216 protein-coding genes, 1 tRNA gene and 15 pseudogenes (2 of these 232 running past the window's edge) are annotated in these 226,880 nt (G+C 56.6%); 146 read left to right on the plus strand and 86 right to left on the minus strand.

All coding sequences use genetic code 11. The features are described from left to right. From ACR3EN_RS11035 to ACR3EN_RS11070, 8 genes and pseudogenes are all read left to right on the plus strand, one after another. Positions 1-104 carry the 3' end of an NADH-quinone oxidoreductase subunit J gene (locus tag ACR3EN_RS11035; RefSeq protein WP_152458578.1) on the plus strand. It extends 499 nt beyond the left edge of the window, so the window shows 104 of its 603 coding nt (coding positions 500-603); the start codon falls outside the window, past its left edge; the stop codon is at positions 102-104. Between the two features lie 4 nt (positions 105-108). Continuing rightward, positions 109-414, plus strand: coding sequence for an NADH-quinone oxidoreductase subunit NuoK (nuoK, locus tag ACR3EN_RS11040; RefSeq protein ID WP_005984024.1), 306 nt, complete (start codon positions 109-111; stop codon positions 412-414). A 7-nt stretch (positions 415-421) separates the two neighbouring features. Next, positions 422-2,563: an NADH-quinone oxidoreductase subunit L gene (gene nuoL / locus ACR3EN_RS11045; RefSeq protein WP_480822544.1), complete on the plus strand. Its 2,142-nt coding sequence runs from the start codon at positions 422-424 to the stop codon at positions 2,561-2,563. After that, a complete protein-coding gene (locus tag ACR3EN_RS11050) occupies positions 2,563-4,107 on the plus strand; it encodes an NADH-quinone oxidoreductase subunit M (protein ID WP_480822542.1) in 1,545 nt (514 codons plus the stop codon). Before nuoL ends, ACR3EN_RS11050 begins: the two co-directional genes overlap by 1 nt. A 15-nt stretch (positions 4,108-4,122) precedes the next feature. Beyond that, positions 4,123-5,565 (plus strand): NADH-quinone oxidoreductase subunit NuoN, encoded by a 1,443-nt coding sequence (nuoN, locus tag ACR3EN_RS11055; RefSeq protein ID WP_480822540.1) that lies wholly within the window; start codon positions 4,123-4,125, stop codon positions 5,563-5,565. 54 nt (positions 5,566-5,619) lie between these two features. Then, positions 5,620-6,369: a biotin--[acetyl-CoA-carboxylase] ligase gene (locus ACR3EN_RS11060; protein ID WP_480822538.1), complete on the plus strand. Its 750-nt coding sequence runs from the start codon at positions 5,620-5,622 to the stop codon at positions 6,367-6,369. Between the two features lie 11 nt (positions 6,370-6,380). Continuing rightward, positions 6,381-7,159: pseudogene (locus ACR3EN_RS11065) on the plus strand (type III pantothenate kinase). After that, entirely contained in the window at positions 7,156-8,823 is a 1,668-nt protein-coding gene (locus ACR3EN_RS11070; RefSeq protein ID WP_480822534.1) for a ribonuclease J, read from the plus strand. The pseudogene ACR3EN_RS11065 and the gene ACR3EN_RS11070 overlap by 4 nt, the downstream one beginning before the upstream one ends. Here ACR3EN_RS11070 and ACR3EN_RS11075 read toward each other — a convergent pair. Together ACR3EN_RS11075 and ACR3EN_RS11080 are read right to left on the minus strand one after the other, a co-directional pair. Beyond that, positions 8,820-9,521, minus strand: a complete 702-nt coding sequence (locus ACR3EN_RS11075) for an NUDIX hydrolase (protein ID WP_480822532.1) — start codon at positions 9,519-9,521, stop codon at positions 8,820-8,822. The genes ACR3EN_RS11070 and ACR3EN_RS11075 overlap by 4 nt on opposite strands. Next, complete coding sequence (locus ACR3EN_RS11080; RefSeq protein ID WP_480822530.1) at positions 9,518-9,916, minus strand: DUF983 domain-containing protein; 399 nt, start codon at positions 9,914-9,916, stop codon at positions 9,518-9,520. Before ACR3EN_RS11080 ends, ACR3EN_RS11075 begins: the two co-directional genes overlap by 4 nt. A gap of 220 nt (positions 9,917-10,136) precedes the next feature. Between ACR3EN_RS11080 and ACR3EN_RS11085 the strand changes: the two genes are divergently transcribed. From ACR3EN_RS11085 to ACR3EN_RS11100, 4 genes are read left to right on the plus strand one after another with little or no spacing between them, the layout of a single operon-like run. Further along, positions 10,137-10,592 (plus strand): EF-hand domain-containing protein, encoded by a 456-nt coding sequence (locus tag ACR3EN_RS11085; protein ID WP_480822528.1) that lies wholly within the window; start codon positions 10,137-10,139, stop codon positions 10,590-10,592. Positions 10,593-10,598: 6 nt separating this feature from the next. Further along, the gene (locus tag ACR3EN_RS11090; protein ID WP_480822526.1) at positions 10,599-11,213 is read left to right on the plus strand and encodes an RNA polymerase sigma factor; all 615 of its coding nucleotides are present in this window, start codon (positions 10,599-10,601) and stop codon (positions 11,211-11,213) included. Beyond that, positions 11,206-11,547: a hypothetical protein gene (locus ACR3EN_RS11095; protein WP_480822524.1), complete on the plus strand. Its 342-nt coding sequence runs from the start codon at positions 11,206-11,208 to the stop codon at positions 11,545-11,547. Before ACR3EN_RS11090 ends, ACR3EN_RS11095 begins: the two co-directional genes overlap by 8 nt. Further along, complete coding sequence (locus tag ACR3EN_RS11100; protein ID WP_480822522.1) at positions 11,544-12,017, plus strand: periplasmic heavy metal sensor; 474 nt, start codon at positions 11,544-11,546, stop codon at positions 12,015-12,017. The genes ACR3EN_RS11095 and ACR3EN_RS11100 overlap by 4 nt, the downstream gene beginning before the upstream one ends. 12 nt (positions 12,018-12,029) lie before the next feature. On the opposite strand, the gene ACR3EN_RS11105 is transcribed toward ACR3EN_RS11100, so the two are convergent. Next, a complete protein-coding gene (locus tag ACR3EN_RS11105) occupies positions 12,030-13,436 on the minus strand; it encodes a diguanylate cyclase (protein WP_480843286.1) in 1,407 nt (468 codons plus the stop codon). Positions 13,437-13,519: 83 nt separating this feature from the next. Between ACR3EN_RS11105 and ACR3EN_RS11110 the strand changes: the two genes are divergently transcribed. The 5 genes from ACR3EN_RS11110 (at position 13,520) to ACR3EN_RS11130 (ending at position 17,886) form a co-directional block, all read left to right on the plus strand. Beyond that, positions 13,520-13,804: a DUF3572 domain-containing protein gene (locus tag ACR3EN_RS11110; protein WP_480822518.1), complete on the plus strand. Its 285-nt coding sequence runs from the start codon at positions 13,520-13,522 to the stop codon at positions 13,802-13,804. A gap of 15 nt (positions 13,805-13,819) precedes the next feature. Next, positions 13,820-14,512: an HAD family hydrolase gene (locus ACR3EN_RS11115; protein WP_480822516.1), complete on the plus strand. Its 693-nt coding sequence runs from the start codon at positions 13,820-13,822 to the stop codon at positions 14,510-14,512. 118 nt (positions 14,513-14,630) lie between these two features. Continuing rightward, positions 14,631-16,190 (plus strand): trimethylamine methyltransferase family protein, encoded by a 1,560-nt coding sequence (locus tag ACR3EN_RS11120; protein ID WP_480822514.1) that lies wholly within the window; start codon positions 14,631-14,633, stop codon positions 16,188-16,190. A gap of 116 nt (positions 16,191-16,306) precedes the next feature. Beyond that, entirely contained in the window at positions 16,307-16,894 is a 588-nt protein-coding gene (locus tag ACR3EN_RS11125; RefSeq protein WP_480822512.1) for a heme NO-binding domain-containing protein, read from the plus strand. Further along, positions 16,891-17,886 carry a diguanylate cyclase domain-containing protein gene (locus tag ACR3EN_RS11130; RefSeq protein WP_480822510.1) on the plus strand — a complete coding sequence of 332 codons (996 nt, stop codon included), beginning with the start codon at positions 16,891-16,893 and terminating at the stop codon, positions 17,884-17,886. The genes ACR3EN_RS11125 and ACR3EN_RS11130 overlap by 4 nt, the downstream gene beginning before the upstream one ends. A gap of 20 nt (positions 17,887-17,906) precedes the next feature. Here the strand turns inward: ACR3EN_RS11130 and ACR3EN_RS11135 are convergent, their stop codons facing one another. From ACR3EN_RS11135 to ACR3EN_RS11170, 8 genes are all read right to left on the minus strand, one after another. Continuing rightward, on the minus strand, positions 17,907-18,593 hold the full coding sequence (locus ACR3EN_RS11135; RefSeq protein WP_480822508.1) for a CbiX/SirB N-terminal domain-containing protein: 687 nt from the start codon (positions 18,591-18,593) through the stop codon (positions 17,907-17,909). Between the two features lie 62 nt (positions 18,594-18,655). Continuing rightward, positions 18,656-19,588, minus strand: coding sequence for an AEC family transporter (locus ACR3EN_RS11140; RefSeq protein ID WP_480822506.1), 933 nt, complete (start codon positions 19,586-19,588; stop codon positions 18,656-18,658). A 46-nt stretch (positions 19,589-19,634) separates the two neighbouring features. Further along, positions 19,635-20,432 carry an MBL fold metallo-hydrolase gene (locus tag ACR3EN_RS11145; RefSeq protein WP_480822504.1) on the minus strand — a complete coding sequence of 266 codons (798 nt, stop codon included), beginning with the start codon at positions 20,430-20,432 and terminating at the stop codon, positions 19,635-19,637. Then, positions 20,429-21,235 carry a TatD family hydrolase gene (locus ACR3EN_RS11150; RefSeq protein ID WP_480822502.1) on the minus strand — a complete coding sequence of 269 codons (807 nt, stop codon included), beginning with the start codon at positions 21,233-21,235 and terminating at the stop codon, positions 20,429-20,431. Before ACR3EN_RS11150 ends, ACR3EN_RS11145 begins: the two co-directional genes overlap by 4 nt. Then, on the minus strand, positions 21,235-22,353 hold the full coding sequence (locus ACR3EN_RS11155; RefSeq protein ID WP_480822500.1) for a DNA polymerase III subunit delta': 1,119 nt from the start codon (positions 22,351-22,353) through the stop codon (positions 21,235-21,237). Before ACR3EN_RS11155 ends, ACR3EN_RS11150 begins: the two co-directional genes overlap by 1 nt. Positions 22,354-22,360: 7 nt before the next feature. Then, positions 22,361-22,987, minus strand: coding sequence for a dTMP kinase (tmk, locus tag ACR3EN_RS11160; protein ID WP_480822498.1), 627 nt, complete (start codon positions 22,985-22,987; stop codon positions 22,361-22,363). After that, the gene (locus tag ACR3EN_RS11165) at positions 22,984-24,150 is read right to left on the minus strand and encodes a D-alanyl-D-alanine carboxypeptidase family protein (RefSeq protein WP_480822496.1); all 1,167 of its coding nucleotides are present in this window, start codon (positions 24,148-24,150) and stop codon (positions 22,984-22,986) included. The genes tmk and ACR3EN_RS11165 overlap by 4 nt, the downstream gene beginning before the upstream one ends. 16 nt (positions 24,151-24,166) lie before the next feature. Continuing rightward, the gene (locus ACR3EN_RS11170) at positions 24,167-25,459 is read right to left on the minus strand and encodes an SPOR domain-containing protein (protein ID WP_480822493.1); all 1,293 of its coding nucleotides are present in this window, start codon (positions 25,457-25,459) and stop codon (positions 24,167-24,169) included. A gap of 203 nt (positions 25,460-25,662) precedes the next feature. Between ACR3EN_RS11170 and ACR3EN_RS11175 the strand changes: the two genes are divergently transcribed. Next, positions 25,663-25,752 (plus strand) — tRNA-Ser (locus ACR3EN_RS11175). A gap of 375 nt (positions 25,753-26,127) precedes the next feature. Here ACR3EN_RS11175 and ACR3EN_RS11180 read toward each other — a convergent pair. From ACR3EN_RS11180 to ACR3EN_RS11190, 3 genes are read right to left on the minus strand one after another with little or no spacing between them, the layout of a single operon-like run. Then, the gene (locus ACR3EN_RS11180) at positions 26,128-27,807 is read right to left on the minus strand and encodes a recombinase family protein (protein ID WP_480822491.1); all 1,680 of its coding nucleotides are present in this window, start codon (positions 27,805-27,807) and stop codon (positions 26,128-26,130) included. Next, the gene (locus tag ACR3EN_RS11185; RefSeq protein WP_480822489.1) at positions 27,804-28,220 is read right to left on the minus strand and encodes a DUF2924 domain-containing protein; all 417 of its coding nucleotides are present in this window, start codon (positions 28,218-28,220) and stop codon (positions 27,804-27,806) included. Before ACR3EN_RS11185 ends, ACR3EN_RS11180 begins: the two co-directional genes overlap by 4 nt. Further along, positions 28,217-28,447 (minus strand): DUF3489 domain-containing protein, encoded by a 231-nt coding sequence (locus ACR3EN_RS11190; RefSeq protein ID WP_480822487.1) that lies wholly within the window; start codon positions 28,445-28,447, stop codon positions 28,217-28,219. Before ACR3EN_RS11190 ends, ACR3EN_RS11185 begins: the two co-directional genes overlap by 4 nt. Positions 28,448-28,894: 447 nt before the next feature. Between ACR3EN_RS11190 and ACR3EN_RS11195 the strand changes: the two genes are divergently transcribed. From ACR3EN_RS11195 to ACR3EN_RS11270, 16 genes and pseudogenes are all read left to right on the plus strand, one after another. After that, positions 28,895-30,289 carry a site-specific DNA-methyltransferase gene (locus tag ACR3EN_RS11195; RefSeq protein ID WP_480822485.1) on the plus strand — a complete coding sequence of 465 codons (1,395 nt, stop codon included), beginning with the start codon at positions 28,895-28,897 and terminating at the stop codon, positions 30,287-30,289. Beyond that, positions 30,282-30,716, plus strand: coding sequence for a DUF5681 domain-containing protein (locus tag ACR3EN_RS11200; RefSeq protein WP_480822483.1), 435 nt, complete (start codon positions 30,282-30,284; stop codon positions 30,714-30,716). Before ACR3EN_RS11195 ends, ACR3EN_RS11200 begins: the two co-directional genes overlap by 8 nt. Continuing rightward, positions 30,703-32,181 carry a phage terminase large subunit gene (gene terL / locus ACR3EN_RS11205; RefSeq protein ID WP_480822481.1) on the plus strand — a complete coding sequence of 493 codons (1,479 nt, stop codon included), beginning with the start codon at positions 30,703-30,705 and terminating at the stop codon, positions 32,179-32,181. Before ACR3EN_RS11200 ends, terL begins: the two co-directional genes overlap by 14 nt. Positions 32,182-32,843: 662 nt before the next feature. After that, positions 32,844-34,127: a metal-dependent hydrolase family protein gene (locus ACR3EN_RS11210; protein WP_480870563.1), complete on the plus strand. Its 1,284-nt coding sequence runs from the start codon at positions 32,844-32,846 to the stop codon at positions 34,125-34,127. Positions 34,128-34,152: 25 nt separating this feature from the next. Next, the gene (locus ACR3EN_RS11215) at positions 34,153-35,283 is read left to right on the plus strand and encodes a substrate-binding domain-containing protein (protein WP_480870560.1); all 1,131 of its coding nucleotides are present in this window, start codon (positions 34,153-34,155) and stop codon (positions 35,281-35,283) included. 61 nt (positions 35,284-35,344) lie between these two features. Next, positions 35,345-36,862 (plus strand): sugar ABC transporter ATP-binding protein, encoded by a 1,518-nt coding sequence (locus tag ACR3EN_RS11220; RefSeq protein ID WP_480870557.1) that lies wholly within the window; start codon positions 35,345-35,347, stop codon positions 36,860-36,862. Beyond that, positions 36,859-37,803 (plus strand): ABC transporter permease, encoded by a 945-nt coding sequence (locus tag ACR3EN_RS11225; protein ID WP_480870555.1) that lies wholly within the window; start codon positions 36,859-36,861, stop codon positions 37,801-37,803. The genes ACR3EN_RS11220 and ACR3EN_RS11225 overlap by 4 nt, the downstream gene beginning before the upstream one ends. Then, entirely contained in the window at positions 37,800-38,771 is a 972-nt protein-coding gene (locus ACR3EN_RS11230; RefSeq protein ID WP_480870553.1) for an ABC transporter permease, read from the plus strand. The genes ACR3EN_RS11225 and ACR3EN_RS11230 overlap by 4 nt, the downstream gene beginning before the upstream one ends. 14 nt (positions 38,772-38,785) lie before the next feature. Beyond that, positions 38,786-40,135: a substrate-binding domain-containing protein gene (locus ACR3EN_RS11235; protein WP_480870551.1), complete on the plus strand. Its 1,350-nt coding sequence runs from the start codon at positions 38,786-38,788 to the stop codon at positions 40,133-40,135. Next, entirely contained in the window at positions 40,132-40,755 is a 624-nt protein-coding gene (locus ACR3EN_RS11240) for a helix-turn-helix domain-containing protein (protein ID WP_480870548.1), read from the plus strand. The genes ACR3EN_RS11235 and ACR3EN_RS11240 overlap by 4 nt, the downstream gene beginning before the upstream one ends. Before the next feature lie 2 nt (positions 40,756-40,757). Further along, complete coding sequence (locus ACR3EN_RS11245) at positions 40,758-41,540, plus strand: alpha/beta hydrolase (protein WP_480870545.1); 783 nt, start codon at positions 40,758-40,760, stop codon at positions 41,538-41,540. After that, entirely contained in the window at positions 41,537-42,685 is a 1,149-nt protein-coding gene (locus ACR3EN_RS11250; RefSeq protein WP_480870542.1) for a fumarylacetoacetate hydrolase family protein, read from the plus strand. The genes ACR3EN_RS11245 and ACR3EN_RS11250 overlap by 4 nt, the downstream gene beginning before the upstream one ends. Positions 42,686-42,695: 10 nt before the next feature. Beyond that, positions 42,696-44,192, plus strand: a complete 1,497-nt coding sequence (locus tag ACR3EN_RS11255) for an aldehyde dehydrogenase (NADP(+)) (protein ID WP_480870541.1) — start codon at positions 42,696-42,698, stop codon at positions 44,190-44,192. Between the two features lie 239 nt (positions 44,193-44,431). Next, a pseudogene (locus ACR3EN_RS11260) lies at positions 44,432-45,138 on the plus strand (IS6 family transposase). Between the two features lie 27 nt (positions 45,139-45,165). After that, entirely contained in the window at positions 45,166-45,822 is a 657-nt protein-coding gene (locus ACR3EN_RS11265; protein WP_480870538.1) for a 3'-5' exonuclease, read from the plus strand. A 90-nt stretch (positions 45,823-45,912) separates the two neighbouring features. Next, complete coding sequence (locus ACR3EN_RS11270; RefSeq protein ID WP_480870535.1) at positions 45,913-46,812, plus strand: histone deacetylase family protein; 900 nt, start codon at positions 45,913-45,915, stop codon at positions 46,810-46,812. Positions 46,813-47,150: 338 nt separating this feature from the next. Here ACR3EN_RS11270 and ACR3EN_RS11275 read toward each other — a convergent pair whose 3' ends face one another. The 5 genes from ACR3EN_RS11275 to ACR3EN_RS11295 form a co-directional block, all read right to left on the minus strand. Next, positions 47,151-48,110 (minus strand): ion transporter, encoded by a 960-nt coding sequence (locus ACR3EN_RS11275; RefSeq protein ID WP_480870532.1) that lies wholly within the window; start codon positions 48,108-48,110, stop codon positions 47,151-47,153. Next, the gene (locus ACR3EN_RS11280) at positions 48,103-49,293 is read right to left on the minus strand and encodes a low temperature requirement protein A (protein WP_480870529.1); all 1,191 of its coding nucleotides are present in this window, start codon (positions 49,291-49,293) and stop codon (positions 48,103-48,105) included. Before ACR3EN_RS11280 ends, ACR3EN_RS11275 begins: the two co-directional genes overlap by 8 nt. A 198-nt stretch (positions 49,294-49,491) precedes the next feature. Then, complete coding sequence (locus tag ACR3EN_RS11285) at positions 49,492-50,145, minus strand: DsbA family oxidoreductase (protein WP_480870526.1); 654 nt, start codon at positions 50,143-50,145, stop codon at positions 49,492-49,494. A gap of 3 nt (positions 50,146-50,148) precedes the next feature. Continuing rightward, positions 50,149-50,868, minus strand: a complete 720-nt coding sequence (locus ACR3EN_RS11290) for a glutathione S-transferase family protein (RefSeq protein ID WP_480870523.1) — start codon at positions 50,866-50,868, stop codon at positions 50,149-50,151. Beyond that, positions 50,855-51,463 (minus strand): NAD(P)H-dependent oxidoreductase, encoded by a 609-nt coding sequence (locus ACR3EN_RS11295; RefSeq protein ID WP_480870520.1) that lies wholly within the window; start codon positions 51,461-51,463, stop codon positions 50,855-50,857. Before ACR3EN_RS11295 ends, ACR3EN_RS11290 begins: the two co-directional genes overlap by 14 nt. Before the next feature lie 213 nt (positions 51,464-51,676). On the opposite strand from ACR3EN_RS11295, the gene ACR3EN_RS11300 reads away from it, so the two are divergent. From ACR3EN_RS11300 to tnpC, 4 genes and pseudogenes are all read left to right on the plus strand, one after another. Further along, the gene (locus ACR3EN_RS11300) at positions 51,677-51,958 is read left to right on the plus strand and encodes a winged helix-turn-helix transcriptional regulator (RefSeq protein ID WP_480870517.1); all 282 of its coding nucleotides are present in this window, start codon (positions 51,677-51,679) and stop codon (positions 51,956-51,958) included. A gap of 622 nt (positions 51,959-52,580) precedes the next feature. Further along, positions 52,581-52,982, plus strand: coding sequence for an IS66-like element accessory protein TnpA (tnpA, locus tag ACR3EN_RS11305; protein WP_480826042.1), 402 nt, complete (start codon positions 52,581-52,583; stop codon positions 52,980-52,982). Then, positions 52,979-53,332, plus strand: a complete 354-nt coding sequence (gene tnpB / locus ACR3EN_RS11310) for an IS66 family insertion sequence element accessory protein TnpB (RefSeq protein WP_480826040.1) — start codon at positions 52,979-52,981, stop codon at positions 53,330-53,332. The genes tnpA and tnpB overlap by 4 nt, the downstream gene beginning before the upstream one ends. Positions 53,333-53,386: 54 nt before the next feature. Beyond that, positions 53,387-54,903: pseudogene (tnpC, locus tag ACR3EN_RS11315) on the plus strand (IS66 family transposase). A gap of 36 nt (positions 54,904-54,939) precedes the next feature. Here the strand turns inward: tnpC and ACR3EN_RS11320 are convergent. Next, positions 54,940-55,353, minus strand: a complete 414-nt coding sequence (locus ACR3EN_RS11320) for a MarR family winged helix-turn-helix transcriptional regulator (protein ID WP_480870991.1) — start codon at positions 55,351-55,353, stop codon at positions 54,940-54,942. An 85-nt stretch (positions 55,354-55,438) separates the two neighbouring features. Between ACR3EN_RS11320 and ACR3EN_RS11325 the strand changes: the two genes are divergently transcribed. Beyond that, the gene (locus ACR3EN_RS11325) at positions 55,439-55,882 is read left to right on the plus strand and encodes a hypothetical protein (protein WP_480870993.1); all 444 of its coding nucleotides are present in this window, start codon (positions 55,439-55,441) and stop codon (positions 55,880-55,882) included. Positions 55,883-56,130: 248 nt separating this feature from the next. Here ACR3EN_RS11325 and ACR3EN_RS11330 read toward each other — a convergent pair whose 3' ends face one another. Beyond that, a complete protein-coding gene (locus ACR3EN_RS11330; RefSeq protein WP_480822441.1) occupies positions 56,131-57,027 on the minus strand; it encodes a helix-turn-helix domain-containing protein in 897 nt (298 codons plus the stop codon). Between the two features lie 432 nt (positions 57,028-57,459). Then, positions 57,460-57,732, minus strand: a pseudogene (locus tag ACR3EN_RS11335) (integrase); the annotation flags it as partial. Between the two features lie 478 nt (positions 57,733-58,210). Here ACR3EN_RS11335 and ACR3EN_RS11340 point away from each other — a divergent pair. Next, entirely contained in the window at positions 58,211-58,417 is a 207-nt protein-coding gene (locus ACR3EN_RS11340; protein ID WP_170328727.1) for a cold-shock protein, read from the plus strand. Between the two features lie 224 nt (positions 58,418-58,641). After that, positions 58,642-59,502: a fatty acid desaturase gene (locus ACR3EN_RS11345; protein WP_480918414.1), complete on the plus strand. Its 861-nt coding sequence runs from the start codon at positions 58,642-58,644 to the stop codon at positions 59,500-59,502. Here the strand turns inward: ACR3EN_RS11345 and ACR3EN_RS11350 are convergent. Both ACR3EN_RS11350 and ACR3EN_RS11355 read right to left on the minus strand, forming a co-directional pair. Beyond that, the gene (locus tag ACR3EN_RS11350; protein WP_170353732.1) at positions 59,494-59,742 is read right to left on the minus strand and encodes a ParB N-terminal domain-containing protein; all 249 of its coding nucleotides are present in this window, start codon (positions 59,740-59,742) and stop codon (positions 59,494-59,496) included. The genes ACR3EN_RS11345 and ACR3EN_RS11350 overlap by 9 nt on opposite strands. A gap of 74 nt (positions 59,743-59,816) precedes the next feature. Then, on the minus strand, positions 59,817-60,185 hold the full coding sequence (locus ACR3EN_RS11355; protein ID WP_480870995.1) for a hypothetical protein: 369 nt from the start codon (positions 60,183-60,185) through the stop codon (positions 59,817-59,819). Between the two features lie 99 nt (positions 60,186-60,284). On the opposite strand from ACR3EN_RS11355, the gene ACR3EN_RS11360 reads away from it, so the two are divergent. Both ACR3EN_RS11360 and ACR3EN_RS11365 read left to right on the plus strand, forming a co-directional pair. Then, positions 60,285-60,992: an IS6 family transposase gene (locus ACR3EN_RS11360; RefSeq protein ID WP_480825121.1), complete on the plus strand. Its 708-nt coding sequence runs from the start codon at positions 60,285-60,287 to the stop codon at positions 60,990-60,992. 54 nt (positions 60,993-61,046) lie between these two features. Then, positions 61,047-61,534, plus strand: a pseudogene (locus ACR3EN_RS11365) (IS6 family transposase); the annotation flags it as partial. Positions 61,535-61,698: 164 nt separating this feature from the next. On the opposite strand, the gene ACR3EN_RS11370 reads toward ACR3EN_RS11365, so the two are convergent. The 5 genes from ACR3EN_RS11370 to ACR3EN_RS11390 form a co-directional block, all read right to left on the minus strand. Beyond that, positions 61,699-62,178, minus strand: coding sequence for a DinB family protein (locus ACR3EN_RS11370; protein WP_480825119.1), 480 nt, complete (start codon positions 62,176-62,178; stop codon positions 61,699-61,701). A gap of 84 nt (positions 62,179-62,262) precedes the next feature. Beyond that, positions 62,263-62,874, minus strand: a complete 612-nt coding sequence (locus ACR3EN_RS11375) for a LysE family translocator (protein ID WP_480825117.1) — start codon at positions 62,872-62,874, stop codon at positions 62,263-62,265. Beyond that, positions 62,864-63,586, minus strand: coding sequence for a B3/B4 domain-containing protein (locus ACR3EN_RS11380; protein ID WP_480825115.1), 723 nt, complete (start codon positions 63,584-63,586; stop codon positions 62,864-62,866). Before ACR3EN_RS11380 ends, ACR3EN_RS11375 begins: the two co-directional genes overlap by 11 nt. Positions 63,587-63,651: 65 nt before the next feature. Next, entirely contained in the window at positions 63,652-64,449 is a 798-nt protein-coding gene (locus ACR3EN_RS11385) for an AraC family transcriptional regulator (protein WP_480825113.1), read from the minus strand. 549 nt (positions 64,450-64,998) lie between these two features. Continuing rightward, on the minus strand, positions 64,999-65,586 hold the full coding sequence (locus ACR3EN_RS11390; RefSeq protein WP_480825111.1) for a fatty acid desaturase CarF family protein: 588 nt from the start codon (positions 65,584-65,586) through the stop codon (positions 64,999-65,001). A 230-nt stretch (positions 65,587-65,816) separates the two neighbouring features. On the opposite strand from ACR3EN_RS11390, the gene ACR3EN_RS11395 reads away from it, so the two are divergent. Both ACR3EN_RS11395 and budA read left to right on the plus strand, forming a co-directional pair. Further along, positions 65,817-66,956, plus strand: coding sequence for a patatin-like phospholipase family protein (locus ACR3EN_RS11395; RefSeq protein WP_480825109.1), 1,140 nt, complete (start codon positions 65,817-65,819; stop codon positions 66,954-66,956). 241 nt (positions 66,957-67,197) lie between these two features. Further along, positions 67,198-67,986: an acetolactate decarboxylase gene (budA, locus tag ACR3EN_RS11400; protein ID WP_480825107.1), complete on the plus strand. Its 789-nt coding sequence runs from the start codon at positions 67,198-67,200 to the stop codon at positions 67,984-67,986. A 483-nt stretch (positions 67,987-68,469) separates the two neighbouring features. On the opposite strand, the gene ACR3EN_RS11405 is transcribed toward budA, so the two are convergent. Next, positions 68,470-71,094, minus strand: coding sequence for an AsmA family protein (locus ACR3EN_RS11405; RefSeq protein ID WP_480825105.1), 2,625 nt, complete (start codon positions 71,092-71,094; stop codon positions 68,470-68,472). A gap of 487 nt (positions 71,095-71,581) precedes the next feature. Here ACR3EN_RS11405 and ACR3EN_RS11410 point away from each other — a divergent pair. Next, positions 71,582-71,833 (plus strand): annotated as a pseudogene (locus tag ACR3EN_RS11410) (transposase); the annotation flags it as partial. A gap of 22 nt (positions 71,834-71,855) precedes the next feature. Here ACR3EN_RS11410 and ACR3EN_RS11415 read toward each other — a convergent pair. Beyond that, positions 71,856-72,674 carry a 5'-methylthioadenosine/S-adenosylhomocysteine nucleosidase gene (locus ACR3EN_RS11415; RefSeq protein WP_480843309.1) on the minus strand — a complete coding sequence of 273 codons (819 nt, stop codon included), beginning with the start codon at positions 72,672-72,674 and terminating at the stop codon, positions 71,856-71,858. A gap of 445 nt (positions 72,675-73,119) precedes the next feature. Between ACR3EN_RS11415 and ACR3EN_RS11420 the strand changes: the two genes are divergently transcribed. The 4 genes from ACR3EN_RS11420 to ACR3EN_RS11435 all read left to right on the plus strand — a co-directional run bounded on the left by ACR3EN_RS11420 (position 73,120) and on the right by ACR3EN_RS11435 (position 79,751). Continuing rightward, entirely contained in the window at positions 73,120-74,487 is a 1,368-nt protein-coding gene (locus ACR3EN_RS11420) for a dipeptidase (RefSeq protein WP_480870997.1), read from the plus strand. 106 nt (positions 74,488-74,593) lie between these two features. Next, positions 74,594-77,128 (plus strand): plasma-membrane proton-efflux P-type ATPase, encoded by a 2,535-nt coding sequence (locus tag ACR3EN_RS11425; RefSeq protein ID WP_480870999.1) that lies wholly within the window; start codon positions 74,594-74,596, stop codon positions 77,126-77,128. A gap of 21 nt (positions 77,129-77,149) precedes the next feature. Next, entirely contained in the window at positions 77,150-77,998 is an 849-nt protein-coding gene (locus tag ACR3EN_RS11430; RefSeq protein WP_480871001.1) for a polyphosphate kinase 2 family protein, read from the plus strand. 49 nt (positions 77,999-78,047) lie between these two features. Then, entirely contained in the window at positions 78,048-79,751 is a 1,704-nt protein-coding gene (locus tag ACR3EN_RS11435; RefSeq protein ID WP_480871003.1) for a SulP family inorganic anion transporter, read from the plus strand. A gap of 321 nt (positions 79,752-80,072) precedes the next feature. Here the strand turns inward: ACR3EN_RS11435 and ACR3EN_RS11440 are convergent, their stop codons facing one another. Then, positions 80,073-81,125, minus strand: coding sequence for a TRAP transporter substrate-binding protein (locus ACR3EN_RS11440; RefSeq protein ID WP_480825093.1), 1,053 nt, complete (start codon positions 81,123-81,125; stop codon positions 80,073-80,075). A 519-nt stretch (positions 81,126-81,644) separates the two neighbouring features. On the opposite strand from ACR3EN_RS11440, the gene ACR3EN_RS11445 reads away from it, so the two are divergent. The 3 genes from ACR3EN_RS11445 (at position 81,645) to ACR3EN_RS11455 (ending at position 85,725) form a co-directional block, all read left to right on the plus strand. Then, complete coding sequence (locus ACR3EN_RS11445) at positions 81,645-82,532, plus strand: prephenate dehydrogenase/arogenate dehydrogenase family protein (protein ID WP_480825091.1); 888 nt, start codon at positions 81,645-81,647, stop codon at positions 82,530-82,532. 248 nt (positions 82,533-82,780) lie between these two features. Continuing rightward, positions 82,781-83,707, plus strand: coding sequence for a class I SAM-dependent methyltransferase (locus ACR3EN_RS11450; protein WP_480825089.1), 927 nt, complete (start codon positions 82,781-82,783; stop codon positions 83,705-83,707). A gap of 368 nt (positions 83,708-84,075) precedes the next feature. Next, positions 84,076-85,725 carry an amidase gene (locus tag ACR3EN_RS11455; protein WP_480871005.1) on the plus strand — a complete coding sequence of 550 codons (1,650 nt, stop codon included), beginning with the start codon at positions 84,076-84,078 and terminating at the stop codon, positions 85,723-85,725. Here ACR3EN_RS11455 and ACR3EN_RS11460 read toward each other — a convergent pair. Together ACR3EN_RS11460 and ACR3EN_RS11465 are read right to left on the minus strand one after the other, a co-directional pair. Continuing rightward, positions 85,722-86,714, minus strand: coding sequence for an ABC transporter ATP-binding protein (locus tag ACR3EN_RS11460; RefSeq protein ID WP_480825085.1), 993 nt, complete (start codon positions 86,712-86,714; stop codon positions 85,722-85,724). The genes ACR3EN_RS11455 and ACR3EN_RS11460 overlap by 4 nt on opposite strands. Further along, positions 86,707-87,690, minus strand: a complete 984-nt coding sequence (locus tag ACR3EN_RS11465) for an ABC transporter ATP-binding protein (protein WP_480843312.1) — start codon at positions 87,688-87,690, stop codon at positions 86,707-86,709. Before ACR3EN_RS11465 ends, ACR3EN_RS11460 begins: the two co-directional genes overlap by 8 nt. A 213-nt stretch (positions 87,691-87,903) precedes the next feature. Here ACR3EN_RS11465 and ACR3EN_RS11470 point away from each other — a divergent pair, with 213 nt between their 5' ends. The 9 genes and pseudogenes from ACR3EN_RS11470 to ACR3EN_RS11510 all read left to right on the plus strand — a co-directional run. Next, complete coding sequence (locus ACR3EN_RS11470) at positions 87,904-89,451, plus strand: ABC transporter substrate-binding protein (protein ID WP_480825081.1); 1,548 nt, start codon at positions 87,904-87,906, stop codon at positions 89,449-89,451. A 36-nt stretch (positions 89,452-89,487) separates the two neighbouring features. Continuing rightward, the gene (locus tag ACR3EN_RS11475; RefSeq protein WP_480825079.1) at positions 89,488-90,429 is read left to right on the plus strand and encodes an ABC transporter permease; all 942 of its coding nucleotides are present in this window, start codon (positions 89,488-89,490) and stop codon (positions 90,427-90,429) included. Further along, positions 90,430-91,254 (plus strand): ABC transporter permease, encoded by an 825-nt coding sequence (locus ACR3EN_RS11480; RefSeq protein ID WP_480825077.1) that lies wholly within the window; start codon positions 90,430-90,432, stop codon positions 91,252-91,254. Positions 91,255-91,395: 141 nt separating this feature from the next. Beyond that, positions 91,396-91,856 (plus strand): annotated as a pseudogene (locus ACR3EN_RS11485) (DDE-type integrase/transposase/recombinase); the annotation flags it as partial. Between the two features lie 337 nt (positions 91,857-92,193). Further along, the gene (locus tag ACR3EN_RS11490; protein ID WP_480825075.1) at positions 92,194-93,285 is read left to right on the plus strand and encodes an enolase C-terminal domain-like protein; all 1,092 of its coding nucleotides are present in this window, start codon (positions 92,194-92,196) and stop codon (positions 93,283-93,285) included. A 575-nt stretch (positions 93,286-93,860) separates the two neighbouring features. Continuing rightward, on the plus strand, positions 93,861-96,863 hold the full coding sequence (locus ACR3EN_RS11495; protein ID WP_480843314.1) for a hypothetical protein: 3,003 nt from the start codon (positions 93,861-93,863) through the stop codon (positions 96,861-96,863). Positions 96,864-96,904: 41 nt separating this feature from the next. Continuing rightward, positions 96,905-97,504, plus strand: a complete 600-nt coding sequence (locus ACR3EN_RS11500) for a hypothetical protein (protein ID WP_480918415.1) — start codon at positions 96,905-96,907, stop codon at positions 97,502-97,504. Between the two features lie 68 nt (positions 97,505-97,572). Continuing rightward, complete coding sequence (locus ACR3EN_RS11505; protein WP_480918416.1) at positions 97,573-98,946, plus strand: metallophosphoesterase family protein; 1,374 nt, start codon at positions 97,573-97,575, stop codon at positions 98,944-98,946. A gap of 213 nt (positions 98,947-99,159) precedes the next feature. Continuing rightward, positions 99,160-99,324 (plus strand): annotated as a pseudogene (locus tag ACR3EN_RS11510) (IS6 family transposase); the annotation flags it as partial. Between the two features lie 417 nt (positions 99,325-99,741). On the opposite strand, the gene ACR3EN_RS11515 reads toward ACR3EN_RS11510, so the two are convergent. The 6 genes from ACR3EN_RS11515 to ACR3EN_RS11540 form a co-directional block, all read right to left on the minus strand. Continuing rightward, the gene (locus ACR3EN_RS11515) at positions 99,742-100,020 is read right to left on the minus strand and encodes a hypothetical protein (RefSeq protein WP_480825069.1); all 279 of its coding nucleotides are present in this window, start codon (positions 100,018-100,020) and stop codon (positions 99,742-99,744) included. A 211-nt stretch (positions 100,021-100,231) separates the two neighbouring features. After that, positions 100,232-101,011 carry an inositol monophosphatase family protein gene (locus tag ACR3EN_RS11520; protein WP_480825067.1) on the minus strand — a complete coding sequence of 260 codons (780 nt, stop codon included), beginning with the start codon at positions 101,009-101,011 and terminating at the stop codon, positions 100,232-100,234. Position 101,012: 1 nt separating this feature from the next. After that, positions 101,013-101,816 carry an ABC transporter permease gene (locus ACR3EN_RS11525; RefSeq protein ID WP_480825065.1) on the minus strand — a complete coding sequence of 268 codons (804 nt, stop codon included), beginning with the start codon at positions 101,814-101,816 and terminating at the stop codon, positions 101,013-101,015. Beyond that, positions 101,813-102,649, minus strand: a complete 837-nt coding sequence (locus ACR3EN_RS11530) for an ABC transporter permease (RefSeq protein ID WP_480825063.1) — start codon at positions 102,647-102,649, stop codon at positions 101,813-101,815. Before ACR3EN_RS11530 ends, ACR3EN_RS11525 begins: the two co-directional genes overlap by 4 nt. A gap of 74 nt (positions 102,650-102,723) precedes the next feature. Further along, positions 102,724-103,866, minus strand: a complete 1,143-nt coding sequence (locus ACR3EN_RS11535) for an extracellular solute-binding protein (RefSeq protein WP_480825061.1) — start codon at positions 103,864-103,866, stop codon at positions 102,724-102,726. Positions 103,867-103,883: 17 nt separating this feature from the next. Next, positions 103,884-105,056 (minus strand): ABC transporter ATP-binding protein, encoded by a 1,173-nt coding sequence (locus tag ACR3EN_RS11540; RefSeq protein ID WP_480825059.1) that lies wholly within the window; start codon positions 105,054-105,056, stop codon positions 103,884-103,886. 143 nt (positions 105,057-105,199) lie between these two features. Between ACR3EN_RS11540 and ACR3EN_RS11545 the strand changes: the two genes are divergently transcribed. Together ACR3EN_RS11545 and ACR3EN_RS11550 are read left to right on the plus strand one after the other, a co-directional pair. Further along, complete coding sequence (locus ACR3EN_RS11545; RefSeq protein WP_480825057.1) at positions 105,200-106,213, plus strand: LacI family DNA-binding transcriptional regulator; 1,014 nt, start codon at positions 105,200-105,202, stop codon at positions 106,211-106,213. Positions 106,214-106,248: 35 nt separating this feature from the next. Next, positions 106,249-106,749: a 2'-5' RNA ligase family protein gene (locus ACR3EN_RS11550; protein WP_480843318.1), complete on the plus strand. Its 501-nt coding sequence runs from the start codon at positions 106,249-106,251 to the stop codon at positions 106,747-106,749. A gap of 793 nt (positions 106,750-107,542) precedes the next feature. Here ACR3EN_RS11550 and ACR3EN_RS11555 read toward each other — a convergent pair. Beyond that, positions 107,543-108,560: pseudogene (locus ACR3EN_RS11555) on the minus strand (IS110 family RNA-guided transposase). 324 nt (positions 108,561-108,884) lie between these two features. Between ACR3EN_RS11555 and ACR3EN_RS11560 the strand changes: the two are divergent. The 7 genes from ACR3EN_RS11560 to ACR3EN_RS11590 all read left to right on the plus strand — a co-directional run bounded on the left by ACR3EN_RS11560 (position 108,885) and on the right by ACR3EN_RS11590 (position 114,273). Then, a complete protein-coding gene (locus tag ACR3EN_RS11560) occupies positions 108,885-109,862 on the plus strand; it encodes a serine hydrolase domain-containing protein (protein ID WP_480825053.1) in 978 nt (325 codons plus the stop codon). Positions 109,863-110,195: 333 nt separating this feature from the next. Then, positions 110,196-110,513, plus strand: a complete 318-nt coding sequence (locus tag ACR3EN_RS11565) for a ribonuclease T2 family protein (RefSeq protein WP_480825051.1) — start codon at positions 110,196-110,198, stop codon at positions 110,511-110,513. Between the two features lie 581 nt (positions 110,514-111,094). Further along, entirely contained in the window at positions 111,095-111,676 is a 582-nt protein-coding gene (locus ACR3EN_RS11570; RefSeq protein ID WP_480825049.1) for an aggregation factor core, read from the plus strand. A gap of 13 nt (positions 111,677-111,689) precedes the next feature. After that, positions 111,690-112,142, plus strand: a complete 453-nt coding sequence (locus ACR3EN_RS11575; protein WP_480825047.1) for a TspO/MBR family protein — start codon at positions 111,690-111,692, stop codon at positions 112,140-112,142. Between the two features lie 11 nt (positions 112,143-112,153). Continuing rightward, positions 112,154-112,708 carry a CIA30 family protein gene (locus ACR3EN_RS11580; RefSeq protein ID WP_480871011.1) on the plus strand — a complete coding sequence of 185 codons (555 nt, stop codon included), beginning with the start codon at positions 112,154-112,156 and terminating at the stop codon, positions 112,706-112,708. A 263-nt stretch (positions 112,709-112,971) separates the two neighbouring features. Next, complete coding sequence (locus tag ACR3EN_RS11585; RefSeq protein ID WP_480825043.1) at positions 112,972-113,142, plus strand: hypothetical protein; 171 nt, start codon at positions 112,972-112,974, stop codon at positions 113,140-113,142. Between the two features lie 363 nt (positions 113,143-113,505). Next, positions 113,506-114,273 carry a hypothetical protein gene (locus ACR3EN_RS11590; protein ID WP_480825041.1) on the plus strand — a complete coding sequence of 256 codons (768 nt, stop codon included), beginning with the start codon at positions 113,506-113,508 and terminating at the stop codon, positions 114,271-114,273. 67 nt (positions 114,274-114,340) lie between these two features. Here ACR3EN_RS11590 and ACR3EN_RS11595 read toward each other — a convergent pair. Continuing rightward, positions 114,341-114,694, minus strand: a pseudogene (locus ACR3EN_RS11595) (transposase); the annotation flags it as partial. Between the two features lie 226 nt (positions 114,695-114,920). Here ACR3EN_RS11595 and ACR3EN_RS11600 point away from each other — a divergent pair. From ACR3EN_RS11600 to ACR3EN_RS11610, 3 genes are all read left to right on the plus strand, one after another. Continuing rightward, positions 114,921-115,955: a transporter substrate-binding domain-containing protein gene (locus ACR3EN_RS11600; protein ID WP_480825039.1), complete on the plus strand. Its 1,035-nt coding sequence runs from the start codon at positions 114,921-114,923 to the stop codon at positions 115,953-115,955. A 73-nt stretch (positions 115,956-116,028) separates the two neighbouring features. Continuing rightward, positions 116,029-117,162 carry an ABC transporter permease subunit gene (locus ACR3EN_RS11605; protein ID WP_480825037.1) on the plus strand — a complete coding sequence of 378 codons (1,134 nt, stop codon included), beginning with the start codon at positions 116,029-116,031 and terminating at the stop codon, positions 117,160-117,162. A 1-nt stretch (position 117,163) separates the two neighbouring features. Continuing rightward, the gene (locus tag ACR3EN_RS11610) at positions 117,164-118,231 is read left to right on the plus strand and encodes an amino acid ABC transporter permease (protein WP_480825035.1); all 1,068 of its coding nucleotides are present in this window, start codon (positions 117,164-117,166) and stop codon (positions 118,229-118,231) included. Between the two features lie 148 nt (positions 118,232-118,379). Here ACR3EN_RS11610 and ACR3EN_RS11615 read toward each other — a convergent pair whose 3' ends face one another. Further along, positions 118,380-119,015 (minus strand): VOC family protein, encoded by a 636-nt coding sequence (locus ACR3EN_RS11615; protein WP_480825033.1) that lies wholly within the window; start codon positions 119,013-119,015, stop codon positions 118,380-118,382. 9 nt (positions 119,016-119,024) lie between these two features. Further along, positions 119,025-120,200 (minus strand): cystathionine beta-lyase, encoded by a 1,176-nt coding sequence (metC, locus tag ACR3EN_RS11620; protein WP_480843320.1) that lies wholly within the window; start codon positions 120,198-120,200, stop codon positions 119,025-119,027. 92 nt (positions 120,201-120,292) lie between these two features. Here metC and ACR3EN_RS11625 point away from each other — a divergent pair, with 92 nt between their 5' ends. Then, positions 120,293-122,626, plus strand: a complete 2,334-nt coding sequence (locus tag ACR3EN_RS11625; protein ID WP_480825031.1) for a molybdopterin-dependent oxidoreductase — start codon at positions 120,293-120,295, stop codon at positions 122,624-122,626. Beyond that, positions 122,623-123,390 (plus strand): IclR family transcriptional regulator, encoded by a 768-nt coding sequence (locus tag ACR3EN_RS11630; RefSeq protein WP_480825029.1) that lies wholly within the window; start codon positions 122,623-122,625, stop codon positions 123,388-123,390. Before ACR3EN_RS11625 ends, ACR3EN_RS11630 begins: the two co-directional genes overlap by 4 nt. 20 nt (positions 123,391-123,410) lie before the next feature. Here the strand turns inward: ACR3EN_RS11630 and ACR3EN_RS11635 are convergent, their stop codons facing one another. After that, positions 123,411-123,806 (minus strand): rhodanese-like domain-containing protein, encoded by a 396-nt coding sequence (locus ACR3EN_RS11635; protein ID WP_480825027.1) that lies wholly within the window; start codon positions 123,804-123,806, stop codon positions 123,411-123,413. 129 nt (positions 123,807-123,935) lie between these two features. Between ACR3EN_RS11635 and ACR3EN_RS11640 the strand changes: the two genes are divergently transcribed. From ACR3EN_RS11640 to ACR3EN_RS11675, 8 genes and pseudogenes are all read left to right on the plus strand, one after another. Then, positions 123,936-125,210, plus strand: a complete 1,275-nt coding sequence (locus ACR3EN_RS11640) for an NAD(P)/FAD-dependent oxidoreductase (RefSeq protein WP_480825025.1) — start codon at positions 123,936-123,938, stop codon at positions 125,208-125,210. 7 nt (positions 125,211-125,217) lie between these two features. Further along, positions 125,218-127,284: a hydantoinase/oxoprolinase family protein gene (locus tag ACR3EN_RS11645; RefSeq protein WP_480825023.1), complete on the plus strand. Its 2,067-nt coding sequence runs from the start codon at positions 125,218-125,220 to the stop codon at positions 127,282-127,284. 3 nt (positions 127,285-127,287) lie between these two features. Next, entirely contained in the window at positions 127,288-128,934 is a 1,647-nt protein-coding gene (locus ACR3EN_RS11650; protein WP_480825021.1) for a hydantoinase B/oxoprolinase family protein, read from the plus strand. 6 nt (positions 128,935-128,940) lie between these two features. After that, a complete protein-coding gene (locus ACR3EN_RS11655; protein WP_480825019.1) occupies positions 128,941-129,687 on the plus strand; it encodes an SDR family NAD(P)-dependent oxidoreductase in 747 nt (248 codons plus the stop codon). Next, positions 129,684-131,585: a propionyl-CoA synthetase gene (locus ACR3EN_RS11660; RefSeq protein ID WP_480825017.1), complete on the plus strand. Its 1,902-nt coding sequence runs from the start codon at positions 129,684-129,686 to the stop codon at positions 131,583-131,585. Before ACR3EN_RS11655 ends, ACR3EN_RS11660 begins: the two co-directional genes overlap by 4 nt. Continuing rightward, entirely contained in the window at positions 131,582-131,926 is a 345-nt protein-coding gene (locus tag ACR3EN_RS11665) for a RidA family protein (RefSeq protein ID WP_480825015.1), read from the plus strand. Before ACR3EN_RS11660 ends, ACR3EN_RS11665 begins: the two co-directional genes overlap by 4 nt. A 14-nt stretch (positions 131,927-131,940) precedes the next feature. Then, complete coding sequence (locus ACR3EN_RS11670; protein ID WP_480825014.1) at positions 131,941-132,684, plus strand: amino acid ABC transporter ATP-binding protein; 744 nt, start codon at positions 131,941-131,943, stop codon at positions 132,682-132,684. A 1,101-nt stretch (positions 132,685-133,785) separates the two neighbouring features. Further along, positions 133,786-134,102, plus strand: a pseudogene (locus ACR3EN_RS11675) (IS6 family transposase); the annotation flags it as partial. 46 nt (positions 134,103-134,148) lie between these two features. Here the strand turns inward: ACR3EN_RS11675 and ACR3EN_RS11680 are convergent. From ACR3EN_RS11680 to ACR3EN_RS11705, 6 genes are all read right to left on the minus strand, one after another. Beyond that, positions 134,149-136,035, minus strand: coding sequence for an ArnT family glycosyltransferase (locus ACR3EN_RS11680; RefSeq protein ID WP_480825012.1), 1,887 nt, complete (start codon positions 136,033-136,035; stop codon positions 134,149-134,151). Next, entirely contained in the window at positions 136,032-136,985 is a 954-nt protein-coding gene (locus tag ACR3EN_RS11685; RefSeq protein WP_480825010.1) for a glycosyltransferase family 2 protein, read from the minus strand. Before ACR3EN_RS11685 ends, ACR3EN_RS11680 begins: the two co-directional genes overlap by 4 nt. A 114-nt stretch (positions 136,986-137,099) precedes the next feature. Next, positions 137,100-138,014: a hypothetical protein gene (locus ACR3EN_RS11690; RefSeq protein WP_480825008.1), complete on the minus strand. Its 915-nt coding sequence runs from the start codon at positions 138,012-138,014 to the stop codon at positions 137,100-137,102. Beyond that, on the minus strand, positions 138,011-138,916 hold the full coding sequence (locus ACR3EN_RS11695; protein WP_480825006.1) for a hypothetical protein: 906 nt from the start codon (positions 138,914-138,916) through the stop codon (positions 138,011-138,013). Before ACR3EN_RS11695 ends, ACR3EN_RS11690 begins: the two co-directional genes overlap by 4 nt. Continuing rightward, positions 138,913-140,025, minus strand: coding sequence for a glycosyltransferase family 4 protein (locus tag ACR3EN_RS11700; RefSeq protein ID WP_480918417.1), 1,113 nt, complete (start codon positions 140,023-140,025; stop codon positions 138,913-138,915). The genes ACR3EN_RS11695 and ACR3EN_RS11700 overlap by 4 nt, the downstream gene beginning before the upstream one ends. A 119-nt stretch (positions 140,026-140,144) precedes the next feature. After that, positions 140,145-140,444, minus strand: a complete 300-nt coding sequence (locus tag ACR3EN_RS11705; protein WP_480825002.1) for an IS66 family transposase — start codon at positions 140,442-140,444, stop codon at positions 140,145-140,147. A 573-nt stretch (positions 140,445-141,017) separates the two neighbouring features. Here ACR3EN_RS11705 and ACR3EN_RS11710 point away from each other — a divergent pair. The 8 genes and pseudogenes from ACR3EN_RS11710 (at position 141,018) to ACR3EN_RS11745 (ending at position 147,380) form a co-directional block, all read left to right on the plus strand. Continuing rightward, positions 141,018-142,409 carry a hypothetical protein gene (locus tag ACR3EN_RS11710; protein WP_480825000.1) on the plus strand — a complete coding sequence of 464 codons (1,392 nt, stop codon included), beginning with the start codon at positions 141,018-141,020 and terminating at the stop codon, positions 142,407-142,409. 170 nt (positions 142,410-142,579) lie between these two features. Next, positions 142,580-143,467 carry a YghX family hydrolase gene (gene yghX, locus ACR3EN_RS11715; RefSeq protein ID WP_480824998.1) on the plus strand — a complete coding sequence of 296 codons (888 nt, stop codon included), beginning with the start codon at positions 142,580-142,582 and terminating at the stop codon, positions 143,465-143,467. Between the two features lie 292 nt (positions 143,468-143,759). Further along, positions 143,760-143,907, plus strand: a pseudogene (locus ACR3EN_RS11720) (transposase); the annotation flags it as partial. A gap of 570 nt (positions 143,908-144,477) precedes the next feature. Then, entirely contained in the window at positions 144,478-144,909 is a 432-nt protein-coding gene (locus ACR3EN_RS11725) for a c-type cytochrome (RefSeq protein WP_480824996.1), read from the plus strand. A gap of 10 nt (positions 144,910-144,919) precedes the next feature. Continuing rightward, a complete protein-coding gene (locus ACR3EN_RS11730; protein WP_480824994.1) occupies positions 144,920-145,261 on the plus strand; it encodes a copper resistance CopC family protein in 342 nt (113 codons plus the stop codon). 2 nt (positions 145,262-145,263) lie between these two features. Next, positions 145,264-146,130 (plus strand): copper resistance D family protein, encoded by an 867-nt coding sequence (locus tag ACR3EN_RS11735; RefSeq protein ID WP_480824992.1) that lies wholly within the window; start codon positions 145,264-145,266, stop codon positions 146,128-146,130. 77 nt (positions 146,131-146,207) lie between these two features. Beyond that, positions 146,208-146,576, plus strand: coding sequence for a c-type cytochrome (locus ACR3EN_RS11740; RefSeq protein ID WP_480824990.1), 369 nt, complete (start codon positions 146,208-146,210; stop codon positions 146,574-146,576). Positions 146,577-146,894: 318 nt separating this feature from the next. Further along, positions 146,895-147,380, plus strand: a complete 486-nt coding sequence (locus tag ACR3EN_RS11745) for a DUF6653 family protein (RefSeq protein ID WP_480824988.1) — start codon at positions 146,895-146,897, stop codon at positions 147,378-147,380. A 651-nt stretch (positions 147,381-148,031) separates the two neighbouring features. Here ACR3EN_RS11745 and ACR3EN_RS11750 read toward each other — a convergent pair. After that, a complete protein-coding gene (locus ACR3EN_RS11750) occupies positions 148,032-148,325 on the minus strand; it encodes a hypothetical protein (protein ID WP_480824986.1) in 294 nt (97 codons plus the stop codon). Positions 148,326-148,548: 223 nt separating this feature from the next. Between ACR3EN_RS11750 and phnC (ACR3EN_RS11755) the strand changes: the two genes are divergently transcribed. From phnC (ACR3EN_RS11755) to ACR3EN_RS11775, 5 genes are all read left to right on the plus strand, one after another. Continuing rightward, positions 148,549-149,364, plus strand: coding sequence for a phosphonate ABC transporter ATP-binding protein (gene phnC / locus ACR3EN_RS11755; RefSeq protein ID WP_480824984.1), 816 nt, complete (start codon positions 148,549-148,551; stop codon positions 149,362-149,364). Positions 149,365-149,422: 58 nt separating this feature from the next. Further along, on the plus strand, positions 149,423-150,334 hold the full coding sequence (gene phnD, locus ACR3EN_RS11760) for a phosphonate ABC transporter substrate-binding protein (protein WP_480824982.1): 912 nt from the start codon (positions 149,423-149,425) through the stop codon (positions 150,332-150,334). Between the two features lie 65 nt (positions 150,335-150,399). After that, positions 150,400-151,275 carry a phosphonate ABC transporter, permease protein PhnE gene (gene phnE / locus ACR3EN_RS11765; RefSeq protein WP_480824980.1) on the plus strand — a complete coding sequence of 292 codons (876 nt, stop codon included), beginning with the start codon at positions 150,400-150,402 and terminating at the stop codon, positions 151,273-151,275. Next, on the plus strand, positions 151,272-152,597 hold the full coding sequence (phnE, locus tag ACR3EN_RS11770; RefSeq protein ID WP_480871017.1) for a phosphonate ABC transporter, permease protein PhnE: 1,326 nt from the start codon (positions 151,272-151,274) through the stop codon (positions 152,595-152,597). Before phnE (ACR3EN_RS11765) ends, phnE (ACR3EN_RS11770) begins: the two co-directional genes overlap by 4 nt. Then, on the plus strand, positions 152,597-153,232 hold the full coding sequence (locus ACR3EN_RS11775) for an LbetaH domain-containing protein (protein ID WP_480871019.1): 636 nt from the start codon (positions 152,597-152,599) through the stop codon (positions 153,230-153,232). Before phnE (ACR3EN_RS11770) ends, ACR3EN_RS11775 begins: the two co-directional genes overlap by 1 nt. Here ACR3EN_RS11775 and phnF (ACR3EN_RS11780) read toward each other — a convergent pair. Further along, positions 153,210-153,929, minus strand: coding sequence for a phosphonate metabolism transcriptional regulator PhnF (gene phnF / locus ACR3EN_RS11780; protein WP_480824974.1), 720 nt, complete (start codon positions 153,927-153,929; stop codon positions 153,210-153,212). The genes ACR3EN_RS11775 and phnF (ACR3EN_RS11780) overlap by 23 nt on opposite strands. A gap of 81 nt (positions 153,930-154,010) precedes the next feature. On the opposite strand from phnF (ACR3EN_RS11780), the gene phnG reads away from it, so the two are divergent. From phnG to ACR3EN_RS11825, 9 genes are all read left to right on the plus strand, one after another. Continuing rightward, the gene (gene phnG, locus ACR3EN_RS11785; RefSeq protein WP_480824972.1) at positions 154,011-154,466 is read left to right on the plus strand and encodes a phosphonate C-P lyase system protein PhnG; all 456 of its coding nucleotides are present in this window, start codon (positions 154,011-154,013) and stop codon (positions 154,464-154,466) included. Next, the gene (gene phnH / locus ACR3EN_RS11790; RefSeq protein WP_480824970.1) at positions 154,466-155,029 is read left to right on the plus strand and encodes a phosphonate C-P lyase system protein PhnH; all 564 of its coding nucleotides are present in this window, start codon (positions 154,466-154,468) and stop codon (positions 155,027-155,029) included. The genes phnG and phnH overlap by 1 nt, the downstream gene beginning before the upstream one ends. After that, positions 155,029-156,117: a carbon-phosphorus lyase complex subunit gene (locus tag ACR3EN_RS11795; protein WP_480824968.1), complete on the plus strand. Its 1,089-nt coding sequence runs from the start codon at positions 155,029-155,031 to the stop codon at positions 156,115-156,117. Before phnH ends, ACR3EN_RS11795 begins: the two co-directional genes overlap by 1 nt. Continuing rightward, positions 156,114-156,251 (plus strand): hypothetical protein, encoded by a 138-nt coding sequence (locus tag ACR3EN_RS11800; RefSeq protein ID WP_480824966.1) that lies wholly within the window; start codon positions 156,114-156,116, stop codon positions 156,249-156,251. Before ACR3EN_RS11795 ends, ACR3EN_RS11800 begins: the two co-directional genes overlap by 4 nt. Before the next feature lies 1 nt (position 156,252). Next, a complete protein-coding gene (locus tag ACR3EN_RS11805; protein ID WP_480824964.1) occupies positions 156,253-157,110 on the plus strand; it encodes an alpha-D-ribose 1-methylphosphonate 5-phosphate C-P-lyase PhnJ in 858 nt (285 codons plus the stop codon). After that, the gene (gene phnK, locus ACR3EN_RS11810; protein ID WP_480824962.1) at positions 157,107-157,877 is read left to right on the plus strand and encodes a phosphonate C-P lyase system protein PhnK; all 771 of its coding nucleotides are present in this window, start codon (positions 157,107-157,109) and stop codon (positions 157,875-157,877) included. Before ACR3EN_RS11805 ends, phnK begins: the two co-directional genes overlap by 4 nt. 3 nt (positions 157,878-157,880) lie before the next feature. Continuing rightward, the gene (gene phnL / locus ACR3EN_RS11815; RefSeq protein WP_480824960.1) at positions 157,881-158,564 is read left to right on the plus strand and encodes a phosphonate C-P lyase system protein PhnL; all 684 of its coding nucleotides are present in this window, start codon (positions 157,881-157,883) and stop codon (positions 158,562-158,564) included. Beyond that, positions 158,561-159,106: a phosphonate metabolism protein/1,5-bisphosphokinase (PRPP-forming) PhnN gene (gene phnN / locus ACR3EN_RS11820; RefSeq protein ID WP_480824958.1), complete on the plus strand. Its 546-nt coding sequence runs from the start codon at positions 158,561-158,563 to the stop codon at positions 159,104-159,106. The genes phnL and phnN overlap by 4 nt, the downstream gene beginning before the upstream one ends. A gap of 310 nt (positions 159,107-159,416) precedes the next feature. Then, positions 159,417-160,610: an alpha-D-ribose 1-methylphosphonate 5-triphosphate diphosphatase gene (locus tag ACR3EN_RS11825; protein ID WP_480860988.1), complete on the plus strand. Its 1,194-nt coding sequence runs from the start codon at positions 159,417-159,419 to the stop codon at positions 160,608-160,610. A gap of 323 nt (positions 160,611-160,933) precedes the next feature. On the opposite strand, the gene phnE (ACR3EN_RS11830) is transcribed toward ACR3EN_RS11825, so the two are convergent. The 4 genes from phnE (ACR3EN_RS11830) to ACR3EN_RS11845 all read right to left on the minus strand — a co-directional run bounded on the left by phnE (ACR3EN_RS11830) (position 160,934) and on the right by ACR3EN_RS11845 (position 164,493). Next, positions 160,934-161,935: a phosphonate ABC transporter, permease protein PhnE gene (phnE, locus tag ACR3EN_RS11830; protein ID WP_480824954.1), complete on the minus strand. Its 1,002-nt coding sequence runs from the start codon at positions 161,933-161,935 to the stop codon at positions 160,934-160,936. A gap of 13 nt (positions 161,936-161,948) precedes the next feature. Beyond that, the gene (gene phnC / locus ACR3EN_RS11835) at positions 161,949-162,761 is read right to left on the minus strand and encodes a phosphonate ABC transporter ATP-binding protein (protein ID WP_480871021.1); all 813 of its coding nucleotides are present in this window, start codon (positions 162,759-162,761) and stop codon (positions 161,949-161,951) included. A gap of 69 nt (positions 162,762-162,830) precedes the next feature. Then, entirely contained in the window at positions 162,831-163,745 is a 915-nt protein-coding gene (locus ACR3EN_RS11840; RefSeq protein ID WP_480824950.1) for a phosphate/phosphite/phosphonate ABC transporter substrate-binding protein, read from the minus strand. Between the two features lie 346 nt (positions 163,746-164,091). Then, positions 164,092-164,493: a VOC family protein gene (locus ACR3EN_RS11845; RefSeq protein WP_480824948.1), complete on the minus strand. Its 402-nt coding sequence runs from the start codon at positions 164,491-164,493 to the stop codon at positions 164,092-164,094. A 300-nt stretch (positions 164,494-164,793) separates the two neighbouring features. Here ACR3EN_RS11845 and phnF (ACR3EN_RS11850) point away from each other — a divergent pair, with 300 nt between their 5' ends. After that, the gene (gene phnF / locus ACR3EN_RS11850; protein WP_480824946.1) at positions 164,794-165,576 is read left to right on the plus strand and encodes a phosphonate metabolism transcriptional regulator PhnF; all 783 of its coding nucleotides are present in this window, start codon (positions 164,794-164,796) and stop codon (positions 165,574-165,576) included. Between the two features lie 193 nt (positions 165,577-165,769). Here the strand turns inward: phnF (ACR3EN_RS11850) and ACR3EN_RS11855 are convergent, their stop codons facing one another. After that, on the minus strand, positions 165,770-165,985 hold the full coding sequence (locus ACR3EN_RS11855; protein ID WP_480918418.1) for a hypothetical protein: 216 nt from the start codon (positions 165,983-165,985) through the stop codon (positions 165,770-165,772). Positions 165,986-166,477: 492 nt separating this feature from the next. Then, positions 166,478-167,236 carry a sulfite exporter TauE/SafE family protein gene (locus ACR3EN_RS11860; RefSeq protein ID WP_480824944.1) on the minus strand — a complete coding sequence of 253 codons (759 nt, stop codon included), beginning with the start codon at positions 167,234-167,236 and terminating at the stop codon, positions 166,478-166,480. Between the two features lie 86 nt (positions 167,237-167,322). Between ACR3EN_RS11860 and ACR3EN_RS11865 the strand changes: the two genes are divergently transcribed. Continuing rightward, positions 167,323-168,183: a LysR family transcriptional regulator gene (locus ACR3EN_RS11865; RefSeq protein ID WP_480824942.1), complete on the plus strand. Its 861-nt coding sequence runs from the start codon at positions 167,323-167,325 to the stop codon at positions 168,181-168,183. A gap of 302 nt (positions 168,184-168,485) precedes the next feature. After that, positions 168,486-169,193, plus strand: a pseudogene (locus ACR3EN_RS11870) (IS6 family transposase). A gap of 174 nt (positions 169,194-169,367) precedes the next feature. On the opposite strand, the gene ACR3EN_RS11875 reads toward ACR3EN_RS11870, so the two are convergent. The 4 genes from ACR3EN_RS11875 to ACR3EN_RS11890 all read right to left on the minus strand — a co-directional run bounded on the left by ACR3EN_RS11875 (position 169,368) and on the right by ACR3EN_RS11890 (position 173,924). After that, on the minus strand, positions 169,368-170,087 hold the full coding sequence (locus ACR3EN_RS11875) for a GntR family transcriptional regulator (protein ID WP_480824940.1): 720 nt from the start codon (positions 170,085-170,087) through the stop codon (positions 169,368-169,370). A gap of 236 nt (positions 170,088-170,323) precedes the next feature. Then, a complete protein-coding gene (locus ACR3EN_RS11880; protein WP_480824938.1) occupies positions 170,324-171,595 on the minus strand; it encodes a type III PLP-dependent enzyme domain-containing protein in 1,272 nt (423 codons plus the stop codon). A gap of 57 nt (positions 171,596-171,652) precedes the next feature. Continuing rightward, complete coding sequence (locus ACR3EN_RS11885; protein ID WP_480871023.1) at positions 171,653-173,257, minus strand: M81 family metallopeptidase; 1,605 nt, start codon at positions 173,255-173,257, stop codon at positions 171,653-171,655. Further along, positions 173,211-173,924 carry a GntR family transcriptional regulator gene (locus tag ACR3EN_RS11890; protein WP_480871025.1) on the minus strand — a complete coding sequence of 238 codons (714 nt, stop codon included), beginning with the start codon at positions 173,922-173,924 and terminating at the stop codon, positions 173,211-173,213. The genes ACR3EN_RS11885 and ACR3EN_RS11890 overlap by 47 nt, the downstream gene beginning before the upstream one ends. Before the next feature lie 108 nt (positions 173,925-174,032). On the opposite strand from ACR3EN_RS11890, the gene ACR3EN_RS11895 reads away from it, so the two are divergent. The 10 genes and pseudogenes from ACR3EN_RS11895 to ACR3EN_RS11940 all read left to right on the plus strand — a co-directional run bounded on the left by ACR3EN_RS11895 (position 174,033) and on the right by ACR3EN_RS11940 (position 182,849). Beyond that, the gene (locus tag ACR3EN_RS11895) at positions 174,033-174,734 is read left to right on the plus strand and encodes an RraA family protein (protein ID WP_480843324.1); all 702 of its coding nucleotides are present in this window, start codon (positions 174,033-174,035) and stop codon (positions 174,732-174,734) included. After that, positions 174,734-175,561 (plus strand): creatininase family protein, encoded by an 828-nt coding sequence (locus tag ACR3EN_RS11900; RefSeq protein WP_480824930.1) that lies wholly within the window; start codon positions 174,734-174,736, stop codon positions 175,559-175,561. The genes ACR3EN_RS11895 and ACR3EN_RS11900 overlap by 1 nt, the downstream gene beginning before the upstream one ends. Then, positions 175,537-176,520 carry a tripartite tricarboxylate transporter substrate binding protein gene (locus ACR3EN_RS11905; RefSeq protein WP_480824928.1) on the plus strand — a complete coding sequence of 328 codons (984 nt, stop codon included), beginning with the start codon at positions 175,537-175,539 and terminating at the stop codon, positions 176,518-176,520. The genes ACR3EN_RS11900 and ACR3EN_RS11905 overlap by 25 nt, the downstream gene beginning before the upstream one ends. A 70-nt stretch (positions 176,521-176,590) precedes the next feature. Beyond that, positions 176,591-177,118: a hypothetical protein gene (locus ACR3EN_RS11910; protein WP_480824926.1), complete on the plus strand. Its 528-nt coding sequence runs from the start codon at positions 176,591-176,593 to the stop codon at positions 177,116-177,118. A 34-nt stretch (positions 177,119-177,152) separates the two neighbouring features. After that, the gene (locus ACR3EN_RS11915; protein WP_480824924.1) at positions 177,153-178,679 is read left to right on the plus strand and encodes a tripartite tricarboxylate transporter permease; all 1,527 of its coding nucleotides are present in this window, start codon (positions 177,153-177,155) and stop codon (positions 178,677-178,679) included. Positions 178,680-178,762: 83 nt separating this feature from the next. Continuing rightward, complete coding sequence (locus ACR3EN_RS11920) at positions 178,763-179,944, plus strand: M20 aminoacylase family protein (RefSeq protein ID WP_480824922.1); 1,182 nt, start codon at positions 178,763-178,765, stop codon at positions 179,942-179,944. Between the two features lie 82 nt (positions 179,945-180,026). Then, positions 180,027-180,756, plus strand: a pseudogene (locus ACR3EN_RS11925) (IS6 family transposase). A gap of 349 nt (positions 180,757-181,105) precedes the next feature. Further along, positions 181,106-182,092, plus strand: a complete 987-nt coding sequence (locus tag ACR3EN_RS11930) for a CmcJ/NvfI family oxidoreductase (protein ID WP_480871027.1) — start codon at positions 181,106-181,108, stop codon at positions 182,090-182,092. A gap of 29 nt (positions 182,093-182,121) precedes the next feature. Continuing rightward, on the plus strand, positions 182,122-182,625 hold the full coding sequence (locus tag ACR3EN_RS11935; protein ID WP_480918419.1) for an SDR family NAD(P)-dependent oxidoreductase: 504 nt from the start codon (positions 182,122-182,124) through the stop codon (positions 182,623-182,625). Beyond that, positions 182,610-182,849 carry a hypothetical protein gene (locus tag ACR3EN_RS11940; RefSeq protein ID WP_480918420.1) on the plus strand — a complete coding sequence of 80 codons (240 nt, stop codon included), beginning with the start codon at positions 182,610-182,612 and terminating at the stop codon, positions 182,847-182,849. Before ACR3EN_RS11935 ends, ACR3EN_RS11940 begins: the two co-directional genes overlap by 16 nt. A gap of 360 nt (positions 182,850-183,209) precedes the next feature. Here ACR3EN_RS11940 and nrtS read toward each other — a convergent pair whose 3' ends face one another. The 3 genes from nrtS to ACR3EN_RS11955 form a co-directional block, all read right to left on the minus strand. Next, positions 183,210-183,416 (minus strand): nitrate/nitrite transporter NrtS, encoded by a 207-nt coding sequence (gene nrtS / locus ACR3EN_RS11945; RefSeq protein ID WP_480707262.1) that lies wholly within the window; start codon positions 183,414-183,416, stop codon positions 183,210-183,212. Positions 183,417-183,500: 84 nt separating this feature from the next. After that, positions 183,501-184,613 (minus strand): S-(hydroxymethyl)glutathione dehydrogenase/class III alcohol dehydrogenase, encoded by a 1,113-nt coding sequence (locus ACR3EN_RS11950; protein WP_480918421.1) that lies wholly within the window; start codon positions 184,611-184,613, stop codon positions 183,501-183,503. 120 nt (positions 184,614-184,733) lie between these two features. After that, on the minus strand, positions 184,734-185,546 hold the full coding sequence (locus ACR3EN_RS11955) for a glutathione binding-like protein (RefSeq protein ID WP_480825734.1): 813 nt from the start codon (positions 185,544-185,546) through the stop codon (positions 184,734-184,736). Positions 185,547-185,902: 356 nt separating this feature from the next. Here ACR3EN_RS11955 and ACR3EN_RS11960 point away from each other — a divergent pair, with 356 nt between their 5' ends. Beyond that, positions 185,903-186,670 carry an MEDS domain-containing protein gene (locus ACR3EN_RS11960; protein ID WP_480825732.1) on the plus strand — a complete coding sequence of 256 codons (768 nt, stop codon included), beginning with the start codon at positions 185,903-185,905 and terminating at the stop codon, positions 186,668-186,670. Between the two features lie 623 nt (positions 186,671-187,293). Here the strand turns inward: ACR3EN_RS11960 and ACR3EN_RS11965 are convergent. From ACR3EN_RS11965 to ACR3EN_RS12000, 8 genes are all read right to left on the minus strand, one after another. Further along, complete coding sequence (locus tag ACR3EN_RS11965) at positions 187,294-188,265, minus strand: agmatinase (protein WP_480825731.1); 972 nt, start codon at positions 188,263-188,265, stop codon at positions 187,294-187,296. Next, positions 188,262-188,708: a nucleoside deaminase gene (locus tag ACR3EN_RS11970; protein WP_480825728.1), complete on the minus strand. Its 447-nt coding sequence runs from the start codon at positions 188,706-188,708 to the stop codon at positions 188,262-188,264. The genes ACR3EN_RS11965 and ACR3EN_RS11970 overlap by 4 nt, the downstream gene beginning before the upstream one ends. A 9-nt stretch (positions 188,709-188,717) precedes the next feature. After that, on the minus strand, positions 188,718-189,605 hold the full coding sequence (locus ACR3EN_RS11975; RefSeq protein ID WP_480825726.1) for a polysaccharide deacetylase family protein: 888 nt from the start codon (positions 189,603-189,605) through the stop codon (positions 188,718-188,720). Continuing rightward, positions 189,605-190,693, minus strand: coding sequence for an ABC transporter ATP-binding protein (locus tag ACR3EN_RS11980; protein WP_480825724.1), 1,089 nt, complete (start codon positions 190,691-190,693; stop codon positions 189,605-189,607). Before ACR3EN_RS11980 ends, ACR3EN_RS11975 begins: the two co-directional genes overlap by 1 nt. 1 nt (position 190,694) lies before the next feature. Continuing rightward, a complete protein-coding gene (locus ACR3EN_RS11985; RefSeq protein WP_480825742.1) occupies positions 190,695-191,492 on the minus strand; it encodes an ABC transporter permease in 798 nt (265 codons plus the stop codon). Then, the gene (locus ACR3EN_RS11990; RefSeq protein ID WP_480843586.1) at positions 191,489-192,301 is read right to left on the minus strand and encodes an ABC transporter permease; all 813 of its coding nucleotides are present in this window, start codon (positions 192,299-192,301) and stop codon (positions 191,489-191,491) included. Before ACR3EN_RS11990 ends, ACR3EN_RS11985 begins: the two co-directional genes overlap by 4 nt. A gap of 99 nt (positions 192,302-192,400) precedes the next feature. Beyond that, positions 192,401-193,537: a polyamine ABC transporter substrate-binding protein gene (locus tag ACR3EN_RS11995; RefSeq protein ID WP_480825720.1), complete on the minus strand. Its 1,137-nt coding sequence runs from the start codon at positions 193,535-193,537 to the stop codon at positions 192,401-192,403. Between the two features lie 144 nt (positions 193,538-193,681). Further along, positions 193,682-194,572, minus strand: coding sequence for a LysR family transcriptional regulator (locus ACR3EN_RS12000; protein WP_480825718.1), 891 nt, complete (start codon positions 194,570-194,572; stop codon positions 193,682-193,684). 79 nt (positions 194,573-194,651) lie between these two features. On the opposite strand from ACR3EN_RS12000, the gene ACR3EN_RS12005 reads away from it, so the two are divergent. Both ACR3EN_RS12005 and ACR3EN_RS12010 read left to right on the plus strand, forming a co-directional pair. Further along, positions 194,652-195,398: a BtpA/SgcQ family protein gene (locus ACR3EN_RS12005; RefSeq protein ID WP_480843583.1), complete on the plus strand. Its 747-nt coding sequence runs from the start codon at positions 194,652-194,654 to the stop codon at positions 195,396-195,398. Continuing rightward, positions 195,395-196,018 (plus strand): phosphoribosyltransferase family protein, encoded by a 624-nt coding sequence (locus ACR3EN_RS12010; RefSeq protein ID WP_480825714.1) that lies wholly within the window; start codon positions 195,395-195,397, stop codon positions 196,016-196,018. The genes ACR3EN_RS12005 and ACR3EN_RS12010 overlap by 4 nt, the downstream gene beginning before the upstream one ends. A gap of 4 nt (positions 196,019-196,022) precedes the next feature. Here the strand turns inward: ACR3EN_RS12010 and ACR3EN_RS12015 are convergent, their stop codons facing one another. Next, a complete protein-coding gene (locus ACR3EN_RS12015; protein ID WP_480825712.1) occupies positions 196,023-196,706 on the minus strand; it encodes a DUF1989 domain-containing protein in 684 nt (227 codons plus the stop codon). 252 nt (positions 196,707-196,958) lie between these two features. Here ACR3EN_RS12015 and ACR3EN_RS12020 point away from each other — a divergent pair. Then, positions 196,959-197,117: pseudogene (locus ACR3EN_RS12020) on the plus strand (DDE-type integrase/transposase/recombinase); the annotation flags it as partial. 214 nt (positions 197,118-197,331) lie between these two features. Here the strand turns inward: ACR3EN_RS12020 and ACR3EN_RS12025 are convergent. Beyond that, positions 197,332-198,261, minus strand: a complete 930-nt coding sequence (locus ACR3EN_RS12025; RefSeq protein ID WP_480825710.1) for a LysR family transcriptional regulator — start codon at positions 198,259-198,261, stop codon at positions 197,332-197,334. A 105-nt stretch (positions 198,262-198,366) separates the two neighbouring features. Here ACR3EN_RS12025 and ACR3EN_RS12030 point away from each other — a divergent pair, with 105 nt between their 5' ends. Genes ACR3EN_RS12030 through ACR3EN_RS12080 form a run of 11 tightly spaced genes read left to right on the plus strand, consistent with a single transcriptional unit; the run spans position 198,367 to position 208,887 of the window. Beyond that, entirely contained in the window at positions 198,367-199,428 is a 1,062-nt protein-coding gene (locus tag ACR3EN_RS12030; protein WP_480825708.1) for a maleylacetate reductase, read from the plus strand. 25 nt (positions 199,429-199,453) lie between these two features. Next, a complete protein-coding gene (locus ACR3EN_RS12035; RefSeq protein WP_480825706.1) occupies positions 199,454-200,728 on the plus strand; it encodes an ABC transporter substrate-binding protein in 1,275 nt (424 codons plus the stop codon). Positions 200,729-200,776: 48 nt separating this feature from the next. Next, positions 200,777-201,496, plus strand: coding sequence for an ABC transporter ATP-binding protein (locus ACR3EN_RS12040; protein WP_480825704.1), 720 nt, complete (start codon positions 200,777-200,779; stop codon positions 201,494-201,496). Continuing rightward, a complete protein-coding gene (locus tag ACR3EN_RS12045; RefSeq protein WP_480825702.1) occupies positions 201,496-202,206 on the plus strand; it encodes an ABC transporter ATP-binding protein in 711 nt (236 codons plus the stop codon). Before ACR3EN_RS12040 ends, ACR3EN_RS12045 begins: the two co-directional genes overlap by 1 nt. Continuing rightward, positions 202,203-203,066 carry a branched-chain amino acid ABC transporter permease gene (locus tag ACR3EN_RS12050; protein ID WP_480825700.1) on the plus strand — a complete coding sequence of 288 codons (864 nt, stop codon included), beginning with the start codon at positions 202,203-202,205 and terminating at the stop codon, positions 203,064-203,066. The genes ACR3EN_RS12045 and ACR3EN_RS12050 overlap by 4 nt, the downstream gene beginning before the upstream one ends. Then, the gene (locus ACR3EN_RS12055; protein ID WP_480825698.1) at positions 203,066-204,133 is read left to right on the plus strand and encodes a branched-chain amino acid ABC transporter permease; all 1,068 of its coding nucleotides are present in this window, start codon (positions 203,066-203,068) and stop codon (positions 204,131-204,133) included. Before ACR3EN_RS12050 ends, ACR3EN_RS12055 begins: the two co-directional genes overlap by 1 nt. A gap of 3 nt (positions 204,134-204,136) precedes the next feature. Continuing rightward, positions 204,137-204,718 (plus strand): VOC family protein, encoded by a 582-nt coding sequence (locus tag ACR3EN_RS12060; protein ID WP_480825696.1) that lies wholly within the window; start codon positions 204,137-204,139, stop codon positions 204,716-204,718. Between the two features lie 28 nt (positions 204,719-204,746). Further along, positions 204,747-206,504, plus strand: coding sequence for an FAD-dependent oxidoreductase (locus tag ACR3EN_RS12065; RefSeq protein WP_480825694.1), 1,758 nt, complete (start codon positions 204,747-204,749; stop codon positions 206,502-206,504). A gap of 11 nt (positions 206,505-206,515) precedes the next feature. After that, positions 206,516-207,394 (plus strand): intradiol ring-cleavage dioxygenase, encoded by an 879-nt coding sequence (locus ACR3EN_RS12070; RefSeq protein WP_480825692.1) that lies wholly within the window; start codon positions 206,516-206,518, stop codon positions 207,392-207,394. A 3-nt stretch (positions 207,395-207,397) separates the two neighbouring features. Further along, on the plus strand, positions 207,398-208,228 hold the full coding sequence (locus ACR3EN_RS12075; RefSeq protein WP_480825690.1) for a 3-oxoadipate:acetyl-CoA acetyltransferase: 831 nt from the start codon (positions 207,398-207,400) through the stop codon (positions 208,226-208,228). Continuing rightward, positions 208,225-208,887 carry a glutathione S-transferase family protein gene (locus tag ACR3EN_RS12080; RefSeq protein ID WP_480825688.1) on the plus strand — a complete coding sequence of 221 codons (663 nt, stop codon included), beginning with the start codon at positions 208,225-208,227 and terminating at the stop codon, positions 208,885-208,887. Before ACR3EN_RS12075 ends, ACR3EN_RS12080 begins: the two co-directional genes overlap by 4 nt. 26 nt (positions 208,888-208,913) lie before the next feature. On the opposite strand, the gene ACR3EN_RS12085 is transcribed toward ACR3EN_RS12080, so the two are convergent. Both ACR3EN_RS12085 and ACR3EN_RS12090 read right to left on the minus strand, forming a co-directional pair. Next, positions 208,914-209,306 carry a YciI family protein gene (locus tag ACR3EN_RS12085; protein ID WP_480825686.1) on the minus strand — a complete coding sequence of 131 codons (393 nt, stop codon included), beginning with the start codon at positions 209,304-209,306 and terminating at the stop codon, positions 208,914-208,916. An 18-nt stretch (positions 209,307-209,324) separates the two neighbouring features. After that, positions 209,325-209,981, minus strand: a complete 657-nt coding sequence (locus ACR3EN_RS12090) for a malonic semialdehyde reductase (protein WP_480825684.1) — start codon at positions 209,979-209,981, stop codon at positions 209,325-209,327. Positions 209,982-210,114: 133 nt separating this feature from the next. Between ACR3EN_RS12090 and ACR3EN_RS12095 the strand changes: the two genes are divergently transcribed. The 5 genes from ACR3EN_RS12095 to ACR3EN_RS12115 are packed head-to-tail and all read left to right on the plus strand — an operon-like array spanning position 210,115 to position 214,618. After that, positions 210,115-211,164 carry a C4-dicarboxylate TRAP transporter substrate-binding protein gene (locus tag ACR3EN_RS12095; protein ID WP_480825682.1) on the plus strand — a complete coding sequence of 350 codons (1,050 nt, stop codon included), beginning with the start codon at positions 210,115-210,117 and terminating at the stop codon, positions 211,162-211,164. Between the two features lie 12 nt (positions 211,165-211,176). After that, positions 211,177-213,135: a TRAP transporter large permease subunit gene (locus tag ACR3EN_RS12100; protein ID WP_480825680.1), complete on the plus strand. Its 1,959-nt coding sequence runs from the start codon at positions 211,177-211,179 to the stop codon at positions 213,133-213,135. Positions 213,136-213,144: 9 nt separating this feature from the next. Continuing rightward, positions 213,145-213,459 carry a YciI family protein gene (locus ACR3EN_RS12105; protein ID WP_480825678.1) on the plus strand — a complete coding sequence of 105 codons (315 nt, stop codon included), beginning with the start codon at positions 213,145-213,147 and terminating at the stop codon, positions 213,457-213,459. After that, positions 213,456-213,902 (plus strand): DMT family transporter, encoded by a 447-nt coding sequence (locus ACR3EN_RS12110; protein WP_480825676.1) that lies wholly within the window; start codon positions 213,456-213,458, stop codon positions 213,900-213,902. Before ACR3EN_RS12105 ends, ACR3EN_RS12110 begins: the two co-directional genes overlap by 4 nt. Positions 213,903-213,904: 2 nt before the next feature. Further along, on the plus strand, positions 213,905-214,618 hold the full coding sequence (locus ACR3EN_RS12115; RefSeq protein ID WP_480825674.1) for a GntR family transcriptional regulator: 714 nt from the start codon (positions 213,905-213,907) through the stop codon (positions 214,616-214,618). Positions 214,619-214,694: 76 nt separating this feature from the next. Here ACR3EN_RS12115 and ACR3EN_RS12120 read toward each other — a convergent pair whose 3' ends face one another. From ACR3EN_RS12120 to ACR3EN_RS12155, 8 genes are all read right to left on the minus strand, one after another. After that, the gene (locus tag ACR3EN_RS12120; protein ID WP_480825672.1) at positions 214,695-215,369 is read right to left on the minus strand and encodes a glutathione S-transferase family protein; all 675 of its coding nucleotides are present in this window, start codon (positions 215,367-215,369) and stop codon (positions 214,695-214,697) included. Positions 215,370-215,613: 244 nt separating this feature from the next. Further along, positions 215,614-216,624, minus strand: coding sequence for a phosphotransferase family protein (locus ACR3EN_RS12125; protein ID WP_480825670.1), 1,011 nt, complete (start codon positions 216,622-216,624; stop codon positions 215,614-215,616). A gap of 34 nt (positions 216,625-216,658) precedes the next feature. Next, on the minus strand, positions 216,659-217,870 hold the full coding sequence (locus tag ACR3EN_RS12130) for an acyl-CoA dehydrogenase family protein (RefSeq protein WP_480825668.1): 1,212 nt from the start codon (positions 217,868-217,870) through the stop codon (positions 216,659-216,661). Between the two features lie 12 nt (positions 217,871-217,882). Next, on the minus strand, positions 217,883-218,656 hold the full coding sequence (locus ACR3EN_RS12135; RefSeq protein ID WP_480871168.1) for an SDR family NAD(P)-dependent oxidoreductase: 774 nt from the start codon (positions 218,654-218,656) through the stop codon (positions 217,883-217,885). A 4-nt stretch (positions 218,657-218,660) separates the two neighbouring features. After that, positions 218,661-219,212: an FAD binding domain-containing protein gene (locus ACR3EN_RS12140; protein ID WP_480918422.1), complete on the minus strand. Its 552-nt coding sequence runs from the start codon at positions 219,210-219,212 to the stop codon at positions 218,661-218,663. After that, the gene (locus ACR3EN_RS12145) at positions 219,113-219,808 is read right to left on the minus strand and encodes an FAD-dependent monooxygenase (protein ID WP_480918423.1); all 696 of its coding nucleotides are present in this window, start codon (positions 219,806-219,808) and stop codon (positions 219,113-219,115) included. Before ACR3EN_RS12145 ends, ACR3EN_RS12140 begins: the two co-directional genes overlap by 100 nt. A gap of 4 nt (positions 219,809-219,812) precedes the next feature. Next, positions 219,813-220,922 (minus strand): alkene reductase, encoded by a 1,110-nt coding sequence (locus tag ACR3EN_RS12150; protein WP_480825664.1) that lies wholly within the window; start codon positions 220,920-220,922, stop codon positions 219,813-219,815. Positions 220,923-220,970: 48 nt separating this feature from the next. Continuing rightward, positions 220,971-221,630 carry a TetR/AcrR family transcriptional regulator gene (locus ACR3EN_RS12155; RefSeq protein WP_480825662.1) on the minus strand — a complete coding sequence of 220 codons (660 nt, stop codon included), beginning with the start codon at positions 221,628-221,630 and terminating at the stop codon, positions 220,971-220,973. 84 nt (positions 221,631-221,714) lie between these two features. Between ACR3EN_RS12155 and ACR3EN_RS12160 the strand changes: the two genes are divergently transcribed. The 7 genes from ACR3EN_RS12160 to ACR3EN_RS12190 form a co-directional block, all read left to right on the plus strand. Beyond that, entirely contained in the window at positions 221,715-222,113 is a 399-nt protein-coding gene (locus ACR3EN_RS12160; RefSeq protein WP_480825660.1) for a cupin domain-containing protein, read from the plus strand. 78 nt (positions 222,114-222,191) lie between these two features. Further along, a complete protein-coding gene (locus ACR3EN_RS12165) occupies positions 222,192-222,755 on the plus strand; it encodes a carboxymuconolactone decarboxylase family protein (RefSeq protein WP_480825658.1) in 564 nt (187 codons plus the stop codon). Between the two features lie 65 nt (positions 222,756-222,820). Beyond that, positions 222,821-223,573: an ABC transporter ATP-binding protein gene (locus tag ACR3EN_RS12170; RefSeq protein ID WP_480825656.1), complete on the plus strand. Its 753-nt coding sequence runs from the start codon at positions 222,821-222,823 to the stop codon at positions 223,571-223,573. Beyond that, complete coding sequence (locus tag ACR3EN_RS12175) at positions 223,573-224,274, plus strand: ABC transporter ATP-binding protein (protein WP_480698972.1); 702 nt, start codon at positions 223,573-223,575, stop codon at positions 224,272-224,274. The genes ACR3EN_RS12170 and ACR3EN_RS12175 overlap by 1 nt, the downstream gene beginning before the upstream one ends. A 36-nt stretch (positions 224,275-224,310) precedes the next feature. Further along, a complete protein-coding gene (locus ACR3EN_RS12180) occupies positions 224,311-225,510 on the plus strand; it encodes an ABC transporter substrate-binding protein (protein WP_480825653.1) in 1,200 nt (399 codons plus the stop codon). Between the two features lie 9 nt (positions 225,511-225,519). Next, the gene (locus ACR3EN_RS12185) at positions 225,520-226,410 is read left to right on the plus strand and encodes a branched-chain amino acid ABC transporter permease (RefSeq protein ID WP_480825651.1); all 891 of its coding nucleotides are present in this window, start codon (positions 225,520-225,522) and stop codon (positions 226,408-226,410) included. A gap of 1 nt (position 226,411) precedes the next feature. Continuing rightward, positions 226,412-226,880, plus strand: partial view of a branched-chain amino acid ABC transporter permease gene (locus ACR3EN_RS12190; protein WP_480825649.1) — the beginning only. The gene runs 491 nt beyond the window's last position; only the first 469 of its 960 coding nucleotides appear in the window; its start codon is at positions 226,412-226,414; its stop codon lies off the right edge, out of view.

Raw genomic sequence — 226,880 nt, forward strand, 5'->3', positions numbered from 1 at the left:
GCCACCGTCAGGACATCAAGCGTCAGGACATCATCGGCCAGATGATGCGCGACCCGGCCAAGGCGATGGAGTTGAAGGACGTGAAACCGGGGCAGGGACTTTAAGACGATGATCGGACTTGAACACTATCTTACGGTCGCGGCGACGCTGTTCGTCATCGGCATCTTCGGTCTCTTCCTGAACCGCAAGAACGTCATCATCCTGCTGATGAGTATCGAACTGATGCTTCTGGCGGTGAATATCAACCTTGTGGCGTTTTCCAGCTTCCTCGGCGATCTGGTCGGGCAGGTGTTTACGCTGTTCGTGCTGACCGTTGCGGCGGCTGAGGCGGCGATTGGTCTGGCCATTCTGGTCTGCTTCTTCCGCAACCGTGGCACCATCGCGGTTGAAGACGTCAATATGATGAAGGGCTAAGAGAACTATGGAAACCACCATCCTCTTTGCCCCGCTGGTGGGCGCGCTGCTCTGCGGGTTTGGCTGGCGCTTTATCGGCGAGAAAGCGGCCATGTGGACCGCAACGGGCCTGCTGTTTCTGGCCTGTCTGCTGTCGTGGATCGTGTTCTTCACCTTCGATGGCGTTACTCAACAGATCGAGATCATGCGCTGGATCGAGAGCGGCTCGTTGTCGACAAGCTGGGCCATTCGTCTGGACCGGCTGACCGCGATCATGCTGATCGTGGTGACGACGGTTTCGGCGCTGGTTCACCTCTATTCCTTCGGCTACATGGATCACGACCCGCAATGGCGCGAGGGCGAAAGCTATAAGCCGCGTTTCTTCGCCTATCTGTCCTTCTTCACCTTTGCGATGCTGATGCTGGTGACGGCGGACAATCTGGTTCAGATGTTCTTTGGTTGGGAGGGCGTGGGCGTCGCCTCGTACCTGTTGATCGGATTCTACTATCGCAAGCCGTCGGCCAATGCGGCGGCGATGAAGGCGTTCATCGTCAACCGGGTCGGCGACTTTGGCTTTGCTCTGGGCATCTTTGCGCTCTTCCTGCTGACCGACAGCATCAACTTTTCGGACATTTTTGCTTCGGCAGCGACCCTGTCGGAAACGCAGTTGCATTTCCTTTGGGGCGAATGGAACGCGGTTGAGGTGATCTGCGTCCTGCTGTTCATCGGTGCGATGGGTAAATCGGCGCAGTTGATCCTGCACACATGGTTGCCGGACGCGATGGAAGGCCCGACGCCTGTGTCGGCCCTGATCCACGCCGCGACCATGGTGACCGCAGGTGTATTCCTTGTCTGCCGCATGTCGCCGCTGATGGAGTTCGCGCCGGGTGCGACTGGGTTCATCACCTTCCTTGGGGCCTCGACCGCGTTCTTTGCGGCGACCGTGGGTCTGGTGCAGACGGACATCAAGCGCGTCATCGCCTATTCGACCTGTTCACAGTTGGGCTACATGTTTGTCGCGGCTGGCGTCGGCATGTATTCGGCGGCGATGTTCCACTTGCTGACGCACGCATTCTTCAAGGCACTGTTGTTCCTCGGGGCCGGTTCGGTGATCCACGCGATGCACCATGAGCAGGAGATGACCGAATACGGCGGGCTGCGGAAGAAAATCCCCTATACGTTCTGGGCGATGATGATTGGCACGCTGGCCATCACCGGTGTCGGCATTCCGCTGACCACCTTCGGCTTTGCCGGGTTCCTGTCCAAGGACGCCATCATCGAGAGCGCCTATGCGGGCGGCACAGGCTATGCCTTCTGGATGCTGGTCATCGCGGCTATGTTCACCTCGTTCTACAGCTGGCGTCTGATCTTCCTGACCTTCTATGGTGAGCCGCGCGGGGACAAACATACCCACGAGCATGCACATGAAAGCCCGAAGGTCATGCTGATCCCGCTGGGTGTACTGTCTCTGGGCGCGGTCTTTGCCGGGATGCTCTGGTACGGCAATTTCTTCGGCCATGCGGACAAGGTCGGCAAGTTCTACGGTATTCCAGTTGCGGAGGCTTCGGAACATGCCGAGGGCGGAGACCACGCGGCGGATACGGCGCATGGGGATGATGCTCATGCCGACGATGAACACGGGGACGCTCATGCGGATGACGGCCATGGTGAGAAAGATGCCCATGGCGATCATCACTATGTCTTTGTGGGTGAGCCGGGCGAGGGTGCACTCTATATGGCGCCCGATAACCATGTGCTGGACGACGCGCACGCGGCTCCGAAATGGGTCAAGGTCTCGCCCTTTGTTGCGATGCTGCTTGGGTTCATCGTGGCCTATTGGTTCTATGTCGTGAACACCTCGCTGCCGTCGCGTTTGGCAGCAAACCAGCGTCCGCTTTACCTGTTCCTGCTGAACAAGTGGTACTTTGATGAGATCTACGATGCGATCTTCGTCAAACCGACCGTGGCTTTGGGCCGCTTCCTGTGGAAACGCGGTGACGGCAATACGATCGACGGCTTCCTGAACGGAGTGGCGATGGGCGTGGTGCCCTTCTTCACCCGCCTCGCGGGCAAAGCTCAGACCGGTTACATCTTTACTTATGCCTTCTGGATGGTCTTGGGCATCGCCGCCCTTGTCACCTGGATGTCGATCGGCGGAGGCGCACACTAATGGACAATATCCTATCTATTGTCACCTTCATCCCCGCCATCGCCGCAGGCATTCTGGCCCTGTTCCTGCATGGCGAAGATGCAGCCGCGCAGCGCAACGCCAAATGGGTCGCACTGGTTGCAACGACTGTGACGTTCTTTGTGTCCATCGGCATTTATACCGGCTTTGACCCCAACAACACCGGCTTTCAGATGGTGGAAGAGGGTGAGTGGCTGCTAGGCCTGAAATACAAGATGGGCGTGGACGGTATCAGCGTTCTGTTCGTGCTGCTGACGACCTTCATCATGCCGCTGACCATTCTGGCCAGTTGGAACGTGACCGACCGCGTGAAGGAATACATGATCGCCTTCCTGCTGCTGGAAACGCTGATGCTGGGCGTGTTCATGGCGCTGGATCTGGTACTGTTCTACCTGTTCTTCGAGGCTGGTCTGATCCCGATGTTCCTGATCATCGGCATCTGGGGCGGCGCGAACCGCATCTACGCCAGCTTCAAGTTCTTCCTCTATACCTTCCTTGGCTCGGTGCTGATGCTGGTCGCGATGGTCGCAATGTACGCCGACGCTGGCACCACCGATATCGAAGCGCTGATGAGCCATCAGTTCTCGTCCGAAGGGTTCAGCGTGTTGGGCGTCTATATCGTCGGCGGGATGCAGACCTTGATGTTCCTGGCCTTCTTCGCCTCTTTCGCGGTGAAAATGCCGATGTGGCCGGTGCATACATGGTTGCCGGATGCACACGTTCAGGCCCCGACTGCGGGCTCCGTCGTGCTGGCGGCGATCCTGCTGAAAATGGGCGGCTATGGCTTCCTGCGGTTCAGCTTGCCGATGTTCCCTGTGGGATCGGCGGTGATGACCGATCTGGTGCTGTGGATGTCGGCCATCGCTGTCGTCTACACCTCGCTGGTGGCGCTGGTGCAGGAGGATATGAAAAAGCTGATCGCCTATTCCTCGGTCGCGCATATGGGCTTTGTGACCATGGGCATCTTTGCGGCGAACCAGCAAGGCATTGACGGTGCAATCTTCCAGATGCTCAGCCACGGCTTTATCTCGGCCGCGCTGTTCCTGTGCGTCGGCGTGATCTACGACCGGATGCACACGCGTGACATCGACGCTTACGGAGGTCTGGTGGTCCGCATGCCCGCCTATGCGCTGGTCTTCATGCTGTTTACCATGGCGAACGTGGGCCTGCCGGGCACCTCCGGGTTTATCGGCGAGTTCCTGACCCTGATGGGCGCATTCCAGGTCAATACATGGGTGACGGCCGTGGCTGCGACCGGTGTGATCTTCTCGGCCGGTTATGCGCTGTGGCTCTATCGCCGTGTGGTCTTTGGCGATCTCATCAAGGAAAGCCTGAAAGCCATCACCGACATGAGCTCGCGTGAGCGTCTGATCTTTGCGCCGCTGATCGTGATGACCATTCTGCTGGGTGTTTATCCATCGCTGGTAACTGATGTGATCGGACAATCGACCGCTGCGCTAATCTCGAACTACGACACGGCTCTGGCCGCGGCTGAGGCTGCGACCCAGACGGCCGCCTCGCATTAAGGAGGCTTTGGAGACATGATCCAGGCTGATCTGACAATTATCATGCCGGAAATTGTTCTGGCGGTTTATGCGATGGCCGCGTTGTTGGGGGCCGTCTACACCACCAAGGACGCGCTGGCACCGGTGCTGGTCTGGGCCACCTCGGGCCTGATGGCGGTGCTGGCGATCTGGATTGCAATGAATGGCGACGGTGTGAACGTCGCCTTCAACGGTATGTTCGTGGATGACGGTTTCGCCCGGTTCGCAAAAGTCGCGATCCTGCTGTCCGCCGCCGCGGTCCTGTTGATGAGCCAGGACTACATGGCCCGCCGCGACCTGCTGCGGTTTGAATACCCGTTGCTGGTCGCCCTTGCCGCTGTTGGCATGATGATGATGGTCAGTGCCGGTGACCTGATGTCGCTTTATATGGGCTTGGAACTGCAGTCACTGTCGCTTTATGTGGTGGCCGCTCTGCGCCGTGACAGTGCGAAATCCACCGAGGCGGGTCTGAAGTACTTTGTACTCGGCGCGCTCAGCTCGGGTCTGCTGCTCTATGGCGCGTCGCTGGTTTACGGCTTTACCGGCACCACGCTGTTCTCGGGCATCATCGAGACGGTCCATCATGGAGATGTCTCGATTGGCCTGTTGTTCGGACTGGTCTTCATGATTTCCGGTCTGGCGTTCAAGGTGTCTGCGGTGCCGTTCCATATGTGGACACCGGACGTCTACGAAGGATCTCCGACGCCGATCACGGCGTTCTTTGCCACCGCGCCGAAAGTGGCGGCCATGGCGCTGTTCGCCCGCTTGATGCACGACGCGTTTGGCGGTGTGATCAAGGACTGGCAGCAAGTCGTCGTGCTCCTGTCGGTCCTGTCGATGCTGCTGGGCGCGGTTGCGGCAATCGGACAGCGGGACATCAAGCGGCTGATGGCGTTTTCGTCGATCGCCCATATGGGCTATGCGCTGATCGGTCTGGCTGCGGGCACGGAAATGGGCGTCAAAGCGATGCTGATGTATCTGGCCATCTATGTGACCATGAATATCGGCACCTTCGCCTTCATCCTGATGATGGAGCGTGACGGCAAGCCGGTCACCGATATCGACGCGCTACGCCAGTTCTCGAAACGTGATCCGGGCAAGGCACTGGCCCTGCTGATTCTGATGTTCAGCCTTGCGGGGGTCCCACCGATGCTGGGCTTCTTTGCCAAGTTCGGCGTCTGGCAGGCCGGGATCGATGCGGACCTGTTTGGACTGGTGATCGTCTCGGCCATCGCCTCGGTGATCGGTGCGTTCTATTACCTGCGGATCGTGTTCTACATGTATTTCGGCGCCGAGAACGAAGACCCGATCGAAACACGTTCCTCTCCGGTTCTTTGGACGGCGTTGATGGGGTCAGCCGCGCTGATGCTGATCGGCGTGTTCTATCAGTTCGGCGTGGAAGGCGCAGCAGCAGCTGCGGCGGCGACGCTTGTCAACTGATCCGGTTGCGCAGCAGACCCAGAGGGCTCGGTCGCATGACCGGGCCTTTTTGACATGAGCGACTGGCCGCAGGGATACGGCCTGCATGTGCTGCAGCAGGTCGACAGCACACTGAACGAAGCCACACGGATCGCACCCACTGCGACGGGTCCGGTCTGGATCATGGCGCATCACCAGACGGCGGCGCGCGGGCGTCGGGGCAGGGCTTGGGCCAATCCCAAGGGAAACCTTGCGACAACCCTGTTGATGCGGCCCGATGGACCGCCCGAGCAGGCTGCGCTGCGCAGCTTTGTGGCAGCGCTGGCGCTGTTTGATGCCTGCGTGGCGGTGACCGGTCGTGCGCAGGGACTGGCGCTGAAATGGCCCAATGATGTTTTGCTGAACGGCGGGAAGCTGGCCGGCATATTGCTGGAAAGTGCCGGGCAGGGCAAAGGTGTGATGCACCTGTCCATCGGCATCGGTGTCAATCTGTCCGAGGCCCCCACACCGGACACAGTCGAACCCGGAGCGGTGCGGCCCGTGTCTTTGCTGTCCGAGACCGGTGCTCAGGTGTCGCCCGAAGACTTCCTGACCGAGCTGGCAGCAGCCTTCGCCCGTTACGAAACCCAATTCACCACCTATGGGTTCGAGCCCATCCGCACCGCCTGGCTGGCCCGAGCGGCCCGGCTGGGTGAGGTCATCACCGCCCGTACCGCAACGTCCAAGACGGTCGGAACCTTCGAAACGGTGGACGCGGGCGGCAACCTTGTCCTAAACACCGCCAAGGGCCGCGTCAGCATACCTGCCGCGGATGTCTATTTCTAAAGGGGGCGCAAATGCTTCTGGCCATTGATTGCGGCAACACAAACACCGTTTTCTCGATCTGGGATGGCGAGAAGTTCCTGTGCACCCTGCGCACATCGACCCATCATGCGCGCACGGCGGATGCGTATTTCACTTGGTATTCCACACTGGTCAAGCACTACGGGATCGAGGCGGATATTACCGATGTAATTATCTCGTCCACGGTACCGCGGGTGGTGTTCAACCTGCGTGTCTTTGCGGATCGGTTTTTGGATGCCGCCCGCTGGTCGTGGGCAAGCCCGACTGCCTGCTGCCCGCCAACCCGCGTGTCGATGAAGGGACGCAGGTGGGGCCGGATCGGCTGGTCAACACGGCGGGCGCATATGAGCGGTTTGGCGGAGACCTGATCGTGGTCGATTTCGGCACTGCGACGACCTTTGATGTTGTGGCTCATGACGGGGCCTATGTCGGTGGTGTCATTGCGCCGGGTGTCAACCTTAGCCTTGAGGCGCTGCATCTGGCTGCAGCGGCGCTGCCGCATGTCGATATATCGAAGCCGCAAAAGGTGATCGGTACGCACACGGTGGAATGTATCCAGTCGGGTGTGTTCTGGGGCTATGTCGGTCTGGTGCGCGAGATTTGCGCCCGTATCAAGGGTGAGTCCGGGGTCCCGATGAAGGTGATCTCGACCGGTGGGTTGGCCCCGCTGTTCCAGCAGGCGGCTGAGCTGTTTGATGAATTCGAAGACGATCTGACGATGCACGGCCTGACCGTGATCCATCGCTATAACAAGGAAAATGGCTCAGCATGAGCAACGAGAGACTGATCTATCTGCCGCTGGGCGGTGCAGGCGAAATCGGCATGAATGCCTATGTCTATGGGTACGGCAAACCGGGTCAGGAGCGTCTGATTCTTGTCGATCTGGGCGTTGCGTTCCCGGACATGGACACCTCGCCCGGCGTTGACCTGATCTTTGCCGACATAAGCTGGCTGAAAGAACGCGCCGACCAGCTTGAGGCGGTTTTTATCACCCACGCGCACGAAGACCATGTCGGCGCGGTTGCCCACAGCTATGAGGCGTTGGGCGCGCCGGTTTATGCCCGCGCCTTCACCGCCAACATCGCGCGGCGCAAGATGGAAGAACACGGCCACCCGACCGAGGCGGTGCAAACCGCGTCTGCGTGGCCCGAGCAGATCAAGGCGGGGCCATTTACGGTTGGCTTCCTGCCCGTATCGCACTCGATCCCCGAAAGCGCGGGGTTGGTGATCGACACGCCTGCGGGCCGCGTCGTGCATTCGGGGGATTTCAAATTGGATGCTGACCCGGTGGTGGGTGAGGCGTTTAACGCCGACCTGTGGGCCGAGGTCGCAAAGTCGGGTGTCAAGGCGCTGGTCTGCGATAGCACCAATGTGTTCTCAGCCCATCCCGGACGCTCGGAATCCGAGGTCGGCCCCGAGATCACCCGTCTGGTGCAAGAGGCCAGCGGGATGGTGATCGCCACGACCTTCGCGTCGAACGTGGCGCGGGTGAAGACGCTGGCCGAGGCCGGGCAGCGGGCCGGGCGGTCGGTCGTGTTGCTGGGCCGCGCGATGCGGCGGATGATCGAGGCGGCGACCGAGACCGGTATCCTGACCGATTTCCCCAAGGTGATCAGCGCTGAAGAGGCCATCGACGTGCCTCGTCAGAACCTGATGCTGATCGTGACCGGCAGTCAGGGCGAGCGTCGCGCTGCCAGCGCCCAACTGGCGCGGGGCAAGTATCGCGGGCTTGAGGCGAAAGAGGGCGATCTGTTCCTGTTCTCGTCCAAAACCATCCCCGGCAATGAGCGGGGTGTGATCCGCATCATCAACCAGCTCAGCGAGAAAGGCGTCGATGTGGTCGACGACAGCTCGGGTCTGTATCACGTCTCGGGCCACGCTAACCGGCCCGATCTGGAGCGGGTTCATTCTTTGGTTGATCCTCAGATGGTGATCCCGATGCATGGCGAACACCGCCACCTGCGCGAACATGCCAAGCTGGCCGAAGCTGGTGGACGCACCGGGATACTGGCTGTGAACGGTACCATGCTGGACCTGACCGGCAATGCGCCCAAGGTGGCGGACTATATTGAAACCGGTCGGACCTATCTGGATGGCTCGGTGAAGATTGGTGCGCTGGATGGGGTTGTGCGCGACCGCATCCGCATGGCGCTGAACGGCCACATCACCATCACGGTCATTCTGGATGAAGAGGATGAACCGCTGGGTGAACCCTGGTGCGACACCATGGGCCTGCCCGAGATGGGATCGTCCCGTGCCGGGCTGGTCGAGGTGCTGGAAGAAGACCTCAATCAGTTTCTGATGCGGGCCGGGGCCAAGACTCTGCGCGACGATGACAAGCTGGAAGAAGGCCTGCGCCGGATCGCGCGCCAGACCGCACAGGCCGAGATCGGCAAAAAACCCGAGGTCACCGTGGTGGTCAGCCGGATGCGTTAATCCGCATACGGCATGGGATAGCCCCGAAGCTGCAGGAACAGGCTGGCCTCTTCATTGTTCAGAAAGAAGGGCACGGTTTCGGGCGGGTTCGGGTCTGCCGCGCGGGCGGCGATTTCGGCCAGAACGACCTCGGTTATGAAGGGCAGATCGTATTCGCGGGCCTGTCGGATTTTCACCCATTGCAGATGAGACAGCTCATCCGAGGCATGGGTGAAATCATCCAGATCGCCCTGAATGGCGTCCGCATCGACCAGAAAGAACCGCGCATCGAACCGGCGGGGCCGCCCGGGCGGTGTGACAGCGCGGAATACGAATTGCAGCGCCGAGGCCGAGGGGACAAAGCCCATTCCAGCAAAGCTCTGCCAATCCGTTGGCACGACGCCCTGCCAAGTGCCGGGTTGTCCCAGGATCAGCCCGGTTTCCTCCCACAATTCGCGGATTGCAGCGGCGGCCAGAGCGTTTTGCAACCCGGCCTGAGACTGCTGCGACAGGCGGTCGGTGCACAGATCGGGCAGTTGGGACGCCAGCGGCACATCTGCGTCCGCCGGATCAACTGCCCCGCCCGGAAAGACGAACTTGTTCGGCATGAAGGCGGCCTTGGCCCCCCGTTGCCCCATCAGGATCGACGGATCACCCAGTCTGTCCCGCAGGACAATCACCGTTGCGGCATTGCGAATGGCGGTTTTGTCCGCACTCATGCGGATTTGCCGAACCCGTGCATCCGTCGCGCCCATTGATAGGCCACAACCGCGCCCTTGAGGCGGGGCAGCAGATATAGCGACAGCGCCACGCAGCCAATCGAAAACGCGATCGCCATGGTCCACGGATCAGGCCGCCAATGCACGTAAGAGACATGCAACGCAGGCGCCAGCAGGTGCCCGACGATCAGGATCGTCAGATAGGCGGGCCCGTCATCGGCGCGGTGGTGAAACAGCTCTTGCCCGCAATGCGAACAGGCGTCGTTCACCTTGAGATAGCCGTGCAGCAGCTTGCCCTCGCCACAATTGGGGCATTTGCACCGAAACCCCCGGATCAGGGCGGGTTTGGTCGGGCGGTCTTCCTCGATCGTGGAATCGATGGTCTGATCAGTCATTTGAATCTCGCGCGTTTGTCCTGAGGCGATATAGGCCAGGCCGGGGCCTTCGGGAAAGGGGGTGCGTCGCTTTGCGGCGGCATCCCGCAACCTAACAGGAAACGGGGCTGTTTCAAACCGCGTGCAAAAAAGTTGAACCACGGGCGACGGAAACCTGCCGGCCCCGCGTTTGAACAGTATCAGCGGCGGCACAGGGCCGCGTTTATCAGGGAAATAAGTCATGAAAAACAAAACCTTCATCTTTGCGATCGTCGGGGCCGCCGTTGCGGTCACTGCGACTTCGGCCTTTGCCAAAGGGCCGCGCGTGAGCTTTGAGGAGCTGGATATCGACGGCGATGGTCAGGTGACGCTGACCGAAATCACTGAGCAGCGTATGCAGAAATTCACCTCGGCCGATGCGGACGGAGACGGGCAGCTGAGCGTCGAAGAAATGCAAGCGGCGGCTCAGGTCAAGGCCAACGAGCGTGTGACGAAGATGTTCGAAAAGCACGATGCAAACGCAGATGGGTTCCTCAGCGAAGATGAATTGCCCAAACCGCGCCGTGCCTCCAAGATGTTCGAACGCATCGATGCCGATGGAAATGGGTCGATCTCGGAACAGGAATATGCGGATGCAAAGGACCGGATGGGCGGCAAGCACAAGCGGCATCAGAAGTCGGATACCGACAACAACTGATGCAGGATGGAGGATCTGACCTCTGACCCGGACATGGCGCATGGCGGTTCACCCGCCATGCCCGACCCCAGCAACGAGGCGTTGCTGGGCCTGTTTGCTGATGGCGATGGCGCGGCGGCCCGCTTGCTGACCGACCGGCTGGGCCCCCGCTGTTATTCGGTCGCGTTGCGGATGCTGGGCAACCGGGCAGAGGCCGAGGATGTGACGCAAGAGGCGATGATGCGCCTGTGGAAGATCGCGCCGGACTGGGTGCCGGGGCAGGCGCAGATTTCGACCTGGCTCTATCGCGTGACGCTGAACCTGTGCGTAGACCTGCGGCGCAGGAAACGGCCCGATCCGCTGGAGAACGCACCCGAGCCCGAGGACGGTGCCGCCAGCGTGGTCGAGCAGATGCAAGAGGTCGCGCGCCGTGATGCTTTGCAAGAGGCGCTGGATCAATTGCCGGACCGGCAGCGGCAGGCGGTTGTTCTGAGGCATATCGAAGAATTGTCCAATCCCGAGATTGCCGGGATCATGGATATCTCTGTCGAGGCGGTGGAAAGTCTGACCGCACGGGGAAAACGGTCTTTGACGGCGATACTGGCCGGGCGCAAGGATGAACTGGGGTATGAACATGGCTGATCACGACACGGAACTTGAGGATCTGTTTGCGCAGGCGCGCGCGACGCGCGATGTGCTGCCTGACGCGCTTGCGGTTCGGATCGAAACCGATGCCGAGGCGGTGCGCCTGGCGCGCAAGACCAGAACCGCGCCCTCGTGGCGACAGCGCCTGCGAGGCATTGGTGGCTGGCAGGGGCTGGGCGGTCTTGTGGCCGCCAGCGCGGCGGGCGTCTGGATCGGTTTCGCGGCCCCGACTTTTTTGCCGGACCCGGCTGAGTTCTTGGTTTCTTCGGACACGACATATCTGATGGCCGATCTGAATTTCGACGATGATTATCTGGAGGATGCGGAATGACCGATACGCCTGCACCCAAACGCCGATGGATGCCGATTTTGCTGGTTGTTTCGCTGGCCATTAACCTGCTGGTGGCTGGTGTTGTCATCGGTACCATGCTGCGTTTCAAGGACAGGGACCGGGTGATAGGCCCGCCGGGATTCGGTCCGACCTTGTACTACGCACTGCCGAAAACCGAGCGCAAAGCGCTACGTAGCGAGTTGTCGGTGCTGCGGGGTAAGGGGTCCAAGCGGCGTGAAGAGGATTTTGGAGCGCTCAGTCAGGCCCTGCGGGCTGTCCCGTTCGAGCCGACTGCCGTTCAGGCACTGCTTGCGCAGCAGGCGCGCGCGACCTCGGACCTGCAAGAGGCGCTGCACGATCAATGGCTGACGCAAGTCACGGTCATGACGGATGAAGAGCGCGCCGTATATGCCGACCGTTTGGAGCAGGTGGTCAAGCAGGGGCCGCGCAAGCACAAAAAGCGCGATTGATCGACTGGCCCGTTACGCCGCGCTTTTGCGGATTTGCACCTGATTACGCCCGGCTTTCTTCGCCGCATAAAGCGCTTTGTCCGCGGACTGAAGCAGGCGGTTCACCGGGCTTACGTCTTGGCTGGCGGTTAGCTCCGGCGGCGCGCATAACTTGAGGCCGATGCTGATTGTGACCGGAATCAGCGTGGCCTGATCAGGCAGCGGGAAGGGTCTGCTGCATATGCTTTCGCAGATGATATCAGCTTGTCGCAAAGCCTTCTGTGCCGAGGTCTGCGGCAGTGCGATCATAAATTCTTCACCCCCGATACGGGCTACGAAACCGGGCAGTCTAAGCGCGGCTTCCAATCTGCGCGCCGCTTCACAGAGGACCAGATCACCGGCGGCGTGCCCGTAGCGGTCGTTGATGGACTTGAAATGATCGAGATCGCCCAACATCACCGCAAAGCTGTGTCCGCTGCATAAGGAGTGTTGGGCGATCCGTTCGAGCGCACGCATGGCATAGCGTCGATTGTGCAATCCGGTCAGGGGATCGGTCAGCGACTCGGCCAATCCCTTGCGCAAAGTCGCCCGCAATCGGTCATCGTGGGTTTTGCGCGCGATCTGGGTTTCCAGCCGCAGCGAGATTTCATCTGTATTGAACCCACCCAGACAGACGGCATCCGCTCCGCGATCCAGCGCCTCGGCGGCGAGGTTCGTATCCTCATCCGGCAGAACCGCGATCAGAACCGTGTGTCGAGTGCCGCTGCGAGAACGCAGATCGGCCAGCAGTTTCAGGCTAGCCGCTTCTGCTCCAAGCTCGATTATGATTGCGTCCGGTGGAACGTCGCCCAGCACACCGCGCAGGTTTGGCAGGGTGTGGGCACTTAGCCGGTGGCGGGTCTGCCCGCTCAGGGCTTTGCTCCATAACGCGCCGGTGCGGGGCGAATACGTCAAGAGTGCGATCCGTGCAGCCGGCGCAGGTGCGATCAGGGCCGCAGGTGGTTCTGCAAAGCCCATCGATTGCGGATCATCGCGCGCGTCGAGGTCATGCCGGTCAGCCCGCGCGCGCAGCAGGCTGCGAATACGGGCCAATAACAACGTATCCTTGAGCGGATAGCCCAGCACATCATCCAGCCCGTCGGAAAGTGCGCGCAACCGCGCGGCCTTGTCGTTTTGTGGGGCAATGGCCACCACGGGAATATCCGCAAGCGCAGGCTCGGCCTGCATCATCCTTTTCACGTCGGCTGCCGTACCATCTGGCAAAGTCTGCGCGGTAAGGATAAGATCCGGTCGCGTCCGCCGCGCAAGCGACGCCAACCCAGAGAGCTTTTCGCCCTGCGCAACATGATACCAGGCCGCAGTCAGCTGCACCTTGAGCATAATGCGATTGGTCGAAACACCGTCGAGGACGAGTATGGTGCCTTGCACAGACATAGCCATTCACCGTTAGATTGCATGCGTTGCCAAAGTGTTTATGAGTCTGGTTAACAAACCCTTTCCAAGACACGATCCGGGGCCAGTTTATGCCGATCTCTGCCAATTCCGCCGAAACTCTGGCCTTGAACGTGCTGGGTTGGCTGGTCGGAAACGAAGAGCTTTTGCCTGTTTTTCTAGGTGCCAGCGGTGCGTCCGCCGAAGATTTGCGTGCCCGCGCGGGCGAGGTCGAGTTCCTGACGTCGGTTCTCGATTTCCTGATGCTTGACGATTCGTGGGTGATCGCCTTTTGTGACGCCAATTCCGTCCCCTACGATCTGCCTGGTCAGGCCCACGCGGTGCTGGCGGGCGCATCGGACATGCACTGGACCTAATCTGCAGGAGCCCCTATGCCCATCGACGCCCTTTTGTTCGACAAGGACGGTACACTTTTTGACTTTGCCGCTACCTGGGGCGCTTTCGGGCGCGTTGCGCTTGAACGTCTGTCGAAAGGCGACGCAGAGCGCGCGGTTGAAATGGGCAAGGCCATCGGGTTCGACTTTGCACAAGAGACTTACGAGGCCGACAGCGTTGTAATTGCAGGCACAGTCGACGAGGTGGCAGACGCATTGCGGCACCATCTGCCTGAAACATCGCGATCTGACCTCGTGGAGACACTGAATCGGGCCTCGGCCGAGGCGCGGCAAATCCCATCGGTGCCTTTGGCTCCGTTTCTGGAGGGGTTGCGGCAAAGCGGGCTGAAGCTGGGCGTCGCCACCAATGATGGCGAGATGCCCGCGCTGCAGCATCTTGCATCGGTCGGGGTGCAGGATCATTTCGATTTCGTTGCCGGATATGACAGCGGGCACGGGTTCAAACCCGGACCGGGGCAATTGCTGGCCTTTGCCAAACATATCGACGTTGATCCGTCGCGCATCGCGATGGTGGGCGACAGCCTGCATGACCTTGAGGCCGGGCGGGCCGCGGGCATGGTGACCATCGGTGTCCTGACCGGAATGGCCCCGGCTGAAACACTCGAGCCTCTGGCAGATGTCGTGCTGCCGGACATCGGGCATATTCCCGCATGGCTGTCTAACAGTTAACCATCTGCGCTGAAAATCGCCGCTTCACACGGCAAAACCGACACGCGGTGTCGCAGACAGAGCGGCCATAGAACAACCTTCCGGGCTTGCTTGGGAAAAGCAGTGCCCGGAGGAAACCATGGCCGACAGCAATACTCGCAAACGTCGCGGCGGTGGTCGCGCGGGGGCAGCCGCCCGGCGCGGCAGTGCCGTGATCGATCAGATGCCGTGGAACCCGCCGGTTAACATCGACCGCCCAACCGAACCGCTGAGCCCCGAAGGGATCGAGGCGATCCATGAGGGCGCGATGCGCATCCTCGAAGAAATCGGGATCGAGTTCTACAACAAGGAAGCCATTGGCATCCTGCGCGAGGCCGGGTGCACCATCAATGGTGACAACGTTCGCATGGGCCGTGACTTTGTGATGGAGATGGTGCGCAAGGCCCCCAGCAGCTTCACCATCACCCCGCGCAATCCCGATCATACGATCGAGGTCGGCGGGCGTACGATGCTGTTCGGCAATGTCTCGTCCCCGCCGAACTATTGGGACATGGAGATTGGCAAGAAGGTTCCGGGCACACGCCGGATGTGTCAGGACCTGCTGAAGCTGACGCAATATTTCAACTGCATCCATTTCGCGGGCGGTTACCCGGTCGAGCCGGTGGATATACATGCCAGCATTCGTCATCTGGATGTGCTCTATGACAAGCTGACGCTGACCGACAAAGCGATGCACGCCTATTCGCTGGGCAAAGAACGCGTCGAGGACGTGATGGAGATGGTGCGCATCGCCGGCGGCCTCAGCCACGAGGAATTCGAGGCATCGCCCCGTATGTATACCAACATCAACTCGACCTCGCCGCTGAAACATGACCATCCGATGATTGACGGCTGTCTGCGACTGGCCCGGCGCGGGCAGGCCATCGTGGTGACGCCGTTCACTTTGGCCGGGGCGATGGCACCTGTCACTATGGCCGGGGCGGTGGCGCAGTCGCTGGCCGAGGCCCTGTGCGCGATTGCGCTGTTCCAATACGTCCGGCCCGGCATCCCCTGTGTGATCGGGACGTTTACCTCGAATGTCGACATGAAATCGGGCGCGCCCGCGTTTGGGACGCCGGAATACATGCGCTCCACCCAGATGACCGGACAGATGGCACGGTTTTACGGGCTGCCGATGCGGTCGTCGGGCGTATGCGCGGCCAATGTCCCGGATGGACAGGCGGTATGGGAGACGTCGAACTCGCTCTGGGCGGCGGTGCAGTCGGGGACCAATATGGTCTATCACGCGGCGGGCTGGCTTGAGGGCGGGCTGATCGCGAGCCCGGAAAAGTTCATTATGGATTGCGAGATACTGCAGCAAATCCAGCGCTATATGCAGCCTGAGATCAACGCCACAGGGCCGGATGAGATCGCATTGGATGCAATTCGGGCAGTGGGCAATGACGGGCATTTCTTTGGCATCCAGCATACACAGGATCGATACACAACGGCATTTTATCAGCCGTTCCTTAGCGACTGGAAGAATTTCGAGGCCTGGGAGGTCGCAGGCAGCATCTGGACTGCCGAGCGGGCGCACAGGATGTTCAAAGAGATCGTTAACAGTTTCGAGCCGCCCGCGCTGGATGAGGCCATCCGCGAAGAACTGGCTGACTTCGTGACCCGCCGCAAGGCTGAAGGAGGCGCCCCGACCGACTTCTGATCGCCTTTCATCTCAGGCTGAGATTACATCGTATTGTCATGATCCGATGTGGGATTTTGGGCATTTGTTAAGCTTTCTGGGTTCACTTGTCACGGGTATCCAAACCGGGGCTTTTCATGCATGGGCTGATCAACAGGGCGATTCAATCCTTTGTGTGCGCCACCTATGGCCGCCCATGTTGGCAGCAGGCGATGCAAGCCGCAGGTTTGGATTTTGAAGAGTTTGAGGCGATGCTTATCTATGACGCCGATGTCTCTAGCCGCGTTCTTGACGCGTTGTGCGCCGATCTGGAGCGGCCAAAAACAGAGTTTCTGGAAGATCTGGGAACGTATTTGGTTTCGCATCCGAACATGGAGGGGTTGCGCCGCCTGCTGCGCTTTGGCGGCGTAAGCTATGTTGAGTTTCTTCATTCACTGGATGACCTGTCGGACCGGGTACGGCTTGCGGTTTCGGATCTGGTGTTGCCAGCGCTTGAGTTGCAGGAGCATTCGCCCGCCGAATATCGGTTGCATTGCGCTCCGGGCCTGCCAGGGTTTTCCAGCGTTATGACCGGGGTATTGCGCGCTATGGCGGATGATTATGGGGCGCTGGTTATCTTAACCTATGAAGGGCAACAAAGTCATGCCGAAGTGATTTCGATCATCCTGATCGAAAGCGCATTTTCCCAAGGGCGCCATTTCGATCTGGGGGGGCGACAGGTATGACATCGACAGATGCGCTGACACCGCTTCTGGAAACGCTCTGCCCGATGTTCGTGCAGATCGATGATGCGGGTCGGATTGTGCGGGTCGGTCCGACCTTACAGAAACTGCGTCCCGACAGTTCGATGGCAGGAGCCTATTTTCTGGACATCTTCGAGCTCTTACGGCCCCGTTCTGTGACTAGCCTTACGGCATTGATTGCGACGCATGGCACCAAGCTTCATTTACGATTTCAGGACGCGCCCCGCACCGCGCTGAAGGGGCTGATTGCGCCCCTGCCGGGTGGTGGTGCGATAATTAATCTGTCCTTCGGCATCTCCATCCTGGACGCGGTGCGGGATTATGCGCTGACAAGTGCGGATTTCTCTGGCACCGATCTTGCGATCGAGCTGTTGTATCTGGTCGAAGCAAAATCCGCCGCGATGGAGGCGTCGCGTTCTTTGAATTTGCGTTTGCAGGGGGCCAAGCTTGCTGCGGAAGAGCAGGCCTATACCGATACTCTGACGGGGCTCAGGAACCGCCGTGCAATGGATCACCTGCTGGGGCACCTGATCTCGATGAAGGCAAGCTTTGCGTTGATGCACCTTGATCTGGATTTTTTCAAATCGGTCAACGACCGTCTCGGGCATGCTGCAGGTGACTATGTGTTGCAACAGGCCGCCCAGATCATGCTGGCCGAGACGCGCGGGGATGATACGGTAGCTCGGGTAGGGGGCGATGAGTTCGTCTTAATTTTCAAAGGCATGACAGATGTCGATAAGCTGGACAGAATCGCATGCCGCCTGATCGCCCGGCTGTGTGAGCCAATGCAGTTCGAAGGGGCGGAGTGTCAGGTTTCGTGCAGCATCGGCACTGCGTTATCGACACAGTTCGAAGCAGCGAAAGCGGTCGATATCCTGCACGCTGCGGATCTGGCGCTTTATGCGGCGAAACGGGGCGGTCGCTCCTGTCATCGGTTTTATTGCGCGCTATCCGGCGCGCAACAGCCGAGTTGATTGCTACGGCTTCAATTTGGTCAAAGCCGATCCAGCACTTTGGCGATGTGGCGCTGCACCTGCGGTAGTTCGGATATTACGGGCATGACGTGACCGCCGAACGCGGCGCGCTCAAGCTCTTGCGGGACATCTTCAAGCACGTGCCCACCGGTGCAGGCGAAAAAGGGCAGGCAGATTGCTTGCTGCCCCGCGTCTGCCGCCGCATCGGCGATCGATGGGGGTTGTTCAACGAAACCGGTGCGGACGGTTTTGAACGGAAGCTTCTGCGCCACGGCGTCAGTGAACGCCTGCGCGACGCGGGCGGGATTGGCGCTGCGCCCTGAACCGTGGGCCGCTACGATCAAATCAGTGCTCTCAGCGTTCCAGCCTTTGTCTTGCAGGACAGTGCGCAGGGCATCGGCGACCAAACCGGGAAGTTCGGGATCAATCCCCAAGGGATCAAGAATCCGTACGGGCCGTTGACCGATCCGCTTCGGCAGGGCGCTGGTGACAAACCATCCGCGCGCCATGAACAACGGGTAAACTGCGGTATCCTCGGGGAGGTCATCAAGTCGGGTCTCGAGCGATTGCGGAGCAGCCAAAGTGGCCGAGCGCACGTTGACCCGATGACACAGCGCATCGACCTCAGCGGCCAACGAGGCAAGCGCGTCTTCGGCGGGGGCAGGGTCAGAAGGTTGGCCATGGGCAACGATGACAGCGTTTGGCATATTCGAGCTCCGGTTTTGTCACGCGATAGGTGTTACGATGACGGCTAAAGTCAATGCGGCAGTCAGCCCAAAAGGGTCAGCCAAAGCCAGACGGTGAGGATAGACGCCCCTGTTCCGATCAGAACCGACGAAGCAGCGACCCGTTTGGCGCGCCCGTAGATGTTTGCGAAGATATAGGCGTTGAAACCCGGTGCCATCGCGGCGGTCAGCACACCTGAACGGAACAGGTCCTGGGGCAGCGATAGCGACGTTCCGAACAGCCAGACGAGGCTGGGGTGCAGGATCAAAGAGATGCCGCAAACAAACAAGATCGCGCGCAGATCACCTTCGGGGCGGTACTTCACCAGCACGCCGCCCAGAGCAAACAGCGCTCCGGGTAGTGCGGCGCGAGTGATCAGGTTCAGTGCGTCATCCACCACGGTAGGGATGCCGAGGCCCGAGAGGTTGACGATGAAACCCAACCCGATTCCCAGAATCAGGGCGTTCTTGAACATGGCGGTCAGCACGGATTTGATCATCTGTGCGCCGCCGTGGCCCCGGTGCCGGAACACTTCCATGACCGTGATGCCCACGCCATAGCAAAAGGGCGAGTGGAACGCGATGACCGCGAAGTTGCCGGTCAGGTTTTCGGGGCCATAGGCGCGCTCGGTGATCGGTAGGCCCAGCAGGACTGAGTTCGAGAACAGACAGCAGAAACCGATGGCGACGCAATCCTCCCAGTCGCGGCGGAAGATCAGGCGCGCGCCTATCATACCGACGACGAAACACAGACCGGCGGCGGTGTAGAAACTGCCCAGCAGCCGGGGATCGAAACTGGCGCTGAGGTCAAGGTTGGCGATTGCAAGAAACAGCAGGCAGGGGATGGCGAAGCCCTGTGTGAACTTCATCAACCCGTCGATATGGACCTCGCGGAAGTACCCCAGTCGCGTTGACAGATACCCGGCGCCGATCACCAGAAAGACCGGCAGGATGACGTCAATCAGGCTTTGGAACATGGCAAAGCCGTGGGCAGAGTGTCGGAGGCGGCCAGCGACCCGCCCCCTAAAGCGCTTGCCGGATCACCATCCCGTCGAAGGCGGGCGTGATGTGGTCCGGGGTTTCGGCCTCGACCGTGGCATAGTCCATATCGATATGCATATTGGTCAGAATGGCGCGTTTCGGGGTCAGTTGCTCGATCCAGCCCAGCGTCTTTTCCAGATGCGCGTGGGTGGGATGGGGCGTGCGGCGCAGGGCGTCGATGATCAGGCAATCGAGGCCCTGTAGCTCAGCCCATGCGTCGTCATAAATCTCTGAAACATCAGGTAGATAGGCGAGGTTCCCTATCTTGAATCCCAGCGCGTCGATCATCCCGTGATTGACCAGAAAGGGTTGCAGCGGGATCGCTCCGCCCGGTCCGTCGATTTCGAACGGGCCGTCGATTGTGTGCAGGTCAAGGATCGGTGGGTAGGGTGAGCCCTTGGGCTGCACAAACGCATAGCCAAACCGGCTGAGCAGATCATTCTGCGTATCACCATCAGCCCAGACCGGGACGCGCGCCTTCATGTTGAAGAAGATCATCCGCAGATCGTCCAGACCATTGGTGTGATCCGCATGGGAATGGGTGTAAACAACCGCGTCCAAGCGCCCCGTACCGCTGCTCAGCAACTGGCTGCGCATGTCTGGCGAGGTATCGATCAGGACAGACGTGGTACCATCCGGCCCGTCGCGTTCAACCAGTACCGAGCATCTGCGGCGGGTGTTCTTGGGATTGTCGGGATCGCATGCCCCCCACAGCCCGCCCAGCCGGGGCACGCCACCGGATGAACCGCAGCCCAGGATCGTGCAGCGTATCTCGCTCATGCGGCGACCTTATACGTGGCGGCCTTGGTGAATAGCCGGTCGAAATTAGCCTGCGTCTGAGCGGCGAAATCGGCGTAGTCCACCCCGAACACTTCGGCCCCTTTGCGGGCGGTGTGGGCGGTATAGGCGGGCTCATTACGTTTGCCACGGTTGGGCGGAGGGGCCAGATAGGGCGCGTCGGTTTCCACCAGAATGCGGTCGATGGGCGCGGCGGCGAAGATGTCGCGCAGCTCCTGACTTTTGGGGAAGGCGGCGATGCCGGACATGGACAGGTAAAAGCCCAGATCAAGCGCCGCGCGGGCCAGTTCCGCCGAAGATGAGAAGCAATGCATGACGCAGGAATAGGGCGCGTTGCGGTGTTCCTCGGCCAGAATGCGGGCCATGTCGTCATCTGCCGCACGCGCGTGGATGATCAGCGGCAGGCCGGTTTTCTGGGCGGCTTCGATATGAATGCGCAGCGACTGTTGCTGCACCTCTGCCGACTCCGCCGTGTAGTGATAGTCCAGCCCGCTTTCGCCGATGCCGACGAATTTTGGATGACGGGCCAGCGCGACCAGTTCATCCACCGTGGCCATCGGCTCGTCTGCGGCGCTCATCGGGTGGGTGCCAGCGGCGTAGAAGACCGGCGCGTGGGCCTCGGCGATGGCGCGCACGGTGGGTTCGTTGCGCAGGCGGGTGCAGATGGTGACCATGCGGGTTACGCCGGCCTCAGTTGCGCGGGATACGATGTCGTCCAACTGGCCGTCGAAATCCGGGAAGTCCAGATGGCAATGGCTGTCGGTAATTTCGGGGGTGGGGCTCATCAGTTGTGACCGGCGGTTTCCTGTATCTTGAACACCGTATCTAGGACAAGCGAGGCAGGGTCAAGGTTCACCGCCTGCCCATGCCGCGCGCGTGATGTGATCAGCGCGGCGGCCTCGGCCCATTGGCGGGCCTTGTGCGCAGAGCCCGAAAGGCGGGCCAGCGTTTCCGCCTCATTTGGGGCGGCTTCGGGCATAGGGGCCGCGCCGGTTGCGCCGGTCAAGGCAAGGCGGGACAGGGCGATGTCGATGAGTGATAACAGAAGGTCGAACCGTTCAGCCGCGCCGCGCTGGGCGGCGGTTTCGGCCAGTTTCAGCGCGCGCTGCCGGTCAAGCCGGGGCAGGGTGCCCAGAATGGCGATCAGTTCGGCATAGAGGTCCAGCCCGCCCAGATTGATCAAGCGCACCGCGTCGCCGACCGAGCCTGCCGCGAGGGCGGCCAGATGGTCCGCTTGCGCGGGCAGTTCCGCGCTGGTCTGCGCCAGCGCGGCCTGCATGTCTTCGACCCCCAGAGGCGACAGGCGCAGGGTTCGACAACGGGACCGGATGGTCGGCAACAGACGCGAGGGTTGGTGCGAGATCAACAGCAGGGTCGTACGCGCGGGCGGTTCTTCGAGCATCTTCAGCAACGCGTTGGCGGCGCTGGTGTTCATCTCATCGGCTGAATCCACGATAACGACCCGCCGTCCGCCATCGGCGGAGGACAGACCAAAGAACCGGCCCAGTTTGCGGATGTCATCAACGACGATCTCATTGCGCAGACGCCCCTGATCGTTGACCGAGCGGGTGATCGCGGCCAATCCGGGCTCTGCCCCGGCCAGGATGCGGTGCGCGACCGGGTGATCGAGGGCGATCTCAAGCGTCTCGGGCGGCGGAGGGGCTCCGAACAGCCCGCCGTCATCTGCCGGAGGTGTCGCCAGCAGAAACCGCGCGATACGCCATGCCAGCGTCGCTTTGCCAACGCCGCGCGGACCGGTCAACAGCCAGCCGTGATGCAACCGGTCCGAGGTATAGGCGGTCAGAAAGGCCCGTTCGGCCGCGTCCTGCCCGAACAGTTGCACCGTTTCGCGCGGGTGCGGTGCGCCGAGGGCCTGATCCGGGGATGGGATTTCGTCGCTCATGTCTCGTTCATCGCAGGACTGTTGTAATGATATCTGTCACATCCTGCGCGACGCTGTCCATGTCCCGGTTGCCGTCAACAACGTGAAATCGGTCGGAAAACTCGTCCGCGAGCGCCAAAAAGCCAGCGCGCATTTTTTGCTGCAGCTCAAGGCCGAAATCTTCAAAGCGCTCCTCTGTGCCCTGACGTCCCTTTGCGCGCGACAGACCTGTTTCGGGGTCCATATCGATCAGCAGGGTCAGATCAGGCTCACGCTGGATCATCAGTGCGTGCAGCTGATCGACCATCCCGCGCAAATCCCCGCGCGACAGGCCCTGATACATGCGGGTGCTGTCGGCGAAGCGGTCACAGATCACCACCTTGCCAGCAGCCAGAGCGGGTTCGATGGTCCGTTCCAGATGGTCGCGCCGGGCGGCGGTGAACAACAGAATCTCGGTCTCGGCAGACCAGCGATCCGGGTCCCCCTGAAGCACCAAAGCGCGGATTTCTTCGGCCCCGGCTGATCCACCGGGCTCGCGTGTCAGGACGACCTCGCGGCCTTCGGCGCGAAGATGTTCGGCCAGCAGGCGCGCCTGAGTGGATTTTCCCGATCCGTCAATGCCTTCAAAGGTCAGGAATACTCCGCGCGGCGTCACATTTGCTCCAACGGGATATTGATCACGTCTTTCAGAACGATGCCGCCAACCGTCATCATGCGCACAACAAATCCGCCTTGCGCAACGTCCCGGTCGGCCACAAGCGGACGGCGGATTTCCGGCAGGCCTTCGGGTTGGATCACAAGCTCGGCCAGTTGCTGGCCTTTTGACACCGGCGCATTGATGGGACCGTCATAAACAACCTCGGCCTTGATGTCCTTTTCGCCCAGAACGGGGAACAGAAGGGTCAGGTCCTCTTGCGGGACAAGTCCAACCGTCTTTTCGGCGCCCATCCATAGCTTGGCTTGTGCTACCGGTTCTTCCGCTTTGGCAACTGTCCTCTCGACAAAATTTCGAAACGACCAGTTAACCACGGCCTCAGCCTCCTCTGCGCGGGTACGCGTGCTGTCGAGGCCCGTTAGAACAAACACAACCCGGCGGTCGCCCTGTTTGGCCGAGCCCACCAGGCCATATCCGGCCTCTTGCGTGTGCCCGGTTTTCAGCCCATCCGCTCCGATGCCCAGACGCAGCAGCGGGTTGCGGTTGCGCGAGTTCGAAGGCGCGCGGCCATCGAATTCGAATTCTTCTTCGGCAAAAAGCGGATAGTATTCGGGAAAATCGGTGATCAGGCGGTCGGCCAGAATGGCAAGATCATGCACCGACATCATGTGCCCGGCGGCGGGCCAGCCGTTGGAATTTGCGAAGTTCGATTGGTTCATGCCCATCTGCTGCGCGCGTTGCGTCATGAACCGGGCAAAACCGGCCTCGGTCCCATCTGGGCTCAGGGCTTCGGCAATCACCACGCAGGCATCGTTGCCAGACAGCACGATGATCCCTCGTAGAAGGTCCTCGACTGTTACGCGGTCCTGCGTGTTCAGAAACATGGTCGAGCCGCCATAGCTCATGGCATGTTCCGAGACGGGCAGGGTCTCCTGCAACGTCAGACGCCCGTCGCGCAGAGCCTCGAACGCGACATAGAGCGTCATGAGCTTGGACATCGAAGCGGGAGGCAACGGCTGGTCGGCGTCTTTCGAAAGCAGCACCGTACCGGTTTTCTGGTCCATCACATATGCGGCTCGCGCCGTTGTATCAAAGGCGAGAGCGGGCAGTGCCAGTACCGATAGCCCAAAGGCAAGGCATGTGGATCGCAGTGCAGAGAGCATTGTGGGCCTCCTCATCTCAGTTCTTGGCCGTGAAGGCATCGGTAAAGCCGAGGTCTTTGACGTCGTTCAACAAAGCGCGGCGTTCGGCCCGGGTCGAAGCTGGACCAACCAGCACGCGCCACACGGTGTTGTCGTCCCCTTTCAGTTCGGCCACCTGAGCAGCCATGCCATTGCGCCGGATTTTGTCCGCCGCGCTTTTGGCATTGGCCTCGACACTGAACGTGCCAGCCTGAACAAATGGCTTCGCCAATCCGTCGGTCGCCTCGGGTGCGGCGGCAGCGGCTGCAGCTGCGCTTGTCGGCGCACTCGCCTCAATGGCTGCCTCGGCCCCTGCTATCGGATCCAGTTGGGTTTCGGTGATGGCATTGGGATCTTTCTTCTGCCACCATTTCCGCTTGGCCGGCTTTTCGACCGGAGGCGTGACGTCCGGGTCAGACAAAGTAGCGGCTGCTGTCTGCTCACTGGCCAAAGCGGCTTCGGTCCCGGTTTCCGCTAGCGGCGCGGTCGTCACTTCTGCCTCGGCTGCTATCGTCTCGTCGGGGGCCTTCTTTTGCCACCACTTGCGCTTTGCCGGGGCTTCGGATGTCGCCGTTTCGGCCACGGTATCGACCGCGTCGACAGTCGTTTCAGCCGCCTCTTCACCAGCCGAAGCCACCGCTGCGCCTGCGACCGCCGCCGCGGCCGCAGTTTCTTCCGCAGGTTTCTTTTGCCACCACTTTCGCTTGGCGGGCTTCTCGGGGGTGTCTGCTTCGGCAATGTCGGCTGGCGCGGCGTCTTCCTCTGTGACGTCGGGTGTTGCAGGATCATCTGCGATTGGCGGCGGAGCGGGCGCGACTTCTTCGCGCCGCAACGCGACCACTTCGATCCGGGTAGGTGCCCCGGCCAGCATGCCCAGCTGTGATGCGGCAGAAGACGACACCTGCAGCGCAGGTCCCGGCAGGTTCCGGTCGCGGCGGAACAGGGCCCCGGTCACAGATTTATTGTTGGCCGTATTCTTGATCAGCACACGTTCGGGTTGTGAAACATCAGGATGTGCGACCCAGACACCGCCCAGAGAAGGACGTCCATCCCAAAGGCCCGCTTCGGTCACCTGAAACACCTCGGGGGCTTCCACGTCACGTTGGTTCGAGGCGTTGGCCTCGGGGAACAGTTCAAACCTGTTCGTGTTGTCGGCGTCTTCGCCTGTTTGTTCTTCGGCCTCGGGGGGCTGCAGGTTGAACCCTTCCTCGCACCCTGCCAAAGCCGCCAAACTCACGGCCAGAAACGCCAGCCGTTGTGGCCCAAAGCGTGTGCCAGTCGCTCGCTTCATTGTCTCATCCCTTGCCTGACCAGGCCTTCAAGGCCGCGCCCCAACCGCGTCGCGCTGGTTCTTGTTGCCAGTCTCGTGCGGTCTGATACGCGGATCATAACGCGGGTGCCGGTCCATGGAAAGAGCGCTGGTTTCGCTTCGGCAATAAATCCCGCTTTATGGCTTGCCTCTGCCGGCATCTGCGCTTAGACCCGGCCTCACGCGGGGAGGTGGCAGAGTGGTCGAATGCGGCGGTCTTGAAAACCGTTGGGCGTGAGAGCGTCCCCAGGGTTCGAATCCCTGTCTCCCCGCCACTCATACCTGTCTCACTTCAGTTGTGTTTTCTGACCCGGAATTGTGCCGCAATTCCCGCGCGTTGGCGCGTACGCTTTCAATCAGAGACGGAGCAGATCGTACACTCAGAGCGCAATTTCGGCCGCAGTCTCACTGCCGCACTTTGGCGGGGTCGCTTTGGGTTGGATTTCCCTGATAACTTGCATTTTACAGGGAATTTCCGTGAAACAGGTCTGAGTCCCGTCATGTATCCTGTCGGAACTGTTTGTTTTACAATGGTTTCTGCCGGGTTTTCCCTGAAAGGTGGAACAGGGAATTTTCTCGCGGGAACAGGGAATTTTCCTGACGGTTCAGGGAAGGCGAATGCAGTATCAGGGAGTACGGAATTCGCGGTGTCAAAAGCCGAACAAGCGTTCCTGTTCGGACCAATCAAGTGGGTGGGTCGCGCTGACCAGACGCTTGAGCGTGAGTTCCGGCGGCTGCGTGCCGTCGAGAATCGCGGCCTGAATTTTTGGTGACAGAAAGGCGAGCTGAGCACGGGTACGAATGAAGGCGCCGGGGAGGTTTTCCCGTCGCGCAATTTCCATCAGTTGAACTCCGGTTTTCAGATCACGGGCCCAGCCATGGGCACGGATCAGCATGGACCGGAGGTGAGGATCGGGTTGGGGTGCCATGTCTCCGGCGATGACCTTGGCCTCGACGCCGCGTCGGCGTAGATCGAAGGATGCGGTGATGTGGGTTAGGTCCGGGTGCAGATGATCGGCCGTGGTGCCGAATGCGCCTGACAGGGATTTACGATCCAATTCGAGGTCGATCTGCCCGCGTGCAATTTTGCCTTTGGCCAAAAGAGCAGCGCCGACTTTACCGCCTTGGCGTTGAAGCCGGGTTACCAAATCCGCAACTGCGGCCTGCACTGCGTCGGTGGACGCGGCCTCCGGCTGCGTCAGTATCTGGTGCGTCGCGCCGGCGTCTTGCAGATGTCTGACGATGACATCAATGACCGCGTTTTCCAGCGCCGGGCCGGGCAACCGCCAGCCGGAGATATCCTTGCCACCCGAGATCAGACGATTGGAGATGTAGTAGCGCAACCGTCGGCCTTTGCGTGTGGTGTGGGTCGGCGTCAACCGATCACCTGTTTCGTCCTGCAGCAGACCGGTGAGCCAGGCGCCGGGGTCATTGGAGTGTTGGCTCGCATCTGGTGTGGGGTCTGCACGGGATCGCTGCGACGCTTGGCGCATTTTTTCTTGCACCCGGTCCCAGATACCTTGGTCGATGATCGCCGGGTGTTGTCCGTCCCAGACCTTATCCTTGTGCCGGATCTTTCCGAGGTATACCGGATTGCGCAGCAGGTAATAGATCTGGCCGCGCGACAGCGGACAATCCCCCTTCACGCTGCCATTCGCCCGAACAACCCGTTTTGACCGCAGCCCATGAGCGGTTGCCCGGTCTTCTACTTTGCGCAGGCACCCCAGCTCGTCATAAAGATCAAAGAGATGCCTAACCGTTCTGGCTTCCTCTTCGTTCAGCACCAGCGTTCTTGCCTTCGGATCGGGATGCCGATCATAACCCAGGGGCAGATTGCCACCCATCCAGAGGCCCTTTTTCTTCGACGCAGCAATCTTGTCGCGAATACGTTCCGCGGTGACTTCCCGTTCAAACTGGGCGAATGACAACAACACATTCAGGGTTAACCGCCCCATGGATGAGGAGGTGTTGAACGCTTGTGTGACAGACACAAAGGAACAGTTTGCCCGTTCCAGCCGTTCAACCAGCTTGGAGAAATCGGCAAGCGACCGGGTCAGCCGGTCGATCTTGTAGACCACAATCATGTCGATGCGCCCTGCATCGACCTCTTCAAGCAGGCGCTGCAGGGCGGGGCGCTCGAGTGTGCCGCCCGACAGGCCACCGTCATCGTAGCGGTTCGGCAGCAAGGTCCAACCTTCGTGACGCTGGCTGGCGATATAGGCTGCGCAGGCTTCATATTGCGCGTCCAGCGAATTGAAGTCCTGGTCCAGACCATCCTCGGACGACTTGCGCGTGTAAATGGCGCACCGGGTTTTGCGACGCGGGTTCATTTGGCCCCCTTGCCAGAGAGTCCGAAGAAACGCGGCCCCGACCAATGCGCTCCCGTAATCTCTCGGGCGATGGCCGAGAGCGAGCGATAGGACCGACCGTTCCAGGTAAAACCATTCCCTGTTAAATCGACCACATGGGTCACGCCATTCCACTCGCGTAGCAGGCGCCCGCCAGGCTTAAGGGCGGGGCAGGTAGGCCGGGTTTTTTTATCAGAGCCCTTTTCCAGCGTGGCTTTGACCTGTCGAGACAGCCCGCCATGACGGCGGGACTGCATCTCAAAGGCGATGAAGCGGCGCAGGAAAGGTTGGCTGAGCATGGCGGGGGCGGGTTGATCAAACAGTTGCCGCCAAAGTGTGACCAGATCCGACCGACCCATGGTGGCCAGATCGGCGACATCGCTGGTCTTGGTCATGACTCTTTTCCTGCTCCACCCGTCAGGTGATACGTGGATGGTCCATTTGGTTTGTCAGATGTCCGCCGTTCAATCGTCGCGCCTTTCTTCCGTAGTCCGCTCAATGCCGCTCGGACCGAATGAGGCTGCCACCCTGTTGCTTTGCAAAGCGCTTCCAGGCTGGCACCACTCGGGCGGCGCAGCAAATGTTGCACTTTGTCAATTTTGGTCTGTTTGGATTTGGACAATGCATTGTCTCCTCTGTTCTAGGGTTGGCGGAATGCCGAACCCCGGTACCGAGGAGCGCCCGAATGGCTCGGGCTTGGGTTCAGTGATGCGTGGTTTGCAACAACTGTCCAGCTCTTTCTGGGGCAATCCGAAAAGGGATGTTTTTCACAGGGCGTTGCTGCCGTGCCCCCGATTATTCGTCAACAATTTTAATTGGTTACTTTTGGTTTGGGGGTTGCGTCCTGTATTGATGTTACCTACATTCAACCCAATCGCCCGGACTATCAGGGCGAGAAACTGCTCCCGCAGGCAGCACTCATTGGAAACACAGGTTTCCGCAGAGAGCATTCGAAGGGGCAACAAACCGGATCGATTGGTCCGGAGAGTTGCTAGTCGTGCTCTCTCCGATTTCCCAACACGATTCTTTCTTGTCGACGCTCAAAAGCGTCAAATGGAAGGAGGCGGCAATGTCTGTCAAGAAAACCCACAGTGACGTGCAGGCGTCCAACACGCCGATCTGGATGGCGGACAAAGTCATCCAATCCCAGATCAGCCAGATCAAGCCTTACGCCAACAACAACCGCGTGCACGCGGCCAAGAACATCGACAAACTGAAAGCGTCGGTCGCACAGTTTGGCTTTGTCACTCCGATCCTTTTGGATGCTGCCGGTACTATTATCGCGGGTCATGGCCGCTATGAAGCCGCCAAGGTTCTGGGACTGACGTCCGTGCCGACTGTTGTCGCGGATCACTTGTCAGACGCAGAAGTGCGCGCTCTGCGGATCGCGGATAACAAGCTGGCGGAATTGTCCGACTGGAACGAAGCGGCACTGCAGATCGAGTTTGCTGATCTGATGGATCTCAGCCTTGATGGCGAGCTCGACTTTGATCTGGATATCACCGGGTTCGAGACACCGGAGATCGACATCATCATCGACGGCGCGGACGACGCCACAGAGACTGAAACGGAAACAGTTAAGACGCCGGACCCCGCGACGCCTGCAATAACCCAGCCGGGCGACCTCTGGGTTCTCGGAGATCACCGCATCTTTTGCGGAGACGCCTTGCAAGCCCAAAGCTACGACGCCTTGCTGGATGGCGAGACCCCGCAGATGGTTTTTACCGATCCGCCTTACAACGTGCCGGTCAATGGGCATGTCCGCTGTGGCACCCGCGGCGATCATCGCGAGTTTGCCATGGCATCCGGAGAAATGTCGGACGGCGAATTCCGTGGCTTTCTCTCAGAGGTGATCAAACGGTTGTTTGACTGTCTCCCGGACGGAGGCATCGCGATGATCTGCATGGACTGGCGTCACATCGAGGAGTTGATCGCCGCCGGTAAGACCGTCAGCTTTGATCTCATCAACTTCTGCGTCTGGAACAAGACCAATGGCGGGATGGGCAGCCTTTACCGGTCCAAGCACGAGCTGGTTTGCATATTTAAGAAGCCGGGTGCGCCGCATATCAACAATGTCGAATTGGGCAAACACGGGCGCAACCGGACCAATGTCTGGGATTATGCCGGTGTGAATAGTTTTGGGGCAGGGCGCGAAGTGGATCTCGCGGATCATCCCACGGTGAAACCGACAGCTTTGGTGGCGGATGCTATCCTGGATGTGAGCCACCGCGGTGATGTTGTGCTGGATGCCTTTGGCGGCTCTGGCGCGACATTGCTGGCGGCAGAGAAAACCGGGCGCCAGTCGCGGCTTATTGAGCTTGATCCGGCCTATGTCGATGTCGCCATCTGCCGTTGGCAGAAGATGACCGGTAAGAGCGCCGTGCACGCGGTGACCGGCCAGACGTTCGATGTGCATTCTGGGGCAGCCGATGCCCCCTCAGAGCAGGAGGTGGGCCATGTCTGAAGATACGAAGGATTACGTGGTCGGCTACGGCAAACCGCCCAAAGCAACCCAGTTTAAGAAAGGCCGATCCGGAAATCCGAAAGGACGACCGAAAGGTGCCAAAGGCGTGAATGCCAGTCTGAAACGCGAGCTGGAAACCAAGATTACTGTCCGTGAAGGCAGCCGGGAGGTTCGGATTTCCAAGGCCGAGGCAATTGCCAAGCGGGTCGCGGCCAGCGCGTTGAAAGGGGATGTGAAAATGCTGATGGCGCTGCTCAAGCTCGATGCCGATCTGTTCGGCGAGGCGGATGCTCGCAGTGAGCAGGCAGGCGTTGTTTTGGACGGGCCTGAAGAGATCGATTATGAGATCCTCCAAGACTACTTTTCCGGCCAACTGGACGGTGACAATAGTCCTGAGGATGGGGGGGCGGAAGATGACGGCTCCTGATCCCAAAATGGTCCGGCAAGCCGCGCGCGAGGTTTGCCGGGACAATTTCTTTCCTTTTGTGTGGCGCGTATTTGACACGCTGCACCAGGGGACGGACCGCAGCTTTGATCCGGCCTGGCATGTTCGGGCCATGTGTCACGAATTGCACAATGTGCGTCTCGGTGAGAACAAGCGGCTGATCATCAACATCCCGCCCCGGTGCCTGAAATCAGTCACCGTGGCCATTGCCTATGTCGCCTATCTCCTCGGGCACTCACCGAGCGCAAAGATAATCGTTGCCAGCTACGGGTTGGATCTTGCGCGCAAACATTCCGAGGATTGTCGCCGGGTGATGTCCGCACGCTGGTATCGGGACATGTTCCCGGAAACCCGACTGGCCAAAAAGGGCAACACCTCGGAAGAAATCCGCACAACACAAGGAGGCAGCCGTAAGGCTGTCTCCATCGGCAGTTCTGTGACTGGACATGGTGCTGATTACATCATCATCGATGACCTGTTGAAAGCCGGAGATGCGGGCTCCGAGGCCGAACTGATCAAAGCACAGGAATTCATTGAGGGGACCTTGCTGTCGCGTTTTGACAACCCGTCCGAAGGGCGCGTTGTCATGGTTGCACAGCGGTTGCACGAGATGGATCCGCCGGGCTACCTGCTTGAACGTGGAACCTATCGGCATCTGAACCTGCCTGCCATCGCTGAAGAGCATGAGGTGGTTCCTCTTGGGCATGGAAAGATCATGCGCCGCAAACCTGGGGATCTGCTGTGCCCGTCGCGTCTGGATCAGGATACGCTGGATACCAAGCGTCGCGAAATGGGCGCAGCGGTGTTCAATTGCCAGTATCAGCAGAACCCGATTGCACCGGATGGATCGCCTCTGCGCTGGGAATGGTTTGGCACCTACGAGACCGTCGAGGACCGGCGCTGGTTCCAACTGGTTGTTCAGAGCTGGGATACGGGCATGTCTGCGGATCCCCGGTCTGACTTCTCTGTCTGCACAACCTGGGGCTTCCGCGAAAACGCGTGGTTCCTGCTCGACGTCTGGCGCGGGCAGGTCGACTACCCGGACCTGAAAGCCAAGGCGCTGCAGCTTGTCAGCCGTTGGGATCCCGATCGCGTTCTGATCGAAGATGCGGCCTCGGGCAAGCCGCTTCTGGACGAGTTGTTTCGTGATGACCGTCGACGTTATGAGCGCATTAGACCTGACAAGGACAAGGAGACCCGGTTCCAGTCCGCGTGCGGTCCAGTCGAAGAGGGCAAGGTGTACCTGCCTGCCGACGCGCCCTGGCTGGCGGTGTTCAAACGCGAGATGCAGTCCTTTCCGCGCGGACGCAACGACGATCAGGTCGACAGCTTCTCTCAGTTCTTGAACTGGTCCAAAGGACTTGGATTCTACCGGGCACTGGGTCGTGATCACCAGATCAATGTCGAACGTCGTGAACGCAATCGCGAGCGGATCAGACGGCGGTAGAACAGAAAACAAAGTTCCAGGCCAAAAGGCGGCCTTGAACTGCCCGACGAAACCTTGGTTTTTGGAAGTGGGGCGGGAAGCGGTCATTCGCCGCGATCGCCAATAGTAATGGCAACAGCGTCGAAGCAGACGTTCGTGGGAAAAGTGCTCGACCAGCTGAAAGCGAAGTGCCGACTGTTCGAAAGCACACAACTGTCAGGGCGGGAACTATTCACGCGCGACATTCGCAAGTCTGGTAGCGGCGCACCCGCAAAGCAGTCACCCGACGCGTTCATGATAGTGGTATTTCAAACTCTCCAGATCGTTCAATCAAGATTGCAAACTGTCGGTGACGAGGCAGAGTTTCAAATGAGCATTGGAGCTCGGAATCTCGCCTTTCTGAATACCCCAAAGTACTGAAACGGCTGTGTTTTGTGAAAGGTTTTCTGCCCGATGCAACATGACCCGCGCGTTGTGATAAACGCGGCGTTTAGGCGCTCCTTCCGAGCGTCAACTTGAATATCACCTTTTCCCAGTTTTCGGATGTGGAATAGTTAGCCCTTATTTTGGGATAGTCTAATATATGGTATTGTATCAGCTCTTTGGCTCTAATAAATGATATAGATTTGATGCAGATTTTCCTCGACCGCAACGTTTGAGTTCCAGCGGGCAGGGAGGAAAACATGTCACAAATCACTATTAAAGGGGCGCAGATTTGGGATGGCGTATCGGAAACACGCTACCCCGGAACGGTCACGATTACAGGAAACAAGATTACTGCAGTTACCAAAGGCGAAGACACTTCGGTGGATGTTTCAGGTGAGGTGATTGACGGCACGGGCCACACTCTGATGCCGGGCATGGTCGAAGGTCACTGCCATCCCAGCTTTACGGGCGTTGGCGAGCCATGGGAGCTTGGTCAGCTTTGTCCCGAACAGCATATGCTGCTGACCGCTCAAAATCTGCGTCTTCTTCTAAGTCATGGGTTCACGTCTATCTTTGAGGCAGCCTCGGCCAAGCCGATGTTGGGTGTGACGGCGCGGGATGCAATCAATGAAGGGATGTTGGACGGTCCCCGTATGCGAGCCTCAAGCCCCGAGATCACGACGACCGCGGGCTTGGGAGATGAGCGCAAGCGCCACATCTATCAGGAAAGCTTCGGTTTGGTTGCAGACGGTCCCATTGAGATGCGCCGAGTTGCGCGGGAATGCGTGCGCGACAATGTCGACAACATGAAAATCAATATTTCCGGCGATGAGTTCGTCTCGTTCGCGCGGGCTGAAATCACGCCTCTAGAAGATGATGAACTGGCCGCCTTCATGGCCGTGGCCCGGAAATATGGCAAAACAGTTGCGGCCCACGCTCGGTCATCAGAATCCGTAAAGATGGCTGTGCGCCATGGAGTCGATTGCATCTATCACTGCGATTTCGCCGATGAGGAAGCGCTCGACATGCTCGAGGAAGCAAAGGATCGCGTTATATTGGGTCCAGCCTTTGGTCTTGTACATAACGCAACCCGCGAGGGTGATGCTGTCGGCCTCACCAAAGAAGTGGCAGAACAGATGAACTTGTTCCGCAAGTTCGATGCCACTTGTGCCACTTATCAAGAAATTCGCAAACGTGGGCTGCGCGTGGCAGTCGGCGGGGACTATGGCTTTGCGATCACTCCGATGGGGCAGAACGCCCGTGATCTCGAACATTTCGTTCGTTATTTCGGCTACTCGCCCATCGAGGCGCTGTGCTGCGCCACCACAGTGGGCGCGCAGTTGATGCAAATGGAAGATCAGATCGGTCAGGTCAAGGAAGGCTTTTTGGCTGACCTGCTTCTGGTCAAGGGCGATGTCACGCAGGATGTCAGTCTGGTTCAGCATCAGGACAATCTGTCGATGATTATGAAGGACGGGGTGATGTTCAAAGACCCCCGGATCGGCATCAATGCAGGCGGTTTGATCCGCGCTGCCGAATAAAATCAATACGTTAGGGAGGAAACGCATGCGTATTTTGAAAACCGCGGCAGCCGCCGTGACTCTGGGGCTGTTTGCCGGATCGGCGATGGCGGAGGGATATCAAGGGGTGCCGCGCACCTTTCTGTGGAACCCGGGCGCGTCGGAAATCTATGACGCCGCCGAGTATAAAAAAGAGGGCCCGTATACGATCGGTTTCTCAAATGCCTCGATCTCGAATCCATGGCGCGTGGCAATGCTCCACGGCATCGAAGCGGCAGCCGAGCGCAACGCCGACAAGCTGAGCCGCTTTATCATCACTGATGCCAATGACGACCCCAGTAAACAGGCTGCTGATGTGCAGGACCTGATTGCGCAAGGCGTTGACATCCTGTTGATCTCACCTGCTACGGCCGAGGCGATGGATCCGGTTATTCGCCGCGCCAAACGTCAGGGCATTCCGGTGGTTTTGGTTGACCGCTCGGTCCCGTCGGACGAGAATTTCATCAGCTTTGTCACCGCGTCAGATCAGGCTCTGGGTCGGATTTCGGCCCAATGGTTGGCTGAAAAACTGGAAGGCAAAGGCAAGGTCGTGATGCTGGGCGGGCTCGCCGGAGCCTCCCCCGCCGAGGCACGTATTCAAGCTGCAATGGAAGTGTTCAACCAATTCCCGGAGCTTGAGGTTCTTGAGACCCAATACACCAGCTGGTCGCCCGCCAACGGCAAGACGATCATGTCCGCGCTGATCCAGAAATATGGTGACGAGATTTCGGGCGTCTGGGCAGACTCGGGTCTACAAGGTTCGGGCTCGATCGAAGCTTTCTTGGCGGCCGGTTACGAGGCGGGCACCATACCACCGCATACCGGTGGTGACTTCAACGCGATGTATCAGCTGTCAGTTAACAACGATGTCCCGATGATAGGGATCGATTATCCGCCAGCCATGGGCGCGCGGGCCTTTGAAGTTCTGTTTGACGTGCTCGACGGTAAGGGCATCCCGAAGCGGATCGAGGTGAACCAGCAGGTTGTGGTGTCTGAAGGGCACGAAACCCCATCGGTGCAGGCGGACGTGTTCGTTGCGGACTATGCGCTGATGGATAAGCCGGGCTCGGTCATCATGTCTTCGGGCGTTGGGACCGACTACGATCCGGCCACCTTCTCGGCGGTCTATCCCAAGTAAACGGGATCAACACAGGCTGGGGCGGCACCGCATCGCCCCGCCACCACGGGAGGAAAGAACAATGGCACAGCCATATCTGGCCGCGCGCGGCCTCAGCAAATCATTTGGCCCCAATGAAGTGCTCAAGGGGATCGAGTTCGAAGTCCATGGCCATCATTCCGTCGCGCTGTGCGGTGAGAACGGAGCCGGGAAATCGACCCTGATCAAGCTGCTGACCGGGCTCTACACGCCGACCGGTGGACATGTGGAGTTCGAAGGCAAGGAAGCGGGTTGGTCCGATCCGCGTCAGAGCCTCGCTGCCGGGATTGCCGTTGTGCATCAGGAATTTTCGGTTTTGGGTGCCTTGTCGATTGCCGAGAATATCTATCTCGGGGCCGAGCCGCGCACTAAAATGGGCCTAATCGACCGAAAAGCTTTGAAACGCGATGCCCAGGCACTGCTGGACGATCTGGGGATTTCTCTAAACCCAGACGATCTTGTTGAAACCCTGTCGGTTGCCGACAAGCAAATGGTCGAGATTGCCAAAGCGCTGCGGGTCGAAACCAAAGTGTTGATCCTGGACGAACCAACAGCTGTGCTAAGTCAGAACGAAACCAAGCACCTATTCCGCATTATCAATGACCTGCGGGAACGGGGTATGGGCCTTGTCTATGTCTCACACCGGCTGGATGAAATTTTCGAGATTTGCACCGACATCACGGTGATCAAAGACGGGGTCGTGACCTCGAAAGGGCCGACTACGGATTACACCCATGACAGTGTGATTGCTGCCATGGTTGGGCGCGAGCTTGGTGACCTCTTCCCGCACAAGGCCGCGAACCCGACGGCGGGTGAGAAGGTGCTGGAGGTGGAGAACCTTGTGGTAGCTCCGCACCTTCCGCCCGCCAATCTGGACGTTCACTCGGGTGAGATCGTTGGGCTGGCGGGTCTGGTTGGCTCGGGCCGGACGGAACTGGCGCTGGCGCTCTTTGGGGCAGCCCAGTCAACCGGAAATGTCACTCTGATGGGAGAGCCGATGCCCCATCGTGATCCAGCAGGTTGCATCGAGGCAGGTATCCTTATGCTAACGGAATCCCGCAAGGATGACGGGTTGTTCCTGAACTCTTCGGTTGCGCGCAACTTTGCCGCGACGACACCGGGATTCGGCGTGCATCACAACTCCATTCCTCCGGGGTATGAAGAGCGCCGCGCTGCTGTATTGAAAGAGCGGCGTGGTGTGGTGGTTGATCACGTGGGCCTTCCGATCTCGGCCTTGTCGGGCGGCAACCAGCAAAAGGTTCTGATCGCTAGGCTGCTTGAGAACCGGCCCAAGCTGTTGATCCTGGACGAGCCAACACGCGGCGTCGACGTCGGCGCGAAATCCGAGATCTACAAGACACTACGCGAACTCGCTGATGAGGGCATGGCATTATTGGTCATCTCGTCTGAGTTGATTGAAATCGTCGGGCTTTGTGACCGCGTGCATGTTATGCGCGACGGTGAACTGGCCAAAGAACTGGTCGGGCATGAGATCTCAGAAGAGGCCATCATCACCGTTGCCGCCGCCGAAACCTCAACCCATCATGGAGTAGCGGCATGAGCACGATCGCACGCGCCACGCGCGCGCAACCCGTTCATCTAGTCGTTGTTGCCCTGATTGCCATCGTCTTTGTGATTGGCATCTCGGCCTCGGACCGCTTCGCAACCTCGCTCAACATGGCCAACGTTCAGGACCAAATGGTGGCCCTTGCGATTGTCGCCCTTGCACAAACCATTGTGATACTATCTGGCGGCATCGACCTCAGCTATGCCGGGGCGCTGAGTTTCCTCTGCGTGGTGTTCGCAGCCATAGCCGGCGACACAACAGGGACCTTGTTGTTGGCTGCTGCTACAGTGGTTGCACTGGGCATTCTCATCGGGATGATCAACGGAGGCATCACGGCTTATGTCGGTGTGCACCCCCTGATTACTACGCTCGGTACCTCGACAATTCTTGCAGGTGTTGCGCTGTTGATCACCCGGCAGCCGTCGGGCTCGGTCCCTTTGTTCTTCGAGGACTTTACCTACGGCCGCTTGGGCGTGATGCCCTACGGCATGCTGTTTGTCATCGCGCTGTATCTGCTGATCGGTTTCATGCTGTGGCGCACGACGTTTGGTACCCGCATCTACGCCATCGGCGACAATGAAGCCGCTGCAGCCGTCTCTGGCCTGCCGGTTAAACAGACCAAAGTTGCGATCTACGCTCTGTCTGGGCTGCTCTGCGCCGTGGCCGCGATGTATATGACCGGGCGTTTTGGCGTCGGTGACCCGCGCGCGGGCGTCGGGTTCGATCTGCGCTCGATCACACCGGTGATTGTCGGCGGGACGTTGTTGGCTGGAGGCAAAGGCGGCGTTCTGGGAACGGCGCTGGCGGTGATCCTGCTGGCGTTCTTGGCTAATGTTCTGAACTTCATGAACATCTCCAGCTACTACCAGTGGATTGCCGAAGGTCTGATCATCATCGCCGCCGTTTCATTCTTTGCAGGAAAGAGCAAGTCATGACCGCGACCGCCACCAACCCTGATAAAGTTAAACCAAACCGTGCAACTGTTCGCGCGACCCAAAGGCGAGAGTTGCTGATTCTGCTGGGTTTCCTTGCGGTGATCTGGGCCGTGACAACAGCGCTGTCGCCCCGCTTCCTGACACCCGCGAACCTGAAGGACATCCTGATTCAAGCCGCTCCACTGGGCTTTGTGGTGATCGGTCAGATGATCGTCATCATCGTCAGGGGACTCGACCTGTCGGTCGCATCGATCATGGCAACGGTTGCCGTGCTATCGACCTCACTTATCGACTCGACCCCTTTGATCTTCATCATAGGCCTGCTTTTGGGCGCGTTCATAGGTGCGATCAACGGCTACCTTGTGGCCTATCGTAAGGTGACTCCTTTTCTCGCCACGCTCGCAACGATGATCGTGTTGCAGGGCATTCGCTTTGCATACACCAAGGGTGCACCAGGAGGCACATTGCCGGAGACATTCCGCTGGCTCGCCACAGGTGACATCCTTGGTATACCCGTGGCGTTGATCGCCTTGGCTATCGTGGGCTTCGGAATGCACTGGCTGTTGGAACGCACCGTCTTTGGCCGCCGCCTGAAACTCTACGGAGACAGCCCAGAAGCCGCCTATATGACCGGCTCGCCGACGCGGTTTCTGGTTGTCATGGCTTTTGTCATCTCGGGCGTTTTGGCCGCCATCGCAGGGCTGTTTCTGGTAGGCTATGTCGGCATTGTCGACAACTGGACCGGGCGTGGGTACGAGCTGGACAGTATCGCCGCAGCTGTGATTGGAGGCGCTGCGCTTTCGGGTGGCAAAGGCTCGGTACCGGGCGTCTTGATGGCGGCGCTGATCCTTGTGTCTCTGTTCAACATCGTTGTGATACTTGGTCTGTCCATCGAGTTGCAGTTGGTGATCAAGGGCACGCTGATTATTCTCGCCGCGGCCGTTTATATGAAACGGTCGCAGAGCTGAACGGGAAGGAGCCCATGTCCCAGGATCACAAATCAAACGTGCAGCGCATTGCATCGATCCTAAAAGGGTTCGACGCCTGTAATACGCCGCGCCGCACGCATGACATCCTAGAAGATCTGGGCGTTGCCCGCTCTACCGGTTTTGGTCTGCTACGCGCGATGGCGGCAGCGGGTTGGCTCGAACGTTTCGACCATGGGTTTCTGCGCCTGGGACCAAAAGCCCGGCAGATGATCTTTACCGCACTTGAGGCCCCTGAACCTATGGAAGACAGGAAGCTGTCTGCGCGGCTGGGCGTTCAAGGATCAGAAACACAGAGCAACGTTCCTGATCTGGAGTGGGACCCAGCGCTGGTGCGGACTGTCGACGCCAGTCGATATCAACGTACAGCCCCGTACCGCATCGGTTTTTCCAACGCATCGACAAGCAATGCGTGGCGTCGCGCCATGCTGCAAAGCCTGTTTTACGCGGAACGGATTGCGCATTCCCAGATCGAAGCTCTGATTGTGTTGGATGCCAAGGATGACCCGGCTTTGCAGCTTGCCCAGATAGATGAAATCATTGCGCAGGGCATAGATCTGCTGCTTATCTCGATAACGTCGGTCAATGATACAAAACTCAGCGACCGTCTATCAGAGCTGGCTGCTGAGGGCCTGCCGATTGTAGCCATAGACCGGCGGCCGAATGACCGGTCTTCGCTTGTCTCATTTGTCACGGCATCAGACAGCCGGATTGGACGCATCAGCGCCCAGTGGATGGCAGAGACACTGACGGGACAGGGTCGGGTCTGGATGCTCAGTGGGCTTGATGGGGCCAGCCCTGCCCTGAGGCGACAACAGGCCGCGCTGGCGGTGTTATCTGAATTCCCAGGCATCAGGGTTGAAAATGTCAGCTACACCGACTGGACCGAAGCAGGCGGCTATAGCGCAATCGACAAAGTGCTGGCCGAGGCACGCCGGCCCCCGGACGGGATCTGGTGTGACAGTGGTCTGCAAGGGGTTGGCTCGGTCCGACGGTTTCTGGATGCCGGTTTGGACATACCAGCACATACCGGCGGTGACCTGAACGAGATGTACAAATTGTGCTTGCTCCACAAAGTTCCTATGGCCGCGTTGGACTACCCAGCCAGCATGGGCGCCCGAGCGCTGGGGCTAGCACTGGATATTCTTGACGGCAACACAGTGCCACAGCGCGTCGAAGAGCCCGTGCAGATCGTGTTGCCACGCGGATTGGAAACCGCCTCGGTCAAGGCTGACAGCTGGGCCGAACTGCATGTTGCCTGGGATTTGCCGGATGATGCAATCCTCTCGCAAGGCCCCGCCTTGCGTCGAGACAAACGATCCATCGAAGGGAGTGCCACGGGATGACCCATTCTGCCTATGCCCGCGCAGTCGACGTTTTTGAAGCCCTCATGATAGCTCCGGGGCGAGATGCTTATGCCTCTCCGGCTGGGTTGATCCGAGCAGCGGGGGTACCCGCCAGCAGCGGCTATCGTCATACCGCCACGCTTGAGGCCGAGGGGATGCTGCGCCGAGACGCACTGGGCAATTACCTGCCCGGCATGTCCGCCATTCGGGTTGGTCTACAGGGATTTGGCATTGGCAGGATGGCTCCGCTGGTGCAACCTGTTCTTTTGCAATTGCGCCAGAACACCCAACTCACATCCTTTGTTGCTGTCGCACAGGATATGGAGTTGCGCATGGGGCCACACACGGTTGGGCGTGAGACGCGCGGTATTCCGGTGCAGGCGTCTTATAGCTTCGAAGCCATCCCAGACCTTGTGATCGGCGATGTTTCAAAGTTGGGTTTACGCTGGTTTGAAGGTTCGGTCGCCCGCCGCACAAGTGTTGCTGTGATCCCCGTTGAAAGCTCGACCAGCAGCATTGCGCTGATCGGAATGATTCCGAGTGCGACACGCGGTGCCAGCGATATGCATATTCGTGCTTTGGAGCAGGCATACGGGCAGATCAAAGAACAAGAGAGCTGATCATGCAGGCTTACTGGGACCGTCAGTTCAAGTTCTCCGAGATAATTCCTGACTTTGCCGATGCGCTGGATCGTATGAAGCAGGAAAGTGACGCCGTCGCCGAACAGTTGCGGTTTTCACGCGCGAACTATGGCGATCATCCGCGGCAATGGGTGGAGTGGGTCGAAGGCACTGGCCCTCAAACAGTGTTGCCGGTGATCATCCACGGCGGCTATTGGCGAGCGCTGCAGGCGGAAACCCATCGCTTCATGATGCCGGGGTTTCTGCCGATCGGTACGGTCGTTGCCAACATAGAATACCGGCTGATGCCCGAGGTTCGGCTGGCAGGCGTGGTGGCGGACGTCAAGTCGGCCCTGCGAACACTGGCGGAGGCCTTTCCCGCATCGCGGTTCGTTTTGGTCGGCCATTCCGCCGGGGCGCATCTTGCCCTGTCCGCCCTGAGCGATGTCATGTTGGCGGATCGGACACTCGGGGTTCTGTCGATCAGTGGTTTGTATGATCTGACTCCATTACGTCTGTCCTTTCTGCAATCGGAATTGGGTCTGACTCTGGATGAAGTGACGGCTTTTTCCTTGTCACCAAACGGAACCCGCCCATCCGTTCTCTACATCAACGGCAGCGCAGAAACGCCCGAGTACCTGCGGGGCGGTGCGCTGATGTCGCAAGCCGAAAACGCCTATTGGCACGTGATTGACGGGGCGGACCACATGTCGTTGACCTGGGCCATTTGCGATCAGGCTGACACCCTTATGTCCAAACTCTATTCTCTGGGAAACACCAAATGACACTGAACTTACCCGACACCGGAACATTCGTGGGCCGTATATGGCTGCCTCAAGTGCAAGGTCCAGCGCTGGTAGTGCGGCGGGACGACCACTTGATCGACTTCACCTCTTCAGACCTACCGACTATGCAGGAGTTGTTGGAATTGGACGACCCGGCTGCGGTCGCGCAAACCTTAGATGGCAAAAACATTGGCAGTATTGAGGAGGTCGCCGCCAATTCAACCGAGGCACCGGACTCATCCAAGCCTTATTTTTTGGCGCCCTCTGACCTGCAACCGATCAAAGCCTGCGGTGTGACCTTCGTGTCGTCGATGCTGGAACGCGTGATCGAAGAGAAAGCCAAGGGCGACCCGGCCAAAGCCGAGGCCATCCGCGCCCGCTGCACGGAGATTTTGGGCGACAGCTTGCGCGCCGTGGAACCTGGGTCAGACAAAGCGATGGCCCTGAAGGACGCCCTGATCGCTGAAGGTGTCTGGTCGCAGTACCTCGAGGTCGGCATCGGACCAGACGCGGAGGTCTTCACAAAATCGCAGGCCCTGTCGGCAGTGGGCTACGGCGCAAGCATCGGGTTGCATCCGGTCTCGACATGGAACAATCCGGAACCCGAGGTTGTTCTTGCCGTGGACAGCGCGGGAAGTATCAAGGGTGCTACCCTTGGCAATGACGTGAACCTGCGCGACGTCGAGGGGCGCTCTGCACTGTTGTTAGGCAAAGCCAAAGACAACAACGCCTCATGCGCTCTTGGACCGATGCTGAGGCTTTTCGATGACGGCTTTGATCTTGATGATGTCCGGCAAACCGAACTGACGCTGCGGGTTACTGGTGAAGAAGGTTTCGACCTGCACGGTTCCAGTTCTATGGCGGAAATCAGTCGTGATCCGGAAGACCTTGTCGGACAGGCGCGTGGCGCGCATCACCAATATCCGGATGGGTTTTTCCTGATGCTGGGGACTCTGTTTTCGCCCACGCAGGACCGGGATACACCCGGCGGCGGGTTTACCCATAAAATGGGCGATCTGGTCGAAATATCGAACCCCGCACTCGGGCGGTTGGCTAACACTGTGCGGCTCTCCACCGAATGCCCGCCCTGGGTCTTTGGCACCAGCGCACTGATGAAAAACCTTGCCGCCCGCAAACTGATCTGAGGACTTTTTCATGAACGGACACAGCTTAATTGCCGGAGAATGGTTGGCAGGCGAAGGCAGCTTTCAATCCAGCCCAGCGACCGGCGATGCAAAAACCTATTCGGCAGGCACCGCGGTACTGGTCGAGCAGGCCTGTGCGGCTGCCGAGGCGGCCTTTTGGTCCTTTGGTTATTCAACGCGCGAAGAACGCGCGGTGTTTCTGGACCGCATTGCCGATGAGATCGAAAAGCGCGGGTCAGTGATCACCGAAATCGGCTGCTCTGAAACCGGTCTACCTGCCGCTCGGCTTGAAGGTGAGCGCGGCCGAACCACGGGACAATTGCGCCTGTTCGCCGACCACATCCGCGATGGTGCGTATCTGGATTATCGTCACGACGCTGCCTTGCCGGATCGCCAGCCCTTGCCACGCCCGGATCTGAAAATGCTGCAACGCCCGATCGGTCCGGTGGCCGTTTTTGGTGCATCGAACTTTCCCTTGGCCTTTTCAACCGCTGGCGGTGATAGCGCAGCTGCTCTGGCGGCAGGGTGTCCTGTAGTAGTCAAAGGCCACCCTGCGCATCCGGGCACGGGCGAGATCGTGGCCGAAGCCATCGACGCAGCCCGACAGTCTCTCGATTTGCATCCGGGGGTGTTCAGCTTTGTGCAGGACGGCGGCGTCGCGGTCGGTGGAGCGTTGGTCCAGAACCCGTTCATCAAAGCGGTCGGTTTCACAGGGTCTTTGCGCGGTGGCCGTGCCTTGTTCGACCTATGCGCAGCGCGTGAAGAGCCTATTCCGTTTTTTGGTGAGCTGGGATCGGTCAACCCTATGTTCCTGTTGCCCGAAGCGCTTAAGTCACGCGGTCCCGAAATCGCAAAAGGTTGGGCCGCGTCCTTGACCATGGGGGCGGGTCAGTTTTGTACCAATCCCGGAATTGCCATTGTGCCTGAAGGATCGTACGCCGAGGTATTCATTGCCAAGGCTGCCGCAGCGCTGCAGGATACGGCCCCGCAAACCATGCTGACAGATGGCATTGCCCAAGCGTTTTGCGAGGGTCGTGATCGTATCGCTTCTGCGCCCGAAGTTACGACGGTGATTTCTGGAACAACAACGAACCGCGACGCAGGTGCCTTTCTTTACAGGGTTTCGGCCGACGCTTTTGAAGCCAACCCGGTCTTGTCGCATGAGGTCTTCGGACCCTTAGGAGTTGTGGTCGTTGCCAAAAGTATCAATGCTTTCGCCCCTATCGCATGTGCGCTTGAAGGCCAGTTGACCGCGACTTTGCATATGGACTCCCAAGACACCGAGTATGCGGCTCAATTAGTGCCGATATTGGAACGCAAAGCCGGACGTGTTTTGTTCAATGGGTTTCCGACTGGAGTCGAAGTCGCCGACAGTATGGTGCATGGCGGTCCCTATCCGGCGTCGACCAATTTCGGGGCAACCAGTGTGGGGACACTCTCGATCCGTCGTTTCTTGCGACCCGTTTGCTATCAGAACGTACCTGATGAGATTAACCTTGGAATCTGATGCCTTGCGGGTAAACGGTCGGCAGGTCGTTCTTGCCAAAACCTTCTACCCTGCTGATGGAGTCGGGCGGCCGACAAAATAAGGTTAAATGTAGTCAAACGCCCATTCATTTTAGCCTTGTTCTCCGCGGTACCACAGAACTTTGTCGGTTTCAGACTCACCGTGGTTCCAACGCCGCTTGAGGTTTTGTAAGAGTAACATTGCTTAAGGCGGGCAGGGCGGTTGCGTAGTATTTGTCCATGAGCAGACCTGCCTCTTTCAAATACTCTAAAACCAGCCCCGAGATAATCCGCCTTGCGGTGATGTTATACATCCGCTTCCCGCTCTCGCTTCGAAATGTCGAAGATTTGTTGCACGAGCGAGGCATCGACGTGAGCCACGAAACCGTCCGATATTGGTGGAACAGGTTTGGCCCGATGTTTGCTGCTGAGATCAGACGGAAGCGTGTTCAGCAACTGCGCGCATTCTCCAAATGGAAGCAGCACGTGGACGAGGTTTCGTGAAGGTGAATGGCAGACGCCACTATCTCTGGCGTGCAGCCTATCACGATGGCGAGGTGCCTGAGGCCGTCTTAACGCAGCGTCGAAACAAGGCTGCAGCACTGAAATTCCTCAGGAAATTGATGAAGCGACACGGTAAAGCGGAATACGTCGTCACGGATCGCTTCGCGTCGTATCGGGTCGCTATGAGAGAGCTTGTTGCTACCGAAAAACAGCAGACAGGCAGGTGGCTCAATAACCGCGTTGAGAATTCGCACTTGCCGTTTCGACGAAGAGAACGAGCCATGCTGCGTTTCAGGCGTATGCGAAGTTTGCAGAAATTCGCCTCCGTCCATTCCTCCGTCTACAACCACTTCAACCAGAAAAGATCGCTGAGCAGCAGAGAAACTTTCAAGCTGACACGCACCGCCGCTCTTGCTGAGTGGCGTCAACTTTGTTCCGGATAGGTTCACGGTTTCGGCAGCAAACTGAGAATGGTTCGAATTCGTCTAACAGCACCGTTGACGGCGCATCGCGCGAAAGGCCTCGAATTTGACGATGTCGTGATCCTGGATGGTGGTTGGGAACGGCCCTCGCGAAACGAAGTTCAGGACGCGCCGAGGCGTTTGTTCTATGTCGCCATGACACGTGCGCGGCGCAATTTGATCGTCATGAGTAACGACAATCACGAATACCTTCCCACCGAGTCACCTTCCGTCGTCAAGCGGCACGTGGTGCCCGACTTGGCGACAGTCCCTGGCCCGCGCCGGTTCGTTCAATCGCCAGAAATGAAGATGGTCGACCTGTCATTTGCAGGGCGCCAAAGCGATCGGCACATTGTTCATGACGCGATCGCTGAAGCGCAGGTCGGCGCGCCAATCAAGCTCGCCAGTGTTGGAGATCGCTTGCAGATCGAGGATATTCAAGGGCGGGTCCTCGGGCGGATGGCAAAAGCATTTACGCCCCCGAGTTGCACGAAGCTTGTCACCGGCGAGATCGCAGCCATCATAAATTGGCGTAAGAAAGATGCCGATGAGCGTTTTCATCACCTGATGAAACGCGCCAGTTGGGAAGTCGTTGTGCCTGAACTGGTGTTCGAAGAGGACAAGAGAGCTGAACGGGTTTTCGGAAAGCACCAGAACGGCAAGTAACGCCGTGAGCAATCTGCGGCTGACGTTGCCGATCTGTTAAGAGGTCGGCTATGTTCTGGCGCGTTACCTGAGTTCCTCTTCACCCAAGTCATGAGATTTTACGCGCCTCACAGATATTCCCTTACACTGCCTTCCGAACACCGCTTTCCGAAGGGTAAGTACCAAATGCTCCGCAAGCTGCTGCTCGAAGACAATATTCTTCAGACGTCGCAGCTGGTGGAGTCTGTGCCAGCCAGTGATGAAGCCATACTGCGCGCGCACGCCGCCGGTTTTGTCGCGCAGTTTGAAAGCGGAGAACTGGAAGAAAAGGCCATGAAACGGATTGGCTTTCCGTGGAGCCCAGAACTCGTGATACGGGTTCGCGCCACGGCGGGTGGCGCAATAGCGGCTGCTGAAACAGCTCATGAGTACGGTCTCTCAGGGCAGCTCGCTGGCGGTACGCACCATGCTCATCCCACGTTTGGCTCTGGCTATTGCATCTACAACGATCAGGCCGCCGCGGCGCTCCACCTGCTTGCGACTGGCAAGGCCGAAAGGGTCGCAATCATCGATCTCGATGTCCATCAGGGCGATGGCAGCGCGGCAATCTTTGCTGACAATCCATCGGTTTTCGTCTTTTCGATGCACGGCGAAAAGAACTTCCCGTTCCGCAAGTTTCCGTCAGATCTCGATGTTGCGCTGCCGGATGGCACCGGCGACGCGAATTACCTGCGCGCCTTAAACGACCACTTGCCGGCTGTGTTCGAATTTCGCCCGGATCTCGTCCTATACCAGGCCGGCGTTGATCCGCTTGCCGCTGACCGTCTAGGGCGGCTGGCGCTAACCCATAATGGGCTCATCCAGCGCGATCGGGCGCTGCTGCATGCATGCAAAGGCCGCGGCATCCCGGTCTCAATGGCGATCGGCGGCGGCTACGCCGACCCCATTGAGGCTTCCGTCAAGGCCTATGCCAATACCTATCGGGTCGCCAAGCAACTTCACCGGTTTTGATGACTGTCACAATCTGGGTGATCCGCCATTCTCACTGTATTTCGATGGTCCGCTCTGAACCCATTGCTCCGTTTCTGGTTTGTGCCCTAACGGCAGAAAACCGAGCGGAGCCTTATCAGTGGATTACGCAATCATTTAAGAACATCGACTACCGCCCTTAGTCTCCCCAATCGATCGGAGCGATGCAGTATTTTGCATTTCAATGGATGTGATTGGGGTGATGTAAGGAAAAGCGAACGACAAGGAGTTGGCTGACGGCTTTGCCCAGCAAATCTCGGACCCGGTGGACAGCTTGCTGGGTTCGGCAAATCAGACAGGTGCAGAACCCAGATGATTGCTCAGGGCTTGGCCTTTGGCACTGTTTGGCCACAGGCGGGACAACTATCGGCCTGTGAAACCGTCTCGGCATGCACGCGGTTTCGGATATGATCAGCGGCGCGGCGCGACAGGCCTAACTGCTTGCGAATGGCATCGATGTCTGCCTCGTCCGCCTCGCAGATATCGCCATCTTCCAGCGCTTTTCGAAACTCGCGCTCAAGGCTGGTTCGTCGGCGGTGCAACTGGTCGTTGAGTCCGCTTGCGATGATCCCTGCAGGCAACGCGGCCATACCGATGCCAATCACCGTGATCGCCGCGCCGAAGACCTTACCGGCGACCGTCACGGGGGTCACGTCGCCATAGCCAACAGTCGTCAGCGTCGCCATCGCCCACCACATCGCCGCTGGGATCGAGCCGAATGCCTCTGGTTGCGCCTCGTGCTCTGCCAGCCAAGCACCGCTAGCAGCGAAGATCAGCATCACCATCAGGATGAAAAAACCCGCAAAGAATGCGCCAGCCTCTTCTTCGAACACAGCAAGCAGCATGCTGAGTGCAGGTGAGTAACGCGTGAGTTTGAGTAGCCGCAACATGCGGAAGGTTCGCAATAGCCGCAGGTCAACCGGGAAGATCAAGTAGAGCAGCGCAGGCAAAATCGCGAGTAAATCGATGATGGCGATCGGGGAAGCGGCCCACGCAGCGCGCGTTTTGTAACTTGGGTTTTCGGTGGCAACCCACAGCCGCGCTGCGTATTCGACCACGAATACGAACAGAGAAAGACCCTCAAAGAGGCTCAGCACTAGGCCCCAACGGGCATAGATGGAGTCGACCGTCTCCAGGATAACGGCGGTCACGTTCAGCGTAATTAGCGCAATCAGAGCTATTTCAAGCAACCAGGGGCCGGTGGCCGCCCGGTCCGGGCGTTCGAGCCACCAATAGACTTTCTTTCTTAGACGGCCCGAATTTGTAACAGCCTCACTCATCTCGAAACTTCGCCCAAGCGCGCGTCAAAGGGATCGCGATTTGCGATAGCAAAGCTGTCCCCCAAATCAGATTGCCAACCAAAGAGGGGACATGTGGGACGACAAAGAAACAGGCTATTGCCAGTACTATCCCAAACACTCGTACATCCCATCGCCCGAAATCCGACGCCAAACGGTGTTCTAAGACATTCTGAAGCACCCAAAGCATGGCGATGTAACCGGCGAGCCCGAAACAGCCAATGGCGGCATATTCGGTCGGATATGGTTCCCAAAACCCGACTTTGACCTCGGCCGCAAGTGCTACGCCGACCATGACGCCGCAAAGCATCAAGATCAGGTGCGCAAGCCACCAGATTACCAATGTCGACACCTTTTTGTCCTTTGGTTTCGCATTGCCGACAAAGTCGAAATAGATCCAACACATCACGAACATCGAAACGCCACCGATGACGAAGTTGACCAGTACGTCCGGTGATACTTTGTAAATTCCTTTTTCCGAAAGGGTGACGACCAGTTTGAAGAATCCTTCGCCTAATACGATCAGCGTTAACAGAGCAAACCGCTCAGCCATGTGGCCAAGGCGCGGGACAAACCGCTCGAATCGCAGGACGGTGACACCGGGGATCATGTACATTGCCTGAGTGGCCACCATACCGGCCGCGAATACCCAATAGGCAAGTGGCGGGGGCAAAAACGCCGTGATCGCAAAGACCAATGCAAAGACCGAGAAATTGCGGATCTGGGCCGTGGACATTGACTCGCCTGATGAATTGGCCCGCCGAGCTCGATAGTACAGCGCAGCAATCATGGCCCTGTTCGCGGCAAATCCTAAGGCGAAGAAAACCCAACCCTTTCCGTCGATAGCCGGGATCGCCGCTGCCATGAACATCACCGTGCAGATCATCACGGCCATAATCAGCCGGTGCCAGAAATCGGTGCTGACGTAGATCGAGTTGAATATGCTGAGTTCGCCCCATGCGTACCAGAGCGTGACGAAGACCCCAGCGAACACAAGAAACCCATGCAAATCGAGATGATGGGATAGATAGTTGCCCAGCAAGAAGATGGTCACGACGTGGATCAGGTCATAGAACAGCTCGGCCCAGTGGACGTGGTCGTGCGCGTGGTCGAGGTCTTGATGATGTTGCGGCTTCCGCCAAATGGGGTGTTCATGCAGTGCCATAAATTAGAAACTCTTCCAGGTTGAACGACTGTAGTGACCAGCATGCGGCCACCCCGATTGATTTGTTGCTATAAGATGAAGGTTGTCGCGGAGACCTACGTCATGCAACCCCCACAATGATTGGTCAGCGATGGCATGCCGGGCAACAACCGTCCGATCGTGGGTTTTTGGGCCGGAAGTGCCTGGTATTCAAGGGTGTCACGCTGCCCTGTCGTCTCGTAGATGCAGCAGGATACGACCGTAGTTTTCCTCGCCCTGCGCGCCGGTCACAAGGTGACGTTGGTCGAACACCATCGCGGGCACACCCCGAGCACCTTGGCTGATCCAGAATTGCTCTTTCTGGCGTACGTGGTCGGCCCGATCTTGGCTTTGTAACATGTTCAGCGCATCCGCGCGGGTCAGCCCGATGCTACCAGCCACTTCGGTCAGAACCTGTACGTCCGAGACGTTTTCGCGGCGTGTAAAGAACGCCGAAAAAAGGGCCTGCTTCATTTCGTGGCCCTTGCCTTGCTCGGCAGCCCAGTCAATCAATTGATGCGCGCGGAAGGTGTTGTAAATACGCATGTCATCGGCGTAATTGAACGTGAATCCCAGTGCTGCGCCCATCTCGGTCAGGCGAGCTCTTGCTTGGATCGAGCCTTCCAACGTGGTCCCGTATTTCGATGCCAGATGGTCGCGCAAGTTCTCTCCGCCTTCTGTCATCTGAGGGTTCAGCTCGAATGGGTGCCAGTGGATATTAAGTTCGACGCCGGTGTCGCGGGCGGCCTTGGCGAGCTGGTGGTAGCCAATCACACACCATGGACAAACAACGTCTGACACGACATCGACACGGATAGAGGGCGCAACTGGCATGGCTTAGGTTCCTTTCACGTCGCCGGAAAAACGCGCTGCATTTTCTTTGGCAAAGGCGCTGGCATCTGCGTCAGCATCCCAGAACTGTGGGTTGGCCTTGGGGATGGTCAGCGCTCGCTGCACAGCGGGTCGGGCATCAATCCGGTCGAACCAGGCGTTCAAATGCGGAAGGTCCGACACATCCACTCGGGCCCAGACATAGGCACGCGCCCAGGGGTACAGCATCATGTCAGCAATGGTGTATTCGTCCGCTGCGATCCAGTCACGCCCGTCCAGACGCGTATTCATCACCTCCATCAATCGGCGGCTTTCGTCCACGTAGCGACGGATCGAGAACGGCTCTTCATGGCCATTGGGGGCGGCGATATGCTGGAAATACATTGCCTGTCCCATCATTGGTCCCACGTGGCCGACCTGAAACAGCATCCACTGCATAACCTCGGACCGCTTGACCGGGTCCGACGGCAGGAATTTTCCGTATTTCTCAGCCAGATGCCACAAGATCGCACCGGATTCGAATATCGCGCGGCCTTCCGAACGGTCCTCAATCGTTGGGATCTTTCCGTTCGGATTCAGCGCTAAATAGTCCGGTGCCTTCTGTTCCTGTTTGGAGAAGTTGATATGGGTCAGGTCGTAGGGGATACCTGCCTCTTCCAGAAAAATGACCGGTTTGTAGCCGTTCATCGTGCCTGCGGTATAAAGGTGAATATCATGCTGGGGCATTTTCGACCTCGACAAAAGTGGTTTTCAGATGCGCGTCAAATCGAGCGAAATCGGCCTCGATTTCGGGGTTCTTCATAACATCGAAGGCAGCGAACGTCGGTAGAGCCTGCATACTGAAGAACTTGGCGTTCAGATGTATCGGGCGCAGCAGATCATCAACGCTTGCTCCGGCAAAGAACGGCTCGGTGGGGTTGTCGAATGCCTCTTTTGGTGCATTGAGTGTTACTGACAACATGTATGTCTTGCCGTGCAGTGATCCACCCAAGCCATAATTGGCCTTTGATGCGTTGGCAGTGCGACCGTCGCCTGCGCATAGGCGGCCATCCATCCCGGCTGTGTAGACCTCATCCATATATTTCTTGAAGATCCATGGGACGCCCATCCAGTTTACCGGGAACTGCATGATGACCGTATCTGCCCAAACATGCGCCTCAACCTCCGAATTTGCGTCATAGCCCTCAGCGACGGTGGTCATGCGTACTTCGTGGTCCATTGCGGCCAGCATATTGCCTGCGCGTTTGGCCAGGCTGGCGTTCAATTGTCCAGGGGCGAACTCATACGGCTGAGTGCCGTTCACGATCAGGATTTTACTCATGTCCATATCCTATATGTGCACTGTGTGAACCCCTTGACGTATGAGGGGGTTGGGAGCATTTGAATGTTGAGGTGCAGAAAATCAACCAGTATACTTTTAGTAACCTTAAACATGCGGGAAAGGGTAACGATGCGGGCGCGGGTGGACGAAGACGTGAAAGGGCGCCGAATTGTGACAGAGGCCTGTCAGGAGCCCTGCGCGATTGAAAGGGGCATGCGGATCATCGGAGGCAAATGGACCGGGTCCATCCTATGGCACTTGAAGGATAGTCCGGTGCGCTTCAACGATCTTGCTCGGATGATCGGCGGGGCCAGCAAAAAGATGATTGCCGAGCGGCTGCGCCAGCTAGAGGATCAGGGGCTAGTGAGCCGACACGTGATGGATACCGCGCCGGTTTCCGTGCAGTATTCTATCACTGATCTTGGCCGCACGGCACTTGGGTTTCTCGACGAATTGCGAAAGTGGAGCGAGGAACTGCCTAACGGTCTAAAGTGATGACTTTGGTCGGTTTTCAATGGTCTATAAGTGAAAGAATTACTGACCGCGTACCGAACGTGGTTTCCACCAATCTGCGGATGAAGTGACAAGGTTACTTGGAACTGTAATCCAAGCGTTTGCTCTCTCGAAGAAAGTACTGCGAACAAATTTCTGCCGGCCACTCCGTGCCATTTAAACCGACTGGTGACTTAACAGCTGCCCCGCAAGCCCCGAGTTTTGTTGAACTAGGTTCTGGCATTCACAGCGGACAGCTGCTTTGGCGCCCGCGGCTTTGCCAAGTAAGCGGCAGTAAAGGCTAGTCGATATGCAATGCCAATTCCTCTTTGGGGTTCTCTCCGGCTTCGAGCTTCGCTCACGCAACCCATGTCTCCTTTGACGGACCGCACTGCAGCGACGGTGATCAAGATCGAACGACCGCTTTGGGCCGTCGATATGTCGTGGAGAACTGGGCAGGGGCTCATGCTGGGTCTTCTCCGAGGTCTGCGATGAGCCCATAGTTCCGAATACTGTGATAGCGATGTAGGTCCGCTTACTGTAAGCGGTGTCCTCCCCCCACCTTCCTGAAGTCTGCCTGATCTGCGATTCCGCTGCGGAGTGTAGATTTTGGCTGGAGGTATTTATGGGAGTCCATCGGGAGCTACGATTGGAGTCCGTTGCGGGCCATGAGGTTTTGATCGGTCGAGATGGCAAGCGGCGCTGGCCGGAAGAGCTCAAGGGGCAGCTTGTTGCGGAAACGCTGGTTCCAGGGGTGACCGTAAACGAGGTCGCCCGACGCGCTGGCATGCGTCCAAACCATTTGTCTGAATGGCGTCGCCTGGCCCGAGAAGGTAAATTGGTGGTGCCGGATTTGGCTGGAGCGGAATTTGCGCCGGTCGTGATTGAGCCCGAGGCTCCGGCGGCACCATCAGAACCCGGTGACAGGATTGAGATTGCCCATGGGGATGTTACCGTTCGGCTGGATGCTGGGACATCGCCTGAGCGGATCGCCAGTATTGCCCGCGCGCTGAACGGGGCTTCATGATCTTTCCGTCGAACCGGGTGCGGATCGTGGTGGCGACGAGGCCAGTAGACTTCCGCAAGGGTCATGACGGACTGGCGGCGCTGGTGCAGAACGAGTTGCGCAAGGAGCCGTTCACCGGAACCGTGTTTGTCTTTCGCTCGAAGCGCGCCGACCGGTTGAAGCTGCTCTATTGGGATGGCACCGGGCTGGTGATGACGTATAAGCGGCTGGAAGAGACAACATTCACCTGGCCTGCGATCCGGGACGGGCTGATGTCGCTCAATCATGCCCAGTTCGAGGCGCTGTTTGCCGGGTTGGACTGGCGGAAAGTGAAGGCGTTGTCAGCACGTCCACCAACTGCGGCAGAGTGACTCGCGCGCCTGTTTGGGCAGGCAGCCGGATGCCCGTTTTGGTAGATCATATCCATGATTGCGGCGGCTGATCTTCCCGACGACATTGATGCGCTCAAAGCCATGATCGTGGCTCAGGGTGAGCAGAATGCGCGTCTGGAAACGCTGGTTGCAGCGCTGAGGAAAGCGCTCTTTGGCCGTAAATCTGAGAAGGTCGATCCAGATCAGTTCGAACTGGCTCTGGAAGATATCGAAACCGGGATTGCACAGGTTGAAGCCGAGGGTGAAGCCAATCCGCTTGTCACGCCAACACAGACGTCCGCGCCGCGCCAGAGCAACCGGGGCTCGTTACCAAAGCACTTGCCGCGCATTGAAGAGGTGATCGAGCCGGAAAGCACGGTCTGCGGTTGTGGTTCTGAACGACATGTCATTGGCGAAGATGTCAGCGAGCGGCTCGATATCGTTCCGGCCCGGTTCCGCGTGATCGTCACCCGCCGTCCCAAATATGCCTGCCGGTCCTGCGAAGAGGGGATCGTCCAAGCACCCGCTCCGGCGCATCTGATCCCCGGTGGGATGCCGACCGAGGCCACCATTGCGCAGGTGATCGTCAGTAAATATGCCGATCACCTTCCCTTGTATCGCCAAGCTCAGATCTACGCCCGGCAAGGGATCGATCTGGATCGCTCGACCCTGGCCGCTTGGGTTGGCCGGGCAGCGTTTGAGCTGCGCCCTGTTCATGACGCGCTGATGGCCGATCTAAAACGCTCGACAAAGCTGTTCATGGACGAGACGGTGGCTCCGGTCCTCGATCCCGGCCGCAAGAAGACCAAAACCGGCTACTTCTGGGCGCTCGCCCGCGATGACCGACCCTGGGGCGGGAAGACCCGCCCGGCGTGGCCTTCACCTACGCACCGGGACGCGCCGGAGAATACGCAAAGCAAATCCTGGTTGGCTTCAATGGTACACTCCAGGTCGATGGCTACGCCGGATACAACCGCCTGCTCAAACGGCAGGAAGGCGCGATCCAATTGGCCCACTGCTGGGCGCATGCCCGCCGTAAACTCTTTGATGTGGCAAAAGCTGGAAAAGCCACCCCGATTGCCGATGACGGCATCGCACAGATCCGGGACCTCTACCGCATCGAAAAGGAAATCAGAGGCCAAAGCCCGGCCGCCCGGAACGCAGCGCGGCAGGAACGCTCAAAACCAATCATCGATCAGATGGAAATCTGGCTCCGGGAAACGCGCTCCCGCGTCTCCGCCAAGTCTCCTATCGGTGAGGCCCTGAGCTACATTACCAAACACTGGGTAGGCCTGACCGTATTTTTGGATGATGGTCGTGTGGAACTGGATTCCAACAGCGTCGAGCGCACAATCCGCCCGATTGCGTTGAGCCGCAAGAATGCCCTCTTCGCTGGGCATGAGGCCGGAGCTCAGAACTGGGCAATCCTCGCCTCGATGATCGAGACCTGCAAATTGAACAATGTCGATCCGCACGCCTGGCTCACCCAAACCCTGACCGCAATCGTAAATGGGCACAAACAGTCCAAAATCAGCAGCCTGATGCCCTGGAATTACACCGCTGACGTGTGATCGGCGCACCGCTTACCGCTTACTTGCTGAGCATTTCTAAACGACCTGGGCGAGCAGCGACTGAAGTATCTTTCGTTCACTCTCTGAAATTGGCTCCAGTATTTCGCTGACAACCTCTGCGACTGTCTGCATCAATTCGCCAACAATTTCCGATCCTTTCGGCGTCAAAAATATCAAGCTGACGCGGGCATCATCTTGTGCCGTTTCTCGCCCAACAAGCCCTTTGTTTTCCAAAGATCGGATCACACGGGTCATTTGAGACTTATCGCGAGCGACACGTTTTGTGAGTTCGTTCAGGCTGATCCGCCCGGCATCCGCAAGCGTCATTAATACGATGCCCCCACCGGGACCCACTGCCTCTCTATCAAAGTCAGGTGCGCGTTCCTGCAGGCCGGAATGAATTTTGCGCATAAAGCGGTCGACAAGGAGAGCGAGATCGGCGTCCTGCATTAGTTGACTAAGTCTACCTTTTTGATTAGTGGATATAGTCAACCTAACCCGATGCAATCCTGGCTTCAATGACAAGGAAGACAACATGACAAACTCACAAATGCTGGCGCTCAAATTTGCCGCGGTCCTTTGGATTGTATGGGGACTGGTGCATGCGCTTGCCGGTGTGATGGTGCTGACCAACGATGCTACTGGTGGGTTTCAAGCTATTGCCGATGCTATTGATCCAGCTGTGCTCGAAGCGGACTATCACGCAGCGGTGGAAGGCGTACTAAACCAGCATGGATGGAACTTAGGTTGGTTCGGCATCGCGACGATTATCGGAGCAATCTTCATCTGGCGGCAAAGCATTACGGCCATTTGGGTGACAGGCATGGTCGGCGGTCTTGCCGATGTTGGCTATCTGCTGTTCGTCGATTTTCCCGGCTATGTAAACTTCGTACCGGGAACCGTCATGACTTTCATTTCGGCGACAGCTGTCGCACTGAGCTTTTGGGTCTGGCTTTCCGTCAAGCCGGTGGCATCCTAAGAAGTTAACGCGATTGAAAACGGACGTTGGAGGCCATGAGTCTATTGTCCGCGTTGTCCGCGATGTGTGAGTTCGACAGAGCCGGGAGTTCGCACTCGCGGCGAATGTCGGCTATGCGGGCTGCGACCGCAGCTTCTTGACCCGTCCGCCAATGGCAGGTTTGGGCCGTTCGACGATTTTGCAAACTCGGGGAACCACCGAGATAGCGTCGCCATGTTTGGCGATGTATTTGAGCTCCTGACCCGCATTTATCCTGGAAAGGCTTGGGTGTAGGCCTGACGCAGCATTGGACTGCGCCGACCGAAAAGTGAAGCGGATACCGCCGAGCCAGGCAATTCCCATACACCGTAATCCGGTCCAAGCCAGTAGTCGCCAAGACGGGTCATTCCCAGGTCCTGACACACCTGAGCCCCGCCTGGCGAACAGCTAATTGAGCCCAGTCCATGCAGAACAATATCGCGACGAGCCAATTGCTCTAGGTATGTTACAAAGGACGACAACAACAAAGGCGCTGCACTTTCGTGGCCGCGGCTAACAATCAAGGCTGGGCAATAGCCGAAGTAAGTACCCGGCAGGATAGGTTGTCGTACACGCTCGACGGATAGATTTGATTCACGCAGCCTACACGCGCGAAATTCGGCTTCATCTTCTGGGAAAAGCAATAACAGAGCCCATTTTGCGACCATCCGACCATCCCTGATAACCATTTGCCAATGATCGCCGTAGGTTTGATAGATCGGCAGGAAAACTCTCTTATCAGCGGCCAACTCATCGGGTAATCGACCCAATTCCGTGTCTGCGGTCGAGATCATGTGGCAGATCGCCTTCCGGTAAGAGCCATCAAAATGCCTGGCCACCAGTGCATCGTCCAGCAATTGGTACTTTGAATCGACAAAATTACCCTGTCGTGCTTCCCAATCCAGCCGACAAGCTAGTACTTCGTCGATGCTCCACCCCAGCCTTTCAGACAATCTGCTCTCTAGGTCACCTCGAATGAACGACAGCGAGCGTTCGTATTTGCCGATTGCATCTACACTTACATCTAACAACGCTGCCAATGGCTCTTGCGTGACGCGACCGTGGGTGCCGTTGTCGAAACGCCAGCGGCGCAGCTTTTCAGCAAACAGAGAAGGGTGAACTGGCATACAGACCCACAAGAGTAAGAGGACTTCGTGGTTTAGCATGCCTGTTGAGGTCTATTGTGCCAAGGGACTTACGGATGACTTACGGGTAGTCTGGATCATGTCGGTGGTTGGCAAGAGATGAGTTGAGCAGGGTCGATCCATCTCAATTACAAATGGAACCCTACCAATGTCTCGACGCATCTCCTCGCTTCCAGGTGCAACAGATCTTCTGTTTCCCTGGTTCTGGCCAAGAAAAGACAATCGTAAACCCGACCCGCATTTCGATGATGGCCACCACGACAGTCAAAGCTGTGAACCATGTGCCGCACTCAGATCCCGCAAGTGGTTTTTACTAAATCGTTCAAACAAGTGCTAAATCAGTAGTGAGCAGCCTCATCTGACTGGTCCAATTTGATTGTTAGTGCATCATTGGCCTGTGATCCATCGGGATGATGGTTTCCGGCGCTGGCGGTCGATAGCCCGTTCCTTGATCTGACCCGATGACATGACATCGGCCACCTTCATCTTCACCAGATCGCAGCCGCGGAGCTTACTGTCGATTGCCATGTTGAAGAGCGCAAGATCGCGATGGTTTTCAGAAAGCTCGAGGCGCACTCGGATTGCCCAGTCATGTTTTGGTTTCAGAGGGCGTTTTTGACCGACGATGCGACCTTTGTTCCAAGCGGGGCTAAGTGCACGAATGGCAGGTAAGTTTGGGGTTTCCATGGCTGATCCTCCGATCCGCCATGCCCGCCCAAAACGACAACCCGACGTTGACACGATACAATATCACAGGATGCTTTATGCTGTTCGAATGACAGTGAAGCGCAGAAAGCGGACTTTGCAAAGTCTCGCAAAGGCACCAAAACGGACGCTTATCGCGGTCTCGTATGCAGCAGGTTAATATCTCAAAAATGATCGTTAGTCTTCTGTGCCGCTGACACAAGCCACCTTCAAGTTTGGATCGAAGAGCAACGGTTTCACCTCTACTTGCCTAGTTCTAAGCCAGACAGGCTCAAATTCTCTGTTGTCCGCCAAAGCATCAAGGCTTGTATCGTGCGTAGTCGAAGTCCATATACACGAGGCTTACGTTTTTCTTTTTCGACCTGCTGTCTCCCCAATTCGGCGTTCAGTCTTTCGATTCAGACCGACCACGCCGAGTCGCCGCAATGATGCGGGCGGCACGTATTAGGAGACTTCCACCATGGCAAATGGCACAGTAAAATGGTTCAACTCAACCAAAGGTTTTGGCTTTATCGAGCCTGAAGATGGCAAGCGCGACGTGTTCGTGCATATCTCAGCAGTTGAACGTTCCGGCCTTAGCGAATTGAAAGACGGCCAAAAGGTTACTTTTGACGTCGAGGCTGGCCGTGACGGACGCGAAAGCGCCGCCAATCTGGCACTCGCCTGACCTTTTACGGGCACCCCATAAGGGTGCCCGTTTGAACAATGGGCGACAATAAGCCGTCGGAGACCAAGTAAGTTGCAACCTAAAGACTGGACGCGGGTGCTCGCGCAATACCGTGTGCCCGATGCGAAGCGCAGTGTTTTTGAACTTGCGATCACTGTTTTCCCTTATTCGCGCTATGGGCCCTAGCGTGGTTTGCGTTGTCATTTAGCGTCTGGATCGCAATATTGCTGGCCATCCTGAATGCCGCATTTCTGGTCCGTATCTTCATCATCATGCATGATTGTGGTCATGGATCTTTCTTTAGAAGCCGCAGCGCATGCAATTGGACTGGCCGGGTTCTGGGTGTTCTTACCGTTACACCTTATGACGTTTGGCGGCAAAGCCATGCGATTCACCATGCCTCAACCGGTAACCTTGATCGGCGTGGTATGGGTGACATCCCTACATTGACCATTGAGGAATACCTGAAACGGAATTGGTTCGGGCGTGCCGCGTATCGTCTGACCCGGAACCCCGTCTTCCTGTTCGGTGTTGCACCGATATATACGTTCTTTTTTCAATACCGCTTGCCTGTTGGTTTCATGCGGTCAGGCTGGCTGTATTGGGCAAGTGCGATGGGAACAAACGCCGCAATTGCAGGGTTATTGGCTCTGATTTTATGGGCCGGAGGCTTTGAGGTGTTGGCGTGTGTTTTCCTTCCAACCGTGATTGTAGCATCATCCATTGGTATTTGGCTTTTCTACATTCAACACCAGTTCGAACACACGACCTGGGACCGGGAAGAGGGCTGGAACCTTCAGAACGCCGCGTTCTATGGCAGTTCTCACTATGCCTTGCCAAGCATCCTGCGGTGGTTCTCTGGCAACATTGGTGTGCACCATGTTCACCACCTCGCCAGCCGCATACCGTTTTATCGGCTAAACGAAGTTTTGCGTGACCATTCCGAGTTGGAAAACTGCCAGCGAATTACTCTTTATCAAAGCCTTCATTGTGCACGATTGCATCTTTGGGATGAAAAAAGTCAGCGCCTGATGACCTTTTCAGAGGCTTTGGCAAACGCCAATCCCAAAAAGAGCTTAGTGTAGTCTGGCGCGGACCAAATAGGCTTCAATAGTATCACCGCCGAGGGCGCGGATAGCCTCTAGTCGGTGAAGACCTTCAATCAGCACGAACCTTTTGTTGTCAGCGCGTATCTGGATCGGGGTCTTCTGGCCATTCTTCAGGATATCTTCGGCCAGCGTCAGAACTTTTTGCTGATCAAGCGTTTTCGCCCGTTTCACAGGTACATAGATCAGGTCGAGCGGATATGGTCTTTTCTCCAACATAAGCTACGTGAGCAACCTTTCGTGCATTTGTTCCGGTTCGAAGTTCGCTACAGGAGCTGGGGCTGGAACGTACGTCATAGAACCGAACGAACAGCGTCGCGCAGTTCCTGATGCATAATCCAAGTTGCTGGCTCGTCGTCACTTTCGATGTGAGAAAATGCAAGGACCTGAGCGGCGCCATCATTCTGTACCGATCCGCCTTCGGGAAGTTCGAGCTCTAGATACTCCGCAATCAATAGACCGATTTTCTTAAAGACCTTGATTGAGGCCTCGCGCGATTTGTAACCGGCCGCCTGAGACAAGTGACCAATGGTCAGACCGTCCTTGCCTGCGATTGTAAGTGCTTTGAGCAATGTGACCTGCGCGGGGGTGAGCCTGATCTGGCGTAATGCCTCTGCATATTCTCTTTCACTGGGAACGAAGGTGCCGGAGTTTCCCTCCAAACGGCGTTGACCGCTACGCTTCCTGTCTCGTTCTTCGAGAATGGTCTTGTCAGAAGAACTTGTGTTGAGCGGGGCAGGGGTGTTGCGTAGCTATTGCCTATGACTAAACCTGCCTCCTTCAAGTACTTCAAAACCAGCCCCGAGATTATCCGTCTTGCAGTGATGCTGTACATCCGTTTCCCGCTCTCGCTCCGGAATGTCGAAGATCTGTTGCACGAGCGAGGCATCGATGTGAGCCACGAAACTGTCCGATATTGGTGGAACAGGTTTGGCCCGATGTTTGCTGCAGAGATCAGACGAAAGCGTGTTCAGAAGCTGCGCGCGTTCTCTAAATGGAAGTGGCACGTTGACGAGGTTTTCGTGAAGGTGAATGGCAAGCGGCACTATCTGTGGCGTGCTGTCGATCATGAAGGCGAGGTGCTGGAAGCCGTTGTCACCAAACGCCGAAACAAGCAGGCGGCATTGAAATTCCTCCGGAAATTGATGAAACGACACGGTAGAGCGGATAAAGTTGTAACGGATCGCTTCGCTTCATACAGGGCCGCGCTTAGAGAAATAGGCGTGCTCGAAAAACAACAGACGGGCAGGTGGCTCAATAACCGCGTCGAGAACTCGCACTTGCCTTTCCGACGAAGAGAACGCGCGATGCAGCGTTTCAGGCGCATGCAAAGTTTACAGAAATTCGTTTCTGTCCATTCCTCCGTCTACAACCACTTCAACCAGGAAAGATCGCTCACCAGCCGGGACACTTTCAAGCTGACACGCACCGCCGCTCTTGCCGAGTGGCGTCAGCTTTGTTCCGGATAGGTTCGCAGTTTCCGCGGCAAACTGAGACTGGTTCGAATTCGTCTGACAGCACCGGTCCAGCAACTTCGTGCATTCTCGAAATGGAAGTGGCACGTAGACGAGGTTTTGTGAAGGTACATGGCAAGCGACATTATCTGTGGCGGGCTGCTGATCACGAAGGCGAGGTGCTGGAAGCCGGTGTCACCAAACGCCGCAACAAAGCTGCAGCGCTGAAATTCCTCAGGAAATTGATGAAGCGACATGGTAAAGTGGAAAACGTCGTCACTGATCGCTTCGCGTCGTATCGGGTCGCTCTCAGAGAGCTTGGTGCTACCGAAAAACAGCAGACGGGCAGGTGGCTCAACAACCGCGTTGAGAATTCGCACCTGCCGTTTCGACGAAGAGAACGGGCCATGTTGCGTTTCAGAGGTATGCGAAGTTTGCAGAAATTCGCCTCCGTCCATTCCTCCGTTTGCAACCACTTCAACCAGGAAAGATCGTTAGCCAGTCGCGACACCTTCAAGCTGACCCGCGCCGCCGCTCTTAGCGAGTGGCGTCAACTCTGTTCCAGATGGGTTCGCGGCTTCGGCAGTAAACTGAGGCTGGTTCGAGTTCGTCTGGCAGCACCCTAGAGAAATGTGGTCTTTGGCGTCACCAAGAAACGCCTGCCACTCTTTCGACGCATGTCTTTAAGTCCATGTCATTGGCATGCAATCTACATCTATAGCTATTTGACCCCAAGCATCTGAAGGTCTGTCGATTCCGTCGTTGCACCCGCCTGCGTCAGCAATGAATGAACCTGACCACGATGATGAGTCTGATGGTTGATCATGTGAACCAGATTGAAACCGAGTGTCGTTTGAACGCGGTCATGCCCTCGTTGCCAGGTGACGATGGACGAGAGGTCCTGTAGTGTGAGCAGATCGGCCCAGCCAACGATCTTTTCATCCAATGCTTCCCGCTGTTCGACATAGTCCGACCAATCTACGGGCGTGTTTGTATACGGATGTCGCGCTGCAATCTCGGCAACGGTTTGGGTATCGTCGCGAAATCGTGCCAACCAGATGCGATCGTCCCAGAGAATGTGATTCAATGTCTCCGCGATTGATCCGAAAAATGCACCTCGGTCTTTCCAGCGATCCGCATGCGTCAAAGGGCTCGCCGCTACGATGAGTGATCGGTTCTGCCATTGATTGTAGCGGGACATCGTTGCTGCGAACTCAGGTGTAATCATAATGTTCGTTTCACTTTGACTGACTTTGGATACTGTTACGGCCCCCAGTTCAGCGGGCTAGCGGCTTTCAAAAGCGAGCCGTAGACCGAGGATGACGAACGCTGCAGCGAAGCCACGCTTCATCCAGTCAAGAAACAGTGGAGTCTGTTCGATACGCGAACGAACCTTTGAGGCGAAGCCACCGTAACAGATGAAGACCGCAAACGTCAGGACCATGAATACGACGCTGAGGAGCAGCATCTGATGCAGAGCCGTTGCTGAACCTGCGGTAACGAATTGTGGAAGAAACGCCAGGAAGAATATCGACAGCTTTGGATTCAATATGTTGATCAGAAACCCTGTAGTTGCAACCTTGAGATACGATGTCTGGTCGACCTGAGCATCGAACTTTATAGGACCGTCATCTCTCAAAATCCGCCACGCAAGGAACAGTAAGTACAATATGCCAAGCCACTTCAATGCCTGAAAAAGAACCGCACTTGTGTGCAACAGCGCGGCCAATCCCGCGATTGCAGCCATCATGTGAGGAACGATACCCAAAGTACATCCGATCGCGGCCGCAAGGCTGGCCGCAACCCCTCGTGCCAATCCCACCGCAACGGTATAGATCACACCTGTGCCTGGCGCGATGACGACAACGAAGGACGTGATAAGGTACTCAATCCACACCGGAGAAGCCCTTCAAAATATTTGAAACGAAAACATCACCTGGCTGATCCAGCAGACGCCCATTGGCCTGGGCGCCAACCACATCGGCAATCGTGGTGATGAGATCGTCTCGTAGCGCGCGCATCTGGGTGGTAGCGTCTTCATGCTGCGCTTCAGCAACGATCAGGGCGCGTGTAGTCTCGGGTGAGACAGCAGAGCTGAGGCTTTGACGGTTGGCCCAACGCCTTGCATGAGCATTCCCATCCTGATCGGCAAAAATGACTTCTCCCGGATCGGGTGTTTCACTCTGCCCAGAGAACGCTAGGTAGGTCTCGTCGCCGTCGGCGGGTCGAACACACAGATCACCTGAAATACGATCCATGTCGAAAACGGCAACCGGAACAGCGAAGGCAACGGAAACTGCATTGCAAAGATCGATCAGCGGATGCAGCTTTGGTAGGTCTCCGCTTTTTCTTAGTCGGCGAAGCAAGGCTTCGGCAGCGCATCGGTACTGTGTCGGCTTCAGACCCATTTTTGCATAGGCGCGACGCCATGCTTGGATTTCAATGAACGCACCCTCGCTTTCTCGTTCCAAACGTTTAAGCGCCATTGCAATGAACTTCGCCACCGAAGCTGAGCTGTCGAAGTCAGGCCGCACGCCCGAGAGTTCGATGACACAGGTAGTAAGGGCCGGGAAATTCGTTTGAATGAAGGGCGAGTATTCGAAGCGCATGGATCACCTTGTCTTTTTTCCAAACTAGGAGATCCGATCGATGTCGGATTGAACGATATTGCAGCTTAGGACGTGGCTCTGCGGGCAAAGCTGCCGGGCGTCACGCCATACTGGCGGGAGAATTTGCGGGTTAGATGGCTTTGGTCCGAAAAGCCGCACGCAACCGCTGTTTCGGCCAATGGGACTCCGAGCAAAATCATGTCTCTGGCTCGTTTTAGCCGATGCTGCGTGAGGAACGCGTAAGGGGTTGTTCCGACTTCGTCGGAAAATCTTCGCAGGATCTGAAACCGACTGGTCCCGGTTGCGTTAGCCAAGTCTGCCAACGACAGGGGGATTTGCCAGCGTTGACAGATCATATCAATTGCGATCTGGACCTCTCGCGAGCGGTTCAGGACGACCGATGGTTTGTTCGTTTGGCGCCGGTCCAGTTGCTGGGCAAGCGCCAACATCAACACTTGCTCAGCTTCGTTGCTGTCGGTGCCTTCAGACTGCAACACTGAGAAAGCCTTTTTTGTACGCAAAAAGGCTTCTTTAGAGCGATTAACTGGAAGTGTGAATTCAGCCTTGTCGGGATGGACATCATTCAACTGGGACAGCGCTTCTTTGGTCAGAAATATCATATGCCATTCGCGGGGCTCACCCTGGCGGACCAGACCGTCATGCATCTCGTCAGGGTTGACGGTCATTGTGTCGCCAGCCTGAGCCACCACCATCCCGCGTTGACTCCAACTTCTCTGGCCTCCTTTTGCGATGTACCCGAAACCGAACTCGTCATGAGAGTGGCGCGGAAACGAACGATCGGAGAAAATGGATATCGTTTCAACACCCGGGAGGATCGTCTGGCTGCGGCAGGACTTGTGCATGCCGCTAGTATTACAGGTCTATGTAAGACTGTTCCACTCTTACTCTTTTGTGTTCTTGCAGCAGTTCTTATTTTCTACGAAACAGAGTCGTGGTCGTTTTCACAACGAATACCCGCTTTGCACAATGCGATTGCAGCTTTTCCCCGAAGCCAAGTTCGGCTTTGGGTCGTTAGCTGCATTGGCATTTTTCAGCATGACCCATAATGGCCACTCCACTAAAGACTAGAACGATGTAGCCAAAGCTTTTCAGGGTTCTTGCCAAAAGTGTAAAGTGGCAGCTGCGTCCCATCTTACTTCAAAATGTCGCTGAGATCGTCACAAAAGCAAAAGTAACATGATAGTGCACAAACGGTCCTAACCATCACAGAATGCTGGGCGTTTGGCCTATGATCTCTTTCGATTTGATTTAACGAGACGATTCTGCAGATAGCAATGTTGTCTTGTAGACCCCAAGGCCACAGATGCGTGCGTCCTACTACTGCAATTCATAAGTCACTCATTGTGAAAAATCTGCTTCGTGTGTGAGCACAAATAGTGAAAGCTCAGAACTCAGTTCCAAACGGCACGATCGCGGTACCAAGGACGGTTCTGAAGATCAGGTCTGCGGGGAGCGCCAAAAACCGGCACAAGGATACGTTCAAGTGCGCGCCAAAACCCAATGCTCTCTAGCACAGGGTTTACCCATGGTGTGATCACACAATAGTGGGTCGTGTTTGGAGCTGTGTGATGACGCCAGTGATGACGTCCATCTTGAAGGATACCCAAGCGCTGAAGGTAAGAAACCACCACCGGCAGTCGAACAGTCGGTGCGTGCGCGAAACGGTGAATTTGCTCAGAGAGGCTGCCTATCAGCAGAAAAACGACCAGTTGCCAAGATAGAACGCCGAAGAACCAAGAAATAGAAGCTATTAGAACAGCAATTGTAAAAAGCAGCGCACTGTCGTGTAGCCAGTGGATTTTGAGAATATCAGTTGGATCAATATGGTGTCGCGTATTTGGAAAAGCGAAATTTGGACCCCAGATCGGTGCGTCAACAGTGCCCAGCGTATCCATCGCCCAATGCCAAACTCCACTGGCGAAATCCGCAAGCAACAACAAACCAACAACCTGCAGCGCGACTAAAACGATTTCATACATCGGAGACCAGTCCTAGCTGATCCACCCGCTCTTGCAAGTGTGCCTTGAGTACTTTTAATCAAAATTAACTTAGCCGAACGCCGCATGCCGTTGATGCTTGTTAATCGAGCAAATGTACCTGCTCCTGGCGAATTCTAGAATCTCTAAGCAAACATCATCGAAAGTCGGACTACGTTTAAACATGACAAACTCGATTCCCTTTACCCGCAGAGCCGAACCGTAACACTACAATGAAACGCCTATTTGAAACCTGTGGAAAAGCCTTCATTTGGCTTGTTCTGGCTCTGGGACTATATGCCGTCGGCGTCCTAGCTTACTCCAACTATTTGATCGGGAATCGGGTGCAGGTGACAGGCTGGCCAGAGACTTCTGATTTCACCGACCCGGTCGATTGGAAAACGGATAGTCCAAATGTCGTGCGAATCCTGGCAATGGATGGCGGTGCTTTGTATGGCTTGTCACAGCTTGAGATATTGAAAGCCATAGAAGAAGAAACGGGAAAGCGCACCCATGAGCTTTTTGATTTTGTAACGGGTGCATCGACAGGTGCAATTATCGGGGCCCTGTTGTTCAAACCTGGATTGGATGGCAGCCCGCCACCTACCGCCGCAGAAGCCATCGACATCTACGACGAGTATGCAAGGGATATTTTGGGTATTCCCGTTTATCATGCCGTACTGACCGGTCGAGGCTTGTTCGGACCCGTAATACCAAATCAAGGCCGTCTGAAGGTCTTTCGAGACGGGTTTGGAGACTCGCGATTCAATGAATTGCTGCGTCCCGCCCTGTTCCCTGTCTTTTCTCAGGAGGAAAACAGAATCCGATCGTTTCGAAATTGGGACAAAGTTGACAGCAACATTCACCTGCGCGCTTTGATCGGCGCTGCGACAAGCGCTCCGATGTTCTTTCCTGCGATAACCTTTAAAGGAGAGCATGCAACCGGTGCATTCTTTGATGCCGGTTTAGTTCTAAACTCGCCGGGTGAGATCGCCTACTTGCAAGCGCGAACAAATTTACCGGATCACAAGAACTTTGTTGTTGTATCGATTGGTACAAAACCGCAGCCGATCGTGTCTTCCAGAACGGCCGAAGCGGGCGGAGTGATCGATTGGTTGGCGCCAATACTACAAATTGTATTCAGCGGCGAGGACACAATAAGTCAGGACACACTGGAACAGCTGTCGAAAATTGACACTTCCGTTACCACACAGTCCTTCTTCCTAGCGCCAGATGACGTTGAGGGCGTTTCCGGTTTCGAGCATACAAAGTCAGCGATCACTTCAATTCGCACCACAAGCCAAGATTTCGTTAAGGAAAATAATAGCTTAATTCGTGAAGTCGCCAGAGCACTATCAATTGATGTCGATTGATTTGGAGGCCGCGATTGGCAATCGCTCCGCGAAGCGGTTGTTGGATTGGTATCTATCGGTGTCAGGCTTGTGCGCGTTTCAGTCGTCTGTTTTGCGCTCCAAACTAGTCGTCGAGGCGCGAGGAAGCCAAAGGTGCTTATGGTATTATCGATTGTATGAAGGGCGAGACACTGGGCCGGGTCGCTACCAACTCAAATTGAATAAATTGACCTGAAAGGCCCGGTGATGGAGTTTCATGACTATGGACACAGAACTCACCTTTGCAACGGCCGCCGCCAGCCATAGCAACAAACAGCGATTTGAGCCTAACGGCCATGCGCACGAGTACTATCAGGCATCGCTGCTGAGTGCTGTGATGCAGGGTGTTTACGATGGAACGGTCACTATCGGTGAATTGCTGAAACACGGAGACTTTGGTCTCGGCACATTCAATGCGCTCGACGGGGAGATGATTGTAATAGACGGTGTGGCCTACCGGCTTGACTGTAACGGGAGAGCAATGGTTGCAAGTGACGATGCCCTGACCCCCTATGCCGCCGTCATCAATTTCGAACCCACAGTGTTCCTTTCGCTGGATGGGTCTATGGAAAAACGGGCCTTTGAAAGTCAGCTGGATGGGTTAGCAGAAGCTAAAAATCTGTTTTACGCCGTTCGATTTGATGGGCGCATCCAACACATCAAATATAGAAATGTCGTGCGGCAGGAAAAACCCTATAAACCTCTGCTGGAGGTCGTGAAAACTCAGGCAGAGTTTGAGTTGACTGATGTGGACGGTACAATTCTGGGTTTTCGGTGTCCGGACTATGCGGTCGGTATCGGTGTGCCAGGTTATCACCTTCACTTTATTTCGACCGACTTGAGTAAAGGTGGGCACGTATTGGACTACACCCTTGCCAACGGTCGACTGGAAATTGACCATACCTCTTCTCTACACCTGGAGCTCCCGGAAACCAGATCCTTTTCTGATGCCGATCTGACTGCAGGCGCTTCGGCTGACGGAATCCTGAAGGCAGAAGGCAACGACAAATAGATACACGCCAAAACCTTCCACAAGGCTTTGCGGGCACTGAGGCAACGCGTGTAAAGGTTTGCGTCGGCCCGCCATCTGCCGCTTGCCAGCTGTTTCAAACCTTCCGACTGTGCAGTTCGCCGCCTGCTGCATAGTCGGAAGTCCGAGGTTTGATCAACAACTGCTCGGGGCTCATTCCGTCTGATCGATTCTTAGTGAACCGTTTGATCCAGCTCGTCGCACCCTCGGATTGAGGCTAGTTCCGTGGCGTTTGCTCCGGCTAAGATCGGTTCCAGATTTGGAAGAGAAACGAACTCGTGCTCTGGGCATACCAAGTGTGTTGGTAACTCTAAAGCATCGGATACGGGATACGACTGTGCGCCATGCGATCTAAGCAAATGCGTCCTTCCTACGCCTACACCGCAACGAAGCAAATATCCACCGCAGCAACTCTCTCTTGGGCGGTTTGAACAGATGGTTATAGTGCGCTGGGGCGAGCAGCAATCATTGCCTCAACTGGTTTATGTCCGGAATGCAGGATTTTCGGTGCAGGGGTAACTGTTTCGCGCCATCAGCGCGTTTCTGATAAATATTGTGGTGAAGAAGTTTGATCTTCGGATGCGTTAGCGTGCCTACGACTTCGAAAGGCCAGGCGCTCCGCGACAAAGGCCTGCCAAGTTTTCGGGCCTCGGCTTGGATTGAAATCGAGTTCTTTTTCCAATCCAGATCGCCATGGGCAACAAGTTGGACTTTCCTGGTTTCTGCGACAAACGAATTGAAAGAAACGTAGCCAGCATCGATTTTGATGGGCGCGGCAAGGCATGCCACCTTGCTGTACCCGTTTCTGAGTTCTTCAGAAATTAACCACGGAAATATGCCTAGACCGGACAATTCGAGAAGGCTGGTGGAAATCCCACCATTTGACATCAGGATCGAAGCAGATCCTCTCATTGAGTTAGTGAAAGCGTTTATTGAACGCCTGTTTCCGGTGAACTCAAAATTCCCATGTAGCCGCCCCTCAGCCGCAAGTTTAGCATTGAGCGCGTTCAAAACGTCCACCAAGTTCCAATCTTTCATTGTGCCTTGGACTGACAGTAATTCCGGGGACTTCACCATGTTCATCTTTGCCGAACCAGAGAAGTGGCCGCCATCATATGTGACGTCGACAGGCTCAAGTTGGGCAAGGCCATTCTTCGCCGTGAGCTGGCTCGACAGGCTGGTTACCGCTCGCTGACCTTCAATCCTTCTGATATCAATGGATACGTCGACATCTTGGTCGAGCAAGAAATCCTCCAATTCCATCATATCAGTAGCTTTTGCCGCCTTGGTGTCGGTTCGATGGAAACCAGTTCCAAGCTGCGAAATAACGGCAATAGCATTCTGAACGTCCTTCAGCACGATACTCTGGCTGGAGACACTGCCTTGCGTAATTGGTTGCGCTTCGGTGACTGAGGTCTTCAGTTCTGCACTCAGTTTTGATTTTCCTGATGTAATTCCAATAACGCTTGAGAATTCGTCTTTTTTTCCATTTGCGGACAAACTGAACTGCAGCGGCCCTGCATTGATTTCATTCAGACCTATTGATGTCAGGAATTGGGAACTGTCTTTGACGTCAAGGTTGAGGTTGAAGGAAAGGTTTTCGAAGTCATTAACGTTTCCAAGTTTTGCCTGAGTTTTTAGGTCCCAAATGTCTGTTTCAACCGTCTGCGCATCGAACTCATTGAGGCTGAGGTGCCCTTGCAGGTCATCTACAGAAAAGCTGCCTTCGATGTTCCCAAGTGATTTAGCTTTTTTCTCGTTCTTAGCTCGAAAAAACAGGGTTGCTGGCATCGACAAAGTCCCGCTGAAGTCGATCTCTTTCAGCCGCAGCAGGTCTCTGATGTTGCCTCGGGCGTTGATGTATGGCCGATCCTGCGGCCCGGCGAGCAACGCTATGTCTTCCAGCATCAAATTGCCATCATCAGAGCGAAATACCCGACCAATACTAACTGGGCCGATCTGCTTGAGCTCATTGTCAAAAGCATTTGTTGTTAGAATGAAATCTTGAAACTCAAGGGAGTTGCCCCGACCAACGATTTGAGTTGAAAGATCAGTTAGCTTCAAATCCTTTAAATCCGTGGCCGTTTCTGGCGGATTTCCGTCAGGATAGAAGCGTCCATCAACCGCCATGTCGATACCCTCAAAACCCAGCAGATCTTCGATAGCTCCCTTAGCTGTTAGCAACTGGCCGTTTGAAAGGTTAATGACTGTAGAGATATCAGTAGCTTGCAACTTTGGGTTCTGGCTGCGTATTTCTGCTTCCAGGGATGCCTGACCTTCAAAATCACGATCCAGCTTGAGTACTTCGAGCAAATCTCCAATTTCGCCAGTATTTAACGTCAGTTTGCCTTCGAAACCGCCACCATTCTGGGAGGTGATTGGGGTTCCGTTGAAATCGAGAGTCATCGCTCCGAAAGCCGCGGTTGTCTTGAATGGCTTGCCCCGTGGATAGTCCCCCGTGATCTGGAAGTTCTGCCCATTCACAGTGCCTTGGCTTGTCACGGTGACACCGGCATCATCATCCACTTGATCCAGGTTGAGGCTTGTTAACTGGAAATCGAAATCGAAGCCTGTTGCCTCGTTGTCGACGGCGAGTGCAATTGATGTGAATGCAGCTGTTTTGTCGCTCAGGAAATCAAGAATACCGCCTGTGTCATTCTGCTGTCCCAAAGCTGTTAGGCTGACCTCTGGCCGGTTGTTCGCCGTCCAACTGTGCTTCCCATCTGTGTTGGTCAGCATGCGAACTTTCAAACCATCCAAAATCAAGTTGTCGATATCAATCTGGCCTGAAAACAACGCTGGCAGGTTCAATTCCAGCTTTAGGACCTTCAATTCCGCCAAATTCACATCGCCCATGGTCTCGCTGGGGACTTCCACGTCAGTTGCACGGATATGGCTCGTCGCACCCAGAACGATGCTGGCATCTCCTCGTATATACAAAGCTTGGCCAATTTGTTCTGAAAGCATGCGTTCCAAAACCGGAATGCGCAGGCCGGAGAAAAAGGGTAGGGCCAAAAAAGAACCCAAGAGCGCGATCATAATAACGCCTGACAAGAGGGCACGTCCGACTATTCGTACAATCACCTTCATAGCGTCCAATCATCGTTGCTGTACATCACTAGTACTTTTTAGAAGCGCCCTTGTCTGGAAGGTACAGTGCAGCCTTGCCAGAAGAAACAAAATACAAACGAACCAGGCTTGTTTCCAACGTGGTCATTAATTGAACTGCAGTGCGCGACTTCAGCGCTGCAAGTCACTTTGCAAACAGATTTCTGAGGCGTTCAAATTCCAAATTACTTACTGCGGTCAAAGCAAGCGGTTCAGGTAGATCTTTAGTTACTTAGCAAGACTCTATGCGCTAACGCAGAACACTACGGCAAGAAAGCTTGGGATCAGCTCAGCGAGATCGTTCTTAACACCGCATATTGCCAGGATATCCTCACAGCGGGCTGGGATTGCAGCAGCTTAGGCCAAGCCCAAGGTCGGCACCGGCCGGAAGCGAGATGGAGGCTAAATCGGTTGTAACTCCGGGCCGATTGAAGGATTTCACTAGGATCAGGATCCATTGATTCCCGTTTGGCTGCTTGGGGAGCGCGGATTGGACGCTGAATGGTTCTGGGAACCTGTGAAAGACAAAGGGGTACGCGCGTGCACCCCATGCCGTAAGCAGCGAAAGAAAGCAGTGAAATACAAAAAACGTCGCCTTCGGATCGAGATTATTTTTGGAAGGCTGAAAGAATGGCGTCGTTTGGCGACGCGATACGACAGGTGCCCAAAGGTCTCCGTCTCAGCCATCGCGTTGGCAGCTACCGTCACCTGCTGGCTATGAGCCCTCGCCCTAAATAGAGGCTCTACTTGAGTTCGTCTAAGAAGGCTTCGACCAAATTGGCAAGATTTCCTCCCGCCAAGTTCATAAAGATGTCAAACTGGTTATCGCCGGATTCACCACCTGCGAGATCAGATAAGGCTCGGAAAGCGAGGAAAGGAACACCGTTGGCATCGGCGACCTGAGCAATCGCACCTGTTTCCATGTCCAAGACCCGTGCATCAAATGTACTGTGAGCCCACTCGCGGAACTCTGCATTGTCAACGAAAGCTGTTCCCGTCACACCGCCTCCACCGATATGAACTACTGGTTTATGTTCCAATTCTCGACCGTCGGCATCCGTACTCGTAAGACTTACAGTCTCTGCCGCTCTTTTGGCGGCTTCCAAGAAGTCTTTATCGGCGGGAAACCAAAAGCGGCTCTCACCATGTCCGGCAAGCTCTTCAAAAACGCCAATATTAAGCGTGTACATCATTCCAAAGTTGGGGAAATCAGACGATAGAAAAGGAGGAAGTTCGTATCCATTTTCAGTCTGTCTGGCATAGGCCATCTCCATATATTGACCCCACTGGGTCGGAACGGCGATATCCCCTATCGACAACGTAGGGTCGGCGCCTCCTGCGACGCCCGAAACAACAATCCCGCTGATTTCAAAATGATCAAGCGCCAACTGTGTTGTCATAGCAGCGTTGACCATTGAAACCCCGGAGGAGAACACCAAGACAGGAATTCCCGAAAGCTCACCTGATACAAACTCGCGCCCTATTATTTGGTGACTCTGCGGGTTTTCCAAACGGCTTCGCAATACTTCAATTTCTGGCTCGAATGCAGAAATAAGCGCCATGCGTGAAACTTCGTTTTCGTTTGCAATTGCGGAAGAGTTTCCCGCTAGTACGGCTAAAGTCAAAGCTAGCAGTTTCCTTATCATCGATCGGTGTCCAATCGGGTCTGTTGTCCCTATTCTCGAAGCATTTAAGCATTCCGTTCACAATCTTCCAGAAAGCCTATTCACCTTACTACAACTAACCAGCGGCCACTGGCCCGAACGCAGCGAAAGCTCACTTTGCGCGCGATCTGTGAATACGTACGATGGTTCGTTTTGCGTTTGCAGCGAACTGCAGGTTCGACGGGCCGCGCCGCCGCATGGAAACTATGGGGTTAAGGTCCGGGAAGGGCCGACTAGTCCCGCTAGCCCATTCCGGGTTGTTACGCGTATTAGGTAGTCTTCAGCAGGCTTGCAGGCGACATCTGGTGTCGTAAGTTAAGCGTGGCATCAGAGAGGGCATGATATGAGCTGGACCGAATATCTCGACACACACCAATCGCGCTTTGTCGAAGAGTTGTGCGATTTCATTCGTATACCATCGGTTTCAGCCAAGCCCGAAAACGCGGGCGATGTTCGAAAAGCCGGGCAGTGGGTCGTTGACCGGTTGGTCGCGGCAGGAATGGAAAACGTTCAGATGATGGAGACCGCAGGCCATCCGGTGGTCTGCGCCGATTGGCTGCATGCTGGGCCCGATGCGCCCACAATCCTGATCTACGGCCATTTTGACGTGCAACCGGCTGAACCATTTGAGCTCTGGTCATCGCCTCCGTTCGAGCCGACGATCCGCGGGGACCGGATTTACGGGCGTGGGGCGACCGACGACAAGGGTGCCATGTTTATCCCGATCCTTGCGGCCGAGGCTTTGCTGGCGGAGACCGGGAAACTGCCAGTCAACGTGCGGTTTTTCTTTGAAGGTCAGGAAGAAATCGGATCTCCTGACCTTCCACCCTTTATCGAAGCAAATCTCGATCGCCTTCAGGCTGATATGATCTTTTCCGCCGATGGCAGCCAGTGGGATACGGAGACGCCGCAGCTGGTCCTGGGCCTGAAAGGGCTCACCTCGCTTGAGATCTCGGTTCAAGGTGCGAAATCGGACTTGCACTCTGGTATGCACGGCGGCGGTGTCGCAAATCCGGCGATGGCATTGGCCCAGTTGCTGGCCAGCATGAAATCGCCCGATGGTCGGATCACGGTGGATGGCTTCTATGACGATGTCGTCGAGTTGACGGATGAAGACCGCGCGGCAATTGCGCGGGTGCCTTGGGATGAGGCGGCCTATCTGGCCCAGACCGGAGCGCCAGCAACCTTGGGCGAGCCGGGGTACTCCACACGTGAAAACCTGTGGGCTCGTCCAACGCTTGAGGTCAATGGGCTGACCAGCGGTTGGCAGGGGGAAGGCACAAAGACCGTTTTGCCCGCGGTTGCTTCGGCCAAGATCACGTGTCGTTTGGTAGCCAATCAGAACCCTGAAAAGATCTTTGATCTGATTTCCGCCCATGTCGAGGCCCACTGCCCGCAGGGTGTCACCGCTCAGGTATCGCGCAACCCGGGGCGCGCAGACCCGTTTCTTGTACCGGCCGGACACAACGCAACCGCCATCGCGGGACAGGTTCTCGAAGAGGTTTACGGCAAACCCGCGTACAAAACCCGCGTTGGTGGTTCGATCCCCGTGATGTCGACCTTGCTGGATGAGCTGGGCCTGCATGCCGTCATGTTTGCCTTCGGACACGAGGATGAAAACCAACACGCCCCGGATGAGTTCTTCCGCCTGCCAACATTCCGACGCGGGCAAACAGCCTATGCTCGGTTGATGGAAAGGCTGGGTGAATAGGCTATCTGCAGGCTCAGTTCATACCGTTTCTGTGCAAACTGCAAACCTGCGTAAGCAATTGCAAGGCAAGCTGTTTTGTTGCAGGTTTGTGCCGAGGGTGGGATAGATGTCGACACAATCCACACCAAGGCAAAGAACTGGGCCTGGGCTGGAAAACGCCGATCTGAAGGCCGTTTTCAAAGAGCTTACAACCACCGATAGCGGTCTTACGTCGGCGGAGGCATCGGATCGGCTGACCAAATATGGCCGCAATGAGCTGGCTGATAACCACGTCAGCGATCTGCAGAGGTTGTTCGGTTATTTATGGGGTCCGATCCCCTGGATGATTGAGGTTGCCGCCGTCTTGTCGGCGATGATCGGTCACTGGTCCGACTTTTTCATCATCATGGTATTGCTGGCCTACAACGCCGCCTCCGGCTTCTGGCAAGAACGCAAAGCTGCGGACGCGCTCGAGGCGCTTAAGGCAGGGATGGCCCCCAAAGCCATGGCTTTGCGAGATGGCGCGTATTCGCAAGTTGATGCCGCGACGATCGTCCCCGGCGACGTGGTGCGTATCAAGCTGGGGGATGTTGTCCCAGCTGATGTGCGGTTCATCGACGGCGACTATGTCAGTATCGATCAGGCCGCGCTGACAGGTGAATCCCTTCCGGTCTCGAAGGCAGTGGGTGACGTTGGCTATTCCGGCAGCATCGCCAAAAAGGGTGAGATGAGCGCTGTGGTCATCGCCATCGGAGCGGACACTTTTTTTGGGCGAACCGCCAGCCTCGTGGCGGGTGCGGGCAAAGGTGCATCACATTCCCAACTTGCTGTCACGCATATCGGTGATTTCCTGATCATCCTGTCAATCGCGCTGGCCTTCCTTCTGGTGGGCACCGAACTCTATCGCGACATGGTGGTTGATCATTCGTTGAGATGGTCCTCGGCGGCGGATATCCTCAGGACCGTTCTGGCGTTGCTCGTCGCATCGATTCCGGTGGCGATGCCTACTGTCATGACCGTCACAAACGCGTTGGGCGCCATGAACCTGTCCAAGAAGAAGGCAATCGTTTCGCGATTGGAAGCCATTGAGGAACTGGCCGGTGTCGATGTTTTGTGCTCGGACAAGACCGGAACCCTGACGAAGAACCAGCTGAGCCTGGGCGGCCCCGTGGTCTTTGGTGCAAAGGACGCAAAGGAACTGATCCTGGCTGGTGCGCTGGCTTCGCAGTTCGATGGCGACGATCCGATTGATGCGGCCGTGATCGCGGGGTTGCCCGAGGCTAACGCCCTGTCCGGGTACAAGCAGACCAAGTTTGTTCCTTTCGACCCGGTTTCGAAACGAACTCAGGCCGACGTAAGCGATTTGAAGAACAAGAACGCAAGCTATACCAAAGGGGCACCGCAGGTCATTCTGGAACTGTGCACGCTGGGGTCGGCAGAGCTTAGCAAAGCGCAAGATGACGTCGAGAACCTTGCGTCAAAAGGGATGCGCGCCCTTGGTGTCGCCCGTTCGGATGACAACGGGAAAACCTGGGTGTTTCTGGGTATCCTGTCACTCTACGACCCGCCCCGCGACGACTCGAAGGAGACAATCCAGCGGGCCAAGGACCACGGGCTTTCGGTTAAGATGATAACCGGTGATGATGTGGCAATCGGCGACCAGATCGCCGCTCAGCTGGGGATGGGCGCACATCTTCAGGCGGCTTCGGACCTGTTCACATCCAACATGGACATGAGCCATCTGCCTGAACAAGTCGGGCAAAATGTTGAACGGGCGGATGGGTTCGCGCGGGTCTTTCCCGAGCATAAATACGCCATCGTAAAGGCATTGCAGGATCGCGGTCATGTCGTGGCGATGACCGGTGATGGTGTGAATGACGCCCCGGCGCTGAAGCAGGCCGATTGCGGGGTTGCCGTGAGCGGCGCGACAGACGCCGCACGCGCCGCCGCGGCACTGGTTCTGACCGCACCCGGTCTGTCGACCATCATCGATGCCATCGAAGAGGCACGGCGCATCTTCGAGAGAATCCTGAACTACATCGTCTACCGGGTCGCCATGACGCTGGACATCATGTTCGTCGTGGTGATGGCGACGATCATATTCGGCTTCTCTCCGTTGACGCCCATCATGATCATTATGCTGGCGCTGCTTGATGACGTTCCGATCATGACAATCGCCTATGACAACACCTATTCGCCCAAAAAGCCCATCCGCTGGGACATGCGGCGTATTCTGCTTGGTGCCAGCCTGATGGGGCTGCTTTCGATCGTTCAGACTTTTGGCCTTTTGCTGATAGGGATGCATTGGATTAACAGCACATCTCTGCAGGCTTGGATTTCGCTGACACAGGAGCAGGTTCAGACGGTTTTGTTTCTGCAACTTGCAGCGGGCGGACATCTTTTGTTGTTCGTTGTCCGATCAAGAGGGGCTTTCTTTGCCCGACCCTGGCCTGCGCGCCCGCTGTTGATCTCGATCATCGGCACGCAAGCCATTGCGGTCGCGCTGTGCGGATTCGGGTGGTTTGTCGAACAGATCCCGTGGGCGGTGATCGGTCTGGTCTGGGTCTACATGCTGATCTGGCTGGTTATTCTCGATGTCGCAAAGCTGGCCATGATGCACCGGTTGCAGACCTCTAAGAACGCGGCTGGCCGAATGGCTTGAAACGCATAGAAAGGCTGACCCATGCACTATTTCAACAAATTTCGCGTGACGCCGGGCAGCAAGATCAAGCTCGACGATATCGATGCTGACTTTAGGGACAAGCACGAAGACCATCAGCACGCCCTGCCTGAGATCGAGGCATACTCCAGAAAGATCGGCGCGCTTCAATACCTGCTATACGCGGAAAAGAAACGTTCGCTTTTGATCTGTCTGCAGGGGCGCGACGCGGCTGGGAAAGACGGAACCATAAACCATGTCCTTGCGGCAATGAATCCTCAGGGTTGCACGGTCAGCGGGTTCAAGGTTCCAACCAAAGAAGAAGCCCCCCATGATTTTCTGTGGCGCTATCACAAAGCCGCGCCCGCCAACGGTCAGGTTGCGATCTTCAACCGCTCACATTACGAAGATGTCCTTGTTGTCCGGGTGCACAATCTGGTGCCCAAAGACGTCTGGGAAAAGCGATACGACCATATCAAAGCATTCGAGGCGCTGCTGCGCGACAGCGATACGCATATTCTGAAATTCTACCTGCACATCAGCCCCGAGGAACAATTACGCCGGTTTGGTGAACGTCTTGACGATCCCGCGCGGCATTGGAAGATCAGTGAAAGCGATTATGCCGAACGCCCTTTCTGGGACGACTATACCAAAGCCTTTGAGGCGGCGCTGTCGAAATGCAGTACCGAAGCGGCACCTTGGTTTGTCATCCCGGCCAACCACAAATGGTTTCGCAATCTGGCCATATCCAGAATTGTCAGCGAATATCTGGAATCGCTGCATATGGAATTCCCCAACCCCACAGTCGAAATCGAAGATATCCGCAAAAAGTTCCATGCCGCCGAAAGACGCCAACGCGATCACGAGAAATAGCTTCCGCCGCCGATCAAGGGCGGCGCTGACCCGAAAGTGCTGCATCTGAATGTCTGACAAAACGCCCCATGCTCATGGATCATCCCTTCCGGTTCTGCAGGGCGTTCTGCCGATTAATGCGGGCAAGCTTTCGGCGGAAATCCTCGCTGGCATAACCTTTGCCTGCCTCGCGATACCCGAGGTCATGGGGTACACGAAAATTGCAGGAACACCGGTGATTACCGGCCTCTATACGATCCTGATTCCGATGACCCTGTTCGCGATATTCGGATCCTCGCGCCACCTTGTTGTCGGCGCAGACTCGGCAACCGCTGCCATCACGGCCTCAGCCTTGGCGGGCATGGCGGTGAGCGGCCCGTCCGAGTACATGGCGCTTGCTTCGCTTTTGGCGCTGATGGCAGGCATTCTGCTGATCGTCGCCCGAGTCATTGGCCTTGGGTTTCTTGCCGATTTCCTTTCGCGAACGGTTCTTGTCGGTTTCCTGACCGGTGTAGGTGTTCAGGTCGCCTTGGGCGAATTGCCTGGGCTCTTTGGCATTGAAACAAGCGGTCATGGCACGATCCAAAAGCTTTCAAGCGCCTACCAGAACATCGGTCAGCTCAGCTGGGCGACGTTTCTGATAGCTTCGGCGGTCTTGTGCATTGTGATCGCAGCGAAACGCCTGTCCCCAAAGGTTCCGGGGCCTTTGATTGCCGTTATCGGGATCATCGGCCTCAGTTGGTATTTTGATTTCGACGCGCGCGGGATCGCGCTGCTGGGTGCCGTGCCCGGCGGGCTGCCCTCGCTTTCGATCCCTGATGTTGACTGGACATGGGCAACATACAAACAACTGCTGCCGACAGCGCTGGCGATCCTCGTGGTGATCCTCGCGCAGAGTGCCGCCACCTCTCGGGCCTATGCCATGCGCTATGGGGAAAGGTTCAGCGAGAACACCGATCTTGTCGGGCTTGGTATTGCCAATATCGGCGCGGCATTCAGCGCCACATTCGTCGTCAACGGCAGCCCGACCAAGACCGAGATGGTTGCCGGTGCCGGAGGTCAAAGCCAGATCGCGCAACTGACCACGGCGCTGGTTGTGTTGTTCGTTCTCTTGTTCCTGACGCAGCCGCTTGCATTTTTGCCCGAGGCTGTGCTGTCTGCTGTCGTATTCCTGATTGGTCTAAAGCTGATAGACCTGCGCGGATTGCGCGTTATCTTCGTGCAGGCACCCATCGAGTTCTGGATCGCGATAGGCACCGCCGCGGTGGTCGTCGCCGCCGGGGTTGAACAGGGCATCATTTTTGCGATGGTCCTTTCCCTGATCGATCATACACGCAAAGGATATCGGCCCAAGAACTCCATCATCACCAAAACACCTGATGGGGAGTGGTTGGCGCAACCACTCGACCAACCCGGGCAATTCGAGCCCGGGCTTATTGTGTACCGCTTCTCACACGGAATGTACTATGCAAATGCGCAGCGATTTGCCAATGAGGTCACCCGGGTCGCCGCCGCGATCGAAGACAAGACGCGCTGGTTCTGTATCGACGCTTCTGCAATTGACGACGTCGACTACACCGCCGGGTACGTTTTGAAATCAACCATCCAGACACTCAATGACAGTGGCATTGAGGTCGTGTTTCTCTACGCTGAACCATCTGTACAGGCAGAGCTCAAACGCTATGGAGTAACCAATTTTGTTTACAAAAACTTCTTTTTTCAAACAGGTCAGGAGATGATCGGGGCTTACGAACTCGAAGTATCGAATAGCTAGTGGCGTTTCAATCAATGTGCGCGCGGGTCCCATCTGGCGCCATCAAAGCATAAGGATTGGGCGTCTGTGACGAATGTCTGGAATGCGAGCTGCGAATGTAGAAATCAAACGTTAAACTCAAGGCCCGCAACGGACCGCTTTCAAAAAGCGACCACTAATGCGCGCTGCGGTCACATTTCCGCGTCCTTTGCGCTGCAACTAGCCAATCATGCAAGCGCGGAGAACGACTCTGAGGCCTTTGTGGCCCGATTCATGTTGCGCAAGAGGCTCTCAACTCTGCCCCCGGGCGCAGAGGCCCAAGGATCGCGCGGGGACGGTCGATCATGGGCGCTGCATAGGTGTTTCGGTTAACGCGTCCCAGGCGTCTTCTTGCGTTCGCGCGGCCTGCAAGCTGTCCCAGACCTCTGCCACAAAAGGGTCGGCCTCAGCCATCTCGGAGACAAGCGCGTCCCAGGCTACTCGGAGGCCGTCCAGGGTCTCGGGGCTATAAAGGCGGACGTCCACGCCCTGTTCTGCCAATTGCGCGACGGCGGCGGCTTGTGAGTATTCCATCTGCAGGACCGAACGCATCGCGTTGGTTCTGGCCGCCATGTCGATGATCGTGCGCTGGCTGTCTGTCAGGCCGTCCCAGACGTCGCGGTTGATGACCAACTCAAGCATCGTCGAGGGTTGGTGCCAGCCGGGGAAGTAGTAGAAAGAAGCCACGTCCGGAAAATTCAGCGCGAGATCCACTTGGGGAAAGCTGAACTCGGTCCCTTCGATGGCGCCACTTTCAAGTGATGGAAAGATCTCTCCGCCTGCGATCAGCACGGTATCCGCACCCATGCGTGCCAGCACTTCCGAGGCCAGCCCCGTCCAGCGCAGCTTGAGCCCGGCAAAATCGTCGGCCCCTTCGATGGGTGTGTTGAACCAACCTCCCGACTCCATGCCGGTGAAAGTTACAGGTATAGTCACAAGGTCAAAGCCCGCGTCGTCATACATACGCTGATTGAGTTCGAGCCCGCCGCCTTCGTAGAACCAAGCCATATAATCGAGCGCCTGCGGCCCGAACGGCATCGACGTGAAAAACGACGCAACGGGCAAGGACCCATGAAGGTAGGCCGCAGCGGTATAGCCCGCTTCGATCTGGCCGTCAGAGACCGCCTGTTGAATGTCGAACGGTGGGACAACCGCGCCAGGTTCCGCCAACTCGATCTGGATTGTCCCGTCGGAGGCTGTTTCGACGTCTGCTTCGAACTGCCGGATCGTGTTGACGACCGGAAGGCTGGTCGGAAAAGCCGATTGCAGGGTGATTGTGACATCCTGCGCAAGGCTCGGCCCGCTCATGGCCCAAAAGGGTACGGCAGCTAGGGCCAGTTTGGTCATCTTTGTCATATTGTCCTCCGGGGCTGTTGCGTTGGTTTTCTTAGGGTGCGCGATGGTCGAAGTGCCGGATGATTTCGAAATGTGGATCAAAGCTGCCTCGATTATCCTTGAACTTACACGCATTCGTTCAAGATCAAACTGCGGCTTTGTCTGCAGATCGTAAGTTGAAGTTCTACAGGATTTCACACGCGCGACGAACGGCAGCTACACCTGTGCAACTGCGGCATTGAGACAAGCCGATGGATGCTGGCCCTGGGCCGTCCTCAGCCCCAGAAAGGGGCGTTTAGGACGAATGCTGCGTTGTTGCAGAGGTCTGTTCAGAGCCCATACCCACCGAAAGCCACACTCCAACCGACAGCCGCCAGACTGCAACATCGTTGACTCTGCTCTCTTGAGTGCTTTATCGCTGGTGCCATGATCAGATCGTTCTTTGCATCGCAGGTCTATTATCCTCAGCTTCGATAGCTGCGGGCAATTTATCATTGGTTTTCCGCTGCCCCTGACAGCGGTCAACATGCAAACGACCTTGTGCCGGGTGGCAAACTCAAAGGTCGCAAAATGCACAATAAAAGCATAAGTCAAAAAACGTCGCTAGGCATCGTGGGCTTCGGTGCGTTCGGACAACTCGCAGCCCTTCATCTCGGCCAACACTTCGAGATCTCAGCCTATGATCCCTCTACCGGCCTTGCTAAGGTCGCAAAGCAACTAGGAGTACGCCTGGCATCATTGCGCGACGTATCGCAGGCTGATGTGGTCCTCATTGCGGCGCCTGTCTCCTCATTTGAGCAGGTTGTCAGCGAGATCGCGGTTGCATGTAGACCTGGCGCGCTGATTGTCGATGTTGGTTCAGTCAAAGTAATTCCCACTGAAATCATGCGACGCTTGCTACCGAACTATGTGGATATCGTAGCCACGCACCCCTTGTTCGGCCCTCAGAGTGCCACGAAAGGTGTTGAGGGTCTTAAAATTGCAGTCTGCTCCATTCAGGGAGAGCGAGATTTGAGGCTGGCAGCTTTCTTACGCAAGTCGCTCGGTCTGGTTGTGATCATGACGACGCCAGAAGAACATGACCGAGAAGCTGCTGTCGTCCAAGGGCTCACGCACCTCATCGCCAAAGTGCTCACTAGAATGGGGCCGCTGCCAACGTGCATGACAACGAAGAGCTTTGATTTGTTATCTGAGGCTATTTCCATGGTTCAGGACGATGCGCCAGAAGTATTCGAAGCGATTGAGAAGTCCAATCCATACGCCGAGGCCGTGCGCCAACGGTTTTTTGGCTTGGCCGCTAGTTTGAGTGTCGAGCTAGACTCTGCATCGAGGATAACGAGTCACAACGAAAGCGGACTTGAAGGAGCATCAGCCATCGACAGTTTCGTGTCACACCAAACTACACATTCCTTGCGCCCGCGCGAATGACGGCTCTCGAGGCCAAACCAACCGACGTCCCAGGTTGTTTGAATGTCAGAACTGCAGAACATCCAGACCGCGAATGGTCTTCGGCATGAAACTATGCGGTCAAGGGCATTTTGTTTTCAATCCTATTATGTCCTGTAATCCTCAATGAGGACGCTGGAATGTCCCCTTGAGTTGACCTCCTATCTTTGACTTGAACCAAAAAAGATGATCTCAAGAGAATTAAGCTAGTAAACTCGCGGGAAACCTCCGTGTTCTATGTCCCGGAAACAACCCAACCCGGTTTGAGCCGAACGGCGCTTGGCGTCTGTGCCTTTTGCGCCATGGTGAATAGAAACCCGGCCTATCGCGATGTCTTTTATGATCCTTTTGCGGAGCGGTTGTTTGCCGAAGGGGCGGTTGATGGTCAGCGCATTCTTGACGGTTTGACCGACTGGCCATCCGCGCTCGCTTTCGCCGATGAAAATGGTATTGCACGGCGACTTGTCGTTTCCGTTTTGTGGCGCAAGACTTTCATGCAGAGCCGGGCCGAACAAGCTGTGGCCAATGGTGCTGAACAAATCGTAGTCCTTGGTTCCGGGCTTGACACACTTGGGCTGCGCTTGTCGGGCAGGTACAGCCAAGTCCCTGTTTTTGAAGTTGATCGGCCTGAAACGATCGCCGCCAAACGCTTGCTGATTTCCCGTAATTTCGGTGTTCCGCCGAATATCCGCTATACCGCAGTAGATTTTGCGAAAGAGACGACGCTGAATAGGCTTTTGGAGCACGGCTATGACCACAATGCCGGTACTGTATTTATCGCCGAAGTCTCATTGGAGTATGTTCCACCTGCTGAGGTCGCAAAAGTCTATCAGATGGTTAAGTCTAACCAGTCGCCTGTAACCCGTTTTCTGACAAGTTTTGCCTCTTCTGCGAGTTTTTCCAAATCGATGGGCGAAAGCGACAGCATCGGAGAAGCCGTTGCGGGGGCAGGAGAACCCTTTCTGTTCAACGTTGCCCCCGACGAAGTATCTGACTTTGCTGCTGCGCAGGGTTTTTCCGTACTCGATCACCTGTATGGCAGCGAGCGCATCGGCGACTACATTGCAGCGCTCGGTCTAAGCGCTGATATGATGGACTTTCCAATGGAACAGCTTGACGCCTCTTCGTTTTCCCTTTCTCAGTTGAAGCCCGATTGATTTGCGCGAGACAACAAGTTTCGCTTCCGTCCATTCCTCGACACACAACCACGTCAACTCGGAAAGATTTCTGACCAGCCGAGCAACCTTCAACTTGACAGGCATCGCCGCTTTGGCCGAGTGGCGTCACTTTGTTCCGGATAGGTTCACAGTTTCTGCAGTAAACTGAGACTGCTTCGAACTCGTCTGACAGCAACCGCATGGTCAGCCTGTAAAGCTCTAGGCCCTCGGCGCTATTTACCGCCTGCTGGCTTGCCGGTCCGCCGGTCTGACGTCTATGATCCGGTTGAAATAACTCCAAAGCTTTGCCGCGGTTCCTTTCTGGGCAGAGCAGTTCGTTTCGGCAGAACATCAGTAAAAGGCGGATTATGACTGACATTACATCTGACATGATTGCGGCAGCCGAGGCTCTGCTGGGAGTGGAATACACCTGTGACGAGCGGGCGCAGATGCTCGACAATTTCGAAGGTCAGATCCTTTCGGCGCTGGAGCGGCGCAAGACCCCTTTGCCCAACAGCCTGCCGATGGCCAGCCGGTTCGACCCGCGCCTGCCCGGGTTTGTCCCGCCACGTCAACCGGCCAGCGGACCTTGGGCGCTGCCCGATGCGGGGCCGTTGCCGGACAGTGACGAGGATATCGCCTTTGCCCCCGTCACCCAACAGGCCGAGTGGATCAGGCAGGGTCATCTGACAAGCCGCAGGCTGACTGACATCTATCTTGACCGGATCCAACGGTTGGGCCCGAAACTGGAATGTTTCGTCACCGTCACGCCCGAGCTTGCGCGAGCCGAAGCGGACGCAGCGGATGCGCAGCTTGGGGCAGGTGTCTGGCTTGGGCCGCTGCACGGCATCCCCTATGGGCTAAAGGATCTGTTCGACACCAAAGACATCCGCACAAGCTGGGGGGCCACGCCCTACAAGGATCAGGTGCCGAACATGGATGCCCGGATCGTGCAGATGTTGCGCGCGGCAGGTGCCGTGCTGTTGGGCAAGACAACGCTTGGGGCGCTGGCCTATGGCGACATCTGGTTTAACGGCAAAACCCGCAACCCTTTCAACATCGAAGAGGGCTCCAGCGGATCAAGCGCCGGGTCGGCCTCGGCAACGGCGGCGGGGCTGTGCGGCTTTTCCATCGGGACCGAGACGCTGGGGTCGATCACGTCCCCCTCGCAACGCTGCGGCACCACCGGTCTGCGCCCCACCTTTGGCAGGGTCAGCCGCGCAGGCGGCATGGCGCTGTGCTGGTCGCTGGACAAGATCGGGCCGATTTGCCGGTCGGTCGAGGATTGCGCGCTGGTTCTGGCCGCAATCAACGGGGGTGATCCGGCAGACCTCAGCTGCATCGACGTTCCGTTCGGCTTTGACCCCACCGCCACTATCCAAGGCATGCGCGTCGGCTATTTACCCGCCGCTTTCGAAGATGAAGGCGCGACCGAGGTGGATCACGCCGCGCTTGAGGCGATGCGCAGTCTGGGCGTTGAGGTCGTCCCTCTGACCCTGCCAGACCTGCCTTATGGATCGCTGATGTCTATCCTTTTCGCCGAAGCCGCCGCTGCGTTTGAGGAGTTGACCCTGAGCGACCGTGATGATGAGCTTGTTTGGCAGGACGCGGGCGCATGGCCAAACACCTTCCGCAAGGCGCGGTTTCTGTCTGCCGTAGATCACGTGCAACTGGATCGGCTGCGGTTCAAGGTGATGCAGGTGTTTGACGATGTCTTCGGGCAGGTCGATGCGATGATCGGGCCGTTCATGACAGGGCCGATGCTTGTGGCGACCAATTTCACTGGTCATCCCTGCCTGCACCTACGCGCGGGGTTCCTGCAGACTGAAACCAGATCGGACCCGTCGCTGGCCCATGGCAAACTTGTCGTGGAAGAGAAAGGCGCCGCGCCGCAAACCTATCACGTACCGCAGGGAATATCGCTGTGGAGTGGGTTGTTTGATGAGGCGCGGTTGATAACCCTTGGCCGCGCGCTTGAGGCAAAGCTGGGCGTCGCCGCCGAACGTCCAACCCTCTAGCCAGGCGCGCGCACGTGGCAGGCGACGCTGTGGCTGTCGTCTGTCTGCACCAGCGCCGGAGGCGTTTGCGCGCAGATGGGTTGGGCCAACGGGCAGCGGGAATGAAAGGCGCATCCGGCGGGCGGGCTCACAGGGCTGGGAACATCGCCGCTAAGAATCTGGCGCTTGCCTTTCGCGCCCGGGCGTGGAACCGGCACAGCCGCCAACAGCGCCTCGGTATAGGGATGCTGGGGGGCCGAGAACAGCTTGCGCTTATCCGCGATCTCGACGATCCGGCCCAGATACATGACCGCGACGTGATGCGCGATATGTTCTACCACGGCCAGATCGTGCGAGATGAACAGATAGGCCAGTCCCATATCGCGCTGCAAATCCATCATCAGGTTCAAAACCTGCGCCTGAACCGAGACATCCAGCGCCGAGACCGGCTCATCCGCGACGATCACTGAAGGTTCCAGAACAAGGGCTCGCGCCAGCCCAAGGCGTTGGCGTTGTCCGCCGGACAATTGGTGCGGATAGCGGTCGGCCTGCTCGGCCCGCAGACCCACTTTGGCAAAGGCGTCGAGGACCATCGCTTTGCGGTCCGATGCGGTGCCGATCCCGTGAATCTCAAGCGGTTCCCGCACGATGCGGCCATTCTTCAGACGTGGGTTCAGCGAGGAAAACGGGTCTTGAAACACCATCTGAATGTTGCGTCGCTGAGGGCGTAAACCGGCCTCATCCAGATGGGTGATGTCGTTGCCCTGCAAGGTGATCCGCCCCGCGTCCGGGCGCAGCAGACGCATGATCGTCTTGCCAAGCGTGGTCTTTCCGCAGCCGCTTTCGCCAACTATGCCAAGCGTTTCGCCCGCCCGGACCGACAGGCTGACACCATCGACGGCACGCACAATGCCTCCACCGCCGCCAAGCAAGCCCTGATTGACCGGGAAGGTTTTGACCAGCCCGTCGACCTCCAACACCGGTTCGGATGTTCGACCAGTATCAAGCATGGGCCACCTCGGGGGAAATTGCGTTCCAGCAGGCGACCTCATGCCCGGTTCTGGCCGCTTGCAGAGCGGGCGCGTCGCGCAGGCAGATATCGGTAGCTTGACTGCAGCGTGGGGCAAATGGGCAGCCGGTAAGCTCTTCGCGCATGGATGGCACTGTGCCGCTGATTTCCTGCAGGCGTGGCGCGGTTTCGACCTCAAGTGACGAATAGAGCCGGGGAACCGATCCAAGCAGACCCTGCGTGTAGGGGTGCAGTGGCTGATCGAACAGCGCCGCCACTGGCGCGTGTTCCACAACTGACCCGGCATACATCACCGCCACACGGTCGGCCATGTCGGCAACGACCCCCAGATCGTGCGTAATCAAAATAATCGCCGCGCCGATGCGATCCTGCAATTCCTCCATAAGGTTCAGAATTTGCGCCTGAATCGTCACGTCCAGCGCCGTGGTCGGTTCATCCGCAATAAGGATTTTCGGATGACACGACATGGCCATCGCGATCATCACGCGCTGTCGTAAGCCTCCAGACAGTTGAAACGGGTACTGCCGCGCCCGTTTGGCGGGCTCGGGGACACGGACCAGATCGAGCGCCTCAATCGCGGCGGCCATGGCGTCTTTTCGGTTCAACCCCTGATGCACCCTGATCGCCTCGGCAATCTGACGACCCACGGTCATTACTGGATCGAGCGAGGTCATCGGTTCCTGAAAGATCATCGCAATGTCATCGCCGCGAATATCGCGCATCTGCGCTTCGGGTAGCTGCAGCAAATCGCGGTTGCCGAACATGGCCGAGCCGGATTCGATCTCGGCAATGCGCTGGGGCAACAGCCGCATCAGCGCCAGAGAGGTCACGGATTTGCCGCTGCCGGATTCCCCCACGATGGCCAGCGTCTCACCGGGCAGAACATCGAAGGACACCCCGTTGACCGCCCGGACGATCCCCGCATCCGTGCGAAAACGCACCCGCAGGTCACGCACGCTGAGCAAGGGGTCCAAAGTTCTATTTTTGCTTATTTTCTCCACCAAACGGGCGGCTCCTTCCCGGGCACAGCCCTGCAGAGTCCAAAGCTGGGGATTTCACTTTGACATATCTTATCCGCTCTTTACGGTAGGGCAAGATCATTCAAATGCGACGTTCCAAGCACACGCGGCCTTCGGTTCTGGGTGGGCCGCACCTATAGGAGATCGACCATGAAACGCAGGGATTTTCTGAAATCAACAAGCATAATGGCAGGCGCATCGGCCTTTGGCGCAGGTATATCTGTCTTTCCGGGTACTGTCCGGGCCGAGCCCAAATCGGGCGGTACGCTGATCTGGGGCCACTCGGAAACGACGCAGAATCTGGACATGCACCAGACCGGTACCGCGTCAACCGGACGGCTGATGCAAAACGTGCATGACGCCATCGTCACGATAGATGAAAACTTTCAGGTCATCCCCAGCTTAGCCGAACGGTTCGAGCAATCGGATGACGGGCTGACCTATACCTTCCATCTGCGGCAGGGGGTGAAATTCCACGACGGCTCCGACATGACATCTGCGGATGTGAAGTATTCCTTCGACCGCTGCCGCAACCCGGACACCGGCGCGGTGAATTTCGAGGTCTTCAACGATGTGGAAAGCATCGAAACGCCGGACGATTACACCGTCGTCGTGACCATGAAACAGGTGAACGCTCCTTTCCTGTCACGGCTGGCCGAAAACGGCGCGGGCGTGGTGATGCCCGAAGGGTCGGGCGAGGTGCAAGGCACACAGCCCGTGGGCTGCGGCCCCTTCAAGTTTGTCCGGCGCGAGTTCGGGAACGAAGTCGAACTGGTACGCTTTGACGACTATTGGGACGGTGCGCCCTATCTGGACGGGGTCCTGTCGCGCGAGGTGACGGAACCTACCGTGCGTCTGACCGGTTTGGAAACAGGTGAGTTCCATCTGATCAACGACATCCCGCTGGATCGTGTCGAGGCGTTGAAAGGCAACTCTGACCTGCAGATCCTGACATGGTTCCCGCTCAGTTGGGCGTTCCTGAACATGAACCATGACAAGCCGCCTTTCGACAATCCGAAAGTGCGGCAAGCGCTGGATTACATGATCGACAAGGAAACGCTGGTCGAGGGCGCGCTGTGGGGGCAGGGGGTCGTGACCGGTTCGCCCAGCTTCCCGTCATCGCCCACCCATAACGCCGACCTCAAGGCGCGCCCGCAGGACTTTGAGAAAGCCAAGGCGCTGTTGGCCGAGGCCGGGTTTGCACCGGGCGAATTGGAGTTCGTCTTCAAAGTCACCACGAACTATCCATGGCATGTCGAGGCCACGCAGATCCTTGTGGAATGGTTCCGCATGGGTGGCGCGAATGCGACGATCGAACAGCTCAGCTGGTCCGACTGGCTCAGCCAGTGCTGGGTGGATCGGGATTACGAGGTGACGATGATGAATTTCTTCACTCTGTGGGAGCCTGATTTCCTCTACTACTCGCTGTGGAATTCCGAGGGCGCGTTCAACTATCGCCAGATCAGCGACCCCAAACTGGATGAGATGACGGCCGCCGCGCGCCGTGTGGTCGATCCGAACGAGAGGGCGCAGATTTACAAGGACATCCAGCAGCGCGTTCAGGACGAAACCCATGACGTTGTGCTGTGGTTCCGTAACGGCACAGTCGGGGCGCGTCAGGGTGTCGGCGGGCTGGACAAGTTGGTGCATCCCAACGGATCGAACCTGCAATTCAAGAATATTTGGCTGGAGGGGTGATCCGGCCAGACCCAAACCAGTGACGGCAATCCGTAGATGACCTATCTCGTCCGACGCGTGGCGCTTTTGATCCTGACGCTTTTCCTGATCTCTATCGCCACGTTTGTCATCACCAACATCCTGCCCGGGGATGTTGCAACGATGATTATGGGCACCCAGTCCAACCCCGAAGCCCTTGCCGGGCTTCGGGAGTCCCTGGGGCTGAATGATCCGCTAGTCGTGCAATACGGTCGCTGGATCGGGGGCATCTTGCAGGGGGATTGGGGCGTATCGTTGCGTTACAAAGAGCCAATAGGCCCCCTGATCGGACAAAAGATCGTGGCCAGTTCCTTGATCGTGGTGATGTCTTTGTCCATCGCCATCATCTGCGCGATCCCCTTAGGGGTCTGGAGCGCCATCAACCGCGACCGTTGGCAAGATGCAACCGGTTCCGGCCTTGCGCTGGCGGGTATCTCGCTGCCGGATTTCTTTTGGGGCATCGTGCTGATCCTAGTCTTTGCCAAATGGCTGGGCTGGCTGCCATCCTCGGGCTATGCCTCCCCGGCCGAGGATTTCTGGCTGGCCGTTCAACACGCGCTTTTGCCGTCCATCGCGCTTGGCCTGTCGCTGATGGCGCAACTGACCCGCATGACACGCTCGACGATGCTTGAGGTGCTGAGTCAGGATTTCATCCGCGTCTGCCGCGCCAAGGGTCTGGCCGAGGGTTCGGTGATCTTTCGCCATGCCTTGCGCAATTCAATTGCACCGGTGCTGACGGTCGCGGGCCTGCAATTGGGTTATCTGTTCGGGTCTATCATCGTGATCGAGACACTGTTCAATTTCACCGGCATGGGCTGGCTGACCTATCAGGCGCTGGTCAATCGGGACATCCCGCTGATCCAGTCCAGCGTCTTTGTCATTGCCGCCGTCGTGATGCTGACCAATCTTGTGGTTGATATCCTGTACAAGGTCCTCGATCCAAGGGTGGAGCTTAGCTAAATGCGTGCGCTTCTGACCCTGAAAGGCATGATCGGGCTGACCCTTGTCGCGATTTTTGTGCTGATGGCGATCCTGTCGCCGATCTTTATCCCCGAGGAACTGACCACTGGCATCAACGTGCGCGCACGATTGAAACCACCGTCACCCGAACACCTGCTGGGCACCGATCAGTTGGGGCGCGAGCTATTGTGGCGCGTGCTTCTGGGGGCCTCTACCTCGCTATTGATCGCTGTGACTTCGGTCGGATTGTCGATTCTGGTCGGTCTGCCTTTGGGCATCATTTCGGGCTATTATGGTGGCTGGACCGACAATATCCTGATGCGGATTGTCGATACGTTCCTCAGCTTCCCCGCCCTTCTGCTGGCGCTGACCATCGCCGCCGTTCTGGGCCCGAACCTGCAAAACACCATTCTGGCCATCGGGATCGCGTTTACCCCCTATCTGGCGCGGATCGTGCGCGGAGAGGTTCTGCGCGTCTCGGGCCTGCCGTTCATCGAGGCGGCGCGGAGCCAGGGGGCCACCAATTGGCGGATCATCCGCCTGCATGTCCTGCCCAATATCCTGCCACCGGTAATCGTACAGGCCACAATTTCGATCGCCTTCGCGATCCTGGCCGAGGCCGGTCTGTCCTTTCTGGGTCTTGGCACCCAACCGCCAACGCCGTCATGGGGGCTGATGATCCAGGCCTCGCGCGATTATCTGGATCTGGCCCCCTGGACCGCTCTGGTGCCGGGGTTGGCGATTGCCCTTACCGTTCTGGGTCTGAACATGCTGGGTGATGTGTTGCGCGACGTTCTTGATCCAACGACGGTTTCTGAGACCTAAGGGAATGGGTAAAACAATTGACAACTTTTACTTGCTCAAGGTCTTGCCAGAAGAATTTGGGGCGAGGCGGGCAGCGGACATTCGTAGCCTCTATGGATGAAATGAAGATCACCATTCAAATACTTCAAAACTAGCCCCGAGATCAGCCGTTCGGCTGTGATGCTGTACATTAGGTTTCCGCTTTCATTGCGGAATTTGGAAGATCTTCTGCATGAACGCGGGATCTACATGAGCCACGAAACTTTCCGCTACAGTTGAAACAGGTTCGGCCTGATGTCCGCTTCCGAGACTAGACACAAACGGGTCCAGCAACTCCGAGCCTTTTCAAGAAGGAAGCGGCGCTTGGACGAAGTTTTGTTGAAGGTGATTGGCACGCGGCATTTTTTTGGCGGGCTTTTGATCACGAAGACGCGGTGCAGGAAGGCGTTGTTAACAAACGCCGAAATAAAGCTGTAGCACTGAATTTCCTCGGAAAGCTGATGAAGTGGTATGGTCGCGCCCATAAGATCGTCATCGACCACCTCGCTATCGACAAGGCTGCCCTCAGAGAATTGGGCGCTCTCGAAAAACAAAGTACGGGCAGTTGGCTCAACAATCGCGTTTAGAATTGCTGAAACCGTGGGATCGCCCTCGCGCCGCAGAAGGCATATCTGATTTCACTGCCCGGTTGGTAGTGACGGAAGAGTTGAACGACTTTTCCTGAGACCTCGTCCGGACCATGTTTTTCGCTCGAAACGATTTGCCTGCCAAGAACGCTGCGATTGGGATTCTTGATGCGTACCAAGCTTTGGCCTCGGTTCGTTGACTCAGTCGCTAAGAGTAGGCTGGTGTGATGTAGGTTTATTCGTCAACGCGCTGGCAGTTGACGAAACCGCCAATGTTCCCAGAATGGCCTTTCACTGTTGTAGAAAAACTCGACGAAAGAAAGGCTCGCTTTCCGTGTCCGAAGTTACCATCAAAAAACTGACTGCTCGCCCCGTTCTGGTCCCGTTGCGGCGCCCGGTCGTTGTCATGACGGGTCAGGTCACCATGGCTCCACTGGTGCTTATCGATCTTGAACGCAGTGATGGTACGGTCGGCCGAAGTTACTTGTTTACCTATTCGCCAATCGCGTTGAAAGCTACGACCGCCCTGTTGTGCGATCTTGCTTCGGTCATCGAGGGCAGCAGCGCGGACCCGCGCGGTTTGCACTCACGTCTCTTGGGACAGTTCAAGCTTTTGGGCGCAGAGGGGATCACCCTGATGGCTATCGCCGGGATCGACATGGCCGCATGGGATGGCGTGGCACAAGCGGCGGGCAAACCACTATGTGAGGTTCTGGGTGGTGTCGCCAAGGCCCTGCCTGCCTATAACTCGAATGGCATGGGGTTGATCGGCCCTGGCAAGGTCGCGGGAGAAGCCAAGGAATTGATCGCAGATGGTGGGTTTTCAGCGCTGAAAGTCAGGCTAGGGTACCCCGATGTGGCGACGGATCTGGCGGTTTTGGATGAAGTTCGGGACGCCCTTGGTGAAACGACAACAATAGTGACGGACTATAATCAGGGTCTGTCTGTCGCCGAAGCAAAACAACGTGTCGCTGCATTGGCCGCGCATGATCTGGGCTGGATCGAAGAGCCGGTTGCCTTTGACAACTATCTTGGTCTGGCAGAATTGCGCGAGATTTCCCCTATCCCGATCCAAGGAGGTGAGAACCATTGGGGGCCGGGTGATATGGCCCGGGCCACTCAAGCCCGCGCTCTCGATCTGGTCATGATCGATGTCATGAAGATTGGCGGGATTACCGGCTGGATCGAGGCATCCAGTCTTGCACGCGCGGCAGGATGGCCGGTGTCGTCGCATCTGTTTCCTGAGGCGAGTTCTCATTTGATGTGTGCGGATCCCGCCGCGCATTGGTTGGAATGGGTCGACTGGGCAAACCCGATCCTGAAGGACCCCTACGATGTGATAAACGGTACAGTAACGCCACCAAATCGCCCGGGGTTGGGCTTCGAATGGAATGAAGCCAATGTGGCTCGATACGCTATTGAATGAGACGCGTGATCGATTGGAATACAGTAATCAGTTCGAATAAGTGACGAACATTCCAAAATGCCTCCAGAGCGGTTTGTTGAAGCAATTTGTGCTGCTGGTCAGCGTCGCGCTACGATCCGCCCCAGAACGAATGCGCTCAACAGACTATTTCCAGACAAATACCCCCTTTGGTTCGGTCGCAAATTTCGTCCACACCTGACAGGTTGAGTGCTTTTCTGTTGGCGCGTGCGAGAACATGATGCGACGAAGCTTTGTCAAAAGGCTCGGCGTACTACCGACTGAATATCGAGATCGCTTTTGGCAAAGCCGACATTCGCGCATAGCGCTGCATTGGTTATTTCGGGCTGTCTCGTTGACTCCGCCGCACTGCGGATGAACATCGGCTTATCCGAAGATGCTAAGAGTGTCATTTCGACCTATACGCAAGGGACCTCAGACAAGCCCGCGACCACGTCGTCTGCCCCATTAGGTTCGGCCAATTGCCGCTCAAAAGATCACCACGACGCCTCAATTCTGGCGCGAATCAGGCAGGGGTGTACGCTTCAGGGTAGTATTTTGAAGCAAATGGTATTCTTATGGTCGCCCCAATTGAACTCTTTCGCTACTTTGTAGGCCGTGCGCCTAGGCCGCGACGGATCGTCTACAGATTGGTTCTCGCGGAATTGAACACCTCGTTCAGCTCAGACATTCTTGCAGCCGCTGCATCACCGCGCGCCCGGGTTGCCGTGCGCGCGGTGGCACGCGCGCATCTGACCGACAGCACTGCGCCCCGACAACTAGATGACATCGAACGTCGGTTTCCGCTCAACCGTTTCGCTGCAGCTTGGGACCGGGAAGCTCCGAGCAGCCTTGATGCAGCCCGGGCGCTGGTGCTGTCCATTTTTGACCGACCGGTTCAGGACATCGTTGCAGATGATGAATTTGGCCAGATACGTGACATTCTGAGGGATCTCATAATCGCGTTGAAACTGGCTGTGCTACCCGAAGCCGTTCCGATCCGCCGCGCAGCGGACATGCTGCGCGCCGCGGAGTTGTTGCAGACGCTGGTCCGGGATCCAGAGAGTATTGATTTTGAGGAACCTTCTGCGCTGCTCAAGGCAGTGATCGCTTTGCCGCCAGAGCTGTTCCCACCGGCGGACCCAATAGCACTCGAAGAGGAGCCCGAGCCACCTGAAGAAGACCCCTCGATCGAAGAAATGGAGACACGGGCAAAACGCCTTGAACTGGCGGCAGCGGAAATTGTCGGTCTCTCCGGCTCGGGTATTCAGCGGGTGCGTCGCGCGCGCGTTTCGACGGGCGGACCAGATTCATTGAGTGCTGCAGGGAGTGGTGGAACGACCGACCGTGGCAGCATAACAGATGCATCCGCCCGGGTCGGTGATGAAGCAGATGATGTGTCTGACGAAACTTCGTTTATCGGTGTTTCTCCGGCCGCCGTGGCGCGCTTGTCATCGGATACTCAGGAACTTCTGGGCGAACTCAACCTGGCAATCACCGATATGCCATATGACGAGGTCCTGGATAGGATCGAGGTTGAACATCAGATGACGACGCTGAGGCTGACCGATGCCGATACCGATGCCGCCGATGGAGGCGGGCCGCGCATCCGCACCGGAACGGCCGTCATGCCCGCAGCAGGAACCGCAAGCCCTTTGTTTCCGGGAATGGGTACCATACTCGACCCATCAAGTCTGCCGCCGACTACGGTCGGGCCCATCAAGCCCATTGGTGTGGGTGATCTGCTGGTTACACGCCAACAGATCAAGCGCTACGAGGCGGGAGAAATCTCTCACGTAGAGAATGTATTGCAGTCGGAATCTCGGAACCGCGAAACTCGACGCCTGCGCCGGACCGAAGAAACCTTCGTGTTCGAAGAAGAGGAGAAAAAAGAGGAAGAACGCGACCTCCAGACCACCGAACGTCTGGAGATGCAAAGCGAAGTGCAGAACACCCTGCGCGAAGACAAGCAGTTCAATATCGGCGGGTCAGTGTCGGCTGGGTATGGCCCCTTTGTTCAGGTCGAAGTGTCGTCAGCCTACGAGACGGGTACGTCACAAGAGCAAATCAACAAGTTGGCTACGAGCTACGCAAAGGAGGTGACCGAAAGGACAGCATCCAAAGTTGCCCTGCGGACACGACGCGAACAAACCCGAAAAACTATCGAGGAGTTTGAAGAGAAGAACCAGCACGGATTCGACAACACCGAAGGCACCGAACATCTGTCCGGCATTTATCAGTGGCTCGATCGTGTCTATGAGCTTCAGGTCTACAACTACGGTCTGCGGGTGCTCTTCGAGTTTGTAGTGCCCGAACCATCGGCGCTGCTATTACGGGCGATTGAGCATCAGATCGGCAAGCCGGAGGGTTTGACCCCACCGATCAAGCCATCGTTTGGCCCGGGGCATCTGACACGTACGAACTACGGAAAGTACGTCCGTCGTTATGAAGCGGAAGGCGTCCAACCGCCGCCAGCTTTTGCTACGCGCATTGGCAAGAGTTTCACCTTCACCTCCCAAAGTGGCGAGGCTGAAGACAACACTTCCGAAGCGCTGCTCAATGTGCCTGAGGGTTTCAAGGCTGTCTCCTGCAGCGCGAAAATCCTGCACTACGGCTTCACCAGCGATACACGACGGGCGTATATCTCTGTCGGATCGAATTCGCTGCACCTCAAGAAACGAGCCGAGGGGTCAACTTCACCCGACAGCAGCGATTTGCATGATACCTTGCCCGAAATCGCTGGCGAGGTGCCCGTCGCATTCTATGCTGTAAACGTTCTCAATTGTTCGGCGACCGTGACCATTCATTGTGTGCATACACAAGCCGCGTTTGAGAAGTGGCAGGTTGAGACCTACGACGCGTTGCTGCGTGGTTATGATGCACAACGCGGACGCTATGAAGAGAAGCTGGCGATCCTGAAAGCCGAACGATCAGGTGCCGCGCCCGAAGGCCGAAACCCAGGCCAGAACCGCCTGATCGAACGGCGGGAGATTAAACGTTTGTCGATCGCCATGATGACCGGCCAGCACTTCGCCAACACGGGCGTGCATCTTTCGCCCCAAGCGGCGGAGTTCAATTTCGACGCAGCCGAACGCGCAGGCGTTTATGCCCGCTTCTGGGAGAAGGCCATTCAGTGGAACGAGTTACAGTGGGAACTCCTCCCCTACTTCTGGACCTCGCGGGATACCTGGGCGCGAATGCTCTACGAAGATACGGACCCGCTGCATGCAGAATTTGTAAGCGCAGGGGCGGCCCTTGTGCGCTTTGCAGTCTCTCCGGGTTACGAGGCGGCGGTGCTGCACTTTCTGGAAACGGGTGGTGTTTGGGAAGGCGGTGACGAGCCCAGTGTCACCTCGGAAGAATATGCAGCGATGCTGGATGAGGTGGAGGCCGCGCGGAATCGCGAAACTGGGGATGGGCCGCTGGCCACCCCGGAGGGATCAGGCGAAGTCCCTGTCGGAGATCCTTGGGAAATTAGGGTGCCGACCACGTTGGTCAAATTGCGACAAGACAATACGCTGCCTGAATGGGTCAAAGATGAAGATGGCCGCTGGCATCCGGTCGACCAGCCTGATGACTAAACGCGCTATCACTGTGCCGTCGCTTACGCTCGGGTGCTAAGATGCGCTTGCCATTGATCCTTGCGGGCCCGATCGTGCGTCGGGCTACTCCAGAAAAAGTTTGGGTGTGGCTCGCGACGAGCAAATTGCTTGATCCGCCACATCTGATGCTCTTTACGGATGGTAATTCGCCAGCCTCACCGGGCCCGGTTAAAGCGAAGATCGAATACTACCCCGTCGCGGTGGCCGACAACATGTGGATTTACATGCTGAGTGCGAAACCGGACACGCCGCTGGACCGAGGGCGGACATATTTCTACGATGTTCGGCTTGACGGAAAACGTCCGCTGTTTAAATCCAGCGATTACCGGCAGTTCCTTCTTAAAGGAAATCGGCTGCCGACCTTTATGCTTGGAGCCCGGGGCCAGAACAATTTGCGGGCGCTTTACGGTTCCTGTCGCAAACTGCATGGGCCCAATCCCGACATGATGAAAGCGGCCGATGAAATTCTGCAGGACGCTACCGAAAAAAACCGGCCGCAGTATTTCTTTCTCGGCGGCGACCAGATTTATGCGGATGATGTCGACAGTCAGTTGCTAGTCCTGACGCGCCCCTTGCGCGAGGCGCTCTTTGACGGCAAACGTGAAAAATTCCGGGCTTAAGTCCCGCCGCGCACAGCGACACCAATGATCGCTCGAAATTTCTCGAACATTTTTTTACCTCCGGGCACATGCCGCATCATCTGCTGACTTTTGCGGAGTATGCGGCGACCTACATCATGTCCTGGAACGGTGACCTATGGGAGCCGTTGCTGAAGGCGGGGAATTTCTCGTCATTTGACAAGGCGGATTTCTCAAACCGGATCATCGGCAAGAGAGTCCTCGACGGCGCATTGGGGGCAAAAAGCGCCAGGCGGGTACTGGCCAATTCAATTTGTTACATGATCTTCGACGATCATGAGGTTACCGACGACTGGTTTCTCAATCCTGAATGGCAGCTGAACGCCACGAAATTCAGTTCTGGGCAAAGAATTCTGACGAATGGCATGGCGGCATATTGGGCGTTTCAGGGATGGGGGAACGACCCTGAGGCTTTTGACGAAACGTATCGCTCTACCATCAGCAGGTTTACGGAAACACGCGGCCGTGGGACTGAAGATGCATGGTCAACCCTTATCAAAACGGATTGGTCATTTGCGGCCCCGACCTCGCCACCCGCGATCTTCCTTGACACTCGAACTAAGCGCGAGGAATCGCCAAAAACGCTTGATATTGATCGGGCTGACAGGGGTTTCACCGGACCAATCACCTGGACAACTCTGCGCCTCAAGGATGCATCCCGTCTGTTAGACAGCGGCGAACGTGCGCGGCTCACCGCCCTGATATCCAAGAATTCAGCTTCCGGTGAGCCCCTTATCGTGATTGCAGCCGCGCCGATTTTCGGGTTTCCACCGATGGAATGGGTCCAACGCGTCGTTGGGCGTGAGTCGGGCACTGCGGCCGACCTGGAAAGCTGGGCCAGCAACCCGCGCAATTTCATCGATGCATTCGAACTGTTTTTGGATGCGCAGCCCGAACCGCTGATCGTTCTTTCGGGCGATGTTCATTATGGTTTTGAGATCGTCGGGCGTATATCAACGGCAAGCCAATCGGTGCCTTTTGTCCAACTATGTTCGAGTGCGATGAAGAACGAGATCATAGGAGGCAGCAAGTTCTTTTTCAAAATCATAAGCTTGTTTGGAGAGTCTGTTGCTTCCTTCGGATTCTGGGACCTTAAGGAAACAGGTAAGACCGACGGGCCCATTGCCTATACGGCAACCAGTGATTTTGCCAACGGCGTTTTTAGCAAAAAGTTCAAATCATCACCCCATTATCTGCTGCAAACGCAGTTCATCAAGCGGCCAGGAAGACGCTCGGTGAAACAACTGGTCGAACGTCAGAACAATCTGGGGGAGTTGGTGATCCGAGGGCAACAGGTCTCTCATCGTCACTGGCATCCATCTTCAGGAAGCTCATTCAAAGCGCGGGCATTCAAGAACTGGAACACTGGAAATTGGCCAATTCCGGATTTGATAGGCGCTGTTAGATCTATGTTCGGATCCTAGAAACTGTATTTCTCAAAGGGTCTTAGCATGCTATTCTTGGCCCTTTGAGAAGCATTATCAGGAGAGCTTGGGTAGAGGCGGCAGTGGGTTTTCGTAGTCTCGATCCATGAATAGTCGGTCGCCATTCAAGTACTTCTAAACTAGTACCGAGATCATCCGTTTGGCTGTTATGCTGTACGTTCGTTCCCTCTATCTCTTCGCAACATCTCTTCGCAACGTGCCATGCCGCGTTTCAGGCGCATGCGAAGTCGACAGGAATTCGCCTGCTTCCATTCCTCTATCTACAACCACTTCAATCAGGAAAGATTGCTAACCAGCAGAGACACCTCTAAACTGACGCGCGCCGCGGCTCTAGCAGAGTGTCGCGAACTTGGTGTGGCACAAGGGGCATCTCTATTGGCCCAGTTGAGCCTAGTTCGAATTTGTCTGACAGCACTGCCACTCATGCCTGTCTCACTTAAGTTGTGTTTTCTGACCCGGAATTGTGGCGTATTTCCCGCGCGTTGAAGGACGTGGTTTCAATCACAGACGGAGGGGAGCGTACATCCATAGCACAATTCGGACCCCATTCTCAGTGTCGCATTTTGTCGGGGTCGCTTTGGGTGGCATTTCCCTGATAACCATCGATTTACAGGGAATTTCTAAGAAACGGATCTGGAACTCAGAGTTCCTCATGTTAGAGCTGTATGTTTTTCAGTGGCTTACACGAGAAACTCACTCAGCACTGGAACAGGGAGTTTTCTCGCCGGATCAGGGAGGGCAAACGTTGTATCAGGAACGCAGGATCCGGAGGTGTCAGAAGTCGAACAGGTGCACCTGTTCAGCCCGGTCAAGTGAGTGGGTCACGCTGACCAGATGCTTGAGTGTGAGCTCGGGCGGCTGGGTGCCGTCGAGAATCGCGGCTTGAATCTTCGGTGAGAGAAACGCGAGCTGGGCGCGGGTGCGGATGAAGGCGCCGGTAAGGTTTTCGCGGCGTGCAAGCTCCATCAGTTGAATCCCGGCCTTCAGATCACGGGCCCAGCCATGGGCGCGGATCAGCATGGAGCGGAGGTGAGGATCGGGTTGCGTTGCCATGTCTCCGACGATGACCTTGGCCTCGACGCCGCAGATCGTAGGATACGGTGATGTGTGTGAGATCGGGGTGCAGATGATCGGCCGCGATGCCAAGTGCGCTTGCCAGGGTTTTAGGATTCAATTCGAGTCAGACTGCCTGCGCAATGGCGGGTTTGGGCCACTCTCAACTATTCACAGTTAGTGCCTTTGAATCGAAATAACGGTGCCTTCGTTACCTCCATTCCACGCATTCTCTGATCGTAGGATGCATGGGCCTGCCACAAGCCAGAACCCGGCTGCCATGCATCAGGAAGTCTTCCAGTGGGTCGCAATCGACTTGGCCTCCCGCTTCCGTAATCATGGGAATAGCGGCGAAGGCATCCCAGGCGTTCAGATGCGCCTCATAGTATCCTTCGGCTTGTCCTGCAGCGACGGCCAGCAAACTGATCGCGGCTGATCCATTGCGGCGGTATTCCATGCCCGCCTCAAGCAGCGTCTGGATCAGGGCAGTATGCTCGGCAACGGGGCGGCGGTTCGACCAGCCCAGCATCAGCAATGCACGATCGGGTTCAGCGCAGTCCGAAACGTGTAGCCGCTTTCCGTTCAGCCAGGCACCAGAACCAGCGGCGGCCCAGGCCAGCATGTTCATATCCGGGGCGCAGATCACGCCCAGCGGTATCCGGTCTCCGTCATAGAAAGCAATGCAAACGCCCCAGTCCCGATGACCCCGCATGAAATTGGCGGTGCCGTCAATCGGATCCACAACCCAGAGTGCCCGCCCAGTGCCGGACACGCCGCTTTCTTCACCCAGCATCGCGTCTGATGGCCAGTTCTCCGCAATCCGCCCGCGGATCAGATCCTCGACCGCGCGATCCGCAAATGTCACGAAATCCTGCGGGCCTTTTTCAGCAATAAATTCGGCACCACGTTCGTTTCTGAGACGTTGGGCCAAGCCCCCGGCCTCCTGCGCGAGAGATTTGGCAAAGGTCAGGCGGGCATCGATGTCGGTCACGTCAGCTTCCCACTTTTGCCAGAACGTCTGATTTCAGGAACCGTTCGATGAACAGCATGAACCCCACCGAAGGCACCAGCAGAATAAGCGCTGTGATCGAGGCGATCTGATAGTTCCCTTCCATCGACGCCGTGAACAGCAGCAAGGGCATGGTGGTCACGTCCGGTACGCCGACAAAATAGGTGCCGGTGAACTCGTCCAGCGAGATGAGGAACACGAAAATGGCGCTGGCCATCAAGCCGGGCAGCGCAAGCGGCAGGGTCACGGTGCGGAATACGGTAAAGGGTGAGGCCCCTATGTTGGCGGCTGCTTCCTCCAGTTCGCGGTCCACAGCGGCAAAGGCAGCGGTGGCGATCCAGACCGAAAACACAAGACCCTGGATCGTATGGACCAAAACCACGCCGAGATAGGTTCCATTCAGGCCCAGCCCGTAGAAAATTCGCGCGATGTTCATGTGCACGGCGATGGACGGGAAAGCCTGCGGTAAGAGGAACAGAAGCAGGAAAAACGTTCTCCACGGCAGGCTGCCACGTCCTAGCGCCAGCCCCGCCGGTATCGCGACCGCTAACGAGGCCAGCACAGTGAACAGCGCGATCAGAACCGAGCTCCATAGTGACTCCATGGCGTTCCCCTGCGGGCGGAACACGCGCTCCCAGAACGAAAAGCCGTAGCTTTGCGGGAGCTTAGCGGGGAAATACCATGTTTCGGCCACTGACCAGATCAGCATGTTGGTGATCGGCCCGAAAATGGCGAAGGCCAGCAGGGCCAGCAGAATGGCCGTTACGGTCGTACGCAGAATGGTCATGCGGGTTTGCCTCCTTCCCGCACGCCCTGGCGCAGGTAGATCCAAGCGATAACGGCCGTCATGGCATATGAGATGAAGCCAAGCGCATTGGCAACGCCGTAGTCGGAATAGGCGTTGATGCGCCATGCCATGTCGACGGTGATCATGGTCGGCGTCTGCGCATTGATCATCAGCGGCACGGACAGCACCGACATCATCACGACATAGGACAGGATCAACCCGACCATCAGCGTCGTGGCGACTTGTGGCACGACAATTTCAAACAGGATGCGCAATCGGGACGCGCCCAGATTGCGAGCTGCCTCGATCGTGGAGCGGTCCAGCGCGGCCATGGCGCCTGCGACCAGCAAGGCCACGAAAGGCGTCTGTTTCCAGACGAAAGTGATCACGATGCCGCGCCAATCCAGATAGCTGGCCGCCTGTAACGGCTCCATCAATCCGGTCGAGACGATGATGTTGTTCATCATGCCGTTCTTGGCCAGAAACGTCCGCATCAGCTGCGCGGCGACCACGAAGGGAATGAACAGAGGCCAGCGGTACAGCCAGCGCAGCACCGCAAGGGCAACACGGTTTTCACCAAGCGTCAGATAACCGCCAATGGCAACGGAGAAGCCTCCGATGATAACGGTCGACAGGGTGACGATGATCAGCGTGAACAGGATGTCATTGGAATAAAGGCCAAACGCCTTGACGAAGTTCTGAAGCCCCCAACCGCCGAGTTCCTCGTCCCGGAACGCCCAAAGCAGAGAATAGCCCAAGGGGTAGAGAAACAGCAGCCCAAGCAACACAATTGCCGGGGCAACCAGAACCAAAGAGGTTTTACGTGTGATCATCGTTGTCCGGTCCAGAGTGTTCAGGTGCGGGCCGAACGAAACAGGCCCGCACCAAGGTTTCCGTTATTGGGAGTTTAGTTGGAAACCTTCAGTTCATAAGCCTCACGGATATCGTCAAAGAACGGGCCCAGTGGGAACGGCTTGCCTTTGTTGGCCAGCTCTTCCGGGGTGACGTCGGTGAACAGCTTGTCCCAGACCTCTTTATCCAGCGCGGTTTCGACATGCTGGGCGTCGATGCCCGGATACCAGTTGAAGCGTTTGACGATGCCCTCGGCCTGCACGTCGGGGCTGGTGGCCAGCGCGATGAACTTGCGGGCAGCTTCGGCATTTTCGGCCTTGGCGGGAACAGCGTAGTAGTAAGGTTGTCCCGGCATTCCCGGCTCGGGCAGCAGTAGTTTGAGATTTGGGTTCAGACGCCCGTCGGCCTGCCACGTGTAGAACATATCGACCCAGACCGGGCCCATCACGATCTCGCCCCGGTTCATCATGTCCAAGGTGCCCGCGTTGCCCGGGGTAAAGGTGACGTTTTCGTTGAACGCCTTCAGGTCATTCAGGGCCTGATCCCAGCTGTTCTTCAGCTCAGGGTCATAGGGGCCATTCATCAGCTGATCGGTGTTGCCCGCATAGGCATACATCCAGGCTGCGGTGAAGGCGACGCCGGACATGCCGTTCTTGATCCCGTTATAACCGAATGCGCCTTTGTTTTCGGCGGTCCAGGTTTTCAGATCGTCAAAGCTTTTGGGTGGGTTTTCAACCAGATCGGGGTTGTAAGCGATCGCTGTCTGGCTGTGGAACATCGGCATGACATAGCCGGTCACATCCGTGCCCAGAGCGCTTCTGGACGTGTCGCGCGTGGCCAGTTTGCCGGTTTCGATATCTTCGACATATTGCTGCAGCAGGCCTTCGGTCACCATCTCGCCGGTTTTTAGCTGAGTCATAACGACGACATCTGTGTCCCATGCGTCATTTCCAGCCTGTGCTTTGATCTTTTCAAGGATCGCCTGACTACCCGCGTTCCCGGGTCCGGTGCCGACCACATTGACGGTCCAGCCCGGGTTCTGTTCCTCGAACAGCGGGCCCAGATAGTCGGTGACGTAGTCGACCATATTCTGGCTGCCGCCAGACGCCACGTTCAGCACGTTTTCGGCTTGCGCCGCACTGGTTGCGATCAGCGCCATCGCTGCTGATGCAAAAAGATTTGCAATTTTGGAAGTCATGGTGTTTCTCCAGGGTCTCAGAGGTGTTGCGCGGCCTGGCTCGCCGCCTCGGGTCCGGTCACGGCTGTCTGGGACTTTGCAGGAAACAGACTAAGGGCCGTGGCCGGTACGCTTACATCGACCGCCGAGCCGATGGGCATCTTGTGGGGATTGTCCGCCATGATCCGGGCCTCGCCGACCTGAATTTCATGACGATAGACTGATCCCAGATAGGAATGTTGAACCACCGTTCCGGGCAATGACAGGGCATTATCTGCCGCCTGACCCAGCTGTGCAGCGTCGCTGTGAAACAGGATATCGACGGGGCCGCTTTGGGGTTGTGGGAAATGAACGCCGGATACGTCTGCGGCTGGGATCGGCAGGCGGTGGCGTTGGCCGTTGACTTTCAGATCGACAAACTGCGCGCCAAGATCAGCCTCACCAGTCAGGGTGTTTCCGGCCCCCATGAACCGCGCGACGTAGGGGTTTGCGGGTGTGTGAAACACATCCTCAGGCGTGCCGACCTGCGCGATGCGCCCCTGATTCAGGATCACCACCCGATCGGCCATCGACATCGCCTCTTCGCGGTCATGGGTGACAAGGACGGTGGTCAGCCCCAACCGTTGTTGCAGGCTGCGGATCTCGTGCCGCATATTCGCACGGATACCCGCATCGAGGTTGGACAGCGGCTCATCCAGCAACAACACCGGCGGGTCGATGGCCAGCGCCCGTGCCAGCGCAACCCGCTGCCGCTGACCGCCGGACAAGGCGCCGATCTTGCGGTGGATCAGATCGCCCAACCCCACCAGCGCCGCCATCTCCTGCACCCGCGCCGAAATCTGAGCTTTGCTTTTTCCGCGCAGCTTCAGCCCGTATCCGATATTCTGTGCCACGTTCATATGCGGCCACAAGGCATAGGACTGAAACATCATCGCCATTCCACGCTTTTCTGGCGTTGTGTGGCTCATGTCCTGACCATCGACGGAAATCGAGCCGCCACGCACCGGGACAAACCCAGCCAACGCACGCAGCAGCGTGGTCTTGCCACAGCCCGACGCTCCCAGTAGAGCGATGAACTCTCCGGCCCGAACGTCAAGGTCGATGTCCGACAACACATCCTGCTCGGCATATCCTACCCGCAAGCCGCGCAGCTGTATCTCGGCACCAAGAGTAGAAGAGGTGGTTTCGTAGTCGACCGGAGCAAGGTTCATTTTGCATCTTCCATAATTCTGCTACAAATGTAGTGAACACGTGTTCACATAACGGTAAGTAATGACACCTTTATGACGCAAGCTAAAATTTCAGATACTCACAAAAGAAGCTGTGACCGATCAAAAAGAGACCTGACTGAAACATGACGACAAGCAAAGCTTCCAAACCACGCCGCGTTACAGCGAAGCAGGTTGCGCAGGCGGCCGGTGTTTCGCGTTCAGCGGTGTCGCGAGCGTTCACGCCAGGCTCTCCGCTGGATGAGGATAAGAAAAAGAAAATTCTGAAAGTTTCTGAGCAGCTTGGGTACCGGCCCAACGCGTTGGCGGCAGGGCTGCAAAGCAATGGTCGATCCAACCTTGTGGCCATCGTCACCGGCGATTTGGTGAACCATTACGATAGCGAGATTCTGGCCAAGCTGATGCAGGGATTGCACCGGATGGGCAAGTGGCCTGTCGTGCTCGGCGGGTCCGTCGAAACGACCGAAGCAGAGATCCTTGAAGTGCTGGCGTATCCGCTGGATGCACTGATTCTGCGCGGCGGGAGCGTAGACGAATCAGTTGCGATCCACTGTGCCAAACTGAACATTCCTCTGATCGTATCCGGTCGCATCATGCAGGCTGAACGGGTCGATTGCGTCTGTTGCGACAATGCGCGCGGGGCGAATTTGGCCGTTGCCGAGCTCATCAGCCAGGGGAAAACTCGGCTTGGATATCTTGGCGGCCAGGAGCACCTTTCCTCGGACCAGGAACGCATGGCCGGATTTGAAGAGGCCCTGGCGAAGGCGGGCTTGAAACCAGCCATCATCGAACATTCCGACTACAGCTATGAGGGCGGGTACCGGTCCATTACTCGGATCCTGAACGGCAATGGCGGTATCGATGGATTGTTTTGTGCAAACGATGCAATGGCGCTGGGTGCCCTGACAGCGGCCCGGCAAGAATTTGGCCTGAACATTCCGACGGATTTGTCTGTGGTGGGCTTTGATGACATCGCGATTGCCCAATGGCCAAATATTCAGTTGTCCACCATACGCAACGATATGGACCAGACCGTTTCCGAGATATTGCGGCTGCTTTCCGAAAGATTGGATCGACCGGCAAAACCCGGTGAAACTGTCTTAATCGCCCCGGAATTTATCTCACGAGGAACGCATTGACCATGAAGGCCGACGTCGCAACATATTCTGTCTGGATGATCCCCGAGGAACCGGAGCTAACGGCGTTGAGCAACCGGATCAGTACTTTCGCCAATGCGCATGGTGCTCCGTCCTTTGTACCGCATGTGACGCTCATGGGTGACATTGCGGGTGATGAGGCAGAGCTGACTGCACGCCTTGGAAGCGTATCATCCGGCTTTTCATGCCACAAACTGACCGTGACCGATATTAAGGCGGAAGATCTGTTCTTTAAATCTTTGTATCTGGACCTGTTGCCCCCGCCCAACCTTATCCGCGAGCAAGCAGCGCTGGCGCGAGTTTTGCCGGCCTCTCAGCGCCCTCGAGAGTTCCTGCCGCATATCAGCGTCGCCTATGGTCCGATCAAACCCGAAATCAAAGCTGCGGAAACCGAAGCCTTAAAAGACTTGATTGGCGTAACACTTAGGTTCCGGCATCTGCATCTGGTGAAGTCCAGCCAAAGCGTGCCGGTTGAGGATTGGGAAACATTGCGATCATTCAAGTTAATAACTTCTTAGGCAGGTTCTTGGGCTCATGCTGCGGAGTTTGTTATTGTTTCTAAAAAGCTAGAGCCCATACTGAACTCGTTTTGGAATTGTGAACTGACATACATCCCATTTTTTTGGTGGGGTAGCCGCATGCGGCTTCAGTGAAAGAATGTACGTCAGCGTCCAGCGGAAACTTTGCCACCGGGTGCCCCAAACAGTAACTATGGCAGGGTTTAGCATTCCGCGAGTTTGGAGGCTCCCTGCCTTTTACTCCTGCAGCGAACGGCGGCCAAGGCGCTATTTGGGAGGATTTGTCTGCTTGTGGACCACTCGACTTGCTTTGCCAGTCACCCTCCTGCCTGAAGAGTGTACGTCCGTCGCAAACTAGTTTTTCTGTTGACTTGGAACTTCTTAAAGACTTCCATGCTCGCTGCTGACTTGGGGCGACAGTCGTCGCTGGTAACCATTGCCAATGGGATCAAAAAGGGACTTGATATCTGAGCAGCGAACTTCCGTTCTGTGCCGCATTTCTAGAGTTGAGACGGCCCTTGTTTTGCGCTCGCAGCGAATGGCTTGTGTGGATTGCTCTTGCATAGCAAGACGTATTTGAATGAGTTAGCGCTGGTCAGAAGCAGACATGTGTCCGGCCTGTTTGCGCGGGACATGTGGCCGCTGGCCCTGATGGTTTCCGTAGACCAAGTCCCATACAGGTTCGCGGACAACGTTGTGTCCCGGACATTCGGCGGGGTGTCTTGGTTGGCGGGCTGACTGTGCGCCATCGACTCGCTGGTCTTGCTGTCTCGGTGTTTATTGTTTCTTTGCTTCAGGCGTAGTGTGGGAGGTAGTATTCGTTCCTCTTCAAGACGGCCCAAATGATCCGTGCGGTTTTGTTGGCCATCGCCACGGTCGCAAGCCTAGTTGGCTTGCGTTCAAGCAGTCCGATGGCCCAAGGGTCGACACGATCTGGATTGACCTTCATCTGTCGCAGCCGAGCCGTCATTCTCGTGACCAGGAGGCGTCGGAGATATCGATCACCCATCTTCGAGATCCTGCTCAGCCTCTCTTTGCCACCGCTAGATCGGTTGAGCGGCGTCAGGCCAAGCCAAGCTGCGAACTCTCGGCCGTTCTTAAACTGGCGCGCATCGCCGATCGTTGCTGCTATGGCTGAAGCTGTCACCGGACCGACGCCCGGTATGGTTCAAAGCAGCGCCACATGTGGATTCTGCTTTGCCTGAAGGCGCTTACGCATTTCGTACCAACGGATCCGCAAGTGCAAAGAGACGAGTTGATTACTCAAATTGTCAGCACATCGACTGCAACTTCGGGAATATCTGGGCGGGCGTTGTCTAATACATCTTTTGCAAATTTAACCGCGCTGCCAATTCCTTGGGTAATCACAATTCCAAACTCGGCCAGCAGCCCGCGCAACATGTTGCTGATCTGAGTGCGCTGGCCAACGATGAGATCACGAGCGCGATGAAGGAATAGGACGCATTGTTGTTCTTCCGTTTTGATTGCAACAAACCGCATGGTCGGGCGTTTCACGGCTTCGCAGACCGCTTCGGCATCGGCGGCATCAGATTTGCCGCGCTTGACGTAAGGCTTCACGTAATTGCTGGGATCAAACGGACATCTTGCCCGAGAGCGCTCAATTGACGCGCCCAGTAATGGCCCGAACTGCAAGCTTCCATTCCAACCTAACAAGCAGGAAGGTCTTCAAAGAAAGCCAAAAGCTGCGCCCGCCTTATCGAGCGATTGAAAACAATATCGCCGTTTTCAGCGATGCCGTGGACCTGAAAGATGTTCTTGGCGAAATCTATGCCAATTGTTGTAACCTGCATTGGGTGGCACCTCTTATAGCAGTCATGACAACAGTACTATGGCGCATTGCGGCGCCGGTTGGAGCAGGAGCCATCCACCCCATCAGGTTCGACGGGCTGCGCCGCAGCATGGATACTATGGGATGAAGGTCTGGAAAGGGCCGTCTGCGTTATCAACTGGTGGCGGGGCAGGGGCCTGTGCTGCAACAGCGCGGAGGTCCGAAACGAGCCCGGAGCGTATCTTTGCCCGCCCGGAGCTTGCGCAGGGACTAAAGCAATTGACTTGCACAACATAATGGACCAGCGCGACTGGAAATTCCTGCAAAAGTAGCCACATGTGCTGGTATGATCAGCCGCCGACAATTTGTTGCAGCCGCAACTGCTGCACTTACTGCTCCGTACATCGCGAAGGCACAGTCTAGTGCACTAAGCGAAGCGATTGGCCAGCTCCCGCAACTACATTCCCTTCAGGTCAAAAGGGGCGACGACATAGTCTTTGCCGAAGCACCTCGCGGCCCCGGTCTCAACCGACTGGCAAATATCAAATCCTGCTCAAAGAGCATTGTCTCCTTGCTTCTCGGAGTGGCGATCAAAAACGGCGAAATCCCATCGGTCACTTCGACTCTTGGCGAGGTCGCACCTGGCATTCTCCCACCAGATGCCACTGCCGGAGCAGCCGAGATCTCGATGGAGGACTTAGTGACACTGCGGGCGGGTCTCGAGAGGACTTCAGGCTCCAACTACGGTGATTGGGTAAGTTCAAAAAACTGGATTGCAGACGCTCTGACCCGTCCGATGGTGGCAGAACCCGGGACGCGCATGCTGTACTCAACAGGTTCAACACATCTCCTCGGGGCGGCTCTTGCTGAAGCTACTGGGAAGAGCCTTCTTCGGCAGGCGCGAGAAAGGCTCGGTGATCCGCTGGGAATCGAGATACCGGCATGGACGCGGGACCCGCAAGGCTATTATCTTGGCGGAAACGAGATGGCTATGAGACCCACGGCAATGTTGGAGATCGCAACCCTACTGCGTAATCGCGGTGCATTTCACGGGACTCAGATCATTCCGACAAGTTGGATTGCGGCTTCAACCAAACCCCACGCTCGATCCCCTTGGTCAGGCCTCGCATACGGATACGGATGGTTTCTGTCGTCTTCCGGTTATGCCCTGGCGAGAGGCTATGGCGGCCAAATCATCGCAGCACACTTCGAACGCAACCTCGCCGTCGCAATAACTTCTGATCCCACGTTGCCTGCCCGATCAGGTGGCTATTTCGGTGACCTCGTTCGGCTCTTGGACGGCCCGGTACTTGCAGTGGCTTAGGCTGAGCGAACCGAACCGTCGGTCGACCGCTGTGAGCCCTCACTGCCCCATCCTTCAAGCCGACCAAAGGTCTGCTTACAGAAAATCGGGATGTTTCGTGCCGAGTAGGATTGCGAACTGCCAAAACTCAAGAACTCCGGAGCGGATCCGTCCCAAGGACTCCGAAGACGGGCAGCTTACTTATCTGTGAGTAAAAGCATTCTTCGCTTTGGGTATATGAGGGCCGCGGGGATCAACTTAACAACAAGCAGCCCGAAAACCGCAGTCTCTTTGGGCGGCCATAGATAGCGCGAAATCGCGCGAGCCGCGACCCTCGTGTTCTGTATAGTGCATATGGAGCAGTACTTCGATATCGGCGCGAAGCTGCATGACCAATTCAATGTAACTTCCGCACTCACGAGCGCTGGAATTACACCCAGTGACCCCGGTTCTGGCTCGCTTTTGAAGACTACGAAAATTGAAGCCGCCATAAAGGATGCCTTTGGTGTGACACCAGAATTGCAGTGTATCAATAATCTCGACGGGAAGAGTTATTTTTTCAGCATCAGTGTCTGTATCGAGCCGCATAGCCTGAACGCGATCGAATGCCCGGAAGCTTTAAGTTCCACGTACGAAGCATGTCCTTCAGAGGTAAGCTATCCGACACAATAGCGGTATTTTGTCGTTAGGAAGCCGGGAAACACGCCTACCGACGCTCGTTTGTGCCGGCAGAACTGCCTTCGTCTCTTTAGATTTGCCATGCTGCCCGTTTGATTTTCTTAGAACCTATTGCCTTGTTAGTTAGCACTTACTTCTTACTGCGGGTGAAAGCTGGCAGTATGTAGTAACACTTGTTGGGATTTTGTGCGGGTGATCCATCCATCGCAACCGGCTAGGATGGCGCGACTGGAGCCGAGAGGAAAATCCTGATTGTCGGCTGCCGCCGAGCCTGCCTGACCTTGGCCGCAAACCTTAGCGTTTGCCACAACGAAAACCCGCTCTCAAGACATTGGCCATCACTCAAGTTGAGCAGTTGCACCGAACGGCAGCTCTGCGGGCTGCGACCGCAGTAACTTTATCGGAGCGCTAACGACGTCCATGCTCTTCATGGGCGATGCAATCGTCGCCGTTGCTGCGTCGCCTTCGAACTCGGCAACGAACCTATTGTGACCGATGCTGCGCGATCATTTTTTGACTTAACCCCTATGATAGCGGTGCGTGGAGCTTCGAAAGTTCCTGTCGACTGAACCACGATGGTCAAAGGACGTAAGCCTGATCCAAGAAACCCGCCGAAGCGTATCTACCAGGAAACCTTTAGAATGGAGATAAATATGCTCCCGAAGAGTATTCTTGCAGCGACCCTCGGATTATTTGCAGCTACTTCGCTTCAAGCTGGCGTGCAAATTCGCTTTATAGAAGGCGCACCCAAAGACCGTTTTGTTTTGACAAATGTCGGAGCTTGCGATGTTGAAGCCTCGACCCTCAGAATTGACTTGTCGCAATCTGCGGGACGTCTGATTTTCGACGTTACCGAACAAGGCGCAGGTGTAGAGGTATACCAACCGCTTGAATTCGTGGAGGGTGCTGATGCTCTGCGGCAAATTCCAGCGGTCGTTGACGGGCAAGACACAATTGAACTTGAGATCGCCACTCTCGCAGCCGGGGACACACTCGCCTTTACCATTGATGTAGATGACACTATCGGGCAACGCGAAATCACCGTAACGGGGTCCGAGATCGAAGGCGCCACGGTGTCCTATACCGATGCGGATGAGGCCAATACTGCGACCTTCTCTTCCGAAGCGCTTGTGAACGTGACGACCAAGGACTGTTGAAAGCTATCCCAAAATGTTCAATTGGTTGATCCGCGTAGCATTCCTTGCGCTCATGGTGGGCGGCGGTATCCTGATCGGAACACTGACCGCACCTGGCGAATGGTATGCTCAGCTTTCTAAACCGGCTTTCAATCCACCAAATTGGATTTTTGGACCAGTTTGGACGGTGCTATATGTCTTGATCGCTATGGTTGGTTGGCGTCAGTTTGAAACAGACCGAAGCTCGACCGCGATGAAGCTGTGGTGGACGCAGGTGGGTCTGAACTTTTTGTGGTCCCCAGCCTTTTTTGTACTGCAACTGCCATGGTTTGCACTTGTAGTCATTGTCGGGTTGCTGATTGTGATCGCTATGTTCATCGCTCGGGTCAGGGCTTCAGATCAGGTTTCCGCACTGGCCTTCATGCCTTACTTTGCATGGGTCGCATTTGCCACGGCGCTGAACCTCTCCATTGCGATACTGAATTGAGAAGGAACAATATGCGTGCCAATTTCATTGGGCTTGTTTCAGGTTTTGTTATCATCGGATGCACAATGGCTAAGGCTGATGAAAAATTAACTGAAGACTTCTCCAAGTCTCCGGAGACGCGTTGGGACTACGTTGCCGACACCGTCATGGGGGGAGTTTCTTCAGGCCAGGTGCAGTTTCGTTCGGAAGGTGATGTTGCATTCGCGCGGCTGACCGGAACCATCAGTACGGAAAATAACGGCGGCTTCATCCAGTTCCGGCGCAAGTTGTCTGATCGGCCAGATGCAGGTGTATCAGGCGTCAGGCTATTGGTGCGGGGGAATGGCGAGACATATTTCGTTCACCTCAGAACGCGAGGCACGGTGCTTCCGTGGCAATACTATCAGGCCGAGTTCGCAACTTCTGACGAGTGGGCCGAAGTTTACTTACCACTATCAGGCTTTAGGGCTTCAGGCGCCATGTTGCGCGCTATTCCGGTTGCTGACGAAATCACTTCAGTTGGAGTTGTAGCCTTCGGGCGTGATCACGAGGCCCGTGTAGATGTCAACGAGATTGGGTTTTACTGAAAGCCTCCCAAGAGATGTCTGTAATCTTCAAATAGGTCTGCTTGACACCGTTTGAGGTCGAATAGTGCCAATTCCTGAACGCGGATGGGCGGTTTCTTCATTTTGGCTGCTGAACCCGCCGTTCCTTGGCGAGCGTTCAGAGCGTGCTGCTTTCCGATGAGGCAACTCCAGAGACACTCATAAATTAAAATAACTTAATCAAAGCAAAGTCCTTTCAGCAAAGAACAACTCCCACATGACGCTTATCTGAAGGAGTGAGTATCATGAAGAGGATTGCAGCTTTGGGCCTTGTTGCCCTGACCCTATCATTTGTTGGCACTGGTGCGTTTGCAGACTGCTATTTCGGGAACGATGCGGTAACCGGGATGGAGATGATCATCTGTGAGACAGACGGTGGCTTTTCCAGTTGGGGCACATTGATCGCCGAAGCTTGAGCGTTTCTGGGCACAAAACCAAACCTTCTGTGAAATTGGATAAATCAGATCAAATTCTGCAATTGGTAGCACCAAAGCCAAGTAGCACTTAGCGCCGGGAGTGGTAATGCGACAAACCCCTCTATAGGTGTTGCGAGATATGGCATCTCGGGTCTCGCAGCGATGCAAGAAACTGCTCCAGTTCTTCACCTTGGTTGGCAGCGCGGGAAGTTTAAACTCACGCAACCTTGCGCCTATTCTTGGCGTTCTCTGTCTCTCTGACCAGGCAATGTGGTGGCCTCTGTTGTTAGGAGATCAATCGTTCTTTGTATTGACCCGTCACGACACCGTCCCACATTTCTACGTCAGTTAGGAGCATACTGAGTGTTTGTGAGGACCACTGCCTTATTGATTTTTGCTGTGTCGACCCCGGCCACGGCATTGCAGCTTCGCGAAACAGGGCGTTATGAGCTCAATCAACCCGCAAGTCTCGACTACGATCCGACGTTTTGCGGGTTGTGGATTGCGAACGAGGGCCCCGAAGCCGTTCTCGTTACATTGCAAGGTGATGAGTTGCGCCGCATATCCAGCGATCTCTTCCGTATCAAAGCGATTGCTATTGAAGGGGATCACTTGTTGCTCGGCGATGGTCTTGGCAGTCTTCAACGTGTCACCAAAGATGGCGAGCCACTCGGAGCACCTTTCAGATTGGACGGCGGGTTCGCAGACACCGAGGGGATCGCGATCAATGCGAAGGGGCAGATCGTAACCGTAGAGGATGACCCCGAACGGTTGTCCTGGTTCACTCCCGAGGGTGCTTTGGCGGCGAGGTTGGATACCATGAAACTCTCTCCCCCTTTAAGCGAGGCACAGGGCATCGCGATTGACCCACGCACCGGTCACATGCTGATCGTTGATGACTGGGAAGGATCAAACAGCCTGTATGAGTTCACGGCGGATGGCCAACTGCTCGCCCAGCAAAGTCTGTTGGAATTCGGAACTGACCCGGAAGGCATCGCCATCAGGCCGGGATCTAACCAACTGTTCGTGGCATTCGACGGCGGCGCGAAGATTGTGACATTTGACTACACGCCCACCTTGCCTGAAGGATCACCGCCGCTTCCCCCGGGCGGAGACTGCATGATGTTCTAAGAGTTTGGGTTCGTATTCTGGCTAACATCGGTGTTTGAGGTGCCCCTAGCTTCTGCGTGGGTACGAGACTTCGGCCCTCTGACTTTTCCCGCTTCAGAAGCTGAAAGAAGCTCTCGGCCACTGCGTTATCATGGCAAATTCCCCTGCGGTGCATGGAGTGTTCCAGATTGAATTCGCGCAAGAGCGCCGCCCATTCACGGCTTGTGAATTGGGCACCTTGGTCGGAGCGGATAAGCAGACCAAGCTCGGGCTTTCTACGCAAAATCGCCATCAGCAAAGCCTGCAAAGAAAGTTCTGGTGTCTGTCGCGACTGGACCGCCAAGCCGACAACACGCCGAGAGAACAGGCCGATGACGATACAGAGATATGCGAAACCCCCGTGTGTCCTGAAATACGTGACATCAGTCGCCCGCGCGCGATCAAGTCGACGGATTCTTTTAGGGCGGGTGGAGTTCGCATTTCGATTTCAAAGGCGCGTTTCGTGAGGTCTCGAACATTGATTGCTCAAAGTCTGAGCAAGTCCGACCGGTCCGTTCCGACAAAACTTAAGTCTCAGTTTCGAAACTATTGACTCGCTGGGTCAACTTATACATTCTCTATATCAATACAAATGTGCTGATATTCAGAACAATAGTGGAGTTGGAAAAATGCGAATCAAAGGTTTGGCGGCAGGTTTGGCTGTGGTGGCAGGGATGGCGTTCCCTGACCTGGCACTGGCGGAAAGCCCGACGATCAAGGCAATCCAAGAGCGTGGCACCATGTTGTGCTCGGGCCATAACGGGTCTTATTTCGGTTTTGTCGAAGTGAACGATAAGAACGAGTGGAAAGGGTTGGATATTGACCTCTGCCGCGCGATGACCACAGCGCTGCTCGGCGATCCGAGCAAAGCCCAGATTGTTCCTCTGAGTTGGGCGCAGCGGTTCCCTGCACTGCAATCGGGTGATGTCGATGTCATCATCAAGGCGACCGGCTGGACCATGGGTCGCGACACCGAATTGGGTCTGCAGTTCTCGATCCCCTATTTCTTCGGAGGCGCACAGTTCATGGCGCACGGCGATCTGGGCATCACCGAAGCGAAAGATCTGGAAGGCGGCACCATCTGCGTCGAGGCGGGGACGACTATTGAACGGATTGCCGCGAACTATCTGCAAAGCATTGCCGTCGAACACACCATGGTCAGCTATGAAAAGGCATCCGAACTGCGTGCTGCCTATCTGGCCAACCGGTGCGACAGCTTTGTGGCATGGGGCCCGTTCCTGGCCGTTCTGCGTGCCACCGAGATGGAAAACCCGGATGCGCATGTCATTCTGAATGATCAACTGTCGAACGAACCGATCTCGGCCGCAATGCGTCAGGGGGATGAGGGCTTTGTCGATTTCACCAACTGGATGCTGGCGGCGCTTCTGATTGCCGAAGAAGAGGGTATCACGTCCGAGAATGTGGAAGACATGGCAGCCAACCCGCCCAACCCGAAAATCGCCCGTCTGCTGGGCGCCGAACCGGGCATGGGCGAACGTCTGGGGCTGCGCGACACATGGGCGAAAGAGATGATCGCGGCCATGGGCAACTATGGTGAAATCTACCACCGCAATCTGGGCGACAACAGCCCGTACAAACTGGAACGCGGTTTGAACAACCTCTGGAGCCACGGCGGTGTTCTGTACGCGCCGCAGCTTGACTAAAAGCTAACCTAGACGCGGGGCCGCGTGGTATTGCGGCTCCGTATTCTCCCTGAAAATCAGAAGATTAAAAGCCATGGACGCATCCGAGTTGAAGGCGCGCGCCAACAGGCGCAAGCTGATTATCCAAAGCGGGCTGATCGTTTTTTCCGCGCTTATCGTTATCGGTGCCATCCAAAGTGCCAGGATAAACCTGAGTGCTTTGGGTCTTGCCAGCGGCTTTGGGTTCCTCGAGCGGTCTACCGGCTGGTCCTACTCTTTCTCGCTGATCGAGCGGGATATCAACGACAGCTATGCCCGGACCTTGACAATCGGGTTCATGAACACGGTTTTTCTGGGCTTCCTGACCATTGTGCTGTCCACTGTTTTCGGTTTCCTCATCGGGACGTTTCGTGACGCGCGCAATCCGGCGCTGAAAACCGCAGCTGCCGTCTATATCCAGACGTTTCGGAACATTCCGCTGATCCTTCAGGGAATCTTCTGGTACGCCATCGTGATCCACCTGCCGGGACCCAGACAGGCGATGTCCGTGGGTGAGGCGATCTTTCTGTCCAATCGCGGGCTGATGATCCCGTTGCTGAACGTATCACTGACCGTTGCTCTTTTCATGGTGCTGGCCCTGATCGCTGCGGCGTTTTTCATGGCGCGGATGAAAGTCAGCGTTTTCAGGATTGCGCTCGCCCTGATCGGCCTGGGGTTCTTCATGATCCTGATCGCAACCGGCCTGTCGGTTCCTGCGGGCGAGGGCGCAATCTCGTGGCCTGAACTCAAGGGTCTGCGCTTTGTCGGTGGTCTGACCATTTCTCCCGAACTGCTGGTCATGATTATTGCCATCACGCTGTACGGCTCGGCCTATATCGCTGAGGTTGTGCGCGGCGGCCTTGCCGAAGTCCCCAAGGGACTGATCGAGGCTGGCGAGGCGCTTGGGCTGACCCGGAGCGCGATCTGGGCGCGGATCAAGATGCCGATGGCACTGCGAACGATTATTCCGCCGCTTGGCAACCAGTGGATTTTCATCATGAAAGCCACAACGATCGGCGTTGCCATCGGGTTTTCGGACCTGTTCTACATCGTCTCAACCTCGATCACGCAATCCGGGCAGACCCTGGAACTGATCGCCATCCTTATGGGTGCGTTTCTGCTGGTCAACTTCTCGATTGCTCAATTCGTCAACTGGCTGAACGAAAGCCTCAAACTGAAGGCGCATTGATATGGCTGATGCGGTCCTCTCCGGTAAATTCGACTGGCAGCAATTCCGCCGCCGGTCTTTTGCCACGCCGATGGATTCGGTTATCACCGTTGTCGTCTTTGCAAGCCTCGCATGGCTGGTCTGGCAGGCGCTGAACTGGGGCATCCTCAATGCGGTGTGGAGTGCTGATGACGTGGAGCAATGTGCTCATGGCGGAGCCTGCTGGTCCGTTATCGACGCGCGGCACCGTCTGATCCTGTTCGGCCTTTACCCTTATGAAGAGCACTGGCGATCCACCCTGGCATGCCTGTCGATTATAGGCACTGTGGTGATTTCCTGTTTCCCGTGGACCTGGACCGCCAGGCGACTGTCGACCATCTGGATCGCCGGTTTCGCCATCTACTACCTTCTGATGGAAGGCAGCCTGCTGGGTCTGCCGCAGGTCACGACCGACCAGTGGGGCGGGCTGGCGCTGACGCTGTTCCTGTTCTCCAGCGTGGTGCTGATCGGGATGCCGATGGGGCTGGGTCTGGCGCTGATGCGCCGCTCGGAAATGCCGGTGGTGCGTGGCTTTGCCTCGCTGGTGATCGACCTGATCCGGTCTTTGCCGCTGCTGACAACCCTGTTCACCGCGGCTGTTGTGATTCCGATCCTGCTGCCCAGCTGGCTGGAAGGGGACAAGATCTGGCGGGTGATCATCGCCTTCGGCCTATTCTTCGCCTGCTATCAGGCCGAGGTTCTGCGTGGCGGTTTTCAGGCCATCCCCAAGGGCCAGTTCGAAGCGGGCAAGGCGCTGGGGCTGAGCTATTGGCAAATCCTCGGGCGGATCGTGCTGCCGCAGGTGTTCCGCCATGCGCTGCCAGCGACGGTCAACAATGTGGTTGTGACCTTCAAGGAAACCGCCATCGTCATCATCATCGGGTTCTTCGATATCCTCGCCTCGGCCAATGCGGCCTTTGGCACGGGCGAATGGGCACCCTATTACATCGAGGTTCTGGCCTTTGTCGCGGCAATCTACTGGGTCTTCCTGTTCGGGCTTGGCCAGTATGGTGAATACCTCAAACGGCGTATGAAAGTTGCTGAGCGGTAATCCCCCAACTTCTCTGGCTGCCCTGCGCAAGCAAATGCACCGGTCGCAGAGGCGGCGTCGCGAATGACCTAAGTGATCGTAATGGATACCTGGCCATCCGGCTTTGGGCTCAGGTCGACCGAAGGCACCGCTATGCGGCACCTATCGTTTAATCCAGCGTTACAGTCCCGTTCGGGCTTTCCAGAACAAATGACAGCGCGGCCGGACCCTCGGATATGTCGGCCAAATGCGAGATCTGCAGCTTCGCAAACAGGTCCTTCATGCGGTCGGCATCCGGTGTTTGAACCTGAACTTTGGCCAAAGTGACGCCCAGCTTCTGCTGACCCTTAGACGGGTGCGGACCCGGAGACCATTCAATGAACGCCGGAAGCAGCCCGTTTTCCGGCAGATGCCCGTCTTTGGGAACGGTCAGACGCCAGGTTCGATCGCCGCGCTGGAAATTGACGACTTCGCCCAGATCGACAGGGCTTGCAGCGATAACGCCGTCCAGATCGTCGGTATTCACAACCCAGCACAAGGCACGCGGGCGGTCGTTCAGGAGGGTTTGTGTGTCAGGATCGTCCAGAGTGAACCACCGGACCCGGCCCGGATCGGGGGCCAATGGGTCGATGGCGATCAGTTCAAAAAAGCTGTCGTTCCCGGCTTGCATGACGCAGTTATGCGTGCCCATGGCGTCGTGCTTGGAGCCTTGAGGCACGTCAACGCCCAAGGCCTGCTTCATCGCTGCGACGCCTTGTTCAAGTGTGCCCGCACCGATGGCGAAATGGTCAATTTTGTTGAGCATTCTGGTTCCTTATTCGTCAAGCAAAGGAAGCGCCCGGGCGAGGTCCGATTTCAGGCTCTCAAGGTCCTCCAAGCCGATATTGAAGCGGACAAGCTGGCCGGTTTCCGACCAGTCTGTCGCCGTGCGCACGGGCGTGACGGGTAAGGCAAGGCTTTCATATCCACCCCAGCTGACGCCAATTCCGAAATGATGCAGCGCATCAACAAAGGCGTGGACGGCGCTTTCGCTGGTTGTGTGGAAGATGACGCCGAACAGACCCGCTGCCCCGGTAAAGTCCCGCGCCCAGTTCCCGTGACCCGGGCAGGAGGGCAGCGCGGGGTGCAGAACAGTTTTGACCTGCGGCTGCGCAGCAAACCACATCGCCATCTCGCGCCCGGCCTTGTCGAAATACTCCATCCGCAGCTTCAGGGTTCTGAGGCCACGCAGAGCCAGCAGGATCTCCTGACCCCCGGTTTTATCACCGATCTGCATAACCGCTTTTCGAATAACCTGCGCATATGCCGCGTTGCTTGCCGTGATGCCCAGCATGCAATCGGAATGGCCCGAGATGTATTTGCTGCCGGAATACACCAAAATGTCGACATCCCAGGACAGGGGCTGGCTGAAAACAGGTGTCCCCCATGTGTTGTCGAGGATGGTCGGCACATTTGCCGATTTTGCAGCGGCCGCTATGCCCCGGATATCGGGCATCTCGAACGTGCCCGAGCCGGGGCTTTCAAACATGATCGCCGCCGTTTCCGAACGAATCAGATTGCCGATCTCGCGGCCAATCAAGGGATCGAAGTATTCGACCATTACCCCCTGTTGTGTCAGCAACCCGTCGCAAAAGGCCCGTGTATTGCCATATACGTTGTCGGCGACCAGAACATGGCCGCCGGGCCGGGTCAGGGCCATCAGCGCGGTTGTGATAGCCGCCACGCCCGAAGAGGTCAGAGTGATCGCCTCCGCACCTTCCAGCTTTTCCATCATCAGCTCCAGCTTGTGCGTTGCCGCGTTTCCGTAGCGCCCATAATAGAGTGTACCGCTCTCGTATCGGGCGTCGCGGGCCGCATCGAACGCTGCAAAGGTGTCAAACACCATTGTTGAGCCAAGTTCGATTGGCATGTTCACGTGCCGACCCTCTGCGTGATCGGGCCGACCATCCTGCACCAGGCAGTCTGCTAAACTGAATGGGGTGTCCTGCACTTTTGCGCCCTCTGAAGCCTTTCGGAATGATGACAGTCCGCTAAAATTGTGTCAATATTCGGAATAGCAGTTTATTATATCGGAACAGTAGCGTGACCGAAGAAACCTCCCGAACCTTGACAGGTAACCACTGGGGTGCGGGTATCTCTGAAACCAGAAATGGCAAACTGGTGGCAGTGCATGCGCACCCGGATGATCCGAATCCCTCTGAGATCAACCGCAATATCGCTTCAAGCCTGAATGGCAAAGCGCGCGTTCTGCGCCCTGCGGTCCGTCGCGGCTGGCTGGAAAGGGAGGGCGTGCGAGGACGCGACAGCTTTGTCGAGGTCAGTTGGGACGATGCGCTGGATCTGATTGCCACCGACCTGACCCGGGTGCGCAACGCGCATGGCAATCAGGCGATTTTTGCCGGGTCCTATGGCTGGTCAAGCGCGGGGCGCTTTCACCATGCCCAAAGCCAGCTCAAGCGTTTCCTGAACGGGCAGGGCGGCTTTGTTCGCTCTGAGGGCAATTACAGCTACAACGCGGCCCTTGTGCTGATGCCTTACATTGCTGGCCCGTTCAGAGCGCATGTTGCGCAGGCCACCCGATGGCCGGTGATTGCCAAACACTCTGATCTGGTGGTGATGTTTGGCGGTATGGCCACACGCAACACACAGGTCAGCGATGGCGGGGTGGCGCGCCACAGAATGGTGGACAACCTGAAAGCCTGCGCCGTATCCGGCGTGAAATTCGTAAACTTCAGCCCGTTGAAAACGGATGCCGATGCCGAGATCGGGGCAGAGTGGGTACCGCCCAAGCCCGGCACCGATACCGCCGTTATGATGGGACTGGCGCACACGCTGCTGACAGAAGGCCTGCACGACGCGGAATTCCTTGACCGGTATACGGTCGGATTCGACAAGTTTGCCGCCTATCTCATGGGCGTCTCCGATGGGATCGCAAAATCCGCCCGATGGGCGGCGTCGGTCTCGGGTGTTCCTGCGGATCGCATCGTTTCGCTGGCGCGGGAAATGGCGGCAGGCCGTACAATGATCACCTGCGCCGCTGCACTTCAGCGGGCCGACTATGGCGAGCAGCCGTTGTGGATGACCGTCACGCTGGCGGCGATGCTTGGGCAAATCGGGTTGCCCGGTGGCGGTTACACGATCGGCTTCGGTGTGAACGCCAATATCGGCAATATCGAGCGTCCGTTCCGCTGGGGGACGTTGCCGCAGGGCAAAAACCCGGTGTCTGACTTCATCCCGGTGGCAATGATATCGGACATGCTTCTTAACCCCGGCGACACCTACACGTACAAGGGCACAGATCGGGTTTTCCCGGATATTCGCCTGATCTGGTGGGCTGGAGGAAATCCGTTCCACCATCATCAGGACCTGCGGCGTCTGCACGCGGCTTTTCAACGCCCTGAAACCATCATCGTGAACGAATTGAACTGGACTGCCACGGCGCGTCATGCCGATATCGTTCTGCCAGTTGCAGCCCCGCAGGAACGGACGGATTTTGGTGGGGGCAAGTCGGATAACGCTCTGGTCCCGATGCCCGCCAGCGCCGAACCGCCCGGAGAGGCGCGGATCGAATTTGACATCTACACAGAACTCGCCAGCCGCATGGGCAACGCCGAGCTGTTCTCGGACGGGCTGGACTGCGACGGCTGGTTACGTCGGATCTGGACCCAAACACAGGACGCGGCATTGGCAAGCGGTGAAAGCTTGCCTGACTGGGATGCCTTCATTCAGGGCGACATAGTCGAACTGCGCGATCCGTCTCCGGCGCAGGTGTTCATGGCAGAGTTCCGCCACGACCCCGGCGCGCATCCATTGCCGACGCCAAGCGGGCGCATTGAAATTTTCTCAGATCAGATATCGGGGTTTCAGTTGGAGGATTGCCCCGGCCATCCGACATGGTTTGAGCCGCGCGATGCCGCAGCAGGCACACGGCCGCTTTATCTGCTTTCGGGTCAACCGGGCACACGTTTGCATTCGCAGCTGGACAATGGCGACTATAGCCTCAGCCTGAAAGTGCAGGGGCGGGAGCCAGTTCTGATCCACCCCGACGACGCAGCGGCCAAAGGGATCGCGGATGGCGATGTCGTGGAACTTCTTAGCGATCGCGGGCGGTGTCTGGCCGGGGCTCGTGTGACGCCGGACATTCTGAAAGGCTGCGTCTTCCTGTGGACAGGAGCCTGGTACGACCCTGACTATGATGCCCCTCAGGAACGGGACAGGCACGGCAACCCCAATGCCCTGACCCATGATCTGCGCACATCAAGCCTGACCCAAAGCCCGGCGTCACATTCGACCATGGTGGACATACGCCTTTTCGAAGGTGAAGTGCCTGATCTGACGGTTCATGATCAACCATCATTTGAAGCCGTTTCCCGTTCTGCTATACAGAACAGACTGCGCAGAAAGGACGAACAGTGAGTGAAGCACCAAAAGCCCCAAAGGTGGATTCGACCCTATCCAAAGGCCTTGCCATTCTGGAGAATCTCGCAGCGCATCAAGGCAGCAAAGGAGTGACCGAGCTGTCGCGCGAACTGGAACTGACAAAATCGAACACGTTCCGGCTGTTGCAGACCCTGATCACGCTTGGCTATGTGAAACACCTTGATGACAAGACCTATGCCGCGACGCTGAAGACATGGCAGGTTGGGCGCAGTTCGGTCGAAAACCTCAACCTGCGAGCTGCTGCAGCACCTGAGATGGCCTATCTAAGTCAGGAAACCGGTGAGGCGATTTATCTGGCGGTGCCTGAAGGATTGAGTGTCATCTATATAGACAAGGTTGAAAGCCTGAAGCCAATCAGGTCTTGGAATCCCGTCGGTGGCAGCGCCCCAATTCATTGCGTAGGAACGGGCAAGGCCATTCTGTCGAGAAATTTTGATCAATTGCGCGACAAGCTCGAGGGCCAGTTGGCACGGTACACAGACAAAACCCTGACGACATTGGAACAAGTCGCCGAGGATATGCAGGAAACGCTAAAACGCGGTTATGCGTTTGACCGCGGAGAGTTCCGCGACCGCATCCTGAGCTTCGGAGCCCCCATCCTGTTGCCCGACGGTGAGGCAATCGCCGCGCTTGGTATCTCACTGCCTGATATCAACATGAGTGACGGCGGCGAGGATCGATTGGGGATGTTGGTGCATCACGCTGCAGAAGGTGTGACCCAGAAACTGCGCCAACTCTGAGGCGCAGCTTCCGGCTGGATTCAATCGGCTTTCTCGATAGGGCCGCCGGATTTTTCCCAGGAACCGAATCCTTCTTTCAGATGTGCCGCTTCGAAGCCCATGTCCTGCAGGGTTGCAACCGTCAGGGCTGACCGCCAGCCCGACGCACAGTGAAAGACATATTTCTTGCCTTCCTGCGCAAAGATATCCTTGTGGTACGGGCTATCAGGATCGACCCAGAATTCGATCATGCCACGCGGCGCATGGAAGCTGCCCGGGATGAACCCGGTACGCTGACGCTCGCGCACATCGCGGATGTCAACAATCACGACATTGGGATCATCGACCGCTTTGATCAGGTCTGCTGTTTCGATCTCTTCGATGCGATCGCGCGAGTCCTGCACCATCTGGGCTGCTGTTTTCTTAAGTCTAGTCATGGTCATTGTTCCGGTATATAAAACATATTTTTCATATATTGACACAATGATAAGATCGTTGCAACGTAAGTTAACAGGAATCGCCTGACTGCCCAGCATGTTCATAGTTAGAAAAGAGGGTCCGCTCGCATGAATACAGACAGCCCGATCTCTCTTTGGGATATGTCGGCAGAGGAGCCGGATTTTCGCAATCCGTTGGCTGGCGACGCGGAAGCGGATGTCGCAATTGTCGGCGGGGGGTTCACCGGTCTTTCAACGGCGCTTTATTGTGCAGAGCAAGGGCTGAGCGCGCATGTGCTTGAGGCCAGGCATATTGGTTTCGGTGGCTCGGGCCGCAATGTGGGTCTGGTTAACGCCGGGGTCTGGCATCCCCCCGCCGCCGTTCGGAAAAAGCTGGGCGACACCTATGGGCCGCGTTTTGTAAAGCGGTTTGGTGAAGGTCCTTCGCAGGTTTTTGACCTGATCGAAAAACATCAGATCCGTTGTGAGGTCACCAAAACGGGAACCATTCACGCTGCTCACGCTCCGTCGGGTTTCGAGGATCTAAAGGCGCGCCATGCCGAGTGGACACGTCTGGGTGAACCGGTTGATCTTCTGTCGGCCGGGGAAATGGTGGAAAAAACCGGAACAAGCGCTTTTCACGGGGGCTTGTTGGATCACAGGGCGGGAACCATCAATCCGATGGGCTATTGCCGTGGTCTGGCGCGCGCAGCAAGAGGGGCAGGTGCCGAGATCAGCACAGGTGTGTGCGCAACCAATCTGCGGCGCGATGCCGGGAAATGGGTTGTGGAAACCGACAAGGGTACGGTCCGGGCCAAGTATGTTGTGCTGGGCACAAATGCCTACAGCGATACCCTTTGGCCAAACCTGAACCGCGTGTTCACCATGATCAACTACTTCCAACTTGCAACAAAACCGCTGCAGGCGGACATGTCGCATATTCTTCCGGGCCGTCAGGGTATTTGGGACACGGGACAGATCATGTTCAGCATCCGGCGCGATGCCCATGATCGCCTTGTCATCGGCTCTATGGGAACAGTTGTCGGGTCCGTCGGTCGCGGGTTGTCGCATCGTTGGGCCAGGAAACAGCTTGCGCGCCTCTATCCGGAACTTGGCCCGGTCGAATTCGAAGAGGCATGGCATGGTCAAATTGCCATGACGCCGGACCATCTGCCGCGTATCTACCAACTGGCCCCCAATCTGCTGACCCCGATCGGCTATAACGGGCGCGGCATAACAACCGGCACGATCTTTGGCGAGTGCATGGCCCAGCTGATCTCGGGCATGGATCCGTCTGATCTGCCGTTGCCGATGACTGAGCTGTCGACTGTCCCGTCGGCCCCGATCATGTCCCGCTTGTATCAGACGGCCTTCACCGCCAACCAAGTCCTCAGGAGCCTTTGATATCCTCATGAGCAAGATTGATGTTCGCGTCGGCGTCGATATCGGTGGAACCTTTACGGATGTGGCGTTGCAGCACCAGGGCGGCTTGTCCACCTGCAAGGTACTGACCAACTACAGCCAGCCGGAACAGGCCATTCTGGACGGAATAACCAAAGCCGCAGAACAGGCCGGGCTTGCCTTGGGCGATATTGCTCAGGTCATTCATGGCACGACGCTAGTCACCAACGCGCTGATCGAACGTCGCGGTGCCAAGACCGCCTTCATCACCACCGAAGGGTTTCGGGACGTGATCGAGATGCGCTCGGAAAATCGGTTTGAGCAGTACGACCTGAACCTGAACCTGCCCAAGCCGTTGGTGCCGCGTCAGGACCGGTTCACCCTGAACGAACGCATGGGCCCTGACGGAGAGGTCCTGCTGGCGTTGGACCAATCTGAAGTCAACGCGATGGTGGAGACGATCAAGGCGGGCGGGTTCGAGGCCGTTGCCATCGGTCTGATGCACGCCTACGCCAATGACGCGCATGAGGTCGCGATGGGCGAAGCGTTGCGCAAGGCAATGCCGGAACTGTCGATTTCGCTGTCTTCGGTAATCTCGCCGCAGATGCGTGAACTGCCCCGTTTCAACACCGTAATTGCCAACGCCTATGTCCAGCCGCAGGTCGCCGACTACCTTGGCCGTCTGGTGGGTCGCCTGCGAGAGATGGGCGTGGCCGCTCCGGTATTCATGTTGCATTCCGGCGGCGGTCTGATTTCGGTCGAAACTGCGACGGAACAGCCAGTGCGTCTGCTGGAATCCGGTCCGGCCGGTGGCGCGATTTTTGCCGCCGATTTTGCGCGGGCATATGGGCTGGACAAAGTGCTCAGCTTTGACATGGGCGGAACCACCGCCAAGATTTGCCTGATTGAGGACGGCACGCCGAAGACCGCCAACACCTTTGAGGTTGCCCGGACTTATCGCTTCAAGAAGGGCTCGGGCATGACCGTGTCGACGCCCGTTGTCGAGATGGTTGAGATCGGAGCGGGCGGCGGCTCGATTGCCTCGGTCGACAGTATGGGACGGCTTCAGGTCGGTCCCCGGTCGGCGGCATCGGAACCCGGACCTGCCTGTTACGGGCGCGGCGGCACCGAGCCAACCGTGACCGATGCCAACCTGTTGCTCGGACGTCTTGACCCTGACAATTTCGCTGGCGGTGCGATCCCGTTGCAAACGGAAGAATCCGAAAAAGCGGTGACCAGGCTGAACCTGCCTGCCGGCGATGCCGCCTTTGGCATCACCGAACTGGTGGACGAGAATATGGCAAATGCGGCGCGGGTGCATACGGTCGAGAACGGTCGCGATATTGAACACTTCACCATGATCGCCTTTGGTGGCGGTGCGCCGCTGCATGCCTGTCGTCAGTGCGAAAAGCTTGGCATCAAGGCGCTGATCATTCCGCCGGGCGCAGGTGTCGGCTCGGCCATCGGGTTCCTCAAGGCACCGTTCAGCTTTGAAGCCACGCGCGGGCTGTTCCAGCGCATGGACGATTTTGATGCCGGGGCCGTGAATGCCGCCCTGATCGACATGGAGGCCGAGGCCCGCGCCTTTGTCGAAGAAGGGGCCAAAGGGGCAGATACCGAGATTCGCCTGACCGCGCAGATGCGCTATTCCGGGCAGGGTTGGGAAATCCCGGTGTCGCTGCCGCACAAACAGTTTGAAGATTGCGATGTATCGCTGATCCTCAAAGCGTTTGAACAGGCCTATCGCACGCTGTTTGGTCGGGTGATCGACGGGTTGGCCGTTGAGATCACGAACTGGCTTTTGACCGTATCGACCGTGCTGCCGGACACCGATCCAGTGGTCGGCCATAGCAGCGGCACGGACGCGGCCGTCTCACGGACGCGGCGGTTTTTCGATGCCGCCCTGCGCAAATCGGTCGAAGCGCGCGAGGTTGAACGGTCCGGCATGACCCCCGGCAAGGCTGTCGAAGGTCCCGCGATCATCGTGGAGTCCGAGACCTCCACCGTCGTTACCTCAGGCTATCGCGCTGTGGGGCAGGGCGACGGCAGTTTGCTGTTGCTGGCGAAGGAGACATAGGCCATGGCTACGTCAGATATTGATCATCAGATCATGTGGAACCGCCTGATCGCGGTTGTTGAGGAACAGGCCACAACGCTGATCCGCACGGCCTTTTCAACCTCGGTCCGCGAGGCGGGCGACCTGTCGGCGGGTCTTTTTGACCGCGAGGGGCGGATGATCGCCCAAGCCGTGACCGGCACCCCGGGTCACGTCAACGCGATGGCCGAAAGCGTCACCCATTTCGCCACGCAGATCGGGCCGCAGAACACGTTCGACGGAGATGTGTTCATCACCAACGATCCCTGGCTGGGCACAGGGCACCTGCACGACATCACCGTCGTCACGCCCGTGTTCCGCAAGGGCGCGCATATCGGCTACTTCGCCTGCACCGCGCATGTGGTGGATATCGGCGGGCGCGGCTTTGGCCCGGATGGCAATGAGGTATTCGAAGAGGGCCTACTGATCCCGATCACCAAATTCGCTGAGCGCGGTCAGGTACAGCCCCTGCTGATCGAGTTAATCCGCGCCAATGTGCGGACCCCGGATCAGACCGTGGGTGACATGTACTCGCTGGCCGCCTGTAACGAGGCGGGTGACCGCCGCCTTCAGGCAATGATGGATGAGTTCGGTATCGACGACCTGCAATCCCTGTCGGAGTTCGTCATCGAGACCAGCCGCAAGGCGACTTTGGAAGCCATCGCAAAGGTCCCCTCGGGCACTTATCACGAGACCATGCAGGTCGATGGATATGACGCCCCGGTGCACATGGAGGTGACCCTAAGCGTCGATGGCGATCAGCTGCTGGCGGATTTCTCGGGCACATCGGGTATGAGCCGGTTTGGCGTGAACTGCCCCGAGGTCTATACCCGCGCCTATGCCTGCTACGCGCTGAAATGCGCGATTGCGCCGGACGTCCCAAACAATACCGGCTCGCTTGAACCTTATCGGATCACCGCCCCCGAAGGCTGCATCCTTGCGGCCAAACGCCCCGCACCGGTTTCAGTGCGCCATGTGATGGGTCATCTGGTCCCAGACGTGGTGCTGGGTGCGCTGCACAAGGCGCTGCCTGATACTGTTCCGGCCGAGGGGGCAAGTGCGCTCTGGAACATTCAGATTTCAGCGCGGGCATCCGACCCCGAAAGCGGGCTACCGAACCGTGAGGTGCTAATGTTCAACTCGGGCGGCACAGGTGCGCGCCCCGAATTTGACGGGCTAAACGCCACGGCTTTCCCCTCGGGCGTATCGACCATGAGCGTTGAGGCGACCGAGCATGTAGGCCCAATCACCGTCTGGCGCAAGGACCTGCGCGAAGGCTCGGGCGGGGCCGGGGCCCTGCGTGGCGGTCTGGGCCAGACCATCGAGATCGAACCGCGTGCGGGGTACGATTTTTACTTCAACGCTATGTTCGACCGGGTGGAAAACCCCGCGCGCGGGCGCAATGGCGGGCTGGCCGGTGGCGCCGGTGCTGTCGAGCTGTCCGACGGCACACAACTGCGCGCCAAGGGTCGGCAACTGATCAGGAACGGCCAGCGGCTGAGGCTCAGCCTGCCGGGCGGCGGCGGTTATGGCGCGCCCGAACACAGGGATCGTGACGCCGTGGCCGGTGATCTGGCCGCCGGGTTCATCACCGCCGAACAGGCAAAGAATGACTATGGGTTCGAAGGGTAAACGCAGATGGCTGACACTCCGATTGCAGTTGTGACAGGTGCTGCGCAGGGCATTGGACTGGCCTGCGCCGAGGCGCTGAGCGAGGATGGCTACAAGGTCATTCTGGTCGACATTCAAGACAGCGTGCACAAGGCCGCCGCCACCGTTGGGGGGGTCGGAATGGTTTGTGACATGGGCGACGTGGATGCCATCGGCGCGATGTTTGACAGGATTGAGGCTGATCACGGCCCGGTCTCGGCGCTGGTAAACAATGCGGGCGTCGCGATGCCGGGGAATTTTCTGGACTATGATCTCGCCGCCTTTGACCGTGTGATGGACATCAATCTGCGGGGTGTTTTTGTGGCAATGCAACGGGTGGCGGCCAGCATGGTTGATAACGGCATAGAAGGCGCGATCGTAAACATGTCTTCGGTTAATGCGCAGGTCGCGATCCCGGCGATCCCGGCCTATTGCGCCTCGAAAGGTGGGGTCATGCAACTGACCAAGGTTGCAGCACTGGCGCTGGCTCCGAAGAACATCCGTGTGAACGCGGTCGGCCCCGGCTCGATTGATACCGAGATGATGGCGGGTGTGAATGCCAACCCCGAAGCCTATAAGATGGCGATGTCGCGCACGCCGATGGGCCGCGCGGGCACGGCGCGGGAAATCGGGGATGTGGTGGCGTTCCTGTGCTCGAAAAAGGCCAGCTATGTCACCGGTGAAACGATCTATGTCGATGGCGGCCGCCTTGGCCTGAACTACGTGATGTCATGAGTTACGCAGAGGCATATGAAAGCTGGCAAGCGGAGCCCGAGGCGTTCTGGGGCAAGGCCGCTGAACAGATAGACTGGTTCAAACCAGCCGATAAGGTGTTCGATCCCGACATGGGCGTTTATGGTCGCTGGTTCGCGGGCGCCACATGCAACACCTGCTGGAACTGTGTCGACCGTCATGTCGATGCCGGGCATGGCAACCGCACCGCGCTGATCTATGACAGCCCGGTCACCGACACGGCCCAGACCTTCAGCTTTGCGGAGTTGCAGGCGGAAGTCGGCGCGCTCGCCTCGGTCATGCGCACACATGGCGTTGGCAAGGGCGACCGCGTTGTCATCTACATGCCAATGGTGCCGCAGGCGGTGTTCGCGATGTTGGCCTGCGCTCGTCTGGGGGCGATACATTCGGTTGTGTTTGGCGGTTTTGCGCCACATGAGCTGGCAACGCGGATCAATGATGCCGAACCCCGGATGATCATCTCAGCCTCCTACGGGATCGAGCCCGGACGGATCGTACATTACAAACCCCTGTTGGACGCGGCCATTGAGGAAGCCACGTCAAAGCCCGAGCATTGCCTGATCCTGCAACGCGATATGGAACGGGCCGAACTGATCCCGGGCCGCGATCTGGACTATGCCGAACTGATCGGTGCGGCAAAGGCGGCAGGAGAGACGACAGAATGCGTGCCGGTCGCGGCGACCGATCCGCTCTATATCCTCTACACCTCTGGCACCACCGCCCAGCCGAAAGGCGTTGTGCGTGACAATGGCGGGCACATGGTGGCGCTGAAATGGACGATGGAAAACCATTACGGAATTAACCCCGGTGAGGTGTTCTGGGCCGCCTCCGATGTGGGCTGGGTCGTCGGGCATTCCTACATCTGCTACGGGCCGCTACTGCATGGCTGCGCCACCGTGGTTTACGAGGGGAAGCCGGTGGGCACCCCCGATGCGGGCGCTTTCTGGCGGGTTATTCAGGATCATCAGGTCGCGGCGCTGTTTACGGCCCCCACGGCGTTCCGCGCGATCAAGAAAGAAGACCCCAAGGGCCAGTTGATCGACCAGTATGACCTGTCCAAGTTCCGCGCGCTGTTTCTGGCGGGCGAACGCTCGGACCCCGCAACGATCCAATGGGCTGAGGAAAAACTGCAGCGCCCGGTGATCGACCATTGGTGGCAGACCGAAACCGGTTGGGCCATGTCCGGCAACCCGGTCGGGCTGGGACAGTTCCCGGTCAAATACGGCTCGCCGGGCAAACCGATGCCGGGATACGACATCCGCGTTCTGGACGACGAAGGGCACGAGGTTGAACCCGGCACGCTGGGCAACATCGTTTGCAAGCTTCCGCTGCCGCCCTCGGGTTTCCCGACCTTATGGAACGCGCCCGAGCGGTTCCTGACCTCGTACATGAATGAGTTCCCCGGTTTCTACGCCACATCTGATGCCGGGATCATTGATGAGGACGGCTATGTCTTCATCATGGCCCGCACGGATGACATCATCAACGTGGCCGGTCATCGCCTGTCCACCGGCGCGATGGAGGAGGTAATCGGGGCGCATCCCGACATCGCCGAATGTGCCGTGGTCGGCGCGGCGGATGCGGTGAAAGGTCAACTGCCGCTGGGTTTTTATGTGACCAACGATGGTGCGAATCGCGAGGCGCCAGAGCTGGAAAAAGAGCTGATCGCGCTGATGCGAGAGCAAATCGGAGCCGTGGCCGCTTTCAAAACGGCCATCCCGGTCAAACGCCTGCCCAAGACACGCTCGGGCAAGGTGCTACGCGGCACGATGCAGAAGATCGCCGATCGTGCCGAATTCAAGATGCCCGCTGCCATCGACGATCCCGCCATTTTGGACGAGATATCCGATGCGCTGAAGGGCAGGGGACTTCTGCCATGATCGAACGCCTGCATACCGGCACAAGGATGTCGAAGATCGTCAAACATAACGGTGTTGTTTACCTGTGTGGTCAGGTCGGAGCCGGTGACAGCGTAACCGCGCAAACGCAAGACTGTCTCTCGCGCATTGATGCCCTGCTGACCAAGGCGGGCTCTGACCGTGAGCATATTTTGCAAGCCATTGTCTGGCTGCGCGATATGGCGGATTTCGCCGAAATGAACGCCGTCTGGGATGCCTGGGTCCCCGAGGGCCATGCGCCCGCCCGCGCCTGTGGCGAAGCCCGATTGGCGCGGGTTGTACTGAAAGTCGAGATCATCGTTACTGCTGCCATAAAAACCTGAAGGGGAGAGCGCCCATGTCCGAAGTTCCGGCCGTCAGACTCAGCCACGTGGAAAAGTACTACGGCAGTTTCCACGCTCTAAAGAACGTCAATCTGACCGTAAGCAAGGGTGAAAAAATTGTTGTCTGCGGTCCTTCGGGCTCTGGCAAGTCGACCATGATCCGCACGATCAACCAGCTCGAGGAACATCAGTCCGGTCTGATTGAGATCAATGGCCACGCCATAAGCGCAGAAGATCCCAATATCGACAAGCTGCGGCAGGATGTTGGCATGGTGTTTCAGCACTTCAATCTGTTTCCCCACATGACGATCCTTGAGAACTGCACCCTGGCCCCGATGCTGGCACGCAAGATCTCTCAGGCTGAAGCGGAAGAGACTGCGATGACGTATCTGGAAAAGGTGCAGATCGCCAATCAGGCACCGAAATACCCCGGTCAGCTTTCGGGCGGTCAGCAACAGCGGGTCGCCATCGCAAGGGCGCTGTGCATGAAGCCCGATATTCTGCTGTTCGACGAGCCGACCTCGGCGCTGGACCCCGAGATGATCGGCGAGGTTCTGGATGTTATGGTGACGCTTGCCGAGGAAGGCATGACTATGATTTGCGTCACCCATGAGATGGGGTTTGCCCGCAAAGTGGCGGATCGGGTGATCTTCATGGACGCTGGTGAGATCATCGAAGAGGATGACCCAGAAAGCTTTTTCGACAGTCCCAAAAACGAACGGACGCGGAATTTCCTGGAACAGGTTCTAACGCACTGAGTAGATCGACCACTGCATGATTGAAGAACCATATTGGGAGAAAACGCTCTGAGTGTTTCTGAGCACCGTTTGTAAAAAGGAATACCCCTCCTGACCAATAAACTTAGACTTCTCAAACATGAATCCCGTTGGCGCCCAATGATAGATATATGTAAGGAAATCGGCTGCTTCTTGATTGGCCACTACAGAGCCTCTTATTCTGTCCTGCAGCGCGATGGATTTGGTCCCTTTTTATTCACCAACTGAGATCTTAGGATAACTGAATTATTTTTGCCTTCGGTAGGCCTGATGGTTAATAGACTAGACCCGGGCTGAGAAGTGTCCAGACAGTGAATTGGTCAGCGGTTGCTCCAACATGCTTCGAACCCATGAACAAGAAAATTACTAACAAAATCTATATTCTATGCCAGTCTAAATCATACTTCGGCCAGCGCCTCTTATCGGCAAATCATATGCAAAGCCGCAACTGGTTGTTTGGTGCAACCACTTGCGGCAGCAAGAGCATCTATTTAAAAGCTTTTTGTGAGCGTTTGAATAGCCCGAAAACACGGTCATTCCTGACCTTAAGGAAATAATAGAGCCCAATGACCTATATTCTCGTGTTTGTATTCGGGTACATGACCCTTTTTATTGTGACTGCACCGATTGCTAATCTGATCCTCGTTTATCTATTCCCATCACTTAACTTCAGAGATGAATTTGTTGAATACTATGAGCGCACCAGAGGAGTTGCCCCCTCACGAAAGACGCTCCTGCTGAATGCCTATGGAATTGGGAGTTTTTCCTTTCTGGTCAACAGACGTGCAGAAATTAAGTATTCTCAGTTAAACGGACGACCAAGAAGCTCGAACGAACCATCTATTATTTTAATAGGGTTCGCTGGATCGATGGTCTGTTTCATACTTTGGGCGATGGTTATTCTTATAGTAATTTTCGTTCTCAACCTAACGGAATTCGCATCAGGTAGTGCTTAGCCACCTGAACGTAGGACTAAAATTTATCGGCGATCCATAGAGCGCGAAACCCGAAATTATCTTCAAAATGTAGGTTTTGTCAGAATAACTGCTTTAGTGGGGCAGGGCGGTTGCATAGCATTTAGGAATAACTAAGCTCGCCTCCTTCACGTACTTCAAAACCAGCCCCGAGTTCATCCGCCTTGCAGTGATGCTGTACATCCATTTTCCGTTTTTTTGCTGCGGAATGTCGAAGACCTGCTACACGAGCGAGGCAGCGACGTGAGCCACGAAACCGTCCGCTATTGGTGGAATAGGTTTGGCCCGAAGTTCGCTTCTGAAATCAGGCGAAAGCCGGTGCAACAATTGCGCGCATTTTCGAAATGGAAGTGGCACGTGGATGAGCTTTTCGTGAAGGTGAATGGCAAAAACCTTCATGTGCCTCAGTTCAGATCCAGAGATCATCTCAACAAGGGCTGCGCTGGACTAGCCGCAATCGCACCATTCGCGGTTATTCGACCGCCAGTTGGGCAGGCATCGAAGCGCAATTCGCCTGAGCAAGCCCAGTGATACCATCAATCTGCTGGCTTGCGGTTTTTGTTGGTAAGAGCATTTGAGAATTGCTTGAGGATAGCAAATTTGGCGAAATCAATACCCGGTAACCTTGTGTGCAGGCCGACTTGATAAATTCAGCATCGAAGTTGTCAGAAACACGGTCGGGTAAAGCCAATAAATGATCAGGGTTTTGTAACGCATGAGAATGAGCTTCGGGAGGCGCATAAATCACAAAGTTTCCTTCAAGAGACATCGATTTTTCTGACATGGATGCCATCTCTGCCCGACGATGCTGCGAGAGCGTCCAATCTTGGAACGCAAGTAACATCGCGACACCCATGCCGAATCCGACTGCTGACAACACTAAACCAGAGAAGGAGCGGTGCGAAAAGAATCCGCCTAAGAGTGAAAGGAGGCCGATCAAAGTTAGCAGTTTTGTCGTCGTTATCTGGTGAAACACTGCGACGCTGCCGAAAGAACCTGCGTGCCACAATACCGAAAAAAACAGACCCAAAACTGCCCCGGTGATGAGCCAAAAGTTGCCAAACCGCTCAACCCAATGCGCGATGAGAAAGGCGGACAGGGCTGCCAGTAGCGGAAGGAGCGGCAAAAAATACCGCATATTCAAGCCGAGACCACCATGCCAACTGCGCAACAGAAATGGCAATGCCCAAATTGTGCAAATTGTTAGCAATATCAAAATGCTACGCCGCTGTTGTTTCCATCGATAGCCGACGAGCAGCGCCAGACAGCCTAACCAAGGCAGGCTTTGACCTAGCGCTTTTTTGGGTAAACCCCAAAATGACAACGTACCGTTTAGGTCAGATTGAACGCCGCTCCTTGGATCAGACAGCCGAGTGGCATCGATCAGGAGAGACTGAACCCCCTCGATCAACTTTATGACCAGGGCCAATAGCTGGGACGACAAGACTATGCTGGCCAAGGCAAATGCAGATACTCCGACCCACAACATTGAGGAGGATCGAAAACTGCCTTTGATACGAAGCCCCACAAGCCCCGCAAACGCAAGGCTCATAAAAACACCCAGCGGAAAATAGCTGGCCAGGTCTGTCCCACCACCCGCCGAACCATAAGACAGTGGCGTGAGGCTGCCAAAACGGATGAGGTTTGACCAGGTCATCAGAACCGCAAAGGGTGCAAGCCCGATCATGCCCGAAGCTAAGACCTTAACAGGCGATTTCGCATATAAGACGGTCAAGGCTACTATACCGGGAAGTAAGAGAACGCCTTCCAAACGAAACAGCACACCAAATCCGACTAAAGCGCCTGCCGCAATGGCGTGTAAATTTACTCCTTTTTCCTGATCCAGGGCGGCAACAAAGAAATAGACAGCCGCGGTCACTGTCATCATGCTGATCGAGTGCGGCCAATGCCCCACCACGTATTCTACCCAGAACGTGCAGAAGGTTAGCAACACTACCGCAAGTTCACCCACAACTTTTCCGGGAAACAAACGCCTGGCGAGTGCAAACGTGAAGATTAACGTCCCTATTCCGGCCAGCACATTCAATGCGATCAGAGACTTCTGCCCGAAAACGCCAAGCAATGAAGCGCCGGCTAACGTTGTGCCGATTGGATATTGCGACACAAGGCCCACTGGACCCTCGACCAACAACCAAAGGCGAAGGTCATCGGACCCGAATTGTTCAAAACCGTTAGAAACAGCGAAACTTCCTGTGTCTCGAAGCGATTGAGCTGCAGAAAAATAGATAAACTCGTCTAAAATGAAGAACCCGTCGGATGCCAAAACGCCCAAGAGGATTAGAAACAAGCTGATGCCAAACAGTATATAAAAACTAAGCCAATTCAGAGTGGTGTTCACTGCTGTCTGCTCCGCTCAAGTTCGGCCTTCAACAGTCGGCTTCGAATGTCAGCTGACAACACCCTGTTGGCAGCAATCAGATCGGCCAGTAATCCGGCAATAAAAAATACGACACCAGCCGCGATTAGTGCGGCACCAATGACAAGCGACTGTACATGGCCATTTCCCTGCCCTATTGCGAAAAAATAGAGAAACCTGAGAAACGATGCGAGACCGGGCAGCATAATCAACAACGACAGCCAGGAAAAGAAACGAAATGGTTTGTAAAGGACTGCTATACGCAAAATCGTCTTGGTCGAGCGAAAGATATACTGCGGAACCGAGCGCATAAGGCGTGACTCACGCGTCGGATCGTTAACTTTGATCGGGACCGATAGAAGGGGAATTCCAAGGCGGCCGGCCTGTATAACTGTCTCAAGGGTATAGGTATATCGATCAAATACATAAAGTTGGATCGCTGCGTCACGGTGAATTGCACGAAAACCACTGGGGGCATCTTGAATTGCCGCTCCGCTGGCTTTGCGGACGACCCAGCTTCCCAGCTTTTGCAGTACGCGCTTGACCATGGAAAAGTGCTGGATTTCCGAGATTGGTCGCGCCCCAACAACAATTTGAGCCTTGCGCGCAAGAATAGGAGCAGTGATATCTGGGATACATGAGGCATCGTATTGGTTATCACCATCCGTATTAACAATGACGTCGGCACCAACCCTAAGAGCCGCGTCGATTCCCGTCATAAAGGCGGCGGCTAGTCCTTGATTGTGAGATTGCTGAACAATGTAATCCACTCCCATCTTTCGAGCTACGTCAACAGTTCCATCTGTTGAACCATCATCAATGATGAGCCACTCAACTTTATCGAACCCCGGTACATCACGCGGTAACTCGGCGAGTGTCGCTGGAAGAGTTTCTTCTTCATTGTAGCAGGGAATCTGAATTACAAGCTTCATCGGGCTGATCTACATACTCTCACCTGAAGTCGAAATAAGAGCGGATTACGGCTGCAATGAGGCCGCACTGAAGCCTTTGTAGCAGATAGTGGGACAAATTAGCAGCCGAGGAACTCATTTCGAACCGGTTGCAGTTTTTACTCTCATCAACCACTCAGGATCAGATGCATACCCGTGCTGCTTCATTTTGGAACTACAGAAATGAGAAACCGCCGAAACTTGAGCATCGTTCCATTGGCGCCAATCTCCCGCAGAACCGTGTGAAGAGTTTCTCACTTTGCCCACAATTGATTTCAAATCACCAATTTTGTGTGCAGGGCCTTCCTTATGCTGAGAGACAAAGGAAACAAACCGATTTAGTTCTGTCTGGTCTTCGGAGAACAAGTCCTCAAATCGAAACACTTTCACGTTTGAGTTTATTGCCGCCGCACGATCAAGTGTTCGACATATCAGTGCCCATTCCCAAGCCAAACGTCCGACCTGATCGAGCGTCGGCCAAATTTGGGCGGCATCCGAGTCACCAAGCTTAGCCGGTGTTAGCTTTCCGGGGGGCAAAAGTTCTGTGATCGCCCCATTTCTTCGTTTTGAGGAATGCCGTTGCCATGAACCAATCCAATGTCTCGGATCACGAATCACTCCGGCAATCTTGGCGCCTGGCCAGATTTCGTTGATATGTTCGGACAGACTCCACCACGCATAGTAGCTTTCAATCACAAGCGCCTGTGGGATACTCGAGTGGTATGTCTCGCGAATGGATCTGATCCGTCGCGCACACTGCTGTGTACTAATCCGATTTTCTAAGAGACGCTGGCCGAGGACGCGCACACCAGTTTTGCCAAGCAGTCGCCCACCCGTCATTTGCCAGAATCCAAATTGGTGGATTCTTTCCAATGTAAGGTTCGAGAATCCCGCAAACATATCCGGCTCGTGCTCAGAGTAGCAATCCGACACAACATCGCTAAGCAGATCGCCAAAGAACTGCGTTCCAGTGCGTCCGCCCGAAGCAATAAAGACGAGTTGCTTGGTCATTGTCTCACGCGTTGAAACAAGGGCACCGAAAATGTTACCAAGGCACCCGCGATAAGCCCCAAAGTACGGTTTAACGCCACCGCCAAAAAAGCGGCCGCCGGAGAGCCGGAAATCAGAGTCGCAAGGGCGGCAGCAATCAGTTCATTCACCCCAAATCCTGCGGGTACTATTGCGACTGTCGAACCGAGTGAAGTGGCGACGGTGTAGACAGCTGCCTGGCCGAATGACGCAGCTACTCCTATTGTTGCAAAGCTTACCGCCAAACGGAACGTACTCAATCCTAGAATGACGAACCTTACGACGAGCAGTTCGAGTAACATTCGTCGTCCTGTTTCGCGGGCGATCAAGTGCAGCGAAGTTATCATTCCCACAAGACCCAGGGCGGCAAACCACCAACCAGGACCAACACCAAGGTATCCACATGCAGAGGCTGAGAACGCAAGCGTCATTGAAAGTGTCAGTATCGCAGTCAATGTAACTATTCTTGCGCTTTGTTTAACTCCGGCACCGGCCTGCACAAGCGCGGCTCCTCTTACAAACGCACCACCAGGCAGGGGCAATAACTCAGCGACATTTGCCATTGCCGAAGTCTCGATTGATTTTGAGAGAAGGATATTGAGATTCAGGACTCTCGCCGTCACCATCAACGAAACGCCTGCCAAAACAAGCAGCAGCGGGGACAGAACCAATAGGTTCAAAACCAAGAGCCAGCCAGAGATTTCGGACAGATGAAGCCCAAGTTTGCTGTACGACCAAACCGCCCCTCCGATGAGCACCGATAGCCCACCCGCGCGCAGCCAAGGACGCAAACGATGAGACTTAAGCGTTGTTATCGTAGAGCTAATTCGGCGCTTGTTGGCCAAAAAAAGGTTGAAACCAATCCCAGATCGTGGGCGTGTCATTCGATGACCTCTCCACGAAAACCGCTGTCACGCTCGGAGTCGTAGACAGCCAAGGTATCACGCGCAACCCTTTTCCATGAAAACTTATCAGCGCAGCTTGCTTGCGAAAAGTCGATGAAGTTGCGGCGTTTCGTAGTCGACCATCCTGACATTTCGACGATTTTTTGAACCCATGCGGCTGGCTTTCCAACCGGTAAAAGAAAGCCGGTGCGTCCGTCCAGAACCGCGTCCTGCAGCCCTGCATGCCGTGAGGCCAATACCACTCCGCCAGCAGCAGCGGCCTCGGTTGCAACTAGTCCAAATCCTTCGAACTCTCCGTTCTCAATATCGATGTTTGGCACAACCACACAAAGCGCATCAGCGTAAGCCTGCCATAGTGTTTTTTGATCCAGAACCCCCAGATACCTGACCCTGGATGTGTTCAATGCTGAAAACTCTTGGTCATCCCAAATTGTTCCTGCGACATCTAGCGTGATATGCGGGGGAAGGTGCGGCAACACTTCCCGAACAAACCAGGCACATCCTTTTCGACGGACCAGGCGCCCCGCAAACAGTATTGATCTGCCTGACTGACGTGCTTGTTGCGGACTGTCAACTTCGGCCGCCAGCGGGACCACAACCGTGTCGTGGAAACCGTAGCTTTGCGTGCATCTGGCCGTAGCCTTTGAGTTTGCGATTATCGTCACATTTCGGAGTAGCCGCGCACCCAGCTTCAAATAACCACCATATACGCTGCCTTTGATGCCGCCCCGGCGCGGATAAGACACATCCGTCCCGTGCGCAGAAATTACCACACGGCTGCGTGGATAACGAAGCCGCCCGAGCAAGGCCAAAGGCCAGCTTGCCATATCTGCAACGTGAATGACGTCAAACGATCCTTTTCTGAAAATCAACTTGAAAGCCGTCGTGGCTGCAAAACCGATAAGCTCCGAAACTCTGGGCACGGATCCATCAGCGTGACCTTTCAACACGAGTCGCCGTATGGTCGTGACACCATCCAACTCGTCTGACAGCCTTTTGGAGTATGTTTCCATTCCACCCATTGCAGGAGGCCATTTTCGCGAGACAAAACAGAGTTTCTTTGCCGAATTCATGGGTTCATAATCCACGCTCTAAGGCCCAAAGACCAACCATGTAACCAATGCGGATCGCAGATGTTGCAAAATTGAGATATACATCCTGATCATTGCGTTTCTGCTTGATATGACATAACGCCCGGAACGCTTTCTCACACGGTTGGCTCTGTCCCTTGCAACCGGATCACATATGTGTTGCGACTTGCACTAATCCGGCGCGCGGATTGCAAACATCGAGATTTTTTTCTCGAACCAGTTGCATCTATATGGGGAGTTAAACTCGCATTGACCTGTTCCGGTGCCGAGTCGCCAATCTCCTCACCTTCCTCGAAGGTCAGATTGAGCTGGTCCTGGCTCTCGGAATGCAAACCAAATCTGTGGCGGTTCTGGCCGGTCAGTTGATGCTTTAGTTTCTCTATCAGGAGCGCTTGCGATTTGACCTCATCCGCCAACAGCCGGTTAACTCCGCATCCAAAGTCCGCTCTAGGAGACATGACCGAAAGCGTTTGCGCGTGCGGCGAAAGTCAGCTTCTCCCCACTTACAATTATTCGCTAATAGCGCGAAGCGCGCACAGCGTTTACATCCCATTGAAGGCCGGAGGGTTTGATAGGAAGCAAGTCCACAACGAGACTCTTGGATAGCATAAAGAATCTCGCCAACTGCGCCCACTCCATGCGCCATTATCCTGAGTTGGCTTTCTGACAGGCAAGAAGCTCGTTAAATATTTTTGAGCGATCATTCAAAAATAAGATTGAGCAGCCATTCAAAAAATGATATTCAGCGCCGAGTACACCTTAGTCCTGTCCAGATTTTCAGCCTTCTTCGCTGTCTTGATCCCGCGTTGAACTAACGCGGGGATATAGATGAATTGCGACATTCGTTTGCGGATGAATGCCTTTCGTCAACGCTGTTTTGTCGGCGTCACCGTTTCGGTGTCGCGGGTTTGATCGAAGCGGATAAAACGCAAAGCCCGACGAAGATTTCATGGTTGGACATTCAGGTTTACGAAAACGGGAGGAAAACAATGAAACTGAAGTCCAGCCAACCGCTTGCGCTGATAACGGCCGCGACGACTGTACTTGCCTCACAGGCCATTGCTGAAACAACGTTCCACGTTCAATCAAGATACGCACCGTTGCAATTCACGGATGCCGCGCCGGGCGGGGCGCACCCAATCGGCGGGCCCGGAAATGCCTTTGTCTTGAAGGCGAATGAAATTCTGGAACCTTTTGGGATCACTTTTCAGGTTCACGCCTCGGGCAAAGTCAATCCGTTTGACGAACACAATGTCAAACCGCAGCTGATCGACCGAAAAGCTATGGGTAACCTGTACAATGCGGTTGCGGCTGGGGCTGACGGAGGGGGTATCAACGCCGCTTTGGCCATTCCGGCTGAATCCGGTTTGGCGTTTGGTGAAATGTTGTCCGGCGGTTTGCCATTTGGCATGGCTCCTGACGAGTACGCCTCGTTCCTGTTCTATGGTGGTGGCTTAGAGCTGCAGCAGCAGATCTACGACGAAACCTTCGATGGAAATGTCGTCACGATACCGGTCGCGATCACGACCGCTCAGGGCCCCGGCTTTTTCCCCAATCCATTGCCCGACCCGGATACAGATGCAAATCTGAGCAACGCAGACGCGCTGCTGAAAATCTGTGAAACTCCTATGATCGTCCGCTGGCCCGACTCTGCTGCTGCGGTCATGACCGAAGCTTGCGCCAAACTGGGCGTCACGACGCCGAACATAGGCCGCCAGACTCGGTGCGAGGATGCATCAGCGGTGTGTGATCCCGCGACAAACCCTGACAATCCTATTCAGTTCGAGCCCGAAGCCCTTACCTTTGGCGGTTTCGCTCCGGGTGTGATCCCGCACACCATGTTCCAGAACGGAAACATTGATGCGTTCGAGCTGAACATGCCCGCAGATGACATTCAGTTCCTGAAACTCATATCCGGGCAGCAGGGAAAAACTGACGCCGAAGCCAACCTTTCTGATGTTGGCCTGCCTTTCAAATATTCCGGGTCGTGGCATCAGCCAACGCTGACGGTCGAGCTGGTGGTGAACAAGGGCTTTTGGGAAAGCGTCCCAGCCCATGAGCGCACATTGATCAAAGCCGTGGCAAAGGCAGCCATTCTTGATACGCAGGCAGAACGGCTCAGCATCCAAGGCAAGGCGATCGAACGTCTGGAACAGGCCGGAGTTAAGCACCTCACATGGCCCCAAGGCCTTTTGGATGAGCTGCGCGCCGCAATGCCGGATGCGTTAAACAAGGTGGCCGAAAAAGCCGAGGCAAACGGCGACACTTCAGTGCGCCGCTGGTTGGACGCCGCTTGGGAATTCCAAAACAACAACGCCAAATACTTTGACTATGGCGACGTTAACCAAGGACAAGCCGGTTTTCCGACATCAGTGAATTAAACAGAACTGATCAACCACTCGACCTCCCAATCTGGGAGGTCGAAACTTAGGCTTTGCCGTGAGATAGTGCGCCATGCAACGCGTCGCCGAATTCTGCGACGGATCGCGTTCCATCAGTCGGATGGCAGCAGCCCAGCATTTGAAAGACCAGTCTTATCAGGAGATCCGCTATGACCCGAATGACGGCAAAAGACTTCGACCAGGAATTGTTGGACCTTTATGATTTCTACGCCCATGGCAAAATTACCAAGCGAGAGTTTCTGGATCGCGCCGGAAAATTTGCGGTTGGTGGCGTGACGGCGGTCGCGCTGCTGAATATGCTCAGCCCCAACTATGCGATGGCGCAGCAGGTCTCGTTCAATGATCCTGACATCCATGCCGACTACATCACCTATCCTTCGCCAAATGGAACTGGCGACGTGCGTGGCTATCTTGTCCGACCGGCCGGGGTGGATGACCCATTGCCCGCAGTCCTTGTGATCCACGAAAACCGTGGACTTAACCCATATATCGAAGATGTTGCGCGCAGGTTGGCCAAAGCTGGCTTTATGGCATTGGCCCCGGACGGTCTGACGTCAGTGGGCGGGTATCCCGGCAATGACGCGGATGGGCGCGAGCTGCAAAAGACGGTGGACCGGGTCGAGTTGATGAATGACTTCTTCAACGGTTTTGAGTACTTGCTGAACCGTGAAGACAGCACTGGCAAGGTCGGCGCGGTCGGTTTCTGTTACGGCGGTGGCGTTGTAAGTGCGATTGCCGTGGCCTACCCGGAGCTGGCCGCAGGAGTACCTTTCTACGGACGGCAGCCAGCAGCCGAGGATGTTGCGAAAATCCAGGCTCCGCTGCTTATCCAAATGGGAGAGCTTGATGATCGCATCAACGCAGGTTGGCCAGCGTTCGAGGCCGCATTGCAGGCCAATGACAAGATCTACGAAGCTTACATCTACGAAAACGCCAATCACGGTTTCCACAATGACAGTACGCCACGTTATGATGAAGAGATGGCAAATCTGGCTTGGGATCGGACCATTGCCTGGTTCAATACGTATTTGAATTAGAGAGATAAGCTATACAAAAAGCGCGGCTACTGTACGGTTATGTCGGAAAGTTCTGAGCTAACCGAACTGTCTTGGTGATCGCGACGAAGTTGGGCTCCGGTCTCATTAATTCACAGCCACAATAGGACTTTTGCAGCGAGAGCGATGGCCTAGAGAAATACCGTTGGGCATCTGTCATATAGGGTGGCAACGCGCCGCCATTCGTTCAGGCTGCTCTGAAATCAAGTTTTCCGTCGATTTGTGTATAGAGTTTTCCGAGACGAATTCCAGGCTGGGAGAAGGAACGGAAGTAGTGAAAGCAGCGAGACCTAAGGACGCACAGAAGGCGTTTGTTTTGAAGCAGGTTGAAGAGGGCAAGGCGGTTGCTGAAGTGTGTTGGGAGGCTGGATCAGCTCTGCGATCTACTTCAACTGGAAGAAAAATATGCGGGAGTGTTTCCTGCCCTATGCTTTTTCAATTGCGCACCTGCTAGTGGAGTATTGGGCGTGTCGCGGCCCATTGGCACGCGCGTTGTGTTGGGTCAGTATCCGGGGTAGGTTCGCCCCGTGAAGTACGTTCGTCCAATAGCCAAAACAGCGCTTATGCTGTTCCTGATACTTTTTGCTGGGCTTGGCAGCACAGCGTATGCGCTGTGCAATGATTGCATTGGCGGGCATTGTAATGATCATGTGGCTATCAGTGTTGAGGCGAAACATGTTGACCACAGACTGGTCGCTCCTAGCGAAGACGGGCAGCATCAGCCGGATAGCGTAGCACACGAAGGATGCAATCCATTCCTGTGTAATGTTCTCGCGCTCACGGCACCATCTTCCGAAACCAAAATTTGTCAAGCTGCGGTCGTATCGGCATGGCAGGTTACAAACCTCTCAACGCTCAATGAACCCGGCAGCCCGGACAGGCCACCTAACATTTGAAACAGATCTCCGACGCTGTTCATGGCAGTGAACACGTTCTGGTGTGCTGCGATTTATTTGCGGCACCGCTCTGTTACACAAGGTTAGGACCAGTACATGAACCGAAAATATCTATTGATCGGCACTTGCGCCGTGGCAGCCATCGCTGCGTATGTCACGCTAAGTCCCGCCCCAGTTGAGGACGCCGCGCAGGCGGCACCTGCTGAGGGCAATGCAATGGTGGCCATACAGATGCCGCCCATTGAAGGAAATGCAGCTATCGGGCAGCGGATATTCGAAAACGCGTGCGCCGCGTGCCACGGCAGCGACGCGGTCGGCGTAGAAGGCGCAGGGCCACCGCTGATCCATATTATCTATGAACCCAGCCATCATGCAGACGAGTCCTTCCAACGCGCGGTCGCAATGGGCGTCAGAAGTCACCACTGGCAGTTTGGCGACATGCCTCCGGTCGAAGGCTTGACACGTGGCGACGTGGTTATGGTCATCGACTACATCCGCGAAATCCAGCGCGCCAATGGAATAAACTGAGGAACCCCCAATGAAGAATCTCACCATATTTGCATTGATTTCCACACTTGCCACAAGCGCATTTGCCCATTCGAGCGTGGACACCACTACACCCAAAAACGACGCGACAGTTACCGCAGTGCCTTCTGAGATCAGCTTTGATTTCGCGGATGATGTTCGCCTGACAAAAGTCAACATGATCCATCAGGAGGCTCATACCGTCACGCTCGACCTAGGAGATCAGACAAGTTTTGGGCGCGCATTTGCGATCCCGCTTCACAGCATGGGCGGAGGCACCTATCGCATCAAATGGCGAGGCTTGGGAGCAGATGGGCACGCGATGCAAGGCGAGTTCACATTCACAGTGGACTGACCATGCCCGATATCTGGGGAATAGGCGCGATATTGTCCAAGCTGATGCTGTATGTCGGCATTAGTGGTGCGACTGGTCTATTGATCATTCGGACTGCTTTTACCGACTTGGTGTCGCCTCTGAATGATAGAATGCGTGGTCAGATTGCTCTGTTGGCAGCGCTTGCGTTTGCGGGCTCCGTACTTGGGTTCATGTTGCGCGGTGCAGCCCTGACGGGCGGAACTGATGGTATGACTGATCCAGAAATGCTCGGTCTGCTGTGGCAGACCCTGGTTGGCGACGTTCTCGTCTATCGGGTTGTCGGGGCGGTATTGATGATAGTCGGGGTATTCATGCCACTATTCGGCCAATGGATCGCGCTTACCGGTGGAATGATCGCCCTGTGGTCATTCGCCCAGATCGGGCATGTCCCTGAGTTGGAGATAACCGGCGTCCGTGTGCTATTGCTCTTTCACCTTCTGGGTATCGCGTTTTGGGTCGGCATACTTGAACCGTTGCGTGCCCTATCCCAACGGCCAGAATATCTGAGCAACGCAGGCATGTTGGGGCATCGGTTTGGACAGGCGGCTTCGATTATTGTTCCAGTATTGATTTTGGCGGGACTGCTGATGGCTTGGATGTTGCTGGGCGATATGTGGGATTTAATGACAACGGGTTACGGGCAAACCCTGCTGATCAAACTCGCGCTCGTGGGCGCGGTCCTGATGTTGGCAGCCGCAAACAAGCTCCGCTTCGTTCCGGCCATGCAGTCCGGGGACAACAAAGCCGCCCGCCACCTGGCACGCTCCATTGAAATCGAAGCCGTAATCATTCTGGTGGTCCTTGCAGCAACCGCGACGCTCACCAGTGTTTTGACCCTACCGAACTGAGGTATTGCATGAACAGGCGCGACTTTTTGATAGTAACATTTTTCAGCTTCGCTACGAGTGCAAGTGCCGGTCATGAAATGGACGACCGGGACTTGACCAATGGTCAGACCCTCTACGCCGAACAATGCGCGTCCTGTCATGGCGTCAATCTCGAAGGACAGCCGGATTGGCAGACGCCTGACGACAACGGTATTCTGCCTGCGCCGCCTCATGATGAGAGCGGGCATACATGGCACCACGACAACCAGCTTCTGTTCGAATACACCCAACTAGGTGGCGAGGCCGCGTTGGCCGCGCGCGGCGTCGACGGCTTTGCAAGTGGCATGCCGGGATTTGGGGATATCCTCACCAACGACGATATCTGGGACATTCTCGCCTACATTAGGTCCAGTTGGCCCGAGCGGGTTCAGGAAATTCAAGCGGGTCGCAATCCACCGCATCAGTGACGTGGTGTTTTGTAGAAGCGGACAAAGGAGTCTGGGTGACATAGGCCCGCTTTGTCCGTCCGACTGACCCCAAACTGCCTCCCTGTCTCGCTTGGGCCGCGAATGTCCGGTTCGATGAAGCTGCTGCGTGGCATGTCAGGGGGTGATCAATGGCTGGTATGGGTTGACAATACCTGCGACGAGTCCGCCTACCATTAAGACACCGCGCTTGCTCTAGGCTCCGGAACGAGCCCGACACGTCAGTTGCTGTAGAAGAATCCAATAGCCGGCTTATGAACCCGGATGGTGTTTAGGCGGCCTCCGCGCTAGGATTATGTCATGGCAGACATCTTCAAAGCAGCCGAGCGCCTGATGGCGATGGACGATGAGGCGTGGGCCCGTCACGCGAACCCATGGAGCGTCTATACTCGCTTCAGCTGCCTGCCGTTCATAGCACTTGCGATCTGGTCGCGAGTCTGGCTTGGCTGGTGGGCATTGGCACCGTTAGCCTTGGCGGTCCTATGGACTTGGGCGAACCCGAGGCTGTTTGGTCCGCCGGCTAAGATGGATAGCTGGGCCGCCAAAGGTGTTATGGGCGAAAGACTATTTCTCGAGCGCAGTGTGGTTCCTATTGCTGAACATCACGTCCGCATGGCCAACATATTAACCGCGATTTCTGCTGTTGGAATGGTGATCCTCTTATGGGGTCTGATCGTCCTCGACCCGTGGGCGACAATTTGCGGTTTGGTGCTTTCGATCGGGCCCAAGGTTTGGTTCGTTGATCGCATGGTCTGGATATTCCACGACGCAAACGAATCCGCTTAGGGTTTGGCAACCAAAGCCATAACTCGCGCAGCCGCAACGAAATCACACTTTGTCTGACAGGACGTCAGTTCGTCGGTGACCAAATCTCGCGATTGTAGCTAAAGTCTCCTTTGACGGGTCCCAGAGCAGCGATAATTGGCTCCGACCAATGGCGGCTCAGGGCCGTTATTTACATTGGCATTTCCCAGCATGACCTATGATGGTCACTCTACTAAAGACTAGAACGATGCAGTCGAAGCTTTTTCCGGGTTCTTGCCAAAAGTGTAAAGTGGCAGGTGCGTCCCATCTTAATTCAAAATCTCGCTGAGATCGTCACAAATGCAAAAGTAACATGATAGTACACAAACGGTCCTAACCATCAGAGAATACTGGGCGTTTGGCCTATGATCTCTTTCGATTTGATTGAACGAGCGGATTCTGCATATAGCTACTTTGTCTTGTAGACCCCAAGGCCACAGACGCGGGCGTCCTACTACTGCAGTTCATAATTCAATCATTCTGACAAATCTGCTTCGTGTGTGACCACAAATAGCAAAAGCGTAGAACTCAGTTCCAATCGGACACTCGTGATGTTTATTGTGGTTTGCGAGCCTTATAGAAGCTTAGACGTTTGCTGCCCGTTAAAGGGAAGGCGGCTGGAAACTAACTGCATTAGGCGGGCCCTGATGTCGCATCTTCCCAGTGTTCGCCCATGGCTACGATGCAGGAAGTACCATTTGCGTAGTTCTGGACAATCATCCAGTCGCCGCTTGTTCGCTTGACCCAGACTTCCAGCATTGTCTCGGGATCGCGTAACCCCATACCCTGACGCTCGGCACCCATGACCTGTTTCAGGGTATGCGTCAGGCGGGCACTGTCATCGCAGCGTACATCCGCCATCTGTGCGTAAGCGGCAGACGGAAGCGTAAAACCGAGGCAGAAGATGCTGACGATGCGACGTGTCATGAACAAAACCTGATCTTTCCTTTCGCTGACCGTAACAGTTTTATGACGCCTTGTGGATAACTAAAATGAGCATCTAAAAGCGGTTTCGGATGTGTTGAACTTTATCGGCGTGACTGTCCGGGCCCTGTCATAAATCTTTTGCGCAGACTTAAAGAAACCGATTCAAAAGCGTCACAGGAGTTTCGTTTTCAACCTCTATCCGCCTCACAAACCTGGGGGCGATATGCTGAAAATCGAAAAGCTGACCAAGCAGTTTGGTGACAAGACAGCTGTGGATGCTGCGAACATCCTGGTGGACGAACCGACCATGATCGGGATCATTGGCCGATCCGGCGCGGGCAAATCCACGTTGCTGCGCATGATCAATCGTCTGAGCGACGCGACGTCGGGTCGGATTACATTTGAAGGTGAAGAGATCACCGCGCTGCGCGGTGCTGCAAAGCGCAAATGGCAATCACGCTGCGCCATGATTTTCCAGCAGTTCAATCTGGTACCGCGCATGGATGTGGTGTCGAACGTGCTGCATGGCACTCTAAACAAACGCTCGACCTTTGCGACGATGTTCAACCTTTATCCGCAGTCGGATATCCATCAGGCGATCGAAATACTCGATCGACTGGGCATCGCCGAACAAGCGCCCAAACGGGCCGAGGCGCTGTCAGGCGGACAGCAGCAACGCGTCGCTATCGCGCGCGCCCTGATGCAGGACCCCAAGATCATTCTGGCCGATGAGCCGATTGCGTCGCTTGACCCGATGAATGCGCAAGTTGTGATGCAATCTCTGCGCACCATTCACGAAGAAGACGGGCGCATGGTCATCGCCAACCTGCATACGCTGGATACTGCGCGCCGCTACTGCGACCGTGTGATCGGTATGCGCGATGGCCGGATCGTCTTTGACGGAACGCCAGCACAGCTGACGACGGGTGTGGCCCGCGACATCTACGGCGCGGGCGCGGATTTTTCCGAGGCCGCGACCTCGACCGAAATCGAAACACTGGACAGGCCCGAGGTCCGCGAAGCGGAAGCCTACGTCTGAGCCAGTTTCTATCCGCGCCTGTCGCGGGCCATCTTCATCAAACCGAACGGAGACAACGATGAAAAAGACCCTGGTACTGGCGCTTGCCGCCACCACCGCGCTGAGCACTGGTGCTCTTGCTGAGGAAATCAAAGAATTCCGCATCGGAATCCTGGGCGGCGAAAACGCTCAGGACCGTATGAACTCGTATCAGTGCCTTGCGGACTACACCACCGAAGCGCTGGGTGTTGAGACCAAGCTGTTCGCGCCCGCCGATTATAACGGCGTGATCCAGGGCCTGCTGGGCGGCACGATCGACATGGCTTGGCTGGGCGCGTCCTCTTACGCTGCCACATATCTGCAGGACCCTGAGGCGGTCGAGCCCGTTCTGATCAAAGTGAACGTGGACGGTTCCATAGGCTATCACTCGATCGGTTTTGCCCGCAAAGATAGCGGTATTGCCTCGCTGGACGATATGGAAGGCAAGGTGTTCGGCTTCGGCGATCCCAATTCCACCTCGGGCTATCTGATCCCCTCGATCGAGATCCCGCAGTACAAGGACGGCGTCACGATGGAGTCGGGCGAGTACTTTGGTGAGGTGAAGTTCACCGGTGGCCACGAGCAGACAATCGTTGCCGTAAACAATGGTGACATTGACGGTGGCGTCACCTGGGCCGATGGTCAGGGCAACTGGGAAGACGGGTACAACTCGGGCGCGCTGCGCAAGGCGGTTGACGCGGGGCTGGTCGACATGAACGACATGGTCCAAATCTGGAAATCGAACGTCATCCCCGAAGGTCCCGTGGTTCTGCGCAAGGCCCTGCCTGCTGATGTACGTGCAACCATGACCGAACTGGTTGACGGCCTGCACGAGCGTGACCCCGATTGCGCTTACGGTGTGGCAGCAGGCGACACGCTGGGCTTCCAGCCGGTATCCCATGATACCTACACGTCCATCGTTGAGGCGCGCAAAGCCAAGATCGGTGGCTAAGCCCGTCGTTTGATGTTTCCGGCAACCCTTTTGGGTTGCCGGTCATTCTTTGTCCGGGGTTCGGGATGGCAGACATATCTATCGGTACAGCGCCCCACAGCGTTGAAACCATTCGATCCAGCTATATGGCGCAGGTTCAACGTCGCAGGCTGTATGGCGGGCTCACGTTGCTGATTTTTGTGGTCCTGCTGGTGTCAGGTTTCAATATCGCAGACTCTCGTAATGCAGGCGGCTTCTGGGAGGGTTTGCATCAGATTGGAGACTATCCTGCAGAAGTTCTGTCAGAGGCCTGGGAGAAACGTGCTGACCTGCCTGGCCTGATTGTGAAATACTTCCCGGCGCTGGTTGAGACGATCAATATCGCTGCAGTCTCGACCTTGGTCGGGGCCATCGGTGGCCTGTTTCTATCGCTGCTCGGAACGCGTGGGTTGGCGAAATGGCCGCGCCTGATCCCGTTATTTCGTCGTATCTCGGACATCATGCGCGCCGTGCCTGAGATCGTCATAGCGCTGGTCCTGATCTTTGTGCTGGGTGGCGGCCCAGTTCCGGCGATGATCGCGATTTCCATTCACACCGCGGGTGCGCTTGGCAAAATGTTCTCAGAAGTCGCCGAAAACGCAGATTTGAAACCTGTCGAAGGCCTGGCATCGACAGGTGCCACGTGGTCGCAGAAAATGCTGCTTGGCGTTCTTCCGCAGGTTGCGCCGAACTATGTCAGCTATTCACTCCTGCGGTTCGAGATCAACATTCGCGCTTCCGCCATCCTGGGCTTCGTTGGGGCGGGTGGATTGGGCTATGAGCTGCGCAATGCCATGGCCTGGGGGCCGGGCCGGTTCGACGAAGCAGGTGCAATCTTCATTTTGCTGTTCAGCACGATCGTGTTCTTCGATCAGGTTTCCAGCCGTTTCCGCAATCGTCTGACAGAAGGGCAGGGCCAATGACCACGATAGATGTGAACCCGGGCCTGAATAGCACCAAGCTTGAGGCGGAAAAGCTGTTTCAGCGCAAACGCATGATCGGCTTTGGCATCCCGGCTGTGATTGTCCTTTACCTTGCCTATATCTTCTTTGCGTTCGACCTTCCGGGTCTTGCGCAGCGAGCCAATCTGGACAACGCCGTGACGCTGGCCTCGGACAGCTGGTCGCACAAGGTGCACGTTACGCGCGATAATCGCTCGGGTGATGTGACCTATGCTGTGGAAGGCGAGCGCAAGGGTACCTATCCCGACGGTCTTCGACCGGAATGGGTGTCCGGTGACCAGGTGATCACCATCGATCTGGGGCGGGACCATATCGTACGGTTCCTGCCCGGTAACCGGACCGAGATTGAGATCCCGGGTTTTCCATTGATCGAGGTGCAGGCCGAAGGTCGCCGCCTGACGACCAACCTGCCGTCCGAGCTGCCCGACTGGATATCCGCCTCGGAGCGGCGGATCGGGATCACCACGCCCGAGGGTCGCATAACCATGACCGGCGCGCGCACCGAGGTGTTCAACTACTTCCCCGGATGGGAGCTGTTCTGGTTCACCCTCGACAGTCCTTATCATGGCCACGGACTTGCCGAGATCCTGTTCGGCGCGCGTCTCGACCCGGATCGCTCGAACATCGAGGGCGCTGTATCCGACTGGTGGAACAACGCCATGTGGCGGCACAAGGATGTTGCCTGGGCGATCGGAGAGACGATTCTGATGGCTTTTCTTGGCACCATGGGCGCTGCGATGGTCGCGCTGCCGCTGTCGTTTCTGGCGGCCAAGCGGTTCTCGCCCATCATGCTGCTGCGCGCTGCCACCCGCCGCCTGTTCGATTTCGTGCGCGGTGTGGATGCTCTGATCTGGACGGTGGTTCTGGCACGGGCCTTCGGGCCGGGTCCCCTTACAGGCGCTTTGGCAATCCTGATCACCGATACGGGCACATTCGGCAAGATATTCTCGGAAGCGTTGGAAAACGTGGACCAGAAGCAGATCGAAGGGATCTCATCAACCGGAGCTAAGCCGTTGCAGCGGTATCGCTTCGGTGTCATCCCGCAGGTCGTTCCCGTGCTGCTGGCGCAGATTCTCTATTTCTTGGAATCCAACACACGTTCCGCAACCATCATCGGCGCGATTACCGGCGGCGGCATCGGCCTGATGCTGACGCAAGCGATCCAGACGCAGAAAGACTGGGAAGAGGTCGCGTATTACATCATTCTGATCATCATCATGGTCATGTTCATGGACTGGTTCTCTGGCTGGCTGCGCGGCAAACTGATCGGGCGCAAAGACTGATGGCGCGGCTTTCGGAAGATGAGCCATTCATTCAGCCTGATTGTGTGATCACCGATAGCACTTTCGGTGCTTATGTCGAGATCGGCAGGGGCAGCCGCGTGGCCCATTCAGCGATAGGTGACTACAGCTATTGCGACAGGTACGCCGATATCGCCAACGCGCAGATCGGCAAGTTCGTCAATATCGCCGCCTTCACGCGCATTGGCGCCGCCGACCACCCGCTGCACGCGGCCAGCTGCCACCATTTCCTCTATCGCTCTGACGATTACTGGGATGACGCGGCACGCGACGAGGAATTCTTTGCCCATCGCAAATCCCGTATCGCATATCTTGGTCATGACACATGGATCGGCGCAGGCGCGATGATCAAGCCCGAAGTCACGCTGGGCCACGGCGCGGTGGTGGCAGCCGGTGCGGTGGTCACGAAAGATGTCGATCCCTACACAATTGTTGCTGGCACACCGGCCAGGCCGCTGCGATTGCGCCAACCTCGTGACATCGCCGACAGGTTGATGGAACTTGGCTGGTGGGATTGGTCGCACGATGCGTTGCGCCGCTCGCTTGACGATTTCCGTGCGCTGACAGCCGAAGCGTTTCTTGAGAAGTATGAGGCTAGCTCTCAAGCGTCAGTGTGACACGGTCCCCGGCGAACCAAGTACGACCAAATTCCACCGGTTGCCCATGTTCATCTACATTGACACCCGATGATTTCAACAGAGGGTCCCCTTCGGCGACCTGCAGATGCAGGGCTTGTGTGGCTGTGGCGCGTACCGCCGTCAATCGGGTTGTTACGCGGGTATAGTCCGCCACACCTGCAGCATGAAGTGCATCAGTGATGCTGCTGTAGCTCTGCAGCGCGGCATGGATGCCCGGAAGGCGCACCAGTGGAAAGAGGCTTTCGGATACGGCAATGGGCTGACCGTCCGCCAATGACAAGCCGTGATAGACACAGACCGGATCGACTGGTGCGATCTGCAACGCGGCGGCCTCACCTGTCGTCGCGGCGCGCTCCTCTACATGCAGCACCCGTTTCCCGGGCCTGCGCCCTGCGGCGATCAGGTTCTCATGAAACCGTACCCGCGTTCCGATGGGGTATTGCGTGGGTGTGGCTTCGACATAGGCCCCGGCGCCGCGACGTGTTCGGATCAAACCTTCATCGACCAATGCAGATAACCCATGACGAACCGTGTGGCGGTTCACGCCAAAGCGTTCGGCAAGGGCTGCTTCGGTCGGCAGCTTGTCTCCGGGGGCATAACGCCCCTCGGCCAGATCGCTGCGCAGGGCGTCAGAGATGGCCTTCCAGATCGGTGTCTTTCGTAAAGCGTCACGCAATATTCACAAAACTCCTCTGTCTTCGCGCGGCGTATATGATAAGATATGTATAGTTGTATAGTATCTGGAAAAGTTGTCGAGATGAAAGACAGTTTTGACGCAAATCTTCCGCGCAAGTCATGGATGAGCCTTCTTGCCAAAGCGCCAGAGGGCAGGGTGGGGGTGCTGCTGGACGCAGCCATGCCACGACCTGCTTTCACATGGCTGCGCGCGCCCGAGATCGGCAGTACCATGGTGCGCGCCCGTGCAGGGGCTACCGGCGCGCCTTTCAATCTGGGCGAGATGACGGTCACCCGCTGCGCGCTGACGCTGGAAACCGGCGAAGTGGGGCATGCTTACATTCAGGGCCGCCGCAAGGCAGATGCAGAAGCCGCCGCGCTGGTCGATGCGCTGATGCAGACGGGGGCGGCACAAACATTGCGCGCTGCAGTATTGAATCCCCTGCAAACTGAGCAGACCGAGGCCAAGGCCGTGCGCGCCTCCAAGGCTGCGGCGACGAAGGTGGAATTCTTTACCATGGTCAGAGGAGAAGACTGATGCAGGCGCAAATTCTGGCCGGTGGCTTTGAGGATCCTGCGATCCAATCGGCACACGCCTTTCGCAGTGTGATGGAGGCGATGGCCCGTCCCGGCACCATCCACGACATCGGCGGGGTTACACCGCCCTCTCCGCTCTCGCCCGCGGCGGGTGGCGCTCTGCTGACGCTCTGCGACCGGGAAACCCCGATTTATCTGGCGGGCGAGGCCGATTGCGAGGCAGTGCGCGCTTGGTTGGCCTTTCACACCGGCGCGCCCTTTACAGGCCCGGCGCATTGCATGTTCGCAATCGGATCTTGGGACGCGCTGACACCGCTATCGTCCTACCCCGTTGGTAGCCCTGAATACCCCGACCGCTCGGCCACGCTGATCGTGGAAAGCCCCCAGCTGAGGTCCGCCGGAGCAAACCTGACCGGTCCCGGCATTCAAGGCAGCGCAGTCCTGTCCCTTCCGGAGCGGCAGGCATTCCGGTCGAACCGCGCGCTGTTTCCTCTGGGGCTAGATTTCATATTCACCTGCGGCGCGCACCTTGCGGCCCTGCCGCGTTCCACCGAGGTATCCTGATGTATGTAGCTGTCAAAGGCGGTGAGCGCGCGATTGAAAATGCGCATGCCTGGCTGGCCGAGGAACGCCGGGGCAGCACGGATGTTGCCGAGCTGAGCATTGCGCAAATCCGCGAACAACTGAGCCTTGCGGTAAACCGCGTCATGGCCGAGGGCTCGCTTTATGATCCTGACCTTGCCGCGCTTGCGATCAAACAGGCGCGCGGCGATCTGATCGAGGCGATCTTTCTGATACGCGCCTATCGCACCACATTGCCCCGATTTGGTGGATCAGAGCCGGTCGATACTGGTGAGATGGCCTGTGATCGGCGCATTTCGGCAACCTTCAAGGACCTGCCGGGCGGTCAGGTGCTGGGGCCAACCTTCGATTACACGCACAGGCTGCTGGATTTCAAGCTGGCCGCTGATGGCGATGTGCCTGAGGCTCCAATGCGCGAGGCCGAGCCCGCAGATGTGCCGCATGTGACGGAGTTTCTGAACCGCGAAGGGCTGATTGAAGAGGCCGCTCATGACGACACGACGCCCCCTGATCTGACACGTGAACCGCTGGAGATGCCTGCCGAACGCGCCTTGCGCCTGCAGGCCCTGACCCGCGCAGATGAGGGCTTTACGCTGGGTCTCGCCTATTCGACGCAGCGCGGCTATGCCCGAAATCATGCCTTCGTGGGCGAGTTGAGGATCGGCTCTGTGCCAGTCGAAATGGAAATCCCCGAATTGGGCTTTGCCATCGAAATCGGCGAGATCACCCTGACCGAATGCGAAACCGTCAACCAGTTCAAAGGGTCAAAAACTGAGCCCCCGCAATTCACCCGCGGGTACGGGTTGGTCTTTGGACAGACCGAGCGCAAGGCGATCTCGATGGCCTTGGTCGACCGTGCGCTGCGATGGGAAGAGCTGGGCGAGGATAATGTTGGCGCGCCGGCGCAGGATGCGGAATTTGTCCTGTATCACGCTGATAACATTCAGGCCACTGGCTTTCTGGAACATATCAAGCTGCCGCATTACGTCGATTTCCAGTCAGAACTGGAACTTGTGCGCAAACTACGCCGCGAAGCGGGTGCGGATCAGGTTCAGGAGGCTGCGGAATGAGCATTGACGCGGTCGTTTTTGGTATCCGCAGCGAGCCGATTGGTTGGCAGCCACATCTCGCTTGGGTCGACGATCCGGGCTGGCGCCATTCGGGTGCGTCCAACGTGAAAAAAGCTCAACGGGCTGGGGGCTGACATGAACGATCACGCTTACAATTTCGCCTATCTTGACGAACAAACCAAACGGATGATCCGGCGGGCCATCTTAAAGGCTCTTGCCGTTCCCGGTTATCAGGTGCCTTTTGCGTCGCGTGAAATGCCGATGCCTTATGGCTGGGGCACGGGCGGCGTACAGGTGTCAGCGGCCGTCCTGACGCCCGAGGACACCCTCAAGGTGATCGATCAGGGTGCGGATGACACGACAAATGCGGTATCGATCCGCACCTTCTTTGAACGCACCGCCGGTGTGGAGACGACGACCAAAACAGCCGATGCATCGGTTATCCAGACACGCCACCGCATCCCCGAAGAGCCGCTGACAGAGGGACAGATACTCGTCTATCAGGTCCCCATTCCCGAGCCACTCCGCTTTCTGGAGCCGAGAGAGAGCGAGACGCGAAAAATGCACAGCCTGGAAGAATACGGGCTGATGCATGTGAAGCTCTACGAAGATATCAGCCGGCATGGGCATATCGCGACCTCTTATGCCTATCCTGTCAACGTCGAGGGACGCTACGTGATGGACCCATCGCCTATCCCGAAATTTGACAACCCGAAACTGACAGACATGCCCGCGATCCAGCTGTTTGGAGCGGGGCGCGAGCAGCGGATCTATGCTCTGCCGCCCTATACCGACGTGGTCAGCCTCGATTTTGAGGATCACCCGTTCGAAGCCTCCAAGGCCGACTATTGCTGCGGTCTTTGTGGGGCTGCGGACAGTTATCTGGATGAGGTGATTGTGGACGACGCGGGCGGGCGGATGTTCGTCTGCTCGGACACGGATTATTGCGAGACCCGGCAGGCAGCGGGACATAAGGGAAAGGACGCGGCATGACACCTTTGCTGTCTGTTCAGAACATCACCAAACGCTACGGCGCGCATATCGGCTGTACGGATGTGTCCTTCGACCTTTATCCCGGCGAGGTAATGGGGATTGTCGGCGAAAGCGGGTCTGGCAAGTCCACTTTGCTGAACTGCATGGCGGGCCATCTGACCCCGGATGAAGGCGAGGTGATCTTCGACACCCGCACCGACGGGCCGCGCGACACCATCTCGATGTCCGAACCGGAACGCCGCATGCTGGGCCGCACCGATTGGGCCTTTGTACACCAGCACGCACGTGATGGGCTGCGCATGGGTGTTTCCGCAGGCGGCAATGTTGGCGAGCGTCTGATGGCCGTCGGTGCGCGCAACTATGGCGATATTCGCGATACGGCCAGCGATTGGCTGGGACGGGTCGAGATTGATGCCGAGCGCATCGACGACCGACCAACGACTTTCTCGGGCGGCATGCAGCAACGGCTTCAGATTGCTCGCAATCTGGTCACCGGTCCGCGGCTTGTGTTTATGGATGAGCCGACGGGCGGGCTGGATGTCAGCGTGCAGGCACGCCTGCTTGATTTGCTGCGCAGCCTTGTGCGTGACATGGGTTTGTCCGCGATCATTGTCACCCATGATCTGGCTGTTGTCCGGCTGCTGGCGGACCGGCTGATGGTCATGAAATCGGGCCGCGTGGTCGAAGCGGGCCTGACAGATCAGGTCCTCGACGATCCGCAACACGCCTATAGCCAACTTCTCGTCAGTTCCGTTCTGCAGGTATAAGCCATGATCGAGCTCAACAACGTCTCCAAGACCTTCACCCTGCACAATCAGGGAAGTGCCGTCATAGAAGTCCTCAGCAACGTATCGCTTTCGGTTGCTGCTGGCGAATGTGTGGCACTCACTGGCGCGTCCGGCGCCGGTAAGTCGACGCTCATGCGCATGATCTACGGTAACTACCTGACGCCGTCGGGAGAAATCCGCATCGGCGGGGTCGATCTGGTACAGGCCGAACCGCGCGACGTGATTGCCCTGCGTCGGGATGTGCTGGGTTATGTCAGCCAGTTCCTGCGCGTTGTGCCTCGGGTGCCGACTCTTGAGGTGGTCGCCGAACCGCTGCGCACCCTTGGAACACCTGCTGAGCAGGCCGAGGACCGCGCCCGGGCGCTGCTGAGCCAGCTCAACATCCCCGAACGGCTTTGGACACTTTCACCAACGACCTTCTCGGGTGGCGAGCAGCAGAGGGTCAATATTGCCCGCGGCTTCGCCCATCCATATCCCGCGATGCTGTTAGATGAACCTACCGCCAGCCTTGATGCGACGAACCGGGAAGTGGTGCTGTCCCTGATCGAAGAGGCCAAAGCGCGCGGGGCCGCAATAATCGGGATTTTCCATGATGAGGGCGCGCGGAAGCGGGTGTGCGACCGAGAAATCGACATCACGCGCTTTACGCCGGGTTTGGCGGCATGACACAAGGGCGCCTCATAGCGGTGGTTGGCCCATCGGGCGTTGGGAAGGACAGCGTGATGGCAGGCATCCATCGTGCTCTGCCACACGTCCATCTGGTGCGCCGCGTCATCACCCGCGCCAAAGAGGCAGGCGGCGAGGATTATGACGCCGTCTCTGCCGATGCGTTTCAAGCAATGGCACGTCGTGGGGCGTTTGCTGTGCATTGGGAGGCCCATGGACTTTTTTATGGCATACCCAGTTTGGTGGAAGTGCGCCTGAGCGAAGGCGTTGATTGCCTTGTCAATTTTTCTCGGGGCGCCTTGGCTGAGGCGGCTGAAAAATTCCCCCAAATCGTGGTGCTGAACATCACCGCACAAACGGATACACTCGCACGCCGTCTGGCCGCACGCGGCCGCGAGTCGGAGGCGGAGATCGCAAAACGACTAGGACAGGCAGGCAGGCCGCTGCCCGAAGGGCTAAACGTCATCACGCTTGCCAATGACGGCCCCCTGGAAGAGACCATCGCCCGTGCAACCGCCTTGCTTCGACCGGTGAGCGTATAGCGATGAGGCACCTCGAAACACACCTCCCGACGTTTGTGACACAAGGCGATCTGATCCAGAGCAAGTGGGCCGTGCAGAGTCGGCAGGTTGTGCATCACCTCGTCCGACCACATGGGCAGGGCGTCCGTCGGCAACCGACCGGACAGTCCCAGGTGGAACCTGTATTTGCGCGGTGTCATCGTGATGTCACGCAACCCGGTCAGATCAAGTTGGCGCACCGCGCACCACATACCACCCCGGCCAGGCGGCCCCGAACTCTGCCACAGGCCTATCGGGCGGAGCATAGTAAACCGCAAATCGAGATTGTGATATGAATTCCGTTTTTCCCGCATCCTCTCTGGCGAAGACTTGTGACAGCGATAGGTCCGGCGATCTATGCCTCGCCAATGCGCAGCTGGTGTTACCCGATCAGTTGGTCCGCGGCGCAGTCACGATTGAACGGGGCGTTATTTCCGGGATCGTAGAAGGCGACAAGGTGCCCGCTGGGGCTGTCGACTGTGCGGGAGATCTGGTCCTTCCGGGTTTGGTTGAATTGCATACCGACAACGTTGAGCGACACATTGAACCTCGCCCCGAGGTTCACTGGCCGCACCTGCCAGCCCTGATGGCCCATGATGCCGAGCTGGCATCCACAGGCATCACGACCGTTTTCGACGCGATGCGTGTCGGCTCGGTTCATGGCGGTAAGGGGCGCAACGTGAACTATGCCCGCGAACTGGCCAATGAGCTGCTGACAGCCCGCGCAAATGGGGTCTTCAAGATCAGCCATTTCCTGCATCTGCGGGCCGAGATATGTTCGGAAACCCTGATTGATGAGCTTGGTAGTTTCAAGCCTGAGGACCGGGTCGGGATCGTGAGCCTGATGGATCACACGCCCGGTCAGCGTCAGTTCCGCAGTCTGGATGCGTTGAAAACCTATATCACCAAAAAACGCGCAATGAATGACACTGAGTTTGCCGCGCATGTGGAGAACCTGCTGGACCTGCAGAAGCGTTTTGGGGCGAAACACGAAACGGCTGCCGTAGCAGAGGCGGGCCGATTGGGCGCGGTTTTGGCCAGCCATGATGATACGACGACTGATCACGTCGAAACCTCGGCCAGAAACGGTGTAGCGTTTGCAGAGTTCCCGACAACCATCGAGGCGGCGGAAGCGTGTCGCGAAAAGGAAATCGCTGTCATGATGGGCGCACCGAACCTGATCCGGGGGCGTTCGCACTCTGGCAATGTTGCTGCGGTCGAGTTAGCCGATGCCGGCTTTCTGGACATTTTGTCTTCGGACTATGTGCCTTCCGCGCTGTTGCTATCTGCCTTTCGCCTTGCTGAGATCTGGCAGGACATTCCACGCGCCATTGCCACGGTGACAAGCAACCCGGCCAGGGCAGCCCGACTGACTGATCGCGGTGCGCTTGCCATAGGCTTGCGCGGCGACGTGCTGTGTGTGCGCAAAACCGACAAAACGCCCATACTACGAGGCGTCTGGAGCCAGGGTAACAAGATCGGGTAGTTGCATTTTGAACTATGACGGAGTGTGACCCGTCTTACTGGATTGATTGTGCGGCAAATATGCGGTGAAGAAGGGCTTTGATGGCCTTTTGTTTGATCTTTTCTTGTTTTCCCTGAACGGTTCGGACACGTGCTCAGCAGGCGTAAGAGGGCCTGAGGCTTAGAAAGTAAACGTGGCAAGGCAATCGGTTTTAGTGTCCAGCTAAGGCTTCGAACTATCGCTCGACCAGAAAACACCAAAGGCAGCCTCAGCTCAGTTTTGGACTACGCACAATCCTTCTAGCTGGAATTCAATGTCTCCTAAAGACAGGCTGGTTCTGATCATCAGATTGCGCGTGCCCGGAGCTTCTGCGTCAGGAATTCCAGCAAGACGACGGTGAGAAAGATAACCAGAAGGATTGTAGCCACGTGCCCGTAGTCGAACAAATCCCACCGACCTTTGAGCTCGGTCCCGATACCGCCTGCTCCGACAATGCCTAAAACGGTAGCTGTCCGGATGTTTCGTTCCAGAATATACTGCACATAGGCGTAGAACTGAGGAGCAACTTGCGGCAGAACCGCGTATCGAAGGACCTTTATTCTATTCGCTCCTGTGCCGCGCAACGCTTGCTGCGGTCCCGGATCCGAGTTTTCGATCTCATCGGCGAAGAACTTGCCTAAGAAACCGCTTGTGTGCAGCGCCAGCGCAAAAATGCCCGCTATTGGCCCGAACCCGTACATCAGCACGAAGAACAACGCGAGGATCAGTTCCGGCATCGCGCGATTGAAACTGCAGATCGCGCGCGCAATCTGATAGACGATCCAGTTGGGTGTGTAATTCTGCGCGGCAAAATACGCGAGCGGGGTGGCGACAATGACAGATAGGACGGTTCCCCAAATTGCCATCTCGATCGTTTCCCACATTTTCACGAGAACTTTGACGAGATACCCAATGGGCTGCACAAGAAACTCAGCTTCGACCTCGGTGAACTCGCCGGTCAGCGCGCTGTACTCGCGGATGGTCTGAAGCTCTATGTAGGAAAACAGCGGCAGATTTGCCGGGTCGAAATTCTCGATCCGGCTGACTTCCTGGCTTGTCGAGATTTGGATGGGAAAAGACTGACCAAGAAACCCGGTTGCGGCGTTTACAACTCTGGACTCTCCGATCCCTATGAGCGACAGCAGCGCACCCCATGTTTCTGACAGCGCCTTATCAAGCCCCATGTCATGCGCGGAGTATCCGGCAAGAACCGTAATGACAAGCAATGCGCCGATGGTGCGGGAAGAGATTGCGCGATGTAACTCCCAGGTTTCGGACGGGAGGCGTGCCGGATCAATCGACGCCATGTATTGGCCCTTTCTAGACTGTAGTCAAAACGCGCATGTCGCTGTCTGCAACAGCAGCTTGTTTACCAGCCAACTGAATGCCTGTGGTCTGCTCGTCGGTTCCACCGTAGATTTGCCGGAGCACGCCAGCAGAAAGGTCGGCAGGCAAACCGTCAAAAACGATCTCGCCGGCGCGAAACGCAATGATCCTGTCGGCGAATTCAAGTGCAAACTCGACCTGATGCAACGAGCACAATACGGTGGTTTTTCTCTGACGTGATGCGGCCCGCAGCAGTTGCAGCACCTGCCTGCTAACTGTGGGGTCCAAACTGGCAACGGGTTCATCTGCCAGAACCACATCCGGGTCGTTTATAAAGGCTCTTGCGATGGCCACCCTTTGCTGCTGGCCCCCGGACAGTTCTGACGCGCGTCGATAGAGCTGTTTTTCCTCCAACTCCACCTCTTCGAGAAGCCTGCAGGCTTTTCTTTGCTGCTCCTGAGGGAAAAGCTTGAACAGCGCGCGCCAGGTCGGCGTGATCGGTAGTAGCCCAGCGAGCACGTTGTGCAGCACGCTGAGCCGCGGCACGAGATGAAGTTGCTGATGAACCATTCCAATATGGCCGCGGATCTTTGCCACGTTCTTCAACGTCACTGGTTCGCCTTCGAACACAACCCGGCCTTGAGTCGGCATCACAAGACCATTGACGGTGTTCAGGATTGTAGACTTTCCCGCGCCTGATGGGCCAAGGAGCACGCAGAACTGCCCATTCGGCACGTCAAAACTCACATCATGACTTGCGCGTGTGCCATCTGGAAAGACATGCGTGATCCCATCGAACCTAAGCATATGGCGTATCCTTTTAGACCAAAATAAGGCTGGCGCCGATGACGCGAGCCTGGCTTTTGATTTTGACCACTACCGTTCGCCGGCTTTATCGATGATCTCACCTTTCAGGCTGTCGGTCAGACCAGCCAGCGTTTCAAGCGTTCCCAGCATTTGGTCTAGCGGATATTCGGTGTCGTAACGGTCCACTACCTTGCCGCCGAAGCCACGCACGAATTGTGGGTCAACCTTTGTGTGGATTTCGCCGAAGGCAAGCCGGATGCGGGCTTTCAGATCATCGTCGAGGTTGGTGTTGATAGCCATTGGCGGGTTCGGAATACCTACGGATTTGGCTAGAACTATGAACTCGGCAGGGTCAAGAACACCGGCAGTGACAGCTTTTTCATACGCAACGAAAGAGGCCGCAGCCGCATCGACGCGCCCTTCAGACAGCGCCGCCAGCGAGTTGGTGTGGCTTCCCGCGATGATGATTTTGTCTAAATCCTTGACTGGATCAACGTCGGCTTCAAGAACCATCGCAAAAGGGAAGTTGAACGAGGACGTCGAATTGGGGTCACCAACAGCAAGGCTGCGACCCTTAAGGTCTTCAAGCGTTTCGAAACCGGCATCCCGCCGTGCATAGATGCCTGAATAGTACACAGCCTCATTGTCTTTGACATCGACAGCCAAAAGCTCAGCGCCGCACAATTCGTGCGCCTGACCAAAGGTCACGGCACCGTACCATCCGATGTCCGCCTGATCGTTGCACAGCCCGTGCACGGCGGCAGCGTAGCTATCCGCAAGTGTCAGTTCAAAGTGAATGTCGTAGATGTCTGTGATCGCATTGAACACAGGGCGGTAATCACTGAGCGTATCGCGAGCACCGATTTCGGCGGGCACCATCACGACCCGCACCGGATCATCGGATGTGCCTGTCGGCAAATCCTGAGCGGCAGCATAGTTTAAAGGCAGCGTCGCACAAAGCGCAGCGGCAAATAGTCGAGACACAAACACCGTTGTCCTCCATGAAAACTAATCAGTCGATTTGGCATTCAGCATGAAAGCTGAAGGCGCTGTTCTGAGTAGTCAGACGGTGTTCGAATACTGAGAAGGTTTTGTGACATCACCCCGAAAAGAAAAATGATAACATAAAAACAATAGGATAGAATGAGGCAAATGAGCGATCACTTGCAAATTTGTCGGACCATAAGCGCATTTGTCTAGTATTGGACAACCGGCAGAAAGAGCAGCCTGTTTGATGTGAGTACGTGTGATTCTCCGATCCGTGCGGCACGCAGTTTGTAAAAGCGCGGGTTTTGCAGGTTCGTTTCGGCTTTCGGCGGCCGCTGTCGCATTATCTGGGGTCGAAAGCGAATTCCATACGCGTCCCGCCAGGTTCCAATATCATGAAGTGTATTTTGGGTCCTTTACCCGACGGCTCAGGTGCAAATTCCACCACCACGCCAGGCCAGCTAGAAACGCGCGTGTATAACCGATCCAGCACCTCTTTGGAGCCAACTTTGAGCGCAAGATGATGCAATCCGATGTTGGCTCGCCGGTCAAAGTCGCTGCCTGTCTCGTCCAGACGCTGCCAAAGCGTTATGCGTGAGTGGCCGTCCGAAACAAAGGCTGCCGGATAATCTGCGTTACCACCAATCTCGTCCCACAGAAGGCAGTCGGTAAAGAAATCGCGGGTTGCTGACAGATTTCCGACGGTCAATCCAATATGGTCAATGCCGAGTGTATCTGTTTTCATCTCAACTCCTCCTGATGATGAGAAATGCGATAAACCGGGGCGGTTGACCGGGCAATGATTTTTCTCGAGGCTTGGAGCAGGTCGGGATGGTTGAACTGGCGCTGACACCGCAAATACAGCGCGCAAGAACGTCAGTTGGATTGTTGTATAGAAGTCCGTAACTCAAGGCGATTGGGCTGAATTCCCCAGCGGCGATTCAGCCTGATTGATCATTGACCCAGCCAAGGACAGTTCACATATAATTCTGTTGCAATTTGGCTGTATCAAAGCTCTCGACCTAATCCGTTTGCTTGTTGAAATGTGCCAATTTACCTACTCAAATTTCTGGTCCTTCACAGCTCTGGCACTCAAGAGGAGTTCTTGATGTCTCGGAATGCCGTCTGGACCGCGATCCGCGATACTCTGTCCTTCGAGATCGCTGGTGGTCGGTACCTTCCCGAGGACAAGCTTCCTACAGAATCTGAGTTATCGTCGCGCTTTGGCGTGCATCGACATACCGTGCGGCGCGCAATTGCTGACCTTGTGAGCGCAGGCGTTCTGCGGACGCAACAGGGTGCCGGCGTTTTTGTCGTTCGTAAGCCAACCCAGTACACCATCGGTCATCGTGTACGCTTTCATCAGAATCTAAAATCCATCGGGCAAACACCATCACGCAAAAGTCTGTTTCGTGAGACACGCGCCGCCGATCTCGAAGAAGCCAAAGCGCTGAAAATCTCGCCGGGCGTCAAAGTGCATGTCAACGAGGGGCTAAGGATGGCAGATGGTCAGCCGATTTCCGTTTATCGCTGTATTTTCCCGGCCTTTCGTTTTCCAAACATGCTTGATGCATTTGACCGCACCGGCTCGGTTACTGCCGCGTTTGCGGCTCACGGTATCGACGATTATGTTCGCGCGTGGACCGAGGTCAATTCAGTTCGCGCAAGCAAGACAATCGCGGGCCACCTCGGCTTGCGGCCCGGTGCGCCTGTCTTGCGTCTGGTTTCGATCAATACCGAACAGAATGGACAACCCATAGAATATGGGCGAACCTGGTTTTCGGGCGATCATGTAACTCTCACAATTGGCCAACGTTCGGGCGATTGAGCGGTCGCCAAAGTCTCAGTCGGTATTTCAAGCTTGAATTACAGGAGCATGGCTGGGCGGCCCGTTTGCTCGAGCATGAGTATCGTACGTCAGGTCCAATGGGACAGTTTAGAGTGATCCAATAAGCGAGGGTTTGCGGCTCTTCGTGACACCAACGATTGGAGACGAGATGCCAGCTCGCAACACGCAGGAGTCACAGCGTCAAGACCGTCAAAGACATGCGCAAACCCAATGTGGAATCGAGCGCCGAAGCCAAGCGCTCAAGACCCCTATCTAATTGGAGAACTGCTATCTGCCCAACCGCCTTAAGCAATAAACCGACACCTTCGTCGAGCACTTGGGGTGCTTTGGGACAACGATCGAGGCATTCCTGCTTGGTGTTGACTGGCGACTTTCGCGCCCAGATCATGCCTGTTTGCCGGGCAAATGGAGAAGTGTGTGCTTAGGGGTATTCCCCTGGGTTACAGGCGGAGCATCCCCTATGACGCAGAACTGACGGATCGAGGGTCTAGGGCTTTGGTAGGCAGCACTCGTTAGCCAGATAGCGAAAACCCGACCGGGAAAACGGATACGACGGAAGGGAAAGGTCAGACGTCTCACATTCTTGAGTTGTCAAATCAGCTTTCTGAGGATCGTGATGTTCTCGCCCTCTGCAGTAACTTCGATGTAGACGCTGACAGTGAAACTCCTGCAGTGCATTGTCGATCTGTGGTTGTTTGAATTGGCGACGGGCCGGGACTTTGGGAATCTACGAAACGCCCACAACGAAAAGTCAGTTAAGTTCGTTGACCGCACGATGATCAACGAAACTTCGGCCGATACCGAGTTAGTGTGATCTGCCGCCCGGACTCATTGGGTTGCTGTCTGCTCGTTTGAAAGCTCAGCTCGCACGGCTTTTTAGCTACCCAAGAAAGGCTGATACGCTGTCGTTGAGGAGCTTCAAAGCAGTCAGCGCCAGAAAGACATAGACCACCATTACGAATATGCTTTGATCGACCACCTTGTGCAGCCGAAATCCCAGAAAAACCCCAAGCAACAAAATCGGTGATAGAATAGCACTGATCTTCAAGCTGGACATCGACAGCGTTCCAAAGGCCCCGTACGCAATGGTCTTCAGAAAGTTCAACGTGAAGAAGAACATCGTGTTGGTTCCCACAAACCATGACTTTTCGAGCCGCTGTTGAAGCAGATACCCTTTTACGGGCGGACCACCCGCATGAGCGATGAAACTGGAAAAGCCAGACAGCGTGCCAAGCGCAAACACCACCGGCCTTGGCGTATGACCGTGGGGCTGATCACGATGCCGCAAAATCAGGAACTGCAAAACAAAGAACGCAGCCAGCAGCCCCACCAGGAACTTCACGGTATTTGCGTCCATGTATTGGAACGAAACACTCCCCAGGCCCAACCCAAAAAGGGCAGCCGGCAACAGTCCAAGAATGATCCGCCGATCCCAGGTCAGGCGATAGCGCCACACGATCAGCAGATCCATGACCAGAAGAATCGGCATCATCACGGCGGCCGCAAACTGCGGCGTCACAAAGAGCGACATCATTGGAACAGCCATCACACCCAGACCGCCGCCAAAGCCGCTCTTGGAAAAACCTGTGAGCAGTACGGCGAGTACTGCTACGGCAAAAAATGCAACTGATTGATCCATAAGGGCGGGCTTTCGGTTGTTTGACACCCGCATATCGGACTAAAGTAAATCTGTGAAACGATTTTATGTGCTTCTAAAAATCTAAAATGAAGATTTCATTTGATACCCGAGAATTACGCACTTTTGCCATGTTGGCAGACGAGTTGAGCTTTACGACGGTCGCCGAACGACAAAACACAGTGCAATCCGCTATCAGCGCGCAGATCAGCAAACTTGAAGCCAGTCTTGGACAGCAGCTGGTCTCTCGTGGTCGGGGCAAGAAAGTTGCGCTGACCAAAGATGGCGAAGTCTTTTTGGTCTATGTCAGACGTATCCTGTCCCTCTCCGATGAGGCGGTAGAGGTCATGCAAACCGCCAATGCCCGACAGATACTCAGGCTGGGCACGACCGTTACGCTCGCAATGTCAATTGTTGCGCAATCCCTTGGCGCGTTCTCGCGATTGCGGCCTGACATTCAAATTCAGATCCAATGCGACCGAAGCGATCGTCTTCTAGAGCGGCTGGAAGGCGGCGACATTGATGTTGCATTCATGATGGACCAGGGCCGCCATAGCTTTCGGTCCTTTGTCCAGTCCATGGACCTTCATTGGGCCTCTTCGCCAGACTTTGAGATGCCATCAAAGGGGCCAATTCCATTGGCGTTCCTGACGGACGGGCGCGATCTACGGCGGCACGCGCTGCGGGCATTGGACGCCGCAGGTATGAAGGGGCGTGTTTCTCATCTCAGCCCGCATCCCGTCGGCGTCAGAACACTTGTTCAGGCAGGTTTGGCACTGACTGTGATGCCCGCTAACTCGATCGTGTCGCCCTTGGTTCCTGCACACCCATCCTTAGTGCTGCCGCCGCTCGCACGTGTCGCACTGGCTGCTTACAAGGCACCCTACGACCCCAGCGGTTGCCAGGATCTGTTGATCGAGCAACTGGCGGCCGGATCAAGACCACCCTGATGGCACCCCCCACGCGGCGGCGGAGGTCCGGAATGCCCTTCGCGCTGCAACCTCCTAGATTGTTGCTGGATGTCGGCTTTGGGCCGATGGCTAGGTCGTGGCAAGCGGGGCAGGGGCTAATGCAGCGTCTGCTCCGAGGGTTGTAAAGAGCCCAACTTGACCGACGCTGTGGTAAGACCCTACGTCGGCTTTCAGTTTGCTTCTGCTGTTAGTTGCGCCCCAATCCTCAAGATTGAAGACACGAAGTTCTTGTCAAAATAACGTGGGCTGAGGTGGACAGTGGGCTTTCGTAGCTTGTTTGGATGAAAATGAGATCACCTTTTAAGTACTTCAAAACCACTCCCAAGATCGTCCGGCTTGCAGTGATGTTGTACATCCAATTTCCGCTCTCGCTTCGGAATGTCGAGGAGCTGCTGCACGAGCGAGGCATCGATGTCAGCCACGAAACTATCCGATACTGCTGGAACAGGTTCGATCCGGTGTTTGCATCAGAAATCCGAAGAAAACGGGTTCAGCAACTCCGAGCCTTTTTAAAATGGAAATGGTACATAGACGAAGTATTCGTGAAAGTGAACGGCAAACACCACTATCTCTGGCGCGCCGTCGATCACGAAGGTGAAGCGCTTGAGGCCGTCGTCACGATAGGTTGAAACAAACCTGCAGCGCTGAAATTCCTCAGGAAATTAATGAAGCGGCACGGCAAAGCTGAAGAATTAGTCACAGATCACTTCGCATCCTACAAGGCTGCGCTCAGAGAGATGGGTGCACTGAAAAAACAATAGACGGGCAGGTGGCTCAACAACCGCGTTGAGAACCCGCACCTGCCGATCCGACGAAGAGAATGCGCCATGTAAAGGTTCAGGCGTATGCGAAGTTTGCAGAAATTCGCCTCTGTCCATTCCTCCGTTTACACCCACTTCAAGCAGGAAAGATCGCTCACCAGTCGAGAAGCTTTCGAACTGACACGCACCGCCGCTCTTGCCGAGTGGCGTCAGCTTTGTTCCGGATAGGTTCACGGTTTCGGCAACAAACTGCGACTGGTTCGAATTCGTCTGAAAGCACCCAAGCCGGATACAATCGTCGTCTAACGTGCCTTGTTGGCTTCAAGTATGTACCAGGCTTCTCCGCCTTAGCCCAAAAAGAATCCCGAATGGGGACAACCTGTTACTTTGCGTGCAGAAGGATCACTTCTCTAACTGATTGAGTGCGTCCAACAGGTCATTCTTTGACCTCGAACGGTGCTGCTTTAGCAGTTTGACCGCTTCGTTTGCCTTTCGATCAAGGCAAAGCTGCATAAGTTTACCGTGCTCAGCTTCGACCATGGTCAAATACTCATTGTTCAAAATGCGATCGGGTAGCAGAATGCGGCGGTATCGTTCTCCATGAAGATTTAGCATGCGGACGTAGAACTGATGCCACTCCGATGAACCCGCGGCGATCAGAGATAGGTGAAATTCGCGATGAAGGTTCTCTCTGTCTACGATGGTTGATTTCATGACGGTCTTGCTGCGTGTCAATCTATGGTATGCGAGAATAATACTCTCTTCCCAATCATGTCCGCCGATCGAGATAGCAGCGCGCAAAGCATGGGCTTCGAGGGCGTCGCGAAGATCATGGATCTCTGTAAATTCGGCTGCAGATAGGCGCCGGACTTTAAAGCCCGTCATACCTCTGGATTCGACGAAGCGCTCACCAGCGAGCCGGTTCATAACTTCGCGGCATGACCCAACGCTGCCCTGATAGGCTTCGGATAACTCGCGAACCTTCAGCTTCATACCTGGGGAGAGTTTACCAGAACGGATGTCTTCTAAGATATCTTCGTATATCCGATAGGTTACGGACTCTTTTTTTGTTTCACCGCTCTGTCCGGATTGGCCGGCGTTCGAACCGATAGATAATGTCATAAATCCTTATAGCGTAGATTTTTTCTTTAGTGCCAGTCGAAAAGTTGTTTAACCAAACGACAAAACTACAGGCGACATTATCACAATAATCGAAAATAGAGGGTTCATCGAGAATTAGCGTCTCGCAGATGGATTGGCTGAGTGCAGTATTGGATCAGTCCAAAAACACGTATTCTGTCAAAACTTTCAAGCGCTACGATAGGGACCGGGATTCGCACATGCCCGGTCCTTTTTTGTTACGACATATTTGAGACGACTTCGCTGAGCGTTTCGGCGCGGCGGATCAGTTCGATGGATAGCTCGCCTGACTTGGAGCTGACGCCATAGACGGCTATGCGTGGCAGGCTGTTATAGTCGAAATGGTTGCTGAAGTAATACGCGCCGGTGTCATAGATCGCCACATAGTCATTGGGATCAAGCCGCGGGATCAGCACGTCCTTGGCCACCAGATCCGCCGCGAAACAGCAGGGCCCGGCCACGTCGGTCTGCACCTTGTCATCGGTTTTCAGCACACCGTCCGGTGTAAAACCTTCCACCCGGATCGGCCATGCAGCAGGCAGGAACGCCGTGCGTGTCATGATCTGCGCACCGGCATGGGTGGTCGCGATATGCCGTCCTCCGGCATTTTTGGTGTATTCCACGCGGGTTGCCATGAACCCGTTCTTGGCGGCAATTGCGCGGCCGAACTCGGTCTTCACTGTGTATTTTCCAGTGAACAGCAATGGCACCGCGTCCCGCAGGATGTCGGAATATTGCTTGAAGGTCGGCTTGACCTCGGGCGAGGCGAAATTGACCGGCAACCCGCCCCCGATATCCAGCCGGGTGATCTGCTGTTCGCCCTTACGGGTGTTGATCTCTTCGGCCACGGCAACTAATTCACCGATACCCTGTGCCATCAGTTCCAGCGGGCAGCCCTGTGACCCGGCATGGGTGTGGATCGAGGTCAGCCACGGGTATTTCAGGTAATACTCGATCAGCTTCTCGCGGTTGCCAGCATTCCCGATGGGATAGCCGAATTTCGACGTGTTGGTCGCCGTACTAGTTGACGAGATTGCGCCCGAGCCGATCTGCGGGTTGATGCGAAAGCCGATGATGGCCTCAGAGTTAGGGTAATCCTCAATCAGCGCGGCGACCCGTTCCAGTTCCTGTTCGTTGTCTAGGTTGAACGCGATCGAATGTTTCAGGCATTGCCGCAGATCATCCATGGTCTTGGCCGGGGAATCGAAGATGATCTTCGAGATATCGAATCCAGCCGATTGCGCCATGGTCAGCTCTCCGGGACTGGCGACCTCGGCCCCGATGCCGCAATGCGAGATTTTAATCAGTACATGACGCAGCGAGTTCGCCTTGACCGCAAAGGTGTGCTGGAAATTGTCGGGAAAGGCAGCGATCAGATCATTGATCGACTTTTCCAGACCGTCGAGATCCATGAACCCCAACACGGTTGTTTCATTGTCCAGAAGCCGGTCCTTGATGGCGCGCTGCAGGATTAGGTGCTCTCGGTTCATGACTCGACTCCGGTCTTGATGTGAATAAAAAAGGGTATGAATTAAGTGAGCTGTCGCCTACTTCTCACCCGCCATCAGCCCATTCGTCGCAGCCGACCATTCGACGCCGGGATCAATCGGATGAATGGGACGCGGCGTTTTCTTGAAATCTATGCGGGCCAGTTCAGGAGACGTCAGGCCCGGCCCGTCGATTTCCACAACGCGATCAGGCGTGAAAAACTCGTCAAACCCGGCTCGGAAATGACCACGGGATTTGACCACAATGGTTTTGTAATCAGCGATAGCCAACCCTAAACGCTCGATGAATGCGGGTTCACACATCTGGCGGCGAATGCTTGCAACGATGATGAGCACGTTTTTGCATTTCAGAAGCGCACATTGACCGAGGTCTTGCTGCCCGCCTGCATACAGACCACGTCGGCAGTTCACCGGACCATGCGCCAATTGCAGGACTTCGACTTCAGCCAAATGGCGACCGGAATGCGCGTCGGTTTCAGACCGGTTGAATCTAGCTTGGAACGTCGCACCTACACCCCGATCCGCTGCCTCGGCAGCCAGATCAGGATCGAAAAGCATCCCGAACAAAGCGTTCTTGACATCCGCGCCGAGCATAGCTTGAAGAATGGAGAGCGTATTGCCGCGCCCGCCTCCGCCTGGGTTGTCGGCCACATCCGCATATATCCGTGAGCTTCCGGTATCAGACATCAGGCGGACCGCATCGCCAATCGATGTCAGATTGATCTGAAACTCAGCGCGCGCGTCCCAAAACGACTGCCCGATGTCGCGCGCCGTTTCGAGCGCCACTTCAGAACTATCCGCCGTGACGGTGACGTTCACACCAGCTTTAGAAGAATCCCCAACGGAAAAGCCTGCACACAGCGATACATTCCAAACCGGATCGACCGCGCGCGCCACCGCTTCTTTCATAAGCCGCCCGTATGGTCCCCGTGTCGTATCCAGAGTGGTGGACGGCGGGATGAAGGGGAGGCGGACCAAGGCACGTCCTGTCTTTTCTCCGCTAAGCAGCCGTTTCATCGCAACGGCCGCTTCCTGCCCGCGTTCGAATTGGTCTATATGAGGATTGGTTCGATAGGCTGCAATAAAATCTGCGCCTTCAATCATGGCCGGGCTGACATGGGCATGTAAATCCAGCGTGACCACAAGCGGGGTGCTGGCCCCGATGATTTCGCGGATCAGGGAAATCACCGTCCCATCCGGGTCTTCGTCGTTGGTTGCGATGCAGGCTCCGTGGGCATCCAGATAAACACCATCCACATCTTCAGGAAGCCCATCGCGGATCGCTTGCAATAGCTCGTCGAGCAAGGCTCCATCCATCATGCCACCAGCGCCCGCAAAGGCCGCAAAAACAGCTACGGGCTCGAAGTCACCAAAGGTCTCAAAAAAACCCTTTATTCCTGCTGACGCCACCGGCGGTCGCTTGGTAAGGTCCCGAGCGAAATCATCGCCAATAGACAGCCGCTGCGCAGCAAAATCCGTGCGAGTCGTTGTTGGGGCAGCGCGATTGCTTTCCAAATGGAAGTGGATCAGAGCTATTCGGGGAGAGGTCATAGGTTCGATAGTCCTTTCGGTTCCTGAATGCGAGCGTTCGCGCCATTCAAGCTGCGGAAAATTCGTGGCCATCCAGAATCGCCAGCAGATCATCACGGGATCTCGAGCGATGTTTCTTCAAGGCATCCGAGGCCTCGCTGGCACGACGCTCGAGTGCAAGGCTCATGATCTGTTTGTGCTCTTCGTCGACGCTGCGAACATACTCAGGCTCAAATATCTTGTTGGGCAATAGCAGCCGGCGATATCTCTCTGAATGCAGGCTGAGAATGCGGATGAAGAATTGGTGCCATTCGGATGTGTGGGCCCCGATCAGAGCCATATGAAATTCTCGGTGGTAGTATTCTCGTTCCACCGAGGATGTTCCCTTGCGTGTTCTCTCACGCTCCAGTCTGTGGAAAGCAAGAACCACACCTTCTTCCCACTCGGCGTCCCCATGCTTTATCGCCTGAACAAAAGCCTGAGTTTCAAGTTGGCTCCGCAAATCGAGAACCTCGACCAGATCTTCTGACGAGAGACCCCGGACGCTGAAACCGGCCATGCCTTTTGCCTGCACAAAACGCTCGCCTGCAAGCCGGTTCAATACCTCGCGGCACGAACCTGAACTTCCACCGTACTCAGAGGTTAGCTCGCGGACCTTCAGTTTTTGGTCCGGGGCAAGTTTTCCAGTCCAGATATCCTCGAGAATCGAATCGTAAATCCGGTTGGTGATCGGCTCTTTCGCCTCAGGGGGCGCAATATGGGTCAGAAAAGCGGTCCGCATTCCGTATGGATATCATATGGTCGTGCATAACAAAATAGTCGAAATTAATTTTGTTGACCGAAAATAATAATTGACTTATGAAACTAAAAATCATCGGCAATACTAGGAATGTTCGAACATATGGCTGGACACTATGACATAGCCCCCATGCCGGATCAGATCGACAGAGAAATCTTGTCGATGTTGTCTGGTGTGTCGGTTGCCACGGTTGGACATTTGACCTGGGCCGGTTTTCTGGATCATCACCGCATCACGCCGCGCCAGAACGGCAAACGGATCATGGGTACTGCCGTGACGCTGCGGTTGCCCACGCCGGATTCGACTCTGTTACATTATGCGTCGGGACGGGTGCGTCCCGGCGACATCGTCGTGATCGACCGGGCAGGGGATACCCGCCTGGCTTGTCTTGGTGGCAATGTAGCCTATGGGCTGGTGCAGGCGGGCGCGGCGGGTGCCATTGTCGATGGCCCGATTTGCGATCCCGATGAGATCCGCGAGCATGATTTTCCGGTGTGGTCCAATGGCGTATCTCCGATCACCACGCGCCGGACTGGCCCTGCTGGCAGCCTGAACCTGCCTGTCAATTGCGGCGGGGTTGTCGTGAACGCGGGCGATCTGATCATGGCTGATGAAAGCGGCGTGATCTGCATCCCCCGCACCGAAGCGGCCGAGCTCGCCAAAGCAGCGGCGGCGAAAGAGAACACAAGCACCCAACGTCGCGCCGAGATGAAGGCCGGAGCCACCCTTGGCGCGCTGTCCGGTGCCGATGATCTGGTGGCGCAACACGCCACGAACGTGGAGGTCCTTTGATGACAACGCTTGCCGGAACCACCATTCCTAATGCGCGCAAGGCCATTGCCGCCGACAGGCCATTTCTGATCCCGGTGGGTTCGACCGAACCACACGGGCGCTATACGCCCATGGGGGATTACCGACTGGTTGATGTTGTCGCCCAACGTCTGGCTGCGGCCACGGATTGCGTCGCAGTGCCGACGCTGCCCTTTGGCCATGCCACGTACTTCCAACACTGCCCCGGCGGAATAGCACTGAGCGCCGAGACCTTTGCCGCGGTGTTTACCGAGATCGTCGATGGCTTGGTGCGCGACGGGATCCGGAACATCCTTGTGCTGAACGGGCATGGCGGCAACACAGCCATCATCGCCAACCAGCTGCGACTGGCCCGGGACAAGCACGACATCATTATCCCCTCGGTCAATGTCTGGGGTAAGTTCGACGATGATGTCTGGAACCGCGCGCATCCCCAGCTTGGCATCCGCGCCAAGGGCCACGGGACCGAGCCGATGGGCTCGCTCAGCCACTATCTTTTCCCCGATGACTGCCCTGAGCAGCGCGATGTCTATCGTGAGGGCAAGGGCGAGATGACCGGGCTGCCTCTGGTTTCCATGCATCAGGGCAAGTTCGAGGATCTCGAGGTCAACCTCCCCGTCTTTGCCGAGGACATCTGCGAAGATGCAAAAATCAACGGCGAGAACGTCCCGTTCAGCGCCGAGGCAGGCAAGATCTTCTTCGATGACATCCTGCGCAAGCTGACCCGCTTCGTGGATGCGTACTTCAACCGCAATACTGCACAGATCAACCAAGGGAGTGAACCATGTACAGAACTTTCAAAAGCCTAGCGGCAGGCGCGACCATCGCGTTGGCCGCTATGACCGGCGCGGCAACCGCTGCCGACAATTTTCCGAACGGGCCGGTCACGATCGTTGTGGGCGCGAAGCCCGGTGGTGGCCTTGATACGCTGTCGCGCATCTTTGCCCCGGCGCTGACCGAGGCGCTGGATAACCAACCCATCGTTGTCGCGAACCGTCCGGGCGCAGGCCAGCTGATTGGCCTGAAGTTCACCAAACCGGCAAAGCCGGATGGCCAGACCGTTGTGATGATCTCGGGCTCGGCCATGATCGCAACCATGGTCAAGGAAACCGGTGTTGACGTTCTGAACGACTTCAAACCGGTGGCGCATGTCGCCGTGGCGAACCTTGCTGTTGTTGCGCCCAAGGCGCGGAACCTGAACTCGGTTGCCGATATGAAGCAGGCCATTATCGATGCGCATGAAGCAGGCGACCCGCTTCGCTGGGCCCATACCGGCAAAGGCTCGATCACCGATGTGGCGATGACCAGCTGGCTGATGGCCAATGGTCTTGAAGACAAAGTTCAGGACGTGCCGTTTGCAGGCGGTGCCCCGGCCCGTGCCGCAATCATCGGCGACCAGGTAGCCTTTGGCGTGGTTGGCACGCACCACTACCTGGCCAACCTCGACACCATGAGCGCCATCGGCGTCATGGCCGAAGAACGTGATGGTCTGGCCCCGGACATGCTGTCTTTCGCCGAACAGAACACCGAGTTTGTCGCCATGCCCGCGCCCTACCTCGTGCTTGCTCCCAAAGACACCCCCGACGAGGTGATTGAGGAACTGACGGCCGCCTTCAAGTTTGCCATCGATGACCCAGCCACTCAGGAAAAAGTCAAGAACGCGAACCTGAATGTTGTGTTCATGGACGGCGCAGAAACCCATGAGCACATGAAAGAGCTGATGGACGCATGGCGCCCGACGACCGACGCCGTTGCAGGCTCCCTGTAAGAGCACCTCAGACCGGACTGAAGGCGGTTAAAGCCGACCGCCTTCAGTTATCAGACTTAAGGAGAGAAAGATGCCTAAATGGTTGGACGGTGAGATCCTGTTTGGACTCTTCATGATCCTTGTGTTTCTTGCGGGCGCATATGATCTTCTGTCGGTTGGTGGACTGGCATCTATTGGCCAGGACAGTGGCGTTGCATTTGCTGTCGCGATCATCACACTGGCTGTCATCTTGCTGGCGGTTGTCATTTTGTCACCGGCTGCACGCAAAAGAGACGTCGAGGGCGAAGACCCGGATGCATACCTGCCGTTTATGACCCGTCGGGGGATCCTGATTGCGCTGGTCGGTTGCAGCTATCCAATCATCTTCTGGGCTGCGGAGTATATCATCGCAACTGTGGTCGTTGGCTTTGTCGCCGTCAGCCTGTTTACAGGCGAGTTTGGCCGGAAACAGGCCATCATCGCAGTGTCTTTCACCGCAATCACCTATCTGCTGTTCTTTTTCGTTCTGGGCATCACCGAAGGCGATGGCGCGCTGATTTCGACCGGGTTGAACGACAAGGTGCCCACATGGCGCCGCGACTTCTTTGCCGCGTTCTGAACGCATCCAAAGACCGATCAAAAGGAAATAGAATATGTCTCCATTCCTGGAAGGTATGTCCGCGTTCATCACCAGCCCCAGTGCTGTGATTGTCGCCATCATCGGCTCGGTTGCGGGTATTCTCGTCGGCGCCGTGCCCGGGCTTAGCGGTACAACCGCCGTTGCCCTGTTGTTGCCCTTCTCGTTCTATCTGGATCCGCTGATTGCGTTGATCCTTATGTATACGATCTCAAAATCATCGGATTTCGGCGGCTCGATCCCCGGAATTCTCTTCAATACTCCCGGGACCCCTTCTGCGGCTGCGACCATGATCGAAGGTCATGCGCTGGCGCGGAAGGGCTACCCCGTGAAGGCGCTGCGCGCTGCTACGGCAGCATCGGCGACGGGCGACTTCTTCTCGGAATGTCTGCTGATCTTTGGCGCGGCCTATTTGGCGGTCTATGCCGTCAAAATCGGCCCGCCTGAGCTGGTGACGATCTATGTTCTCGCCTTTGTAGTGATCACGAGCATCATCGGTGAATCCATGCTCAAAGGCGTCATCAGTGCCTTGTTCGGCATTACGCTGGCGCTGGTCGGCTTCGATCCAATTTCGGGCAACCTGCGCATGACCTTTGACCAGTTGCCGCTGATGGATGGTCTGCCGCTGGTGCCGGCTTTGATCGGTATCTTTGTGGTCGGCGAAGTGTTCCACCGGTTTGCCGTCAAAGACTTTGGCGCGACCTCGCACAAAGATCAGAAGGATCGCAAAGAGGAAGTCAGCAAGCCCGACGATACCTTCGGCCTTGCGGATTATCTTCGGGTTCTGCCGACCATCGTGCGGTCGATGTTCATCGGCGCCTCGGTCGGCATGTTCCCCGGCATCGGAGCCTCGGTTGCGTCGTTCCTGTCCTTTGGTGAGGCCAGACGGCAGGCAAAGCCCGATGACGAATGGGGCAAGGGTGAGGTCAAAGGCGTGGCAGCCTCGGAGGCGGCCAACAACGCAACCTCTGGCGCGAACCTGATCCCGCTGCTGACACTGGGCATTCCCGGATCGACGCAGGCGGCACTGCTGGCCGGTGCGATGCTGATCCATGGCATCACCGTTGGCCCGCAGGTCTTCACCGAAGATGCCAACCTGATCTATGCGTTGTTCAGTGCCGGGCTGTTCTGCATCGTCGCCTACTTTGTTGTTGGTTTCTGGTTCAGCCCGATGATCGGACGGATCATTCTGGCGGTGCCTGCGCGGATCACCTATGCGCTGATCCTGATGATTTCGGTCTCGTCGGCTTATGTGCTGCATTCGTCCTTGTTCGATGTGTGGATCATGGTTCTGTTCGGTGTCCTCGGCTATCTGTTTCGGCGCTACAACTACAACATCCCCGCCTTCATGATCGCCCTGCTTCTGGGCGGCGGCATGGAGCGCGCGGTGCGCCAGACACAATTGCTGGACAATGATGGCCTCTGGATCATCTTCCAGCGCCCAATCTCGCTGACCATCCTGATCCTCACCGTCATCATGATCATCATGCGGGTCAGAAAAGCCAAAATAAACAAAGCAATGGCTTCAATCCAGGATGATTGATCCCCTGTCTTAACAGAACACCAACACCGTCCCCTGCCACCACGGTGTGCAGGGGGCGGACAACTTCATAACCTGAGGTTTTTATGCCCATTCCTGCCGAAATTACCGCCTTTGCCAGCGAAATGACCGGTTGGCGCCGACATCTCCATGCTCACCCCGAACTGGGATACAAGGAGTTCGAGACCTCGGATTTCGTCGCCCGGCATCTGACAGAATGGGGCATTCCGTTCGAACGCCTAACTGAGACCGGCATTGTCGCAACTTTGCGCGTAGGCGACGGCAATCGTGCGGTTGCCTTACGAGCTGATATGGATGCGTTACCGATGGAAGATCAGGGCGAAGCACCCTGGGCCTCGACCGTGCCGGGCGTCATGCATGGCTGCGGCCATGACGGACACACCGCAACACTGTTGGGCGCGATGAAATACCTGTCGCAGACACGCCGGTTCTCGGGCACCGTTCACGCGATTTTTCAACCCGCAGAGGAAGGGCTGGCCGGTGCCAAAAGCCTGATCGATGCCGGACTGTTCGAGAAGTTCCCCGCCGATATGGTGTTCGGCCAGCACAACGACCCATTACTGCCAGAAGGCGTGATGAGCGTGGTCAAAGGCCCGACAATGGCCGCGTCCGACCGGTTTTCAATCACGGTCACAGGCAAAGGCGGGCACGCCGCACGCCCACATCATGCTGTTGACCCGCTGCTCGCAGGTGCGCAGATTGCATTGTCGCTCCAGACGATCTTGTCCCGTCGTATCGACCCTCTGGAAAGCGGTGTGGTTTCGGTGACGCAGTTTCATGCAGGCACCACGGGCAACGTCATCCCCGAGGTCGCCGAACTGGCGGGAACGGTCCGCAGCCTCAAGCCCCAGGTTCAGGATGAAATCGAAGCTCTGCTTACCGAAATTGCGCAGAATGCTGCAGCAACGGTCGGGGCTGAAGTGGCGGTCGACTATCGGCGCGGCTATCCACCCGTGATCAACGCTGATACTCCGACCGAGATCGGCATGGATGCGGCCGACGCGGTGGTTGGCGAAGACAAGGTGATGAAAAATCGTCCACCCGCCATGGGTGGTGAGGATTTTGCCTTTATGGCACAGGCCCGCCCTGGGTGTTTTGCGCGCATTGGCACGGCAAAGGCCGGTGAGAAGGCACCCCCTCTTCATAACCCACGCTATGACTTCAACGATGCGGTTCTGCCCGTCGGCGCGGCCTGGTTCGCAAACATTGTCGAGACCGTGCTTGTACCAACAGTCGACGCCAACTAACATCCATCGTCAGGTATTTTGAAAGGGGCTTGTCAGAAGATCTTTGCCCGAGCGGGGCAGGGCGGTTGCGTAGGCCTTGCCGATGGCCAGACCTGCCTTCTTTAAGTACTTCAAAACCGCTCCCGAGATCATCCGCCTTGCAGTGATGCTGACATCCGATTTCCGCTCTTGCTTCGAAATGTCGAAGTTCGCTGCACGAGCGAAACATCGACGTGCGCGACGAAACTGTCCGATATTGGTGGAACAGGTTTGGCCCGATGTTTGCTGCTGAGATCAAACGGAAGCGTGTTCAGCAGCAGCGCAGTTTCCCCAAATGGAAGTGGCACCTGAACGGGGTTTTCGTGAAGGTGAATGGCAAGCGGCCTTATCTTTGGCGGGCAGTTGATCACGAAGGCGAGGTGCTGGAAGTCGTTGTCACCAAGCGACGAAACAAAGCCGCAGCACTGAAATTCCTGAAGAAATTGATGAGGCGATATAGCTGCGCCGGAGAGATCGTCACAGATCGCTTTGCTTCCTACAAGGCGGCGCTCAGAGAAATGGGTGCAATCCAAAAACAGTAGATGGGCAGGTGGCTAAACAACCGCGTTGAGACTTTGCACCTACCGCCTCGACGAGGCGAACGAGCCATGCAACGTTTCAGGCCAATGCGGAATCTGCAAAAGCCCGTTTCCGTCCATTCCTCGACACACAACCACGTCAACCCGGAAGGATCATTGACCAGCCGAGCAACCTTCAACTTGACAGGCATCGCCGCTTTGGCCAAGTGGCGTCACTTTGTTCCGGATAGGTTCACAGTTTCTGCAGTAAACTGAGACTGCTTCGAACTCGTCTGACAGCACCAGGCACAACGTTTAGGCCAGCTAAGGGCAGCCTGCGTGGGCAACCCTTTGAGGTATAGGTTTTATTGGCTCCTGTAGCTTTCCATAGTGCCGTTGGAAGCTATGCCGCGATGTTGAACCCGCACTTGGCCTCGGTAGGCCAAGGCTTCACAAGTAAGCATATCGCTTCTTAATTTTATTATACTTTGTTAGACATTGATAACCATTTCTTCCAATTTTGCTCAAAATGGCCATCGGTCTAATCGAAATAGAAACTCACAATTCTTGCCAGGAAAGCAAACTGACTCGATGTCTTTAAGGTCGTTATTCGAAGGAAGTGCAAATGAGCCTGATTGCACAAGCTGAGCGGGTTGGAGAATTCACTTATCTGGATGCCTCAACCCAGACGTCTTTGCTGCGCAACGGCAAAGTGTACACACGACGCGACAACAGTGGGTCGGATGATAAATGGGTTGGCACGACCTTCGATAGACGCGAGATACGCGTGCGCGATGCCCGCGCCTTTGACGGTGCGGCGCGGCGTCGGCTAGACCCTAACGGTTTCGAGCTGTTGCAGAGGCCGATGGACGGTCCCGACATTGACTTTCTTGATAACCAGCAGGTGGTGCGACGCTACTACCCTCAGTGCCAAGAGATCATTCGGCAGGCTACCGGTGCTAACGTCGTGGCGGCGTTCGATCACAATGTCCGTTCGGTTTCGGGTAACCGAAACTTGCAGCGGATTGTTGGTGGGCAACAGGTGCAGCCACCGCTGCATATGGTCCATGGCGACTACACCATGACCAGCGCACCACAGCGGCTGCGAGATCTGACCCGGCCGCCGACAGGCAATGATACCTACAGTTTCATTTTAGGGGATGGGAGGACGCTGCTCGACAAGGATGCGGTGGACGAGGCGATCAGAAAGGGGCGTTATGCTATCATCAACTTGTGGCGTAACATCGACCACAACCCAGTCATGACCGACCCTCTGGCTCTGTGCGATGCAGCCTTGGTCAGTCCGAAGGATCTGGTGGTGTTCGAAATCCACTATGCGGACCGGATCGGCGAAAATTACTATGCCAAATACTCGGAGCAGCATCAGTGGCTCTTTTACCCTGAGATGACGCGGGATGAGGCCTTGTTGATCAAGCAATGGGACTCCGCTGGTGAACTCTCTCGTTCGCAGGGGGCGAATGCAGACAGCGCTCAACCGGGGGGTGCTTCAACCTTCAGTTTCCATAGCGCCTTTACCGACCCGTCAGTTGGAGACGACGCTCCGGACCGTTGGAGTATCGAGGTGCGCTGCGCCGTCCTATACGACGCATAACAATTTGTAACCGCGAACTGAGGAACGCTATGCCGACAGTCTGTGCAATCATTGGAGCTGGAGAGGGCTTGGGCGCTTCGCTGGCGCGCAAATTCTGCAGCGAAGGGATGGACATTGCTTTGGTCTCGCGCACTGAACAGGGTAGTGACGCAGCAAAGACAGCGGCCCTTGAAGCGAGGCCTGAGGCACAGGTGCGATACTATCGCGCAGACGCGACCGACCCTGCGACACTTGAAGAGGCGCTGTCAATCGCTGCCGGTGAGCTGGGCCCGATCGATGTGCTGATCTACAATGTGCGTGATGCATTTACGGCCATCGATCCTCTGGAGATGAGCTATGAGGCGCTGGAGGCAACTTTGCGGCTCGAGGTCATCGGTGCTTTTGCGGCGGCAAAAGCAGTGCTGCCCACGATGCGCAGAAATGGCGGGGGCAGTGTGTTTTTTCAAGTTCGACCGCAGCTTTCAGAGGGTCAGGTAAGATGCCGCTTTATGCGATCGGAAAATTCGGTCTTAGAGCGTTGTCGCAAAGCCTGACACGTGCTTATGCCAAGGACGGCATTCATATCGTTCATGTGCGACTAGACTGCGACCTGGATGTTCCGGTGATGCATGAACGCTATGGCGACCGCTACGACCCTGAGAAACTGGCGCACCCGGATGACGTGGCGCTCAGCTATTGGCATGCTTATTTGCAGCCGAGATCGGCCTGGAGCAATGAGATTGAGCTGCGCCCCTACTCGGAAACCTGGACCTTTTAATCTTCCGCACTCGTTTTCCAGACCTTGCATTCGCTAAGAAGGGGGAGGGGGATCGCGCGCCAGCTGATCCATAACAAAGCGCTGCGAGCAACCGGTTGTATTCAGACCCGGGCCCAGGCTTTGGGTGTTACGAAGTACTGCACTCAGTTCATTTGAATAGAGGTTCTGATGTATTGGTGTTTGACTCAAAACTGCTGCGATTTCAGGGTTGCGGGTGTCGGATACCAGGTCGTCTGTCACGATAGATCAGCCAAGGGCTTCTTGGGGTCTCCGTTTCAAACGTGACGCTGTGTGCTGCTCCAACTGCCGTTAGGTACAGCGCAATATCTCAGCCCTCGGTATTTGGACCGAGTGGAAGCCCTAGTCACGGATCTGTTCAGTGATGCTGTTTTCGCGAATGGCAAGAACCGAGGAATAGGTTGAGACCAAATAGGGTACGCAATACGTCACCAGGATCTTTGCAACCATTGTCAGATCGATGTCGCCCGATAGCAGGCGGTCGCCATGATTGATCGCGGCCAAAACTGTACCAACGATCAGGGAGATGCGCGTCGCGCGCCGGACCACTGGTCGAGTTAAGGCAATGTGCCAAGACCCCAATACAGCGCTTGACCTCATCTATGATCCACCATTCTTCGCCAGTTCAGAACCTTAGTACACAACCACCGAGCGGATGCTTTCGCCCTTTTGCATCAGGTCGAAGCCGTGGTTGATGTCGTCCAGCCCCATGGTGTGGGTGATCATCGGGTCGATCTCGATCTTCCCTTCCATGTACCAGTCGACAATCTTCGGCACATCGGTCCGGCCCCGCGCGCCGCCGAAGGCGGTACCGCGCCAGGACCGACCGGTCACCAGCTGGAACGGACGGGTCGAGATTTCAGCTCCGGCCGGGGCCACGCCGATGATGATCGATTCACCCCAGCCCTTATGCGCCGATTCCAGCGCGTCGCGCATCACGCCCACATTGCCGGTCGCGTCAAAGGTGTAATCCGCGCCGCCCTTGGTCAGATCGACCAGATAGGGCACCAGATCGCCCTCAACCTCTTTGGGGTTCACAAAATCGGTCATGCCGAATTTGGTGGCCATCTCGACCTTGGCGGGGTTCAGATCGACACCAACGATCTGATCCGCCCCGGCCAGACGCAGGCCCTGGATGACGTTCAGACCGATACCACCCAGACCAAACACGATGGCGCGGCTGCCGATTTCCACCTTGGCGGTGTTGATGACGGCTCCGATACCGGTGGTCACGCCGCAGCCGATATAGCAGATCTTGTCGAACGGCGCGTCCTCGCGCACTTTGGCCAGCGCAATCTCAGGCAGAACCGTATGGTTCGAGAAGGTCGAGCAGCCCATGTAGTGCAGGATCGGATCACCATCCAAGGTCGAGAAGCGGGACGTTCCGTCGGGCATCAACCCTTGCCCCTGCGTCGAGCGGATCGCCTGACACAGGTTGGTCTTGGGATGCAGGCAGTATTCGCATTCGCGACATTCGGGAGTGTAAAGCGGGATCACGTGATCGCCCGGCTTCAGGCTGGTCACACCGGGGCCGACCTCAACCACCACGCCCGCGCCTTCGTGGCCCAGAATGGCGGGGAACAGACCCTCAGGGTCGGCACCCGACAGGGTGAATTCATCGGTGTGGCAGATGCCGGTGGCCTTGATCTCGACCAGAACCTCACCCGCCTTGGGGCCTTCGAGGTTCACCTCCATCACTTCCAAAGGTTTGCCCGCCTGAACGGCGACGGCAGCACGGGTACGCATAATCGGTGCTTTCTTTTCTGAACTGGAACGCCGCAAAGACCATGTCCGGGCGGAAAGGTGGATCGGAATGCCACCTGGGCTAACAGGGCGGCATTCCAATCTGTCCAAGTGGCCTGCGGATCAGCTCGCTGATTCAACCTCGGCGATGTAATCGTGCTTGTCGCCGGTATGGACCAGACCGGTGTTGTGGCCACCATGCGCCTCGGTGCCTTTCAAAACGGCGGTGCGGCGCGTGAAGGTCACCTTCAATTCACCGCCCAGTACCTGCCGGATCGTCTCATATTGCCATTCACTGACCTGCCGCGCTGCCGGCCGTTCAGAGATTTTTTCGAACCAGGCGCGTGTCTTGGGATGCTTAGCCCAAGCGGTATCTGGGATAATGCCGCCCGCCTCGTGCGATACGAATTCGTGGAACGCCGCCAAATCGCCATAGCTGATCTGGTCGCCGCACAGATATTCGGTGTCCTTCAGCCAGTAGTTTTCCAGCAGATCCATGGCCTCGTACAGCAGATGCTTACCTTTGCGTACTTCGGCAGTGAAATCCTTGTCTGCCCCGTAGATCATTGGTGCGAAGATCGTCCAATGGAAAGCCCCCCCGCCGAGACGCAACGTATAGGCGTACCATTGTACGAACATGTTGACCCGTGTGCGTTCATGCAACGTACCGCCGAACCAGTGATCGGCGCAGTTATATTTCTCGTTCAGATAGCGCCCAATGGCGACATTTTCCCAGACGCGTACATCGCCGTCACAAAGGATCGGTACCTGGCCAGTCGGATTGTATTCATCTCTGAAGTCCTGCCGTTCGTTGATGTTGGTCGTGATGTCAACGACCTCCTCATCATGCGGGATGTCATTTTCGATCAGGAATTGCAGAGCCGTGCGGCAGGGCTGTGAAGCCGGGTGGTGCAAAAGCCGGACTTTGTTTGTCATGTGGTGCGTCCTCTCTGTTGAAAGCCTGGCTTCACGAGCCCTGTTAAACCGGGGCATAGGTGCCGGGCGTATTTACCGAATAAAATTTAGGCAGCAGTGCATTATTCGGTGCGCATTGGTGATGAACGTTAGCTTCGAGTGCGGCATTTTGTCAATAAAATCTATGAAAGGATAGAAATGTATAGCTAAGTATAGCTAAATACCATGGGTATTGTTCACTCTATCCCGTCGGATATAGTGGGGCAGGTAAAGCAGTTACTGTGTAGAAATTGCCTTTAAGACCAACAAGCTGTGGAAATTATCAACGCGTAATGCCGTCCGTTAGAAGAGGCGAAAACTTGTCACAAGGAGTGAAAGTGAATAAGCAGCACGATCCAGGCACCGAGCTTCTGAACATCAAGGAAGCCGCAGCCATCCTGAAGGTTAGTGAGGCGTCGTTGCGTCGTTGGACCAATGCAGGGCGTTTGGTTTGTCAGCGCATTGGCGTCAAGAAAGAACGTCGTTTTCGCCGCGAGGATCTTATGGCCTTTTTGGACGGCAACGCCATGGCGGACGGCGATGCATCTCAGGTTGGCCGCCCGAGCGAGGTGTTATTGGAAGGTGTGGCCATTGAATACGGAAATCACATCTGCACACTTTATGAGAGCGATCTGGGCCGGCTAAAATGGTCGGTGCCTTTTCTCGCCGATGGTCTACGCAATGGTGACGGCTGCTTTCTGATCGCAACAGAAAAGGTGCGTGCTGAAATCCTCGGCCATATCGGTCAGGCTTGGGACGGGTTGCCCCATGCGATTGAAACCGGCCAGTTGTTGCAGAGCAGTGGCTTGCCTGATGGGGAAGAGATGTGCCGCTACATTGAGCATAGCATCTTTAAGGCGACGCGGGCTGGGTGGCGAAGCTTTCGGTTGCTGGGCGATATGAGTTGGTGCTTGGATTTGGGTATGAGCCACGATCAACTGTTTGCTTACGAGCGGCAGTTCAATCACGAGGTTGGTCATCGTCACCCGTTGGTCAGTGTTTGTCAGTACGACACGCGCGACTTCACCGGACCCGCAGTGCTAAATGCGCTAAAATGTCATGAAGATACATTTAAGTTCCCATTATCGAGATTTTTAGCGTCATGAGCGTAAGGGTTTGGAGGCTAAACTTGGGGCGATATTTCTAGCTCAAATGGGCTTGCGATTTGCCTGCTTCGGTGTGCCATCCCATGCCGGGTCTCAGGCAGAGGCAAAGTTTAAGTTTCTACATAGGGACCGGGTAGAGTTGGCGCAGCGAGTCCGGCTGGAGTGTTCTGGTGTGAGTCACACACCGTCGCTTGCCGTATGGCGGGAATCGCAGCTATCGGAAGTGTAGTTAGACACCTGTCATTGAAATCCGCCTCATCAGTTCGCGGCGCTATTTGTCGGTTCGCTTTGCACGTATGCTCAATCTCCTTGGGCAGGATTGTCGTTTCTGATCTGTCAAATCATACCGATGCCTGAGCTCTTCGAAGCCACCTCTAGGCTGCAGAGGCAAATGCCAATTGGCTTCAGAGGTATCCGGAATGCTCTGGCATTACTCTAAGAAATCCGCTCCGCCGTGTGAACTGGCATGCAAAATTGACCTCTGTACTGGGATAATCGGCATCCAGAAGTGACCCCCCTGATACTTCTGTTAAGAAGCTTCCTCGACGGAATAGGGTGCCGGTTGCTGTTCATTTTCACAAGCAAGGGTTGTTGTCGTGCAGGAGGCAATCCGAACGTGTGCGCTATGTGTTTTGGGCGCACCTCCGGGAAGCTATGCAACATAGCATCTCGAACATGATTGACACGCCTAGAAACGCTGTGCCACCCGAAGCGTCGAATGGCGGGGAAACTTCGACGAGATCAGCCCCCACGATATCGACGCCTGCCAAGAGACGCGCGACAAGCAGAGCGTCGAACCCTCCTGGTCCGCCAATTTCCGGTGTTCCGGTTCCGGGCGCCACGGAGGGATCAACGAAATCAATATCATAGGACACATATGTAGGATCGTTGCCTACGATGTCGCGGGCTTCCTGCATGACATCATAAGGTCCTCGATCAAAATACTCTTCGATCGGTATGATGCGAATACCCACCGAGGCGGCAAAATCGCGGTCTTCCATGTCGTAGGTAGTGCCGCGAATGCCTATTTGGACAACACGTTTCGGGTCCAGCAGCCCTTCTTCGACGGCACGGCGGAAGGGGGTGCCATGAGTATACATGGTGCCGCCAAAGTAGCTGTGGAATAGGTCGGTATGGCTGTCGAAGTGGATCATGCCGAGCGGTCGGTCCCGCGCCATCGACCTCAAGACGGGTAGGGTTGTCAAATGATCGCCACCTGCCGTCAGCGGGGTGATACCAGCAGCGCGGACCCGGTCATAAAAGGCCGTAATCCGCGCCATGCTGTCTTCGATATCCGCGGGATTTGGCGGCACGTCACCCAGATCGGCACAATTGGCGGCCTCGAATGGACGCACGCCGGTGGCCCCGTTCTGTGCCCGGATCATGGTAGAGGCGTCGCGCAGCTGGCGCGGACCATGACGGGGGCCAGGACGATTAGTCGTGCCGCTGTCCCAAGGCACCCCGATCAGCCCTATATCGACTTCGGACAGGCGCGTGTGGTCGAGATCGACATGCGGCAAACGCATGAAAGTAGGAACGCCAGCAAAGCGCGGCAGATCAAAGCCTGAGACGGGATGGAAGAAAGGATCGCTCATTCCGCGATGTCTTCGGCCCAGAGTTCCGGTTTTTCGTTTATGAAGCGCTTCATCAGCGCAATGCAATCCGGGTCTTCGGCGACCACGACTTCCACGCCGCGTTGGCGCAGAAACTCTTCATTGCCTCCGAAATTCGTGGTGTCACCGATAACCACACGCGGGATGCCAAACTGCACTATGGTGCCCGAGCACATCATGCACGGGGAAAGCGAGGTATAAAGAACCGTATCGCGATAGGTTTTCTGGCGTCCGGCCTTGCGCAGTGCGTCCATTTCGCCGTGCGCGATCGGGTCACCGCCCTGGACACGCTGGTTCCGCCCCTGGCTGACAACCTCGCCTCCGCGCGCTAGCACTGAACCGATCGGGCAGCCGCCTTCGTCGAAGCCGGCTTTGGCCTCCTCATAGGCGATCCGTAGGAGCCTTTTGTCATCATCTGACATCATCTGGGGGCCTCATTGTGTTGCGGGCGGTTGCGTGAAATGGGGCAGCACCTCCACAGAAGGTGACCAGGTCCCTTCTGCCGAAAGCTTGTCCATATGGTCAGCGATGCCAGCCAGGCTCGTGAACCACACATCGCGGCTCTCAAGCGTTTCTTCGATCCAGTTCTCGACCAGCCTCCAGCGTGCCAGCCGCCCGGTCAGGAAAGGATGGACGATCAGCATGAAAAACCCTCCGGCTTCGTATTGCGCTTCGAATTCTTCCCAGAACCCTGAGAGCCCCTGTGACGGTGATTTCACAGGCATCATATAGCCAATCTCGTCGTAATGAGCAAAGGGCGGCCAGTCGTCGGTGCCCCAATGCACAGGCATCTCGTAAAGCTGGCCGTTGGCCGCGTTTAGAGCATAAGGGATGTCGTCAGCCATTAGCGAACTGTCATAGCGCAGCCCATGCTCCAGCATCAGTTCCACGACTTCGTCGGTGATGTTATAGACCGGCGCGCGATAGCCGGTTGGCGTTCTGCCGCAAATACGCTTATGGGCCTCCAATGCGCGTTCGAACGGTTCGCGCTGGTTCCCATAGGTGGTAATCGGGTCTTCGTGGATCCAGCCATGATGGCCGATCTCGTGGCCGCCTTCGAGAATGGCCTCGATGGTTTGCGGGTACTGTTCCAGGCACCAGCCCGGGATGAAGAAGGATTGCTTCAGACCAAAGCGTCTGTACGTATCGAGAATGCGCGGCACCGCGATGTTCGGCCCGTAACGCCCCATCGAGGTCGGATAGAGCCTGCGATGGCTGTCTTCGGGGCGGGCAACATGGATCAGGCTGTCTGCATCCATGTCAAAGGTGATCGCCACGGCGCATTTCGCGCCACCTGGCCAGGGTATCGGGTTTCGGATCATTATAGGCCCTCTTGCAAAATATTGGCGCTGGCAGTGTCCCAGCCCAGCCACAGATGTGCGCCCGGTTCCAGGTCAAGTTCCAACAGCGCGCGCTCTTGCATTTGCACTTTGAACTCCAGACCGTCGGCACCCTCGAGGAAAAGCGTCACGACCGAACCGATAAACTCTTCAGAAATCAGGGTGGCCTGCGCCTTGTTGGCCGTGTCTGGTTCTGTTCCGGACAAGGTCAGCAGATCCGCCGAAACTGCAAAGCTGACCGAGCGGCCTTTTGCCGGCACCGTTTGTGGAGTTTGGGCGGTGAACGTGCCTTGCGGTGTTGCGATCTGCGTACCCTTAGCGTCGACCCCCAAGACCTCTCCGGTCAGAATGTTGTTGCGCCCCACGAATTCGGCGACAAAACGGTTTGCCGGCGCGCGATAGATGTCTTTGGGCGCCCCAACCTGCGCGATGTCGCCCTGGCTCATGATGACGACCCGGTCGGCCATGGCGAAAGCTTCTGACTGTGAATGGGTGACGTAAACAAACGTGATACCCAGTTCCTTTTGCAGCTTGGTCAGCACCCCCTGCATCCGGATCACCAGATTGGCGTCGAGCGCAGAGAGAGGTTCATCCAAAAGCAGCATCTTTGGTTCCATCACAAGGCTGCGGGCCAACGCCACCCGCTGTTTCTGCCCACCGGAAAGTGTTGCGACATTGCGCTCGGCGAACTCCGCGATCTGCATGCGTTCCAGCCAGTCCAGCGCCCTGCGCTTGCGTTCCGCTGCGGCTACCCCGCGCATCTTCAGCCCGAACTCTACATTTTCGCGCGCTGTCAGGAAGGGGAATAGCGCCAGAGACTGCCAAACGAGTGGCGTGTCCCGTTCATGCGGTTTGACGTCATTCATAAGGCGTCCGGCAATTCGGATCTCGCCGCCCGTCGGCGCCTCCAAACCCGCGAGCATACGCAGCGTCGTGGTTTTGCCGCAGCCGGACGACCCCATGATGGCCAGAAACTCTCCCTCATGGATCTCGAGGTTCATATCCCGTACGGCCACAAAGTCATCAAAGCGTTTTTCAACATTGTGGAAAGTTACAAGCGGTTTAGTCATGTCAGGAATGGCTCTTGATCTGGCGGCTGATGAAAATCACCTGAGCGGCGACCACCAGCGTCATTGAGGTCAGGAAAACAAATGTCCCGATGGCGTTGACCTGAGGGTCAATGTTACCTTGAACGATTTCGAGGATCACGATGGGAACCGTCTTGTTCAGGCCCGAGACAAACCAGGCCACCGCGAATTCGTCAAAGGATACTGCCGCAGTCAGGCACAGCGAAGAGATGATGGCGGGCAGACAGAAAGGCACGATGACATGACGCATTGCCTGCCACTCGGTGCCTCCAAGGTTCCAGGCGGCAGCTTCGAGATCAGGGTCCATCTGGTGCAATCGAAGCCGAATGATCGCCATTGCAAAGGGAGCGGTTAGCACGGAATGCGCCATGATGATGCTCCACAGTTGCCCCGAAAGCCCGAGCCGGGACAACCATGCGAGCATGGCTAGCGCCATGATGATCAACGGAATGGTCGGCGGCAGGAGGATCAAGGCGAGATAAGGTCCCTTGAAGCGGAAGTTGTAGCGGAAGTCGGTGTAAGCGGTGCAGAACCCCAAGGTCGTTGCCAGCAGGGCTGTGCTTAGGGACACGATCACCGAATTACGGACCGCTTGCCATACATCTGGATCCGTCAGGATTTTCACGTACCATTCGGTCGAGAATTCGCCCAGCGGGATGGTCGGAAAGCGTTGTGAATTGAACGAGAAAACAAGGCTGAAGAAGATCGGTGCAAACACAAAGGTGAAAATCAGCGCTACATAAACACCCAGAATGACATTCAATCCGCGCCCCTGCATCAGCGTGCTCCCTTGGGTTTGCGATACGCAAGCACAATGGCGGTGAACGCCACTGCGAACAGCGTCAGCATCATCATTATCGCAACAACTGCTGCCCGGGGCCATTGCTGGCCGGATTTGGTGGTGTCGAGGATCAGGATGGGCAACGTCGGTTCCTGTGAACCGCCGAGATAGAAGGGCGCTACGAAATCTCCGAACGCAAGGATAAAGCAGAACAAGGCCGCCACGATGAACCCAGTTTTTGAAAGCGGCAGGACAACACGCCAGATCGTCGCCAAGGGCTTGCATCCCAGATTGCGCGCTGCTTCTACCAACGTCTTGTCGATATTGGCCATTGTCACGGTCTGCAGGATTACCGCCAGTGGCAGTGTCAGGGTCAGATAACCAACCACTGTCCCGAAATGGGTGTTTAGCATCTTGTAGGGCCCAAGGCCGACATAGCCCAGCATGGCGTTTAAAACACCACTTTCGGCCAGTATGACGTACCAGGAAAAGGTCCGCACAAGGTAGGATGTGAAGAAAGGAATGATAAGCAGGAACACCGCCCATCGGCGCAGGTTTTCAGAGGCGCGGAATGCCAGCGCCCAGGCGGCGGGAAATGCCAGCATCATGGCGATGCTGGCGCTCAGCGACGCAATGAACAGCGTGTACCAGTAGCTGTCCCAGAAATAACCGCGCGTTAGCATCCGCTGCCAGTTCACGAACTCGAAGGCCTCGGTCATGCGATAGTTCTTCACCACGAAGAACGAAATAGCGATCATGAACAGTACTGGCCCGACGAAGAAAATCAGCTGCCACAGAATGATGGGCAACCTCCAAGTCAGGGCATAAAGGTCGACTTTGTTTTTTGGTCTCAAGTGCTTCAGTCCTCGCCATGTGACGGGCGACCGATCGGGCCGCCCGTCAGCGCTTTAGGCGTTCTTGTATTCAGACCAAAAGTCGTTCCAATCCTCCAGCGTCTGCTGTTTGGGAATGTCGCGATAGTGGATGCGCCCTTCGTTTATAAGAGCGATCGGGTCATTGGGCATGCCATCTATCTGGTGGCTGCGCTTGGCCTCGTTGGGGTCAACCTCCTGCAACAGTTCACGACCGCCTTTGGTGACGCAGAAACCGGGATAAGCAAGCATCTGGGCTGACTTCACCTGACCTTCGGGTGACAGCATGTATTGGATGAAGGACTTCACAAGATCCGTTTTGCTGCTGCCCTTGCCGATACAGTAGCTTTCGGTGAACTGAATGCCGCCTTCCTTGGGAATGACCGACGCCACTGGCGCGCCATCGCGTTCCAGCACACCAGTAATCCAGTCGCCAATGCCACACATTGCCAGCATCTCGCCATTCTTCAGCCCGTTGAAGGTTCCTCCGTAATCGAAAAACCCGCCAACCTGTTCGCGCAGGCTCATCGTGGTGTCTTGCACCGCTTGCCATTGATCGTCATTGAGATCCCAGAGTCCCGCCCCATTGCCGTTCTTCAGGCTCATCATGCCGAGGTTGGGCAGATGCCAGTCAAAATGACCCACCTTGCCCTGCAGTTCGGGTTTCCAGAAGCCTTCATAGCTCGATGCTTCCTCGGCGCTCAGGGCGGTGGTGTTGTAGGACACCCCCAGGTGCCCGCCGCGCAGGATCATCGAATAAAGAGTGTCTCCGTCCCAGTGGCCCGGGAACTTCGTGAAGTCCTCGTGCAACATGTCATCGAAGGGGTAGTCGTTGTGGTCAAGTTCCTCAATGTAGCCGGCCGCGTTCAGTTGCTGCACGAACTCGCCATCTGATAAGATAATGTCATAAGTGCCAGGAGGCGATTGCGCGATTAGTGCCAACATATTGTCCCCGCCTGCATAGTATTTGGGCACAAACTTAACGTTGTTGGCCTCTTCAAATGCGCCCACCATGTCGGGTTCACCATGGCCATACCATGCCAGCATGTTGATTTCAGTGGTCTGCGCCCAGGCGCGACCCACAAAAGGAGTTGCTAAGGCGATACCGCCACCTATCCGCAATACGTCTCTTCTCAGATATTGTTTCTTGTTGTTTTCTTGAGATTTTTTCATAAATCATACTCCGCTGCTGTCTGGTCGTTTTTTGCGCCCGCGTTTGGCTTTGGACACGGGCGGAAAGCCCTTTTGCAAAGACTACTCAGAATCCGGAGTCATAGGAAATTTATGCGTGAAATGGATGCATTAAGCCTTCTTATGTCAGACCTCTCTGGCGACCTTGTCGACCAGCACGTTTTCGATCGTCCGGGTCAGCCGTTCCGCAGCCAGATTGCCCCAGCTGCCCAGTCGGGTCTGCCGATAGAACAGTCCAATTCGCAAGGGTTCCAGAGCAGGCAGTCCCTCGTCCCCTGAAATCAGCCGCATGCCTTTCTGGGTGGTTGGCGTCGTCAGGCACGTAAAGCCAAGCCCATCGCGTACGGCGTCCTGAACTGCATCGATATTGGGACTTGAGAACACCACCCGCCAATTCCGCTGGACCGACTTCAGAGCATCTGTCATCCGCTGGCGGTAAACGCAGCCCGGAGGATGTGCCACAAGTGGTAGGTCGTCGAACTGGTCTGGGCGAATGGTGTCGGCACCCACCCAAACCGGCTGTTCCTGCCACTGCTGAACAAGGAACTGCGGATCGCCGCCTTGATAAAGCGCGACAATGATGTCGAGCTCGTCACGCATCAATGCGTCGTGCAGATTCTGTGATAAATCGCAGTTGATCGTCACCCTAAGCCCGTCGTTTTCTTTCGCTAGGGATGTGACTTCTTGCTGCAATAGCCGAACGCCATAATCTAGCGGCAGGCCGATACGCAGATCCATGTCTGCATCCGGCCTTTCAAAAAGACCCATGGCCATGTCGTTAAGCCGCAGAATCTGCCTTGCGTGCATGGCCAATGCTTCGCCCTTTTCGCTGACATGCATTGTCCGACCTTTCTGTCGGATAAGCTTGTACCCCACGAGGTCTTCCAGACGCTTGATCTGCAGGCTGACCGCTGGTTGCGAACGGTTGAGAAGATCGGCAGCGCGGGTGTGGCTCTTGACCTCGATCACGGTGACGAAGGTTCGCAACAGATCGGTTGGCAAGTTAACGACGCGCATGTCATCGAATTTCGAATACTAATCCATAGATTGCAATAATAAATTTCTGTTATCCCGATATGTTGCCTATTCTGCCCTTATGCAGCGTGATGCTTTTCACAAATTGTTCAAATCAACCGGGCCTGTTGTTCTGCCGGTAATCCATGTGCTCGATCTGCCACGCACCTTGCGGAATGTGCGAGAGGTCATAGGTGCAGGCGCCGCCGGGTGCTTCTTGATCAATCATGATTTCGAGCCCGAGCGTTTCCTGCCCATCATCAGCAGTACGCGCGCGGCATATCCGTCCCTTTGGATCGGCGTCAACTTTCTGGCAGTCACGGGGAAGGAGGCATTCCCGATGCTGGGGGCGCTGGCATCGGAAGGCATTACTGTCGATGCTTACTGGGCCGATGACGCTCGCATCGACGAACATGGCGAAAACATCGAAGCACGAGAAATTGCTCAGATTTACGAGGACAGCGGCTGGAACGGCCTGTACTTCGGGGGCACTTGTTTCAAGAAACAGCGTGAGATTGAGCCTAGGCATTATGCGGATGCTGCCCGCGAAGCATGCGCCTTCATGGACGTTGTCACGACATCGGGCGTGGCGACAGGTCAGGAAGCGGACCTTGGCAAGATTGCCACCTTCCGACATGCCATTGGGAACAAGGCTCTCGCGATCGCGTCCGGCATCACGCCGGAGAATGCTGAAAGCTATCGCGATGTAGATTGCTTCATGGTTGCCACAGGTATCAATGAAGCAGGCAATTTCTATGACATCAACCCTGCAAGGCTTCACGCATTGATGCAGGTAACACGCTCCCTCGGACAGAGAGAAAAACCATGACAGCACGAAACAAAGGCCCGCGCGACGATCGCTGGTATCTCAACATTATGGCCCCGAACACAAAGGGGGACAAGTTTGCCTGGCTGGATCCGACCTCGATCTATATTAACGGTGCGGCCTTCGACGATCTTCTTGATGATCTGATGGCTGATCTGCAAGGCGTTGAGTATGACCTTGTTGGTGGGCTGGACGCGATGGGCTTTGTGCTTGGGGCCGCAATTGCGGCCCGTTCCGGCGTGGGTTTCCTGCCCATCCGAAAGGCCGGCAAACTGTGTGTGGACACTGACAAGGTGAGTTTCGGAAATTACTCTGGCCGCACACAGGAGATGGAGATGCGCAAACCTGCATTTGGCGCAGGCACGCGGGTTCTACTGGCCGATCAATGGGTCGAGACCGGTGGTACGATGGAAGGTGCGATCCGACTGGTCGAACGTCAAGACGGTGTCGTGGCCGGGATTTTGGCCATAGCGATTGAGGAAAACGAGCGCACAGAGAGTTATCGCAAAGCTTTCCCTTGCATTTCTGCCGTTGTTCCAGGGTCGCGCTGGCAGGTAGAATGCAATGCACAAACGCTTAGCAGCTTTGACAACTACTCGCCGGAACTGGCGTTTCCGCGCTAAAGGTTCAGCCTGCCGATACGCTGAACGACAGTATGTCCGGCGTAACCCCTTCGCCGTTGACAGGTGTCATGTCTTGGGGACAGGCCGACATCACGGCGATAAGATCGGTTTCAGCCCGCAGCGAAATCCGGTCGCCCGCGCGCGCGACCGGAGGTTCAAAGCTGGTTGATCCATCCGCCTCGAGCGGCACATTCATCCAGATGTTGAACGGGGCCGGGATAAGCGGTGCCTTCAGCCCGATGGCGATAAGCGCCATGCGCAGGTTGTCCGCACAATTGTCGTGATAGTCTTTACAGCCCAGTTCGCGGTACCTCGCGTGATCACAGCAGGCGATAACCGTATCGTGCACGCCCGGCGACGTGTCTTTGGTGATCGTCAACAAGGGTCTCCGCTGGTTGCTGACCAAGGCATCGCCAACCTTCGGGAAGATTGAGGCAATCGAGGTATGCAGATGGGGCATCGACAAATGTTCGTCCATGTTCCCGGCGGCAAACGCGAAGAAGTCACAGACCTGATGACCGCTTGGATTGACGATGCTGAGAACCTGCCCCCGCGCAAGCCTGACCGCGATGCCGCATCGGGCAGGTATCTCGTAAGTGCACCCCAATTCCGCAGTCCCGTCTTCCGAGATCGCGATATCAACGCTCTGGTTTGATCCGTCCGGGACGGAAACATCTATGCTGCTCATGTAAATCCTCTTTTCGAACGAACATTAAGACCAATTGCGATTTGCTGCGGAGTATGGAGTAAGCGATGATTGTTTGGCATTACGATTCTTCGCATCTGTGGCCTATAGCCATTACGAAAAACCCCCGTTTGTCCAACATCAATTTTTCGAGGTTCAGACAATACGGGCCAGTGGCCCGAGCAGAGACTATTCATAGAACGTACAGTCTTGCACTGCAGCGAATGGCCTTGTCAGAAGAACTTGAGCTGAGGAGGGCAGGGGCTCAACAACTGCGTAGAGAACTCGCACTCGCCGTTTCGACGAAGAGTGCGCGCGATGCAGCATTTCAGGCGCTTACGAAGTTTGCAGAAGTTCGCCGCCGTCCACTCGTCCGCCTACAACCACTTCAACCGGGAACGATCGCTGACCAGCTGAGGCAGCTTCTAGTTGACAGGTATCGCCGCTTCAGCCGATTGGCGTCAGCTTTGTTCTGGATAGGATTCGTCTTACAGTACCAATATGTCCAAAAAATCCATCAAGAATCCCTGAGGCAGCATGCATTGAGTAACATCCGTCTAAATCGTAGTGCAGACTTCACAAGGCAAGTTAATCTCTTTGTCTTTTCAGGTTAGACCGGTGAGAGAGTTTATTCCGCGCTACAAATCAACCGATCAAGCATTTCGAACTTTAGCTTTATGAACTCAAGCACGCGGTTCGACGAGGCTGGCATGCTTCGGGCGCTGAGCGTGACGCATCCCAAGTGCCGGTCGGGGTCACCTATTTTTATCGGCAGTGCTGTCAGAGTCTTTTGCCGTTGCATCATGAAGACCACCGAAAAAGGCAAAACGGTTAGGGAGTCTGAACCCGTCAGAACGTTCACAACCGCACTCAAGGACCCGCCTGTGAAACTGATTTTGAGGTCTCGCATACCGATACCGTCCAGCGTGTTTCGCAAATCACGAAACAGCGGGCTGTTCGCAGGTGGCGCGATCCAAGAATACTCGGTGATATCTTCCAGCTTCACCTCCTTTTTGCGCGCCAATGGGTGCCCAACACGGCACGCAATGACGTTTCGACCAGGCAGGATTTGACGAAATTCGTACTCATCAGACACGTCTGCCGGGCGCATGGGGAGAATGGCCAAATCCAGAGTTTCAGCGGACAACTGCGACAAAAGTTCAGTGGGGTATCCATAGGATTGGTCGATCCTAATATTGGGGTAATCGGCTTGAAACTCTGCAATCACGTTCGAGATAACACCGTCCATGAAGATCGGCGTACCCGCAACCCGCACCGCACCGGCAATGCCTTGACGGTGTTCGTCCACAACGCGACTTGCATGGCGACCCGCGCTTAGGATTCTTTGACCTTCCTGCGCAAGCGCAAGACCAAGCTCAGTGGGTTGCAATGGTCTTCGGGTCGGCAGGAACAGGGGCTCTCCCACCCTGTCCTCCAGGAGAGAGACGCTTCTGGAGACACTGGGTTGAGATTTCCCAAGCAAAGCAGCGCCTTCGGTCAACCCTCCGGCCTCGACAATAGCCGCGAGAATCTCGAGATGTCTGGGATCAAGCTTCATAACTCAAAGTTATATTGATGGTCGAAAATTCGATCAAGAGTGCTGTCTTTGCCTGCTAGCTTTCCCTCCAGACCCGCAATCCGTCGCTTGTCAGGAACCCGCCCAATGGCTCTCAGCACCACCAGCATCAATGGTCAGAAAGTCCGGTTCGGCGTAGGATTGCGCGACGACATCTGCGCGGAGTTGGCGGAGCTGGGATCGAACAAGGCGCTGATCCTGTCGACGCCTCAGCAAGTCGATATGGCAATGGAGCTTGCGACAACCGTTGGGGATCGTGCTGCAGGCGTCTTCACTCGGGCAACAATGCACACCCCGATTGGCGTGACCGAAGAAGCGGTTGAACACGCGTTGTCAGTCAATGCCGATAGCATTGTCTCTATCGGTGGAGGTTCGACGATTGGCTTAGGCAAGGCGATTGCCCTTCGGACCGGTTTGCCACAAATCGCCATCCCGACCACATATGCCGGCAGCGAGGCTACTCCGATCCTGGGCCAGACTAAGGATGGCATCAAAACTACCCTGACAGACCCGAAGGTTCTGCCGCGGGTCATTCTGTACGATCCCGAACTTGTGGCGTCATTGCCGCCCGCAATGACAGTGACCAGCGCCTTGAACGCAATGGCTCATGCTGCCGAGGCACTTTATGCCAAGGATCGCACGGATCAGACCACGGAATTGGCGATCGACGGCCTAAAGGCGTTTGCGGATGGTCTGCCGATCATTGTCGAAAACCCCGACGCCCTGAAAGCCAGAGGAGAAACGCAGCGTGGTGCATGGGCCTGCGGCACGGTACTTGGTCTGGTCGGAATGGCTCTGCATCACAAGCTTTGTCATACGCTCGGCGGGTCCTTCAATCTGCCGCACGCGGAAACCCACGCGATCGTTCTGCCCCATGCCATCGCCTACAACGCGGCGGGTGTACCGGATCTGTTGGTACCCGTGTCGGACATTCTTGGAGGTTCTGAGCCCGGCCAGGTTCTTTGGGATTTTTCCAAATCCATGGGCGCACCAATGGCTCTTAAAGACTTTGGCCTGTCAGAGTCCGATCTGGATCGCGCCACCGAAATCGCTCTCAAAAACCCGTATTGGAACCCGCAGCCGGTCACTGCTGATGGGCTGCGGACGCTTCTTCAAAACGCGTGGGCGGGAAACGCCCCAAGCGTTTGACTTCACCGTGTCAAGGGAGGGACACATGATCACACGACGCAAATTGCTGCAATCCAGCGCGGCAACCGGCCTCGGTTTGGCCGCCGGAACGCTCGCTGCGCCCGCTATCGCTCAGGGCGCCAAGATCAAGCTGGGCTATGTCAGCCCGCAATCAGGTCCTCTGGCCGCCTTCTCCGAGGCCGACAAGTTTATTCTCGACAATTTCGCCGCGTCCGACGCCGGTGCGAATTTCGAAGTCATCGTCAAAGACAGCCAGTCAAACCCGAACCGCGCCGCAGATGTCGCTGGCGAGCTGATCGTCGACGATGAGATCGACCTCATGCTGGTCGCTTCGACACCAGAAACGACCAACCCGGTTGCCTCGACCTGTGAGGCCGAGGAAGTGCCCTGTATTTCCACTGTAGCCCCGTGGCAGCCGTGGTTTATCGGCCAACAAGGCAACCCAGGCGGTCCAGCCAGCTGGGAGCCGTTCTACTACGCCTATCACTTCTTCTGGGGGCTGGAGGATGTGATCTCGGTCTTCACCGCGATGTGGAACCAGCTCGAGACCAACAAACAGGTCGGTGCATTGTTCCCCAATGACGGCGACGGCAACGCTTGGGGCGATCCGAATGTAGGCTTCCCTCCAGTCTTGTCCGAACTGGGGTATTCACTGACTGATCCGGGGCGTTACCAGAACCTGACCGACGATTTCTCGGCCCAGATCAATGCGTTCCGTCAGGCGAATGTCGAGATCGTCACCGGCGTGCCGATCCCGCCCGATTTCACGACTTTCTGGAGCCAAGCCAAGCAGCAGGGCTTCACGCCAAAGGCCGCTAGCATCGGCAAAGCCATCCTGTTCCCGCAGGCGGTTGAGGCGTTGGGCAATGCAGGCAACAACCTGAGTTCCGAGGTCTGGTGGTCGCCCACGCACCCGTTCTCATCGTCGTTGACAGGTGCAAGTTCGGCTGAACTGGCGCAAGGATACATGGCTACCACCAACCGCCAATGGACCCAACCCATCGGTTTTGTTCACGCGCTGTTCGAAATGGCGGCCAACGTCATGGGCCGCGTGGATGATGCGGGTGACGGCGATGCCGTGGCCGAAGCCATCGCCGCAACGCAGTTGGAGTCAATCGTCGGTCGGATCGCCTTTGATGGCGCGGGCCTGCCGCCCTTTGCCGCGCAAAACGTAGCGAAAACGCCTTTGGTCGGCGGTCAGTGGCGGCTGCTCGACAACGGCAGCTACGACCTTGTGATCGTAGATAACTCCTCAGCGCCCGAGATTCCGACTGCGGGTGTCATGGAAGAAATCTCCTGATCGTAATGCAACCAGTGCCCCGGTCTTATCCGGGGCAGGACGACCGGTATGACCATTCTCTCGCTCAAAAACGTCTCGAAAAGTTTCGGCGCGCTGACCGTGACCGACGATGTCAGCTTTGACGTCGCGCAAGGGCAGGCATTAGGGATCATCGGCCCGAATGGGGCGGGGAAATCGACGCTGTTCAACCTGATAACGGGGAACCTCATGGCAGATGCCGGGTCGATTCAATTCGACGGGGCAGACGTGTCGCGCGTGCCGCCGATGCAACGGTGCCTGTCCGGGATCGGGCGATCGTTCCAGATCCCCCAGCCGTTTGATCACCTGACGGTTTTTGAGAACCTTCTGGTGGCTGCGACGCACGGGCAGGGTAAGTCCGAACATGAGGTCGAAGCGGACTGTGCCCGCATCTTGGAACAGACCGAGATGGCCGACGTTGCCAATGACCCGGCAGGTGGCTTGCGTCTGTTGCAACGCAAGCGGTTGGAACTGGCCCGCGCGATGGCGACCAATCCAAAACTGCTGCTGCTGGACGAAATCGCTGGGGGGCTGACTGACGCCGAATGCATCGCCCTGATCGACACGATCAAAGGCCTGCACGCCAGCGGCGTGACGATCATCTGGATCGAACATGTGCTGCATGCGCTCACCTCGGTGGTCGAGCGGCTGTTGGTTCTGGATTTCGGCAAGGTAATTGGTCTGGGCGATCCGGATGAGATCATGAACAGCCGCGAAGTCAAAGAAATCTATCTGGGGATTGAAGTCTGATGAGTTTGCTGGAAACCCAGGCGCTGACAGCGCATTACGGAGATTTTCAGGCCCTTTTCGGCGTGGATATCCATCTGGAACAGGGCGAGACCGTCGCCATCATCGGTGCAAACGGGGCAGGGAAGTCCACCCTGATGCGTTCGATCTCGGGTGTGCTGACTAATGGTTCGGATCAGGTCCGGTTCGACGGCCAACCCATCGGTGATCTGACCTCGGATGAGATCATGGGGCGCGGCGTCGCGATGGTGCCCGAAGGGCGCAAGTTGTTCCCATCGCTGAGCGTCGAGGAAAATTTGATGATCGGAACATATGGCCGCAAGGTGCAGGGGCATTGGTCTTTGCAGACGATCTATGAGCTGTTCCCGATCCTGAAAGAACGGCGCACCCATCCGGGCACGGCCTTGTCGGGTGGTCAGCAACAGATGGTGGCTATAGGCCGCGCGTTGATGAGCAACCCGCGCGTCTTGTTGTGCGATGAGATCAGCCTCGGCCTCGCGCCCGTGGTTATCAAGGATATCTACGCCGCCGTCCCCCGCATTCAGGAGGCCGGGGCGAGCCTGATCGTGGTCGAGCAGGACATCGGTCAGGCGCTCAAGGTCGCCGACCGCGTCTATTGCATGATGGAAGGTCGCGTCACGCTAGAGGGCACGGCAGACACGCTCAGCCGCGAGGCCATTCATGACGCCTATTTCGGAGGGGCCGCCGCATGATCTGGATCGACACCATCATTCAGGGCGTCCTGCTGGGCGGGCTTTATGCCCTGTTCGCGGCTGGTCTCAGCCTTGTGTTCGGGATCATGCGGCTGGTCAATCTGGCGCACGGAGACCTGATCGTCTTTGCTGCCTACCTGATCCTGCTGCTTGTCTCGCTTATGGGCCTTTCCCCGTTTTTAGCGGTGTTCATCGCCGCCCCCATTATGTTCGGCGTGGGTTGGGCCTTGCAGCGCCACGTGCTGAACCGTGTGCTGGGGCCGGACATCCTGCCGCCTTTGCTGGTCACGTTTGGCTTGTCCGTCGTTCTGCAGAACGCGCTGCTTGAAGGGTTTTCCGCCGACAGTCAGCGCCTGCCAGCGGGTGAGATCACCACAGCCTCGGTGCAGGTGGGGGGGCTGAACCTTGGTGTGTTGCCTCTGTTGACCTTCGGCTCCGCGATCTTCGTGATCGTTGCGCTTAACCAATTGTTCTATCGGACTGAGCTGGGCCGTGCCTTCCGCGCGACATCCGATGATGCGGTCACGGCTGGGTTGATGGGCATCCGTCCCGAACGCATCTTTGCCACAGCGACAGCGATAGCCATGCTGGTGGTTACACTGGCCGCGCTTTATCTGGGCATGCGTGCGAACTTCGATCCCAATATCGGCCCCGCACGCCTGATCTATGCTTTCGAGGCAGTGATTATCGGCGGGCTGGGCAGCCTGTGGGGCACGCTTGCGGGTGGCATCATCATCGGCGTTGCGCAGACCGTGGGTGCCGCGATCAACCCCGAATGGCAAATCCTGGCCGGTCATCTGGCCTTTCTCATCGTGCTTCTAATCAAACCCAGAGGCCTATTTCCGAGGGCGGTGGACTGATGGCTGATACCTCACTGTACCGCGTCCAGACACAGACCCGCGCATCCTACAGTGCGGGGGCGGTCTGCATCGCTTTGATCGTCCTGTTTATCCTGCTGCCGACATTTGCCAGCCGAGGGTTGATTCAAGACCTGTTCTTTATCTTCACCATGCTTGTACTCGCGCAGTTCTGGAACCTGCTGGCGGGGTATGGTGGCCTTGTGTCCGTCGGCCAGCAAGCCTTCGTGGGCATGGGGGCATACGCCATGTTCGGCGGGGTCATCCTTTTAGGTATGGACCCGGTTCCGGCGATCCTGCTGGGCGGCGTCGCGGCCCTGATCGTAGCTATACCCACAGCCTTCTTCGCCTTCCGCCTTCAAGGCGCTTATTTCGCCATCGGAACATGGGTCATCGCCGAGGTCATGCGCCTGCTGGTGGCCCAATGGAAAGTGCTGGGTGGCGGCACCGGAACCTCTCTGCCGCGCACGGCCACGCGTGAGATGTGGGCGACGGAATGGATCCAAACTACCTTGGGCGTTCGAGGCGCAGCGGCGCGGGATGTCCTGACGTATTGGCTGGCATTGGCGCTGGTGATCGCAACGATTGCAGGCATCTACTGGCTGCTCAGAACAAAGCGCGGGCTGGCGCTGGCTGCCGTCCGGGACAATGTCGAAGCAGCGAAATCCGTCGGCGTCGATGCGGTGCGGATGAAGTGGTTGGTCTACCTCGTCTCAGCCGCGGGAACCGGGCTGACCGGTGCTCTGATCTACGTTCAGAAGCTGCGGATTTCACCTGATGCGGCGTTCTCGGTCACCGACTGGACGGCTTACGTGATCTTCATCGTCGTGATCGGAGGTATCGGTACCATTGAAGGCCCGATCCTGGGCGTTCTGATCTTCTTCATCTTGCAGAGCCTGCTGGCCGATTACGGCTCCTGGTACCTCATGGTGCTTGGGCTGATCGGGATTACCGTCATGCTCTTCGCCCCGCGCGGCATCTGGGGGCTGATCTCTGAGAAAACCGGACTTCAAATATTCCCCGTGCGCCGTCGTCTGGTGATTGGCGCGCAGTTGAACAAGGAGGATTGATCCATGAAAACACTCGCATTGACGGTCGCAGTCACAGCTTTGGGAACTGGCGCATTTGCTGGCAGTTCCCTGCCGGGAATGACGGGCACAGACCACTTGGGATTTACAGTTCCGAGCGTTGATGAGGCCGTCACCTTCTTTCAGGACGTGATCGGCTGCAATGTGTTCTACCCGCTGGGACCGTTCTCGGGCGGTGACAGCACCTGGATGGCGGACCACCTGAACGTGGACGCCAAGGCCGAAATTCCGACGATGCGGCTGGTGCGTTGCGGCAATGGCGCCAATTTTGAGATCTTCGAATACACAGCACCGGATCAGGATACGAAGCTGCCGCGAAACTCGGATATCGGCGGGCATCACATCGCGTTTTACACCACCGATATGGAAGGGGCCGTCAGCTATTTGCAGGACAAGGGCATTGAGGTTCTGGGCAACCCGACAACCATGACCGACGGCCCCAGCGCCGGTGAAACCTGGGTCTATTTCCTGGCTCCCTGGGGCATGCAGCTGGAACTGGTCAGCTACCCGGACGGCAAAGCCTATGAGGCCGAATATGACGGCCGCCTCTGGGACCCCCGGTCCTGAGGACTTCGAAGCACAAGGGAGAGAGCTTATGGCCACCATCACAACGGATGTGCTTATCATCGGCACCGGTCCGGCCGGGTCCGCAACGGCTGCTTTGCTGTCCAGTTATGGCGTCGAAAACATGGTCATCAACCGCTATCGCTGGCTGGCCAACACGCCGCGGGCGCATATCACCAATCAGCGCACGATGGAGGTGTTGCGCGACCTTGGTCACGAGGTCGAGGCCGAAGCCTATATGCATGCTGCGCATCAGGATCTGATGGGCGAGAACGTGTTCTGCGAAAGCCTCGCCGGTGAGGAAATCGGGCGCATGAAAAGCTGGGGCAATCACCCCTTGTCGAAGGCGGAACACTTGTTGTCCAGCCCGACCATGATGAACGATCTGCCACAAACCTTCATGGAACCGATCCTGTTTGGCACGGCCTGCCGCCGTGGCACTCAGGCACGGATGAGCACCGAATACCTGCGCCATGAACAGGATGGGGACGGCGTGACGACGACCTGTCTGGATCGTCTCTCGGGCGAAGAAATCACGATCCGCTCCAAGTATCTGGTTGGTGCCGATGGTGGCAATTCTCTGGTCGCCGAACATGCGGGATTGCCATTCGAAGGTCGGATGGGCGTCGGCGGGTCCATGAACATCCTGTTTCGCGCCGATCTCAGCAAATATGTCGCGCATCGGCCATCGGTCCTCTATTGGGTGATGCAACCGGGCGCGAATGTGGGGGGCATCGGCATGGGTCTGGTCCGTATGGTCCGCCCCTGGAATGAATGGCTGATAGTCTGGGGGTATGACATCAACCGACCCGCGCCCGAGGTGGATGAGGCGATGGCGACACAGGTTGCGCGCCAGCTTGTTGGCGACCCCGAGCTTGAGATCGAACTGATCAGCGCCAACACCTGGACCGTCAACAATATGTACGCGACGCATATGCAGAAGGATCGCGTATTCATCATGGGTGACGCGGCGCACCGGCACCCGCCGTCAAATGGTTTGGGTTCGAATACGTCAATTCAAGATAGCTTTAACCTCGCCTGGAAACTGGCAGCTGTCCTGAAAGGCCACGCCGGCGAGAGCCTGCTGGACAGCTACAGCGCAGAACGCGCGCCGGTTGCCAAGCAGATTGTCACGCGGGCAAACCAGTCCATTGGCGAATTCGGCCCGATCTTTGAATCGCTTGGCATGGCAGAAGGCGTCGACCCGGAGGTGATGCAAAGCAACCTTGAGGCCCGTACAGGCTCGACCCCTGAGGCCGCGGCGCAGCGCGCGGCCATCCGCGAGGCCATCGCCTTCAAGAAATACGAGTTTGATGCGCATGGTGTCGAGATGAACCAACGCTACGACTCCGGTGCCATCGAAAAGGATGGCCAGCCAGATCCCGGTTTCGATCGGGATGCTGAACTGCACTACCAACCGACAACATGGCCGGGTGCGCGCATTCCGCATGTTTGGGTGTTTGACCACGACACGGGCAACAAGCATTCGACGCTGGATTTGTGCGGTCGCGGAGAATTCACGGTGTTTACAGGGATAGGTGGTGAGGCCTGGGTGGCCGCCGCAAATGCGGTATCGCAGGAGTTCGGAATGCCCATTCGCTGTCACGTTATCGGGCCGCGCCAGACCTATGTCGACCACGCAGGAGACTGGGCACGGGCCTCGGAAATCTCGGATACGGGTTGTCTGCTGGTGCGGCCCGATCAGCATGTCGCGTGGCGCGCGGACGCTATCTCGGACGACCCACGGGCAGAGCTGCGCCGCGTTTTGACCAGAATACTCGCACGATAAGGACATTCGAAATGTTTAGTAAAACCAACGGTTACTTTACCGAAGAAAACTCGGCCGATGTTGTTATCGAGAGCATTGCCGAGTGCCCCGACCCGCGCCTCAAAGAGGTGATGGAGGTCATCATCCGAAAGCTCCATGAGGCGGTAAAGGAAATCGAGCCGAGCCAGGAAGAGTGGATGAAGGCCATCCTGTTTCTGACCCAGACCGGGCATATGTGCACCGATTGGCGTCAGGAGTTTATTCTGCTCAGTGACACTTTGGGTGTCTCGATGCTGGTCGATGCTATCAATTCACGTCGGCCCACCGGTGCGTCCGAGAACACCGTGCTGGGTCCGTTCCATGTCGACGGTGTACCGGAACTTGAGATGGGTGCCGATATCTGTCTGGACGGCAAAGGGGAAAGGATGCTGGTGCATGGCCGCATTCTGGATACCGATGGCCAACCGCTTGAGGGTGTTTCGATCGACGTCTGGCAGGCCAATGATGAAGGGTTCTACGATGTCCAGCAAAAGGGCATTCAGCCAGACTATAACCTGCGCGGAAAATTCAGAACGGGACCAGACGGGCGCTATCACTTTCTGGCGGTCAAGCCAAAGTACTATCCCATTCCCTATGATGGCCCCGTTGGTAAGATGCTGAAAGAGCTTGGGCGCCATCCGTACCGACCCGCGCATTTCCACTACATCATCGCAAAAGACGGCTACGACACGCTGACCACGCATATTTTTGATCCGGATGATGAATACATCAACTCGGACGCGGTTTTCGGCGTCAAAGAAAGCCTGATGGCCGAATTCAAACCCGTGGATGATCCTGAAAAGGCCAAGGCCCTGGGGATTGAGGGCCGGTATTACGACGTCGAACATGACTTTGTTCTGGCCAAGGTCTGAGCGATGACCAAACCCTGCATCATCTGCGTCGCGATCACCGGGTCTTTGCCACAAAAGGCGGATACCCCGGCCGTTCCGATCTCGATCTCTGAGCAAGTCGAATCCACTCAGGAAGCGTTCGAGGCGGGCGCGTCGATAGCGCATTGCCACGTCAGAACGGACGAGGGAGCGCCTACATCTGACCCTGATCGGTTCGCACGGCTACAAGAAGGTCTAAAGGCGCATTGTCCGGGAATGATTATCCAGTTTTCGACGGGTGGTCGCTCTGGCGCAGGGCAGGAGCGTGGCGGGATGCTGCCGCTGCGCCCGGATATGGCCTCGCTGACCGTAGGGTCGAACAACTTTCCTGCGCGCGTCTATGAGAATGCGCCACAACTGGTAGATTGGTTGGCGTCGGAGATCAAAAAATACGATATCAAGCCTGAGATTGAGGCTTTTGACCTGAGCCACATTTTTCAGGCTGCAAGCATGGCCGCCGATGAGCGGCTTGAAGGCCCGCTTTACGTGCAGTTTGTCATGGGCGTGAAAAACGCCATGCCCGCGGACAAACCTTCGTTTGATTTTATGGTTGAAACGCTCAGGCGACTTGCCCCGGATGCTGAATGGTGCGCAGCGGGTATTGGGCCCAACCAGTTGGTTCTGAACGAATGGTGTATTGAGGCCGGAGGGCATTGCAGGACCGGTCTTGAAGATAACATCAGGCTCGATCGAGACACTCTTGCGCCGTCGAATGCCGCATTGGTCAAGCGCACCGTTGACCTATGCGCCAAGTTTCAACGACCTGTCGCCTCGCCAGCCGAGGCGCGCGAGATTTTGGGCCTGCGGCCGTCATGATAACGAGGCACCAGATCAAACCGACACTTTGGGGGCGCGGCAGTTCGACCAATGTACAAAAGGTCTTGTGGGCGCTGCATGAACTAGACGTTGACCACGCACAGGTAGAGGTTGGCGGCCCTTTTGGTGGAACCGACAATGCACAGTTCTTTGCCTTAAACCCAAACCGGACGGTTCCGGTCTGGCAAACCGACGATCTGGTGCTTTGGGAGAGTCAGGCGATCCTGCGCCACCTCGCGCGCAAGCATGGGCATCTGTATGGTGCAGACGAGCGCGCAATGGCCGATGTTGATCGCTGGCTGGATTGGTTTGCGCTTGTCTTCTGGCCGCCGGTGCGGCTGCTGTTCATAGATGTGTATCGGGACAGGTCACTTGCGCTTGATGACACGCGAGCGCAGGATGCTCTGATCAAGGCGCAGGGTGCAATTCAGCTTGTCGCGGATCAGGTCGCAAAAGACCGGTATCTGACCGGTCCTGACTTTACCATCGCGGATATCGCCCTCGCCATCGGGTTGAACCGCGCCCGTGGATTGGATTTTGGCATTACATTACCGGCCTCGCTTTGCGACTGGCATGCCACGCAAAAAGCCCGCCCCGGATTTGCTTACGCAACCCGGGGAGAGCCGGACATGCCGGGGCATCAACAGGCGGCTGAATGATGACCCTCAGCTTTGTCGCCTCTGTCCTAGTCGACCGCATGCCTGCCTGTCGAAAAATCGATGGTTACGTTCACCCGGCCCTCGTTCAACAACCATGGCCGCACGGTGAAGGATCGCGCGCCGGACGAATGCATCGGATCGGTCGCTGCGATTTCCCTGGCATGGGCCAGGCTGTCGGCGCGGATGATCACCATCCCATCGCCAAGCCAGGTGTGCTCATCCTCTTCCCAATGCGGACCAGCCCCCAGCATGATGCCGCGCTGTTCCAACGAAACCTGAAACTTCAGGTGCTCTTCTATGTTCTCCATCACCGGACCCATTCCGTTCGTCGGGGTGGTGAAAACGACGTAGAGCTGTTTCTGCAGCATGCCTTTAGAGGCTTCGAGGATGTCGTCCTTGGTTATCTTCGGTTCAGCCATGATATTCTTCCTTCTCGCTCAGAGCGTTTCGCATACGTCTGCGTAGTCCAGACGCGGCAGGCGGCGGAAAATTCGGGATGTGTCCGCGTAGCCGAGGTTGCACAGGAAGTTCGATTTTATCGACGTCCCGTGAAAGAATTCCTCGTCGACCTTCGCATTGTCGAAACCCGACATTGCACCAACATCCAGACCAACGGCTCGCGCGGCGATCATGAAGTAAGCGCCCTGCAGGGATCCGTTTCGGAAGGCGTTAACCTGCGCCGCAGTCGCGTTGTTGCGAAAGATGTCCGAAGCATCCGGGTTGGGCGGGAAAAGCTTGGGCAATTCTTCATAGAAATTCAGGTCATAAGCTATGATCGCTGTCACCGGAGCACTGCGCATCTTTGGGCGATTGGCTTCGAACAGCGCGGGCTCCAGCCGATCTTTGGCGTCTTCCGACTGCACGAAAAGCACGCGCATCGGCTGCTGGTTCATCGAGGTCGGGCCCATCTTGGCAATATCGTACAACTCGCGCAGCGTCTCATCAGCGACTGCCTTTTCCTGCCAGCCATAGTGCGTGCGCGCTTCGGTCAGAAGCAGGCGCAGGGTTTCCGCATCGGCGGCGATCTGGGCGTCCTGCAGCTCTTGCGCGATGGCGCGCGCCGCCTCATCCGCCATTTGGTGTTCTTTGCTCATCAAGGGCTCCTCCGTGAATCAACGGTTCTAGTTAGGCATGTAATTTAATATAATACAATATTGTATAATTTAAGTGAGTGCGATACGTTTTGGTGAATGGCGGTGCGATCCGCCGAACAAATGGGAGGAAAACATGAAACGCTTTTTGAGTGCGTTGGCGCTGATGACGTTTGGAGCCGGCGCTGCATCTGCCGAGACCTTTAGCCTGACGATGTCGGCCAGCCATCCGACGGTCGTACCATGGGTTGGCCAGCTCTCGACCTTGATCGTGGCGGAATCAAACGCTCGGCTGGAGGCGATGGGCTCTGAAGACCGAATCGAGTGGACAGAGGCTTATGGTGGCTCGCTCTATGGCTTCAAGGATACTCTGGAAGCGGTTGGGGACGGTCTGACCGACGCCGGGTGGGTCGCCACGATGTGGGAAGGGTCAAAAATGCCCTTACAGAACGTGACTTTCTTTACCCCCTTTGTCTCGGATGATCTGGTAGCCACGCTGGAAATCATGAACGAGCTACACCGCGAACTGCCAGTATTGCAGGAGGCGTGGGACGATCAGAACGTCGTGTTCCTCGGCGCAAGCGGCGTCGAGACCTATCACCTGATGACCAATTTCCCCGTTAACTCTCTGGAAGACATAAAAGGGCGCAAAATCCTTGCACCGGGCCCATCCGCAAACTGGATCAAGCATCTTGGAGCGGTGCCGGTGAATGGTGCTCTGCCAACCTACTACAATCAGATTCAGACAGGTGTCGCCGATGGAATGGTTGTGATCCTCACGGGCGCGTTTCCCAACAAGCACTACGAAGTTGCACCTTACGTAACCCTTGTGGGTATCGGTGCGCAGATGACCGGTGGCTTTGGGATCAACAAGGATGTTTGGGATGGTCTGTCTGATGATGTCCGCAAGGTACTGACGGAACTGGGCGAGGAATATACCGTCGCTCATGCCGAAGAGGTCATGGCGCGTTATGACGATTTTCTTGCAAAGCTGCCCGAGGTCGGTGCCATCGTGACCGAACTGCCCGCCGAAGACCTGGCGGAATGGAAGACCGGACTACCAAACCTCGCCGGTGAGTGGGCGGCGACGAACGCTGATCTGAATGCGGATGAGGTCGTCAACGCCTATATGGCCAAAGTGCGGGCGGCGGGGCTAGAACCCAAGATCGCCTGGGACGAGCGCTAAGGCCAGCACGACATGACAAGCGAACGCGCCTTTCGTCGCCGAGTTGACCTGATAGAGGCCGGAGTTGCCCAGTTGACCAGCGTGGTCGGCGGGGCGGCCTCGATCTGGATTTTCTGCCTGATGCTTCTGATTTGCGCCGACATCTTCGGGCGCACGGTGCTTAATGCGCCTATTCAGGGTGTGGCCGAGATTGTAGCAAACTCGATTGTGGCAATTGTGTTCCTGCAGGCGGCACATGCTCTTATGACGGGACGGATGACTCGGACCGATATTCTGATCGGATATCTTGAGGAAGAACGCCCCTTTGCTGCGGCGCTCATTCGCATCGTCTTTCATCTGGCCGGGATCTTTGTCTTTGCGGTAATCGCGCAAGGAACATGGCCCAAGCTGGTGGACGCATGGGTCGAAGATGAGTTCTTTGGCGCGCAGGGCGTCTTTACCGCGCCAATATGGCCTATAAAGGCCTGCTTGTTCGGGGGCTCAGTTCTGACCTGCCTGGCGTTTGCAGTGCAGGTTCTTAAGGACATAAAAACACTTGTATCCGAAGGCCGTGTCGCACCTTTGACGGTTCGTCATTCGGTGATCCGGAACCCAAAGGGCTGGCCCTATATCCTCGTATTCGTTGGCATGCTGATCCTGGGATACGCATTGTTCGCAGCCGATCTGAGCCGCTTGCAGATCGGTATGGTCACTGTGGCTTTCATGCTGCTGCTGATCTTCTCGGGCGCGCATATTGCGGTCGCACTGATCGTGCTTTCTTTTCTGGGTATCTGGTTGATCCGCGATAATCCAAACGTTGCCGTCAGGTCGTTGGCGCTCGCGGCAGACGGCGCGATCAACCGGTATCTGTTTGGAGTAGTCCCTCTGTTTGTTTTGATGGGATTGGTGGTGGACGTTGCTGATATCGGCAAAGATGCGTTCCGCGTCGCGGCATGGATGCTGCAGCGGATCAAGGGTGGGCTGGGCATGGCCACAGTTGCAGCCAATGCTGTGTTTGCGGCGATCACGGGGATATCGATCGCGTCCGCTGCTGTGTTTTCACGCGTGGCCGTGCCGCAGATGGTTGCCAACGGCTACAATAACCGCTTTGCGCTTGGCGTCGTTGCCGGGTCATCGGTGTTGGGCATGTTGATCCCACCAAGCCTGCTGTTGATAATCTACGGTGTTTTGGCGGAACAATCGGTCGGGGCGCTGTTCCTTGCGGCCATCGTGCCGGGTGTTCTGCTGGCGACGGTGTTCGGTGCAGGGATTTGGCTGATGGCCCATTTCCGCCCCCGCCTTGTGATGCAATCCGATCGACCCACGGTGATCGAAGGTGAAACATGGGGCAGTGCCGCACGCAAAATGGGACCCATTGCGTTTCTGGTGTTGATCGTCCTCGGCGGGATTTACTCGGGCGTGTTCACTCCGACCGAAGCCGGTGCCGCCGGTGCGGCTGCGGCTTTGGTGGTCGCCCTTGCTAGGCGCAAGCTGACTTGGGCCCGGTTCTGGCGCGTTTTGGTAGATACCGGTCTCGTTTCTGTCTCGATCCTGATACTGATCGTGGCGGCTTCGATGTACTCTCGCATGCTGACGTTATCGACCATCCCGCAAGAGGTAACATCGCTGTTCACCGATTCCGGTTTCGGTCTTTATGGCTTCATGATGATCTATCTGGGGATCGTGGTGGTAATGGGTATGATATTGGATAGCACCTCGATCATGCTGATCCTGCTGCCGCTGACGCTGCCGATTGTTGAAGGGCTGGGCGGAGACCTGATCTGGTTCGGGATCGTCACGGTGATTGCCATAGAAATCGGGCTTCTGACGCCGCCTTTCGGCCTTACGGTCTATGTGGTGAAATCCACAATCGCCGACCGCAACACGACCCTCGGCGACATCTTTGTTGGAACTTTCCCATTCGTAATCATGATGACCGTCGTAACCCTTGTTTTGCTGTTTGTTCCCGCACTCAGCCTTGTATTCAGATAGGAGACAAACGTGCATTTCATCGTTCACGCCGTTGACAAACCCGATGCGCTGTTGCGGCGTCAGGCCGTCATTGATGCCCATCGCTCCTATGCGCACGAGGCCCCGGCCAGACACGGCATTCAGGTCCTGATTTCCGGCCCGCTTTTCAAGGATGATGGCGTGACAATGGGAGGGTCGTTCTTTTTGCTCGACGCCCCGGACCGCAGCGCTGTGGACGCTTTGATCGCGGAAGATCCAATTGCCAACGCGGATATTTGGGAGAGCGTGTCAATAAGACCATTTCTTCTGCGGGTGAACACCTTTGCAGGATCTGAGCAGGCATGAATTGGCAGCTGATCCCCATCGCCGTTTTCATCGGCGCAGCACTCGCTGCACAACCCGCCATCAACCAGACTGCTGTTCGGGTGCTTGGAACGCCGATCGCGGCTTCGATTATTTCGGTTTCGATCACATTGGCGATGATGATCGCTTTCTTCCTAGTGACCGGAGCCAGATTTCAACTGTCGACCGTATGGTCCCTGCCTTGGTGGATACTGCTGGGTGGCGCGGTAGGTTTTTTGTTTGTTTTCGGCGGTGTAACGGTTGCACCCGCCATTGGTGCGGCGGTCTTTTTCGTCTGCATTGTTGCCGGACAACTTGTTGGAGCCGCCCTGATCGATCATTTCGGGGCATTCGGAATGACTGTGCGACCCATCAGCCTGTTGCGCGTCGCCGGGATTTCAATTGTCCTGTTCGGTGTGATACTGGTGATCATCGGATCGAGGTAGCCATGCCCAAGCAAAAGACAAAAACTCAAACCAAGGCCGGGGATGCTGTCTATGAGACGCTGCGCGAGATGGCGATCGAATACAGGTTTCGCCCCGGAGAGAAAATAATCGAGGTTGATCTGGCCGAGGCGCTTTCGGTGAGCAGGACGCCTGTGCGCGAAGCGCTCAATCGTCTGGTGAGTGAGGAGTTGATCCAGTTTCGGCGGAACTACGGATTTTACTGCCGGACCTTGGAGCTGCAAAGTGTTCTGAACCTTGCCGAGGCACGGCGGGACATTGAATTGGCGACACTGCCGCGCGTTGCGGAACGCGCACCCGCGGATGCGGTGAACGACCTCGTATCATCAAGCCGTCAGATTCTGAACAGCATTGCGTCCCTGCCGCCATGCGACCTTGCGCGGGCGCACGAGTCCTTTCATGTCCGGTTGATCGAAATTGGCGGCAATGACGCTGTTACTCAGATTGTACGCAACCTGTCCGCACGCCTGCGGTTTGTCGATAAAATTCGGATCGAGCATTCCGACCGGCCAGCGGTTTTCCAGCTCCAGTGCGAGATTGCCGAGGCGCTGCGCGACGGTGATATGACTGTTGCCGAGCATAAGCTGCGAGCACTGTTAGAGGTCGAGCCGGAAACGCTGGAATGCGCGCTGACCACAGGTTTGGGCCGCCTCTATATGAACGGTGTCCACATGGACATCAGTTTTTCGTCGAATTAGCGGAACGCTTGACCCATCCCCCAATAAGCGGTGCGCGCGTCCTAAGAAGCCTGTCGACCCCGCAAAAGCTTCCTTCTCAGTCGTCATAGTTTTGTGGGAACAGCGCGCGCATTGCTTCTTCATCACGTTCGGATTTGAAGCTGATATCCTTGCCGACTTCACGCGCCTCTGCCACGGCGGGGCGGGCGTCTATCTTCTCAAACCAGGTCTTGAGGTTTGGATAAGCGTCCAGCTCGCTTTCGCCTAATACCGGCGTCACGCGGTCAATCCAGCCCCAAGCCGCCATATCCACGATCGTATATTCGTCACCCACCAGATACGTACGATCCGACAATCGTGCATCCAGAACACCATAGTGGCGCTGCACCTCACGACGGTAACGATTGATTGCATAATCCAGTTTTTCTGGCGCCGCATGCTGGAAATGGACGGCCTGGCCAGAGTATGGCCCCAGCCCACTGGCTATGAACATGAGCCACGATAGCAGCTCGGCGCGATCTGCTGGCTGGCCAGCGAACATGTCATATTTGTCTGCTAGATAAAGCAGGATGGCGTTGGAATCGAATACGATTGTTCCATCGTCGTCGATTGCGGGCAGCTTGGCGTTGGGGTTGATCCGAGTGAAGTCAGCTGCGTGCTGTTCACCCTTTAGCGTATCGACGGGCACGACTTGGAACGGTAGTTTTGCCTCTGCCAGATAGAGTGCCACTTTCATCGGGTTTGGCGTTGGGTGAAAGTAAAACTTAATCATAGAAAAACCTCTTTTCGCGTGGGAGCTATTTGGTAAGTCTTGTGCCTCGTCACCATATCTGTCTCAAGGTTGGAGACCGTTGTTTTCAGCAAGGTAACCGGCTTGTGAGGGCAACTTGGGCGCTCGGTTGGCGATCGTCATTTTGGGTTCTTTTTGCCTTGACGTTTTTTGGTTGAAGGCTTGCCAAATCCAGAGCGCCTCAGGGTTGGGTTCTGCATGTTTTCTACGCATCTTTCTTCTGAGACTATGGATCGTCGGCGATAACGGTCAGCGCGCGTCTGGCGAACTTTTCAGCCAGGGGTGCCAGTTTGGCGGCGTCCCCCGATACAGCCGACCCAGCGCGCGCCCGATCAGCAATGCCGACAAAGATGACGGCAAACCGGAACAAGGCGAAGGCCATGTGGAACGGACGCAATGGCGCGGTCGGGATCGCGCTGGCGTAATAAGTTTCTATGAACTCATCCATTGCGGGAATACCGTTTTCTGCCCACGGTGTGCCGAGCATGCCCCCGTATTCGTCAGGTGAGCTGAGCCAAGCGATTACACAAAACCCCAAATCCGCCAGCGGATGCCCCAGCGTGGACAGCTCCCAATCCATAACCGCGATGACCCGCGGTTGGGTTGGGTGGATCATCATGTTGCCCAGCCTGAAATCGCCATGAGCAATAGAAACAGCACCGTCATCTTCGGGCATGTTGGCGGGCAACCACTTTATCAGCGTGTCCAATTCGGGGATACGGGGGCCGGGCGAATCCTGGTATTGTCTGGTCCACCGCTTGATCTGCCGCTCAAAGTATTTGCCCGGTTTTCCATAATCGGACAAACCGATCTGATCCGGGAGCAGGGCGTGCATCCGGGCCATTGTGCGGGCCATGCTCAGGTAAATCTCGCGTCGGTTGTCGGGCGACAGGCCGGGTAGGGTGCAATCAGAAAACACGCGGCTATCCAGCCTGTCCATGATATAGAAGGGGGTGCCAACTATACTTGGATCTTCTTCAAACCATCGTACTTTGGGCACGGGGACATCGGTGTCTGCCAATGCGCGCAGCACCCGATATTCGCGGTCAATCGCGTGGGCCCCGGGCAGAATATCACCATCAGGTTTTTTCCGCAGGACCAGTTTGCGATCACCATATGTGACGAACCACGTGGGGTTGGACTGCCCGCCCTGCACCGGTTGTACATGCAGATCAGCCGGGCCTTGCAGACGATCGGCCAACCAGTGATCCAGTCGGTGACATTCAATTCTGCTCATTCCGACCCTCTTTTTGTGGGATGAAAGACATGGTTTACGATTGGTCCACCGATGGCCATCGCCAAAAGTCGCGCCCCTCGTCATTCAGGTGGCGGTTCAGGACCATCTGATGCACCTCGTCCGCGCCGTCGACCAATCGCGCTTGTCGGGCATAACGGTAAATCCACTCCAGAATCGTGTCGGTGGAGTAGCCTCGTGCGCCGTTGATCTGAATTGACACATCCGCGGCCTTGTGCAGCAAGTTGGCCACATGGATTTTTGCCATCGAGATTTCCTTGCGCGCAAAACTGCCTTGATCCAGCGCCCAGGCGGCTTTCATAACCAAAAGGCGGCCCATTTCGATGCCCATCGCCAGATCACCCAGTTTGATCTGGATGCTTTCCCGATCAGACAAGCGCATACCGAAGCCGTGGCGGTTCTGAGCGTACTCGGTGGCAACCTCAACGCAGCGTTTGGCCAACCCCAGCCAACGCATGCAATGGGTCAGGCGCGCCGGGCCAAGACGCATCTGAGTTATCTTCAGGCCCAGTCCTTCACCCAGCAGCACCCGATCGGCTGGCAACTCCATGTCTTCATAGACCAGTTCGCAATGGCCGCCGTGCTCTTCAGGGCCCATGATCCCGATGCGGCGGACGAGACGCCAGCCGGGATCGTCCTTGTGATGCAAAAACGCGGTAAGGCCCCGGCGTGGATCATCCGAAGTGCGCGCCAGCGTGATGAAATGGCTGGCGTCGGCAGCACCGGTGATAAACCACTTGCGACCGCGCAGCACATAGCGGTCTGCCGTTTTCGTGGCTGTGGTCAGCATCATGCCGGGATCGGAACCGCCCCCCGGCGCGGGCTCGGTCATGGCAAAGGACGAACTGACTGCGCCTGAAACGATTGGATTCAGCCAACGCTCTTTCTGAGCTTCGGTTGCTGCTTTTTCCAGCACCATCATATTGCCGTCATCGGGCGCGGCAGAGTTGAACACCACCGGTCCAAAAATCGAGCGGTTCATTTCTTCGTAACAAACCGCCATGCCCACTTTGCTAAGACCTTGCCCGCCGGTCTCGGGCTGCAGCTGCAGGCACCACAGACCGTCGGCGCGGGCTTTGTCGCGCAGCGGCTGGAGCCAGGTCTTGGAGATGTTCCCATGGGCGTCCCAACTGTCGCGATTGGCCTCGACCGGCAGGATTTCATCGCAGACAAATCGCGCAATCCGGGCGCGGTAATCCTCAATTTCGGAAGAAATTGTAAAATCCATTGCCGTTTTCCTTTACAAAGACGACACCAGATGACCGCCATCCACAGCGATATCCGCGCCGGTCATGAAACGCCCCAGATCCGAGGCCAGCAATAAGATCGCGCCATTCAGATCTTCGGGCTGACCCAGACGGCGTTGCGGGATGCGCCGGATCAATGCCTGCCCCGGGTCACTGGCGAAAAAATCACGATTTAGATCGGTTTCGATGTAGCCGGGGCAGAGGGCATTCACCCGGATATCAAATCGTGCCCACTCCAGTGCCAGCGACCGGGGCAGTTGCAAAACGCCACCTTTCGATGCGGCATAGGCCGAGGCGTGGCCCGCAACCCTGCTGCCCAGAATCGACGCGACATTTACGATACTGCCGCCTGTGCCACGCTGTTTCATACCCTGCGCTGCGGCTTGGGCGACATGAAATACGCCCTTGAGGTTCGTGTCGATGATGTTGTCGATGGCTTCCGCACTGTGATCGAAGGCAGAGGCTGAAAGCGTCGTGCCAGCGTTGTTGATCACGATATCCAGATCCAGCCCTTTCAAGGTTTGATGCACCGCGCCGGGTGATGTTACATCCAGTGATAACGCAGTCGCCCTGCCACCCTGTGCGTTTAATTCTGCCGTCAGCTTTTGAACCCGTTCTGTTCGCCGCGCGGCGGCGATGACATGCGATCCCATTGCCGCGAAAAGCCGTGCAAAATGAGCGCCAAGCCCCGAAGACGCCCCCGTAACCAGAACGCGACGCCCTGCAATCCCGGGAAACTGAAGCGGAGTGTCGTTCTTCTGCCCCACGGGTTCAGAAACTTGTCGCGGTTTCTTGCAGGACCTGCGTTACTTCTTGGTTGCCCTCTAGACCTATTGCTTTGCCCAGCCTTTGCGCGCGTTCAACGGCTTGAGCCCCGGCTGTCTGACGTATGTTGCCCCATCGGTCAAAGTCCCCGGTTTCGGCGAATTCCGCCAAAGCCAGCGCATCGCTTGCAGCCTTGGTGACGCCCATGCCGACATGAGGGCGCGCAACAAAGGCCGCGTCTCCGATCAGGGCGACACCGTCAAACCACAACCTTTTGCCGGACACGTCGAAAATAGGCTGCAAGAACGGCTGCGCGGTTTTCTGGACAACTTCCTGAAATTGCGGCGACAAAAGCCTTTCAGCGTCTTTCCGCATTTCCCCAATCACGTCGGCACGAATAGAGTGCGGCGGAATTCCGTCGTGCCACACCTTTCCGTTTTGATCTGTCAGCAAAGTCTTCAACACAGCCGCAGGTGCCGGTCGATACCACACAAAGTTAAAACGTCGTTGTCCGACTTGATCAGCACCCATTGGTCCCGGCACTGGATAACCCAGCATCTGCTCGCCTGGGGGAGCGAAAACGCAAAGCTATCCATGAGGTAAGAACATGTTTCGGGGCTTAAATCAGCCTCATCCACCAGACCGCGCCATGCGATGTAACCGGCGTAAATGGGTTTGATGTCAGGCGCCAACAGGTTTCGCACGGTCGAGCGTATACCGTCTGCCCCAACCACAAGATCGGAAGGTACATCTCTGTCCGAGATCCGCGTAATGAGCTGGCCATTTGATCGCCTGAGGTCAGAAAGACCTGCGCCCAGATGATAGTATTCGTCCGGTAAAGATCCCCGCAGCAGTCGATAAAGCTGATCCCATGACGCGACGATTTGAGGATAGGGCAGTTTGTGTGCCACCGTTCCATCGGTATTGAAACAAACCCGGCGCGAGACTGGAACGCCCACTTTTGCTTCGGGATCAAGTCCGACACGCGCCATGGTCTCGAACAACTCGGGGTGGGTGACTATGCCAGCCCCGCGCCCCGATAATTCGGAACTGCTGCGCTCAAACACCGACACGTCCCAGCCTGTTGTCCGCAAGGCATGTGCCGCAAACAACCCACCCAAAGAGCCGCCAATTATAACCGCAGATTTTCCCATTGCTCTATGCAACTGTCTCAAGAGCTGGGTAATCGGTATAGCCGATCTCTGCCGGAGCGTAGCCGTAAAAACTCTCCTGTCGTTGCTCATTCAAAGTGGCACCTTGCCGGATACGTTCCGGTAGATCCGGGTTTGCCAGATAAGCCCGCCCAAAGGCGACGATATCGGCTTGCCCAGACGCGACCAGCGCCTCGGCCGCGTCGGGCTCAATGCCCCCATTTACGATTAACGTGCCCTTAAACGCAGGTCGGATCATGTCGATGAGTTCGGGCAAATCCGGTGCACCCATCCAGGCATTTGTGTCACCGAGATGTATGTAGGCCAAACCGCGTGCTTGTAGTTCTGCAGCCAGAGCCTGATAGGTGGGGGCAGGGTTGGGGTCCCCGACATCGTTGTATTTCGCAAGCGGAGAAAACCGGATGCCGATCCGACCCGCTGGGAAAGTTTCAGCGACGGCATCAACGACATCCAGTGTTAGCCGGATGCGGTTTTCGATCGACCCCCCATAAGCGTCACTGCGCAAATTGGTCCCGGTCGATTGAAACTGATGCAGCAGATACCCGTTGGCCGCATGTACTTCGATGCCATCAAACCCCGCAGCCTTGGCGTTGCGGGCGGCTTGCCGGTACTCATCGATTGTGGCGTCGATGTCCTCGGCTGTCATCTCACGCGGCAGAGAGGCTGAAACCTTGTAGGAATATCCCTGACGGTCCAGCGCATAAACTTGTAGCTCTTCCCGTGCATCCGTGACCGACGGCGCAATTGGGGCTTCTCCATGAAGCAAGGTGTCATTTGTTACCCGGCCAGAGTGCCAAAGCTGGCAAAAGATCGGCGCGCCCTTGTCATGGACCGCTTTGGTGACTTGCTTCCATGCCTCGGTCTGGTCTGCTGTGAATATGCCTGGGGCACCGTCAAACGCATTTGACATAGCAGAAACGTTCGTCGCCTCTGAGACAAGAAACCCACCACCGGCGCGTTGCGCATAGTACTCGGCCATCAATGGTGTGGGAACGTAACCCGGCATCGAGGCCCGACACCGGGTCAGTGGTGCCAGTGCAATTCGGTTCCTCAGAGTAAGATCGCCCATTTCAATGGGCGCAAACAGTGCAGACATAGGTATCCTCCCTCGTGGAATACCTATATTACTTATCGGTTGATAAGTTTAAGTCAAGCCTGCCATCACATCTGCTGAACCGGCAATCAACATTCGAACAGACGTGTCGATCGCGGTCGGGCTTGGGGCCATTCGTTCTACGCCAAAGATTTCACGGCGAACGCCGTGGTAGAATAAGCCGCCGTGAAAGGTCCAAACCATTTCAACCTCTCCCGGCGTTATCGGGGATTGAGCTTCGTCCGGTGCGTCGTGCTCGATCCGAAGCTCGCGAATGATCCTGCGAATCACCCGTTCTTCGACCAGGGCGATGTACCACCGGTTAATGTCCAAGGATTTTAGGCCTGCCTGCAGGTAAAGGCGCATCCATTCCGGGTCATGGATTATTTCGACGTAACTCAGATAAAATGCGTTCAGGCGATCAGCGATGGGGCGCGTTCGGTCAGCGAGAATCTGGTCCCATTCCGGTCGCCACTGATCCACGTAAACCTGCTCATATACAGCCTCGACAAGTGCGTCCTTCGACGGGAAATAATTGTACAGAAGCGGTTGTGCGATACCTGCGTAGTCAGCAAATTGTCGGGTCGACGCGTCAAAGCCTTGTTCAGCAAAGAAGACAATTGCGTCATCAATGATCTTTTGACGGCGCTCGCCTTTTTTCATTCGTTTGCGAGGACTGGCGCTGGGCGTATTGCATGTCTTGTCGGACAAGGTTCGTCTTTCCAAATTTATTATCATATGATAATTAAAGTGATTGGCTGACAGCGCCACCACTTGGCACAAGGGTACACTAGCATGTCTGATGCATCGCAATCCATAGGAAGCAAACCCAATCCCGGTCGAGATGAAGAAATGCGGCGTGCGGCTTCGAATGGCCATGTCGGATCCACTTTGGTGAGCGAGTCCGAGCGGGTGCGTGTATGGGAGATCACATTGCAGCCGGGTGAGAGATTGCCCTTTCATACCCATGTCTTAGACTACTTCTGGACGGCGACGACGGCCGGGCGTGCGCGGTCTGAATATGCTGACGGGCGGGTCGTCGAGATGGAGTACGATAAGCACATGACACGGCATTTTCAGTTCGGTGCAGGCGAGAGCATGACGCATGATCTTGAAAATACAGGGTCCTCGATTCTGTGCTTTACGACGGTCGAGTTCTTGGACAGTGCAAATAAACCGCTGAAGGTAACTTAACCGTGGGGTAATTCGAAAGCCTATTTACAAACTGATCAGTTGATAATAAAAAATAGAAAACCGTCAGGAGACTCTAGCATGGACTACACAATCTATTCCGTTGAAACCGCACCAGCAGACACGAAGCCGATGCTTGAAGACAGTCTGGCGAAATACAAGTTCATTCCGAATTTGCATGGGATCATGGCTGAAAGCCCGGTAATGCTGGAAGCCTATAAACTGTTGGGTGACCTGTTCGCCAAGACCGAGCTTTCTGTTCTGGAACGTCAGATCGTATTGCTGTCCATCAACTATGAAAATGAGTGCCACTATTGCATGGCCGCGCATTCCACGATCGCCCAGATGGAGCAGATGCCTGACGACATCCTGCAAGCCCTTCGGACGGGAGCCCCAATCGCGGATTCCAAGCTGGAAACACTGCGCAGTTTTGCGGCCAAGCTCACCCGGTCGCGTGGATGGGTGGATGAAGCAGATCAGCAAGCGATGCTGGATGCCGGGTACACCAAACGCACGATCCAAGAGATCATCGTTGCGATCGCCTACAAGGTGATCTCGAACTATCAGAACCACCTGGCCGAAACCGAAGTGGACGCCCCGTTCCAGAAAAACCTCTGGTCCAAGTCGGACACTGCGGCGGCTTAATCTGACTTTTAGCTGCCGCGCTTAGATGCGCGGCAGATTACAAAACATATCAGTAGATAAACAAAATGAACAACTCATCGTTTGCCTTGGAATGTCGTTCGCTCAGCAAAAGCTTTGGAGGCTTTCTCGCTGTGAGCGACATCGACTTGCAGGTCAAATCCGGCACGATTCATGCGCTGATCGGACCCAACGGCGCGGGCAAAACGACCTGTTTCAATCTGATAACCAAATTTCTGCAGCCGACGCAGGGGCAAATTCTGTTGATGGGGCAGGATATCACCCAGGACCAGCCAGCAGAGATTGCTGGGAAGGGGATGGTGCGGTCATTCCAGATTTCATCCACTTTTCCGCATCTGACATTGCTGGAAAACGTGAGGATTGGTCTTCAGGCGAAAACCAAGCTGACTTTCCGGTTCTGGACCTCGGAACGCGTTCTGGACGATCTGAACCAGCGCGCCATGGCGCTGTTAGAGGACGTGGGGCTGGCTGATAAGGCCCATGAAGAAGCCCGCACGTTGTCGTATGGCCGAAAGCGTGCTCTGGAACTGGCGACAACGCTGGCGCTTGAACCCGACGTTATGCTGCTGGACGAGCCGCTGGCGGGTATGGGGCGCGAAGACATCGCGCGGGTCACCTCTCTTATTCGCGATGCAGTCAAGGGTCGCACAATCCTGATGGTCGAACACAACCTCAGCGTTGTGGCGGAACTTTGCGATCAGATCACCGTTCTGGCGCGCGGCGAAAAGCTGGCCGAAGGCACTTATGCTGAGGTTTCGGCAAACCCGGATGTGCGCACAGCCTATATGGGGGCGCATTGATGCAGGCTCTGCTGGAAATCGAGGCGCTGGACGCGTTTTACGGCGAAAGCCATGTGGTCTTCGGCGCGGGCCTGCAGGTCAGGGAAGGCGAGATCGCAACTCTGCTAGGCCGCAATGGTGCAGGCAAGACCACAATCCTGCGTGCCATCACCGGCATTCTGAAACAACGTCAAGGCTCGGTCCGCATTGCGGGGCAAGAAACAATCGGCCTGCCGCCCCACAAGATCGCGCGCCTTGGGCTTGGATACGTGCCCGAAGAACGCGGGATTTTTGCAAGCCTGACCGTTGAAGAGAACCTGTACCTGCCGCCAAAAATCGCGGCAGGCGGTATGTCTTCGGATGAGCTGTTTGAGCTGTTCCCCAACCTCGCGGAACGGCGCAAGAGCTTTGGCACCAAGCTTTCGGGTGGTGAGCAGCAGATGCTGGCCATCGCGCGTATTCTGCGCACAGGCGCGCGCCTGATCCTTCTGGATGAACCGACCGAGGGCCTTGCACCGGTCATTATCGATCAGATCGCTGCCGCCGTCGCCAAATTGAAAGAGCTGGGGTTCACCATCCTGCTTGTCGAACAGAACCTGCGCTTTGTCCGTTCGGTCGCTGACGCGCATTACCTGGTCGAGGACGGTCACCTGATCGAACGCATCCCGGAAACGGAAATGGATCACAGAATGGAGGACGTTCAGGCCTGTCTGGGTCTGTGAAACAGGCGTGAACACACGCCGATTAGGGAGGAAGTAATGAAAAACCTATGCACTTTTGCATTGGCCGCGGGTCTTTTGGGAACAATGGCGTCGGCTCAAGTTTCAGATGATGTTGTTCGGATCGGAGTGATCGGAGATCGCTCGGGCCCCTTCGCCGACTTGTCGGGCCCCGGTTCGGAAGTGGCGGCGCGTTTGGCTGTCGAAGATTTTGGGGGAACCGTTCTGGGCGCACCGATTGAGATCGTCGCCGCAGATCACCAGAACAAGCCTGACATCGCTACCAACCTTGTCCGCGAATGGTTCGATATCGGCGGCGTCGATATGGTGACAGATATCGGCAATTCCTCGGTTGCGCTGGCCGTGCAGGAACTGGCGCGCGCGCAGAACAAGATCAATATCACTACGGGCGCGGGCACAACGCGTCTGACGGGCGAGGCGTGCTCTCCCTACGGGTTTCACTGGGTCTGGGATACGCATTCGCAATCGGTCGGCACTGCCAAAGCGGTGCTTGAGGGCGGGGGTAAATCCTGGTTCTTCCTGACAGCCGACTACTCTTTTGGCTATTCTCTGGAAGAACAGGTCTCGAAGGTTGTCGATGGCGATGGCGGTTCTGTTGTTGGCGTGGTTCGCCACCCTTTGAACACAGCTGATCTGTCTGCTTTCCTGCTGCAGGCGCAGGCGTCAGGGGCGCAGGTTATCGGCCTTGCCAATGCCGGGACAGATACCGCGACGTCGATCAAGCAGGCAGCCGAGTTTGGGATCACACAGACCGGACAGGCGCTGGCCTCGTTGCTGATATTCCTGACCGACGTGGATTCAATCGGGCTGGATCAGGCGCAGGGCCTGCAGCTGACCACCGGCTTCTACTGGGATCAGTCCGACGAAGCCCGCGCATTCTCGGAACGGTTTGAGGCCGAACATGGGGCCAAGCCAACCGCCATTCAGGCCGGTGTGTATTCCGCCACCCTGCATTACCTGCGGGCGGTTGAGGCCGCGGGAACAGACGATGCCGATGCCGTTCAAGCCAAGATGCGAGAGGCTGAGGTCGACGATTTCTTTGCAAACGGGGGCAAAGTTCTGTCGAACGGTCGCATGGTCTATGACCTGCATCTGGCCGAGGTTAAGTCGCCTGACGACAGCAGCGGGCGCTGGGATTACTACAACCTGATCCGTACGATCCCCGGCGACGTCGCCTTCCTGTCAGAAGCAGCCTCTGGCTGCGCGCTCAGCAATTGAGGCGTGACCATGGGTGAGGTTTTCGGCATCCCGGTTGCGGTCCTCTTTGGACAGCTTCTGATCGGGCTTATCAACGGGTCTTTCTACGCTTTGCTCAGTCTTGGGTTGGCGGTGATCTTCGGCCTTCTTCGTGTCATCAACTTTGCCCATGGTGCCCTTTACATGCTGGGCGCATTTGCGGCCTGGTTCCTGCTGACCTATGCCGGGATCGGATATTGGGGCGCGTTCATTCTGGTGCCGCTGCTCGTCGGCGCATTCGGCGCGGTGCTGGAGCGCGGCCTGATCCGGCGTATCTACACGCTCGATCCCCTGTACGGGCTGCTGCTGACATTTGGTATCGCACTGATCCTCGAAGGGGGGTTCCGGTACTTCTACGGCGTATCGGGCAAACCTTATCCAATCCCGGATGCGTTGCAGGGCGGGCAGAACCTTGGGTTCATGTTCCTGCCCAATTACAGGGCCTGGGTCATCGTCGCATCGGTTCTTGTCTGCCTGGCCGTCTGGCTGCTGATCGAACGCACGCGCATGGGATCATACTTGCGGGCCGCGACCGAGAACCCGTCCCTCGTGCAGGCGTTTGGCATCAACGTTCCGATGCTTATCACGCTGACCTACGCGTTGGGCGCAGGTCTGGCCGGTCTTGCGGGCGTGTTGGCAGCCCCGATTTTTCAGGTCAATCCGACCATGGGAGCCAACCTGATTATCGTTGTGTTTGCGGTCGTGGTGATCGGTGGCCTCGGCTCGATCGAGGGGGCCATCATCAGCGGCTACGGGCTTGGGCTTCTCGAAGGTCTCACTAAAGTATTCTACCCCGAAGCGGCCAATATCGTGATCTTCGTTGCGATGGGTGTCGTTCTGATTTTCCGGCCCACCGGGTTGTTCGGACAAGAGGCGCACTGACATGGCAAGCACGGCATTTGAGACGCGTCGCACAACATCGTTGACCAAGCTGGGTCTGGGCGTCGGGATCAGCCTTTTGATGGCAGCGCCGTTCATGATCTATCCGATCTTCGCGATCAAGATCCTGATCTTCGGCTTGTTCGCAACAGCGTTTAACCTATTGATCGGCTTCGGGGGATTGGTCAGCTTCGGGCACGCCGCTTTCTTCGGTGGGGCTTCCTATTTCTCGGCTCACGCGATCAAAGCCTGGGGCCTGCCGCTGGAACTGGCCGTCATACTGGCGACACTCGCGGCCACACTCATGGGGGCTGTGATGGGCGCAATCGCAATCCGCCGTCAGGGTATTTATTTTGCCATGGTGACGCTTGCACTGGCGCAGATGGTCTACTTCCTGTTCCTTCAGGCCCCCTTTACTGGTGGCGAGGACGGGATACAGGCGATCCCACGCGGGCACCTTCTTGGTCTGATCG

It is taken from the genome of Ruegeria sp. G7, assembly GCF_056535465.1.

What these genes read in the sequence shown, in the direction of transcription:
- nuoK (WP_005984024.1), top strand. Translation starts at nt 109, where the DNA reads ATGATCGGACTTGAACACTATCTTACGGTCGCGGCGACGCTGTTCGTC.
- nuoL (WP_480822544.1), top strand. Translation starts at nt 422, where the DNA reads ATGGAAACCACCATCCTCTTTGCCCCGCTGGTGGGCGCGCTGCTCTGC.
- ACR3EN_RS11050 (WP_480822542.1), top strand. Translation starts at nt 2,563, where the DNA reads ATGGACAATATCCTATCTATTGTCACCTTCATCCCCGCCATCGCCGCA.
- nuoN (WP_480822540.1), top strand. Translation starts at nt 4,123, where the DNA reads ATGATCCAGGCTGATCTGACAATTATCATGCCGGAAATTGTTCTGGCG.
- ACR3EN_RS11060 (WP_480822538.1), top strand. Translation starts at nt 5,620, where the DNA reads ATGAGCGACTGGCCGCAGGGATACGGCCTGCATGTGCTGCAGCAGGTC.
- ACR3EN_RS11070 (WP_480822534.1), top strand. Translation starts at nt 7,156, where the DNA reads ATGAGCAACGAGAGACTGATCTATCTGCCGCTGGGCGGTGCAGGCGAA.
- ACR3EN_RS11075 (WP_480822532.1), bottom strand. Translation starts at nt 9,521, where the DNA reads ATGAGTGCGGACAAAACCGCCATTCGCAATGCCGCAACGGTGATTGTC.
- ACR3EN_RS11080 (WP_480822530.1), bottom strand. Translation starts at nt 9,916, where the DNA reads ATGACTGATCAGACCATCGATTCCACGATCGAGGAAGACCGCCCGACC.
- ACR3EN_RS11085 (WP_480822528.1), top strand. Translation starts at nt 10,137, where the DNA reads ATGAAAAACAAAACCTTCATCTTTGCGATCGTCGGGGCCGCCGTTGCG.
- ACR3EN_RS11090 (WP_480822526.1), top strand. Translation starts at nt 10,599, where the DNA reads ATGGAGGATCTGACCTCTGACCCGGACATGGCGCATGGCGGTTCACCC.
- ACR3EN_RS11095 (WP_480822524.1), top strand. Translation starts at nt 11,206, where the DNA reads ATGGCTGATCACGACACGGAACTTGAGGATCTGTTTGCGCAGGCGCGC.
- ACR3EN_RS11100 (WP_480822522.1), top strand. Translation starts at nt 11,544, where the DNA reads ATGACCGATACGCCTGCACCCAAACGCCGATGGATGCCGATTTTGCTG.
- ACR3EN_RS11105 (WP_480843286.1), bottom strand. Translation starts at nt 13,436, where the DNA reads ATGGCTATGTCTGTGCAAGGCACCATACTCGTCCTCGACGGTGTTTCG.
- ACR3EN_RS11110 (WP_480822518.1), top strand. Translation starts at nt 13,520, where the DNA reads ATGCCGATCTCTGCCAATTCCGCCGAAACTCTGGCCTTGAACGTGCTG.
- ACR3EN_RS11115 (WP_480822516.1), top strand. Translation starts at nt 13,820, where the DNA reads ATGCCCATCGACGCCCTTTTGTTCGACAAGGACGGTACACTTTTTGAC.
- ACR3EN_RS11120 (WP_480822514.1), top strand. Translation starts at nt 14,631, where the DNA reads ATGGCCGACAGCAATACTCGCAAACGTCGCGGCGGTGGTCGCGCGGGG.
- ACR3EN_RS11125 (WP_480822512.1), top strand. Translation starts at nt 16,307, where the DNA reads ATGCATGGGCTGATCAACAGGGCGATTCAATCCTTTGTGTGCGCCACC.
- ACR3EN_RS11130 (WP_480822510.1), top strand. Translation starts at nt 16,891, where the DNA reads ATGACATCGACAGATGCGCTGACACCGCTTCTGGAAACGCTCTGCCCG.
- ACR3EN_RS11135 (WP_480822508.1), bottom strand. Translation starts at nt 18,593, where the DNA reads ATGCCAAACGCTGTCATCGTTGCCCATGGCCAACCTTCTGACCCTGCC.
- ACR3EN_RS11140 (WP_480822506.1), bottom strand. Translation starts at nt 19,588, where the DNA reads ATGTTCCAAAGCCTGATTGACGTCATCCTGCCGGTCTTTCTGGTGATC.
- ACR3EN_RS11145 (WP_480822504.1), bottom strand. Translation starts at nt 20,432, where the DNA reads ATGAGCGAGATACGCTGCACGATCCTGGGCTGCGGTTCATCCGGTGGC.
- ACR3EN_RS11150 (WP_480822502.1), bottom strand. Translation starts at nt 21,235, where the DNA reads ATGAGCCCCACCCCCGAAATTACCGACAGCCATTGCCATCTGGACTTC.
- ACR3EN_RS11155 (WP_480822500.1), bottom strand. Translation starts at nt 22,353, where the DNA reads ATGAGCGACGAAATCCCATCCCCGGATCAGGCCCTCGGCGCACCGCAC.
- ACR3EN_RS11165 (WP_480822496.1), bottom strand. Translation starts at nt 24,150, where the DNA reads ATGCTCTCTGCACTGCGATCCACATGCCTTGCCTTTGGGCTATCGGTA.
- ACR3EN_RS11170 (WP_480822493.1), bottom strand. Translation starts at nt 25,459, where the DNA reads ATGAAGCGAGCGACTGGCACACGCTTTGGGCCACAACGGCTGGCGTTT.
- ACR3EN_RS11180 (WP_480822491.1), bottom strand. Translation starts at nt 27,807, where the DNA reads ATGAACCCGCGTCGCAAAACCCGGTGCGCCATTTACACGCGCAAGTCG.
- ACR3EN_RS11185 (WP_480822489.1), bottom strand. Translation starts at nt 28,220, where the DNA reads ATGACCAAGACCAGCGATGTCGCCGATCTGGCCACCATGGGTCGGTCG.
- ACR3EN_RS11195 (WP_480822485.1), top strand. Translation starts at nt 28,895, where the DNA reads ATGTCTGTCAAGAAAACCCACAGTGACGTGCAGGCGTCCAACACGCCG.
- ACR3EN_RS11200 (WP_480822483.1), top strand. Translation starts at nt 30,282, where the DNA reads ATGTCTGAAGATACGAAGGATTACGTGGTCGGCTACGGCAAACCGCCC.
- terL (WP_480822481.1), top strand. Translation starts at nt 30,703, where the DNA reads ATGACGGCTCCTGATCCCAAAATGGTCCGGCAAGCCGCGCGCGAGGTT.
- ACR3EN_RS11210 (WP_480870563.1), top strand. Translation starts at nt 32,844, where the DNA reads ATGTCACAAATCACTATTAAAGGGGCGCAGATTTGGGATGGCGTATCG.
- ACR3EN_RS11215 (WP_480870560.1), top strand. Translation starts at nt 34,153, where the DNA reads ATGCGTATTTTGAAAACCGCGGCAGCCGCCGTGACTCTGGGGCTGTTT.
- ACR3EN_RS11220 (WP_480870557.1), top strand. Translation starts at nt 35,345, where the DNA reads ATGGCACAGCCATATCTGGCCGCGCGCGGCCTCAGCAAATCATTTGGC.
- ACR3EN_RS11225 (WP_480870555.1), top strand. Translation starts at nt 36,859, where the DNA reads ATGAGCACGATCGCACGCGCCACGCGCGCGCAACCCGTTCATCTAGTC.
- ACR3EN_RS11230 (WP_480870553.1), top strand. Translation starts at nt 37,800, where the DNA reads ATGACCGCGACCGCCACCAACCCTGATAAAGTTAAACCAAACCGTGCA.
- ACR3EN_RS11235 (WP_480870551.1), top strand. Translation starts at nt 38,786, where the DNA reads ATGTCCCAGGATCACAAATCAAACGTGCAGCGCATTGCATCGATCCTA.
- ACR3EN_RS11240 (WP_480870548.1), top strand. Translation starts at nt 40,132, where the DNA reads ATGACCCATTCTGCCTATGCCCGCGCAGTCGACGTTTTTGAAGCCCTC.
- ACR3EN_RS11245 (WP_480870545.1), top strand. Translation starts at nt 40,758, where the DNA reads ATGCAGGCTTACTGGGACCGTCAGTTCAAGTTCTCCGAGATAATTCCT.
- ACR3EN_RS11250 (WP_480870542.1), top strand. Translation starts at nt 41,537, where the DNA reads ATGACACTGAACTTACCCGACACCGGAACATTCGTGGGCCGTATATGG.
- ACR3EN_RS11255 (WP_480870541.1), top strand. Translation starts at nt 42,696, where the DNA reads ATGAACGGACACAGCTTAATTGCCGGAGAATGGTTGGCAGGCGAAGGC.
- ACR3EN_RS11265 (WP_480870538.1), top strand. Translation starts at nt 45,166, where the DNA reads ATGGTTCGAATTCGTCTAACAGCACCGTTGACGGCGCATCGCGCGAAA.
- ACR3EN_RS11270 (WP_480870535.1), top strand. Translation starts at nt 45,913, where the DNA reads ATGAGATTTTACGCGCCTCACAGATATTCCCTTACACTGCCTTCCGAA.
- ACR3EN_RS11275 (WP_480870532.1), bottom strand. Translation starts at nt 48,110, where the DNA reads ATGAGTGAGGCTGTTACAAATTCGGGCCGTCTAAGAAAGAAAGTCTAT.
- ACR3EN_RS11280 (WP_480870529.1), bottom strand. Translation starts at nt 49,293, where the DNA reads ATGGCACTGCATGAACACCCCATTTGGCGGAAGCCGCAACATCATCAA.
- ACR3EN_RS11285 (WP_480870526.1), bottom strand. Translation starts at nt 50,145, where the DNA reads ATGCCAGTTGCGCCCTCTATCCGTGTCGATGTCGTGTCAGACGTTGTT.
- ACR3EN_RS11290 (WP_480870523.1), bottom strand. Translation starts at nt 50,868, where the DNA reads ATGCCCCAGCATGATATTCACCTTTATACCGCAGGCACGATGAACGGC.
- ACR3EN_RS11295 (WP_480870520.1), bottom strand. Translation starts at nt 51,463, where the DNA reads ATGAGTAAAATCCTGATCGTGAACGGCACTCAGCCGTATGAGTTCGCC.
- ACR3EN_RS11300 (WP_480870517.1), top strand. Translation starts at nt 51,677, where the DNA reads ATGCGGATCATCGGAGGCAAATGGACCGGGTCCATCCTATGGCACTTG.
- tnpA (WP_480826042.1), top strand. Translation starts at nt 52,581, where the DNA reads ATGGGAGTCCATCGGGAGCTACGATTGGAGTCCGTTGCGGGCCATGAG.
- tnpB (WP_480826040.1), top strand. Translation starts at nt 52,979, where the DNA reads ATGATCTTTCCGTCGAACCGGGTGCGGATCGTGGTGGCGACGAGGCCA.
- ACR3EN_RS11320 (WP_480870991.1), bottom strand. Translation starts at nt 55,353, where the DNA reads ATGCAGGACGCCGATCTCGCTCTCCTTGTCGACCGCTTTATGCGCAAA.
- ACR3EN_RS11325 (WP_480870993.1), top strand. Translation starts at nt 55,439, where the DNA reads ATGACAAACTCACAAATGCTGGCGCTCAAATTTGCCGCGGTCCTTTGG.
- ACR3EN_RS11330 (WP_480822441.1), bottom strand. Translation starts at nt 57,027, where the DNA reads ATGCCAGTTCACCCTTCTCTGTTTGCTGAAAAGCTGCGCCGCTGGCGT.
- ACR3EN_RS11340 (WP_170328727.1), top strand. Translation starts at nt 58,211, where the DNA reads ATGGCAAATGGCACAGTAAAATGGTTCAACTCAACCAAAGGTTTTGGC.
- ACR3EN_RS11350 (WP_170353732.1), bottom strand. Translation starts at nt 59,742, where the DNA reads ATGTTGGAGAAAAGACCATATCCGCTCGACCTGATCTATGTACCTGTG.
- ACR3EN_RS11360 (WP_480825121.1), top strand. Translation starts at nt 60,285, where the DNA reads ATGACTAAACCTGCCTCCTTCAAGTACTTCAAAACCAGCCCCGAGATT.
- ACR3EN_RS11370 (WP_480825119.1), bottom strand. Translation starts at nt 62,178, where the DNA reads ATGTCCCGCTACAATCAATGGCAGAACCGATCACTCATCGTAGCGGCG.
- ACR3EN_RS11380 (WP_480825115.1), bottom strand. Translation starts at nt 63,586, where the DNA reads ATGCGCTTCGAATACTCGCCCTTCATTCAAACGAATTTCCCGGCCCTT.
- ACR3EN_RS11385 (WP_480825113.1), bottom strand. Translation starts at nt 64,449, where the DNA reads ATGCACAAGTCCTGCCGCAGCCAGACGATCCTCCCGGGTGTTGAAACG.
- ACR3EN_RS11390 (WP_480825111.1), bottom strand. Translation starts at nt 65,586, where the DNA reads ATGTATGAAATCGTTTTAGTCGCGCTGCAGGTTGTTGGTTTGTTGTTG.
- ACR3EN_RS11395 (WP_480825109.1), top strand. Translation starts at nt 65,817, where the DNA reads ATGAAACGCCTATTTGAAACCTGTGGAAAAGCCTTCATTTGGCTTGTT.
- budA (WP_480825107.1), top strand. Translation starts at nt 67,198, where the DNA reads ATGGACACAGAACTCACCTTTGCAACGGCCGCCGCCAGCCATAGCAAC.
- ACR3EN_RS11405 (WP_480825105.1), bottom strand. Translation starts at nt 71,094, where the DNA reads ATGAAGGTGATTGTACGAATAGTCGGACGTGCCCTCTTGTCAGGCGTT.
- ACR3EN_RS11415 (WP_480843309.1), bottom strand. Translation starts at nt 72,674, where the DNA reads ATGGCGCTTATTTCTGCATTCGAGCCAGAAATTGAAGTATTGCGAAGC.
- ACR3EN_RS11420 (WP_480870997.1), top strand. Translation starts at nt 73,120, where the DNA reads ATGAGCTGGACCGAATATCTCGACACACACCAATCGCGCTTTGTCGAA.
- ACR3EN_RS11425 (WP_480870999.1), top strand. Translation starts at nt 74,594, where the DNA reads ATGTCGACACAATCCACACCAAGGCAAAGAACTGGGCCTGGGCTGGAA.
- ACR3EN_RS11430 (WP_480871001.1), top strand. Translation starts at nt 77,150, where the DNA reads ATGCACTATTTCAACAAATTTCGCGTGACGCCGGGCAGCAAGATCAAG.
- ACR3EN_RS11435 (WP_480871003.1), top strand. Translation starts at nt 78,048, where the DNA reads ATGTCTGACAAAACGCCCCATGCTCATGGATCATCCCTTCCGGTTCTG.
- ACR3EN_RS11440 (WP_480825093.1), bottom strand. Translation starts at nt 81,125, where the DNA reads ATGACAAAGATGACCAAACTGGCCCTAGCTGCCGTACCCTTTTGGGCC.
- ACR3EN_RS11455 (WP_480871005.1), top strand. Translation starts at nt 84,076, where the DNA reads ATGACTGACATTACATCTGACATGATTGCGGCAGCCGAGGCTCTGCTG.
- ACR3EN_RS11460 (WP_480825085.1), bottom strand. Translation starts at nt 86,714, where the DNA reads ATGCTTGATACTGGTCGAACATCCGAACCGGTGTTGGAGGTCGACGGG.
- ACR3EN_RS11470 (WP_480825081.1), top strand. Translation starts at nt 87,904, where the DNA reads ATGAAACGCAGGGATTTTCTGAAATCAACAAGCATAATGGCAGGCGCA.
- ACR3EN_RS11475 (WP_480825079.1), top strand. Translation starts at nt 89,488, where the DNA reads ATGACCTATCTCGTCCGACGCGTGGCGCTTTTGATCCTGACGCTTTTC.
- ACR3EN_RS11480 (WP_480825077.1), top strand. Translation starts at nt 90,430, where the DNA reads ATGCGTGCGCTTCTGACCCTGAAAGGCATGATCGGGCTGACCCTTGTC.
- ACR3EN_RS11495 (WP_480843314.1), top strand. Translation starts at nt 93,861, where the DNA reads ATGGTCGCCCCAATTGAACTCTTTCGCTACTTTGTAGGCCGTGCGCCT.
- ACR3EN_RS11500 (WP_480918415.1), top strand. Translation starts at nt 96,905, where the DNA reads ATGCGCTTGCCATTGATCCTTGCGGGCCCGATCGTGCGTCGGGCTACT.
- ACR3EN_RS11505 (WP_480918416.1), top strand. Translation starts at nt 97,573, where the DNA reads ATGCCGCATCATCTGCTGACTTTTGCGGAGTATGCGGCGACCTACATC.
- ACR3EN_RS11515 (WP_480825069.1), bottom strand. Translation starts at nt 100,020, where the DNA reads ATGGCAACGCAACCCGATCCTCACCTCCGCTCCATGCTGATCCGCGCC.
- ACR3EN_RS11525 (WP_480825065.1), bottom strand. Translation starts at nt 101,816, where the DNA reads ATGACCATTCTGCGTACGACCGTAACGGCCATTCTGCTGGCCCTGCTG.
- ACR3EN_RS11530 (WP_480825063.1), bottom strand. Translation starts at nt 102,649, where the DNA reads ATGATCACACGTAAAACCTCTTTGGTTCTGGTTGCCCCGGCAATTGTG.
- ACR3EN_RS11535 (WP_480825061.1), bottom strand. Translation starts at nt 103,866, where the DNA reads ATGACTTCCAAAATTGCAAATCTTTTTGCATCAGCAGCGATGGCGCTG.
- ACR3EN_RS11540 (WP_480825059.1), bottom strand. Translation starts at nt 105,056, where the DNA reads ATGAACCTTGCTCCGGTCGACTACGAAACCACCTCTTCTACTCTTGGT.
- ACR3EN_RS11545 (WP_480825057.1), top strand. Translation starts at nt 105,200, where the DNA reads ATGACGACAAGCAAAGCTTCCAAACCACGCCGCGTTACAGCGAAGCAG.
- ACR3EN_RS11550 (WP_480843318.1), top strand. Translation starts at nt 106,249, where the DNA reads ATGATCCCCGAGGAACCGGAGCTAACGGCGTTGAGCAACCGGATCAGT.
- ACR3EN_RS11560 (WP_480825053.1), top strand. Translation starts at nt 108,885, where the DNA reads ATGATCAGCCGCCGACAATTTGTTGCAGCCGCAACTGCTGCACTTACT.
- ACR3EN_RS11565 (WP_480825051.1), top strand. Translation starts at nt 110,196, where the DNA reads ATGGAGCAGTACTTCGATATCGGCGCGAAGCTGCATGACCAATTCAAT.
- ACR3EN_RS11570 (WP_480825049.1), top strand. Translation starts at nt 111,095, where the DNA reads ATGGTCAAAGGACGTAAGCCTGATCCAAGAAACCCGCCGAAGCGTATC.
- ACR3EN_RS11575 (WP_480825047.1), top strand. Translation starts at nt 111,690, where the DNA reads ATGTTCAATTGGTTGATCCGCGTAGCATTCCTTGCGCTCATGGTGGGC.
- ACR3EN_RS11580 (WP_480871011.1), top strand. Translation starts at nt 112,154, where the DNA reads ATGCGTGCCAATTTCATTGGGCTTGTTTCAGGTTTTGTTATCATCGGA.
- ACR3EN_RS11585 (WP_480825043.1), top strand. Translation starts at nt 112,972, where the DNA reads ATGAAGAGGATTGCAGCTTTGGGCCTTGTTGCCCTGACCCTATCATTT.
- ACR3EN_RS11600 (WP_480825039.1), top strand. Translation starts at nt 114,921, where the DNA reads ATGCGAATCAAAGGTTTGGCGGCAGGTTTGGCTGTGGTGGCAGGGATG.
- ACR3EN_RS11605 (WP_480825037.1), top strand. Translation starts at nt 116,029, where the DNA reads ATGGACGCATCCGAGTTGAAGGCGCGCGCCAACAGGCGCAAGCTGATT.
- ACR3EN_RS11610 (WP_480825035.1), top strand. Translation starts at nt 117,164, where the DNA reads ATGGCTGATGCGGTCCTCTCCGGTAAATTCGACTGGCAGCAATTCCGC.
- ACR3EN_RS11615 (WP_480825033.1), bottom strand. Translation starts at nt 119,015, where the DNA reads ATGCTCAACAAAATTGACCATTTCGCCATCGGTGCGGGCACACTTGAA.
- ACR3EN_RS11635 (WP_480825027.1), bottom strand. Translation starts at nt 123,806, where the DNA reads ATGACTAGACTTAAGAAAACAGCAGCCCAGATGGTGCAGGACTCGCGC.
- ACR3EN_RS11640 (WP_480825025.1), top strand. Translation starts at nt 123,936, where the DNA reads ATGAATACAGACAGCCCGATCTCTCTTTGGGATATGTCGGCAGAGGAG.
- ACR3EN_RS11645 (WP_480825023.1), top strand. Translation starts at nt 125,218, where the DNA reads ATGAGCAAGATTGATGTTCGCGTCGGCGTCGATATCGGTGGAACCTTT.
- ACR3EN_RS11650 (WP_480825021.1), top strand. Translation starts at nt 127,288, where the DNA reads ATGGCTACGTCAGATATTGATCATCAGATCATGTGGAACCGCCTGATC.
- ACR3EN_RS11655 (WP_480825019.1), top strand. Translation starts at nt 128,941, where the DNA reads ATGGCTGACACTCCGATTGCAGTTGTGACAGGTGCTGCGCAGGGCATT.
- ACR3EN_RS11660 (WP_480825017.1), top strand. Translation starts at nt 129,684, where the DNA reads ATGAGTTACGCAGAGGCATATGAAAGCTGGCAAGCGGAGCCCGAGGCG.
- ACR3EN_RS11665 (WP_480825015.1), top strand. Translation starts at nt 131,582, where the DNA reads ATGATCGAACGCCTGCATACCGGCACAAGGATGTCGAAGATCGTCAAA.
- ACR3EN_RS11670 (WP_480825014.1), top strand. Translation starts at nt 131,941, where the DNA reads ATGTCCGAAGTTCCGGCCGTCAGACTCAGCCACGTGGAAAAGTACTAC.
- ACR3EN_RS11685 (WP_480825010.1), bottom strand. Translation starts at nt 136,985, where the DNA reads ATGAAGCTTGTAATTCAGATTCCCTGCTACAATGAAGAAGAAACTCTT.
- ACR3EN_RS11690 (WP_480825008.1), bottom strand. Translation starts at nt 138,014, where the DNA reads ATGACCAAGCAACTCGTCTTTATTGCTTCGGGCGGACGCACTGGAACG.
- ACR3EN_RS11695 (WP_480825006.1), bottom strand. Translation starts at nt 138,916, where the DNA reads ATGACACGCCCACGATCTGGGATTGGTTTCAACCTTTTTTTGGCCAAC.
- ACR3EN_RS11710 (WP_480825000.1), top strand. Translation starts at nt 141,018, where the DNA reads ATGAAACTGAAGTCCAGCCAACCGCTTGCGCTGATAACGGCCGCGACG.
- yghX (WP_480824998.1), top strand. Translation starts at nt 142,580, where the DNA reads ATGACCCGAATGACGGCAAAAGACTTCGACCAGGAATTGTTGGACCTT.
- ACR3EN_RS11725 (WP_480824996.1), top strand. Translation starts at nt 144,478, where the DNA reads ATGAACCGAAAATATCTATTGATCGGCACTTGCGCCGTGGCAGCCATC.
- ACR3EN_RS11730 (WP_480824994.1), top strand. Translation starts at nt 144,920, where the DNA reads ATGAAGAATCTCACCATATTTGCATTGATTTCCACACTTGCCACAAGC.
- ACR3EN_RS11735 (WP_480824992.1), top strand. Translation starts at nt 145,264, where the DNA reads ATGCCCGATATCTGGGGAATAGGCGCGATATTGTCCAAGCTGATGCTG.
- ACR3EN_RS11740 (WP_480824990.1), top strand. Translation starts at nt 146,208, where the DNA reads ATGGACGACCGGGACTTGACCAATGGTCAGACCCTCTACGCCGAACAA.
- ACR3EN_RS11745 (WP_480824988.1), top strand. Translation starts at nt 146,895, where the DNA reads ATGGCAGACATCTTCAAAGCAGCCGAGCGCCTGATGGCGATGGACGAT.
- ACR3EN_RS11750 (WP_480824986.1), bottom strand. Translation starts at nt 148,325, where the DNA reads ATGACACGTCGCATCGTCAGCATCTTCTGCCTCGGTTTTACGCTTCCG.
- phnC (WP_480824984.1), top strand. Translation starts at nt 148,549, where the DNA reads ATGCTGAAAATCGAAAAGCTGACCAAGCAGTTTGGTGACAAGACAGCT.
- phnD (WP_480824982.1), top strand. Translation starts at nt 149,423, where the DNA reads ATGAAAAAGACCCTGGTACTGGCGCTTGCCGCCACCACCGCGCTGAGC.
- phnE (WP_480824980.1), top strand. Translation starts at nt 150,400, where the DNA reads ATGGCAGACATATCTATCGGTACAGCGCCCCACAGCGTTGAAACCATT.
- phnE (WP_480871017.1), top strand. Translation starts at nt 151,272, where the DNA reads ATGACCACGATAGATGTGAACCCGGGCCTGAATAGCACCAAGCTTGAG.
- ACR3EN_RS11775 (WP_480871019.1), top strand. Translation starts at nt 152,597, where the DNA reads ATGGCGCGGCTTTCGGAAGATGAGCCATTCATTCAGCCTGATTGTGTG.
- phnG (WP_480824972.1), top strand. Translation starts at nt 154,011, where the DNA reads ATGAAAGACAGTTTTGACGCAAATCTTCCGCGCAAGTCATGGATGAGC.
- phnH (WP_480824970.1), top strand. Translation starts at nt 154,466, where the DNA reads ATGCAGGCGCAAATTCTGGCCGGTGGCTTTGAGGATCCTGCGATCCAA.
- ACR3EN_RS11795 (WP_480824968.1), top strand. Translation starts at nt 155,029, where the DNA reads ATGTATGTAGCTGTCAAAGGCGGTGAGCGCGCGATTGAAAATGCGCAT.
- ACR3EN_RS11800 (WP_480824966.1), top strand. Translation starts at nt 156,114, where the DNA reads ATGAGCATTGACGCGGTCGTTTTTGGTATCCGCAGCGAGCCGATTGGT.
- ACR3EN_RS11805 (WP_480824964.1), top strand. Translation starts at nt 156,253, where the DNA reads ATGAACGATCACGCTTACAATTTCGCCTATCTTGACGAACAAACCAAA.
- phnK (WP_480824962.1), top strand. Translation starts at nt 157,107, where the DNA reads ATGACACCTTTGCTGTCTGTTCAGAACATCACCAAACGCTACGGCGCG.
- phnL (WP_480824960.1), top strand. Translation starts at nt 157,881, where the DNA reads ATGATCGAGCTCAACAACGTCTCCAAGACCTTCACCCTGCACAATCAG.
- phnN (WP_480824958.1), top strand. Translation starts at nt 158,561, where the DNA reads ATGACACAAGGGCGCCTCATAGCGGTGGTTGGCCCATCGGGCGTTGGG.
- ACR3EN_RS11825 (WP_480860988.1), top strand. Translation starts at nt 159,417, where the DNA reads ATGAATTCCGTTTTTCCCGCATCCTCTCTGGCGAAGACTTGTGACAGC.
- phnE (WP_480824954.1), bottom strand. Translation starts at nt 161,935, where the DNA reads ATGGCGTCGATTGATCCGGCACGCCTCCCGTCCGAAACCTGGGAGTTA.
- phnC (WP_480871021.1), bottom strand. Translation starts at nt 162,761, where the DNA reads ATGCTTAGGTTCGATGGGATCACGCATGTCTTTCCAGATGGCACACGC.
- ACR3EN_RS11845 (WP_480824948.1), bottom strand. Translation starts at nt 164,493, where the DNA reads ATGAAAACAGATACACTCGGCATTGACCATATTGGATTGACCGTCGGA.
- ACR3EN_RS11855 (WP_480918418.1), bottom strand. Translation starts at nt 165,985, where the DNA reads ATGATCTGGGCGCGAAAGTCGCCAGTCAACACCAAGCAGGAATGCCTC.
- ACR3EN_RS11860 (WP_480824944.1), bottom strand. Translation starts at nt 167,236, where the DNA reads ATGGATCAATCAGTTGCATTTTTTGCCGTAGCAGTACTCGCCGTACTG.
- ACR3EN_RS11865 (WP_480824942.1), top strand. Translation starts at nt 167,323, where the DNA reads ATGAAGATTTCATTTGATACCCGAGAATTACGCACTTTTGCCATGTTG.
- ACR3EN_RS11875 (WP_480824940.1), bottom strand. Translation starts at nt 170,087, where the DNA reads ATGACATTATCTATCGGTTCGAACGCCGGCCAATCCGGACAGAGCGGT.
- ACR3EN_RS11880 (WP_480824938.1), bottom strand. Translation starts at nt 171,595, where the DNA reads ATGAACCGAGAGCACCTAATCCTGCAGCGCGCCATCAAGGACCGGCTT.
- ACR3EN_RS11885 (WP_480871023.1), bottom strand. Translation starts at nt 173,257, where the DNA reads ATGATCTGCTGGCGATTCTGGATGGCCACGAATTTTCCGCAGCTTGAA.
- ACR3EN_RS11890 (WP_480871025.1), bottom strand. Translation starts at nt 173,924, where the DNA reads ATGCGGACCGCTTTTCTGACCCATATTGCGCCCCCTGAGGCGAAAGAG.
- ACR3EN_RS11895 (WP_480843324.1), top strand. Translation starts at nt 174,033, where the DNA reads ATGTTCGAACATATGGCTGGACACTATGACATAGCCCCCATGCCGGAT.
- ACR3EN_RS11900 (WP_480824930.1), top strand. Translation starts at nt 174,734, where the DNA reads ATGACAACGCTTGCCGGAACCACCATTCCTAATGCGCGCAAGGCCATT.
- ACR3EN_RS11905 (WP_480824928.1), top strand. Translation starts at nt 175,537, where the DNA reads ATGTACAGAACTTTCAAAAGCCTAGCGGCAGGCGCGACCATCGCGTTG.
- ACR3EN_RS11910 (WP_480824926.1), top strand. Translation starts at nt 176,591, where the DNA reads ATGCCTAAATGGTTGGACGGTGAGATCCTGTTTGGACTCTTCATGATC.
- ACR3EN_RS11915 (WP_480824924.1), top strand. Translation starts at nt 177,153, where the DNA reads ATGTCTCCATTCCTGGAAGGTATGTCCGCGTTCATCACCAGCCCCAGT.
- ACR3EN_RS11920 (WP_480824922.1), top strand. Translation starts at nt 178,763, where the DNA reads ATGCCCATTCCTGCCGAAATTACCGCCTTTGCCAGCGAAATGACCGGT.
- ACR3EN_RS11930 (WP_480871027.1), top strand. Translation starts at nt 181,106, where the DNA reads ATGAGCCTGATTGCACAAGCTGAGCGGGTTGGAGAATTCACTTATCTG.
- ACR3EN_RS11935 (WP_480918419.1), top strand. Translation starts at nt 182,122, where the DNA reads ATGCCGACAGTCTGTGCAATCATTGGAGCTGGAGAGGGCTTGGGCGCT.
- ACR3EN_RS11950 (WP_480918421.1), bottom strand. Translation starts at nt 184,613, where the DNA reads ATGCGTACCCGTGCTGCCGTCGCCGTTCAGGCGGGCAAACCTTTGGAA.
- ACR3EN_RS11955 (WP_480825734.1), bottom strand. Translation starts at nt 185,546, where the DNA reads ATGACAAACAAAGTCCGGCTTTTGCACCACCCGGCTTCACAGCCCTGC.
- ACR3EN_RS11965 (WP_480825731.1), bottom strand. Translation starts at nt 188,265, where the DNA reads ATGAGCGATCCTTTCTTCCATCCCGTCTCAGGCTTTGATCTGCCGCGC.
- ACR3EN_RS11970 (WP_480825728.1), bottom strand. Translation starts at nt 188,708, where the DNA reads ATGATGTCAGATGATGACAAAAGGCTCCTACGGATCGCCTATGAGGAG.
- ACR3EN_RS11975 (WP_480825726.1), bottom strand. Translation starts at nt 189,605, where the DNA reads ATGATCCGAAACCCGATACCCTGGCCAGGTGGCGCGAAATGCGCCGTG.
- ACR3EN_RS11980 (WP_480825724.1), bottom strand. Translation starts at nt 190,693, where the DNA reads ATGACTAAACCGCTTGTAACTTTCCACAATGTTGAAAAACGCTTTGAT.
- ACR3EN_RS11995 (WP_480825720.1), bottom strand. Translation starts at nt 193,537, where the DNA reads ATGAAAAAATCTCAAGAAAACAACAAGAAACAATATCTGAGAAGAGAC.
- ACR3EN_RS12000 (WP_480825718.1), bottom strand. Translation starts at nt 194,572, where the DNA reads ATGCGCGTCGTTAACTTGCCAACCGATCTGTTGCGAACCTTCGTCACC.
- ACR3EN_RS12005 (WP_480843583.1), top strand. Translation starts at nt 194,652, where the DNA reads ATGCAGCGTGATGCTTTTCACAAATTGTTCAAATCAACCGGGCCTGTT.
- ACR3EN_RS12010 (WP_480825714.1), top strand. Translation starts at nt 195,395, where the DNA reads ATGACAGCACGAAACAAAGGCCCGCGCGACGATCGCTGGTATCTCAAC.
- ACR3EN_RS12015 (WP_480825712.1), bottom strand. Translation starts at nt 196,706, where the DNA reads ATGAGCAGCATAGATGTTTCCGTCCCGGACGGATCAAACCAGAGCGTT.
- ACR3EN_RS12025 (WP_480825710.1), bottom strand. Translation starts at nt 198,261, where the DNA reads ATGAAGCTTGATCCCAGACATCTCGAGATTCTCGCGGCTATTGTCGAG.
- ACR3EN_RS12030 (WP_480825708.1), top strand. Translation starts at nt 198,367, where the DNA reads ATGGCTCTCAGCACCACCAGCATCAATGGTCAGAAAGTCCGGTTCGGC.
- ACR3EN_RS12035 (WP_480825706.1), top strand. Translation starts at nt 199,454, where the DNA reads ATGATCACACGACGCAAATTGCTGCAATCCAGCGCGGCAACCGGCCTC.
- ACR3EN_RS12040 (WP_480825704.1), top strand. Translation starts at nt 200,777, where the DNA reads ATGACCATTCTCTCGCTCAAAAACGTCTCGAAAAGTTTCGGCGCGCTG.
- ACR3EN_RS12045 (WP_480825702.1), top strand. Translation starts at nt 201,496, where the DNA reads ATGAGTTTGCTGGAAACCCAGGCGCTGACAGCGCATTACGGAGATTTT.
- ACR3EN_RS12050 (WP_480825700.1), top strand. Translation starts at nt 202,203, where the DNA reads ATGATCTGGATCGACACCATCATTCAGGGCGTCCTGCTGGGCGGGCTT.
- ACR3EN_RS12055 (WP_480825698.1), top strand. Translation starts at nt 203,066, where the DNA reads ATGGCTGATACCTCACTGTACCGCGTCCAGACACAGACCCGCGCATCC.
- ACR3EN_RS12060 (WP_480825696.1), top strand. Translation starts at nt 204,137, where the DNA reads ATGAAAACACTCGCATTGACGGTCGCAGTCACAGCTTTGGGAACTGGC.
- ACR3EN_RS12065 (WP_480825694.1), top strand. Translation starts at nt 204,747, where the DNA reads ATGGCCACCATCACAACGGATGTGCTTATCATCGGCACCGGTCCGGCC.
- ACR3EN_RS12070 (WP_480825692.1), top strand. Translation starts at nt 206,516, where the DNA reads ATGTTTAGTAAAACCAACGGTTACTTTACCGAAGAAAACTCGGCCGAT.
- ACR3EN_RS12075 (WP_480825690.1), top strand. Translation starts at nt 207,398, where the DNA reads ATGACCAAACCCTGCATCATCTGCGTCGCGATCACCGGGTCTTTGCCA.
- ACR3EN_RS12080 (WP_480825688.1), top strand. Translation starts at nt 208,225, where the DNA reads ATGATAACGAGGCACCAGATCAAACCGACACTTTGGGGGCGCGGCAGT.
- ACR3EN_RS12085 (WP_480825686.1), bottom strand. Translation starts at nt 209,306, where the DNA reads ATGGCTGAACCGAAGATAACCAAGGACGACATCCTCGAAGCCTCTAAA.
- ACR3EN_RS12090 (WP_480825684.1), bottom strand. Translation starts at nt 209,981, where the DNA reads ATGAGCAAAGAACACCAAATGGCGGATGAGGCGGCGCGCGCCATCGCG.
- ACR3EN_RS12095 (WP_480825682.1), top strand. Translation starts at nt 210,115, where the DNA reads ATGAAACGCTTTTTGAGTGCGTTGGCGCTGATGACGTTTGGAGCCGGC.
- ACR3EN_RS12100 (WP_480825680.1), top strand. Translation starts at nt 211,177, where the DNA reads ATGACAAGCGAACGCGCCTTTCGTCGCCGAGTTGACCTGATAGAGGCC.
- ACR3EN_RS12110 (WP_480825676.1), top strand. Translation starts at nt 213,456, where the DNA reads ATGAATTGGCAGCTGATCCCCATCGCCGTTTTCATCGGCGCAGCACTC.
- ACR3EN_RS12115 (WP_480825674.1), top strand. Translation starts at nt 213,905, where the DNA reads ATGCCCAAGCAAAAGACAAAAACTCAAACCAAGGCCGGGGATGCTGTC.
- ACR3EN_RS12120 (WP_480825672.1), bottom strand. Translation starts at nt 215,369, where the DNA reads ATGATTAAGTTTTACTTTCACCCAACGCCAAACCCGATGAAAGTGGCA.
- ACR3EN_RS12125 (WP_480825670.1), bottom strand. Translation starts at nt 216,624, where the DNA reads ATGAGCAGAATTGAATGTCACCGACTGGATCACTGGTTGGCCGATCGT.
- ACR3EN_RS12130 (WP_480825668.1), bottom strand. Translation starts at nt 217,870, where the DNA reads ATGGATTTTACAATTTCTTCCGAAATTGAGGATTACCGCGCCCGGATT.
- ACR3EN_RS12140 (WP_480918422.1), bottom strand. Translation starts at nt 219,212, where the DNA reads ATGCTGGGTTATCCAGTGCCGGGACCAATGGGTGCTGATCAAGTCGGA.
- ACR3EN_RS12145 (WP_480918423.1), bottom strand. Translation starts at nt 219,808, where the DNA reads ATGGGAAAATCTGCGGTTATAATTGGCGGCTCTTTGGGTGGGTTGTTT.
- ACR3EN_RS12150 (WP_480825664.1), bottom strand. Translation starts at nt 220,922, where the DNA reads ATGTCTGCACTGTTTGCGCCCATTGAAATGGGCGATCTTACTCTGAGG.
- ACR3EN_RS12160 (WP_480825660.1), top strand. Translation starts at nt 221,715, where the DNA reads ATGTCTGATGCATCGCAATCCATAGGAAGCAAACCCAATCCCGGTCGA.
- ACR3EN_RS12165 (WP_480825658.1), top strand. Translation starts at nt 222,192, where the DNA reads ATGGACTACACAATCTATTCCGTTGAAACCGCACCAGCAGACACGAAG.
- ACR3EN_RS12170 (WP_480825656.1), top strand. Translation starts at nt 222,821, where the DNA reads ATGAACAACTCATCGTTTGCCTTGGAATGTCGTTCGCTCAGCAAAAGC.
- ACR3EN_RS12175 (WP_480698972.1), top strand. Translation starts at nt 223,573, where the DNA reads ATGCAGGCTCTGCTGGAAATCGAGGCGCTGGACGCGTTTTACGGCGAA.
- ACR3EN_RS12180 (WP_480825653.1), top strand. Translation starts at nt 224,311, where the DNA reads ATGAAAAACCTATGCACTTTTGCATTGGCCGCGGGTCTTTTGGGAACA.
- ACR3EN_RS12185 (WP_480825651.1), top strand. Translation starts at nt 225,520, where the DNA reads ATGGGTGAGGTTTTCGGCATCCCGGTTGCGGTCCTCTTTGGACAGCTT.